Source organism: Halorhodospira halochloris (assembly GCF_002356555.2).
Taxonomy (GTDB): Bacteria; Pseudomonadota; Gammaproteobacteria; order Nitrococcales; family Halorhodospiraceae; genus Halorhodospira; species Halorhodospira halochloris.
In genome coordinates, this window is record NZ_AP017372.2 from 922,747 (window position 1) to 1,153,432 (window position 230,686).

Sequence of the window (230,686 nt, forward strand, 5' to 3'; positions counted from 1 at the left end):
ACAGCATCTGTTGGATACGCTGGGATTATGGGCAGGCCAATGGCAACGACACAAGATTTTGCGAATTGGGTCTGCTGCAGCAAGCTGAAACCGTCGTTTTTATACTATGTTTTTAGGTCGATGTCTGGAGAGTTTAGCCGTCTTATGGTCGGGTCTACTCATAAGACAATATACATGCCCGACATAGAAAGTCTCAAGTGCGCGGTGCCGCCTAAATGTGAACAAGCTAAAATAGTTAGGCATCTAAAAAAGAAAACGAAAGAAACAGATGACCTGGTAATTCAATCTGAGAGATTAAATGAAATTCTTCGAGAACGCCGCTCAGCCCTGATCTCTGCCGCCGTCACCGGCAAGATCGACGTCCGCGACTGGACACCGCCTGCATCTAGCACGGAAGCGGAGCATGAAGGAGAAGGAGCGGTTACATGAGCTACGGCCGCAGCCTGCGCCTGTTCCTGGTGGATGACTCGCCGAACGGGCTGATCACCGCCGAGATCATGAACTGGACCGGTCATGTGCTGACCGGGCCGCGGAGCAAGCTCAGCGAGCTTATCCAGCGTCCGGAGTGCGCCCGCACGGGCGTCTACTTCCTAGTGGGTCCGGATCCGGATAACAGCCTGCGTCCGCTGGTCTACATCGGCGAGACCGATGATGTCGGTACTCGGCTCAAGCAGCACAACCGCCCTGAGGATAATGGCGGTAAGGATTTCTGGGAGAAGGTATGCCTGGTCACTAGCAAAGACCAGAATCTGACCAAGGCTCACGTCAAGCATCTTGAGAGTTTGCTCATCCAGAACGCCATCGATATCGGTCGATGCAGGCTGGCTAATGGTACGTCTAAAGAGTATGCCAACCTCCCGGAGGCCGATCGAGCTGATATGGCCTTCTTCCTCGATCAGATCCGCGTCGTCCTCCCGGTGCTTGGCTTCGACTTCCTGCGGGCCTCTGCCAAACCTTCGGCGCCTGAGGGGGTTGAAGAGCAATCGAAATCGGAGCCGTCACCGGAGTTTTATCTTGAAGTGCCTAAGCACGGCCTCAAAGCCCGTGGTAGGGAGTACGAGGGCGAATTTTACGTTTTATCTGGCTCTTTAGCCCGAGGGTCTTGGAAAGGGCCGAGCGGTGGTTACGAGGCACAGTTCCATCAACTCTGTGAGGACGGGGTCCTGGTTGATGACGGTGCGGGCCATCTGCAGTTCACACAGGATCAGACCTTCTCAAGCCCGAGTGCTGCGGCGGCGATTGTATCGGGCCGGACGGCCAATGGGCGTGTCGCTTGGAAGGTTGAGGGCACCCATGAGACCTATGCTGAATGGCAGGATCGGCAGGTGCAGGCTGCTCAGGAGGCTGCGGCATCGGCCAGTGATCAGAGAGTGAGCCCAAGCGATGGCGGATCCTAAAGAGCGTGCCTTCCAGCAAACCATTATCGACGAGCTTGCCGCCTCAGGGTGGCTGGTGGGCAGCGCCGATAAGTACGACCGCGAGCGCGCCCTTTATCCTGAGGATGTGATCGGCTATTTCCAAGAGGCGCATCCTGATCAGTGGGAGCGCTTCGCCAAGCACAACGCTCGTGGACCGGAGAAGGCTCTGCTCGATCACGTTGCCCGTGAACTAGATAAGGTCGGCACACTTGAGGTGCTGCGCCACGGCTTTCGCACCCCTGGGGCGAAGGTGGAACTGGCTACCTTCAAGCCCGACCATGCGATGAACCAAACCGTGCTTGAGCGCTACCGGCAGAACCGTTTGCGGGTCGTCCCCGAACTATCCTATTCGCCACATGCAAAAGAGGGCGAATACAACCCCCGCCTTGATCTAGCCCTATTCGTCAATGGACTACCAGTGGCCACCTCGGAACTTAAAAGCAAGTTTCAGCAATCGGTAGACCAGGCTATCCGGCAGTATAAGCATGACCGGCAGCCGAAGGCGAAGAGCAACGGCAAGCAGGAGCCGCTGCTTAAGTTAAAACGCGGCGCGCTGGTGCATTTCGCCGTCAGTCAGGATCAGGTGGCAATGACAACCCGCCTCCAGGGTAAGGCCACGAGCTTTCTCCCCTTTAACCGCGGCACTGCTGAGGGAGGGGCAGGTAATCCACCGTCTGAATCTGAGGATGCCTACGCCACTAGCTATCTTTGGCGTGAAGTGCTGCAGCCGGATAACTGGTTGCACATTCTCGGGCGCTTTCTACACCTGGAGCAAAAGACCCATGAGGATTTCCACGGGCGGCGGACTAAAAAAGAGGCCTTGATATTCCCCCGCTATCACCAGTGGAAGGTTGTTACGCGGTTGATCGAAGCAACGCGGCGCGAAGGTCCAGGGCGATGCTATCTGATCCAGCACAGTGCAGGCTCGGGCAAGAGTAACTCGATCGCCTGGAGCGCCCATCAGCTTGCCAGTCTATATAACGAGAATGGTGACAAGCTCTTCGACTCAGTGATCGTAGTCACTGACCGCAATGTGCTCGATCAGCAGCTACAGCAGACGATCTACCAGTTCGAGCACGCCAGCGGAGTTGTTCGCCCGATAACCGGAGGCGAAGGGACTAGCAAGTCGGAGCAGCTAGCTAAGGCTCTTAAGGAACGCACCCGGATCATCGTCGTGACCATCCAGACCTTCCCGGCGCTCTTTGATGCTTTGGATCGGCACAAGGATCTAGCCGCTGGCAAGTATGCTGTTATCGCCGATGAGGCTCACTCGTCGCAAACCGGAGCTTCGGCGCATAAGCTCAAGGCGCTGCTCGGTGTTGAGCGCAGTGAGGCTGAGGAGATAAGTGCCGAGGAGCTACTTGATGCAGCTCTAGCAGCGCGTGGCAGTTCGGATCGGATCAGCTACTACGCCTTTACGGCGACCCCCAAGGCTCGGACGCTGGAGATGTTCGGCCGCCCGCCTGATCCCTCCCGGGGCCCGGCCTCGGACAACCTGCCGGAACCCTTCCACGTCTACTCCATGCGCCAGGCTATCGAGGAGGGCTTCATCCTCGATGTCCTGCAGAACTACATCACCTACAAGACCGCTTTCCGGCTAGCCCATCCACGGGGAGAGGCGTATGAGGTCGATGCGCGTGAGGCCTCCTCTAAGATCGCTCGCTGGGTGCGGCTGCACGAATACAACATCGAGCAGAAGGTGGAGGTCATCGTCGAGCACTTCCGCGACCATGTCCGCCATCTGCTCGATGGTCAGGCCAAGGCCATGGTGGTCACCAGCAGTCGCCGTGAAGCGGTGCGCTACCAGCTTGCGATGCGCAAGTACATCGATCAGCAGGGCTATACCGATGTGCATCCCCTAGTGGCTTTTTCCGGGCAGGTAGAGCCGGACGAAGTGATTCCGCAGCCGGTAGATGAGCGCAGCAGCCTGCTCAACCCTGGGCTCAAGGCTCGCGATCATCGTGACGCCTTCGACACCGATGACTTTAACGTCATGATCGCAGCCAATAAATTTCAGACCGGTTTCGATCAGCCGAAACTATGTGCTATGTACGTCGATAAGCGGCTGCAGGGCGTTGACTGCGTTCAGACTCTGAGTCGGCTTAATCGCCCCTTCGAGGGTAAGGAGGGGAAGACCTTTATCCTTGATTTCGTCAATGACCCCGATGAGGTCCGCAAGGCCTTTGAGCCTTACTACAACACCGCTCAGCTTGAGGATGTCTCTGATGCACAGGTGGTATATGACCTAATGCGCAAGCTCAACGCGGCGCAGATCTATCAGTGGCAAGAGGTCGAGAACTTCGCCTATACCTTCTACGACCCCAAAGCTAAGGACTCTAAGCTCAATTACTGGGTTCGCCCCGCCCAGGATCGCTTTCAAAAGCGCTACCAGGCAGCTCTTGAAGATGTGCGCAACTGGGAGTCTGAGCGTAAGCGCGCCGAGCGCCAGGGCGATCAGGCCAGCCAGCAACGCGCTGAATATGAACTCAAGGAGGCTAACGAGACCAAGCAGGAGCTTGAGCTTTTCAAGAAGGATCTGAACAGCTTTGTGCGCATCTACGAGTTCCTCTCCCAGGTCATTAATTACAACGATCGCGACTTGGAGGCACTGGCAGTCTTCGGGCGCTACCTTGTGCCTTTGCTGCGTCTTGAGAGCATAGAAGAGGATAGTGTCGATGTCTCGGAACTGCAGCTGACCCATTATCGGATTCAGAAGCAAGCCGAGCATTCGCTCAAGCTCGGTGAGGAGCAGGGCGAATATGCGCTACGACCGGTGAGCGAGGTCGGCTCTGGAACAGCCCGTGAGCCAGAAAAGAAACAGCTCCAAGAGATTATCGACAAGCTCAACGAGCTATTCGGTCAGGATATAGCCGATGAGGATCAGCTGAACTGGGCGCGTGATCTAGCCACACGGGTTGGCCGGCATGAGCATGTGCGCCAACAGGTCGAGGCCTACGATATCGATCAAGTGATGCACGGGAGCCTGCCGAAGATCCTCGAGCAGATTGTCATAGATAGTATGCAAGAGCGGGAGGAGATGGCGACCAAGGTGCTTGAGAGTAACGAGAGCTTTGATGCGTTGGCTAGGTTGATCGTTAAGCTTATGAAGCAGGAGAAAGAAGAGTCTTTGTCATGAGTCACGGCGTCTGTTGTGCGGCAAATTGGTGCAAAACGGTACATTGCGTACAAGCTAGGATAGTATATTGCTTTTCAGGGGAGGGGCGGTAATTTATGAAATATAGTGTTTGGTTTTTTGTAGGGGTCTTCGCAGCATTGCTGCTCGCCGGATGCGCGTCTATTGTCCATGGTACAACACAGGATGTGGGGATATCTAGCAGTCCTTCAGGTGCTACGGTTTCGGCTAATGGAAAGCAACTCGGTAATACACCGGTCACAACAGAACTTGCTCGAAAAGACAATCACATAATTAAGATCGAGCTAGACGGCTACGAGCCATATGAGACTACGTTCACGAGAAGTGTAAGTGGGTGGGTGTGGGGGAACATCCTATTCGGCGGGTTGATTGGCCTTGCTGTTGACGCAGTCTCTGGCGGGCTATACAAATTGTCTCCTGAGCAACTTCACGCCGAACTGCGCTCGGAAGAAGTTGGCGAATGGGAAAAATCGCAAGACTTGTTCGTATTCGTAGTGCTCGAAGCTGAACCAGAGTGGGAGCGGGTCGGTACCTTACCAAAATCTAACTGAATACAGCCCGAAATTGCGCTCAGTTGACATTTGCGTCGCTACCTTTGAACTCTATCTCACTCCACAGCGTGGGTTGATAGACTGGTCCTAACAAGCGGGCACCTCGAAGAAAAAACTCTCTCGATTGGCCAATCTGCCGACAGTAAGAGCTACAGCAAGAGTTTTTTGAGGTGCCCTAAGGATGTGCAAATTAAAATCTCTGAGCCTTGAAAGCCTGATTGAAGTCATTGCATCTGGTTTTTTTGGTAAAACCAGGGCTTTTAAGGTGAGTCTCCGCTGCCCAGCCGTGATTGCCTGATAGCACAGCTACCAGGACAATCTAATATAACACAAAGGCACGTCAAATGATTATTTAACTTATTGATTGTTAAGATCATGACTGTGCACCTTGAAAGCTCTGATTCTCTGCAGCTAAGCGATGAAAGGATATCCGATATGAGAAAGACAAGAGTTCTTGCCGCCTTGCTCGCAAGCCCACTAGTACTTACATCAACATTAGCTAGCGCAGACCTTACCGGGCTATACGTTGGCGGTGGGTTAGGAGTTTTTGGGTCTTACGATTTTGAACATGAAACAAAGTTCGAGAGGGGCACGGCAACACAAACAAGAGTTGAGTATGATGGATATTCAGACTACCTAACAAATGCAGATTTGCTAGCTGGATATGGGGTGCAAGTAGATAGCTTTTATTTTGGAGGTGAGGTTGCATATAGCTTCGGCATGTCAGATGAAGATATATTAGATTATGATCGTGTTTTGAACGAAGACCCCGGCCATACAAATTCTGAAGCCGGAGATACTATAGATGAAAGATCAACAACAGTTGAAGCTGGCGACCCCAAGTTCAACAGGTTACCCCCTTTATGAACTCTTTTCAGGCCCCTTCCGTTCATGCGATTCAGTAACTTAACTGCTGTATAGCGCCGATTGCTTGTTGTGCCAAACTCTGCCGTAATAGGCTTTTTCAGCAGAATATAAGCGCGTATAATGTTGAGCCATGTTCATACGCGCTTCTCAATCCAATGGACACAAGTATCTGCGCCTGGTCGAGGGCTACCGAGATCAGAATGGGCGCACTCGTCATCGTCAAATCGCCCAACTCGGGCGTGCCGATCAGCCCGCAACCTACGACAAGATCCAAAGCCTAGCGAATAGCCTTAAGCAGCATACAGGGGCCGAAGGACTAGACCCTGCTAGCATCCATTTTGACCCGGCCCTTTCTTTGGGCCCTTCATGGCTGCTGACAGAACTTTGGCATGAGCTAGGCTTCGAGCAGCAACTACGCCAGGCGTTTCGCTCAGCTTACCGAGAATTCGACCTGGAGAAGGTGATTCGATTGCTGGTGTTCAACCGGCTGTGTGATCCGAGCAGCAAACTTGGCGTCATGCGCTGGCTGGAGCAGGTTTATCTGCCGGGGATAGACACTCAAAAGATCTACTATGAGCAGTTGCTGCGAGCCATGGATGCGCTTGTGGAGCAAAGCGAAGCAGTAGAGGAGACTAGCGCACGGCTTCTCAGACCGCTCCTAGATCAGGAGCTTAACGTAGTATTTTATGATATCACTAGCGTTCGCATACATGGGGAAACAGAACTCGGTAACGATCTGCGCCAGTACGGTAAGAGCAAGGATATCGCAGGAGTTGCCCGTCAATTCGCTCTAGGGGTGGTGCAAACCGCAGAGGGGCTGCCCATTGCACACGAGGTTTTTGAAGGCAATGTGGCGGAGACTCATACCCTTGCCCCGATGGTTCGCCGATTGCTCAGCCGCTGTAAGCTTGAACGTATAGTTGTGGTAGCTGACCGAGGGATGCTCAGCCTTGATAATGTCGATACTTTAGAAGCGCTTGCCGAACAGGAAGGCTTGGCTGTCGATTATATCCTCGCTGTACCTGGCCGCCGTTATACGGAATTTGAGGAGATCTTGGCGGAGGTGCACCCCCAGCTAGTTGAAGCAGCGAAGGCTAGCAACGCCGAATCGGTTACGCAAACCAGCTGGCAGGGCCGGCGCTTAGTGGTGGCGCACAATCAGCAGCGTGCGCAAGAGCAGACGCGTGTGCGCCGGCGCAAAATCGAACGTATTGATCAGATCGGCCAGGCACTAGCCGAGCGCCTCGATAAGCAAGATGCGGGCTGCCCTGGCCGTGGGCGGCGATCAACAGATCGCAGCGCACATCGACGTTTCCACCAAACTGTGCTGCGCCACAATATGAGCAGTATAGTAAAAGCTGACCTTGGGGATGAGCAGTTCAGCTACCACATTGATGAGCAGGCCTGGTCTGCGGCAGAGCGTATGGATGGCAAGCTGTTGTTAGTTACCAGCCTAAATGATTACCAAGCTCAGACTATAGTCGACCGCTACCGCTCCTTGGCTGATATCGAGCGCGGATTTCGGGCCTTGAAGAGCACCCTGCAGATCGCACCAGTGCATCACCGCTTGCCGGATCGAATTCGGGCTCACGCGCTGATCTGCTTTCTAGCCTTGATTCTATACCGTTTACTGCGCATGCGCCTTAAGGCCAATAAGTCAGAATATAGCGTCGAGCGCGCACTAGAAGCGCTGGAATCAGTGCAATGGCATAGGGTCAAGATAAACGGCGAGTCACATACCGGCGTTTCGGTTAGCAATCTGCAACGTAAGCTATTTAAAGATATGGAGGTGAAGCCGCCGAAACAAGCAACCACCGCCTAATGTTGTGCCAAGATTGATTTGCGCCCCCGGCGCATCAGGTGCTTATGGCTGTGGCTGTTGAAGTTGGGGGCGACGGGTATTCCATAGGTATTCGAACTGGTTATCTTGTTGCTTCCAGTTCAATGATTTATGCAAAAGTCTCATATCAAATGAGAAACTTTGAATATGAACATTCTAACTCATACGTTCCTGATGATGAGTTAGTATCCGGATCACTTTCTCAAGATGAAGACTTTTCTGGGCTTGGTATCGGCATAGGTGCTGAGCAACAGTTTGAACAGATACCCTTAGCATTACGTGTAGAAGCAATGCTAATTGAATATGATGATGAAGAAGTTGGAGATGAAATGCTTAATCGAACGTATGATGCAGATGATCCCTTTAAGACAGTAGATATTTCGGATGATGAAGGCTCTTCTGCTACACCCACTGAAGTAAATGTTAATCTTCAAGCAGTTTATAGGTTCTGATAATGCCTAAACAGTAGGCGATTATTGTTTGGTCTACCTTGTCAAAAAACCATGTGCGTGAGGAAGGGAGCGATCGCTCTGATTTAGAGCCTCGCTCCGCCTGTCGAGTCTTATAACGCATGTTTTTTTGAGCTGCGCAGGAAGTTGGTGGAGTTACATATAGTGTGGCAGCAGTACCGCTAGCTTTTTGGTACAGACGATGAAACAGTGCAGTTGCTCAATCGTACGTCGTGACTGTCACGCAGTAGCTGATATGTATAACTACGGCTACGTCATCTTGCCATCCCGCGAGATCCTGATTCTATCGCGCCGAAAGCGATACTCGCCTTTACCGCGAACGGCGACCCCAGCGGTCGCGCCTCTTTATGGTGGGTTTGGTGGGTTTCGTGGGATCTTTCCTCTGCAGAACTAAAATTTGTCAGTCAAAATCGTCTGACAGTTTAGAGTAGGGGGCTGGATTGATCCCACCAAACCCACCAGGATGTTCTTTGATGCCAGATTTAGTGTCGCTGATCGTGGTGCCTCGGCAGGGGGGGGTTCGAGGTCTCCTCTTGTTAGTGATTCCTCCTCCGATAGCTATGACCAAGTATTGGTAGTCCACATAAAAAATCGCCCACAGTGCCCCACCCGCAAAAATGCATCAGTGATGACAATCTGTCCAGGCTATTCTTGGCAAAGTAGTGCAAAATAGCGACTGGCATGAGGTCCACAGAGAGTCTTCATGCTAGCCAGATAATTATTATTGGCCATGTTCCAAGAGGGGAGAGTATGATGAACTATTTGTGTAAAAAAACTGCACTGCGCGTTTTTTGTGCGGCTGCCATGTCGTTGTTCTCTTTATGTTCATTTGCAGCGCCAAAATTTGATCAAGCACCTTACGGAGGGTTGCAGATAAGCTTTGTCGATGTCGATTATGGATGGAGGTCGGAGGAGGAGGCGAGTTTCACAACTGCCTTAGGCCGTTTAGGTATACATGCTAGCGAGCGTTTTGCAGCGGAAGTGAGGTTTGGAACAGGTGTAACAAAAGACTCAGTTGGTTATTACAACGCAGATGATGATGTCGATCTTGAAATCAAATATATACTGGGCGCATACGGCCTATGGCATGCTCATCTGGTTGACTTGTTTTCCGTATATGGACTCCTTGGCGTAACTAGAGCTGAAGCTGAGGCTTCTACGTCTGGGGGTTCATTGTCGGAGGAAGAGACCGGTTTCTCTTCAGGATTTGGCGCGGCTTTTTATTTTACCGATAGGGTCACGATTAACATCGAGTATATTAGCTACATCAATAGCAGCACATTCGATGTTGATGGTTTGAGTGGGGGCTTGTCTATGTTCTTCTAGTCGCGACTTGGAGCATGAAAGAGTCTACTTGGTTTAACCTTGGTGTTTTCAGCATACTGCCAGCAGCCTCCGACCGCAGACCGAGGTCTAGGGTCTGCAATGTCACAGGTTGGGCATGAAATGCCGCCGCCGAAGGACAAACGGGCGGCTATGAAGGGTGTCGCGTAAGTTATTGATTCTTCGTGTGCGCTCACGTGGAATCTGGAGCTACTCCAAGGGGTAGCCCTTCTTTGGGGACTGCCCAAGCCAAAAGGGGCGCTGAAGATGCCCTAAGTTCGAAGTGCGACGTCCTCAGGTAGAAGATGGGTGTAGCGTTGTAAAGTGCCCCAGCTCTCATGGAGCGTCAAGGCCCTAACTTCGTGAATTTGGTAACCTGCTTCAAACAGCCGAGGCGTACGGAGTGCGGGCTTCAGGGCCGCGTGGGCGCGGTTTGTCGAACCATTCTAGCAGCAGACGCATTTCTTCGGACGTCGGTCTTCGGTCTCGGATTTTGGAGCTGGAGGTGATGCGTGATTGACGGCACGTTTTGCGAGCGTTGGGAAGGGCTTGCGTGTCGAACTTGTAGTGCCATGCGTGCTGTGCGTAATCTAGCACGGTACCGAGGAAGATGAGGTCTTGGTTTACAGTCGAGCCGCCCGTGCCTGTCTTTCGGCGGGCGCGGGCGTAGTTGACGACGGCCTGCGTAGTAAGCTCGCACAGCGGTGTTTCGGCCAGCACCGTTTCGCATAGTGCCTCCAGTGCATAGCGCTTGGAGCGACCAAGCTTGCCCTCGAACTCTTCGAGGTAGTCCGTTACCAAGTCGGCAATGAATGAAGCTAGAATACTGATATGACAGGCAATCCCTTGAAACCAATACATGGGCCCTTGAGTGTGGCGCCGATGATGGATTGGACAACCACCCACGCCCGCTACTTTCTGCGTATACTTGCACCACGGGTGCGCCTCTATTCTGAGATGGTGCCAGTATTGGCCTTGTGGCATGGCGATCCGCAGCGTTTTCTCGACTATGACCCCGCGGAGCACCCAATCGCCCTGCAACTCGGGGGCAGTTCGCCTGAGCAGCTTGCCTACGGATCCAGGTTGGCAGCTCAGTGGTGTTACGATGAGGTAAACCTTAACGTTGGTTGCCCGAGTGGACGAGTAAGTGCCGGGCGTTTCGGTGCCTGTTTGATGCTCGAGCCGGAGTTAGTGGCCGAGTGTGTTCAGGCCCTCCACGAAGGGGGTATCCCGGTTACTGTAAAGACCCGCATCGGGGTCGATGATCACGATAGTTACGACTATCTGCATGACTTTATCGCCAGGCTTGCTGAGGCCGGCTGCAGTAATTTTATTGTCCATGCCCGCAAGGCCTGGTTGAGTGGCTTAAGCCCCAAGGAAAACCGCGAAATACCGCCGCTCGATTACCCTCGTGTTCACCGTCTCAAGCGTGACTTTCCCCATCTTGAGATCGTCCTCAACGGCGGCATAGCCAGTGAAGAGGTACTGCTTGAGCAGTTTGGATATGTCGATGGCGTCATGGTAGGCCGCGAGGCCTTTGCTAACCCCTACAGCATGGCCCTGTGGGAGTGCTCGATAATGGGTGGCGAGCCGCCAGCGCGGCGCGAGGCAGTAGAACAGTATCTACCCTATGTTGAAAGGCAGCGTCAGCTCGGGGTGCCTATGTCGCAGCTGGTAAAGGTGCTCATGGGGTTATACCGTGGCTGCAAGGGGGCGCGGCTGTGGCGGCGCCATCTTACCGAAGGCAGTCAACAACCGGGCGCCGGGCCTGAGGTGATTACTCAGGCGCTGCGCCAGGTGGAAAAGCATTAAAAGCGTCTCAACTTAACCAGTCTCAAGGGCGAGAGTTTCCAGTTCCCATTTCTGCTCGGTGCAGCGCAGCACGCTGCCCTGTTCATACCAGTCGCCGACAACGAAACGGGCCCCTGGGCCGGCAGTGGCGTCAAATCGATGGATATTGGGACGGTGGGTGTGGCCGTGAATGAGCCACTGAACATCGTATTTGGCCATTATCTCATCAACGGCCTGCGGCGATACATCCATGATCTCTTCGGTTAACTCGCTGTTGCGGCTTTTGCTCCGGTCGCGCGCCTCGCGTGCCTTGGCTAGGCGCTGCTCAATGCTCAAAGCGAGGAACTCTTGCTGCCAGCGCGGGTCTCGCACCATGGCGCGAAAATCTTGATACTCATGATCTTCAGTACAGAGACTGTCACCGTGGAGGATCAACGCTCGGTGGCCATGGATATCTACGATGCTCGGTTCGTCGAGCAGATGAGTGCCGGTTAGCTGACAAAATCGTTCACCGAGGAGGAAGTCACGATTGCCATGCATAATGTATACTGGCGCGCGGGTTGCTGCTCTGTTGAGCAGCTGAATAGTGGGTTCATCGCCGCTTATAGCATCATCCCCGATCCACGCCTCGAATAGATCGCCCAGGATGTAAATGGCCTCGGCATGGGGCGCTTCACGCTCAAGGAATCTCCCGAAGGTTTGGACGATGTCTGCTCGGGAAGGGTCGAGATGCAGATCGGCGATAAATAGAACTGGTTTAGCCATGCGGCGCTCCCTGGCAATGGATTTTACAAAGTCTGTAGAATAGTTTTTATGAAAGATAACACTGTGAAGACACGTTTTGCACCGAGCCCTACGGGAGCTCTCCACCTTGGTAACCTGCGGACTGCCCTGTTCAGCGCGTTATTAGCGCGCGGCCGCGGAGGTAAGTTCGTGCTGCGGATTGAGGATACCGACCGCGAGCGCTATAAGCCTGAGGCCGCCGAGGCCCTTATGGCCGATCTGCGCTGGGTCGGTCTGGATTGGCATGAGGGCCCCGAGCAGGGCGGTCCCGGCGGGCCGTATTATCAGTACGAGCGCAGCCACATCTATGCCGCTTACTACCATCAGCTCGAACAAAGCGCTAACGCCTATCCCTGCTTCTGTAGCGAGAAAGAACTAGAGATGGCGCGCCGGGCCCAGCGCGCCGCTGGCAAGCCGCCGCGCTATCCCGGTACTTGTGCCCGTTTGTCGGCTCAAGAGGTCGAGCGCAAGCGGGCCGAGGGTAAGCCCGAGACGCTGCGTTTTCGGGTCCCGCCCGGCGAGGAGATCTCATTCGTCGACGCGGTCCATGGTGAACAGCGCTTTCGCACCGACGACTTGGGTGATTTTATTATTCGCCGGGCTGATGGCACCGCAGCCTACCTGTTTACTAATTCGGTAGATGATGCCTTGATGGGGATCACTGATGTGCTGCGTGGTGACGATCATCTGACCAATACCCCACGCCAACTCTTGATCCTGCGGGCGCTTGATCTGCCTGCGCCACGCTATGCGCACATGGGGCTGATACTTGGTGATGATAGTGCCCCGCTATCCAAGCGCAACGGCAGTCGTTCTGTCGCCGATTTGGAGCAGTCCGGTTACTTGCCCGAGGCAGTTGCCAACTATTTGGCCCGGATTGGGCACGTTTATGAACAAGGCGAACAGCTACTTGATCTTGATGAGCTTGCCGCCGGTTTTGATCCGTCACGGTTGAGCACCGCGCCATCGCGTTTCGATCCTAACCACTTATTACACTGGCAGGAACTGGCTGTTCAAGCCGCAAGCCCGTTAAGGCTGCGGGCGTGGATGGGGATTGACGCGCTTACCCCGCCTGGCTACGCAGACGAACTAGTTAGCGCAATTCGGGCCAATGTGCGCTTTCCCGAAGAGGCTCGAGATTGGGCCAAAAGGGTGTTTGGGCCACCGCCAGAGCTTGATGACAAGGCCCATAAGGCTTTGGTCGAGGCGGGCGAGGGCTTTTTCGCTGCCGCAGCGGATTGTGCAGAACAAGGCTATAACCGCTATCAGGGGTTGACCGCGGCCATTAAAGAGCAGACCGGGGCCAAAGGTAAGGCCCTGTTTATGCCCCTGCGCGCTGCTTTGACGGGGCGCTGTAGCGGCCCTGAGTTGCAACCCCTAGTAGATCTTATGGGTGGTGAGCGAGTGGTAGAGCGTCTGCGGCGAGCAGCTCAGGTGGCTGCCGAAGATCATGGGCAAAGGGAGGAGTAATGCTCAGGATCCACAATAGCCTAAGTGGTGCCAAGGAGGTTTTTGAGCCAATCGAACCCGGTAAGGTGCGCATCTACGTCTGCGGCATGACCGTATATGACTACTGCCACTTGGGCCATGCTCGGGCCTTGGTGGTCTTCGATGCCATAGTGCGCTACCTGCGCTGGTTAGGCTATGAAGTCGTCTATGTCCGCAACATTACCGATATCGACGACAAGATCATCAAGCGTGCCGCCGAAAATGGCGAGTCGCTCAGCGATCTTACCTCCCGCTTTATCGCTGCCATGCATGAAGATTGTGCCGCGCTTGGGGTCGGTCCCCCGGACCATGAGCCAAGGGCGACAGAGTCTTTGCAATCGATGATCGAGCTAATCGGCCAGCTCATAGAGCGTGGCCATGCTTACGCTGCCGATAATGGCGATGTCTATTTCTCGGTGGCGAGTTTTGCCGATTACGGCAAGCTTTCCGGGCGCAGGCTTGAGGACCTGCGGGCCGGATCGCGCATAGAGCCGGATGAGGCGAAGAGTGATCCAGCTGACTTCGTCCTCTGGAAGGCGGCGAAGGAGGGCGAGCCGGCTTGGCCTTCGCCGTGGGGGGACGGGCGTCCGGGCTGGCATATTGAGTGCTCGGCTATGTCGCGTGATCTGCTCGGCGAGCACTTTGATATCCACGGTGGGGGCTTAGATCTGCAGTTTCCTCACCATGAGAATGAGATCGCCCAGAGTGAGTGCGCCTCGGGTAAGAAGTTCGTTAATTACTGGATTCACAACGGCCATGTGCGGGTCGGTGATGAGAAGATGGCCAAATCTCTGGGCAACTTCTACACCGTTCGGGATGTGCTCGCCGAGCATCCAGCCGAAGTGGTGCGCCTGTTTCTGCTCTCGAGCCATTACCGTAGCCCACTGAGCTATACTTTTGCGGCGCTCGACGAGGCAAAGGGCAGCCTTGAGCGGCTGTATAACGCCCTGCGCGATCTTGATGGTGACTGCTCCTCACCAGATAGGCAAAGCGAGTATAGTGAGCGCTTCCGGGCGGCGATGGATGATGATTTCAATACTCGTGAGGCGTTGGCTGTACTGTTTGAGCTGGCTCGTGAAGTAAATCGTCACCGTGAAGCGGGCGAAGCCGAACAGGCGCGTAACAAGGCCGGCGAGTTGCGTGAGTTGGGCAGCATACTGGGATTGCTGGAGCAGAGCCCGGAAGATTTTATGAAGGGCAGCTTCTCAGCTGAAGAGCGCGCGGCGATCGAAGACTTGATAGAGCAGCGTCAGCAAGCGCGCAAAGACCGCAACTTTGCCGAGGCCGATCGGATACGCGATCAGTTACATGAGCGTGGCATAGCCCTTGAAGATACGCCCCATGGGACTAAGTGGCGAAAAGAACAGTGAAGCCTGGTAATGGCTCTATAGTGATATTTGGGGTGGTTGCATGGATACGCTGACGGCTGTAGCGCTGGTGGTTGCTGTAGCGGCGACAGGTGTGGCGATCGTGGCTGCATGGCACGCGCTGGGCCTCACTGGCCGCATAAAGCGGGCCGAAAAGCGCATGGAAGGGCTAGAGGCAACTACGCAGCAGATATTGGAGCACTTTCAGGGGTTATCGGCAGGAGCGGTAGGCCAGGGTGAGCACCTGGCCAGGCTCGAACAGAATCTGGCGCGTCTGCGCCGCCGGCTTGATCAGGTGGCAGCAGCGGGTGGCTCCGACGGCGGGAGGTTTAACCAGGCTATACGGATGGCGCGCAAAGGGGCTGCAGCGCAGGAGATAGCTGAGACGTGCCAGATAAGCCAGGTCGAGGCCGACCTGGTGGTGTTACTGCATTCGCCTTCGAGTGGCGAAAAGTAGCAGATTGGCAGATGCAGAGGGGGCAAGGTTATACCAAATATATGCGTGGTATTCTTCTCGGCTCAGTCGTTTCGCTGGTTAACTTGGTCGCGCACCTCATTGGCGTGTGCAAAGAGGGTGCAGATTACCGCTTCTAACTCCTCAGGTAATTCATCCGGTGGGGTTATGTCCCCAAGTGCAGCTATAAGATCCAAGTCCCCGGCGAGCGGGATATCATATTCCTCGGCGCGTCGCACAATGTCCTCGCCGCGCGGGTTGTTGGTGGGCGCGATGCTGTGATCAGGCTTGTTCATGGATCATCCCTGCTGGGATCTCTACCGCGGGAGCAGTTTGATCTTGGTTTGGCCAGCCTTGCTGGACATTGATGCGCTGTTGGTCCAGCCCTTGTTCTGCCAGTTTTTGCCGTAGCTGCGGGATTCTAGCCTGTAAGGCGGCGACAGTCTTCGCGCAAGTGCTCCACCAGGCGCAGTCGATCGATTTGCCCTGCAGTAAAAGGGCAACATACATTGGTGCAGCGGCGGGCAAATCGAGGCTCGCATCTACAGTAAAAACCCGCTGAATCTCGTTGCTATCGGTTTCATTGGTATGCTGAGTTGTCTCTGCGCTGCTCCAGCGTATGCGCAGGCTCGCCGACCCCAGCCCATTATCGTCGCGTAGTGGTATCTCTAAGGACCAATCAGCCTGCTGGTTGAGGGCAAGACGGGTCTGGAGAGCGGTGATCCGCGCGAGGAAGGCCTCGGCACTATTTAGGATTGGGTCCTGCTGAGAAGGTGTTGCTTCCAGGGAGGGAGCGTGTGTAGCTCTCCTAGTGCTGGTGCTGGTGCTGGTGCTGGTGCTGGTGCTGGTGCGAATGTTGGTGCTGGAATTGGAGCCGGTGTCAGAGCGCATCGCCCTTATCCAGCGCAATAGTTGAGCCTTTTGGTCTTTGGCTAAATCTTCAGGGGTTTGAGTAGACGCTATGCGGTGCTCACAGAAAAGCCCGGAGTTGTAAAAGGCTTGGTTGAATGAACCGGGGTGCTGCAGGCTGTGCAGGGTAGGTAAGGAGCTGATGAAGTTGCTCTGCGCTACATCATAAGTACCAAGATTGCTTGTCATGGACTTAATCAGCTGCTTGACACTACCTTGACGGGGGATCGTCTGGCGCAGCGTTTGCTGCAGGGCGGGGCGCTGACCGAAGTGCTCTACTACCCTTAAGATCAAATCCTGGCGTATGTCCGCAACCTCGAGAAGCAATCTATCTCCATCGGCTACGATCGTCTCGGCGCGAGCCGGCAGGCGATTTTCGCCAAATACTAAAACTAGTCCATGGGGGGATTTGCGGACGTTGGCGATGAACCTCTGGCCCAGAGAAAAAGTCAGGGGCAATCGGCCTGTCATTTGCGGGAAACAGATTTGGATCTGATTAAGGCCGACCATTGTTAGTTAAGTTTCCCGCTTAATTGCTGTTGCATGGCATATGGCAAGGGGGTATTGATGCTTCCTCCTTGCTGATTTGGCTAATTATCGATCGCCTCTTCTATGGATGAGAAGGTTCTGGCCCAAGGTCCGAACCTGCGCACTTCATCTGGCAGTTGATTGATTTGCGTGTTGGCCGCTGTGCGGTCTTCGTGGCTGCCGTAAACCAATATGTACCACGGCTCTCCTTCTCGGCGGCTCTCAATGATTTGCGTATCTTCATTTAGGCCGTGCTCTTCGGCATAGTTGACTACAGAGTCGCGGTTTCTGGCGCCGAGCAGTTGGATGGTGAAGTGTTCACTGTTTTGCTCCTCAAGCCACTGGTTGGTGTCTTGATCCTCAGGGTCGTCTGCCTCTGCAGCCGCTAGTTGCTCTTGCTCGTCAGGTGCCGTTTCTTCTGTGGCTGCAGCCACTTCAGGGTCTTCATCTAATGGCTCAGCTTCGTCTTGCTGAAGTTCATGCTCATGGTCGTCCTCAGCGGCGATATCCTGGGTTTGCTCGTCTTCAGCCTCGGGTTCCTCATGGCCGGTCTCAGCAGCCTCCTCCTCCAGGGATGGGGAGTCATCCTGTAGGTCATCATCTACCTGGTCGGATTCTGTTTCTAAATCTGCGCGCAGCTCGCGGCTGAAGCTGTATTGGCTAGGCATGGTTAAATCGTAAGGCGCTTCTCCATCATCGCGAAGCGCTTCGGATTCACTATCCCCACCTTGCAGCGGCGTACCTTCGGGTGGTTCGGAGGTGTTTGCGGTGCCGTTTTCAGTCGGTGGTTGGGCGGTTATGTCAAGATCGGGTTCTGAAATGCTAAATATATCGGTGCCTGATACATACCATGCGGCGCCAGCGCAGAAGATAGCAGCCCCTGAGCCAGCGAGGAGTGGCCAGCGCAATCTTTTGTCTCCCTTCTTGATGGGTGAGGTGGCGCTAGGCAGATCATCATAGCGTTTTGCTAACCTGTCGCTCAGAGTGCGGTATGCATGATGATGTATTGCGGAGGGGTATCCATCTGAGTCATAGAAAATGGCCTGTTTTTCTTTTTTGCTCAATAGATCAGGTTCGGCACCAGCACTGGTTAGACGGTGTTCCAGGTAGGCGTCGGTCTGCTGCTCATTAAAGGGGAAGAGATGCGTTGTATGGATTCTCTCTTGTGGCAGCAGTGAATCTAGGCTTGTCCGGCCTTTGCGGGCTTTACCCTCTTGGTTCTGGTTGGTGGCAAGAACGATGCCGAAACCTTCACCACTCCGATCAAGTTCGCTCCACAGGCTTATGAGTTCGGAGCTAGTTTGCTCGGGCAGTTGTTCAGCATCATCGATGACTATTACCGGCCGGGTGCCGGCGCGTCTTGCCCCTTTTATTTTGTGTTTTATCTGCGATCTATCAATCGAAGTGGCGGCCAGCTCAGGGTCGTTTTCCATGCAGGCGCGCAGGTTGGCGAATAACTCTTCGGCGGTTGTTGTCGGGGCGGCCTGCATATAGGTCATCTGCAGCCCTGGGGGCTGGAGTTCAATCAGGCGCTGGAGGAAGGTTGTCTTGCCAAGGCCGGCGCTGGCACGTACGAATACAACCCTCTCTCCACTCTGCAGCAGGCTTAGGGCGACATTTAATTGGGTTATGCGGGCGGTATCCTCAAATTGAGGGAGCGGATCAGCAAACGGCTGACCGGTAAGCCCTAGGCGGTATAGCCCTTCTTCGGAAAATTTGAGTTCATTGCCTGGCTGTGTCGCCATAATTATCTTCCTGGCTTGAAGCCGGTTGGCACAGCTCTTAATGCGCCCAATCGGGGTAACATCACTTTAACAATTTCTTGGTCGCTTGTGATCATGTTCCGTGTGGTAAATTTTTCGACGGGAGGCATTGACACCACCGTGGCGGATAGCTATTATCTGCATCGCTTCAAGGCAATACGTCCCCATCGTCTAGACGGCCTAGGACACCACCCTTTCAAGGTGGCGACACGGGTTCGAATCCCGTTGGGGACGCCAACTCAAGCGAGGGGTTATCACCCCTCCACCTCATCAAACAAGACTCGTATCTAACACCTATCAAAAATAGCCCTGAGCGCGTCAGCCTGGGGCGCCCCAGCCTAACAATCACTCAGCTCGACACGATTTGATCTGTCTTGCTGATATTCATTGAGCTGATCGGCGAACTGCAAAGCGCAGAAACGCCGATATAACCTGTTGTTCGCCTGCAGCTCAGCGTGAGTTCCTTGCGCTTCGATCCTGCCGTGGTTGAAAACGATAATACGCTCCGCGGCCTTTACTGTTGCCAACCGATGGGCGATCACCACAGTAGTGCGGCCAGCCATAAGCCGCTGTAATGCTTGCTGGACAATTTGCTCGTTCTCCGGATCGAGGGCGCTGGTTGCCTCATCGAGCAGCAACAGCGCCGGGTTACGCAGCAAAGCCCGCGCTATAGCAATCCGCTGGCGCTGACCGCCGGAGAGTTGTACCCCATTCGGACCAAGCTCGGTGTCTAACCCTTGTGGCAAATCTCTTAAAAAATCGAGGGCGTTGGCATCTCGAGCAGCCTGTTCTACCTCCGTATCGCTCGCCCCCGGCTTACCATAGCGGATATTCTCGGCAGCGCTGCCAGTAAAGAGTACCGGCTCCTGTGCCACCAAGCCGGTACAGGCGCGCAGCTGGGAAGGATCAAGGTGGCGCAAATCAACGCCATCGAACCTTACAGCCCCCTTGTCGGGATCATGGAAGCGCAACATCAACTGTAACACCGTGCTTTTCCCGGCCCCGGAAGGCCCGACCAGGGCTACACGATGACCAGCCGGGACGGTGAAGCTAACATCCTGCAAAGCGGGTAGCTGAGGACGACCCGGATAGCTAAAGGTTACCTCGGCGAAGCTGACTTCACCGCGCGGCGGCCTAGCTAGCGGCACCGGATGGGCAGGCGCTTGGATCTGCGGCTCGGTGTCTATGAGTTCAAAGATACGGTCGGTAGCTCCTGCCGCGCGCAGGATTTCACCCGCGACCTCAGCAATAGATGCTATCGAACTGGCAGCCAATACGGCGTAAAAGACAAAGGCTGAAAGCTCACCAGGGCTCATCCTCCCGGCAAGAACTTCATGGCCTCCCTGCCAGAGAACGGCCCCAACTGCAGCAAAGACAAACAGCAATGCCACCCCGGTCAACCACGCACGCTGCCAGGTGCGCCTTATGGCGGTATTGAAAGCTTGCTCGACCCGTTCCGCGTAACGCCGCTGATCCTCCCTCTCATGACCGAAAGCCTGAACAGTGGTCATGGCGTGGAGCGACTCTCCGGCAAAACTACCGAGATCGGCAACGCGGCTCTGACTATCCCGGGATAGGCGGCGCACACGGCCACCGAACCACCATATCGGCAACATGATTAATGGGATGCCTATGACCACTAGGGAAGCAAGCTGTGGGCTAGTGACAAAGAGCAGCGTTAGGGCACCAACAAAGGTCAGTGTGTTACGCAGAGCGATGGAGATTGCTGACCCAAAAAGGTTCTGCAGTACAGTGGTGTCAGCCGTTAAGCGAGATTGGATCTCGCCTGCACCATTGCGCTCAAAAAAGTCCGGCTCCAAATTCAGCAGGCGGTTGTAGACTAGACTCCTTAAATCAGCAGCAAGGCGCTCACCAATCCAGGTGATTAAATAGTGGCGGCTTGCCGATGCAATTGCCAGTATCAGGATCATGCCCAGGGTTGCCACTAGGGCGCGATCAAGCATTTGCGCATCGCCCTCGGCGATCCCTTGATCAATTAGAAGGCGCAAACCTTGACCGATAGCCAGCACCCCGCCAGCGGCAATTAGCATCGCCGTCGCTGCAGCGGCGAGTCGCCAACGATACTGAGCGACCATGCGCGCTAAGCGCCAGGTGGTCGATTTTAACTGCACAGATAGACTCCTTGATGGCTCACTGGACTGCCTCCAAAACTACTATTGGGAACCTCTAAAAACTCCGCCGGCGCCACCATCCGCCCCGGTGTGGAGGACGCCGTAAATCCATCCCTGGAGGCTTCATGGCGCCATCCCTGGCGCCAAGACCTCCACACCGGTGCGGATGGTGGCGCCGGCGGAGTTTTTAGAGGCCACCTATTGTCACTACTGTTGTCAGGTGCAGATCCAATCTACTTGTTCGCGCCAAGCTTTAAGCCTTTTGAGCTCCAACTAGGTAGCCTAGCTTGCGTATTTTCCAGGGCTTCTGTCGGCTTCCGGTTAGCATCAAATTTCTCTCTCTTCCATCTGTCATTGTTTCCACTCTATCCCCTTCAGCACCAGAGGATGCAAATCTTCCATCAGATTAATGCTGTTGGGAATCTCGTGTTTTAGCTGTTGCCTCACGAGCATGTCCTATATATAGTTGCATGTACCGCACTCCAAATACAACATATAGGGCTTGGGCCTGTTAATTTTCCACAAACGGCATAAGAGCAGCCAGCATATGACTCAGATTCCCACTCTTGTTGTAAAGCGCGACGGCAGTAGTGCCTATTTCTGTGCCGATCTTATCACCGCGGCTATCGGTAAGGCCGGGGCGGCGACGGATGAGTTCGGTGCCATGGAGGCGCAGCGCTTATCCGAGCAGGTGGTTGCCGCGCTGTCGGGTAGTGACCGGCCGGAGGTTGAGCAGATTCAGGATACGGTTGAGAGGGCGCTGTTTGAGGCCGGCTATCTGCGAACCCTGCGGGCGTTTATCGCCTATCGGGAGCAGCATCAGCGGCTGCGGGCCGATCGTAAGACGCTGATCGATGTTGAGCAGTCGGTTAATGAGTATCTCCAGCGGGATGACTGGCGCGTTAATGCCAATGCCAACCAGGGTTACTCGTTAGGTGGGCTGATTTTGAATACCTCCGGCAAGATGACCGCCAATTACTGGCTCAATCATGTCTATCCGCCGGAGGTTGGCGATGCCCACCGCAGTGGTGATATCCATATCCACGATCTTGATCTGCTGGCCGGTTACTGCGCCGGCTGGTCGCTGCGCACCTTTCTTAATGAAGGTCTGAACGGGGTTGCTGGGCGGGTCGAGGCGGGGCCGCCGCGCCATCTCTCCAGTGCCATCGGCCAGATCGTAAACTTCCTCGGCACGATGCAGAACGAGTGGGCCGGGGCGCAGGCCTTCAGCTCCTTCGATACCTATCTGGCGCCCTATGTGCGTAAAGACCGGCTCAGTTACCCCGAGGTCCGGCAGAATATTCAGGAGCTGATCTATAATCTGAATGTCCCCTCACGTTGGGGGTCGCAGTCACCGTTTATCAATCTGACCTTCGATTGGGTCTGCCCGGAGGATCTGCGTGAGCAGGTGCCGCTTATCGCCGGGGAGGAGATGGATTTCACCTACGGCGAGTTGCAGGCCGAGATGGATATGATCAACCGCGCCTATATCGAGGTGATGACCGAGGGTGATGCCAAGGGCAGGGTGTTTACCTTCCCCATCCCGACTTACAACATCACCCCCGATTTTCCCTGGGAGGGCGAGAATGCTGAGCGGTTGATGGAGATGACCGCCAAGTACGGGCTGCCGTACTTTCAGAATTTCGTCAATTCGGATCTCTCGCCGAATATGATCCGCTCGATGTGCTGCCGGCTGCAACTCGATCTGAGTGAGTTGCTCAAGCGTGGCAATGGGCTGTTTGGTTCGGCGGAGCAGACCGGGTCGCTGGGTGTGGTGACGGTCAACTGTGCGCGCCTCGGTTACCTGCACCGCGGCGATGAGGAGGGGCTCTTTGCGGCCCTCGATAGGCTTCTGGAGCTGGGCCGCGATAGCCTGGAGATTAAGCGCAAGGTTATTGACCGCCACATGCAGGCCGGGCTCTTCCCCTATACTCAGCGCTATTTGGGCACGCTGCGCAACCACTTCTCGACCATCGGCGTGAACGGTATCCACGAGCTGCTACGCAATTTCACCGCCGATCGCGATGATCTGACCACGGAGGGAGGGCGTGAATTTGCCCTGCGGTTGCTGGATCATATCCGCGCTCGCCTGAGCGAGTTCCAGGAGCAGACCGGCCATCTCTATAATCTTGAGGCGACGCCGGCCGAGGGGACGACCTACCGCTTTGCCCGAGAAGATCGCAAGCGCTACCCGGACATTCTGCAGGCCGGTACTGCTGAGGCGCCGTACTACACTAACTCCTCGCAGCTGCCGGTCGACTATACCGATGATCCGTTCGAGGAGCTCGAGCTGCAGGAGGCGCTGCAGGGTAAGTACACCGGCGGTACTGTGGTGCATCTCTATATGGGGGAGCGCATCTCCAGTGCCGAGGCGTGTAAGCGCTTGGTACGCCGCGCCCTGGAAGGCTTCCGGGTGCCGTATTTGACTATTACTCCGACCTTTTCGATCTGCCCAACCCACGGCTATCTCAGTGGCGAGCACACCTTCTGCCCGCACTGCGATGAGGCCTTGCGTGCGGCCGGGTACGCTGAGCCGCTTGCTGATGATCTGCGCACACGCTGTGAGGTCTGGACGCGGGTGATGGGTTATCACCGCCCGGTGCAGTCGTGGAATGACGGTAAGCGAGCCGAGCACCGCGAGCGGGCTTTTTTTGAGGAGCGCCGTGTGGTGGCTGAGGCAGAAGTGGCATGAGTGCGCAGGTGCTAAGAGTAGGGGGGATGACCCCCTGCTCGACGGTCGATTTCCCCGATGCCCTGGCGGCGGTGATCTACTGCCAGGGCTGCCCGTGGCGCTGCCACTATTGCCACAATCCGGAGCTGCTGCCAGCGCGCGGGGAGAATCAGCTGGACTGGGCAGATCTGCTAGCGTGGCTGCGCCGCCGTCAGGGTCTGCTCGATGCGGTGGTCTTCTCCGGCGGGGAGCCGACCATGCAGCCGGGGATCGTCGGTGCAGTGAAGGCGGTGCGTAACCTTGGTTTTAAGGTCGGGCTGCACACTGCCGGTAGCTACCCACAGCGGCTACAGGAGGTGCTGGCGTGGGTCGATTGGGTGGCGATGGATATCAAGGGGGAGTGGGCTGATTATCCTGAGGTAACCGGAGTTGCCAATAGCGCTGAGAAAGCCAGGGAGAGTGTAGAGGCGGTGAAGGCGAGTGGTGTGGCGTATGAGTTGAGGGTGTTGGAGGGGGTTGGTTGATTAGGGGCAGGCCTTTGAGATTGCGAGACAGATGTTTGTGCTGATGGCGGCTTATGAGGTGGGGGAGTCGTAGACTTTCATAGAAATAACAGCCTGGTGTGCCTGTCTTGGCGCAGATGGGATGAAGCTAAAGTTGCCAATTAATGTCCGAGACCTCTCGATCTGAACACCAGAATTGATCTTCGCAGCGTAAAAGGGGAGGGGAATTGATCTTGATTTTGCAGATTACAACTAGCAAACTTATTGCAAGTTTTGCGCAGTATGAGCAAGTGATCGGTGACTGCTTCATCTTTTTTGGCTACACATCGAGTTTTCACTGCTGAAGAGTTCGGAGACGCGCTTAATCTGACTTCGAGCAGTCGTGACTCTTTGCTCGCATATTACCGGCAGCGAGGCCGCATTTTAAGGATCCGTCGTGGCCTCTACTGGGTGTTACGCACCGGGGAGACGCCCGAGAGCTGTAGCGTCGATCCTTTCCTCGTTGCAGCAAGGATGACGGAAGATGCTGTCCTTGCATATCACACGGCGTTAGAGTTTCACGCCCGCGCCTATTCCGTTTTTTCCGAATCGCAATACCAGACGGCGCGAGCAGCGCGCGCGGCAACCTTTCGGGGCTGGCGTTTTCGGCCCGTGAGCTTTCCGAAGGCGCTGCAGCAGAGCGCAGAGCCATTCTTTGGGGTGGAAGAGCATGATCGGAGTGGACAGAGCGTACGAGTCACCGGGTTGGAGCGCACACTGGTAGATGCGCTGGATCGTCCCGAGCTATGTGGCGGCTGGGAGGAACTCTGGCGCTCGTTGGAGATGGTGGAGTTCTTCGACTTGGAGCAGGTGGTGGAATATGCACTGCTTCTCAATAAAGCCACCACAGTGGGCAAGGTTGGTTGGTTCCTTGATCTGCATCGGGACAGCTTGATGGTTCAGGAGGATCACTTGCGAATCTTGCGGGAGAGGCGCCCACGGCAACCAACATATATCGCTCGCAGGGATTACGAGAAGACTCGGTTCATCGCCGAATGGAACCTCGTTGTGCCGCAGGCTTTGGTCGAACGGAGTTGGAGCGAAGTGGCATGAGACTGTCAGCGGTTGTTGTTGGCTGCCAAAATCCGTAAAGAATTGGCGGAGCCATTCGATGCCACTTGAATATTATAGATACTTAATAACCTCTGACTTTCTATTTAGTGTGGCCCGTCATGGCTTGATATGCTTGCCCAACAACATCAACCCTAAGCTAATTAAACTAAACCACCAATGCCCGACACCCAGCCCCCAAACATCGCCTGGTACAACAACCGCGCCGCGCAGATTGCCGATCAATATGAGCAGCTCTCTTTTGATCAGGTGCACGGCTGGTTGCGTGATTATTTGCCCAGCGGCGGTGGTGCTTTGGTGCTTGATATAGGTGCTGGATCCGGTCGTGACGCAGCCTGGCTGGCTGAGCAAGGGCATGACGTAGTGGCGGTTGAGCCAGCCGCTGAACTGCGTCAGGAGGCGCAGCGCCGTCATCCTGATGAGCGGATAAGCTGGCTCGGTGATTCACTTCCCGATTTGGCTGCGGTGCATCGCCTGGGCACTTCGTTCGATGTGATTCTGCTAAGTGCGGTTTGGATGCATGTGCCGCCTAAAGTGCGCTCACGCTCTTTCCGTAAGCTGGTAACGCTACTTAAGCCCGGCGGTGTTTTGGCGATCACGCTGCGCTTAGGTGAGCCTGATACCGAGCGTGGCATGCATGCGGTAAGCATAGAGGAACTGCATCAGCTGGCTAGGGAACATGGCGCCTATATAGAGCATAGTAATCACAGCTCTGATGCGCTCGGCAGGGCAGAGGTCTCTTGGGCAGAGGTTGCCATTCGGTTGCATGAAGAGCAATTTAGTGAACAATCCAACTATGGGGTGACACTGCTACAAAAGTGGCTGCCTAGAGCGTCCGCTCCATTTTAGGCTTGGCGCGCAAACCGCATCCAATCCAAGGTGTATCTATGGGGCGCAACCCCTGGGAATATGCCCTGGATGCGAGTCATGGGGCGGGTAACTACTATGCAAGTGACCGGGGTGAGACATATTTATCATATTAGGCGCACGGTGATGGCATATCAAACGATGGCTATTTCGTGCCGGAATGGGCCACGCAGCGCGATTTGGCGGCTCGAACTGCCGCTAGAGTGCTGATGGAGCTGGGTGTCTATCAGATGTTTTCCAAAGAGCCGCCTTATGCTGGCTACTCTGTAGCGGGATAGCCAAACATAACCCTCTCAGCGCACTACATAATAGGAGGGGAGAGCGGCGGTTGAGCGGTAAAGGAGATGCTTGATTGCTCATGTCAATTGGAGAGCCTAAGGGTAGGCGCGGCCTTAGAGTAGGGTGGATCAGAAGGCGGGAGAGCTACTGAAGTTGTCCACAAAAGCTGTGGAAAACTTTGTGGAGAGTTTCCATCTTCCTAATCAGAATGGGCATTTGGCGGGTTTGGATAGTTTTTGTTCAGACAGGCGTTGGGAATATTAAAATCAGTGGGTTATAGCCGTCACACAAGGCATCAAAGTGGAAATTGCGCTTTATCACAGGCTGATTATTGGTCCAAATCGCAAGCATTGAGCCTTGTGCATAACTTGACTGGCTGAGTGGTCTTGACAGGCAAATGTCAAGGGCCAAAAAGCCCTTCATAGGTTGGTCAATACCTGCTCGCAGTCTTAATCCCTTCTCAAACAGGGCCAGATTCAGACCTTATCTTCATATCGACTCGGGCAATTTCAGTCCGCTACGGGCGAGCTGCGAAAAAGGGTAGCTATTTTGCCTGTTAGTTTAGGTAGTACGTCCCAGAATGACCGCTTACCCTTGTTGTGGTTTAATAGTAACGGATACCTCCAATGAGAGATGCTACTTTTGAACAACGAGGCTGGGTCCTATGAGCCACGACCGCTACTCACCGGGCCGAACTATCTTTGAGCAGCTCCAGCAGGTACTGGAGCAGCAGGCGCAGGATGGCGGCTTTGGTTCCCTTGATGAAGCGAGCGATGCCATGCAGGCCCAGCTAGAACAGCCTAATCGCCTTGCCATAGACGACTTCGAGGGGTTGTCCGCGGAGCAGATGCACCAGATCCTCTTCCACCCCTTCGAGAGCGAGCATCATTGACGAGTTGATGAGAATAGGGCGGTGATGTTAAACAAGTCGATGATTGGTGCATTGTTGTCGAAATGGGGTTTCTGTAGCTCCATGATCCTGACTCCCGCAACCCTATTACAGCCACGGGTAAGTAAGGAGGCTCGATGAGCAAGGTTCTTGTTCTCTATTATTCTATGTACGGGCACGTTGAGACCCTCGCCCAGGCGGTCGCAGAGGGTGCGCGCGGGACTGGCGCCGACGTTACCGTCAAGCGGGTGCCGGAGACCATGCCGGAGGATGTGGCACGACAGGCCGGTGCCAAGCTCGATCAGCAGGCCCCGGTGGCAAGCCCGGAAGAGCTCGCTGACTACGACGCGATCATCTTTGGTACGCCGACCCGATTCGGCAATATGGCCGCGCAGATGCGCAACTTTCTCGATCAGACGGGCGCACTCTGGTTCAACGGCAAACTCATTGGCAAAGTCGGTAGCGTCTTCACGTCCACTGGCACCGGCGGGGGCAATGAAACAACAATCACCTCGTTTTGGCACACCCTCGCGCACCATGGCATGGTTATCGTCGGTCTGCCCTATGCGGCGGCTGAGCTGACTGACCTCTCAGTGGTTAAGGGAGGTAGCCCCTACGGTGCCGCCACCATAGCTGGCGGGGATGGCAGCCGGCAGCCGAACGAGCAGGAGCTATCGCTCGCACGTTACCAGGGGCAGCATGTGGCGCAAATCACCCAACGCCTGCACGGATGATTACGGCGGGATGAGCGGCACAAGGGTGTTGCCTTGTATATATGATTGATTTCCCTGCGTTCACTGATAAAGGCACTCGCAAGGCGCGGGCGCTGATGTTCCAGGGTACCAGCTCTGATGTCGGCAAGAGTATGCTGTTGGCTGGCCTTTGTCGAGCCTATTCGCGCAGGGGGCTGAAGGTGCGGCCCTTCAAGGCCCAGAACATGAGCAATAACGCTGCAGTGACCCCCGATAGCGATTTGCCGCCCGGGCCGGACGGCGAGATTCCGCGGGGGGAAATCGGGCGAGCTCAGCAGCTCCAGGCACGGGCCTGCAAGGTTACACCCTCTATTCATATGAATCCTGTTTTGCTCAAGCCGCAGACCACAGCCGGCTCGCAGGTGGTAATGCGTGGGCGGGTGCTGGGTAGTTGGCGCGCTAAGGATTACCATCAGCTAAAACCGCACCTGTTGCCGGCGGTACTTGATAGCTTCGAGCGCACCGCGGCTGATGCGGATCTGGTATTGGTCGAGGGTGCTGGCAGCGGGGCGGAGGTCTATCTGCGCAAGTCCGATATCACCAATATGAAGCTGGCAGAGTTGGCGGATTTGCCTGTAGTGGTTGTTGGTGATATTGATCGGGGTGGAGCACTGGCCGCGATTGTCGGCACCCACGCGCTGCTCAACGAGTCCGAGGATGCCCGGGTAGCTGGTTACATCATTAACAAATTCCGCGGCGATATTTCACTGTTTGAACCAGCTTGTGAGCTAATGACTGAGCGCACCGGCTGGCCTTGGCTAGGGGTTGTGCGCTGGTTTGAAGGCGCCTCACGTTTACCAGCTGAGGATTCGTTGGCTTTGGAGAGGCCCGCCGTTACCGATGGCAGAGGCCTTAAGATCGCCGTCCCGCAACTCTCTCGGGTTGCCAATTTCGATGACCTTGATCCGCTGGCTGCCGAGCCTGGAGTGAGCGTAAGCTGGATTAAGCCTAGCACCCCGATACCGAGCGACACCGATGTGGTCATTTTACCCGGCTCGAAAGCCACTCGCGCCGATCTGGAAGTGATGCGACGCGAGGGTTGGGATATCGATATCCAGGCTCTGGTGCGCCAGGGCGGGCGAGTTGTCGGTCTCTGTGCCGGTTTTCAGATGCTCGGTCGGGTAGTCCGCGACCCACTGGGTATCGAAGGCGAGCCCGGCGAGACCCCTGGACTAGGTTTGCTCGATATAGAAACGGAGATCGGTGGCGAAAAACAGCTACTTGATCTTGATGCCCGGGATCGGTACAGCGACTGTCGGGTCAGCGGCTATGAGATACACATGGGCCGCACCGCGGGTCCAGGGATGAGCCAGCCCTGGCTGTTACTCGACGATGGCAGCAGTCCTCCACGCCCTGAGGGGGCGGTATCATACGCTGGGCGGGTTGCCGGTTGTTACCTGCACGGTATCTTTGGCAGCGATGAGTTCCGCGCTGCTTGGCTGTCTAGTGTCGGCGGGCAAGCTGCCTTATCTGATTATGAGGCAAGTGTGGAGGCTGCTCTAGAAGAGTTGGCCGATCACTGCGAAGCCAACCTGGATCTGGATGCGCTGCTTGAATTAGCCAAATAGTGGGGCTGAGGGGGCACGGGGCCAATTTATCTTTTGGTTGGGGTTATTGATCGAGCATGTTCCCACTCAAAGATAAATTGGTCCCCTTGTTTTTTCTTTACTCTGGCCGCTCCATTGCGGCTCTTAGCAAGGCTGCCGCCCTATAGGCACCGTGGATGAATTTACTATATGGCATGATGATAAAGAGACCCAGCACAGTTCCTAGGTGCAGCGCTAATAGCATGCCCATAGCCGCAGTATCGCGCAGCGCCATCAGCATTAGGCCGGTGCCAGCGCTCGCAAACAGCAGGAGTAGCAGAGTGTAGTCGGCTGGCAGCGTCTCGCGGGCGCTTGGGGCTGGGCCAGCAAATATCTTGAGCCATATCAGACCGGCAGAGCCGAGCAGCATGCATATTCCGCCTATGCCCGGATTATGCAGCACCACCTCTGAACCTAGCCAACTAGGGATTTGCTCACCGGTCACCGAAGCCACTTTGCACTCATGAAGGGGTCATTGCAGCGTACTTCGACCCGTTTGGGGGCTAGTAAGAGCGCAATACCATGCTTTCCGTGAGGTCTTGAGGTGCTTTGAACATAGCAGCCCCCCGCCGGCGTTGCCAGCGGCATTATAGGAGTTTGGTAGTGGGTGCTTCGGCTATCCTGGTAGCGGCTGCATCTTGGTTAGCCGTCCCATCAGGCGGTTCCAGTAGGTCGCAGCCCGTCGCTCGATATCGATCTGGATACACCTAGCGTGAAAACGAACACGCCCAGCTACCTTCAGAAGGCGTTCACGTACCCTTGCAAGGCTCCAGCCGGTGCCGGTCATCCGCTCTACCTCGCCGCGCAACACATGGAGGATCTGGTAGGCAATCACCCGCAGTGATAGCAGCGCCTGCGAGCGGGCGAAGACCTCATCTGGGCTGCGCTTTTGGTGGTGGGTGCTACACGGCAGCGACTCGCCGAGGACGGTCTTTAATTCTCCGAAGTGCCCCTCGGCCTTACCGCGGCGGCGGTAGTGCTCCAAGATGAACTCACCGCTGGCGCGATGTTGGGGCATGTTCGTCACCAGGAAGAAGCAGCGCCGGAACAACTCCTCGGGATGCTCTTGGACGACGATGAGCACGCGGTGTTCGACCGCTCAGGTGCTCGCCTGATGCTCGGTTTCCACTACCCATTCACGCGGCTTGCTCGATGGTCGCCCAGGACCGCGATAACGATGGGGTTCGAAGAGTCGCTCGAGCTGCGGGTTGCTAGGTAGCCGGGCGATAAATTCTATACCCTCAGAGTCGATGGCGTTGAGTGTCTGACCATCGGCAAACCCGGCGTCGATACGCACCCGAATGTGATCGCTCAGGTGCTCCCGGGCTGCTTGCACAAGCTGGGGGATCCAGGTAACTGCCTGCTCCGCGGGGCCGGCGGTGCCTTCGCGCAGCAGCGCCCCGAGGTGATCTCCCGTCTCCGCGCAGGAGGCGAGCAACGGATAGTGCTGACGCTGATGCGTATGGCCGCTGTACGCCGTGCCGCTCTGCTGGCCATGGGCGCGCAGCGGCACGCCATCTATATCTATGGTCAGCGTAGAGCGTTTGTAGCCGCGGTTCTCGGCGCGCAGCCGCCGACCAGCCAATTCGATGATCGCCTCCTGTAGCGCTTTGTGATTCTCTGGCGTGCCCAGCAGCGAGAGTAGACGTGAAAAGCTCGACTGCGAGGCAAGTGAGCGCTCCGCCACCGCCTGGCCGCGCCGATCGCTACCGGTGAGGGCGAACAGCGGATCGCCGCGCAGGTGCTCTGCATCACCCTGATCGCCCCAACCCTGTGCGGTCATTATTAGCGCATCGCGCAAGAGTTCCGAGAGAGGGTGAGTAACCCGCCTAGGATCCCTCGGATCAAGCAGTCGCGAACCCAGGCCCTCAATGAGCCCAGTGTGCTCGATGGCCTCGCGAACCAACACCGCCCCGCAGTCACCGCTGAGATGCGATTCCCGTGATTCGGCGTGTACGGAACGGTTGAAAGATGGTCTGGATAGCGATAACGTTTCACCCATGGCGCAGCGTCCCCTTCTGTTGTCAATGTCTCCATAACACTGATTGTGAAGGGATTCCGGCGCTGCGCCAACCTCTTTTACCTACCGTCGTGCATAATCCGGGGGTAGTTGATCTGTTTTTACCGGAAGACTTCTTCTATGCTATTAGCGGTCAGTATGTTGACTGACCAGTGTTTGATGGTTTCTTCGTCAGCCTTTTCAATTTTCTCTCGATAGGGATCGACCGCCGTCTCCCCGAACTTTTGTTCGAGTTGCCATAAGAGTAACTTGCCTTCTCCTGCCAGCAGTCCTTCGTCTCTACCTTCTTGTCTTGAGCGGCTTACGATTCCGGCCATGATTGCTTCCTCCTCAGGATAGCGTTGCTTGAATATCTCTTTCTCATCGTCATCGAGTTGCGAGTAGTTATCGACAAGATCCGTGTATTTGAGCCGCTTGTTCAGATCCGGCTCCAGAGCATCAAGTCCCTGCAGGGCGTAGGCACGGGCCTCGAGCTTCTCATCACGGCTTTTCCAGTACATAAGCGGCAGGCACAACCGAGCGACGATATTGCTGCTGTCCAGGTGCTGCCGGTAGTGTTCAGCTCCAGCCTGCCAATAGAGATACTGGAAGCTTAAATATGTATGCTCATCGCCGGCAAGATCGAGCCGTGTAGGCACCGGGCGTGCGGAGAGGAAAATGACCACCGGCACAATGCGAGTGGTATCGAGCATCTGCGAAAGATCGGTGCAGTAGTGGATGAGCCGATGGATGTCGAAGCGCTCGGTGTGGGTCTCCTCCTCAAAGGCGAAGGCCAGTGCTTCGCGCTCGCCGTTGGACCACTCGATAAGCAGCGGCGTATCTAGTGCCCGGTAGTGGTGACGCAGCCGCTCCTTGAGCTGCTCCTGACGGACAGGGAGCACGCGTGCGGAGTTATCGATGCGCTCTGCCTCCCGGCTGGCGAAAAAGGATATGGCCTCTCTGGGGTAGTCGACGATGAGGTTCTTAAAATCCTGATCGTAGTCGGGGTTCTGTCGGCTCATTGAGCATCTCTTCTGTGCAGTGTGAATTGAGTAGTTGGTTTAAGTTAATATGAGAGTAACACGGCCTCCACTTGGCACCGATGCCGGCTCTCGAGCAATCCGCCGGAATGAGCGAAGCGGTGCTGGAATTGCCGGATCGATTAGATCCAGCCAGCTCTCCAGTGCTTGCTCCAGCTGCGGGTCCATGATGGCGTAAAGTACGCGGGCATGAAGTTGCTCCCGCATCTCGAAGTCGGATAAATCTCCGAGGGCATCTACACTGGTGTCAAAACGAGTCGCCAAACGCTCATGCATGTAAATATAAGAGCCGTAAAAAAATGGGTCGCCTTCGCATATGACGGCTACGTCCAGGCCGCGCGATAACTGTTCTGCGAGGTGTTCGGCACAGGAGTCGTAAAAGGCCCTCATTTGCTGGTGGTAGCGGGGATCGGTTACCGGTATTTCGGTGGTGAATGGGTAATCCATGCGTATGCGCACCTGTTCGTCACGCAGGTGAGGTTCGACGATGGTCCAGGCGTGGCCGGTCCTGCCTGCCTTGGCAAAGGCAGCAACCACAGGTGCCGCACGCAGCAGGCGCAACCCCTTTAAGGTGATAAGTTCCGGGTCACCGGGGCCGATGCCGATTCCGTAGAGTACTCCGCTCGCCATTAGTTGCTGTCTCTCGTATTGCAGTCACAGTTCATGGGTTGTGGATTCCATGTCCTAAACATGTCCCTAAACAGTTACTTTGAGATGAGGGCTGGTTCCTCAGCCAGTTGCCAGAGCGCATTGAGATCCAGATCCTCTTCTAGTTGTGCGGCTAGCGCATCCAAGGTGCTCTCAATCCTTGCGGTGTAGTTGATTGAGGATGGCTGACCAGCGACTTTGGTCAGCCAGTGGCTGCGAAAATCGTCGCTGTTAAAGATGCCGTGGAGATAGCCCCCCATGACCCGGCCACTCGGCGATTGGGCGCCTTCCGGCCGAGGTGATTCCCCTTGCTCCGGGGTGAACTCCGCAGCCAGGCCGTCAGCATCCTTGAGCAATAACCAGGGATTCTCGAGGCCGGGGCCAAAGCTTCTGCCCATGTGCATTTCGTAGCCGCTGATGCGGCAGTCGGATAGCAGATCTGTGGAGTCGAGCTCGATCAGTTTCTTGTCACCGCCGATTTCGGTAGCCATATCTATGTAGCCCAAACCTGCGATTTCGCCGGGTGAGCCCTCTATGCCATGGGGATCGCGAATGGTCTGCCCGAGCATCTGAAAGCCGCCACACAGACCAACTAGGTAACCGCCGTGGCGCACATGGGCGTGAATGTCGTGGTGCCAGCCCTGCTGGTAGAGGAACTCTAGGTCGCTGCGGGTGGCCTTGGAGCCGGGGAGCATGACTATATCTGCATCCCGGGGCAGGGGAGTTCCAGGTGGTATCCAGCTGATTGCGACACCGGGCTCAGCCGCGAGTGGCTCGAGGTCGTCAAAATTAGCGACCCGGGGTAGCCGGGGGACGACGATGTGCAACTGATCTGTCTTGCGAGTAGCGTTGCCTTGGCCTTGGCCCTGGTCCAGGGCTAGCGAGTCCTCCGGCGCGAGTGAGCAGGCCTTATTGAACCAGCGAATCAGGCCGAGGTTAGGCCAACCGGTGCAGCGGGTAATCTGCTCGGCGGCAGGGGCAAAGATGGCTGGATCGCCACGGAAGCGATTGACCAGAAAGCCTTTAATACGGGATCTTTCGCTGTCGCTGAAAAGCTGATAGGCACCCAGCGCTGCGGCAGTCATGCCGCCGCGGGAATCCTCCCCGCGGTGGCTGCTCGACAATTTTTCTGTCACCTGATCTCGCGTCTCTTTTACGAGTACAGGCGACTGACTGGGGGAAGGCTGGATGGCGAGCTGCTCAGAGCCGCCACCTACCGGAGGTGCTTGCTAATGGAGCAAGACCGGCTAGGCAAGCCCCCAAGCGCGCCGCCCGCACGCCGTTAATGGGTTTCTTATGTGGGCCGGTCTCCGGGCTTGTGGGGTGGCGCCGAAGAGACGCCGAGTGGATTGCCTTCCCGCAGAGTCCGCCGGACGACGGTTGCTCTGCAGTGGCTCTATAATCCACTTAACCCACCTACCGTTGCGGGGGCAGCGCCGGACTCACCACGCCGTGGCGGCTGTACCGGTCTTCCCGTTTAACCCGCGTGGCTAAGCACGCGAGCACCCACATTCGCTAAGTGGCGTGATTATATGCAGAAGATAACTTGGTATCAATGTCCAATTATATTTTTATCAACGCCAAACTAGCCGCTGAGTCGCTGTGAGGCAAAGAACCGATGAGCTGCCGTTTGACATTGACATCCCATATATTCAATATACATATATTATTACATCATTATGCAAAGGAGAATATATGGGATATAGGCTACCAACTAACATGGGCTCGCAATACTCACCTCTTTACTTTCTCGCCGCTCTAGGAGCTGGAGGGCTAACCGTGTCCTTCTTTATGTGGCTGATGTTTTGGGTGCCGAGCTCTCAAGCGCCAGTGCCACTGTTCGACGATATAGTAACAACCTTCCTAGAGGGCGGAGCCGGTTTTAAGTTCGCTATAGGGCTAGCATGGCTGGGGATAATCTATTTTGCCTATCTGCATATACGCCTGCTTGTCTGGAACCTGCGCGAGTATAGCGGCTTTAAGGCGAGTGAGGGCTACCGCCAAATGCGCGGCACCAGGACTGAGATACAGCTTCTTGCCGGGCCCTTAACGCTTGCCATGACAATAAATGTGGGCTTTATCCTCGGTATGGTCTTTATGCCGGGGCTTTGGGAGGTCGTTGAGTGGCTCTTCCCGCTGGCAATGCTCGCCTTCCTGGCTGTCGGTGCCTGGGCTTTGCGCCTGCTTGGCGACTTCTGGGGGCGTGTCCTCACCGAGAGTGACTGCGACTGCGCAGCCGATAATAGCCTGGCACAAATGCTGCCGGCATTCGCTCTTGCCATGATAGGGGTCGGTTTAGCTGCACCGGCGGCAATGAGCGACACAACAGGTACCGTAGTGGTTAGCCTGTTTTTGTCGAGCTTCTTTATGGTCACTGCCATCATTAGCGGCGCTATCATGTTGGTTCTCGGGGTGCGCTCAATGCTTGAGCAGACAGCCAACCCCATTAGTGCGCCAAGTTTGTGGATCGTCATCCCTATCTTAACGATTATTGGGATTACTCTAGTGCGGCAAACCCATGGGGTGGAGTTTCACCTCGGCGGCGAAGGTGCCGGTGTTGAGACATTGGGCATGTTGATGTACTTTCTGGTCATCCAAATCGCCTTTTTGCTGATCGGCTGGGTGGTGCTAAGACGTTACGGCTACTTCGGTCGGTTTGTCTTGGGGAAGGAGCGTTCAGCTGGCTCTTATACTCTGGTATGCCCGGGTGTTGCGCTGTCAGTAATGCTCCACTTTTTCACTAATGAGGGGCTGGTTCTGCACGGGGTAATCGATAAGTTCGGCCCTGTTTATTGGTCTTTGACAGGTTTAGCTATACTGGTGCAGTTCGCCACCATAGCGCTGGTGTTTAGGCTGAATAAGCTTCATTTTAAATAGACGCCGAATTGGTGACGGCTCAAGGGGTCCATCCATAAGCTCCCCTTGAGCCATATTAGCTGTCCTAGTGTGGGAACATCCGTGAATCCATCTATGGGGGTTCATGGGTGCCTCTAAAACCTTCCCCGGAGCCATTTCTGTCCCGGTGTGGAGGACGCCGTGAATCCATACCTGGAGGCTTCATGGCGCCATCCCTGGCGCCAAGACCTCCACACCGGGACAGAAATGGCTCCGGGGAAGGTTTTAGCGGAGCCCTCATGGTGCCAACCCTGGCTTCAAGACTTCCACATAAGTTTTGCTAGTTGGCTCAGGGGGGAGTTTCAGAGGTTCCTGAGAATGTGTAAATTACTAATCCTAACCTGCTGGTGTTACCCTGCAGGCACCTGAAGAGTCCATAATCCAGAAAAGCGGCAAAGTCTTGCAAAACAGCGCCATGAACTCAGCACAGCGTTTGGGCAGCCTCGATCTACTCCGCGGTGTAGCTGTTCTGGGCATTCTGGTGGTCAATATCCAGCTGTTTGCAATGCCGGTTGCCGGGGTCCTCAGCCCCAAACTGGTAAGTGAACTCCAAGGTGGTGACTTCATTGTTTGGTTTGTAAGTCACGTACTCTTTGAGGGTAAGTTCATAGCGCTATTCTCTGCGCTGTTTGGCGCCAGCATAGTGATGCTAACCCAAATCCACCGCTCCAAGGGGTTGGATCACTGGGCTTGTCATTGGCGCCGGATGGCGGCCCTGGGATTAATAGGCATAGCCCACGGGGTGTTGCTGTGGATGGGAGATATTCTATTTCTCTACGCCCTTATCGGGATGCTGGCATTCTTTTTCGTGGATAGAGATGTACGTTATCTATTAACGTGGGGAATAATTATATTCGCTGTTCCTATTGTGGCCTATGTCGTGGCTGGCTGGGGGATTAGCGAGCTGCCTGTATCCGGCTTTGTCGCACTTGCCTCGTCCGCTCCATCTGTCCATGAGCAAGTTGTAACGGCCGTAAACGCTTATCAGGGCAGCTGGATGGAGCAGCTGCAGCAGCGTCTTACCGAGGTGGCAACGCGGTATTTTGTCGGGATCCCAACCAGTCTTGGGTGGCTCGTATTGGGGTGCATGCTGGTAGGTATGGCGGGTTATAAATCGGGCTTTTTAACCGCTTCCTGGTCAGCGCGCAGCTATATAAAGACTTCGCTCTGGGGTTTTGTGGTGGGGATTACCTTGAGTATTGCTGGGGTTATGCACCGCGAAGCCTACGACTGGGAGATACTATCCGGTTTTTTGATTGCCGATCAACTCAACCAAATAGCTATACCGTTTACCGCCATTGGTTGGGCTGCTTTGGTGATGCTGATCTATAAACAGGGCTGGTTGCAGAAGGCGCTCTGGCCGCTTGTCGCCGTAGGGCGTACGGCGCTGAGTTGCTATCTGTTGCAGACACTGCTCTGCACCGCGATTTTCTATGGCTTCGGTCTAGGGCTGTATGGAGAGTTGACGCGGGTGGAACAACTCGTTGTGGTTATTGGTGTATGGCTGGCCTTATTACTAGCCGCTCCATTGTGGTTGTATCGGTTTCGGATGGGGCCTGCCGAATGGTTACTCAGGCGAGCGTCGAGCTGAGACTGTGCAGCCATGGCCAGAACGGTGGCCATTAGCGCTCGTCGAGCAGCGGCTCTAACTCCTCCAATGCCTGCATCCAGTACTCCACGTCGGCGCGGTACCAATCCCCCTCTGGTGTCCGGCAACTGGCATACTGGAACGGAGGTGGCACCTCGGCGATGCGAAAGCGCATATCGGCGTAGATAGCGCAGGTATCGCCTTGATAGTCGACCAATTTGCGCAGATAGGGCAGCTCGGCGAAGCGTCGAAACTCGGCAAACTCAGGCCGCCACCAAGCCGTCTCGGCAAATTCGCGCACTGCGCCGTCGCCAAAGCGGGGGTGGCGGACCCACTCGAGTGCTTCAGGGGGGCGGAACGACTGCCGGTGCCGGGTCAGAAGGCCGGCCTTTTCATCCACGGGCTGCTCCTGAGACCAGAAGCCTAAGTGGGCGGTCAAGTAGGCGTCGTCGCCTTCGATGAATAACCGCCAATTCAGCGGCCATAACGGCTGCGCCATAGCGTGGACCTGAGCGCCATGCATGCCTCTGTCACGCGCCTCGTCTCGGGCGTGCTCCAGCGCGTGCACCTTGGCCACTGCTTGGATCGCAATCACACTCCCGGCCGCGGCTAGGCCCAAGCCTGCCCAGAGGCGTCCACCGTAGAGCCAAGTCAGTAATACTCCGAGCAGGAGCGAGGCGGTGATCCAGGGATCAAGGATGAAGGTCACCGGGAAGGCGAAGGTCTCGCGAGAGAACGGGGCAAGTAGCTGTGTTCCGTAGTTGGTGATCCAGTCCCCGAAGATGTGGATGCCAATGCCAAGGGCGAATATGAGGGCGCCATCTCGCCAGTCGCGTTGACCGGGCCACAACCGCGCGACGACCCAGCCGAGCAGCACTGCCCATAGCGGTAACATCAGCAGTGAGTGGGTCTCGCCGCGGTGCAGGTTGTAGTAGACCAGCGAGTCGGCGATTACCAGTCCGAGGAACCAGTCGATATCGGGGAAGAGGCCTGCAAGGGCGCCGAGCCAGGTGCGCTCGCGCATCGTGAAGCGCGGAGCGCTGCAGGATCGTGGTGCTACTACTCGGTTGATCAGGGCGCCGCTGGCCGCATGGGTAACGGGATCCATTCCAATAATATGCCAGTGCGGCGGTTTTTTAGGCAAATTGGTGGTTAAGGGGGAGTCTTCTAAAGGTCCGTACTGAGCCAGGCTCAGCGATTGCCAAGTTGAATGTCTACGCAACTTTCGTTAAAGTCTCGATCGACCTACAGGTGCCCAATGGCTCATCCGAGCCGAGGGTGAAACGGGAAGCCGGTGCAGCCGCGTCTTGCGGCGATTCCGGCGCTGCCCCCGCAACGGTAGGTGGGAAAAGGTGGACAGCCCGCGCCACTGTGAGTTTTCCGTCGCTTGGCGGTGCTCATGGGAAGGCCTTCCATCTGGGGTTTGTTAACTAGCCCCGCCCACGAGCCCGGAGACCGGCCTGTAGGAACCCAGGAGCCGCGGGGTGCGGCGGTCCGGGTGGGAGTACGTGTTTAGAGAAAAACTCAGACCCCGCCTTATGGATCCCTCTCACTAACCCCGCGGCATTGTTCCGTTAACAGTGTCCGGCGCGCGCGGGTGGCGCGCCTAAGGGGTATGTACAATGCATAAGAAGAGAGTCTTATTAGCTGGCGTTGCCGCTGGATTGGGTGCAACTTCAGCTTCTGCTGAGATGCGTTTGGCTGTGACTGACCTAGAGACCGTGGTAGTGACGCCGACTAGAACGGCCCAGACCGTCGACCAATCCCTTTCCTCAGTCTCCGTAATCGACCGCGACGAGATCGACCGCCAGCAGCCGCGACAGGTCTCGGACCTGCTGCAGGGGCGGGCGGGGACGAGCCTGACGACGTCTGGTTCGTTTGGGAAAGACACCAGTCTTTTTATGCGCGGCACCAACTCCGATCATTCGTTGCTGCTGGTGGATGGTGTGCCGATGAATTCCGCGACCCAAGGAGGGGCTGCCTGGGAATATCTGCCCCCGGCCGAGATCGACCGCATCGAGGTGGTGCGCGGGCCGCGAACCAGCCTTTACGGCGCCGATGCCATCGGCGGCGTGGTGCAGGTCTTTACCCGCGAGGGTGAGGAGGGGCCGCCCCGGGTCAATGCCTTCGCTGGCGGCGGCAGCTTCAACACCTATGAATATGGTGTGGGGGTAGCTGGCGGGACCGAGGATACCCGCTACAGCCTTTCAGCTGGTCATTTTCACACCGACGGTATCAATGTCAGCGAAGAGTACGGCGATGACCAACGAAATGGGTTTGACAACACCAGCGTTAGCGGCCGTTTGAGTCAACGGCTGCCGGGTGGGAGCGAGCTATTCACTACCGTTATGCGCTCGGAAGGAACGACTGAGTATGACGACCAGGCAGATGAGGATGACTTCACCGATTATCTGTTTCAAGCGCTTCGCGGCGGGGTTCGCGGGGACATCACCGAGCGCTGGTTCAGCGAGTTAGCCGTCTCTCAGGCGAAGGATGAGCAGGATAACGTCGACAGCCGGGGAGAGACTTGGCATTACACTGAACGCCATGAGGTGAGTTGGCGAAATGAATTGTATTGGGGCACCGATAATATCTGGTCCTTTGGTGGTGACTGGCGAGATGAAAATGTAGACACCTATGATAATTACGATGAAACTAGCCGTTATAACGTCGGTGCCTATACGCAGCTTGAGCTGGATCTGGGCCGCCACGATCTCGGCGGCAGTCTGCGCTACGACGACAACGAGGCCTACGGCGACAACGTGACCGGTCAGGTCGCCTGGGGTTTCGACGCGGCGGATCGTCTTCGGCTGCGTTCGAGCTATGGTACTGCATTCAAGGCTCCGACATTTAACGATTTGTATGCACCTGAAAATCAAGCTTGGGGGCTTGCCGGAGGAAACCCGGATCTTGAGGCCGAGGAGTCCGCCTCCGCGGAGGTAGGTGCTCGCTGGCAGGTACGAGATGGTTACGTGGATGCAGCGATTTTCCAGACGGATATCGACAATCTTATTTCCAGCAGACCGGCAAATGGCCTAGAGAAACCCTTTAACATTGGCGAAGCACGAATCCGCGGCGCCGAGCTGGAGGCGGGTGCCCAATGGCAGGAATGGCAGATCTCCGGCGCCTTTACTTACCTCGATCACGAGAATAGAGATACCGGGAACGAGCTGCAGCGTCGGCCCAATGAATCGGCGCGTGTAGATATCGACCGGCAGCTTGGCGACTTCTCGGTGGGTGCCACTGCTCTTGCGCGGGGGCGCAGCTACGACGATCCGGCCAATGATACGCGCCTCTCTGGCTACGGCCTGCTGAACCTTCGCACCAGCTATGCCTTTACCCCGGAGTGGAGCCTGCGCGGTACGCTGGAGAACGCCCTGGACAAGGACTATGAGACGGTGAGTGGCTACAACCAGCCTGGCCGGGCGGTCTACGTCTCGATCCACTTCGAGCAGGAGTAATGATGGCTTATCGCCTTTACTGCGCAGGCGCTGCTTATAGATCAAGGTTAAATATATGCCGATTTACACCAAAAAAGTAATCGCGGCGCTTTCCCTCGCTCTGCTCATGCCGCTGACTGCAGCCACAGGCGAGGAGATCTGCGCCACCGACGACACCGGGCAAGAAGTCTGTCTCGACGAACCGGCGCAGCGCATTGTGGCGCTCTCGCCGGGAGTCACCGAGCTGCTTTATGCCGCCGGTGCCGGTGCAAATGTAGTAGCAGCGGTGAGCCACGCTGACTACCCGGAGCAGGCTCAGGACCTGCCCCGGGTGGGCAGCTATAACCGGCTTGATGTCGAATCCATACTCGCCAAGCAGCCTGATTTGGCTATCGGCTGGCACAGCGGTAACTCCCCCGGGCAGCTCGATCGGTTGGAAGAGCTTGGTGTGAAGGTTTATCGCAGCGAACAGCGTGATCTGGAAGATATTCCCAGCACCTTGGAGCGCTTCGGTAAACTGGCGGGCAGTAGCGATGAGGCGCAAGCCGAGGCGGATGAGTTCCGAGTTCGTCGCGACGAACTCGAGCAGCGCTATGCCGAGGGTGAGAACGTCGAAGTCTTCTATCAGGTTTGGGACGATCCGATTACCACCATCAATGATGAGCAGATCATCAGCGAAGTTATCCGCCTGTGCGGCGGCAGCAACGTCTTTGGCCATCTAGAGCGGTTAACGCCGCGTCTGGATACCGAATCGGTGCTCGCCGCTGATCCTCAGGCGATAGTGGTAGGTGGCATGGGCGAGGCAAATCAGGCCTGGCTCGATAAGTGGCGCGAGTATGAGCGGATGACCGCAGTACAGCAGCAGAATCTCTTCTTTGTCCCGCCATCGAAGATTCAAAGGCCGACCCCGCGTCTGTTAGAGGGAGCCGCTAAACTATGCGAGCAACTCGAGAAAGCCCGCTAGGGATTCATGGTAGCCCTTTAAGCCACGGTACCTTAAGCAACGCGCTCGCCTACTTGCTACAAGCGGCGCTGCTTCGGCAAGGGGGTTGTGGTACCGAGGGTGGCGCTAAGATTGCTCCCAAGCAGAGTTTAAGGGTCGCTCAGTGCTCCGCCTAGCACCGCCACTCATTGCCCTGAGCCTCTTGGCCGTCCTGGCCATAATTGTGGCAGTCGCCATCGGCAGTGTGCCCATTAACCCCGCGCAGTTATGGGCGGTTATTACTGGAGAGGGCGAGCCACTACACCGGACCCTGATATTCGAATTGCGCGCTCCGCGGGTATTGGCGGCCTTTGCCGTAGGCGGGTTACTGGCAGTGGCCGGTGCCCTGATGCAGGTCCTATTGCGCAATCCGCTTGCCGACCCCTACGTTTTGGGTCTATCCGGTGGAGCGGCTGTAGGCGCTCTGACCGCGATGCTGGCCGGATTAGGTATGGCCATGGTTTCCGGTGGGGCGTTTATCGGCGCGCTCTTCTCCACCTTGCTAGTCTTTGGCTTGGCCCATGGGACCGGCAGTTGGACGCCGACGCGGTTGCTGCTCACCGGTGTGGTTGTGGCCTCAGGTTGGGGGGCGCTGGTTACCTTCATGTTGGCGGTTGGCCCTACCGAACAGCTGCCCGGCATGCTCTACTGGCTGATGGGGGATATGGCCTATGCCCGCAGCCCCTGGTTGGCCCTCAGTGTGCTGGGCGTGGCGGTGCTCGCCGCGGCTCCGTTGGGGCGGAGTTTGAATGTGCTGGCCCGCGGCCACATGCAGGCCCAGGCCTTGGGAGTGGCGGTACGCCCCCTGGAGTGGGGAGTCTACGTGGCGGCTAGTTTGCTTACCGCCGTTGCCGTTACCACCGCCGGTAGCATCGGTTTTATCGGTCTAGTGGTGCCGCATATGCTGCGCTTGGTGTTGGGTAACGATCAGCGCTTGATCCTGCCCGCAGCAGCACTCGCCGGCGGGGCGCTGCTAGCCTTGGCAGATGTTCTGGCGCGCACGCTGATCGCCCCGGAGCAGCTGCCGGTAGGGGTTATTACCGCCATGCTGGGGGTGCCGTTATTCCTGTATCTGCTGCATCGGAGCAAATAGATGAGTATCTGGCAGCAACCCAGTGAAGCGCATACGCCGTGGGGGGGAGCGCCGCACTGCCCGGCCGGGTCGGGTGCTGATCCGACCGTGCGGCTAAGCTGCAAGGAGCTTATCACCGACATCCCGGAGCGTCCCGACGGTAATCCGCTTAACTTCAGCATCGAGCCTGGCCAAATATGGGGCGTGCTAGGCCCTAACGGGGCGGGCAAAAGTACCTTGCTGCATACTCTAGCCGGGTTGCGCAAGGCGCGTCACGGCAGTGTCAAGATAGCCGAGGTGGATATTCAGCGCTGGCGGCGTAAGCGCTTGGCACAGCGCCTCGGGGTGGTGTTTCAGGAGCGTCAGGACGACTTCCCGGCGACTGTGCTTGAGACCGCTTTGATTGGCCGTCATCCCTTTCTGCCGCCATTGAGCATGGAGCGCGGCGATGATGTCAGCGTCGCCCGGCAAGCGCTGGAGCGCCTGGAGCTTGACGGACTTGAGCAGCGCTTGGTCAGCACGCTCTCCGGCGGTGAGCGGCAGCGCCTGACTATCGCTACGGTGTTGACGCAAAACCCGCGCCTCTGGCTGGCTGACGAGCCAACCAATCACCTGGATCTGCGCCATCAGGTTGCGGTGATGGCCTTGCTCGCCGAACAGGCTGCCAGTGGATGTGGCGTTTTCCTCTGCCTTCATGACATTAACCTCGCCGCGCGCTGGTGCTCGCATATCCTGCTGCTCTATCCGGACGGTCGCGCATGTTGGGGAGAGACCCAGAGCATGCTGGAGAAGAGTGCCCTTGAGCAGCTATATACTCAGCCGCTGGATTCGGCCTGGGTGAATGGCACTAGGGTCTTTGCTCCGGTCGCATAACAATGCATTCACCTCGATTGCCGGCAAAGCCGGTGCCGGCTAATGCAAACGTCGGTGGAGGAGTGCGATAATCAGCGGGGAGCCATTTAGCAGGTTTTGAGCAGGACAGATATATGGACGAGGCCGAAGCAGCGCAACAGTCGGTGACCGGCGTCGATATCGCAGTGCTCCGCGCTGCTATCGAGCCTCTGGCGCGCACCTATGAGTGGCGCCTGGTGTTACTCTTCGGCTCGGTAGCCCGCTCGGGCACGGGGCGGGACCTCGATCTGGCGGTGCTGCCGGCGGCAGTTCCTGATCTCATGACACAGGGGCGGTGGTGCCGCCGCCTTGAGGAGGTTGTCGGCTACCCGGTGGATTTGCTTGTCATCCACGCCGGAACTTTGCCTTTGGTCCGCTTCCAAGCGCTTCGCGACGGCGTCTGCTTGTGTGCGACACCATAGACTTGGATCGGGTAGCGGCGGCAGTCGGGCCAGCGCTGGAGGTTTATGGCGATTACATAGAGTGGGTCGAGGCCCTGGTGGTGGAGTGGGCTAGTGACCAAGGCGGAGGGCGATTTGACGGGTGCTGCTAAGAAAAAGCTGCCGATAGGTATTCAAACCTTCGCCGACATGGCTAGCGGTGAATACTACTATGTTGATAAGACGGCGCATATTCATCAGCTAGTCGAGGAGGGGCGTTACTTTTTTCTCTCTCGGCCAAGGCGCTTTGGTAAGAGCCTGCTGATCGACACCATCAAGTCTCTATTCGAAGGGCGCGAGGAGCTCTTTCGCGGCCTGTATGTTCACGATAGGTGGGACTGGGAGCAAACACACCCGGTGATTCGGCTGAGCTTTGCCGATGGGGTAGTTACTTGCCGCGAGGAACTCGATGCGCGCATTCGTTACCAACTGCGCCGCAGCCGAGATAATTTACGTTTGCCTGGCAGCGATGCCGAGGATATACCCGGTGAGTTCGCCGATCTTATAGCCGCTGCCCATGAGCATCACGGCGCCAGGGCGGTGGTGCTAATTGATGAGTACGACAAACCCATCCTCGATAACATCACTGCACCGGATCGGGCGCGCGAGTTGCGCGAGGGTTTAAAGAATCTCTACTCGGTATTAAAAGACGCCGACCCTCATTTGCGTTTTTGCCTGCTCACCGGGGTCTCTAAGTTCAGTAAGGTGAGCCTCTTTTCGGGGTTGAATAACCTTAACGATATTACTCTGGATGCCCCTTACGCCACCATCTGCGGCTATACTGATAGAGATATCGATACCGTCTTCGCCCCTGAATTACCGGGGCTAGATCGCGAGCAGGTCCGTTACTGGTATAACGGCTATCGCTGGGGTGATGAGTGCTGCGATTCTATCTACAATCCTTTCGATATATTGCTCTTGCTACAAAAGCGCCGCTTTGCCCCTTACTGGTTCGAGTCGGCAACGCCGACCTTTCTCGTTGATCTGCTCGCCGAGCGCGGTATCTTTACTCCGCGTTTGGAGCAGATGCAGACCGAAGCCGAGCTGCTCAGCCGTTTTGATGTCGAGCAAATCGCTACCGAGGCCTTGCTGTTCCAGACCGGCTACCTGACAGTCCACCATGTTGAGGAGCCGATGACCGGTTACTGGCTCTACACCCTTGGTTACCCCAATGTTGAAGTCGAATCCAGTCTCAACCAAGCTTTACTGCCGGCGCTTGGTGTTGACGAGGCGCCGCGACAGCGCCTTGCCCTGTTCAGAATCCTGCAGGCGGCGGATCTTGAGGCCTTGGCAGATCACCTGAAAGGACTCTACGCCTCACTGCCCCATGATTGGTACCGCAACAACCCCATTGCCCGCTATGAGGGTCACTACGCCAGCGTATTTTACAGCCACTTTGCCGCCCTGGGGCTGGATATAACCGTCGAAGACTCAAGCAATACTGGCAAGGTCGACATGAGCGTCGATTTCAACGGCACTATCTATCTGTTCGAGTTCAAGGTCGTCGAACAGATCCCTACAGGCAAGGCTCTGCAGCAGCTCAAGGACAAGGGCTACGCCGCTAAATACCAAGGCGAGGGCAAACCGATCTACCTTATCGGCGTAGAATTCTCCCGCGAAGAGCGCCAGATTGTTGGCTTTGAGGTGGAAGAAATAGCAAAACCGGCTTAGGTTGATCGCCCACCCGGAAACAATGGCCCTTGCTCTCAGGAGGGATCGGTCTCATAATCGTTTTTCATGGAGAGAGCTTTAAATAAGCGTTTTTCGGAGGCCGTAACCTTTTTTCGTGGGCTCTGGCTGCCCGAGCGCGCTACACCGGTGGGCTACGCAGCCCTGATCGACGCATACGATCTGCAGGTCCCTTGGCCGCGCAAGCTACGGGCAGTGAGTGAGCGTCACAGGGTCTATTCAGAGCATGGTTGGGAGATTCTAACGCCGCGCCACCGCCCTCCTGCGACCTTTGAGGGCCACCTCGCCTTCGCGCTCAAGCACGAGGGGCTCGATCTCGCTGTGCTGAAGCGGCTCTTTCAGGCGGTCGGACCGCAGCCAATCGCAGAATGGATCCGTGCCAAGCCAACTGGGTCTTATACGCGGCGTGCCTGGTTTCTGTACGAGTGGTTGCTAGGCGAGCGGTTGCCGCTAAACGACGCTAAGCGCGGGAACTACGTCCTAGTGGTAAATCCTGCCATCCAGTGGGCAGGCGAAGGGGTGGCCTCGAAGCGCCATCGAGTTCGCAATAATCTGCCTGGAACTCCGTCGTTTTGCCCTCTGGTATTCCGCACCGAGGCACTAAAAGCGATGGTAGATCTCGATCTGTCCGCTCGCGCCCGGGAGGTACTAGGTGAAGTGCCCAAGGATATTCTTTCGCGTACGGCTTCCTTCCTGCTCTTGAAGGACTCGCGGTCGAGCTATGCTATTGAGGGCGAGCGTCCGCCGCAAGACCGTATCCAGCGCTGGGCGCGGGTGATAGGTGAAGCAGGCCGTCACCCGGTGGATGCAGAGGAGCTTCTTCGCCTGCAAGCCATAGTTATAGGCGATGCTCGGTTTGTGACGCTTGGTCTGCGCAAAGAGGATGGTTTTGTGGGGGGGCGAGAGCATTCTAGTTTGCGCCCGCTGCCCGAGCACATTAGTGCGCGGCCTGAGGACCTGCCCGATCTGGTCTCCGGTATGACCGCTTTTGACCAAGAGGCTGCTGGCCAGCTTGACCCGGTGATAGCTGCGGCTGTGCTCGCGTTCGACTTTGTCTATGCGCATCCTTTCGAAGATGGCAACGGGCGGATCCATCGCTATCTGATCCACCATGTGCTCGCCGAGCGCGGCTTTAATCCGCCGGGGCTTGTGTTTCCGGTGTCCGCGGTGATGCTTGAGGAGATCGACCGTTACCGGCAAGTTCTTGAAGATTACTCGCGGCGTCTGCTCCCTGTCATTGAGTGGCGACCGACTGCAGGTGGCAACGTTGAGGTGCTCAGCGCTAGCGCTGACTTTTACCGTTTTTTCGATGCGACGCCACATGCAGAGTTTCTCTATCACTGTGTCTATCGCACCATCGAGCGCGACCTGCCGGAGGAAGCGCAGTTCTTGCGCCGTTATGATGCCTTTTGCCAGCGTATCGAGCAGATTGTTGATATGCCTGATGCGACGCTCGATCTGCTCTTCCGCTTTCTTCAGCAAAACGCTGGGCAACTATCCAAGAGGGCCCGCACCAAAGAGTTCGCGCAGTTGACCGATCCTGAGGTTGCTGCTGTGGAGAAGATATATCTTGATCTGTTTGAGGCGTAAGACTCTCTTAGCTGATCCGTTGCTGGTAATGGTATGGGCGCGCTAGGGATGTGTGGGCAAGGATGCTGCCACCCCTGGTTCAGTGTGATATTGTCATACCTCTACCATGTTAGGAGGAGCAGCCATGAGCATGCACCGGAAAACCATCACGCTGACCGAACAGCAAGACGGCTGGGTGAAAGCCCAGATTGAAAGCGGCCAGTTTAGCAACGATAGTGAGTACATCCGCGATCTCATCCGAAGGGATCAGCAGGCCAAGGAAAGTCTTGCCATACTCAGGCAAGCCCTCGCTGAGGGTGAATCAAGCGGGGCACCGAAACCTTTGGATATATCGGCTATTAAGGCGGCTGGCCGTAAGCGGATAAAGGCGCATGGTTAGTGCTTAAGTTGAACATCACTCCGCAAGCGGAATCAGATCTCATCGGCATTTGGGTGTATACCTGTGAGGAATGGGGAGTTGATCAGGCGGATAATTACCTGGATCGGCTTGAGGCTGGTATGAAAGGGCTGACTTATCATCCATCACTTGGTGCAAACTACGGCCATGTTCTTTCTGGGTATCGCAGATTGCAGGTCGAGCATCACGCTTTATTTTATCAATTGCTTGAATCGGAAGTGCTTGTTGTTCGTGTGCTGCACGAGGACATGGATGCACCGAAAAGGCTGCTGGAATAATGGGTGCTAGCATCGATCTTAGTGGCTTTGCCCTCCCATTAAGCACTGAGAAAGCGGTAATCTCTGCTGCATAACAACTAGTTGGGATAATCGAAATCGAAATCGGGATCGCTATCGGGATCGAAGAGATATGGGGCTTGGACACGAGAAACTGGATGCCGCATGGCAGCAATGCTCAGCCGTCTCGGCGGAAGAGGATACCAAGTTCGAGAGGAACAAGCGGTCTACAGTGTCGATTTCGATCCCGAAGAAAGGAAATCCCAACAAGCGGATCCACTGGACGCTCGTGCCTCGCGCCAGTGATCCTTGTCGCTCCACCTCTTTATTGTTGGCTTCGAGACAGACCAGATGAACTGATGGCAGACTGTGATTTGACTGCCGCCGGGCTGCAGAGGCGGCGATAGAGGGCGAGCCCCTGGGCTTTATATACAAGTGGGCTGACATCAGGGCGGAGCGCGGCCTGACCTTTAAATTTGTGCGGGGAGGGCGCTTTAGAGGTTCCTGCTTGTATAATGCAAAATCCATTTTGCGTCCTAGGCGGAGGGTGATTTGCCGGAGACTGCTAAGAAAAAGCTGCCGATAGGTATTCAAACCTTCGCCGATATGGCTAGCGGTGAATACTACTATGTTGATAAGACGGCGCATATTCATCAGCTAGTCGAGCAGGGGCGTTACTTTTTCCTCTCTCGGCCAAGGCGCTTTGGTAAGAGCCTGCTGATCGACACCATCAAGTCTCTATTCGAAGGGCGCGAGGAGCTTTTTAGTGGTCTGCATATTCACGATAAGTGGGATTGGCAGCAAACACACCCGGTGATTCGGCTGAGCTTTGCCGATGGGGTGATGCAGAATCGCTCGCAGCTCGATACCCATATCCTGGAGCTACTTGAGGAGTCCGCCGAGCGGTTGGGTATCTCTTGCGACAACTCCTCCATCCACGGCCGGTTTCGTGAGCTGATCCACAAGGCCCACGAGCATCACAGCGCCAGGGCGGTGGTGCTAATTGATGAGTACGACAAACCCATCCTCGATAACATCACTGCACCGGATCGGGCCCGCGAGCTGCGCGAGGGTTTAAAGAATCTCTACTCAGTATTAAAAGATGCCGACCCCCATTTGCGTTTTTGCCTACTTATCGGGGTCTCTAAGTTCAGTAAGGTGAGCCTCTTTTCGGGGTTGAATAACCTTAACGATATTACTCTGGATGCCCCTTACGCCACCATCTGCGGCTATACCGATAGAGATATCGATACCGTATTTGCCCCTGAGTTATCAGGGCTAGATCGCGAGCAGATTCGTTACTGGTATAACGGCTATCGTTGGGGGGATGAGTGCTGCGATTCTATCTACAATCCTTTCGATATATTGCTCTTGCTACAAAAGCGCCGCTTTGCCCCTTACTGGTTCGAGTCGGCAACGCCCACATTCCTTGTCGAGCTGCTCGTCGAGCGCGGTATCTTTACTCCGCGTTTGGAGCAGATGCAGACCGAAGCCGAGCTGCTCAGCCGTTTTGATGTCGAGCAAATCGCTACTGAGGCCTTGCTGTTCCAGACCGGCTACCTGACAGTCCACCATGTCGAGGAGCCGATGACCGGTTACTGGCTCTACACCCTTGGTTACCCCAATGTTGAAGTCGAATCCAGTCTCAACCAAGCTTTACTGCCGGCGCTTGGTGTTGACGAGGCGCCGCGACAGCGCCTTGCCCTGTTCAGAATCCTGCAGGCGGCGGATCTTGAGGCCTTGGCAGATCACCTGAAAGGACTCTACGCCTCATTGCCCCATGATTGGTACCGCAACAACCCCATTGCCCGTTATGAGGGCCACTACGCCAGCGTTTTTTACAGCCACTTTGCCGCCCTGGGGCTGGATGTAACCGTCGAAGACTCGAGCAATACTGGCAAGGTCGACATGAGCGTCGATTTCAACGGCACTATCTATCTGTTCGAGTTCAAGGTCGTCGAGCAGGTACCTACAGGCAAGGCTCTGCAGCAGCTCAAGGACAAGGGCTACGCCGCAAAATACCGAGGAGAGGGCAAGCCGATTTACCTTATCGGCGTAGAATTCTCCCGCGAAGAGCGCCAGATTGTTGGCTTTGAGGTAGAGCGGATGAGCTGATGGCAGGCTGGGGGTTGGCTGCCGCCGGAACGCGCGGCTCTTCGGTGGCGAGCAGCAGCTGGTAGCGGTTTCCCGAGCTATTACCAATCGCCCGCATGTGTTGCGCTAACGCTGTTATGTAAATAAGAAGCGAGGGAAATAGGTGATTTTCGAAATCATCGGAGAAATTGAGGGAGCTGAGACATTTGCCGTTGGCAGCTCAATTCGTGAGCTTCCCCGTCTCCGGAAAACTTACGGACAGGGGAAATGGCGAAAGCGAAAAGGAATCGCCACCATTAGGCTGCGCAGTGGCGTTGAGCGTCGGGCCGAGATACACTGGTATGAGGCGACAGGCATAGGACGGAAGGAATTCAAGATCAAAAGATTTTTGGGAAACTGATATGAATCAGCAATTTGTAATCTGCATCGATAACGCGGAATATCCCGCGTCCTTGGAGCGGCGGAAACTTTATGAGGTCGTTCCAGATGCGGACGCAGAAGCTCTGGGGCAGGTGCGGGTCAAAGATGAATCCGGAGAGGACTACCTGTATCCGCAAGAGCTGTTCGTGGCTGTCGACCTCCCATCAAGCACTGAGAAAGCGGTAATCTCCGCTGCATAACAACTAGCTCCAGCTCTTTATTGTTGGCTTCGAGGCATAGCAGAATCTCACCGCTCGCGAACCGGAACCCTAGCGCAGGATGAGCAGCGGCGTGCTCGAGCGCATGATCATGTGGGTGGTCGTGCTGCCGACAAAGAACCGGCGCAGCCGCGAGTGGCCGTAGGCCCCCATGGCCATGAGGTGGATATCCTGCTCCTTGCGGTAGTTGCACACTGTTTCGTCGATCCCGCCGGAACGGACCTCGGCGTGGACCGTGAAACCGGCCGCATCCAGCTGCTGAAGCGGGGCGAGCAACCGCTCGCGGTTGACTGCGGTGTCGGCGTCCACAAGCAGCAGGTGCGCCTCGAGCCCCTGGAGCAGCGGGCTCTCGGTGATGCGAACGACCACCTTGCGGGCCGCCGGGCTGCCGTCGTAGGCGATCAGGAATCGTTCTGGCTCGCGGAAGGCCAGCGGTGCCACCAGGATCGGCTTCTGCACTCGGCGGATGGTGCTCTCCAGGTGACTGCCGATATGCCGCTCTACGGCATCGCCGTCCTCACCCTGCTTGCCGAGCACCAGCAGGCGCATCTCCTCCTCGTAGCGGCGATGCAGCGTCTGATCGTCGGGCAGGCTCTGCACGTCCGAGCGCACATACATGAAGCGGCTTACCTTGTTGGCGAAGAACAGCGCAGCGAGCAGAACGCCGGTGAGTACGCCGATGGCCAGGTTGTGAGTGATCACCGTAACTGCCACGGTGCTAATCATGACTATGTTGGTGCTCATCGGGTGCTTGGGCAGATCCCGGATCGAGGCCCAGCTGAAGGTGTCGATGGAGACCATGATCATCACCGCCACCAGCGCCGCCATCGGGATTATTTCCAGTAGCGGGGTCAGAAAGACCACGAGGATCAGCAGCACTAGGCCGGCTCGTACGCAATACGAAACCACGCTGGTGCGCTCACGGGCCGAACCCGGAGCCTGGACGTCGCGAATCACCAGCAGACCCGGAAGGGCCTGCCACCAAGGAGGGCGCTGTTCGTGTCAATCGTGAAGGGCGGGGGTCCTACCAGCCCCTGGGCTTTATATACAAGTGGGCTGACATCAGGGCGGAGCGCGGCCTGACCTTTAAATTTGTGCGGGGGGCGCTTTGGAGGTTCCTTCTTGTATAATGCAAAATCAACTTTGCGTCCTAGGCGGAGGGCGATTTGACGGGTGCTGCTAAGAAAAAGCTGCCGATAGGTATTCAAACCTTCGCCGACATGGCTAGCGGTGAATACTACTATGTTGATAAGACGGCGCATATTTATCAGCTAGTCGAGCAGGGGCGTTACTTTTTTCTCTCCCGGCCAAGACGCTTTGGTAAGAGCCTGCTGATCGACACCATTAAGACTCTATTTGAAGGGCGTGAGGAGCTTTTTCGCGGCCTGTATGTTCATGATAAGTGGGACTGGAAGCAAACACACCCGGTGATTCGGCTGAGCTTTGCCGATGGGGTGATGCAGAATCGCTCGCAGCTCGATACCCATATCCTGGAGTTGCTCGAGGAGACCGCCGAGCGGCTGGGCATTTCTTTAGATAATACCTCCATCCACGGCCGTTTTCGTGAGCTGATCTACAAGGCCCACGAGCATCACTGTGCCAGGGCGGTGGTGCTAATTGATGAGTACGACAAACCCATCCTCGATAACATCACTGCACCGAATCGGGCGCGCGAGCTGCGCGAGGGTTTAAAGAATCTCTACTCGGTATTAAAAGACGCCGACCCTCATTTGCGTTTTTGCCTGCTCACCGGGGTCTCTAAGTTCAGTAAGGTGAGTCTCTTTTCGGGGCTGAATAATCTGCGTGATATAACACTATCTACCGATTACTCTACCATCTGTGGCTACACCGACACCGATGTCGACTCCGTCTTCGCCGCAGAGTTGTCGGGGCTAGATCGAGAACAGATCCGTCGTTGGTATAACGGCTACAGCTGGGCAGATCAGCAAAATGCAGCGGTTTATAACCCTTTCGACCTACTGCTCCTGTTCCAGGAGCGCCGTTTTGCCCCTTACTGGTTCGAGTCGGCAACGCCCACATTCCTTGTCGATCTGCTCGCCGAGCGCGGTATCTTTACTCCGCGTTTGGAGCAGATGCAGACCGAAGCCGAGCTGCTCAGCCGCTTCGACGTTGAGCAGATCGCTACCGAGGCCTTGCTGTTCCAGACCGGCTACCTGACAGTCCACCATGTCGAGGAGCCGATGACCGGCTACTGGCTCTACACCCTTGGTTACCCCAATGTTGAAGTCGAATCCAGTCTCAACCAAGCTTTACTGCCGGCGCTTGGTGTTAACGAGGCGCCGCGACAGCGCCTTGCCCTGTTCAGAGTCCTGCAGTCAGCCGATCTTGAGGCCTTGGCAGATCACCTGAAAGGACTCTACGCCTCATTGCCCCACGATTGGTACCGCAACAACCCCATTGCTCGTTATGAGGGCCACTACGCCAGCGTTTTTTACAGCCACTTTGCCGCCCTGGGGCTTGATGTAACCGTTGAGGATTCGAGCAACGCCGGTAAAGTCGACATGAGCGTCGATTTCAACGGCACTATCTATCTCTTCGAGTTTAAGGTTGTCGAACAGGTACCTACAGGCAAGGCTCTGCAGCAGCTCAAGGACAAGGGCTACGCCGCAAAATACCTAGGCGAGGGCAAGCCGATCTACCTTATCGGCGTAGAATTTTCCCGCGAGCAGCGCCAGATTGTAGGTTTTGAGGTAGAGCAGATGAACTGATGGCAGACTGTGATTTGACTGCCGCCGGTATGCGCGGCTCTTCCATGGAGTACGCATGGTGTCAGAACAAAAAAATCAATCTGCCTGCTGTTCAGAAGTCTTCAACGCCCGCGGTATAACCAAGGTCTACCGCATGGGCGAAGTCGAGGTCTACGCGCTACGCGGTGTGGACCTAACCATCTATGCCGGTGAGCTGGTCGTCCTGCTAGGACCGTCGGGGAGCGGTAAATCGACGCTGCTCAATATCCTCGGCGGCCTTGATGTGCCTAGCACAGGTCAGGTCATAGCACAGGGACAGGATCTGAGCACCGCTAGCGAGGGAGTGCTCACGGCGTTTAGGCGGCATTTCGTCGGTTTTGTCTTTCAGTTTTACAATCTTATTCCTAGTCTCACCGCTCGCGAAAACGTCGCTATCGTCACCGAGATCGCCCGCGATCCCATGGCCCCCGAGGAGGCGCTTGATATGGTTGGGCTGGGTAAGCGCATAGATCACTTTCCGGCACAGCTCTCCGGCGGCGAGCAGCAGCGAGTAGCGATTGCCCGAGCTATTGCCAAGCGCCCGCAGGTGTTGCTTTGCGATGAGCCGACCGGGGCGCTCGACTCAAAGACCGGTATTGCCGTGCTTGAGGTGCTGGAGCAGATAAATCAGCAAATCGGCACGACTACCGCGATCATCACCCACAACGCCGATATAGCCTCCATGGCGCACCGGGTCATCGACTTTAAGGATGGTCTGATTGACTCAGTGCGGGCGAACCCGGTTCGCCGAGCGGCTCGAGATATAGTCTGGTGAGAGCCCTCAACCATAAGCTGGTGCGCGAGCTGGTGGCGATGCGCAGCCAGGTTTTCGCCATTGCGGTAGTTATCGCCGCCGGAGTGGCCACTTTGGTGATGTTTCTTACCTCGCTCTATGCCCTTACTGAGACGCGCGCTTCGTTCTATCAAGATTATCGATTTGCCGATGTCTTCGCCGCTGCTGAGCGTGTCCCGCAAGGGGTAGTGGCGGAGATAGAAAGCATCCCTGGTGTGCAGCGCGTTGCCGAGCGGGTAGTTGCGGGGGCTAATATTGAAGTTGCGGGGTTTGCGGATCCGATCAGCGGTCGCATCATTTCACTGCCTGATGGCGACAATGCCGAACTCAACAGCCTGTTCCTGAGCTCCGGGCGGCTGCCTGAGCCATATAGAGATGATGAGGTTGTGATTAGTGATGGTTTCGCTGAGGCGCATGAGTTGCAGCCCGGCGATAGCTTGAGCGCCATAGTCCGCGGCCGCTATCAGCGCTTGGAAATTGTCGGAGTGGCGATTTCGCCGGAATTTATCTATCAGATCCGCCCTGGGGAGTTCCTGCCCGATTTTGAGCGCTACGCCATCATGTGGCTGAACCGCTCGGCGCTGGCCGCCGCTTATGACATGGAAGGTTCGTTTAATGACGTGGTGCTGACTCTGCAACGGGATGCCCGCGTCGGCGATGTTATTGATGAGCTAGATCATCTCCTTGAACCGTGGGGCGGGCAGGGCGCGTATAGTCGCGACCATCAACTCTCGCACCGGTTGCTGGAGGATGAGTTCGAGCAGCTAAGCGATATGACACTGCTTATCCCGGCAATATTTCTGGGGGTTTCGGCCTTTTTGCTCAATGTAGTTATCGGCCGACTGATCGCGACTCAGCGCGAGAGCATAGGCATTCTCCGAGCCTTTGGTTACTCCCGCCTGGCCATCGCGAATCACTATCTGCTGCTGGTCTTGGTTATTCTGGCCATTGGCCTACTCCTCGGGGTGGGTCTGGGGTATTGGCTTGGCGAGGGGATGGCCGCCTTATACGCGGATTTTTTCCGTTTCCCCTTTCTCGACTATCAACTTCAACTGCGCACCGTTGCAATCGCAGCGCTGGTTACCTTGCTGGCCGGAGTGGCCGGTACCCTGGTTGCCGTGCAGCGCGCGGCCAAACTTGCCCCAGCGCAAGCGATGCGCCCTGAGCCGCCGCCTAGTTTTCGCCCCACAGTTATCGAGCGTCTCGGCCTGCAGCGCTATCTCGGTCAGCCGACGCGGATGATCTTACGCTCACTCGAGCGCTGGCCGTTGCGCACCATGTTGAGTGTTACCGGTATAGCCTTCGCCGTCGGGATCCTTTTGATAGGCCCCTATCAGCGCAACGCCCTGGATGCCCTGATCGGGGTGCAATTTAACTTGATCCAGCGTGATGATGTCACGGTCTCTTTCTATGAGCCTACCTCGCGCAAGGTCATCCACGAGTTGGCTGGACTGCCGGGGGTGGAGCTGGTCGAGCCGCATCGCTACGTCAGTGCCGAGGTGGGTAAGGGGCACCGCTATCAGCGCATGGCAATCCTCGGCTTGGAGCAGGATGCGAGCCTGCGGCGGTTGATCGACACCGATCATAGGCAGGTCAACCTGCCCGCTGAGGGTGCCCTGATAACCGATTATCTGGCTGAAATGCTCGACGTCGAAATCGATGACACATTGCACATCCGTTTTCTCGAGGGGCGTCGAGGCAGTGTCGAAGTCCCGGTGAGCGGGATTATCGCCGAGTATGTAGGCGTCTCCGTCTACATCAATCTCGCAACTCTCAATCGGCTGATGGGTGAGGGCGAGGCGGTTTCTGGGGCGTGGCTGGCGGTCGATCCAGATCGACGCCAAGAGTTGCTGACTGAGCTTGATCGACGACCGCGGACTGCCAGCGTAACCGAGAGCGCTGCGGCGATGAGAAGCTTCAGCGAGTATGTTGCTGAGACAATGTACGCCGTGCTATTTATGACCATGCTGCTGGCATCTGCCATAGCCTTCGGGGTGATTTACAACAACGCCCGTATAGCCTTGGCGGAACGGGCGCGCGAATTGGCTAGCTTGCGGGTGCTTGGATTTACCCGCAATGAGATCGGTTACATCCTTATCGGCGAGCAAGCGGTTTTAATAGCTCTGGCGCTTGTTCCCGGCTTTGTCATTGGCCACTTTCTCTATGCCGCTATGGTGGCGGCGGTTGAGTCGGAGCTATATCGTGTGCCGATGTTGCCCTCGCTAAGTGGTATGGCCACAGCTAGCGCGGTTATTTTTGCTGTCGGGCTCTTTTCCGGTTGGGTGGTAAAGCGGCGCCTGGATCGGCTCGATTTGATTGAAGTGCTTAAGTCGCGAGAATGAGCGGTCGTCAGGCGACTGGCAGCGTAGCTCCACTAGGCTAGCGTCTTCTCCAGCTACTTTGCCGCTCTGGGGCTGGATAAAACAGTGTAGCCATTCGCGGGAGTCAATTGTGGGGGCGACAGGTTCGGTTAAAAAGTGGCTGCTTGGGTCTGCGGGGGTGCTGCTGGCAGCCATGTTGGTGGTGTTGATTGCCAGGCCCGCACCGGTCTCGGTTGATGAGGGCACGGTTAGCCGCGGGGCGTTAGAAAGAACCCTGGAGGAGGAGGGCGAGACGCGGGCGATGGAGCGCTACGTCCTCTCCGCCCCGGTCAGTGCTTTTGTGCGCCGCTTGCACCTGGATGCCGGTGATCGTGTTAGCCAAGGCGACACCTTGGCAGTGCTCGATCCGCTGGCCTCGGCGGCACTCGATCCGCGCGCCCGGGCGCAGGCTCAGGCGCAACTCAGTGCTGCAGAGGCGGCGATAGAGAGCGCGCGTGCCGATATGCAGGCAGCGCTGGCGAGTGCTGATGGCGCTGCCGATGAGCACCAACGGTTAGCCGATTTGGCAGCCGATGACGCGGTGAGTGAGCGTGAGCTGGAGCGCGCCGCCGCTGAGCGCCGGCGTTTCGAGGCGCTGCAGCGCGCGAGCGAGTTCCGACTCGCAGTGGCTCAGGCCGAACGTGAGCAGGCAGCTGCGCTGCTCGAGGTAGGGCCCGGTACGGTCGGCTACGGTCTTCTCGATATGTTCACTAGTGATCCGCACGGCTCAACGACTGCGAGTGGCGTAAAAGCGGAGGCCAAAGAAGCACCTGGTAAGTCCGACAAGAAGCCTCACGGGCCCGCCGCTGGGCGACTCTTTATGCCAGCCCCAGTTGACGGCGTGATACTTGGGCGGGCCTTTGAAAGCGCCCGCGTGGTGCAGCCTGGTGAGCCCATCCTGGAGCTGGCCAATCTCGATTATCTCGAAGTGGAGGTAGAGGTGCGCTCGGCTGACGCGGTTCGCATTGAACCTGGTATGCCGGTGCGCCTTGAGCGCTGGGGCGGAGATGTGCCTCTCAAGGCTCAAGTCAGGCGGATAGAGCCGGGCGGTTTTGAGTACATCAGTGCGCTCGGCGTCGAAGAGCGTCGGGTCAGGGTGATAGTAGATATCTTATCGCCACGTGAGGATTGGCAGGGTCTGGGGGATGGCTTCAGGGTCAATGCAGTCTTTATCCTGGCCTCGGCAGAAGATGTCCTGCGAGTCCCGGTCAGCGCTCTGTTCAGGCATGAGGGTGAGTGGGCGGTGTTTGCTATCGAGCAGCGCCGAGCCCGCTTGCGCGAAGTCGAGATAGGTGAGCGCGGGGTGCGTTTTGCTGAGATAAAGGCAGGCTTGGGTGAGGGCGATCGAGTAGTAGTGCATCCGCCGCGTGAGCTTGAAGATGGGAGCCGAGTTAATTAGGGGGAAGTCTGAGGTGCACGATCTGTTGATCACGCCACTGCACCGGAACGGGTCCGCGGGCAGCGCGAGGAGCTTCAGTGCCCGGTACCCTAGCGCAGGATGAGCAGCGGTGTGCTCGAGCCCCTGGAGCAGCGGGTTCTCGCTGATGCGATCCGGCCACCTTCCGGGCCGCCGGGCTGCCGTCGTAGGCGATCAGGAGGTTCCTTCTTGTATAATGCAAAATCAACTTTGCGTCCTAGGCGGAGGGTAATTTGCCGGAGACTGCTAAGAAAAAGCTGCCGATAGGTATTCAAACCTTCGCCGATATGGCTAGCGGTGAATACTACTATGTCGATAAGACGGCGCATATTCATCAGCTAGTAGAACAGGGGCGTTACTTTTTTCTCTCCCGGCCAAGGCGCTTTGGTAAGAGCCTGCTGATCGACACCATCAAGTCTCTATTCGAAGGGCGCGAGGAGCTTTTTCGCGGTCTGTATGTTCACGATAGGTGGGACTGGCAGCAAACACACCCGGTGATTCGGTTGAGCTTTGCCGATGGGGTGATGCAGAATCGCTCGCAGCTCGATACCCATATCCTTGAGCTGCTCGAGGAGACCGCCGAGCGGCTGGGCATTTCTTTAGATAATACCTCCATCCACGGCCGTTTTCGTGAGCTGATCTACAAGGCCCACGAGCATCACGGCGCCAGGGCTGTGGTGCTAATTGATGAGTACGACAAGCCCATCCTCGATAACATCACTGCACCTGATCGGGCCCGCGAATTGCGCGAGGGTTTAAAGAATCTCTACTCAGTATTAAAAGACGCCGACCCCCATTTGCGTTTTTGCCTACTCACCGGGGTCTCTAAGTTCAGTAAGGTAAGCCTCTTTTCGGGGCTGAATAATCTGCGTGATATAACACTATCTGCCGATTACTCTACCATCTGTGGCTACACCGACACCGATGTCGACTCCGTCTTCGCCGCAGAGTTGCCGGGGCTAGATCGAGAACAGATCCGTCGTTGGTATAACGGCTACAGCTGGGCAGATCAGCAAAATGCAGCGGTTTATAACCCTTTCGACCTACTGCTCCTGTTCCAGGAGCGCCGCTTCGCCCCTTACTGGTTCGAGTCGGCAACGCCCACATTCCTTGTCGAGCTGCTCGCCGAGCGCGGTATCTACACGCCGTCGCTTACCAACTGGCAGAGCCGTCCGGCGCTGCTCAGCCGCTTCGATGTCGAGCAGATCAGCACCGAGGCTTTGCTGTTCCAGACCGGTTATCTTACCCTTGTCGGCAGCCGCGAGATCGTGCCTAACAAACCGATATACCAACTCGCTTTGCCCAATTACGAGGTCGAGTGCAGCCTTAACGAGGCACTGCTCCCGGTTCTGGGTATTAGCGACGATGCCCTGGATGAGATTGTCTTAAAGTTGCCACAACTACTCCAGTCCAACGATATGGCCGGACTTGAGGAGTATTTCAAGGCGCTCTACGCCTCACTGCCCCATGATTGGTACCGCAATAACCCCATTGCCCGTTATGAGGGTCACTACGCCAGCGTTTTTTACAGCCACTTTGCCGCCCTGGGGCTGGATATAACCGTCGAAGACTCAAGCAATACTGGCAAGGTCGACATGAGCGTCGATTTCAACGGCACTATCTATCTCTTCGAGTTTAAGGTCGTCGAACAGATCCCTACAGGCAAGGCTCTGCAGCAGCTCAAGGACAAGGGCTACGCCGCAAAATACCGAGCCGAGGGCAAGCCGATTTACCTTATCGGCGTAGAATTTTCCCGCGAGCAGCGCCAGATTGTAGGTTTTGGGGTTGAGGAAAAGGCATAAACAACATAAGGAGCGGTGTAGTTGCTAATTGGCTGGACTGAATTGGCTGCAGTGGCGCTAGGAAGCGCCGCAGGAGGCATGGCGCGGTACTGGATTACGGCGCTGGTAAGTCGCGTGTGCACTTCCGCATTCCCCTGGGGAACGCTAGTTGTCAATGTCAGCGGTGCTGCTCTGGCTGGGTTGATCCTTGGTCTGTTGACAATAAAGACGCCTATCATCGCTTCACAAACTGCCGTCGCGTTACTTCTCATCGGGTTTTGTGGCAGCTATACCACTGTCTCCTCGTTCGCCCTGCAGAGCTTTGTCCTGTTTCGTGATGGCAGATCGATGGCGGCCATAGGCAATATAATCGGTTCGTTTGTGCTCAGTCTGCTCGCCGCTTATCTGGCGATATATATCATTGCTGCTCGCTCTGAGCTTGGTCCGTGGCAGATCGCTGGGGGGCTGTGGTGAAGGTATCCTTGTGGATAGGGGCTGGTAGTGCTATTGGCGGCACAGCCCGTTTCGGGATCGATCAGCTATTTATAGGTATGGGTCTCGACTGGTTTCCCTGGGGGACCTTGGCAGTCAATGCGGTCGGCTCATGGTTGATAGGGCTGGTCGCGGCGATAACCATGTTTGCTGAGCGTTCGGCTCTGCCTAACCATATCCAGCAGTTTATCATCGGCGGTTTCTGCGGCGGCTTCACCACCTTTTCGATCCTGAGCCTGGAAACCTTGCAGCTGTTTGAGAGTTATCCGCACCTGGCTGCTGCGAATATCCTGGTTACTTTGCTCGTCTGTTTGCTCTCTGTTTGGTCGGGTTACCTTCAAGGTAAGCGCTTAAAAGATGTCCTCGGTTAATGTGCTAATCCTCGGGGGAACTACTGAGGCCATGCAATTGGCCCGGCTGCTGGAGGGAGATGCCCGCTTTCAGGCGGTATATTCGGTCGCCGGGCGGACTAGCAATCCCCGTTTGCCTAACTTGATTTGCCGCAGCGGTGGCTTCGGTGGGGTAGAAGGTCTGCGTGACTGGTTGGCGGCCAACCAGTGCGGCATTATAGTCGACGCGACGCATCCATTTGCCGGGCAGATCTCGCATAATGCTGCACGCGCCGCTGAGCTGTCTGGGGCGAGATTATTGGCTGTGTCGCGCCCGCCTTGGCGAGCAGTGGCGGGTGATAGCTGGCAGAGCGTTACGAGCATGGCGGAGGCAGCTAGGGCCTTAGGCGAAGCACCCAAGCGGGTCTTGTTGACCATCGGCAAACTCGAGCTGGCCGCCTTTTGTCGCGCACCTCAACACTACTATGTATCTCGCAGCGTGGATTTGCCGGAGCAGCACCCCCCGCACTGTGAGTGCATAACCCAGCGGGGCCCCTTTCGCCTTGAAGATGAGTTAGCGTTGCTCGATGATTACTCTATTGAGGTCATGGTGACCAAGAACTCCGGCGGAAGCGCTGCGCAGCCTAAGCTGGAGGCCGCCCGTAGGCGACGGGTTCCGGTGGTGATGGTGGAACGTCCGCCGCTACCCGGGGTCGCCGAACAAGTTCAGGATGCTGAGCAAGCATTGCGCTGGTTGGAGGGTTATACATGATGGGAGGTCCGGGGTCCGTTTTACTCCTCCCAGCCGGAGCGAGTCGTCGGTGACTCCGCCTCTTGCGGCGGACTGCTGAACGGTGTGAGATCGAAGAAGGCTTGCAGATGGCGCTGGGCGAGAGCCCCATTCCCCTCGTTGCGCAAAACGTTGTAGTGGTAGTAGTGCCGTCCGGCAGCGACATAGCCTAAGGCGGGTGGGTGGGCGGCGCGTACTCGCGCTAGATAGGGGTCTTCATGATGCGGGTTGCGCTCCGCTAGGACCTCATAGAAGTGCCCCAGGTTACGAGCAATCAGCCAGGAGGCCTCGCCGGCCTGGACCCGGCGCTGAGTGCGCGGGGCCTGATATTCGATGACCGGCCGATCCAGCGTGTTGATCGGTGCATCCTCAAAGAGTCCACTATCGGTGATCCGTCCGGCGTACATGCGCAGAGCGGAGGCCAGTAAGGCGGCCTCCGGATGAGGCGCGTTGCCTGCCAGCCGCCTCCCGTGGCGGATGAGCGCCTCGGGATCAAGGGTGACGCCCTCTTCGGTGCCGACCAGCGCCAGTATCGAGCCATCGGCGAATAAGTCCCCGCGCCAGGCGACTACTTGCGGGAATACGGCATCCATGGTTCGGGCGATGATCGCGAAGTCATCAGCGCTGAGTTGGTAGAGTGGCAGCCACTGGACGAATAGGCCGCCCTCTTCAAGTCGCTGACGGGCTTGCTGATAGTGTTCTTTGGTGTAGAGGTTGCCGGTGCCGGCGCGCCACGGAGTAAAGAGGTCGCTGATAATGACGTCGTACTTATGTTCGGCGTGGCGAAGGCAGTGGTGCGCATCCTGGGCCCGCACGCGAGCACGGGGATCTTCGAATAGCCCCTGGGTCCAAGGTTCGAAGTGGGCCTCGGCCAATTCGATGACCTCCGGGAGTAGCTCGCAGGCGTCGAGCCGCTCCACCGAGAAGCTCAAGGCAGTGCCCGCCGTGATCCCTGTGCCGAGCCCCAGGAAGAAGACGGATTGCGGCTCGGGGTGCGCCATCATGGGGATCAATGTCTGGTTGCGCTCAGACTCGAGTCCCCCGGTTCCGCCCAATGTGTAGTAGTTGTTGACCCGCAGGAGACGATTTCCGTCCCGCTTAATAGCCGCAACGGTTGCATGGGTGCCCTCTCGCGCTTCGATCAACCGCTCGCCGGCGGCCTCATCAACCCGTGCAATGTTCCATTCGCCGGGCCGGAAAACGGCGAGGGCGACAGCGGCTACCAGCAATGGTGTAGCGTACGTCCAGCGCTGCCAGCGCGGGAGCGGTTCGCGGGCAAGCACAGCCACGGCCAACAGGGGGTAGATCGCACCCAAAGCAATCAGGCTACCCGTGGCGCCAAGGGTGGGGAGCAGGACGAAGCCGGCAGCTAGAGAGCCGAGAATGGCACCTGATGTGTTGGCGGCAACGAGTTGGCCGATGGCTGGGCCGGGTTGTGGATTGGCGGCCTGGACGACGCGCAGCAGATAGGGGAGTACAGCCCCCAGCATGACGCCCGGCAGAACCATGACCAGTAGGGCAATGCCCGAGACCGCCGTGAGGTATTCCGCCCAGCCCGCTCCAGAACCGACGTAGGTCAGGCCCGCCGTCGCGCTGTGGAAAGCCCAGGGCGAGACGGCCACCACCGCCGCCGCAATGGTGAGCAGGGCGAGGAGCACATGACGGGGGTTGAAGCGAGGTATCCGGGCGAGTCCATGGGAGGCGATAGAGCCTAAGCTCAGTGCCAGGAGGAAGGCGACCAGGACGATTGCATACGTATAGACCGAGTTCTGGAGAACCTGGGCAAAGAGGCGAGTCCAGAGCACTTCAACAGCGAGGGTCACAAACCCCGATGCGAAGGCGATCCAGAGCACGAGCCGGGACGACAGCCCACCGGCCTCCAATGTCGGAGTGGCGGGTTTGGAGGGCGATGTCAGCGGATCGGCGCAAGCCCGTTTTGCCGCCTGGCCGCGGGCAAGGATAAGCGCGGCTGCCCCGACACTCAGGTCGATGGCAATCGCTAACAGGTAGGTTCCACTGAACCCCAGGGCCATCGGTAGAAAGAATCCGGCAGCCAGCGCGCCGAGGACAGAACCGAAGGTGTTGAGTGCATAAAGCGCTGTGCCGGTGGTCGCCAGCCGTCTCGGGGCCCGAACCATGAATTGCCCGATCATGGGGAACGTCCCGCCCATCAAGAATGCCGGCGGGAAGAGGATCAGCGTGGCGAGTGAGATCCGCAGGGCCAGGTCGGCCGCAGCCAGGTCGCCGGCCAGTCCATAGAGCGCCGGGTAGATGGCGTGGTAGAGGTCGTAGAGCAGGAAATGACCAAGCGCGGTGATGGCCACGCCGATCTCCAACAGGCCGAAGCCGGCTAGCGGGGAGCGTAAGCGCGGCGCCAGTCGCCCCCAAACCCAACTACCTGCGGCGAGACCAGCGAAAAAGACCGCAATCGCCAGCGCCGCGGCCTGGGCAGTGTTGCCGAAGAGCAGGCCTAGCTCGCGGACCCACAGCACTTGGTAAACAAGTGCGGCAAAACCGGAGCAGAGGAAGAGGATGACTGTCCACCAGCGGAGCCCGCGTGCCATTCTTGATGCACCTGAGTTGCAATTGGGGTTCTAATCGTATCAGAAAAAACGAGCTGCCTGTCGGTGTCTTCAGGCACCTCAAAAGGCAGGCTCCTCCGGTTTCCTTAAGCCGCTTACGCCAATAAAATGGTGAAGCAAACCAAATTTATGGAGTTAACCAATGAGCGATAAAGTATATAAGACTATTGAACTGACCGGCACTTCAAAGACTAGCATGGAGGAGGCGGTCAATAACGCGGTAAACCGTGCCCACAAGACTCTGCGCCATTTGCGCTGGTTCCAGGTTACTGATACCCGTGGTCACATTGAAGATGGCGAGATTGTCCACTGGCAGGTGACGGTCAAGATCGGCATGACCATAGAGGATTGAGGGGAGCGCTGTGCCCTCACTGACCAGTGATCCAAGTTACGCCTATCAACGCGGTTACTGCTCATCATCCATCCGGTATCCGATCACGAAGGGTAGCCCGGCGTGCCTGGTCATGTTGACCTCGACAGCGTAAGCGGCATGGATATTATCGTGGGTGATTACCTTATCCGGTTGGCCCTCGGCGACTATTTGGCCACTTTCCAACAGTGCTATGCGATCGGCGAGCTGAACTGCTAGGTTGATCTCGTGGAGGACGATGAGTATCCCTTGATTGTGTTCGCGGCTATGCCGGCGCAAGATCTGGATAGTGTCGCGCTTGTGCTTCATGTCGAGGTGGTTGGTCGGCTCATCGAGCAGCAGAAAGGGCGTCTCACGGACTAGCGCCCGGGCGATTGCAGCCTTCTGTCGTTGGCCGCCACTGAGTTCAGTAAGCAGCTTGTTACTCATCGAATCGAGCCCTAGCTGCTCCAGCGTGTTGGCTACTGTAGCCATGTCATCTTCTGAGTAGTGCCAGCTGCTCCGGCGCAGGCCGAGCATAACGCTCTCGAAGACGGTCATTGGATAGACTATGTCGGCTGCCTGGGGGACATAGGAGACCCGCTCGGCAATCTGCCATTGCCGCAACCTACGCAGGTCATCGCCGGCGATATCAATGGTGCCGTGACGGCTGCGCAGAAACCGATTGGCGCACTTGAGCAGCGTGGTCTTGCCCGAGCCATTGGGGCCGATAAGCGCGACTATCTCGCCACGGTTAATCTGCAGGCTGACCTCATCGAGGACCTTTTCTTTGCCGTAGGCAAAGGAGAGATCGCTGATGCTAAGCTTGTTATGCTCAGAGACATAGCCACTAGTCGGCCTATTGGCACCTGCCTTAGACATATCATGGCCCCTTACGTTCACGCTGCAGCACCTTCGCGACGGCGCAGGATCAGGTAGATGAATAATGGCGAACCGATGAATGCGGTAACCACGCCCACTGGCAGGATCACCGAGCCGAAGGCGTGGAGTGATACCAGATCGGCTAGTGCTAGCAGAAGGCCGCCCATAAGTGCCGTGGCCGGGATTAAGAAGCGGTGATCGGTGCCAATCAGCAATCTTGCCAAGTGGGGGGCAACTAGGCCGAGAAAACCGATGCCGCCAGTGAATGCGACCACCACGGCGACCAGAAACGCGACCAACAGCATCAAGGCTATCCGTAGCCTCTCCACAGCCATACCGAGGCTCTTGGCGGTATCGTCACCGAGGAGAAGGCGGTTTAGGTCGTTGGCGCGCCAGAGAAAGACCGGCAATGTTAGCAGCAGGGCTATGCCGATAAAGGCCAAGCTCTCCCAGTTGGCGCGGCTGAGGCTGCCGACAGTCCAGAACATTACCTCGCGCGTGGCGTAGGCGTCGGAGAAGTAAACGATCAGGGTGGTGGTGGCGCCGAAAAAATACATCAGGGCGATACCGGCGAGGATCAGACTGGTGGGGGTCGCTCCCTTCCATTGGCCGATCATAAGGATAAGCAGTGATACCCCCATGGCGAAGATGAAGGCGTTGGCGACGATGCCGTACACGCCAAAAGCCGAAAAGCCGAAGACGATAACCAGGGCCGCACCCAGTGAAGCGCCGGAGGAGAGGCCGAGGGTAAAAGGCGAGGCCATGGGGTTGCGCAGCAGGGTCTGGAGGATAACGCCGCCGAGCGCTAGGCCCATTCCGGCGGTGACTGCCGTGCCCAGCCGGGGTAGGCGGATGTTCCAGACGACGTTCTCGATCTGGGAGCTGACCAGTCCCCCACTGACCCACGGTGAGAGTAGAGCGCGGAGCGTATCCATGGCGCCGATCTGCAACGGTCCGAGGGTAAGACCGTAGACGCTTACCGCGCCCAGACTGCCAATTAGAGATAGTAAGACCAACCAGCGGCGGCGATTTTGCGCTCGGTAGGCGGTGACCGGTGAGCTATACCCGCCGGTAGTTTTAGCAGTTTTATGGCTGGCCTGCTGAGTCATAGGAGCTTTAAATCTATACTGTGGCGCCTCTAAAATTTCCCCGGAGCCATCATCCGCCCCGGTGTGGAGGCCATGGCGCCAGTGATGGCTCCATGCAACCTCCAGGGAGGGGGTCACGGCGTCCTCCACACCGATCGGATGATGGCTCCGGGAAGATGGAGGCGCCTACCAAAAGCAGTGGGCTATTTTGAGGTGTTCTCCAGCAGGCTGCTTTGCTCATTAAGGTGCTCAAACAAGCCTTCCTGGCCGTAGAATTTATTAAGTATTTGCTCGCCACGCTGAGCGGTATCTATATCATCGAACGCCTCAGGGTAAAGGATTTTGCCCATATGGATCAGATCTATCAGGCCGGTCGCCAAGTCCCAGCCCATATAGGTTCCCTTGAAGCGGTAGATGTTACCATCCTGTACTGCGCTTATCTGCGCTAGGCTCGAATCTTCGCCTATCTCACTGGCTGCAACACGGCTCGTTTGCGATGGGGTGTGGAGGAAGATGTACTCCGGATCCCAGGCCAGTAACTGCTCAGCGCTTATCTCGCCATCCCGGCCGCGCCTCGCGGTCGCGACATTATCCGCGTCTAGTTGCTCGATCGGCAAGTAGAAGGCTACGTTGTTGAACAGGTTGCTGCGATGGGCCATGTAGACGCGCGGTGCGGCAAGCTCCTGAGCCTCTTTGCCTTGTTCTGCGGCAGCGCTCTTGCGGTGCTCGGCGATGCGCTCCTGGATCTGTTCAACCTCGGTAAAGTAATCCTCGACCAGGCTTGAGGCGCGCTCTTCACGATCAAGAACCGCACCCATGAGCTGGTAGGCCTGTTCAATCTCGGCGTAGATCTGTTCCTCTTCGCGGTCACGCCCTAGGGTGTTGACGGCGATGACCGGTATGCCGAGTTGTTGCTGGATCTGATCGGCACGGTTTGCCATCGCCTCTGCCGAATCGCCGCGACTGAAGGCCCAGAATAGAAAGACATCGGGCTCGACGCTGACGATTTTCTCCAGGCTTATCTCTGACCCGGGTTGGCCACCGCCAATTTTGGGGGTGTTTTCAAGACCGTCAAAGGCGCGTGCCTCGATGGTCTTGTCCTCGGAGAAGCGCGAACCGAACATGTCGCTGGGGATGCCGACGAGCTTTTCGCCGGCATCAAGGTGGAGCGTCATGCGAAAGGCATCGACGTTGACGGTGGCAACCCGTTCGACCTCTGCGGGGATCTCGACGCTGCGTCCGAGCATGTCTTCAACGGTTTGGGTTTCAGACGATGACTCCACGTCCGGTGTGGCTTGCTCGGTCGGCTTGAAGTCATCGCAGCCGGTGCTTGCCCAGAGCAAGAGTAGGGCGCCAACCGGGATGGCTATCCAGCTCGGAAGTCGGCGTTGTTTAGGTTGCATAGGTTAATCTCACAGTGCTGTTGATCTGGCGTTGTCTGTTTAAGGCGAACGTGCTGTGAATCCTCTGTGGGCAGTTCGAAACTGCCCACTGCCAATGGTTGCCTCTCTAAAAGCGCAGTTCGGCGGTGATTCGCACATCTCTGCCGGGCTCGCTGCGGATGTGATAATCGCCGTTATCTTCCCAGGCTAAGGAGGTGTGCTCGGCGTAGCGGGTGTCGAAGAGGTTGTTGATGGCCAAGGCCAATTTCAGCTCTTCGCCGCCACCCGGTAGTCCAGAGGGGCCACAAGGCAGCCACTCAACCTGGATGTCGTGCAGATCGTAGCCGTCGCGCTCGGGCTCGTCATCCGGGACGTCGGTGTGGTCGCCGACCCAGGTCAGCGTATAACCGAGGGTAATTTGTTCGGTTGCCGCCCAGCGGTTGTCCCATACCAGGCGGTCTCCGCCTATGCCACCACGGCGCCTGGATACCCCTTGTGGGTCGCCGTCCTCGTTTACCGTTTCGGCGCTCATAAAGCTAAGTTGGGTGTCGTAGGTGGCGTAGCCCCAGGCAGCGCGGATCTCGAAACCGCGGGTTATTAGAGTGTCGTCGCGGTTGATGACATTACCTACTAGTGGGTCGTCTTCCTTCTGGACGCTTGGAGGTCTTCGATCGTCGTCCCATGTGACGGTGTAAGGGCTACCCCAATTGTCATCGCGCTCAATGCTATTATCTATCTTGGTTTCAAAGTAAGTCGCATTTAATTTGAAACTATCGCGTTCTTTGAATAACCCTCTCGATTCATAGTCTAACCCTGCTTCCCAGCGGCTCGATTCTTCAGCCTTGAAAGGCTCATCGTTGTTTAGGTTGGTTCGCTCATCTATAAACTGCATCCAACCAACAGGGATTAAGCCGCTGCCGCTTACTGCCTCACCGTAGCCGGCAAATGCAGTCCATCCTTCAGTCATTTCAAAATCTGTACTGATATTAGGCGATAAGGCATCGCCTTCAAGCTTGCGATCGAAAAATTCTGTTGAGTAATCATCAAAACGCGCCCCTAGCGATACACCCAAGCGTCCGTAACGCATCCGGTTCTGTAAGAAGAGACCGAGGTTGCGTGATTCGTGGCTGAGATCAGGTTCATCAGGGCGGTTGTTTTGGCCGTCCTCCAGGTAGTAGTCAGCACCCGCGGTCAACCTATGCTCGCTATCCCCGATGTGAAAAGTGAAGGTGTTGCGCAGATCGGCGCCGTGCTCCAGGGCGCGGGTCTCGCTATCATCATCGAGGCGTTTGAGGCGGTTGTCGTTGCGGTAGATGTTTAATCGCCAATCAATATGGTTAGCATCCGGGTCGTAGTGGTGCGCGAAGTTATAGGTGTCACGCTCGCGCTCTTGTCTGACCTCGTCCTGGCGTGTTTCAAGTTTAGGATCACCGAAATCACTGCCTATGGAACCATAGGCGTGATCGCCGACGAAGGTGTTGCGCTGGGCGCTAAAGCGTAGCTCATGGTCGTTAAAGCGCGACTCGTCGCCGTTTGTCTCCGGTATCCGGCTAAGCTTAAGCATATAGTCGCGGTCCCGTCCCCCCGAGCCGGGCATGGTGCCGCCTTCGCCGATACGATAATCGTCGCGGTTTACAGCACTTATGTGGGAGAGGATGCCGGTGTTTTGGCCCAGCATGGCGTAGGCGGTGGTCGAGCCGCGATACGATTTATCCGCGCTGGCGTAACCGGTTTTGGCCCGCGCTCCCCGATCTTTATCGGGTAGCAGCAGATCCTGGGCATCTTTGGTGGTAAAGCGAATGCTCCCGCCAAGTGCACCTGCGCCTTGGTCGGCGGCGGGGCTTGGGTCGATATCGACCGCTTTGAGGAGGTCCGGGTCAATACCGCTTAGGCCACCGCGGTGTTGGTGCAGATCGCGCCCCTCGCGAGCCCCATCGATAGTAACGTTTAAATTGTTGGCCTCAATGCCGCGCAGATAGAGGCGCTGCGCGTTACGGCTGCCGCCGCCGACGTTGGCCGCTGCCTCGCCGCGAAATATCTCGCCGCTATGTGATGCCTGGCGACGTTGCAGCAGTTCACTGCTGATGCTGCTAGCGCCGCCCTCGGCGCCAGCTTCTATGGTGACCGGTGAGAGCAAGGTTGTGCCGGCGCCAGAGCTGGTGGTTATGGATTGGCTGTCTTGTTGTTCGGCTAGCAGTGCCGCGGGGTAGAGGGCCGAGAGGGATAGTAAGCCTAACGATCCGAGAGAGAATTGTCTTAAGTTATGGGAATCAAACCTTAACATTCAGCGCTCCTCATCATCTGATGGGCGCTGGCGACAGTTGCTGGGGGAAGGGCGGCGCAGCAAGCAACGCAATAGCGCGTGGCTGCGCTACTGTGTGATTACAGAAGTGCCTATGCCCCCAGGCGCGCCGCCCGCACGCCGTTACATGGGTTGTGGTGGGACGGTCTCCGGGCTCGTGGGGCAGCCAGATCGACACCAACTCTGATGTTGATCTGCTGAGCGGATCGCCTTCCCACGGAGGCCGCCTGAATGACGGCTGTTCCGCAGTGGCTTGCCCGGGCACCTTGAAGACTCCTCTGGAGCCATTTTCCTGGACTGGTGTGGAGGACGTCTTGCATCCATCCTTGGAGCCTTCATGGCGCCATCCTTGGCGCCAAGACCTTCAAACCAGGGCAGAAAATTGGCTCCGGGGGAGCTTGCGATATGCCCGTTTACTTGCTCCCTATGGGCGCGCCTTATTCACGCCCCTCGAGAGCAAGCTGATCCGCTATACCCACCTACCGTTGCGGGGGCAGCGCCGGCTTCACCGCTACTTGCGGCTGTACCGGACTTCCCGTTTCCCAACCAGTGGGGTGCCTCTAAAGCCCCACCTTGCGCCAATTGGCTAAGGGGAGTTTTAGAGGCGCCCAGTGCTTTCAAAGCTAACAGGATTCTTTAAAGGCGACGCATCCTACAGTGGAAAAGGCTTAAAAGCAAATTGCCGTCGATATCGCATAGCTCCAGGCTGCTGGTCTCTGGGGTAAGCGCTGCGCTGGCGCTCTGCAGATTTGCGAGCAGGAATAGGGTGTTGATGCTGGCGGTATCGATACTAAGATTAATCTGCTCGGCGGCTAACTCTATCTTGCTTTCCTTGAGGGTTATATCAGCCGGAGCAACGTTAAGGTTGAGTACGACCCCGTGCGGGGTTGCAGTTGTTGCTTGTAAAAGCGGCAAATGGCTGAATCTATCCAGCGCCCAGCTGAGGTCTGCGGTGTCTAGTAAGCGACTCGTAAAGGGGTCATCCGAGCTGCTCAGCTGCTCTGCTACGGCCGTGAGTATCTCTGCTCGCGGGGCATCGAAATGCTCCATTGCTGCCTCAATTCGTGGCTCTTCTTGTGAGCGCAGCCAAGCCCTTACCTCAGCGTGCCACCCCTCCAGTCCGAGTGGCAGTGACTTACCGCGCTGGTTCCGGGTATCCGGTGAATGCTTGCTGCCCTGGGTCTGCTCAGAAGAGTGCTCCGCCTGACTGCCGTACTTAGCCCGATAGCCGCGCGGGGTGATCATATAACCGCCCTGCTGATAGGTGCTGGAGTTGCCGATCAGCACCGTGCTGAGCATATCAAGCTCGCAGCGATGGAGTTCGCCGAGGCAGCTATGCTCGATGCTTTGCCCGTCGCGGTAGGCCGAGCGGATGACCGCGACCGGGGTCTGGGCACTGCGCCGGCGCAGTAATATCTGCTGGGCGATTTTGATATGTTGGGTACGCTTTTTGCTTGCCGGATTATAGAGGGCAACGACGAAATCACCCCGTGCCGCAGCCTCAAGCCGGCGAGCAATAACTGGCCAGGGGGTGAGCAGATCGGATAGTGAGATGGTGCAGAAATCGTGGGAAAGGGGAGCACCGACTAGGCTGGCACTAGCGCTCAGGGCGGTAATGCCGGGGATAACTTCGATATCTATGGCCAATCTGTCACTATCCCGGCCGTTTTTCGCCTCTTGCCAGCTATTATCCTGACTTTGGGGTTCCTGGTTGAAGCCATCATCGTGGTTTGCAGGGTATTGGCCGCGCTCTATGAGAAGTTCGTAGATTGGAGCTGCCATGCCGTAGACCCCGGCATCACCCGAGGAGATTAGCGCTACCGTGTTGCCCAGCAGTGCGTGGGCGTAAGCCTGCTCGGCGCGCTCGAGCTCCTCGGTCATGCCCTTACTGATTACCCTTTTGGTGTCGAGCAGCTCAGCAATCAGGTCAAGGTAGGTCTTGTAGCCGATTACTACGTCTGCAGCGGCGATTGCTTGCCGGGCGCGTTGCGACATTAATCTGCTATCGCCAGGGCCGATGCCGATAACCAGGATTTTGCCGGCGGGTGCCTGTCCCTTCGCAGAACCACTGATGTCCCCCCCCGATCCTAGCTGCCCCTCTGGGTTGATCAAGGCAACGGAGACCGTGACGTTCTTGCCGTCACTGCCGCGGCGACGGCGTTTTTCGATCAGCAGCGCGCGGCTATCGGTGCCAGCGTGGAGCAGAGCCGCAGCTTCGGCCACTGCCGGGGTACCGGTATGCCGGGCCACTGTCGCAGATGGGTGGGGGACTGAAACCGCGGCGAGTTCGGCAGCGCTGTAGAAAAATAGCGGCCAGTCTTGCTGGTGGGCGAGGTCTGTTATGGCATGCTCGTCCTTTTTGATGTCGATAGTGGCCATTGCAGCTACCGCCTGCTCATCAAGACCGGCATCCTGCAGCGCGGCAGTGATAGCCCGCTGCACAGTCGCGCGCTCGGCGCCGCGGTCACAGCCGATCCCGATAACAACGCGGGGATGGGAAATCTGCGGGTAATCCTCTTTGTTCATCTTTCTGATCCCTCAGCTGCGGTATATCACCAACCGCTCGGCAAGCAGCGGGTCGATGTTAGCGGGTGCAGTCAGTGAGTTTGCGGTTAGTCGCTCGGGTGAGTCGTGCTGATAGAGCGAACCGGCGCTGGTAGTAGAGTCAGTAACCCAGAGAAGTGCTGCATAATCTTGCGGGTTGATCTCTTGCCAGCTGCTTACCCGTTTAAGGTTTGCTGGTACCGGCTGCTGCGGTTGCCAGCTAGCAGCTTCCTCAATCAGTGCGATCGGTTCGCCATTGACCATGGCCGCGGCGGCACGACAGAGGGCATCGCGGTTCGCCTCAACCTGCCAGCCCTGCTCTTTGCCGAGCAGATCGATTGCCGGCAAGCCTGAGCTATCCGAGGCTGTGGTTATCACAGCTTGGGCGCCAAGCTCCTGTGCAACTATTTCGGCGAGGGCGTTGGCGCCACCAAGGTGGCCACTGACTACAGGGACAACAAATTGTGCCTGCTCGTCTATGGCTATCACCGCCGGATCACTAGCCTTATTTACTAGATAGGGTGCAATCAAGCGCACCACTGCGCCGACCGACAAGCAGCAGATCAGCGAATACCCTGAGCTAAATCTAGCGGCAACGATCTCGCTCAGTCCACCGCCCTGGTAGTCGGTAATGGTGTTTGTGAGGCCATCCAAAGAACCTTGGCCAGCGGCGAAGCGCTCGGGTATGATCAGCTCTGCTGCCGGCATCAACCTGCCAAGCTGAGCGGCTCTGTCGACGCCGTTGCGGGTGGTGGCTATTATCGCCGTTTTCATGTCGAGGTGGCTCTCCGCCTTAACCATCGTGACCTATCTCGTAATCGGCGGCGGTTTTGTCGGTAAGAATCTCTAAGAACTCCTCCGGTCCGGGTTGCGCACTAATAGCAGGGATAAGTAGTTAGCTTGCAGTGAACGCATCTGCTCAGGATCGGTTACGATCCGCTCCCCATCCGTGCCGGCGCGCTCGACAAAGGCGCAACTGCCGCCGAGGTTATGGCGCTGGAGAAGGTCTATCAGCTCGGGCAGAAGCGGCTTGACCTTGAGTAGAACGAGGGTATCAAACTCCGGCAGCAATCTCTCGACTGTAGCGAGATCGTAACCGGCAGGTAGCACGGCGAATCTCTCGTGAGCCTTGACCAGAGGCTGGCCGAGGCGCGCAGCTGCGGCGTTGAATGAGGTTACTCCGGGGATGGTTTCCACTTCGAGATCAGGTACTTCAGAGCCCACAGCACTACTTAGGTGGCTAAAAGTGGCGTAGGTAGAGGCGTCGCCTTCGACCAAAAAGGCGACATCTTTGCCGCTGTGGAGCTTTTCGCAAACCTGCTTTGCAGCGTTTCCCCACGCCTTGGCTAGGGTGGCGGCGTCGTGGGTCATGGGGAAGACTAGCTCGGTGGCGTCGTCGGCAACCGGCAAACCTCCGCGGCGGACGATCTCCAGGGCATAGCTAGTCTGTCCTGCTTCCCTGACTGGATAGGCCCAGTGCGCTGAAGAGCTGAGAACCTCCCAGGCCCGGCGGGTTATCCAGCTGGGATCGCCCGGCCCGAGGGAGACGCCTATTAGTTTTCCTGTCTTGTGCATAATTGAATGTTCTCGAATGCTGAGCAGTTGTCAGGTTACTTTGACCACTTGGCTCCGAGGGTGCTTTTGAGGCGCCCTCAATGATGGTGGTGATGATGACCGTGCTCAGCGGCCGCTGCGCGATGGGGACAACCGTCGCACTCAAGCATCGACGAGCCATCCCAGGCCTGTTGCACCCGTTCATCAACGACCTCGAATATCTCCGGCTCAAAGCCGATGTAATCGCCGAGTGCAAACGCCATTTGCGGATACTGCCCGCGCAGCCGTTGAATCTGGGCGTTGATGCGCTCAATCAATCTGCCGGTGAAAAGATAAAAAGGCAAAATGATTTGCTGGGTCATGCCCAACTGCCAATGGCGCTGCACAACCTTCTCCAGGCGCGGGTGGGTCACCCCGGTAAAGGCGACATCGACTAAATCGTGCTCGTTGCCCTCGTAGAGAAGGCGAGCCATGCGGGCCACCTCGCTATTCGCGACGCGATCCGAGGAGCCGCGCCCGAGCAGGATTACTCCGGTGGTGCGAGGGTCGGGTGCATCGAGGCTGAGCATCGTCTCGCGCAGGCGCCGCTCGAGAATCTGTAATACCGGTTCGCTGGCCCCAATGTGGCGGGCGCAGCGAAACTCGGTCTGGGGATTGCGTGCTCGGGCCGCGTCTATATGGGCTGGAATCTCCAGTTTGACGTGGCCAGCGGCGTTGAGGATAAGGGGTACTGCGGTTACCCGCCGGGCCCGCGCCGCCGCTCGCTCGAGCCCGGCATCGAGGAGTGCCTCATCGAATTCGATGAAACAGGTCTCAATCTGCCAGTCGGGGTGGCGTTGTTGCCACAGTTCGGCGAAGCGGCGGATCTCATCATTTCCCTCTGTTTGTCGAGAGCCGTGGCCGATTAAGAGTATGCAATGATCCATGGTTACTCACTTGTTACTAGCGTGCGCGCAAAAGCGGGAGCAGGGTGCCTCAAAGGTATGTCAGGAGCTGTCACGGGCTTGGCGAAAGCCGTGGCTAAAGTTTTGATCGTAAAGTCGCGACTCGGCCTTATCAGAGCGCGTGCGGGCGCCTATGGTAGGGCCGGCAATGATCATAGCCTGAGTCGTAATGCCTGCCTTGTAACAGTCTTCAGCGAGGTTGGCGATATCGGTTCGCAGGATAGACTCTGCGCCCGGCCATGAGGCCTTGTGCACTACTACTATGGGATCTGACTCGGCCCTGCCGGCAGCGAGCATCTCCGCGCTGAGCTTATCGAGCAAAGTTGCGGAGAGGTAGATGCATAGAGTGCTGCCGTGCTTGGCGAGTTCACTGAGCCTTTCGCTTGAGGGCACCGCGGTCATCCCTTCAACGCGGGTAAAGATAACCGTCTGGGTGCTTTCCGGCAAGGTCAGGCACTCCCCAGCAGCTGCTGCTGCCGCCATTGCCGAAGTCACGCCGGGCACGATGTGCACCGGTACGCCTGCCTCATCAAGAGGCTGGGCAATCTCAGGTAGGGCGCCGTAGAGCGAGGGGTCACCGGGCTGCAAGCGCACCACGGTAAGCCCTTGCGTGGCCCGCTCGAGTAGCCAAGCGCGCAGCTGCTCAAGATCCATGCCCTTGGAATCGGCCAACTCACATCCGGGCTGTGCCCAGCTGAGTAGATCTGGTGACACCAGCGAGCCGGCGTAGAGGATTGCATCTGCAGCTGCGACACAGTCGCGTCCGCGCACTGTAATTAGGTCTGCTGCCCCGGGACCGGCGCCGACGAACCAGACGCCTCCTGTGGGTGGTTGTAGTTCTGACATGCCCCCAATTCCTGGCAGGCCAAGATGGCCGTTGCTTAACAAGGCGGCAATTATAATCTCTTATTCGTGCTTATAGAATCTTGACATCCGTGGGCACCTCTAAAGACCACCCCGGGGCCACCATCTGCCTCGGTGTGGAGATCTTGGCGCCAGGGATGGCTCCATGAAGCCTCCAGGGATGGATTCACGGCGTCCTCCACACCGGGGCTTTGAATGTCTCAGGGGCAGGTTTTATAGGTGCCCTCACGTACAAATGCAGCTAACGGCCTACTTAAGAGTGCACAAGATGCACGTGCCCACTAAGCACTCCACTATGCTCCTTGTCCACTCCACCTCGGGAAAAAGGGAGATGCCGCCGCAACCAATAGACCTGCTATTGCAAACGCCTTGAACGCATCGATGTAGCCTAAATTGGTAATAGTCTCACCCACCAGCGGTGAGCCGATAGCCTGACCAATCGTGATCGCGAGGAAGGGGACTACCGGCCCCATGGATGGGCGCTCACGCAGTAGCCGGATGCCAGTGACCAAGTAGAGTCCTGTCAGGGTCATGAATGCCCAACCGAAGATTGCGGCCGAGAGAAGCGCGACCCACAACTGCTCCGGGGCTATTGCGATAAGTGCCGTAGCCGCACTTAGGGCTACGAGGGCTAAGGCCTGGGTGGTTGGAGCGCCCAAGTTCTCGCCAAGATCACTTGCCCAGGCCCCCAATAGACCAGCGAAGCCAACCACCAGCCACAGCCAGCCGGTTGATCTTTCTGATAGCTCGCCAGTCTCCACGACCAGATCAGGGGCGAAGATCCAGTACGCTGCGGAGATCACCCCCATGGTTACACAAAAGGCTATTAGGCGGGCCACCTCCAGCCAGCGTGATTTGTCGAGCGGCAATGAGGCAGGGGCGGTTTTGTCTTTTTGCCGATCCGTCAGCCCTGGAAGTAGCGCCAGTGCAGCGACAATGCCCAGCGCTGCCATTACTGCGAACGAGCCATAAGCTATGCGCCACTCCCCGCTTAGGATCAGCACAGCGGGTACGCAAACAAGCAAGCCGAAGCTTGTGCCAGCGTTCATAACGGCGTTGACGCGCCCGCGCAGATCTGGCTTGACGGCGATTTGTGCGCCGGCAGATAAGGCTGGCATCATCAGGCCAGTGGCGATCCCGCAGGAGAAGACGCCCGTGCCGAGAGTGGTGATATCGCCCGCCTGACTAATAAGGGTTAGGCCGACAAGCGCGAAAGTCCCGGCGAGGACCGCCGAGTAGCGCGAACCGAGCCGATCAACGATTAACGGTGCAACTACGCTCGCGAGGCAGAAGCTGATGAAGGCGAGCGAACTAACTACTCCTACCTCGCTAGCCGATAGCCCGATTTCCGAGCGTATTGAAGGCACGAAGAGGCCGAAGGCGTAGCGGGCTAGGCCGTAGGCGATAGCGATTAAGCCGGCTCCGAGGATAGCGAACCCCGTAGCCCCAACTGGGTCGATATTCGGTCTTAAGTCTGTTCCAGAAAGCTGTCTCAAGTGATAGTCCTCCTTTCGCTGCCGGCGAGCACTGCGGGGAGGAGCTTTTGCAAATGATCCGTTACGGTTGCCGCGCTTAGCACCGGCACTAGTGCATCAGTACCTTCGAGTACAATAAGCAGGCGCTCAGCCAGGCTAAGATCATTTATCTGGCCATCGCGAGACAGCGCCTCACCGATGGTCGCCAGCATGTCGTGTTTTAGCTGACGTCCCTGATTGGCTATAGCCGGGCTGTGCTCCTCGAACTCGCCGATCGCCTTGATCACGATGCAGCCGCGGTTGGAAGTGCTCTCCAGCCATTGGCAATGGGCCATGGCTAGTGCCATAACTGCTTCACCTGCGTTCGCCTTAGCAATGGCCTGACGCAGGGTGTCGAGATAGCGATCATGGCGGCGGGCTAGGACCGCCATGATCAGCTCCTCCTTAGAGGGGAAGTGGTTGTACAGGGTCATCCGGGCCACGCCCGCCTCAGCAACTACGCGGTCGATGCCAGTTGCATGAAACCCCTCCGCATAGAAGAGCCTTTCGGCAGTGTCGAGTAAGATATCGCGTTTATTCGCTGGCAATTTGATCACCCAATTAGATAGATCGGTCTATCATTCTTGCAGTATCGATCTCCCCCCGTCAAGCGTGCTGCTCGATGAGCGTCGTTGACATCGACTATAGGCCCTTATACTCTCGCCTTGCTATGAGCGCCCTCAGCGCCCCACAGGCGTGCCTTATCCAGGGCGAGCCGGGCGTCGCCACAGATTAGAGTTGATCATGGCCGATATCCCTGCAATCGAAGGACTATTCAATCAGTTTGCCGTGCTGCTGCTGCTCGCAGCTGTTATAGGCTTCATAGGTAGTCGACTCAAGCAGCCGCTAATCGTCTCCTTCATCGCCGTAGGTGTCCTTGTCGGCCCATCAGCCCTGGGCTGGGTTGATGGCCACGAGCCGATGATGGACCTGCTCGCCGAGATAGGCATAGCGCTACTGCTGTTTATCGTCGGTCTTAAGCTCGATCTCCACCTAATCAGGACCATGGGGCCGGTAGCCCTGGCTACTGGCCTTGGCCAGGTGCTGTTTACCTCCGGCATCGGCTTCCTGATCGCCCTAGGCCTCGGGATGGATCCGATCACCGCGCTCTACGTTGCGGTGGCGCTGACCTTCTCGAGCACCATCATCATCGTCAAGCTGCTCTCGGATAAGAAGGAGATCGACGCCCTGCATGGGCGCATCGCCATCGGCTTTCTCATCGTCCAGGATATCTGCGTGGTTCTGGCGATGATCCTTATTACCTCGCTTGCCGCTGGCCAGGGCGATGCCAACGTCGCTGTGGAGGTAGGGCAGGTCATCCTCACCGGCGTGGCGATGTTGCTCTTCGTAGCTGCGCTGATGCGCTATGTGCTGCCGCCGCTGCTTGACCTGCTGGCGAAGACGCCGGAGCTATTGGTGCTGTTCTCCATCGCCTTGGCAGTCTCCATGGCTACCGGCGGCGACATGATCGGCTTTAGTAAGGAGGTTGGTGCCTTTCTCGCCGGCATCGCTATAGCCTCGACCCCTTACCGCGAGGCGGTTGCCTCACGACTGACCGCGCTGCGTGACTTCCTGCTGCTCTTTTTCTTCATCTCCCTCGGGGCGCAGCTGGACATGGCTACCATCGGCGATCAAGTGGTGCCGGCGCTGATTTTCTCTGTCTTTGTGCTAGTCGGGAACCCGATCATTGTCTTGGTCATCATGGGGTATATGGGCTATCGCAAGCGCACCGGCTTCCTCGCCGGCCTGACTGTGGCCCAGATCTCAGAGTTCTCGCTGATTCTTGCCGCTCTGGGTATGTCGGTTGGCCACATTGGGCCGGATACGATGGGACTGGTGACACTGGTTGGTCTGATCACCATCGCCGCCTCTACCTACATGATCCTCTACTCCAAGCCCCTCTATGAACGCTTGGCGCCGCTGCTTTCTATCTTCGAGCGGCGCGTGCCCCACGCTGAGATCGCCCTCGATAGCCAGCCGGAACGCCACTACGATGCCGACGTCATCATCTTCGGCCTCGGTCGTTACGGCGAACAGTTGGCCAAAAACTTCAAGGCGCGCGGCTGGAAGGTGCTGGGGGTAGATTTCGACCCAACGGCTGTGTCGCAGTGGCGCGAGCGCGGTGAGATGGCCCACTACGGCGACGCATCGGATCCGGAGTTTCCCCAGGCCTTGCCGCTCGGACAGGTCAACTGGGTTATCAGTACAGTCTCCGACCGGGATGTTGATGCTACCTTGGTCAGCGCCCTGCGCGGAGCTGGCTACTCCGGTAAATTGGCCGTCACCGCGCACACGCGCTTAGATGTAGATTACCTACGCAACAGCGGGGCGGATCGGATCCTGCTGCCGTTCGTCGATGCTGCCGAGATGGCGGTGGCGGATATAACCGGGGGGCCTGGGGATCTGCGCAGCTAGCGAATATTTCCCTACGATGCCCTGTACGAAGCCAAGTGTGCTGGGCGGAATAGGGTAGTGGTGAATTAAGGAAAACAGTTTTTGAGTCTGCGAGGCAGAGAATGATCCCCCCAGCCCTGATGCTCCAAGGTACCTGTTCGGGTGCCGGTAAGACAGCGCTGACCGCCGGTTTGTGTCGCCTGTTGGCCCGGCGGGGCGTGCGCGTTGCCCCGTTTAAGCCGCAAAACATGAGCAATAACGCTGCGGTGACAGTCGATGGTGGCGAGATCGGTCGCGGTCAGTGGCTGCAAGCCCTTGCCGCGGGGGTGGAGCCGCATAGTGACATGAACCCGGTCTTATTCAAGCCGGAGGCTGAGCGAACTGCTCAGGTTATAGTGCAGGGCAAAGTGGCAGGACGGCTCCAGGCCAGTTCCTTTTGTCAGGCGCGGGAGCCGTTGCTGCCTCAGGCCATGGAGTCTTATCAGCGCCTGCGGGAAGCCTATGATGTAGTGTTGATTGAGGGTGCGGGGTCGCCGGCAGAGCCCAATTTGCGCCAAGGCGATATCGCCAACATGGGCTTTGCTGCAGCGGCGGATGTGCCGGTATGGCTAATTGGCGATATTGACCGCGGTGGGGTCTTTGCCTCTCTGCTAGGTACCCTGGAATGGCTGGATGCAGCCGATAGGGCACGCATAGAGGGCTTTGTAATCAATCGCTTTCGCGGCAGCCGCGAGCTGCTCGGAACGGCCCCGGTGCAGCTTGAAAAGCGCACCGGCGTACCGGTGTTAGGAGTGGTCCCCAGTCTGCCCGATCTCCACCTTCCTGAAGAGGATGCCCCGTATCGCATGGCCGGACCTCGCGGCTCAGGAGGCAGCCTGAAGGTGGCCGTAGTGGCCTATCCGCGGCTGAGCAACCACGACGATTTCGATGCCCTGGATGCCGAGAGCGGCGTGCATGTGAGATTTGTCCGCACAGCTCACGATGTTGATGGTGCCGATTTGGTTATCCTGCCCGGCTCCAAACATGTGCTTAGCGATTTGGCTTGGCTGCGTAGCTGTGGCATAGAGCAGGCCCTGCTGCGTCATGTCCGTTACGGTGGCAAGGTTATCGGCATTTGCGGTGGCTTGCAGATGCTCGGGGAGTGCCTTGATGATCCGCACGGTATTGAAGGCGATGCCGGTGGTAGCGCTAGTGGTTTGGGGCTTTTACCCATAGTTACCAGTCTGGCGCCGGATAAATATCTTAGCGAGGTGGAGCAGATTGCTGCTTGGCCGGCGCCGGTGCAGGTCAGTGGCTATGAGATCCACCATGGGGTGAGCGAATATAACCCAGTCATCCCGGGGGGTGGAGAGGATATCTTCCCCTTTGTCGCCCGTTCGGCTGATGGTAGGGTACTAGGCAGCTACCTGCATCGGCTGTTTGATAGTGGTCCTTTCCGGCGGGCGCTGCTGATCGAGCTTTTTGGTATGGAGAGTGGCGAAGAGGACGAATGGCAGCGGGTGATAGATGAACTCGACCGATTGGCTGATTTGTTGGAAGAATCAATTGGGGTTTAATGCGACCACCGCCTTAAATCACCTGCTGCTCTTTTTTCTGCTACTGGCCGGCATCTCACCCACGGCGCAGGCGGCAGCTATTGGCTCACCGGCCGGTTGGGCAGCGGCTGGCAGCCTTATTCTGCCGGGTTCAGGTCAGCTCTATAACCATCAACCGGTGCGAGCGGCCGGCCACTTTTCGACATTTTTGGGTTCTGGTATAGCGGCCTCTTACTATTACGATCGAGATGATTTCATCGAATTTGATGATCGCTACGATGAAGATGAGGAGATAATCTACACCAATCGGACTACCGAGCGGGCTGAGGTAGCTGAGAGGGTTATGCTCTCCAGCATGTTTTACTCATCTTACGATGCCTACATGCAGCGCCGCCTGATGCAGGACAATCTTGGCTATAGGACTCCGGCGCACTATGAATTTATCCAGGAGCTGGCCCTGGCGCCATTTAACCGCGAGTATCTGACCCGCTGGACTACCCTGGTCCCGATAGGCATTGCGGCAAGTGCCCTTACCCTCGGCGCCGATGATAGTTGGGTTACAGAGCGTAAGGATGGCATGACTCGAGACGAGGCGGCAGCCTATCAATTCCCCAAGCATGGGGCGGTGGCGATTGGCGAAGAGGCCTTCTTTCGCGGCGTGCTCAATAACAGTTTCAGCCATCAGTGGGGTGAGTGGTGGGGGCTTACAGCTTCTTCGGTGAGCTTTGGATTGGCGCACACCGGTGACGGGATGTCCGCTGATGCAGGAGTGGCTACCGTATTTGGTGCCTATTTGGGCTGGGTCCATCAGCGCAATGATTACCGGATGGCGGAGAGTGTCGCTATCCACTTCTGGTGGAACGTCTTTGTCTCGCTAGCCGCACTGCGGCATGACCCGGAAGATAGGACGGCTCGTGTAGCTATTGAATTGCCATTCTGAAAATCTTCCCCTAAGCCAATTGGCTGACCCCGGTGTGGAGGTCTTGGCGCCAGGGATGGCGCCATGAAGCCTCCAGGGATGCATTCACGGCGTCCTCCACACCGGGGCAGCGATTGGCTTAGGTGAGGCTTTAGATTTTCTTCAGGCAAGGAGTTACGCCGTCCTCGCATGGGCGCTACCTACGCTAGCTAGCAACACTCGCCTAAAGGTTACATCCCCGCAGTGCTGCGCCCGGAAAGATCGACATAGCCGGTGACCGTGCAGTGCTCACCTCCGGCGCGGGGTAGCTCACAGAAAAAGCTTGCGCCACTATTCGGCTCGCTCTCCACCCACAACTGCCCCCAGTGAGCGTCAGTGATAAGCTTACAGATCGCTAGGCCGAGGCCGCTGCCCTTCGGCTTACCCGCTTGCTGATCAGAAACCTGGTGAAACTTATCAAAGATGTGCTGCTGATCAGTAGCGCTGATCCCCGGTCCGTTATCGGCCACTTCCAGCCGGATAGTGTCGCCGCGACCGTCACCAAGGCGCAGCCAGACCTTGCCGTGTTCAGGGTCGGTAAACTTCGCAGCGTTGGCAAGCAAATTGATAACTAGCTGCATCAAGCGGTCCGGATCGCCCTTAACAGCGGTATCGTCGGTGTTTATATCGATATGCAGCTCAGTCTCACGATCGCTGAAGAGCTGTTGGGTAGATTCTGCTGCTTCGCGAGCAATGCGGCTCAGATCGACCTCGTCAAGTTGCCATTCAGCGGTACCGCTCTCGATCTTGGACAGGTCCAGGACTTGGTTGATCAGCCTGGTTAGGCGCTCGCTTTCGCGCACTATCACCTCGAGGAACTCGCGGCGCTGCTCGGTATCCATCTCCGGGTTATTGAGCAGGATCTCGCCAAAGGCGCGAATCGAGGTGAGTGGCGTGCGCAGCTCATGGCTGACCATGGAGACAAACTCATCCTTGAGCTGATCCAGCTCCTGAAGCCTCTTATTGGCCTCACTGAGTTCGCGCGTGGCCTTCTCTAGCTGCCAGGATTTCTGTTCCAGGCGACGCGAGTACTCGATCGCCCGCGAGGTAGCATCGAGAATCTCCATCAGCCCCTCATAAGAGAGGGCCTCGCCTTTGACGATTGAGGAGACCATAACCCGGGCCGAGGCCGAGCCGATCGAACCGGCAAGCAGGCGCTCGACGTGGTTGATAAGCTCAGGATGGGCCTGCTCATGGTCTTCTAGAATGCGGCCAAGATGCTCACTGTGTTCGCGGATTATCGCGGTAGCCCGATCTGGGCCGAGGAAGCGGGCGAGCAGGTCCTTAAGGTCGCCGATATTGGCCGAGCCCTCCCAAAACCGGGTCTCGCCCTCCTCGCGCAGAAAGACATCGACAAAGAGGGTGGCTTGGATGCGCTCGATATCGCTTTGCCGGGTGAATAGCGAGAGGCCGATAAGCAAGCCAAGATTGACCAGCATCGTCCAGTAGAAGGAGTGGGCAATGGGGTCGAGTCCCTCAAGACCGAATAGCGCATGCGGGTGCAACCACTCAATCCCCCAGGGGCCGCTCAATAGTAACTCTCTACCGAATACACCAGCCTCGGCCAGGGAGGGGATCAGTAAGGTGTAGGCCCAGACCAGGAAGCCGCCTATCAAACCAAATAATGCGCCGCGCCGCGAAGCCCCTTTCCAAAACATGCCCAGCAATACCGGCGGGGCGAATTGCGCTACCGCAACGAAGGCGATCAGCCCAATAGAGACTAGCGCATAGAGATCTGCGATTAGTAAGTAGTAGAGATAACCTATGGCCAATATGGCGCATATCACCACGCGGCGGATGGTTACCACTAAGCTGCCCAAATCGGCGCCGTGGGCGGTGTGGAAGCGGCGCAGGCGCAATAACAGAGGCATTATCACATCGTTGCTGATCATGATCGCCACGGCGATGGTGGCCACGATCATCATGCCGGTTGCCGCCGAGAAGCCACCGATATAGACCAGCATCCCCAAGGCTGTATGGTCGTGCGCCAAGGGCAGGGCGAGGACGTAATTATCCGCCGGTATTAGGTCGCCGAAATAGAGCATTCCGGCCAGGGCGATGGGTAAAACAAAGATATTGATGATTAGCAGGTAGAGCGGGAACAGCCATGAAGCGGTGCGGATATGCTCTTCGTTGACGTTCTCTACCACGCTAACCTGCCACTGCCGGGGCAGGAATATTATCGCCAGCGCGGAGAGGGCGAGCATGGCCATCCACGACCCGTAGCCGTCGGGCAGCGAGGTGAGAATACCAAGCTCGCGTATCGCGGGGTCGGCGCTCGCTTCGCTGAAAAGTTCTAATGGTCCGGCGAATAGGGTGAAGGTTACAAAGATGCCGATGGCTAGAAAAGCGATCAACTTGACGATCGACTCGAACGCTACCGCTACCACCATGCCTTCGAGGCGCTCGGTTGCATCGATGTGGCGCGTACCAAAGAGGATAGTGAATATTGCCAGCAGTATTGCGACGTAGAGCGCCTTATCGTCGAATATCCCGACACTGCCGAGCTCAACTGCTTGCATATCCGGGAAGTGCAGCAGGACATCGAAGCTTGAAGAAACCGCTTGGAGTTGCAGGGCAATATAAGGGGTGGTGCCGATTAGGGCGATGATCGCTGCCAAGGCCCCGAGTAGCATGCTCTTACCATAGCGTGAGGCGATGAAATCGGCTACCGAGGTGAGTCGGTAGAGCCTGCTGATGCGCACGATCTTACGCAGCACCACCCACCAGAAGATCGCCATAATAGTCGGGCCAAGATATATTGTCAGAAAGGCTAGTCCTGCCTCAGTAGCTAGACCGACGCTGCCGTAGAAGGTCCAGGCGGTGCAGTAGACGGCGATTGAGAGGGTGTAGACGTAGGGGTTTTTGACCAGTGATAGGCCGCGATCACCAAGCTTATCGGCGCTGTAGGCAATAGCGAAGAGCAGGGCTACATAAAGTGCTGAAACCGCCAGGATGACCCACGGTGACAGCACGGTTTAGCCTCCTTGCGAAGAATTGTTGCTGTTGTGCGACGAGCGGTGGATCAACCAAGTTGCGATGATTATGGCCGCCCAAATGATAAACAGATAGCCAACCAGCAGTGGTATACCTCCCGGCATGTGAGTCGTCGCAAAGAGGCTCAGTAAAGGATAGTTGAACAGGGCTGCCGCTAACAGACCTAGGGCCGTGAGGCGTTGTGCGGTTGCCTGACTCAAACCCCTACCTCACTTCTCGCCGAGATAGCTGCGGACTACCTCGACCACATCAGAGGTTGAGAAAGGCTTGGTGATATAGTCGTTAGCTCCCATCGCCATACCCTTTTCACGTTCCACCTCGCGCCCCTTAGCGGTCAGCATGATAACTGGGAGTTGACTCCATTGCGGAGTCTGGCGGATGGTTTGACAAACCTCATAGCCATCTTTGCGGGGCATCATCACGTCGAGCAGTACCAGATCCGGTAGGTGCTCGTTTAGCGCGGCAATGGCCTGCTCGCCGTCTTCAGCGGTGCGCACACTGTAGCCCTGTTGCCGCATCAGGAACTGCAGCGAGAGGACAATGTTCTGTTCATCATCAACTATTAGTATTTCCTGGCTCATGCTGCGCTCACTCTTCCTCCCGGCGCCGTTCACGCACCAGGACAATGACTAGACGGACGTTGTAGATGATGCCTGTAATAAAGGTAAGGGCAGCAAGACCGATGAAGCTCTGTAACATCCACGCCTGCTCGGTCATATACGCCCCCCACAACAAGGCTATGGTCAACAAGCCTAGCGGTAGGCCGAATTTCATGATCCGCCGCAGCCAAATATCTTCCGGCAAGCGGCTGGAATTGTTCGAACGATTCGATTGTGCCACATTACCTCCCAAACGGCGTTTACCAGCTGCATAATAGGCAGCCACAAGGGTAGACTTCAACGCAATCTATTGGGACAACAATACTCATAAGATTAGTTGATAATAACTATAATAAATCGGCTGCGCCTAACACCGGCCCAGCTGAGCAGGAGGAGCAGTGCAACCACGTACCTTTGTTAGCGCAATGGTGCTGTTTGTCACCATGGCCCTGTGCGCCGTCACTATCATTGCGGTATATGGAGTGGCTGGTGCAGCTGAGGGCAGTGACGATAACCGTGCGGCTCTTGCCACCGCGGCTACCAGTGCTGTATTAGTCTGCATGTTCCTGGTTTGGTGGTCTTTGGAGAGGTATATGTTGCGGCCGCAGCGGCGCTTGGCGCGCAACGCTAGGGCACGGGTCGAATCGCGCAGCACCGAGAACTCCATAGCTTTGCCCGCCTCGCACGCCGTCGCTGACCTTGCCGAAGCCTTCGAAGAGCTCGGAAATGCACTCAAGCAGGCCCGTGACGAGAGTGAGGCGGTGGCTAAACGGGCTACCGCCGAGGTCGATGAGCAGAAGGCGTGGCTAGAGACAATCCTCCAAGGCCTGCGTGAGGGCGTCTTGGTCTGCAATCGGCAACACCGCCTGTTGCTCTACAACAGGTCTGCACTGAATATACTCGGCAATCCGGAGTCTATTGGCTTGGGCCGCTCGGTTTTAGAGCTTATCTCCGGCGCCGCGCTCAAGCATACCCTTGCCCGGCTCGAGCACCGTTATGAGAGTGGAGTCAGCGCCCCAGGCGATCTGACGGCGCCGTTTGTGTGTAGCCGGGCCAATGCCCAGGGGTTGTTTCACGGGCGCATGGCCCTGATCGACGATGGCCACGGCAGGATCAGCGGCTATCTGGTCACCCTTGAGGATATCTCTGCGCAGGTAAACCGCATGGCTCAGCGTGAGGCGGTATATCGCGCCCTGAGCCGGGATCTGCGCGGAGTGGTTGCCAATCTGCGCGCAGCTGCCGAGGCGCTGGGTCATCCTGACATGAGTGCCGCCGAGCGCAGTTCATTCGACCGGGTGGTGCTGGATGAGAGTAACCGCCTAAGCCGCTATATCGATGAGCTGGCCGAGCACATCTCCCCTGATGAGGCGGGGGCATGGCCGTTAGCTGATGTCTATCTCGCCGATTTGATCCGCTGCCTCGAGGAGCGGCTGGCCGATACTCCCGATTTACAAATCACCCTGGTGGGGCAGCCACTGTGGATCTATGGCGATAGCCTGACCCTGCTCCAGGCGCTGGAGTGCCTGGTCCGGAATATCCACGCGCAAAGCGGGGCGACTAAGATCGTAGTTGAGACATTGCTCAGTGATCGGCGTGTCTACGTCGATATGCGCTGGCGTGGTCCGGCAATATCCGCCGCCGAACTTAATAGCTGGCTCGAGCAGCCCTGCGGCGAGGTCTCCTTCGGCGGTCAGCGGTTGATTGATGCCTTGGAGCGTCACGGCTGTGAGCCGTGGAGCTACGCCGATGAGCGTTCCGCGGAGGCCGTGTTGCGCCTGCCGCTGCTCGCCCCGGAGCGACCGCAGTTCCAGGCGCCCGACTCGGCGCCGCTGCCGGCACGTCCGGAGTTTTATGATTTTAAACTGATGCATGATCTGTCGACGGATCATCAGTTCGCTAGCCGACCGCTTAATCAGTTGCGCTGCGTGGTATTTGACTGTGAGATGACCGGCCTCGACCCAGACGGCGGCGATGAGATTATCTCGATCGCCGGGGTGCGGGTGGTCAATCGGCGGGTTTTGACCGGTGAGACCTTCAACCGGATTATCGATCCGGGTCGGAGCATTCCCCCGGCGTCGGTGCGCTTTCACGGTTTGACCGATGAGGATGTACGCGGCCAACCGCCGATTGAGCAGGTTCTGCCCGAGTTTAAGCAGTTTGCCGGGGATGATGTGCTAGTAGCCCATAATGCCGCCTTCGATATGAAGTTTTTGGCGGCCAAGGAGAAGTCAAGCGGGGTGCGGTTTGACAACCCGGTGCTCGACACACTCTTGTTGTCAGTCCTGCTCGATGGCGAAGAGGAAGACCATTCGCTGGACAACCTTTGTCAACGCTATTCGGTTACTATGTCGGGAAGACATACTGCGCTCGGTGATACATTGGCCACAGCTGAGTTGCTGGTACGCCTATTCGAGCGGCTTGAGGCCCGTGGCTATAAGACGTTTGGCGAAGTGACCAAGGCCTCGCACATGGCCGCGGAGCTGCGCCACCGCTCGGCAGCGGTTAGCGCGCAACAGAGTGGATTCGCTTAAGAGGTAGACTAATGAGCCGCAACGACAGTGGATCTGAGGGTGGTAAGGAGTCCGCGAGTGACGCCGGGGAGCTGGAGTTGGGGGATGAGTTAGAGGCCGGGGTGCGACGCTGGGGCAGTGATACCTCATTGGATGTGCCGCTGAGTGAGCGCCTCGACCGGATCCCGGTTACTTGCAGGGTGGATGATAAGATCCGCACCGCCCTAGAGGCGATGGATCGCGAGCGCATCGGCAGCGTGGTAGTGGTCGACGATGATTTCGCCCCGGTTGGGGTCTTTACCCACAATGATCTGCTGCGCCGGGTTGCGCTACCCGAGCGCGACTTGGATGAGTCGATAGCCAATGTCATGACCCCTGACCCCATAGCGCTCGAGCCGTCGGCGTTCGCCTTTGAGGCGGCTATGCTGATGGCAGCGCACGGCATTCATCACGTCTGCGTCGTCGAAGACGGTGAACTACGCGGTGTTGTCTCGGAGCGTGATCTGTTCTCATTGCAGCGGGCAGGTTTGGTTAACCTGACCCGGACCATCCTCCATGCCGGCTCACTCGAGGCCCTATTCCCGCTGCAAGCAGATGTCCGCACTCTGGTTGGGCAGATGATCGCTCAGGGGGTGAAGGTCGGCCACATCCTGCAAATTATCACCCTTATCAACGATCATATAGTCGAGCAGGTTATCAAGCTTTGCTTGCAAGATGCCGCAGAGGATCTGAGCGATATCCGCTTTACTTGGATAGCTTTCGGTAGTGAGGGGCGCAGAGAGCAGACCCTGCGCACTGATCAGGATAACGGAATCCTCTTTGAGGTGCCCGAGGGGGAATCGCCCGATGCTATTCGCGAGCGCCTACTGCCGGTCGCGCGACATGTTAACGAGGCGCTTGCCGAGTGTGGCTACGATCTTTGTCCCGGCGACATTATGGCCGGCAATCCAGAGTGCTGTCTGAGCTTTGCAGAGTGGCAGCAGCGGTTTAGCCGCTGGATCGATCAGGGGACCCCTGAGCATCTGCTCAAAGCGGCGATATTTTTCGACTTCCGTGCTATCAGCGGGCCGTCGGAGCCGGTTGAGAGACTGCGCGAGTGGTTGCTACAGCGTACCGCAAGTAACAGCCGTTTTCGCCGCCAGATGGCGGCCAACGCCTTGCAAAATCGGCCACCATTGGGCTGGCTGCGCGATTTCGTCACCTATGGGCGGGGCCGTGATCGCGGCACACTGGATCTTAAGCTAAACGGCGTAACTCCGTTCACTGATGCGGCGCGTATATTTATGCTCGCCAACGGCTTAACCGCGACCAACACGCTCGATCGGCTGGATCAGGCGGTGCGAGCCGGGCGTTTGGATAGCGCAGATGTCTCCGCTTGGCGGATTGCCTACGAATATATTCAGTCCATGCGTGTTCGCAAGCAGCATGAGCAGATTATGGCCGGTAGCGAGCCAGGCAATCGAGTCTCCCCGGATGAACTCAATGAGCTTGATCGTCGCATCCTCAAGGAGGTCTTTCGGGCTACCCGCAAGTTGCAGGCGAAGTTGGCGAGTGATTATCAGCTCTAGGGTGCCTTTAAAAACTTCGCCGGTGCTACCATCCGCCCCGGTGTGGAGGACGCCGTGGATCCATCCCTGGAGGCTTCATGGCGCCATCCCTGGCGCCAAGACCTCCACACCGGGGCGGATGGTGGCACCGGCGAAGTTTTAGAGGTTCCCTCTAGGGGTTTGGGTCTATCCTGGGACTGTTTAGGGTCTAGCAGGAGGGCTATCTTGGCAGAGATTGCGCGCGCGATTGCAAAAAATCACAAAAAAATTTGCTTGTTGGGTTGTAGTGAGGTCGATCAAACGGCAAAGTATAGCGGGCTGGGTGAATCTGCTCTCAGCATGCCATATATCGTAGCAATAAGGGTAAATTAGGCAACACATATAAGGAAAAGAAATGACAACAATAAGACTCATCAGTGGGTGATTAGTAGATCTTTTGGTTGTCATTGCTTTGCCTTATTGTTGAGCTCATAAGCGAAAAAAGAAAAACGATAAGCGGAAGGAGCCGCACCTCGATAGTTGCGCCTAAAATTATTATAAAGCTAGATGGAGGAAGGCTTATGTCTGATGAAAATGACATCAGCGGCGGCGGGGGTAGCAACCCGCAGGATGCAGGAGGAGGCTCCACTGGGCTTACCGACGAGAAGCGCAGGGAGTATTGGAAGAAAAACCTCACGGTCATTGGTATTTTGATGGGTATTTGGGCCTTTGTCCCACTAGTGCTCGGTATTCTGCTTGGTCCGACACTCAATGAGATAGGCTCCATAGGCGGTTACCCACTGGGCTTTTTCGTTGCTCAGCAGGGATCTATTTACGTCTTCCTGGCGTTGATCTTTTTCTACGCCTGGTACATGAACCGTCTCGACCGCCAGTTCGGCGTCGAAGAAGACTGATCTGACCGGAGGGAAGCCGCATTATGGATGCACAACAGATAATGAACCTCAGCGTCGTAGGTCTTACCTTCGCGCTGTATATCGGAATCGCCATCTGGGCCCGCACCGGGAGTACGGCTGAGTTTTACGTCGCCGGTAAGGGGGTTAACCCAGTTGCCAACGGCATGGCGACTGCAGCTGACTGGATGTCGGCGGCCAGCTTTATCTCCATGGCCGGCCTAATCGCCTTCCTCGGCTACTCGGGGGGCGCCTATCTAATGGGCTGGACTGGCGGCTATGTGCTCATGGCACTGCTTCTTGCGCCATATTTGCGCAAGTTCGGCAAGTTTACCGTGCCGGAGTTCATAGGTGATCGCTTTTACTCCAACGCCGCCCGCGTGATCGCTGTTATCGCGTTGCTGGCGATGTCGATTACCTACGTTATCGGCCAGATGCGCGGCGTCGGGATCGCCTTCTCCAACATCCTGGAGGTCCCGCTGTGGATAGGCTTGGTCTCAGGTATGGCTGTGGTCTTCATCTACGCCGTATTTGGTGGGATGAAGGGCATCACCTATACCCAGATCGCCCAGTATGTTGTCATGATCTTCGCCTATACGGTGCCCGCGGTGTTCATTTCGTTGACCATCACCGGTGTGCCGATACCGCAGATTGGCCTCGGCAGCACTACCGAGGCGGCCGGTGAGAGTGTTCATATTATCCAGGCGCTGGATAGGACATTGGTCGAGATCGGTTTTGCCCCCTATAGCGAGTTGGCCAACATGAGCATGCTCAATATGTTCATGCTTACCCTCTCGCTGATGATCGGTACTGCTGGTCTGCCGCACGTTATCATCCGCTTCTTTACCGTGCCGCGGATGCGCGATGCGCGCCGTTCGGCCGGGTGGGCACTGTTCTTTATCGCCATCCTCTACACCACCGCGCCGGCGGTAGGTGCAATGGCGATGTGGAATATGCTCAACACCACCATCGAGGACCCGACCGAGGTTTGGGATAATCGCGAAGCCCTAGCCGAGCCTGGTGCGTGGATGGCGTACGATGAGCAGCCGAGCTGGATGGAGCACTGGGCTGGTACCGGGTTGCTCGATATTGAGGATAAGAACGAAGACGGCCATCTGCAGTACTATAACGAAGATGACGAGGAGATGGCTAAGTTCGCTGAGGAGCACGGCTGGGAAGGCTCGGAGCTGGATATCGACCGCGATATCATCGTCCTCGCCAACCCGCAGATCGCCAACCTAAACCCGATAGTTGTTGCCTTGGTGGCAGCTGGTGGTATTGCCGCGGCGCTCTCTACGGCGGCCGGATTGCTGCTGGCTATATCCTCGGCGGTATCCCACGACTTGCTTAAAGGGGTATTCATGCCGCGGATAACCGAGAAGCAGGAGATGCTCGCAGCCCGTATCAGCATGGCTGTGGCTATACTCTTCGCCGGTTATCTCGGTCTTAACCCACCAGGTTTTGCCGCCGAGGTCGTGGCGCTGGCGTTTGGGCTGGCTGCAGCTAGCCTGTTCCCGACGCTGATGATGGGCATCTTCATGGCGAAGATGAACAAGCAGGGTGCAATCGCCGGTATGCTGGTCGGTCTGTTTAGTACGCTGCTCTATATCTTCATCTACAAGGGCTTCTTCTTCTTCCCGGAGACGGCCCTACTGCCTGATGAAGAGGCCTACTGGCTGTTTGGTCTTAATACGACCAGCTTTGGTGCGGTAGGTGCGGTGCTGAACTTTATTGCGGCATACGTCGTATCTAAGCTGACAGCGCCACCGCCGAAGGAGATCCAGCAGCTCGTCGAGAACATCCGCGTACCTAAGGCGGATTGATCCTCGAGCGGCGGTAAATACCCCTTCCGCCAGTGCGGGGAAGGAGTGAGAGAAGAGGGGCGGGCCGTAACGGTCCGCCCCTCTTGTTTGTGTGTGGGCAACTAAGTGGCTCAGGGGGAAAATTCGAGAGACGGACTTGTGGAAGGTCCCCCGGGTAGAGTTACCCGGGGGCAATGAGGGATGTTACTTGTTAGCCCGGTCCTCGATCAGGGTGTCGACCACCGACGGGTCGGCTAGGGTGCTGGTGTCGCCGAGGCTGTCGAGCTCGTTGGAGGCGACCTTGCGCAGGATCCGGCGCATGATCTTGCCCGAACGGGTCTTGGGCAGGCTCGGGGCGAACTGGATCAGATCCGGCTTGGCGATCGGGCCGATCTCATCAATGCAGAGCTTGACCAGCTCCTTTTTGAGATCTTCGCTTGGCTCTTCGCCGGCCATCAGGGTGACGTAGGCGTAGATGCCTTGGCCCTTGACGTCGTGCGGATAGCCGACCACTGCCGCCTCGCTCACCTTGTCGTGGAGAACCAGGGCGCTCTCGACCTCGGCGGTACCCATGCGGTGCCCGGAGACATTGATGACGTCGTCAACCCGGCCGGTGATCCAGTAGTAGCCGTCGGCGTCGCGACGGGCGCCGTCACCGGTGAAGTACTTGCCGGGATAGGCGGCGAGATAGGTATTGAAGAAGCGCTCATGATCGCCGTAGATGGTCCGCATCATGCTTGGCCAAGCCCGGTTAATGACCAGGTTGCCTTTGCCTTCGCCCTCAATGACATTGCCCTTGTCATCGACCAGCTGCGGCTCGACACCGAAAAAGGGCAGGGTCGCCGAGCCGGGCTTCAGGTCCATGGCGCCGGGCAGCGGTGCGATGAGGATCGAACCGGTCTCGGTCTGCCACCAGGTATCGACGATCGGGCAGCGCTCTTCGCCAACTACCCTGTAGTACCACTCCCACGCCTCGGGGTTAATCGGCTCACCAACCGAGCCGAGGATGCGCAGGCTCTTGCGCGAGGTATTGGTAACGTGCTCATCGCCTTGGCCCATCAGGGCGCGCACGGCAGTCGGGGCAGTATAGAAGATAGCGACATTGTGCTTATCGACTACCTGCCAGAAGCGCCCGGCATCGGGGTAGGTCGGTACGCCCTCGAACATCAGGGTCTTAGCGCCATTGGCCAATGGCCCGTAGACGATGTAGGAGTGGCCGGTTACCCAGCCGACGTCGGCAGTGCACCAGTAGACCTCGCCCTCTTGGTAGTCGAAGACGTACTTGTGGGTCATCGCCGTGCCGAGCAGATAGCCGCCGGTGCTGTGCTGAACACCCTTCGGCTTGCCGGTTGAGCCGGAGGTGTAGAGGATGAACAGCGGGTCCTCGGCGTCCATGTGCTCCGGCGGGCAGTCGGTGGAGGCCTCGGCACAGGCGTCGTGATACCAGACGTCGCGGCCGTCATTCCAGTTGATGTTACCGCCAGTGCGCTGGACGACAAAGACCGTCTTGACGTTGGGGCAGCCCTCGAGGGCCTTATCGGTATTGCCCTTTAGCGGTATGGCGCGGCCGCCGCGAACCCCCTCATCGGAGGTAATGACGACTTCGGCGTCGGCATCGATAATCCGATCGCGCAGGGCCTCGGGGGAGAAGCCGCCGAAGACTATCGAGTGGACGGCGCCGATGCGGGCGCAAGCGAGCATGGCAACCGCGGCTTCGGGGATCATCGGCAGGTAGATGCAGACCCGGTCACCCTTCTTAACGCCGCGCGCCTTCATGGCGTTGGCAAAACGGCAGACGCGCTCATGCAGATCGCGGTAGGTGATGCTCTCATCCTGATCGGGCTCATCGCCTTCCCAGATTATGGCGGTCTGATCGCCACGGCTCTCCAGGTGTCGATCAAGGCAGTTGTAAGCGACGTTGAGCTTGCCGCCGGCAAAGAAGCGGATATCTCCCTTGCTCAGGTCCCACTCGCAAGTAGTGCCCCACTTGCTAAACCAATCGAGGAACTTATCAGCCTGCTCTGACCAAAAGCCTTCGGGGTCTTTAAGCGAGCGCTCATACATCTGCTGGTACTGCTCAAAGCTGATGTGCGCGCCCTGTTTGATTGACTCTGGGACTGGATAGACCTTGTCTTCGGACATCTTAAACTACTCCTCCTGACAGATTCTCAATTCTGCCGTCTTCTGGTGACGGCTAACGGAAAGGTAACACGATAAGCCGTCGAGCGTTACGGGTGTATTGAGATGGATTGCTTTCATTGAATCTGTTGTGGATGCCAGTACGGTTTTACTCCTATACCAAGCCCACGATTGCCCCCTGATTGTAAACGTGCAAAAGGCTTTCAGCATCAAAGATAGTAACTTAACAGGCATTGTATAGTCATGACTGATTCAGGGCCTTGTCAGGAAAAGGTGATTTTATGTTGACGTGGATGGTGGATAGGTTCATATTAAATCGGTATGGGAATATCTAGGCAGGCGGCTTGCTATGTGTACCAACAAGGTTGTAGGTAGATGGATCGCGGGCGGTGATGTTGCTCGCTCTTACCTGAGGCCGGAGGGCAGATACCTCCTGCTATCTGGTGTCTTGGCTTTGTCCTATCTCATTTCTTCATCGGCTGCGGCTGCTGCAGGGCCTGGATTGGCTACAGGACCTGGGTTGGTCTATGGCGATGGGACCCACACTGGTTCGCTTCACACTAGCTTGGCGAATCCGGCAGGTACGCCAGCTTCACCTCGGGTTGGGGTGCAGTTTGGGGCTAATGTCGGCTTTGGTTATGAGTTGGGTGATATGAATCAAATCATTGACAGTGTTGATGAGGTGATGGATCTGCTGGATAAAGAGTTTGAGTCTTTCAGCGAAGCCAAAGAGGGAGTTGATGCATTAGATGATGTGTTGAAACAGCTGGGCGAGCATGGGCGTGGCAAGCTAAGAGCAGGCGGATCTGTGCCCATAGTTGTAGGTCGGGCTGACGCAGGGTGGGCACTTGGAATAGAGCTTGGCAGCGATTTTTCTGCAGGGTTCAGTGTTCTCGACGACCCTTTGAGGGTGGAAAATAATGAAGTAAAAACCGAAACCTCGCTTTATTTAAAAGGAGCCCAGGTTCAAAGATTGTCTCTAGCGCCCGGGTTAAAGGTTGCCGATTGGGATGGTAGGAATTTGTATGTTGGCGCAAGGGTCAATTATTATAGCGCTGATATGTATAAAACTGTTGTTCCCCTTGATGGGCAGGATGGAGATGACTTTGAGATAGTTAGCGATGAATTAGATCGGCAAGTTAATTCTTCAACAGCATTGGGTTTTGATTTGGGCGCTGTGTATCAAACTAGCTATTTTCGTGGCGGCGTTACTTGGTTGAATGTCAATGAGCCGGAATTTGATTTTCCGTCCGTTGGGGTAGGTTGCGGGCAGATCGCGGATGCCAGCCAAAAAAGAAATTGTGAAGCTGCTCAATACTTTGGAGACCGAATTAGCTTGCAGGAGACTTGGAAGCTTAACGATCAGGCACGGGGGGAATTAGCCCTGCACGACCCAAGTCAGCGTCTCGTGCTATCGGCTAGTTACGATTTTAATACAGTCCGTGATGTTAGTGGTGATGAGTACCAGTGGTTAGCCATGAGCGCTTCTTACCGCCTGCCTTGGTATCTTAAATGGATTCCAGATATGAGGGTAGGATATCGAGAGAATCAGGCTGGATCAGAACTGAGTTATTACAGCTTGGGGCTGACATGGCTGGGGGTTTTGTCGTTGGATGCTGCGTTGAGTGATCAGACTATCGACCATGATGGAGACAGTTGGCCTCGCAGTGCCATGGTGAACATAGGGCTCCAGATGAGATTTTAGTAGGGCCTTCTGTGCAGATGTTTTGTCCTCCGGTGGTGGGACTAGGGTATGCAGAGCAGCAGAAGGCACGAACCAAGTACCGCGTACGATTTAAGAGAAATAGTTATGGGTTACGCCAAAAAAGCTGAGGGGCATAACAAAATGTCTAGTTTTAAGTGGTTGAGGGTTACGGGAGCGGTATTAGCCGGTGGTGTCATAGCTGGCTGTACCAGTAGTAGCGGATTCGTTAATTACGACGAACGCCAGATGTATTCTGGCGAGACAGCAGGCAACATCGAATTTCTAGAAATAGGCCCTATAAGCGCTAACAGTAGAAGTTTCCTCTGGACCAGCTGTCATCAGATGGTAACAGAAGTCGCAGATGAATTGCGCGCAGAGGCTAAAGAGGCTGGTGGCAACGCTATAATAAATGTGCGTTGGCGAGATTATGATAGTGGTGAATGGGTACGTCACCCTGCATGCACTACAGCTTGGGGCTGGAGCGCTCTGGCACCTCCTGTAATAGGGGCGGTATGGCCGTGGGCTAAGCGCTCAGGGGCAGAAGGGATAGCGGTATATGCTGATGAAAGCCAAATAGAACACTTAAGGGAAAGTATCAGAGAGTATCGCGGGTTACTTGTAGATGAATACTTTGATGATGCGGATGCAGAGGAAGCACTGTTTGAAGGCGACGCTGTTCTGGAGGAGGAATATGATGAAGAAGAGGATGCGTTAGAAGAGCCAGTGCAGGACGAAGCGGAAATAGGGGATGCGCTAGAAGACCCGGTGCAGGAAGAAGACGAGCTAGAGGATACGGATCAGGGTGATGAAGAGTTAGGTGATCAGGATCAGGATGAAGAAACTGATGATGATCCTGAGGATGACGAGGGCGCGGATGAAGATGACACGGATGAGTAATCGTTCGAGCGAGTGGTTGCCGAGTAAATATATTTTACTCCTGCAAAGCTCAAGGGGGGGAGTTTAGGGGTCCTATAAGCTGAGCATGCTTTGGCAAGAAAAAAAGCAGTGGGGCGGTTAGTATTTGAGCGTCAATTAGATTGATCAGCAATGCAAGCTTCAAGACTCGCTTCGCCCCCAGCCCCACCGGGCCGCTGCACCTTGGCTCCTTGGTGGCTGCAATGGGGGGCTATTTGGCGGCGCGCAGCGAGGATGGGCAGTGGCATGTCCGTATAGACGATATCGACCCTCCGCGCGAGCAACATGGCGCGGCGGATTCGATCTTGCGGGCATTGGAGGCTTGCACCCTACACTGGGATGGGACCGTCGTCTATCAAAGTCAGCGCCACCCTGATTACCAGCAGGCCATTGAGACCCTGCGCAACAGCGGCGTGGCTTATCCGTGTGCCTGTACTAGAAGAGAGATTGCCGCTGTAGCTAAGCAAGGTGTCGCTGGAGCGGTCTATCCGGGTTTTTGTCGTGACGGGATAGTTGCCGGGCGCAGTGAGCGGGCAATCAGAGTGCGTGTGGCGGATGTGGTTATTGACTTTGTTGACCTCGCTCTCGGCAGAGTCGAGTACAACATTTCTACAGAAGTAGGAGACTTCGTGATCCGCCGCTCCGATGGGCTGGTGGCTTATCACTTGGCGTGTGTAGTTGATGATGCCAAGGATGGTTTCAGCCACATAATACGCGGGCAGGACCTGCTGGCCTGCACCCCGGCGCAGATCTATCTGCAGAGGTTGCTGAGCTTGCCAACCCCCCAATATAGACACCTCCCTTTGGCTACAGACGAGCAAGGCAAAAAGCTTTCTAAACAGACTCAGGCCAAGCCTATTGATCTCGATAATCCTGCCCCCGACATGCTAAGAGCGCTTCAAGTGCTGGGGTACGATCCTCCTAAGCAGCTTGTCGGCGCCACTGCAGAAGAGATAGTTAGCTGGGCAATAAATTGCTAGAGGGCGCCCGTGAATCCATCCCGGGAGGCTGGATGGCGCCATCCCTGGCGCCTTTAATTCTTAACTATCCTCTGCAGAGTTTTGGCCTAGACTCAACATCTCACGGGCGCGGTTGTGTAGTTCGGCAAAGAACGCTCCGAATACGCCCAGCATAAGTCCAAGTACAGCAGATAAAGCCACTATAAGGCTTCTGCGGTCGTCGCCACTGCCGATGTTGGCAGCGATAAACGTGGGCGCTTCTTTAGGGGGGGTAAGCCGCCTCGAAGAGCCAGCCGAGAACCTCTACTACTCCTGGGATCGGCATGTCAGAGCGCTGTTTGTGTATCTCGACCCCGAACTCTGGGAGATCTGTGGACACAACCCCAAATTCTTCTTACGCCGCGTTGCCCAGCATAAGCTCGAAGAGGCAGCGCATTTAGATGGATTTTCGACGAAGATTTTCGTCTCTTCGGTTATTCGGATAGCACGTTCTATACAGCTGCAAAAACCCGTTGAGCTTCTCAGCGGGGTGCGGTAAAGTTGGCGATTACACCCGATGTTTACCAAACAGCCACGAAAGCCAACCAATGGATCAAAACAGCCCCCACAGTCGGCCGCTCACCCCGTACCAGGACGCACAATTCCCCGAGGAGGGGCGCCCCGTGCGCGATGACGAAATCAGCCTAATTGATCTTTGGTTAACACTGGTTCGGCGGCGGCGTTGGATTATTGGCATAGCCTTAGCAGTTTTTCTCCTCGGCAGCTCTTACGCCCTCATAGAGACTATGGACGGGGAACAGCAAGAGTTCGTTTCTTACGTTGATTTGGCCGCCGTTGAAGATGAGCCAATGATTCCCGCCAGCTCGCTGAAGGATGTCGTAGAGCGTGCCCTTTTACCAGCAACACGGATGCAATACCGATTTGAGACGGGGACAAGCGCCCCTTCGGTTGAGTTAGAAGAAATTGAAGGTGTCAATCAGTTGGTGCTTATTAGCAAAACTGCTCCTGAGCGCCACGAACATGCTGAAGCCCTGCATGAGATCATCAGTGGTGAGCTGGTCAGTCTCCAAGCTCGGCGATTTGAAAATGTGCAAGACCGGCTTGAGAGAGAGATAGATCGCAGATCACAAGAACTTGAGGAAGCAAGAGAGTTCTACAGAGAAGAAATAGAGACTATCAACCAGAGGCTCGAGGATAACCATGAGAGCCTCGCCGAGATTAGAGAGATACGCGGCACCCTGCGAGAACAGCTCGATTCTATTGAAGCCACAGATGGCGCTGCAGATTTAGATACAAAAACAACCTCCTTACAAATGCGCCTTGAGGCCAGCAGAAATGATCTAAGCTCCATCCAGCAGAAAGTGGGCAACACCCAGCAATTACTAAGCGAAACACGACGGGAAAAGCGCAGGATGGAGCTCTCTTACCAGAGGGATATAGAAAGGTTACGTGAGGAGCTCGAACAGGGCCTCCAGGAGCCGGGCGTCTCCATCCTCGCTGCTGAAGGAGAGATTATAGATGACAGCCGTGCAGGCTTGATTGTTGCTCTATCGGCGGTGCTTGGTATCATGCTCGGCATATTTGGAGCATTTTTCCGTGAGTTTATCGACCAAGCGCAACGGGTTGCAGCAGCTGAGGGAGCTTCAGAATAAAGTCCATTGTAAGCTCATTCTGCTAGGGCACCTTAAACACTTCAGTTGCAGCCTAACTCTCAGTAAACTAGGTATGCTGGCCTGCTGAGAGCGTTTTTAGAGGCATCTGCCGTTTGAACATAGAACACGCTGAGACCTCCACAAATAACCACTATCTAAAGTCGGAGGTTTCCGAGTGAGGAATCCGTGAAATAGAACACCTTCACCCTTGAAGTACAATCCAACATACCCTCGAACCGAAGCTGCCTCGAATAGCTGGCCGAGGATTTCTACTACTCCTGGGATCGGCATGTCAGAGCGCTGTTTGTGTATCTCGACCCCGAACTCTGGGAGATCTGCGCAACAGCACAAGCCAGAGGTCGATTAGGCTTATCTCATCATCGGCGGTCCTGTCCCGGTACTCTTCGGGGAATTTGGCGTCGCGGCCAGTCAGGGCGCGCTGTGTTTGGCGACCATGAGGATTATCTGGATTTTCTTTAGTCATCTTATTTTGCTAACAGGCAGTCCAAGTGTGGCTTTGGGTGATAGACAAAGGGTAGAGAAAGGCATTGGTTAATCGCCCTGCGGGTGCTCAACTACAACTGTTGTCCAAATCCCGCCGCGCACATTAAATTCAGCCGTTAATTTCATGTAGCGGGGAGCGGTAACCGTTACCAGATCGTTGAGTATACGGTTGGTGACCGCTTCGTGGAAGGCCCCGGTATCCCGGTAAGACCAGACGTAGAGCTTGAGGGATTTAAGCTCGACACAGAGCCTATCCGGGATGTATTCCAGCTTCAAGGTGGCGAAGTCAGGCTGCCCGGTCTTTGGGCACAGGCAGGTGAACTCGGGGATCTCCATCTGAATGGTGTAATCCCGATCCGGATTGGGGTTGGTGAAGGTTTCCAGTAGTGATGAGCTATCTGTAGTCATTTTCAATTACTTTTTGCAACAGACTTCGGCAAAGTCAAGTCTTTCCAAGTGTCGCCCCAGGCTTGATAATGTCGCACTGCCGTGCCCACGGGTTTAACAACCCCCGTAGGGAACCTCTAAAATCTCCCCCGGAGCCACTCAGTTGCCCCGGTGTGGAGGACGCCGCGAATCCGTCCCTGGAGGCTTCATGGCGCCATCCCTGGCGCCAAGACCTCCACACCGGGGCAACTGAGTGGCTCCGGGGGAGGGGTAGAGGTTACTCGTAGGTGAGTAAGGACATCTATATCATTAAGTTAGCAATGCGGCAGGAGCGCCTCGCAATCTAAATCATGCAGCTCAAAAGGATCAAGCTAGCCGGTTTTAAGTCATTTGTAGACCCGACGCCTGTACCGTTACCCGGGCGTATGGTCGGCGTAGTAGGGCCCAATGGCTGCGGCAAGTCTAACATAATTGATGCGGTGCGCTGGGTTATGGGTGAGAGCTCGGCTAAGCACCTGCGTGGCGAGTCGATGACCGATGTCATATTCAACGGCTCGAGTGAGCGTGCGCCAGTCAGCAAGGCTAGCATTGAACTGCTGTTCGACAACAGCGATGGCGCTATAGGTGGCAAATACTCAGCATTCAATGAGATATCGGTAAAACGGCAGGTAAATCGCGAGGGTCAGTCGCAGTACCTGCTTAATGGGACGCGCTGTCGCCGCCGGGATATCAGTGAGGCCTTTCTTGGCACAGGGCTGCGTCCGCGCGGGTATACCATCATCGAGCAGGGGATGATCTCGCGGGTGATCGAGTCGCGCCCCGAGGAACTTCGTGTCTACCTCGAGGAGGCGGCTGGGATATCTGTCTATAAGGAGCGCCGGCGCGAAACCGAGCGCCGGATTAGGGATACACGCGAGAACCTAGAGCGCCTCGATGATGTTCGTGACGAGGTATATAAGCAGCTAGAGAAGTTGCGCCGCCAGGCCGAGGTGGCCGAGAAGTATCGCCGTTACCGCGCCGAGGAACGGCAGTTACGGGCTGAGCTATCGCTGCTGCGCCGGCGCCGTCTCGATCAGCGGATTGAGGCCCTGGAACAGACCCTAGCCGATCTTGAAAACCAGCGCCAGAGCGCGGTAGCCGAGCAGCGTCACGCCGAGAACGAGATAGAAACCCTGCGCGATAACCTTAGCCAGCGCAATGACGAGCTGAATAAACTGCAGGGGCAATACTATGAGACCGGTGCGCAGTTGGCCTCTTTGGAGGAGAAGATCAATAGTACCCGAGAGCTGCGCCAGCGCCGTGAGCAAGAGCTGGAGCAGACCCGAGAGGCACTGAGTGAGCTGGAGGGTGACAGTGATCAAGATCAACAGCGCCTGAGTGAGCTGCGCGAGCAGCTTGCCGAATTGGAGCCGCTGCTCGAGGCAACAGAGGAAGAAGAGCAAGCGGCGGATGCCGAGCAGCAGCAGGCGCGGCGGGATCTGGATGCTTGGCGTGATCGGGCAGAGTCGCAGCGTGCCGAGCAGCAAGCAGCTCAGCGGCGCGAAGAGGTCGAGCGGACCCGTTATGAGGCAGCAGCACGGCGGGCAGAGGAACTGGCCGAACGCATCACGCGGCTCGATAGTGAGCAGCAGGGGCTCGATATCCAGGCCCTGGAGGAGGAGATCGGTGAGCTGGAGGCGCAGTCTGAGGCGCTCGAGCAGGATTTGGAGTCGCTCCAGGAGCAGCGCGATAGTGCAGCTGGCGAATTAGAGCAACTGATTGCCCAGCGCGATGCCGTAGCCGCGGATTTAGAGCAGGCGCGCGAGGAGGTTAGCGATACCCGCGCCCGGTTGACCTCATTGGAGACCCTGCAGGAGGCTGCCTTAGGCAGAGACGGTGGCGAACTGCGCGAGTGGCTTGAGCAGCAGGGCTGGGGTGATGCCCCGCGCCTTGCCGAGCGGCTGCAGGTGGACAGCCGCTGGGCGCAGGCACTGGAGGTGGTGCTCGCTGAGATGCTGCAGGGGGTCTGTGTCGAGCACGATGAGATCACCTCAAGCGAGCTGGTAGAGAAGGCTTTAGCAGGTCAAGGCGAAAGTAGGGGGCAAGATCAAAGTACAGGACCGGGGGTTGTTTTGATAAGTTGCACGGGACAACACCCCCCGGCTCATGAGGACGGGCCCGGCTCGGGATATCTGCTCGAGCATGTCAGCGGTGCCGCGGTGCTGCGTGAGCTGCTCGCCGGGGTGCGCTGCGCGGACAGCCTGGAGCAGGCGCTGGGCCTGCGCTCTGAGTTGCGGGCAGGAGAGAGTATTGTTACCCCTGAGGGGGTATGGCTGGGTAGCGATTGGTTGCGCACACCTGCCACCGGTCAGCCTGAGAGCGGGGTCCTGGAGCGCGAACAGCAGATGCAGCAATTGCGGGCTGAGCTTGAGGCGGCTGAGGAGCGCCTTGCTGAGCTCACTGAAAAGCTCGCCGCGGCACGCGATGGTGTTAGTCAGGCGCAGGCCCAGCGCGATGAGAAGGCTGCCGAATTGGGGCCGCTCAATCGCCGTCAAGCCGAACTGGCAGCTCGTTTGGAGCAGCGCCGCGAGCAGCTTGAGCGAGCTGAGCAGCGCCGTGCTGAGCTGGCCGACGAGCGGCAGCGGCTGATCGCCCAGCAAAGCTCTGCCCAGAGCGAATGCGCTGAGGCCGATCAAGCTGCGCAAAAGGCAGCTGAGGAGGCGGCGCAGACCGGTGCCGGGCTTGAGGAGTTGGAGGTTGAGCGCGAACAGCTGCGGGATAATCTGGAACAGGCCGCCGAGCGCTTGCGCTCAGCGCGTGAGCGCCGTCATGATCTGTCCATGCAGCGCCAGCAGGCGCAGACCGCGCTGGATTCGTTAAGTAAACAGCTGGATAAGGCTGCCGAACAGCGCGAGCGACTGATGAAGCAGCGCGATGAACTCGCCGCGGCCCTAGCCGAGGAGGACAGTCCGGTTGGTGAACTGCGCGCTAAGCGCGAGTCCCTCCTTGAGCAGCGCAGTCAACTCGAGAGCGAATTGCAGCAGCTGCGCCGCGACAGTGAAGAGCTCGATAGGCGCCTACGCGAGCAGGATCGCCAGCGTCTGGAAGCTGAACAGCGCGCTGAGTCTTTGCGCGAGCAGCTTGAGTCGCAGCGCTTGGAGTTAGGCGAGTTGCGCGTCCATCGCAGCCACGAAGAGACTGCTCTGGCCGAACTGGGTGAGGATGAACAGGCCATCGAGCAGCGGTTGCCCAGTGACGCTGAAGAGGTAGACATCAGTGCCTGGGATGACGCCCTGGAGAAGACTGCGGAGCGTATTCGCCGTCTCGGTTCGGTTAATCTGGCGGCCATCGATGAGTGTGAGCAGCTCGAGGAGCGGCGCAGCTATCTCGATCAGCAGTACACTGATTTGACCGAGGCCCTTGAGACCCTTGAGAGCGCCATTCGCCGCATTGACCGGGAGACCCGTTCGCGTTTTCGTGAGACCTTTGAGCAGGTTAATCAAGAGTTGGGTAAGCTCTTCCCGCGCCTATTTGGTGGCGGGCGGGCCTACCTGGAGCTGACCGACGACGATTTACTCTCTACCGGGGTGGTAGTCCTTGCTCAACCGCCAGGCAAACGGATCACCAACATCCATATGTTGTCTGGTGGGGAGAAGGCATTGACCGCGGTGGCCTTGGTATTTGCTATATTTAACCTCAATCCGGCGCCATTTTGCCTGCTGGATGAGGTCGATGCGCCGCTTGATGAGGCCAATGTAGGGCGATTTTGCGATTTGGTGGCTGAAATGTCGGAGCGTGTGCAGTTTATCCTGATTACCCACAATCGTACTACCATGGAGCGGGTGTCGCACTTATTGGGTGTGACCATGAATGAGCCGGGGGTATCGCGGCTGGTTGCGGTCGATGTAAAAGAGGCTGCGGAGATGGCTGGTGCCTGATGGGAGCTGTTTTATGACTCGAGTTGATAGTAACCCGATGCGCCCCGACAGCTGCGCTGCACTGCTGGGAGAGAGGTAAGCCATGGATCCTTTACGCTGGACAATCCTTGGCATCGGTCTTTTGGTGCTGGTGGCCATTTATCTCGTCGGGCGGTGGCGGGAGAAGCGCCGTCGGGCCAGGGAGAGTGGCTCCGGAAGCCAAGGTGATCCGAGTAGCTCTAGTAGCAAAGAGGGTCTCAAGACTAAAAGCTCGCGCTGGTTTGCTGGCGGCTCGCCGGAACAGAATAAGGATAAGGTCTTTATCGATGATCTGGATGCCCCCTATGACCATCCGCCGGCGCCGAACTATGATACCCCCTTTATTGATGAGGATGCCCTGCAGAGTATCGATGATCTACTCAGAGAGGATGAGCAGGAGCGTGGTGGCTCCGGGGTTTATGCTGACATCGAGCGGCATCAGCCGGCTTCCGGAAGTGGCCGTAATCAAGCCGGTACAGATGCCCATAAACGCTCGGTTGCTGGATCCGCTGCTGAGCCCACTGCACAGCCGAGTAGTGGCAGCAGTACGGTCGCTGATACCGGAGTCGGCCCGGAGGGGCCCTGGTGGCAGGAAGATGAGCCCCGCGAAGATGTGCAATCGGCAGCTCCTGCAGCGTCAAAGCCCGCACCGGCGGAGTCCGATAAGAGTCAGCCCGCCCGGAAAGGATCCGACCAGAAAGGATCCGGCCAGAAAGGATCCGGCCAGAAACGGCCCGATCAAAAGCAAACCGATACAGCCGCTACAGAGCTTGAGCAGCCCCAATCGGCTCAAACCCGAGCTGCGCCAAAAGATCCAAAACAGCCTGAAGCCAATCAGTCCGTTTCCAGTCAGCAAGCTGCCGCGTCAGATGTGAGCGACAGACAGGGTGTTGCCAGAGGCTCTGCTAGCGCCGATGAGCCAGTGTCGCCAGATAGTGCTGACCGCCCGGTGAGCGCTGCTGAGGGTGGTGGCCAGAGCCATCAAGAGCAGCGCAGCGAGCCGCCGCCGCTGAAGCTCTCGCCGGCATCTCAGGTGGAGATGAATGCCTATCGCACCGGCAGCGTCCCCGAGGCCGAGAAGGTCGTAGTAGTCTATGTCGGGGCGCGGGAGGGGCAGCGCTTTAATGGCCCGGATATCGCGGCGGCCTTAGAGTCAGTGCGCATGGTGCCCGGTGAGCACCGCATCTGGCATCGGCGGGGGCGCAGCGAGATCGGGCAATTCACGATCTTTAGTGTGGCTAGCATGGTTGAGCCAGGATACCTTGATCCTGAGCAGACCTTGCCGCGCTTGCAGACTCCGGGGCTGGCCTTCTTTATGCAGTTACCGCTGCCGGTTGACGGTGAAGAGGCCCTTGATACCTTGCTGGCCACTGCCTACCATGTCTCGCGCCATCTCGATGGAACCTTACTCGATAGTACGCGGTCGACTTTAAGCCGTCAGGTTGCCGAGCACATGCGTGAGCAGCTGCGCGAGCATCGCCGTCAACTGCATATTGCCATGCATAAGCAATAACGTGAGCGAAATCGATAATTCAAAAGACTACGCTGCAGTGCAGCAACAAGTCGAGCAGTTACGCCGCGAAATCGCCGAACACGATTATCGCTACTATGTGCTTGATCGGCCAAGCATAGCCGACTCCGAGTACGATGCCCTCTTTGCCGAACTGCGGCGCCTTGAGCAAAGCCACCCGGAACTGATAACTGCCGATTCGCCGACCCAGCGGGTTGCGGGGAGTCCGCAGAGTGAGCTGGCAACACTCCATCATGACAGTCCTATGCTCTCCCTGGACAATGCCTTCGAACCGGGCGATCTCGACGACTTTGACCGGCGGATTCGGGAACTCAGTGGCGCTGAACAGATAGCCTACACCGGTGAACCCAAACTCGATGGCATCTCCCTGAGCCTGACCTACGTTGATGGGCAGCTAGTGCGCGCGGGCACCCGCGGTGACGGGCGGGCTGGTGAGGATGTTACCGCTAATGTCCGTACCATTGGCAGTGTACCGTTGCGCCTGCGTGGTAGCGGCTACCCTGCGCGCTTTGAGGTGCGCGGCGAGGTTGTGATCCGCAAGGCGGATTTCGAGGCACTCAATGAGCAGCGTTGGCAAGCCGGGGAGCGCCCATTCGCCAATCCGCGCAACGCTGCTGCCGGTTCGCTGCGTCAGCTCGATCCACGGATTACCGCCAAGCGCCCGTTAACCCTCTTTGTCTTCGGGGTAGGCGAGCCGCGTGCTACCGGTGCGCTCAGCCACTGGCAGGTTCTCCAGTGGCTAAGCAAGTGGGGTTTTCGGGTAAGTGAGCCGCTGCGCAGCCTCAGCGGAGTAGAGGAGTGCCACCGCTTCCATCAGCAGCTCATTGAGCAGCGTGATGAGCTAGAGTTCGAGATCGATGGCGCGGTGTTCAAGGTAGATGATTTGGCGACGCGTGACGAGCTCGGCTTTACTGCCCGTGCCCCGCGCTGGGCTATTGCCTTTAAGCTGCCGGCCCGTGAGGCGACAACTACGGTTCGCCAGATCGTCCCCTCGGTGGGTCGCACCGGTAAGATCACCCCGTTGGCCCGCTTGGAGCCGGTCGATATCGGTGGGGTAACGGTTTCGCGAGCGAGTCTGCATAATGCCGATGAACTGGCGCGCAAAGATGTCCGTGAAGGGGATACGGTGATGGTGCGCCGGGCCGGCGATGTCATCCCCGAGATTACCGATGTGGTCCTTGATAAGCGCCCAGGCGAGGCGCAGCCCTGGCGTTTTGAGGAGCGTGTGAGGGCTTGTCCGCAGTGCGGGGCTGAAGTGGTGCGCCTTGCCGGTGAGGCGGCCCATCGGTGTGTCGGCGGGCTCTCCTGTCCGGCGCAGCTTGAGGGAGCGGTGCAGCATTTCGCCTCGCGCCGGGCCTTGGATATAGATGGCCTCGGCGAAAAGATAATCGAGCAGCTGGTTGCTAAGGGGCTGGTTCGGGATGTCGCCGATCTTTTTTACTTGCGCCACGAACAGCTCGCCGGCTTGGAGAGGATGGGCGATAAATCGGCGGATAATCTTCTCAACGCCCTGGCTCGAGCCCGGCGGAGTAGTCTCGATAGGTTCATCTATGCGCTCGGTATTATGCACGTCGGCGAAGTGACTGCGCAGCGCTTAGCGGCTGCGGCGAGCACTTTGTGCCAAGAGATAGCCCCTGCGGATAGTGCAGATGATAGCAGGGGGGCTAGCGTGCTATTGCGCCAGTATTTGGGGCTGCCAGAGCAATCGCATATCACTAGCGAGGCGTTGTTGCGGATCATGGCTGCACCGGTTGAAGAGCTTGAGCAGCTTGAGGATATCGGACCGGTAGTCGCGCAGTCGATCGTTCGCTTTTTTGCCGAAGAGCATAACCGTGGGGTAATTGAGCGCCTTTGTGCTGCCGGGGTAAGCTGGCCGGAACCGCGGCAGCCAGGCGGCTCTGCGGGCGAAGCTGGTGGAGAGCAGGCGCCTTTGTCCGGCAAGAGCATTGTCTTAACCGGCAGCCTACAGGGTATGACGAGAAGCGAGGCCAAGGCGGCTATAGAACGGCAGGGCGGGAAGGTAACCGGTAGCGTCTCGCGACGGACCGATTATGTGGTTGCTGGCGAAGATGCCGGCAGTAAACTGTCCAAAGCCCGGGAGTTAGGGATTACGGTTTTGGATGAGGGGGAATTCACTCAATTATGTTCAAAAGACTGTTGAGTTACGCCACTCTACCCAAACCTCTCAGTAGGCTGCCTCTAAAAACCACCCTCCAAGCCTAGGGCTGCCTAGGTGTGGAGGACGCCGTGAACCCATCCCTGGAGGCTTCATGGCGCCATCCGTGGCGCCAAGCCCCCCACATCTAGGCAGCTCCAGGCTTAGCGGGTGGTTTTTAGAGGCGCCCAGATACATCGAGCCATCACACTGCACACAAACATAACTTCCTCACAAATCCTTGCAATTCTTTTGAACAAAACCAATCAAGACATTGGTAAACTTAGCACATAGCAAATTTCTTTAATATTGAGTTGCCGGTATTGATTGAATCCCGATGTTAAGACAGATCCTAGGGGCGGTTGCCCGGCGCTGGGTGTGGTTGCTCAGCGCCTGTATAGCGGCTGGCGCCGCGGCTATTTTTCTGATTGAAGGCGGCCCCGCTGATGGTGAGCGGGACCGCGATGGCCGAGGCGTTGCCGTTGAAGTAGGTACTATCGAGCGGCGAGATATGCGCGATATTCGACGCCTCGATGGTAGCTTGGAGGCGCTCTCCTCTTACGAGGTTGCGCCTAAAATCGGTGCAGAGATACGCAGTGTTGAGGTGCGTATCGGGGATGTTGTTGAGCAGGGCGATCTGCTCGCCCGGCTTGATCAGCGGGAGATAGAACAAGAGGTTGCCCAGGCTGAGGCCGAACTCGAGGTGGCGCGGGCCGAGCTTGCAGAGCGCGAATCGACGCTGCAGAACGCTGAGCGAGAGCTGTCCCGTACCCGTGACCTGCGTGAACGTGAGATTGCCTCAGCGGCAGACCTTGAGGCCGCTGAGGCGCAAGTGGCCGCCGAGCGTAGCCGTAAGCAGCTCGCTGAGGCCCGCATAGCGCAACGCCAGGCCGCCTTGAGTGCAGCGCGTATTCGCCTGTCATTCACCGAGATCCGTGCCGACTGGGAAGGGGGCGAGGGTGAGCGGGTGGTCGGTGAGCGCTTTATCGACCCAGGGGCTACTGTCAGCGCCAACGAACCCATTCTCTCATTGCTCGATCTCTCCGAGCTGCGTGCAGTGACGTTCGTCTCCGAGCGCGATTATGGGCTTATCAGCCCCGGGCAAGGTGCTCAGTTGAGTGTTTCCGCTTACCCGCAGGCCAGTTTTGATGCCGAAGTGGTGCGTTTGGCCCCGCTATTTCAGGCCGGAACCCGGCAAGCCCGTGTCGAGTTGCGAGTGCCGAATCCGCAAGGTCTATTGCGCCCAGGTATGTTCACGCGTGTCTCCTTGCAAGTCGATAAGATCGAAGACGCCTTGACCGTGCCCTACGATGCCATCGCCCGACGTGGGGGCAGGACGGTGATTTACCCGGTAACTCCCGAGCAAGACGAGGATGGCGAAGAAGTCCTTAAGGCGCGACAGGTGGCGGTCGAGGTCGGCTTGCGCAGTGACTCCCGGGTCGTGGTTAGGCCTGTGGATGAGGAGCTAGGTGAGGGTGCTCAAGTGGTTACTCTCGGTCAGCACCTGATTGGTGAGCAGGCCGAGGTAGAAATAGTCGGTGAGCAGTTGGAGGCGCTGTGAAGTTAGCCGCGTTTTGTGGGCAGCGCCCGGTGTTCACCGTTATGGTGACACTGATAGCGGTCATATTGGGGCTTAATTCTCTTGACCGGTTGCCTATCGACCTGATGCCCGAGGTCGATTATCCGACTGTGCGGATATCCGCCTCCTATGAAGGGGCCGGGCCCGAGGAAGTTGAGTCGCAGGTTGTTGAGCGGATCGAGAATGCGGTCGCTCCGGTGGCTGGGGTTGAGAGTATTGAGTCGACCTCGGCGGAGGGGCAGGGCGATGTGATCCTTTCTTTCGCTTGGGGCACCGATCTGGATGCTGCGGCTAACGATATTCGCGAGCGCATTGATCGGATTCTGCCCAATCTGCCCGACGGCGTCGAGCGCCCGCGACTGCGCTTTATCGATATGTCCGACCGGCCGGTAATGGTGCTCGGCCTAGCCTCCGATCTTGATCCGATCGAGCTGCGCCGGCTTGCTGAGGATCGGGTCCGCGACAGGCTCGAGCGCATCCCCGGGGTGGGTTCGGTGGATATCTGGGGCGGCCTGGAGCGCGAGATTGAGATAGCTGTAGATCGGGGTCGCCTGCAGGCGGTCGGACTTGCGCTGGAGGATGTGCGCAGCGCCTTGGCAGATGCCGACTTCGAGGTGGCTGCCGGTACCCGTGAAGAGGGGCGTCACGAGCGGGGCTTGCGGGTGCCGGGGCGGGTAACTGATCTGGATACCTTGGCAACGGTAGTCGTTGGCCGCGGTGAGGATGGCGCGCGGATACGTTTAGCCGATATTGCCGAGGTGCGCGATACCCACGAGCGAGAGACTCGGCGCATTCGGGTCGATGGGGTCCAGGGGATCCGGCTCGGCGTGCGGGCGCGAACCGATGCCAACACCGTTGAAACGGCGCGTGCCCTGCGCAGTGAGATCGAGCAGTTGCGCGAAGATATGCCGCAGATCGGCCTGCTGGTGGTTCGCGACACTGCCGTTTATATTGAGCGCTCGATGGCCAACCTGGGACGGACTATCCTCTTCGGCGGGGTCCTCGCCCTGCTGGTGATGTTGGTCTTTATGCGCGATTTCCGCGCCGCAGCGGTTGCCGGCGTAGCTATCCCGGTCTCCCTGGTGACTACATTCACCCTCGTCTACTTTGCCGGGTTTACCCTCAATCTGATGACCCTCGGCGGCATGGCGCTGGGGGTGGGGCTGATGGTGGATAACGCCATCGTGGTGTTGGAGTCGATCCTCGCCCGGCGCGAGCGCGGTATGCCGGCCTATCGGGCAGCGGTCGAAGGTACGAGCGAGGTTGCCCCCGCCGTTACTGCAAGTACTCTGACTACATTGGCGATATTTCTGCCGCTGATCTTCCTGGAGGGGTTGGCCGGGGCGCTGTTTTCGCAGTTGGCGTGGGTGGTCGGGTTTGCCTTGGTCGCCTCGTTGTTGGTCGCCTTTACTGTCGTGCCGATGCTCGCAGCGCGCTTACCGCAGCAGCGTCGGCGCGGTCCGCCGCGCTGGTATAAGCGTCTAGAGTGGGGGTATCGGCGCCTGCTAAGCGGTGCGCTCAAGCAGCGGGGGGCGGTAATGGTGCTGGCCTTCAGTGTCGTCGCTTTGGCGATGGCGTTGGTGCCACGTCTGGGCACCGAGTTGATGCCGGATACCGATGAGGGCGACCTGCGCATCTCTTTTGAGTGGGAGCCGGGGATCAGCCTCGAGTTTATGGATGAGCGCATGCAGCACCTTGAGCAGCAGGTGCTCGAGCACGTCCCCGAGGTTGAGCACTGGGACTCAAGCTCGGGGACTGGCGGCTTTCGGGCCGGCGGCGGCCATACCAGCCGCATAGACATGGCGCTAGTGCCCCTTACGGAACGTCAGCGCAGCACTGAGGAGGTGGCCGATAGCCTGCGTCGTGAATTCGCTAATGAGGTGCCGGGCGCTGAGGTCAGGGTGCGGGCGCGGGGTATGCGAATGATGCGCGGTGGCGCCGGGGCCGATGGTGAGGAGTTAAGTATCTCGGTCTACGGCTATCAGCGCGAGACGCTCGATCAGATCGCTAAGCGCATCGAGTCGCTAATTGAGGGTGTTGATGGAGTCACCGACGTCAGCTTCAGTATGGATGACTCGTCCCCTGAGGAGCGGTTGGTAATCGACCGGGTCCGGGCTGCGGATCTTAACGTCCCGGTATCGCGGATTGCCGATACCATTGAGGCGGCTGTTGCTGGTGCCAGGGCCGGTTTGTATCGGGCACAGGGCGGTGAGGAGGTGGCCATCCAGGTGCGCCTTGCCCAAGCACGCCAGATCGAGATGGAGGAGTTGCTCGATTTAACCGTGCCGAGTGGTGATGGCGAGCAGATCGCGCTGCGCAATGTTGTCGATGTGGTCGATGGCGAATCGCCATTGACTATCGAGCGGCGTGATCGGCAGCGGGTCACAACTGTAGTGGCCAATATCGGCGAGCGCGATCTCGGCTCAGTGGTAGCCGATGTGCGGGATGAACTGGCAGGTTTGCCGCTACCACGCGGTTATGGCTGGTGGATAGGTGGCGAGTATGAGGAGCAAGCGGAGGCGCTGCGGCAGTTGACCATTACGCTGATGCTTGCGGTCTTGCTTGTCTATATGGTCATGGCCTCGCTCTACGAGTCGCTGCGCAACCCGTTCGTGGTTATGTTCACGGTGCCGTTCGCCGGGGTCGGGGCGGTGCTGATGCTCTGGTTGACCGGTACGACCATCAATGCGCAGTCGTTTATCGGCATAATTATGCTCGCCGGTATCGTCGTCAACAATGGTATTCTGATCGTCGACCGGGCCAACCGCAGCCTCCGCGCCGGGGCGCCGCCGCGTCAGGCGGTCTTGATCGCTGGTCGGCGGCGTCTGCGTCCGGTGCTGATGACTTCATTGACTACCGGCCTGGCCCTGGCACCGCTGGCGATCGGTTTCGGTGAGGGTGCTGAGGCGCAGGCGCCGATGGCACGCTCGGTCTTAGGTGGCTTGATCAGCGGCACGCTGATCACCTTGGTGGTTATCCCGTTGGTATTTACCCTGATGCACAGGCGCAGAGGTGGCGTTGTTGCAGGTAATTAGGTGGCGCAGACTGGGTCTGTTAAGTGCCGGTATAGCCGGTGTTCTGCTCGGCGCGGTAGTGCTGTTAGCGCGCGTTGACGCCGCTGAGCGATCCGTTGACGACGCTATAGGAGCCGGCGTTGCTGCTGATGAGCCCGGTGGGCAAAGTGAACTGCAACTCAGCCTTGAGGATGCCGTACTCGGCGCCCTGGAGAATAACCCGGCGTTGCAGGCCGAACGGCTCGAGCCGGTGGTGGCCGGCACATTCGAGCGCATCGAGAGGGGTGATTTCGATGTCGGCATGTTTGCCGAGGGCTCTTACAGCCTGGTCCGTGAAGAGCGCATTGACCCCAGCACAAGTGCGCGCTTCGACTTGGAGCGGGATGCTGCCAACCTCTCAGTGGGCTTACGTCAAAGCTTGCCCTTCGGCGCCGATTGGGAAGTGGCACTTGGTCAATCTTTTGAGGAGACTGAAAGCGGGGGGCAGGGGGGTGGCTCAGCAAATGGGGGCGAAGAACTGCATACCACCCACATCGGCCTTAACTTCACTCAGCAGCTGTTGCGCGGGCGTGGCCGCGAGGTGAATCTGGTCGGGGTACGCCAGGCCGAGATCGGCGTTATGAGTTCAGAGTATGAGCTGCGCGGCTTTATGGAGTCACTGATAGCCGATGTCGAGTCGGCCTATTGGGACTACGTCCTGGCTGATCGCGAAATAGAGCTCTATAAGGAGTCGTTGCGCCTGGCCACTGAGGAGATAGAGCGGGCCCGGGAGCGGGTTAGGGTGGGCGATCTAGCCCGCACCGAGTTGCCGGCACTGGAGGCTGAGCGGGCCCTACGTCGGCAAGAGTTGATTGATGCGCGCAATCGTCGCCAGGTGGCAAGCCTTGAGCTCTTGCGCTTGAGTGGGACCGAGCAGCAACTCGATGAAGAGATTCAGATCAACCCAACTACTGAGCCGGAACGCAGCATCGCGGAGTTGGCTGCGGTGGCGGATCATTTGGCCTTAGCGCTGGAACGCCGCCCCGAACTAAATCAAGCCCGGTTGGACTTGCAAAGCGATAATCTGCAGGTCACTCGCACCCGTAATGGCGTATTGCCGCGCTTGGAGTTGTTTGTAAGCCTTGGGCGTAGCGGTTATGCTGACTCGTTCTCGTCCGCTCCGCGTCAGCTGGACGAGCCTAACTACGACGCCGAGCTGGGGATCCGCCTGGAGCGTCCGTTGCGCAATCGCGCGCCGCGCGCTGAACACGAGCAGGCGCTGGCGCAGCGCAATCAGGCTAGTTTGAGTATCAATAATCTGGCTCGCTTGGTGCGTCACGATGTGCGCAGTGCTTATCTTGAGGTGGAGCGGGCGCAGAGTCAGATTGATGCTAGCCAAGCAACGCGCCAGGCCCAGCAGGAGCGGGTGCGTGCCGAGGAGGAGCGGTTTCGGGCCGGCGAGGCGACCTCTTTTGCAGTAGTGCAGGCCCAGCGTGATCTGCTGGAGAGCCAGATAAATGAGGCCGGGGCCCTGGTCGACTACCGTCAAGCCCTGCTTGAGCTCTACCGCCTTGATGGCACACTGTTGGAGCGCCGCGGCATCAACGCAGCGGCGCTGGAGTGAGCATCTCAACCGGCCAGGGCATGAATTTGAGTGCCGATGGTAGTAGAATCTTCTATCCCATGGCGCCAAACCCTCTTAGGATCTGATATATGGCAGGGCGAAATTTCTATACTATTCTCTATGTAATTGCTACCGCGATCTGTGTAGGGATTAGTGTCTATCTCTCCTATTTTGGCTACTACAGCCATCTTCAGGAGTTGACGGTATTCTTTGCCTTGTTGCTCGGCATCCTATTGTTCGGGACCGACATGATGTTCCGCCACTACCGCCTTGAAGGGCGCAGGGTATGGGTGCCACTCGGCTTTTTTCTGGTTGTAGCGGTATTTAGTTGGGCCAGTAACTACAACTTCCTCTACACCAGCTTCATGGAGCGGGATGTTGCCGAGCGCACAGTAGTGGAGCAGTTCCGTACTTTTCGTGAGGATTTGACTGCTACGCGCAGCGCTCTTGCCGACCATCCGACTATACGTGAGGTGCGCGAGGAGCGGCGTGAACTAGAACGCGAGCTTAGCAATCTCTACCAGCAGTTGACCGATCCGGTCCGCCCGGGGTGTGGTCAGCGTTGCCGAGGGCACGTTGAGCAGATAGAACAGCTGCTCGGCGAGCGGGTAACCGATCTAGCGGTACCGGCCGTGGATGCGAGCGCGGAAGAGAACGAGCAGTGGTTTGCTAGCTACCGTGAAACAGTCATTAGCGCCTTTGAAGATAGTGTTGACGACGAGTTTTATGAAGTGGCCGGGCTGGCTGAGAGGATTGAACAGTTACTATCTGATTATGCTGATCCTTACGCTGCCCTGCGGCGTGAATATGAGGATAGGCGCCGGGCGGTGGTAGAGACACGTGGATTCGAAGTGATAGCACAGCTGCGCAATTACTCTGCGGATATTCAGCGCCAGGCTAACGCCCTTTTGCCGCAGGGGGATGAGGTTGAGCATCGGGATATCCATTCACGGCTGGATAATCTCGGTGAGATACCGCTAAGTATCCGTGACGGGTTTATTGAGCGCAGTCATCCTGGGGTGACGGCAGTCAGTTCGCTGCTGGCCCTGTTTGTCGATTTCATACCTATTCTTTTCGCATGGTTGATATTCCGTCCCGATAATCGCCGCCGTATGCCGAGCAAGCCTGGCTTTGGGCTCAAGCGGCAGGGTCGAGGACGGGTGGCGACACCGTAATCTTGTAGGGGGTGTATCCGTGGCGAGAGCCGACGCAATCTGGAAGCGGTTGCGCAAATCGCGTGACAATCCCGCCTGGGAGGATTCGTCCGAGCGTGGCGAGACGCGCCGCTGGAGCGGAGACACCATTGAGGGCGAGATAGCCGATGTGGAGTTGCCGCGCAGGCGCGACTATGAGCAGGAGATTGAGGCGGAGTTTGAAGAGTATAAACATCCCGGCGACGAGCGTGGGCCAGAGGGCCATCATCATAATGACGATGGTGACTACGCTGAGGAGGTAGATGTTAACGAGTGGGCGCGTGAGCAGCGCCGCAAGTTTGCTGGTCAGACGTCTAACTATCTGCTTTCGTTCGGTTTTCCCGGATCAGGCAAGACCACTTTTCAGTCTTTCTTGGTCTACTATCTAACCCATATCGGTCCCTTCGATGCCCACCCGCGGATCAATCCGCTGGGTAATGCCCAGGGTTGGGATCCGATGGTCACCTTCAATGAGTGGATAAGGCTTTGGCACCAAGGCAAATTCCCGCCGGCAAACCCGGTCGATGAGAGGGATATCCGTGAGCTGGCCTTCGACATCCAGCCTTTGCAGGGCAAGCGGCAGCCGCCGCTAGAGCTGAGTCTGGTTGAGGTCTCAGGCGAGTTTATGGCCCGGGTGATAGCGGAGCGCGATCACGATCCCGACCTTGTTGATGCAGTAGCCGACCTGTTCGGTGATGATCAGATCAATCTGACCCTGGTCTTTATTATCGACCCCGATCACGGCGATGAGAATGATGTCCTGTTCCAGAATCTGGTGACATTTCTCGACGTCCATTTCCCGGGCGCGCGTGAGCGTATGTCGCTGGCCATTATGATCTCCAAGCCGGAGGCCTCACTACAGCTGTTACAGTCGCGCTACTCCGAGTACAGCAACCATACCGAGCTGCGCGGCGATCTGTGTGAAGACTATGTGCGCCTGATGGCGCCCCGTACACACAGGATACTCGACTCTTGGCCAAGCTTGCAGCGGGTGCAACTGATGACCCTGCATCTTGGTGAGTTGGGGTCGCAGGATGGCGAGCCGCGCGTCCATCGCATAGATTACACCGATATCGAGGCTATATTCGGTTGGCTCTATAGCCAATTTACCGGTTCTGGGCTTGGGCCGAGCGTCTGGCAACAGTTTCTGGAGTGGTTGCGGCGCTGAACGGCATGAATATAGTTGCTAAGGGGATCGTCGGAGTAGGCTTGTTCGGCACTCGGCGCGGCTTGAGTGCCAAGGGTGGTGGTGCTTTGCGGGGCTTGGATGCTGCGCCGCAGGTGCTGGAGTTCCGTGGCCGCGGGGGTGATACCAGTGCCCTGCCGCAGGAAGGCGAAGAGGTGGTCTTTCGGCGTGTGGTTAGGGTAAGTGGTGGCCACTTCGACGACGAGGAGTTGGACATCATCGGCGTTCTCAGTGCGGTGCGCGATGTAAACCGGAGAGCCGGCTTTCAAGGCGCCTGCGCCGCTGTCCGCCACGGTAATCTGGATGCCTATGCCGATGCCCTTGAGGAGGCCCGCCGGCTCCTCGATAAGAGCCTGGAGGGCAGTTTGGATGACAGCTTTATTAGCTCCTGGTCGCTTGGTTTGGGCGATGGCGGCGAAGGATTGGATGGCGATGGTGACTGCCTCCCCGGAGCTGATGAGGATGATAAAGGCGCTACGGAATACTACGAACGTAGCCAGTCACCTGGTCTTGAGTTGCAGGGTGAGCTTGCGCAAGCCGTAAGGCTGCATCTAGAGATTGGTATCGAGTCGCCGGATGAGCGGATTGAAGAGGGCCTACGGCAGGTCTCTTGGCTGGATAGCAATCACGGTGCAACCGTGCTCATCTTCTATGCCCCGCGCAGGGAGTCACGGCCTATTGATTGGTCTTTGATCCGCGAATGCCGTGAGCTCAAGCAGGTTGAGATAGAGCGCATAGAGGATGACTATGAGCACGCCTACCAGCTGCATCTGCGTGATTTGGAGCGGGAGTACGCTCAAGGTGTGCAACTAACCGATGCGGCTGAGCATGGCTGCGAGCTTGAGGACAGCGATTGTCACGGTGAATGTGAGCTTGACAGCGAAGATGGGGAAGTTTGCCAGGGGAGTTGTAACGGGGGGCAGGCGAGGGCAGGCGGTGAAGTTGATGAAAGTTTCCTTGCCGAGGTGGAAGCGGAATTGCAGCGCCTGTGTCGTCGGGTGAGAGATGCCCGCAGCACTGGGGGGAGTGCTTAGCTGCCCCCATAGAGAACAGAATTTGTCCAGAGGGGCAGGGTTATGAAGGGTCTCGTTTGGGGTATAGCCGTGGTGGTTGCGTTGTTGGCCTTCGGAACCGTGGGCGGCGGTTATCTGATTGGCGGCACGCTGGATGAGCGTATCGAGCAGGCCATTCAAGAGGCTGATGCCGAAACCGACAGCCTGGTGTTAACGCTGCAAGAGCATGAGCGTGGTACTTTGTCATCTTCTGCCACTGTTCGCGTCTATCTCGCCGGGGAGATCGGCAGTGAGTATCGTGATCAGGTCGGCAAGCCGTTCGCCTTTGAATTACCGGTTGAGATTGAGCACGGTCCGCTAATCTGGGAGGCTGCCGGGCCGCGTTTCGCCCTGGCGCAGATAAAAGGACCACTGCGGCTTAGTGATGAAACTATCGCCGGTATCGAGCAGGCCAGCGGCGAAGAGATCCAATGGGAGGTGCCACTCGATGGTTCACCTGCCGACTTAACCGCGCTATTTGGCTTCGATGGTAGTGTGGATGCCCGCATAGGCCTTCATGACTTTACCGGAACGGTTCTGCGCGGGGACCATGAGGAGCTTGAGCTTGAATTGGGCGGTGTTGAGGGGGTTTATCGGGCCAGCTATGGCGACAATGAAAGAGTCGAATCTTTCCTAGCCGGAGATGTTTTTGCTTATGGGCTTTATCCCGATTCCGGTCAGTTGCGCGATTTCTCTCTTAGTGCTGATATGCATGCCCATGACTCAGGGCTCTGGCCGGGGCGGTTGCAGGCAAATTTTGCTAGGCTCGAGTTGGCTACCGAGCAGTCAGCCGAGCATTTGCGGGGAGAAGATTTTGAGCTAGAGATTGATGATTTCACCTTTCTTTATGCGCTAAATATTCACAGTGCTGAAGATGGGGGTGATGAACAGGGCGAGTTGATAATCGAGACGCGCACGGGGCAGAGTAGCTTGCGCGAAGGTGATGAGCACTTTCGGCTGCAGGCGGGCAATCTGGATGGCGTGTTGAGCAATATCTCGCTGGAGAGCCTGATTGCCGCTCAGCAATTGGCTCAACAACTTGAGCAGATGAGCGATTATCAGATCGACAGAGAGATGCAGGCATTAGCCACCGAGTTCCTGAATGCCGGACCGAGATTGCAGATACACGAGTTCAGCCTCTATGGTGATAGAGGCAAGGTGGGCCTGGATGGGTTTATCGAGGTGGCGGAGCAGCAAGCCGGAGGCCTGGATCTATTTGCACTCATTGCCGGTCTGCAGACAGAGTTTCAACTTGTGGCGCATAAGGATGAGTTGCTCTCTGCCATCGAGGTGATTGATGGCGATGCGGCGGCCGAACAGTTCCGGATGGCACTAGATGAAGCTGCCCAAATGGGCTATGTAGACGAAGAAGATGATACCCTATCAACTAAGGTGTCTTTCTCTGATGGGCAGCTAAAGATCAATGATGAGTCGGCCGATGAACTTCTTGAGGCATTGATAATGGAGGCCTTGGTGAATTGATTGTTTATTCTTGATGGCGTTTCATTTCTCTCGGAGGAGATAACAAATGAGATACATAGACCATACAACAAAAACAATATACTCAGGTAATCGCCGAACGCGCCAGGATCCAGAAGTTACCAGTGACCCGCCAGATGAGTATCACTCCCCTATAATAAAGAAGGTGCATAATCCACAGCCAGGAGAGGCACAAACCGTCCACGATGGATGGGAGTTAACCAGGGAAGGAAAAGAGAAGAAAAAGGCTGCTATTAAGGATCAGCTTTACGCGATCGATTCAAAATATAACAGTGATCGCGGCACCCGCGATCATAAGATAAATTACCCTGATCAGTATGCGGCTAAAGCGGTAGAGCGCGCTAAGGCAGCTGAGAGGGAAGCCGAGCCGCTGCGGGCACAGCTTGCTTCTCTGGGGCACTGATTGATTGAGGATACTCTTTGCAAAGTAAGGGTAAGATGGAAATCAGCTCATATTCCGTTACCCAGATGATGCGAAAGAAGGATGGACTGGACAGGCCAGGTGCACCCAATGGGTGCACCAACTGGCTTGATTGAGGCGGATCTATCGACAAGTTAAAGATTTAAAATTTAAAGCAGCAGTCCTCCCAGGGGAGGACTGCTTTGCAAATTGTGGTACACACCTAGCTGGTGTGTCACGTCTTGGCACGTCGAAGTGGCGGAAGAGGAGGGATTCGAACCCCCGGTGGGCAGGGCCCACAGCTGATTTCGAGTCAGCCGCCTTCGACCTCTCGGCCACTCTTCCTTCAGGGTGCTAGCGCGGGATTGATGTGTATTCCCCCGCGGCAGTTTGTCGATTCTATGGCTAGCAAGGTTTTGTGTCAATCACCGGCCTCAATCACTGGGGTGGTTTGCTCCCTCATCGCTGAAGGTGACAGAAGTGTAACGGGCGAAATGCAGGGTTGGCGACCAGTGATCAGGCATCAGGCCTGCCTTGGCCTTTAAATTAGCCAAGAATTCGTAGGGGTCGGGAATGTTTTCCCAGACTGCCGGTAAGAAAGTGGCGCGCCGTTTGCCGTCATGCAGGATCAATCCATCCTCGCCGGGGCGCAGCTGCTCGATAAGCTCTTGGTCGTTAGCAGCCTGTATCGGCTCGGCGTCGCTAAGCACAGAGGCCTTTACCGTCAGGATATCAAGCTCCTCGCGGCTAACCGGCTCAAAACGCGGGTCATTTAATGCGGCATCGACCGCCGCCTCCATGGTGGTCTCTACTAGAGGTTTTTTGGCTAACAGTGAGCCGATACAACCGCGGAGATCCTCACCTTTGTGTAGCGACACAAAGGCCGCGCCTGGCTTGCTCAGAGGTTCGGGCAGCTTGGAGGCAGGTGGTAAGTCTTTACCGGTCTCCAGCCTATACGCTATGGCTTGGCGAGCCAGCTTGACTAACAACCTGCCTTGTTCGGGCGATATGTCAAAACGATCAGTGGAAGACATAGCTACCATACCCCACTACGGAAGAGCGTTCACCGGTAACATCGCCTGAGTTGCACAGGGTTATGGTATGCGCTTGCCAGCCTTTTTGGCGGGCTAGCCAGAGTAAGCCACGAATAGGCACAGCGCCACAGGCTTGGTGATGTTCGATGCCCTCAAAATCGAGGGCCTCGATTGCTGCTGTGGCCTGTTTATCCAGCTGACGGGCTTGCTCGTCGTCATAAAAATGACTCAGGTCGGAGCTGACGACGATCAAGGTCTCTTCACTCAGTAAGGAGTCAATAAGCTGACCACACTCCTCCGGTTTCATCCTGCCCACAGCCAGCGGCAGAAAGTCGAACTCCTTAAATATTCGCTGCAGGAAGGGGAGGTGGACCTCTATGCTATGCTCTTTGCTGTGCGGTGCATCGTCGTAGAGCACTCCGGGTTGATTGCCGGCTGTGGTGCGCAGAGTTTCATTTATCCTCACATCCCCGAGTGGGGTAGTAAAACTGGTCACCGTGGGTACTGCCACGCCCTGGAAATCAACGAAGTGAGATGGTCCGAGCAGGACAATGTGCCTTATCTGCTCACGGAAGGGGCGAACACGTGCGTATCCTTGCGCTGCCGCCGCGCCTGAGAAGGGGTAGCCGGCATGGGGCAAGATCATAGCTTGTGGTTTATGCTGTGAGTCTCCCCGGGTTGAATCACATTTAGCGAGTAAATCGTCAACAAAGCTTGCTAGGGCTGTGGGATTGTCGGGATAGAACCTGCCTGCTACTGCCGGAAGCCGGTTTTGCCCCATTTCACGCATAGGTGTACACCTCCAGGATGCGGACATTATCGGTGTTTACTTGCAAGGCTTAGTACCGATTTTGTAAAAGCTCACTTCCCTAATCGTATAATATGCGGATAGGTTATAGATAGCTTTCAATTGCAGCGTGCGCTTAAGGAGGCGGATATGCGCAGGCGGGATCCGCACGATAGCAGCATAGTAGCCACAGATTATTGGCATATTGCCGATGATGGGCGCATTGAGTGCGACCTGTGTCCGCGTCACTGTCGTCTTAAAGACGGTCAGCGCGGGCTTTGTTTTGTGCGTGCTGCGCAAGGTGGTGAACTGGTGTTGACCACTTATGGCCGCTCTAGCGGGTTTTGCATAGATCCGATAGAGAAGAAGCCACTTTACCACTTTTTACCCGGCACCTCGGTGCTCTCTTTTGGGACCGCGGGTTGTAATCTTTTCTGCAAGTTTTGTCAAAACTGGGATTTATCTAAGTCGCGCGAGATGGACCGGATGGCAGATAGGGCTGAGCCGGAGCAATTGGCTCTGGCTGTGCAGGATTCAGCCGCTAAGAGTGTCGCCTTCACCTATAACGATCCAGTCATCTTTCATGAGTATGCGGTCGATGTGGCTAACGCTTGTCGAGAGTTAGGGATCAGCACAGTTGCTGTTACTGCCGGATACATAAATCCTGAACCGCGGCGTGAGTTTTTTGCTGCTATGGATGCTGCTAATGTCGACCTTAAGGCATTTAACGAGCGTTTTTATCACAAGCTCACCGGCGCGAAGCTCGGTCCGGTCTTGGAGACGTTGGAGTATATCTACCACCATACCGATGCATGGCTGGAACTAACTACCCTAATAATCCCCGGCGAAAACGATTCGGATGAAGAGCTAGAGGCAATGGCGCGCTGGGTTGTCGCTCATTTGGGGGTCGATGTGCCTATGCATTTCAGTGCTTTTCACCCCGCATTCAAAATGACCGATCGCCAGCGTACGCCGGCGCATACTCTACAAAGGGCTCGATATATAGCTATGCAACAAGGGGTTCGCTATGCCTATACCGGCAATGTTATAGATCCTGAAGGCGGGAGCACTTATTGTCATATATGCGAGTCATTATTGATAGAGCGTACCGGCTATCGGATTAGTAAGCGCGGCATGGATGCCAATGGCCTGTGTAAAAAGTGCCAGACTCAGTGTGACGGCCGGTTTTAGAATTAACCTAGCTGCTTAGCTCTTCGACCGGTCGGGTCGGTCGGGTCTCGCTAGCCGCTTTTATCGGGGTAATAACATCGACCTTTATCCATATTCCCTTTGCTTGTTGAAAACATAATGAGCCGTCAGCAAAGGTCATTTTCCAATAGGAGATGACAGTTGCCGGTGTCGGTGGTGCGGTGAAGCCAACACTCAAGGTTACTGTCTCGCCGGGCAGTGTTTTGGGGATAGGGATATAGTAACTATCAGGCTTTATGTTTGTAGCGATCTCAATATCTTCATCGTCAGTAACCGCCAACAGGCGAGTATTGTTATCCTGGCAAACCAGGTAGCGGTCTATCCAGGCTTGATCGCCAACGTTTTGCAGTACCCACGACTTTATGCAGTGGCTGTTGGCCAGCACTTGCGAGCCATCGGGAAAGGTCTCGTCGCGGATGAAGGCGCTGCGATCAGTTATCTGTGTATCGTTTTCCTGGACTAGCTGGGTGCCGCTTGGCTGTGTGCTTGGGCTGTCTGGATTAGTGGAACTGGCCGGGAAAATCTGCTGAAGCAGGCTTAAGGGGTGAACCCTAAGCACTCTGGAAAGATTTAGGATAGTACCCATGCTTGGGTAGTGGCCTTGTTGCCAGATGCCGTATAGCGCCTGCCGGCTCAAGCCCGCTCGTCTCGCTACTTCAGCCAAGGATAGACCGTTTTCGCGTGCCAGCCGCCGTATGTAGCACTCTAGCTCTGAGTGCATTTAATACCTCCCTAAGCACTTTGTGCTACGTAAGTACCAACCGCTATCCCAACACCCTGATTCATATATATGAGACGCCGAGCAGCGCAATATGTCAAGCGAAGTTGACATGTATTATGGCCGCAGCGGTGGAAGTGCCTATCTATCCTCTATATCATCAGTGACCAAGAGTTAGCTTGAGCCAGGGCAGTGCGGGTAGGCAACGGCGTGCAGGCCTTGAGCCTCGCGAGCCGTTGCACGGGGGGTCCGCACTGCCCTGACTCAAGCTAGCTCGAGGCGGTAAAGCGGGGGGAGGGGGCCTTTCTCCGATTAGTTATAATGATATACCTCAAAGTAGCATTAATCAATGCTTTGTTATGGTTTTCTGCGGCAATTATTTATAGTTCCGCTGTCGCTCTGCGCAGATCCCGCCACACTCTGGCATCTCTATCCCTAAAGACAGTATCCTAAGGCAGCCTGGGCCAGCACTGATCACTGGAGGTTGCATGTTTCTAAAGCGCGATCCGCGCTTCGTAAGCCGTCTGACGCGCGACACCCTGGCCTTGATAATGGCGGGGGGGCGTGGGGGTAGGTTATCTAGCCTGACCGACTGGCGGACTAAGCCGGCGATCCCTTTTGGGGGGAAGTTTCGCCTCATCGACTTTCCGCTCTCCAACTGTATCAACGCCGGCATACGGCGCATCGGGATCTTGACGCAGTACAAATCCCACTCTCTTATCCAGCATCTGCACCGTGGCTGGGGTTTCCTCCGTGGCGAGTTTGGCGAGTTCGTGGAGCTTATTCCGGCGCAGCAGCGGATGGATAAGCCGCTCTGGTATGCCGGGACGGCGGATGCGGTCTATCAGAATATCGACATAATAAAGGCCCATGAGCCGAGCTATGTGCTGATACTCGCCGGTGATCACGTCTATAAGATGGACTACGGGGCGATGATCGCCCGTCACGTTGAGGCTGATGCCGATGTCACCGTGGGCTGTGTCCAGGTCGATCTAGAGCAAGCCAAGTCTTTCGGGGTGATGAGTGTTGAGGAGAACGGCAGGGTCACAGCTCTGACCGAGAAGCCTGCTGAGCCCGAGCATATGCCGGGGAATACTAATCAGGCCCTGGTCTCGATGGGTATATATGTCTTCAATCGGGAATATCTGTTCGGGATATTGCGCGAAGATGCGGAGAACTTCTCTAGTTCGCGTGATTTTGGTCGCGATGTGCTACCGGCGGCGATCGCCCGGCATAGGGTGCATGCCTACTCATTCAGTGATCCGGTAACCGGCAAGCAGGCCTACTGGCGCGATGTCGGCACGGTAGACTCGTTCTACCGGGCCAATCAGGAGCTGATACATGAAGAGCCTGAGCTTGATCTGCATGACGATGAGTGGCCGATATGGACGTATCAGGCTCAGCTACCGCCGGCGAAGTTTATCCACGATCAAGAGGGTAAGCGCGGCATAGCGATCGATTCGATAATATCCGGCGGCAACATAATAGCTGGTGCCGAGGTGCGCCGTTCGGTTCTCTTTTCGCAGGTGGTAGTGCGTGCTGGCGCGTATATTGAGGCCTCTGTGGTCTTGCCGCATGTCAGTATCGAGTCACAGGCGCGCATCAAGGGGGCGATAATCGATGAGGGGTGCACTATCCCCGCTGGAACGGTTATTGGTGAGGACCTTGAGCAGGACAAGGAGCGTTTTCACGTAAGCCCGGGCGGGGTAGTCCTGGTAACTGCCGAGATGCTTGGCCAAGAGGTTGCCCATGTGCGCTAACCCGCGGCGCAAAATGAAACTCAGGAGTTGGTCATGGCTGACGGTGAGGGATCTAACAGCGGATTAGATGAACAAGGCAGCGCTTGGCATAGTCTCGATGCTGACCGGGTCACGCAGCAACTCAATAGTTCACGGCGGGGCATAAGCCAGGAGCAGGCCGAGCAACGTCTGGGCGAGTATGGGCTCAACCGGTTGCGCCCACCCGAGCGCTCGGGGGCGGTGGTCCGGTTCCTGCGCCACTTCCACAACATCCTGATCTATATCCTGATTGTAGCTGCTATCGGTACTGCCCTGCTTGGTCACTGGGTAGATACCGGGGTGATCCTGGCGGTGGTGCTGATCAATACCATCATCGGTTTTTTGCAGGAGGGCAAGGCCGAAAAGGCGCTTGACGCCATTCGTCAGATGCTCTCGCCCCAGGCAGTGGTTTTGCGCAACGGCGAGCGCCTTGAGCTGGCGGCGGAACAGATTGTCCCCGGTGATGTGGTTATGCTCCAGGCAGGGGATAAGGTGCCAGCCGATCTGCGCCTGTTTGAGACGAAGAACCTGCGCATAGATGAGGCCGTGCTTACCGGCGAGTCGGTGCCTAGTGAGAAGGACACAGTGTCGGTAAGTGAGGATGCAGCGCTGGGCGATCGCTGCTCAATGGCCTACTCCGGGACGCTGGTAACCTTCGGTCGGGCCTACGGCACGGTAGTCGCAACAGGCATGAATACGGAGGTCGGCAAGATCTCCGAGATGCTTGGCGAGGTGCACAGCCTGAGCACACCGCTGGTGCGACAGACCGAGCAGTTCGGTCGTTGGTTGGCGCTGATCATAATCATCATTTCTGCTGCTACATTTGCCTTCGGCTTCTGGATAAGGGATTATCCGCTCGATGAGATGTTCCTGGCCGCCGCCAGCTTGGCAGTCTCCACCATCCCCGAAGGGTTGCCGGCGATATTGACCATTGCCTTGGCCATCGGCGTGCAGAAGATGGCTCGGCGCAACGCCATAGTGCGTAAGTTGCCTGCGGTTGAGACCCTAGGGTCGGTCTCAACGGTCTGTTCGGATAAGACCGGCACACTGACCCGTAACGAGATGACCGTCTCGACCGTGGTCAGCCGCGAGCGCTGGGTCGAGGTCGAGGGGGTAGGTTACGACCCCCACGGTGGTTTCACTGAGCACAATGAGCAAGTCAGCCCGGATAGTTCAACGGTGCTATCCCAAGCCTTAGTGGGCGGGTTGCTTTGTAATGATGCGCAGCATCTCATGCGTGATGGACAGTGGACTCTAGCCGGTGACCCGACCGAAGGATCGCTGATTGTGCTCGCTCGCAAGGCCGGTTACGACCCGCATGTGGAGCAGGAGAAGCGCCCGCGCAAGGATGTGATACCGTTCGAGTCGGACCATAAATATATGGCCACCCTGCACTGCGACCATCAAGGTTGGCACGGCATCTTCCTCAAGGGTAGCCCGGAACGAGTTCTGGAGCTTTGCTCGAGCGAACAGACAGAGGATGGTGAGCAACCGCTGCAGAAGGCTTATTGGGAACAGGCCATGGAGCAGATCGCCAACCGCGGTGAGCGGTTGCTGGCGATAGCAGTGCGCAAGTTTGATGAGCCGGTCCATGAGCTGACCTATCAGAGTGTAGAGCAGGGCGGTTTTTCCCTGCTTGCCGTTTTGGGGATTATCGACCCTCCCCGTGACGAGGCTGTAGCGGCGGTTGCGAGCTCGCGGAGTGCTGGGATCAGGGTCAAGATGATCACCGGTGATCACTTGGCCACGGCGCGGGCGATCGGCAGTAAGCTCGGTATCAATTGCGATAAGGCGATTTCTGGCCACGATATTGATGCTATCGGGCAGCAAGAGCTGCGGCGCGTGGCCTGGGAGACTGACATCTTTGCCCGCACTACTCCGGAACATAAGTTGCGTCTGGTCGAGGCGCTACAGGCCGAAGGCAGAATAACGGCGATGACCGGTGATGGGGTCAACGATGCACCGGCCCTGAAGCGCGCCGATGTCGGCGTGGCCATGGGCAAGAAGGGTACTGAGGCTGCTAAAGAGGCCTCGGAGATGGTGCTGGCCGACGATAACTTTGCCTCGATCGCCCATGCCGTCGAAGAGGGGCGGACTGTATACGATAATATCCGTAAGGCTATCCTGCACATGCTGCCAACCAACGCCGGGCAGTCTTTGACCATCATGATGGCGATACTTATGGGGTTGGCCTTGCCCTTAACCCCGGTGCAGGTGCTGTGGGTAAATATGGTCACCTCGGTGACCTTGGCCATGGCCCTGGCCTTTGAACCTAGTGAACCTGGGGTGATGCAGCGCCCGCCGCGTGATCCATCAGCGGCCTTGTTATCTGGTTTTATGCTCTGGCGGATTCCGTTTGTCGCCATACTGCTTTGGCTGGGGACTTTCGGTCACTTCGTGTGGATGGAAGAGGTAGTAGGTGTTAGCGATGAATTGGCCCGTACCGTCGCCCTTAATACCTTGGTGGCCGGGCAGGCGTTCTATCTGTTCAATCTGCGCCTGATCTACGAGCCGGTCTGGTGCAATGGTGAGCTGCTCAAGACTAGGGCGATGTGGATAGCTGTCGGGGTGTTGATCGTGCTGCAGCTCACCTTTACCTACGCACCATTTATGCACACCCTGTTTGGTACCGCCCCGCTGGGTCTTGAGGAGTGGTCACGGGTGTTGGTGTTCGGGCTGCTGGTATTCGTTATTGTTGAGATAGAGAAGACTGTGGTAAGGAACCTGCCGCGCTGGCAGGGCAAAGCAGAGGCGCGGCAGGCTTAATAAGGCAAGGTTCCGGCTAGTAATATCTCAGCTGGAATGTCAGGAAACGCTTGCGCGTACCGTCTCGGCCACACGCGAGGCGTTTTCCTGCCCCATTCCAGGCCACATAGGCAGACTCAGGACCTCAGCACAGACTTGCTCAGCGACCGGGCACTGGTACTTGAGCGCGGAGTAGACCGGCTGTTTGTGAACTGGGACGCTGTAATAGACCATTGAGCCGATGCCCTGTTCGGCTAAGGCCTTTTGCACCGAGTCACGCTTGCCGTTGGCGATGCGCACAGTGTACTGATGATAGACGTGGTCGCCGTGCTCTGAGACCTTGGGGCAGGTGATCTCTTCAACATCGGCTAAGTGCTCATTATAAGTGGCCGCTATCTGTTTGCGTTCGTTGTTCCAGTTATCCACCTGAGGGAGCTTGACCTGGAGAAGTGCCGCTTGCATGGCGTCGAGTCGTGAGTTTAAGCCTATCAGGTCGTGGTGGTCGCGCTTGCTGGAGCCGTGCAGGCGCAGTAGCCGGCACTGTTCGGCGATATCATCATTGTTGGTGGTTATCATACCGCCATCGCCGAAGCCGCCGAGATTCTTGGTCGGGTAGAACGAATGGGCTCCCGCATCGCCGAGACTGCCGAGCCGCTTTTCACCTTGGTAAGCCCCGAAGGCCTGAGCTACGTCTTCAATGACGCGCAGCCCTCGTTGTTCGGCTAGGGCGTTGATTTCCGCCATGTCGGCCCCCTGGCCGAATATATGCACTGGGAGTAATGCTTTGGTCTTATCAGTACAGGCCGCTTCCAGGGTTTTAGCGGTAACGTTGAAGGTTGCCGGGTCTATGTCGGCAAAGCGCGGGGTGGCGCCGGTAAGGCTGATAGCTTCGGCAGTGGCAAAAAAGGTAAATGGTGAGGTCACCACCTCGTCCCCGCGGCCGATACCGGCGGCGAGCAGAGCAATGAACAGTGCATCAGTGCCGCTATTAACGCCGATAGCGTGGCGACAGCCAAGATGCTCGGCGACGGATCGCTCGAATTTCTCTACAGTAGGGCCAAGCACATAGGCCCCGGAGGCGAGAAGTTCTGTGGCTGCGGACTCAATCTGCTCGCGCAGCAATTCATACTGTGGGCGTGGGTTATAAGCGGGGATCTGCACGTTGTTGCTCCTGATTTTACCAGCTCTATTATTAGTTTTGTTTGCTTTTTAGCTGCTCGCCTGCCTTTGCCATAATATCTACCACCTCAGCACCAAAGCGTCCGTCACAGAGGCACTCTTCGCGTCTTTGGATGCAGGCGATAAAATGCTCCATCTCCAGTCTTAGCGGCTGATCGTGGCCACGCTGAATAGTTTCGCTGCCGTTATCTATATTGACTAGGGCGTCATCTATGCCCTTACGGTGCAGGGTTATTACCTGCTCGATCTCGTCGTATTCGATTATCCCGTCACTGCCGATAATCATCAGTGCGCGGTCGCGGTTTGGCCACAACCAGGAGCAGTGCAGGTGGCTCTCGAGGCCTCCTGAATAGGAGATATTTAGGTGGCAATCATCCTCTATGCCTGCTTGGAGGATGGCTTGGCCGTGGGCTGTAATCTGCTCGATGGTCCGCTCCGGGAAGAGTAAACGCTGGACGGCAATGTCGTGCGACCCTAAGCACCACAGGGCGTTCTCATGGCTGCGCGCTCTGCCTAGGCCGAGGCGTTTTTGGTGAATGCTGTGGACCGTACCGATATTGCCCTCGGCAAGGTAGTCGCGTAGCCAAGGTATAGCAGGCTGGAAGAGCAGCAGATGGCCGACCATGAGCAGGCTCTGGTGCTGCTCGGCAAGAGCGACAAGCTTCCAAGCCTCTGATGCCTCGAGGGTTATGGGCTTTTCGACAAAGACATCCTTGCCGGCCTCGATGGCAGCGCGGGCGATATCATAGTGGGTAGGCACCGGGGTGGCTATAACTACCGCATCAATGCTCGTATCTTTTAGGGCTTCCTGGTAGTCGGCATGGGTATCAACCTTGGACAGCTCAGCGGCGAGAGGGGCGAGGTTGAGCTGATCGGAATCAGCAATCGCGCATAAAGCGCCAAGTTGGTTAAGATTGCGCGCGAGGTTCCGGCCCCAGCCGCCGACGCCAATTACTGCTACATTGGGAGTTTCAGATTTAGTAGTTGCTGCCATGAGGCCTCTGGCGTTTGGTGTGGGTTGATTGAGCCGTTAAATAAATGATCGAGGATTTTAGCATTGTTACAGCTTTTATTGGCCATTGAATTAAGCCCTTTAGCAACCTCAGAAACTCCCTCCAAGCCAATTAGTTGCCCTGGCGGTGCCTCTAAAACTCCCCCGGAGCCATTTAGCTGCCCCGGTGTGGAGGTCTTGGCGCCAGGGATGGCGCCATGAAGCCTCCAGGGATGGATTCACGGCGTCCTCCACACCGGGGCAGCTAAATGGCTCCGGGGGAGTGTTTAAAGGCCCCCGGTAAATTACTTAGTAGCCTTTGCCAATCGGCCTCACTGCCGGGCAAGCCAAAACGCAGTCCGGGCGGGTTATCAAAAGCCCTGACCCAGATCCCGCCTTCAGCCAAGGTCTTCTGAATCTGCCGCGCTGACCCTGTCTCTATCCAGCAGTAAAGGCTCGTTTTACCAGCTACCTTGAGGCCCGCCTTATCCAGGGCTGCGGCTAGCCGATCGGCGGCTGCGCCAAGTTCGAGCCGTTGTTGCTGCTGCCAAGCGGTGTCGGCCAGTGCTGCGATGCCCAGTTGGCGTGATGCCCCGCTCAGTGGCCACGGCCCAAGCAGCTCGGCTAGGCGGTTACGGATCTGCTGCGGGCCGAGCAGGAAGCCGACTCGCGCCCCTGCCAGGCCGAAGAACTTGCCTAGTGAGCGCAGCACAATAAGTCCTTGTCTATCTTGCTTGCCAGCCTGTCTGCTCAGGCTGAATTCCGGGTAGCAGTCGGCGAAGGCCTCATCAACTATTAACCAGCCTGAATTGCGTTGTAGCCACTTATGCCAGGTTACTAGCAGTTCGGGGTCGTAGAGCCTGCCAGTAGGATTGTTGGGGTTGCTCAGTACTAGCACCTCCCAGTCAGTGCCTGCCTGGGGGCCACTCTCTATCTGCTGTGCGGTTATGCGCCGGATCTCGTGTCCCCAGCTTTGCCACGCTCGGCTGTGCTCAGCATATTCAGGCTCGGCTATGGCAACCCTGGATCTGCTGCGTAATGCCGGCAGCAGTGATATCGCCGCCTGGCTGCCGGGTACGGGGGTCAGGTGAGGGCAGGCGTAGTACTCGGCGGCGGTCGCCTCGAGCTGATCCGGCTCGGGTAATCGTTGCCATATCTGGCTGTGCGTTAATGTCTGGGTAGGTAGTGGATAATGGTTAGGGTTTATCCCGGTGGATAGGTCTATCCAGCCCTGGGGAGGTTCGCCGTACTCAATGGTCGCCTGAGTTAGGTTGCCGCCGTGTTCTAGTGATGACAAAGATTTAACCTTGTGAAAATATCTGCCCTTAATATATGTAGAGGCTGGCTATGGCCAGGCTGAGGATCGCCCCGAGCCAGAGCCAGGCGCCGTGGCGTAATAGTCGCCATGCGGCCTGGATGCTGGCCTCATCAGCACCACGAGAGCTAACCCCTAGCCAGGGCCGGAGCCGCTCCCCTGCCGGGTAGGGAGTGGGGCCGCCGAGTCGGATGCGCAGAGCCAGAGCGCCACAGGCTAGCACAATGCCAGGATTGATGCCCGGCCAGTGACGTGCCTGGCGGCGTGCTTGGCGCAGGGTGGTTAGAGGCCGGCCACCGAGCAGGGCATAGGTTAGTGCGGTTAGCCGAGCTGGTAACCAGCCGAGCAGGTCGTCGGTGCGCGCTGCAGCCCAGCCGAAATCGGCAAAGCGCTGATCGCGATAACCCCACATGGCGTCAAGGGTGTTGACCAGGCGGTGGAGAAGAGCCCCGGGGGCACCGGCTATGGCGAACCAGAAAAGGGTAGCAAACAGGGCATCGTTGCCGTTTTCCAGAACCGATTCGGTGGTCGCAGCAGCTACTCCCTCGCGCCCCAGAGAGTTAGTGTCACGGCTTACTAAGCAGCTTACCGCTGCTCGTGCTGGGCCAAGGTCGTTGTCATGCCGCGCTTGGCGGAGTGCTCTAACCACGGCAAGCGCGTGTTCACGCAGGCTATGGGCGCCCAGGCACAGGAACAAGATTAGCAGCTCCAGCAGCCAACCGTACGCCATGCTGCTTAACCAGGCTGTTAGCAGCACGGCTGGAATGGTCAGCATGACTAGGGCGCTGGCGCCTAGCAGGCGGCGGCGCTTGGGCGAGAGGTGAGGCTGATTGAGGCGCTGCTCGAGCTCTTCGGCGAGGTTGCCAAACTGGCATAGTGGGTGGCCGCGGCGCGGTTCAGCGATTATGCCATCCAACAGCCAGGCAGTTATTAGTAGCAACGCGCTGCTCATGCCGGGCGATCCTCAGGCGGCATAATCCTTTTATGCAAACCTTTTAAGTGGACTAGCGAAGCCAGACTTACTATCACCAGCTCGATGCTACTAGTGTCGCAGCTGCAGCCAGCGCTGCTGTCTCGGTAAGTTCTACGCTGGCACCGGCAGTGTCTCCGGTGGTGCCGCCGATGCGCCTGACCATTGAGTGTTGCGCGAGGGCCAGCATCAGGGACCCGGCTATGACACCGACGATGCCGGCCCAGCCGTTGAACAACGCAATAATGAAGGTTATCAGCGCGGCGCTGCCGAGGGCCTGGAGCGGTGGGGCATAGAGCGATAGACTTTCGCCGATACCACCGCTGCGCACGTACGGGGTTGTCATAAGCAGTACTACCAACCCGGCGCGAGCTACAATCGGGGCCAGCAACAGCAATAGTAGAGCTGCTGCCTCAATGATTGCCATCACCGCGGCAATCTTGATTGCCACAACCATTACTATGGCAGTTACCGCCGCCGGCCCGCAGGCCGGGTCTTTCATGATGGCGAGGGTTTGAGTACGACTGCCGAGCCCGCCTATCCAGGCATCAGCTGAGTCAGCCAGGCCGTCGATGTGCAGCGCCCCAGTGATTATTATCCAGGCAGCGACAATTATGCAGGCCTGCAGGAGGTTGGGAAGGGGGGTGGTGAGCAGAGCCAAGAGCACCAAGATTGCACCGATAACCGCTCCCACCAGTGGATAGGCGACCAGGGATGCGCCGCTCTCATGTTCATCGACCGGGGTAGGCGCTGGTGCCGGTAGACGGGTCAAAAAAGTCAGGGCAATGAGAAAGGGGCGGAGCCAGGGCATTGTCTTTTTCCTGTTTGCTAGTCTATCTCTCGCCTTGCCAGGCGTTGGCACGATTGTGGAAATAGAGCGTTGGCTCGGCATGGGGGTCGACACGGACCCTAGATACCGATGCGTACGGGACGTAGAGACGGTTGAACCCCTGGATCGGGATGCTGAGCAGATGGGCGAGCACAACCCTGATCAAGCCGCCGTGGCCGACAATAAGCAGATGCTCACCGCGGCAGCTAGCTGCGATCTTATCCCAGGCGGCAATGACCCGGGCCTGAAAATCGACCATTGGCTCGGCGTTTGGCGGGGTATATGTGAGCGGATCGGCCCAGAAATTCGCCTGTCCCTGGGGGTCCTGCTCGGCGAGTTGAGCCGGTGAGAGGCCTTCCCAGTCACCGAAGCCGATCTCTTTGAACCCTTCCTCGCAGGTGACTGGCAACTGGTGTGCGGCGCCATAAGATTCGGCGAACTCGCGGCAACGGCGAAGCGGCGAAGTGTATATGGCGGTGTATGACTCTGCCTCGAGCGGGGCGTTGTGTAGCTGATGCCAGCCGCGCTCGCTAAGCGGATCATCCTGGGTGCCGCGGTAAAGCCGCCCGCCTTGCGGCTCGCCGTGGCGGATCAGGTCGATCCACAGCTCATCTGCTTGGGTCGGTGCTCTCACTGGTGGTTATCTCCTTGAGTCACTCCGGCCTGAGCGAAGGTCGCCATATTGTTGTGGATAGCACAGGCCATGCGCAGTAACGGTAGGGCTGTGGCAGCACCGCTGCCTTCTCCTAGGCGCATGCCTAAGGAGAGTATGGGCGAGAGGCCGAGGGCGCTGACTACTCGTCTATGGCCTGGTTCAGCAGAACAGTGGCCCAGCAGCATGTTCTCTTTGGTCCCGGGGGCGAGGCGTTCAGCGAGCAGCGCTGCAGAGCCGCTTATATAACCGTCGAGCAGGACCGCTATGCCTAACTGTGCGCAGCGCAGGTAGGCGCCGGCCATGGCGCAAATCTCCAGTCCCCCCACCCGGCGACCGGCTTCCCAGGGGTTGGCAAGGGCTCCAGGGCTGCCAAGTTCGTGGCGGTGAAAACTGAGGGCAGCCTCAATAACCTCTTCCTTATGCCGTAGTGCGGGACCTTGCAAGCCTGTCCCCGGGCCGACAAGTCCGGCTGCTGGTGCCTCGAGGAGAGCTGCGGCTAGGGCGGCAGCTGCTGAGGTGTTGCCAATCCCCATTTCGCCAGCTATGAAGAGCTTAACGCCACTTTGCTGGGCCCGTTCGGCCGCCTCGCGGCCAGCCTCTAGTGCGGCCAGGAATTGCTCAGGGCTCATCGCTGCTTCGCGGCGCATGTTGGCGGTGCCCGGGGCAATGCGCCGATCAAGTATAGGCTGCGGGAGTTCGCCCGGCCAACGGCTGCCGACGTCGATGACCTCAAGCTCACAGCCTAGTTCACGGGCCATTACCGAGATGGCGGCGCCGCCATTGACGAAGTTGGTCATCATCTGTTGAGTAACAACAGGGTCTATGGGGGAGACGCCCTCTGCGGTTATACCGTGATCTGCGGCGAAAAGGGCGATATGTGCCGGCTCTGCAGCGGGGTTGTGGCTGTTCTGAATCGCCGCTAGCTGAACGGCTAGCGCCTCCAACTCGCCGAGTGACCCAGGCGGTTTGGTTAGCTGATCCTGGTGTTCTAAGGCGCGCTCGCGGTGGGTAAGGCTAGGTTGAGCGGGGCTCTCTTGAAGCCAATTGGGCTGCTGGGGGCTGTTCTCCACACTACTCTCCTGGGGGTTCTTTTACTTTTAGTGGCATTCCCGCGACCATGAGGGTTACTCGTTCGCAGCGTTTGGCCAATGCCTGGTGAAGCGCACCGGCTTCGTCGCAAAAACGTCGGGCCAAGGCGTTGATCGGCATAACACCGAAGCCGGTCTCGTTGCTGACTAGCAGAAGCATTCCGCGGGACTGTTCGGTTGCCTGCACAAGTGCATCGATGCGCCTTTGGATGGCGGTGGGTGGTGGGCAGCATGTCCCGTCAACAATCTGTGCATGGTCTATATTAGCCATATCGGGGCCGCTAAGCAGGTTACTCAGCCATAGCGTGAGGCAGTCGACAAGGACCGTTGTTCCCGCGCTGCAATGCTCGGTTATCGCCTCAGGTAGCTCGAGCGGCGCTTCGACGGTCTGCCAATGGGGCGGCCGACGCTCGCGGTGCGCGGCTATGCGCTGGGCCATTTCGCTATCACCGTCGGCGTAGGCGGTGGCTATGTAGACTACCTGCTGATCGCTCTGGGTAGCTAGTTGTTCGGCATAGCGGCTTTTGCCCGAGCGGACGCCGCCGAGGATAAGTTCACGCATTCGCTGAGTTCTTAGATAATTGCCCTGAGGAACCTCTAAAAAATTCGCCGGCGCCACCATCTGCCCCGGTGTGGAGGACGCCGTGAATCCATCCCTGGAGGCTTCATGGCGCTATTCCTGGCGCCAAGACCTCCACACCGGGGCGGATGGTGGCGCCGGCGAAGTTTTAGAGGCACCCCCTGGGGAAACTTGCCCTAGATTAGGCGGGCAAGGATAACATATCCTGCGTATACTGAATCGAAACAGCCAGCAGCAGAATAAAAAGTTATAGCTAATGTCACTTATTCATCCCCCACCTGAGCACCAGGTAGAGACAATTTTCGGTGCCTTTAACGATCATCCGCTCCGCCAAGAGGTCAACGATGAGGTTCACGCTAGGCCTCATGAGGCGCTCAATACCCCGGTAAAGGTAAGCCATCTCGGGATGCTCTCGGGTAGGCGCGGGGGAGAGCTTGATCGTCAAGCGGTCGCTGACCTATGCCGGCGGTATGGGGTCGAGCCGCCCCAACCCGGTGCTCAGCACCTGTCTGCCGATTTTGGCGACTTTCGTCTTAAGTGGGAGCGCAGGACCGAGCTGTCTACCTATACCTTCTTTGTTGAGGAAGATTTTGATGAGTTGTTCGCCGATCCGCCCCTCGATCGGGTCCCGCTCGACTGGCTCTATTCGTTGCCTGGTCCACGCTTAGTGGGGGTCCACTTGACCCTTGAGCCGGCCTGGGCACAGCCGCGTTCGACTAGCGACATACAGCACATATTCGATGATAACCCGATAGTCGGTAGCCATATCACCGGTGGCGCTGCGCGGGTCTGGAGTGATTTCCGGATTCAAGATGACGGTTTTACCCGGGTGCTAATGCGAGATGTGAGCTTGCGCAATCGCCAGGCTGGACGAGCTGTGCAACGTATCCTGGAAATAGAGACATACCGCATGATGGCGCTGCTCGCCTTTCCGGTCGCGCGGCAGCTCAACCCCGAGATCAATGATCTTGAAGAGCAGCTGGCCTGGATCACTGAGCACATGACCCAGGATGAGAACTCCTCGGTCAGTGATGAGCAAGGCCTGCTCGGCAGGCTCACTGAACTCGCCGCCCGGATTGAGGGGATAGGCAATAACACAAATTACCGCTTTCACGCCGCCAAGGCTTATAACGAGTTGGTTCAGCGGCGCATTCACGAACTGCGTGAACAGCGGGTGCAGGGGGTGCAGACTATCCAGGAGTTCATGGAGCGGCGCATGGTGCCGGCGATGCGCACCTGCGAGACGGTCTCCGAGCGGCTGGAATCACTATCGCGGCGCATTACCCGCACTGGCGATTTGTTGCGCACCAGGGTGGATGTGGCTCTTGAGGCGCAGAACCGCGACCTGCTTGATTCAATGAATAGGCGCGCGGATATGCAGTTCCGTCTCCAGGAGACGGTAGAGGGGCTCTCTGTCGCGGCAATCAGTTACTACCTGATGGGGCTTATCAGCTATGTGCTCAAGGCCGGGCATGACGCTGGTTACCTGCCGCGAGTAGAGATCTATCAGGGTCTGCTCGTCCCGGTTGTGGTGCTCTTTATCTGGGCGGTCATTCGTATTGTCCGGCATAGGATTGCGCGCAAGCAGGCTAAATGAGTGGTAAGCGCTGAAGGTGTGGATTTAGGCTTAGTTGACCGCTGTGGAGGGCGCCGTTAAACCACCAGGGGTGGGTTACGGCGCCCTCCAAGCGCAGAGGGTTAGTGGCGAGTTTAATTGCGGTTTTCAGAGTTTCTGTGGCTGCTACTTCTTCTACTGCTCCTGATACTGATCCGTCTCTTGATCTGTTGCCGTTTCAGTCTCTTCGCTTGCCGAGCCTTCAACCGTCCACTCGGTCTCGGCCTGCGCCCAGGGTTCCATTGGTGGTGTTGCACGCTCACCCGGTTCGGCGGCGAAGCGTTCATCTTCCAGGGCGCGGATTAGCCCTACGATCATGCCGAGGATGATGAATGAGAAGGGCAGGGCAGCGGCTATTACCGCCCCTTGTAGGGTTGCCAGCCCACCGGCTGTAAGCAGCACAACCGTTACTAGAGCAATGACCGTGCCCCAGATCACCGTGTGGGTCCGTGATATATCTGTGGAACCGTTGGAGAGTAGGGTCTGGGTGACCAGAATGCCGGCGTTGGCGGAGGTTATCAGGTAGGTACCGATAAGTACGGTGATGAGGATTGAGGCCCCGGTTGCTACCCGCCCGGCGTCCATCAATTCTATAGTGCGGTAGACGGCAGTGGTCACATCCCTTTGGGTTGCCTCGACGATCCCGCCGCTGCCGAACAGTTCAATATAGATCGCGTTGCCGCCGAACAAACCTATCCAGACTATAGTTATGCCGGTGGGGACCATCAGCACGCCCATGACGAAATCACGCAACTTGCGCCCGCGGGAGATGCGCGCAATGAATATGCCGACAAACGGCGCCCAAGCTATCCACCACCCCCAATAGAACAGTGTCCACTCGGCTTGCCAGTCGGCCCCCGGGGCGTTGGCGTGGGTGTAAAAAGACAGGTTAAAGAGGCTCTGTAGGTAGTCACCGGTTGATTGAACGATCAAGGCCAACAGATAGTTAGTGGGCCCCCAAAGCAAGAAAAAGAGCAGAATCGCACTGCTCATCCAGAAGTTTGCTTCGCTTACCAGGCGCACTCCTGAGGCGACCCCGAAGAGGACCGAAATGGTGGCAATGGCCATTACCGTGGCCCCAATGATGATCTGCCAGTGGGCTTCAATGCCTATGCCGAGCAATTCATCAAGCCCGGCATTGAGCTGCTGGATGCCCAGGCCGAGGGTAGTTGCTATACCGAAGACGGTTGCAAAGACGGCCAGGATGTCGATCGCATCGCCCCAGCGCCCGTGGATGTTTCTGCCTATCAGCGGATAGAAGGCAGAGCGCATGGTTAGCGGTAGGCCGCGGCGGAAGCTGAAATAGGCTAGGATCAAAGCTACTAGCGAGAAGACCGCCCAGCCATTAAACCCCCAGTGGAAGTAGGCTAGGCGCAAGGCGGTATTGGCTGCCTCGGAGGGGTCATCACCGGGTAGCAGGAAGGGGTTGCTGTCGAAGTGGGAGATCGGCTCTGCTACGGCCCAGAAGATCAATCCTACTCCCATGCCGGCAGCAAAGAGCATGGTCAGCCAGGAGAAAGTACGAAATTCCGGAACTTCATGGTCTTGGCCCAGGCGGACGTTTTTGTAGCGGCCGACCCCTAGCCAGATAACCAGCAACAGAAAGGCAGCGACGATTATTACGTAGTACCATTGCAGAAAGGGGGTGAGGGATTCCCGAAAGCCGGTCACCAACTCTTCGAGTTGCTCTGGGTAGATTGCGCCGGCGAGCGCGGATGCTGCGATGACTACGGTAGATACGGCCGTTACGCGGGGGCTCATGCCCTTGAAGAAGCCGCGAGTGGCGACGTTTTGCATCTAACAAAGCCTCCTGCTGACGCTGTTACATTTGCACTCTCTAGACATCGGCTATTACTAACCTTCTGAAAAGTATTGCCAGCTAGCCCCCATACGGGGACGCCGTGGATCCATCCCTGGAGGTTTCACGGCGCCATCTCCGGCGCCAAGACCTCCACGCCGGGGCAGTTGAGTGGCTCCGGGGGAAGTTTTGAGAAATTCCCATTTGCAGTGATGGTTGCTGAAAATATAATAGATGTATTGGCAAGTCCACTCAGCCGGACGCGCTAGCTTATCAGATATGCCCCCAAGGGTAAGCTGCGCTTGACAGCTGGCCTGGGCCTACCTAGGATTCTTTCTGCCCACACAAAGGCCCGGTCCTGCAAATGAATCTTGATGCTATTCGAGAGCTCGCCGCTGATGACATGGCGGCTGTTAACAATCTAGTCGAGGAGCGCCTCGCCTCTGATGTCGTGCTCATCAATCAACTTGGCCACTACATAGTCCACAGTGGAGGAAAGCGGCTGCGCCCTTTGGTTACCCTGCTTGCTGCTCGTGCTAGCGGTTATAGTGGCCGGAAGCATACCCAACTGGCGGCTGTGGTGGAGTTTATTCATACGGCAACGCTGCTCCACGATGATGTCGTCGATGGTTCACAGATGCGCCGTGGCAAGCAGACCGCTCATACCATTTGGGGCAATGAGGCTAGCGTGCTGGTGGGTGATTTCCTCTACACCCGCGCCTTCGAGATGATGGTAGAACTGAATTCGATGCCGGTTCTGCAAGTTATGGCTAAGGCAACCAATACCATTGCTCGGGGCGAGGTGATGCAGTTGATGAATGTCCACGAGCCAGATATAAGCGAGGAGGATTATCGGCAGGTCATCTACCGTAAGACGGCTACCCTTTTCGAGGCCGGTTGCCAATGTGGTGGGATACTTGCCGGGCTGGACGAAAGAAGTTGTGCAGCCTTGGGGGATTTTGGCCGCCACCTCGGGACTGCATATCAACTCGTTGATGATGCCCTTGATTATAGTGGCGATGCGGTTGAGATTGGCAAGAACATCGGTGATGATTTGGCTGAGGGCAAGACCACTATGCCGCTGCTCCATGCCATGCGAGTTGGTGAGGAGCGGGATCGCGAATTGATTCGTCGGGCTATCGAGTCAGGCGGTCTCGAGCGGATGGAAGAGGTCGGTCGGGCTATTGAAAAAACCGGGTCAGCAGAATACACTAGGCAACTTGCTGAGGCAGAGGTCGCTGAGGCGGTGGCCGGCCTTCAGGCTAGTCTACCTGAGAGTCAGTGGCGGCAGGCGCTGGTCGAGTTGGCGCGGGGTTCGGTTTCGCGGACTACTTAGAGGCTTAAGAAAGCGCACTGCCAGCAGGCCTGGATATAGTTAGGGCATCTGCCGGGTAGTTCGGTGGACGCAAAGTTTCAATCGGGGTGTAGCTCAGTTTGGTAGAGCACTGCCTTCGGGAGGCAGGGGCCGCAGGTTCAAATCCTGCCACCCCGACCATCAACCTCAATACCCCACTCCTTTTTTTGTCCCATCCGATGTCCTCCTTTGCGGGCGGGTCGTGTCAGCGGTGCGTTTTTGCGCAACCCGATTAGGCTGCACATACATCTAGGGGCGGCGGTAGTTTGCGCGGGGCCTCAACCTCGACCGTCTTCTCCTTGCTCTTGACGCCGTTAGTAATTCTTATGTTCGATTTGGGTACGCCGCAGTGCTTTGCTATGAGGCGCACTAAGCGGTCGTTGGCCGCACCGCCTACCGGTGGCGCGTTGATATAGACTTTAAGAAGTCCGTTCCAAGGGTCTCCTAACTTCTCTTGGGAAGATCTAGGTTGTAGCTTTAACCGCAACACTAGCGTTTGGTTGCGCCATTGCCACCATTTTTTCTGCTGTTGATCGGGCATCTGATTGTTTGGTTTGTGGTTTGTGTCGAGATAGCTTAAAGTTAACAGAAACGGAAAGCGGCAGGAGGTTGCCGCCTTGGTCAACAAACTGCTCATATCCTATCTATTTATAGTCGCGCTGGTAAGTGCAGCGCTTGCCGGCACGATGGGTGTGCTGGTGGCTGGAGTCTATGTGCCGCCGGCATGGCAGCACATTGGCTATGATGCCATCGCCGGTTCGCCGCGCTTCATTACTATAGAGCGGGATGTAGAGGTAGGCGCTGATCACGGCTGGGAAGAGGCTAGTATAAGCCTGAGTTTTGAGCTGATTACACGGCACGATCCGACCATATACGCGGTTAGGCGCAATATGGATAAGCTGCACTCTGAGATCGCCGAGGGCCTGGCCCAGCGCAGCCCGGAAGAGTTTGTCGGCAGCGAAGGGAGGCGTCGCCTGGTGGCAGACATACTTCGCTTAACCAATGATGCCCTTATGGCCGAGGGTGAGCCGGCCCGTGTCGAGGCTGTGCAGTTTCTATCTCTGCAACTGGAAGTAGACTCGGCGGTTGTAGCCGAGAAATAGTCTCCATAATCAGACTGGCCTTTTCTCAACGGCTGAGGAGACTACTGGCGTTGGAACCTTGCCCCGTGCTTCATTCGCCGAGCAGCCTGCATAGTGTCTGACGCGCTGTCTCGGGCGAGAATGGCTTATCGCATATGGCGTCAACCCCGGCCTGGGTAACCGCGCTGAGGCTCGCCTGGTCATCGGTTGAGCTAATCATTAGTATTGGCAGATGGACAAAGGCAGCGTTTTCGCGGATATAGTTGGTTAGTTCGCGGCCATCCATTTCCGGCATGTTGTAGTCGGTGACAACTAGGTCTATTGGGGTTTCATGGAGCACCTTTACCGCCTCATTACCATTGGTTGCTTCAATGAAATATTCAGCACCGATAGACTCCAGTACACGGCGGATATAATTTCGGGCTAGGCGGCTGTCATCGACAAGCAGGATACGCAGCGCAGTGATGTCGAAGTACTCCAACTCGAGCTCTTCCTCGCTTAATATGTCAATGCTGCTGCGGACAGCCCGATCAAGATCTTCTGCTGAGAAGGGCTTGGGAAGGATGGCATTGACACCAGATTGGCGGAGGGTCTCCAGGCGTTGGCGGTCACGAACACTTGAGACGAGCATAAAGGCTTGATCATGCGTGTCCGGATTGTTGCGCAGCTCAAGCAGAAAGTCCTCGGCGGTGCCGTCCGGCAGGTACATCGCGCTGATAATCAGATCAGGCTGCCTCTGCTCAACTAACTCTCGTGCATGGGCAAGGGAGTTCGTCGATTCGAGGCGTGAAAGCCCCGCATCTTGTAAACTCTGGGTCAGTATGCGCCGCTGCACGTCAGATGGTTCAATCAAGAGGGCGGTTAGTTCGGCGGCGGTGATCTTGTTGAGCATTTTTTCCCCTTGGGCTCAGGCCTTTTGTTCAATCCGCAGAGTATGCGATAAACAACGCTAAAGGCAAATAGAGTCCGGAGGTCGACCACAACTCGGAGTATGCATGCATGCGGTGGGTAAGGCCACTTTCTATTGTTGGGATATTACTCGGCACGCTGTTCTTTGCGTTTTCCTTAACGCCAAGTCTGCTGCCGCGACCGTTTGCCGTCCAAGGGGTGATCTCCGGGTTGTCGGTAACGGCAGGTTATGCGTTGGGAGCGATAGCGCAGTGGCTGTGGTACTACTTAGAGTTACCTGCCCCTAGAGTGCGTGTTGCCCGCATTATGTGGATTATCTCGGCGGTCGTTTGCGCCTTGGTGGTGGTCTTCTTTATGTGGCGTGCCTCCGAGTGGCAGGGATCAATCCGCGCCTTGATGGGCATGGAAGAGTCTGTCGCTGTGCAGCCCTTGGGCGTAGCCGTTGTTGCCTTTCTCGTTTTTGCCCTGTTGTTGACCCTGGCGCGGCTGTTTCGGGGTACCTTCAGATTCCTCTCCGAGAAGCTGCAGGTTATTGTGCCGCGGCGGATATCAAATGTTTTTGGTGTTTTAGCCGCACTAGGGCTGTTCTGGGCGGTTATAGATGGGGTGATCTTTACCCTGGCCCTGCGGGCCGCGGATAGCTCCTATCAGCAGATTGATGCGCTTATCGAGGATGATCATGAGCGACCGACTGATCCGGAAAAGGCGGGCAGTCCTCAATCATTGGTAGATTGGCAGGATTTGGGTAGGCAGGGTAGGAGTTTTATCTCCTCGGGGCCAACGGCTGCCCAGATAAGTGCATTTCATGGTTCGGAGAAGCCTGAGCCGATCCGGGTCTATATCGGCCTTAACGCAGCAGAGACCCCTGAGCAGCGCGCCCGTCTCGCGCTAGAGGAGTTGAAGAGGGTAAATGCCTTTGAACGCTCGATTCTGCTGCTGGTTACTCCAACCGGTACGGGGTGGGTCGATCCAGCTGCTGCCGATCCGGTCGAGTATCTGCACCGAGGTGATATCGCTACTGTAACCGCCCAATACTCTTATCTGCCCAGTCCGCTATCGCTATGGGTAGAGGAGGATTATGGAGTTGAGACGGCGCGGGCCCTGTTTGAGGAAATATACGGATATTGGACTGAGCTTGATGCCGATAGCCGCCCCGATCTCTTTCTCCATGGGCTGAGTCTTGGGGCGCTTAACTCAGACCGGTCATTCGATTTTTATGACATCATCCACGATCCATTCCAGGGAGCACTCTGGAGTGGTCCGCCATTTCGTAGTGAGACATGGCAGAGGATAACCGAGCGGCGGACGCCTGATTCTCCGGCCTGGTTGCCGGTGTTTAGGGATGGCCACGTAGTCCGCTTTATGAACCAAGAGCAGGGCTTTGATAAGCCTGATGAACCATGGGGGCCTTTCCGGATAGGTTATCTGCAGTATGCCAGTGATCCGGTCACCTTTTTTGAGCCGGAGTCATTTTACCGTGAACCGGCATGGATGAGCGGCCCGCGCGGCCCGGATGTAGCCCCGGTGCTGCGCTGGTACCCGATAGTCACGATGCTACAGCTTGCCGCTGATATGGCCGCCGGCAGCGCGCCCATTGGTTATGGCCACAATTATGCCGCTGAGCACTATATTGATGCGTGGCTTAAGCTCACCGAGCCGCAGGATTGGAGTGAGGAGGACATCGATCGCCTAAAGGATAAATTCCGCTCACAGCAGGGCAAGGACTGAGTTAGCTGTCTAAATGATTAATAGGTATAGCGCTTAATGGGAACCTCTAAAAGCATTCCTGGAGCCATGGGGCCATATCTGCGCCAGTTTGGAGGGCGCCGTTAATCCATCCCTGGAGGCTTCATGGCGCCATCCCTGGCGCCAAGACCTCCACACTGGCGCAGATATGGCTCCGGAAATGCTTTTAGAGGCGACCTCCATGAACGGATTAACGGTGTCCTCCACACCGGGGCAGTTTAGTGTATCCAGAGAGAGTTTTAGAGGGTCCTTAATAGAGGGTGGTGGTTAACAGCCTTCGTCATTGCCTGCGGCACGGCGTACCCGTCCAGAGCGCGAGATTATGATGCTGCCTAAGTGTTGTTCGCCTCGGCAGACCTTGAAAGTACCGGGGGCGACGCCCCAATTATCCGGCGAGTAGTGTACCCCGTGGCGGACATTGTGGTTGCCGGACACTTCTAAGTTGTCAGTGACGCCTCTGCCTATCTCGAGCACTTTGCCGCCGTGGCCTTCGCAGTTTCCGCTGCTGTCAACGCCACTGCAGCTGCGTTCTGCTTGTGGATCCTCGAATGCAATCCAACCGCTGCTCCATTGTTCAGCGCTGCAGCCGTGTGTAGGTGTGCCGCCGCATAGGGAGACTGGTGCAGCATAGCTGATCGAGTGAGCTCGGGCGCGCTCTAGACCGCCACTTAGCTCGCGTTGCCACATCCAGGCGCTGAGTTCACTGCGGGTGGCACTCCATTGCGGCGCAGCAAGTGCTATCAGCAACCCGATGATGGCAATAACCATCATTAGTTCAGGCAGGGTAAACCCCCTATCTACCAGCCCCAACAGCTTTTTATTTCCCCCGGTGAACTGCTGCGCTGACCATGATGGTCTAGTGTAAATTCCTGGCACTCGTCGTCCGCCTCCTGCGATCCGCCTTCCGTGGGTTGTGCGTATAGCTTGAATGCCGCCTCTTCAAGGTCAGCGCTTATTGAGTATTTTCCTTTGGGGGATTGCTCGGGAACGACGTCGTTACACGCAGTGAAATCTAGTTCACTAACGAAGCAGCGCTCAAGCTCATTCCAAGTAGCCAGTAGGGCTCCAGTGGCATCGCTGCGTTCGGAGCGCATCTGGTATTGAGCGTAAAAGGGGTAGGCTATAGCAGCTAGTATCGCTACGATGCCAACAACAATAAGCACTTCTACTAGCGTGAACCCGCGATTAGTCTTGTTTTGCGTTATCAATGAAAGTACTCCCTGAATATAAATGGTCAGATGCCAGCAAAAGGTCCATCGGGAACCTCTAAAAACACCCGCCAGAGCCACTCAACTGCCCCGGTGTGGAGGGCGCTGTGAATCCGTCCCTGGAGGCTTCTTGGCGCCATCCCCGGCGCCAAGACCTCCACGCCGGGACAGTTGAGTGGCTCCGCAGGAGCATATAGAGGTGCACTATCGCCACCACCTAAACTCAGCTTGATCAGCTAGCCCTATTACGCCTAGTTGAATCACAGCTGTTCTTTGGGCGCAACCGTGGCTGATCGCGGTAATCTGCCTGTAGCCAAAGAAGCATTCTACAAGGTAGCACGTATTTGCCGAAGTGCAGCTGTAATCGGCAGGATTTAGGCCCTCTCCAAAAGCATCGCATGTTACCGTTCCATCTTTGATGCTGGACTTGGCTTGGTTGATTATCTGCCGTGCTGCCGTTTCCGCTTTAAGCTGGCATTCACTGGCTAGAGCTGCCCTCTGCTGCATGTTGGCGGGCACTATTAGGCTCCAGGATAGTGCGGCCAATATCCCGAGGATGGCCATTACGCTGATTATGGCGAAGCCTTGTTCTTGGGCGTTGCCTTGGGCGAGCCCTGGAGGCAATTCCGATAACCGCCTATACTTCGTGGGAACCTCTAAAAACCTCCCCGGCGCCATTATCTGCCACGGTGTGGAGGAAGCCGTGAATCCATCCCTGGAGGCTTCATGGCGCCATCCCTGGCGCCAAGACCTCCGCACCGGGGCAGATAATGGCGCCGAGGAGGTTTTTAGAGGCACCCTCGGGCAGTGTCGAGGTGTGCGCTGTTCTTGATTGGTGGCTGATTTTTTCACAGTCTTCCTTGCACTGGGATTGTTATAGTCAGGGGCCAGTCGAGTTGATCTGCGGTTGATGGGCCGCTCGCTGACAAGATTGTCGAGGCGCGCACTGCGCAAACCGATTGCCAATCATTGATATCATTGGCATGCATAAATTGACTGGGGTTCTCGCAGCTGGAGAAACTGAAGTAGAGTTCGGTTAAACCGCGCAGAGCGGGATCGTCGTCAATGGTAAGTACTGCTACCCCATCAGCACCGCCAGGGGAAACTCTGCGACCGATCGCGGTTTGGTGTAAACGGGGATCAATCACCTCAGAGGTTGTTCCCGGTATACCGCTGATCGCGCTTACTCGCCATATCCAGCCAGATTCCGGCAATTGCGTCGGGTCGAGATCTTGGCCGGAAATCGACAGAAATGAGCCGCTACCACCATTTGAGCGCACCCTATGTAGCAGTGTGCAATCGCCTATCAGCAAGTATTCATTAATCTCGGGCAGGGTTGATGGCGAGCCGCTAAGTTGTAATGCGACGCCTAGCTCGCCGCTTATGATCTGCTGATAGCTAAGGTCGGCGTACTCAGGGCTGGGTTCAAAGCGGCTTACTGAGAGGGTGCCGTTGTTCATCTCCAGACCGCCGTTGGCGGGTAGGCTGCAAGCCGCGCGCTCTTGCTCGCCTCCTGTCCAGTCGTGGACAGGAGTAGTGGCTCCGCAGGGTGCCATACCGGCGCCGGCAATCTCGCTGTGGAGGATGCGCTGGAGGATGCGAGCTTTATCGGCGAGCAGTTCAAACTGATCAATAGTTACCGCAGCACGGATTGAATTGCTGTGCAGTTGGACGGCGGCTAAGCTTACTACCGACCCAATGGCCAGTGCTACGAGTAATTCGGCTATGCTGGTACCTCTTTGGCGGATCACTGCCGGCGATCTTGTGCCGCTCTTATAATTATCGCTACTGCCTTGAGGTGATCTTCTCACAGAGCTTGCCCCAGGGCGATTTCACGGTGCTCTGCATTAGCATCACGACGCCAGCGAACCCTTACGGTTAGCTGCTGTGTGGAGCTGGTCACGTTTGCCTTTGAGCCGGGTAGAGAGCAGCTTAATTCGTTAAGCCAAGCCGATGTGCTTATAGTTGGCTGGGAGGATAGTGTTTCATGTTGGGTGCAATCGCCGCCTTGCCAGCCACTGGTATTGACGGCTGCCGAGTCGCCTTGAGCATTCAGGAGCATAGCCAGTGAAGTGATCTCTTCTGCCGCTAAAACCGCACGGTGGTGCAGGGCGGATTGATGGGCTTGGGTTATGGAGGCGTTGAGCTGTTGGCTGATGGCGACAGCAACGGAGGCGAGCAGCCCCAGTGCAACGAGTGACTCCACCAGGGAGAAGCCACGCGAGAGCGGGGCTATAGATCTTGATCTTGCAGTAGACATCCTGTCCTCACCGAGTCAATCCATTGACTTTGCGCGAGCATAGCCGATTGTCTGGACAAAGACAAGCGCTTTGCCTTCTTGGATAGAGCGGGTGTTTGGTATAAAATTGCTCACAGAGTTGAGCGTAGTCTTTCATTCCAAGCCGGTGTAGCTCAGTTGGTAGAGCAGCCGATTCGTAATCGGCAGGTCGGAGGTTCAAGTCCTCTCGCCGGCACCATCTCCAGTACGGCCTAAAAATCCTTAAGAGCTCAGAGTTGGCATCATAAAAGGCGTGTTAAGAGACTAATGTCTCTCGACTCAAGCTTCGATATAGCAGGGTTACGGTTAAGTGCTATAGTAAGGCAGTGATAAGCCCTTTTGAGTCGTCAGATGGGTAAAACAGGAGCGGAAAGCTTACGAACCCGGGGGAAACGGTTTCACAGCACATCTGCCTCTTCTGCAGCGTTGCGGATGGTCTCGCTGACAGAGCCGTAGCGTGGATGCTCGGGAGCTAGGTGCTCGCTGCGCTGTGCCGCCTCAAGAGCTCCTTCCACCTTGCCTTGACGCAGCAATGCCCAGGCTAGGTTGTGCCAAGCAGCGGCGAAATCTTCATCATGCTCAATGGCCTGTTGATAGGCCTTTGCTGCAGAGCGGTAATCGCTATTAGCGTAGTAGACGTTGCCTAAGCCAAACCAGGCTGTTGAGTGCTGGGGCCAACGCTCTTGCGCTGCCCGATAGCCCGCTTTAGCTGCCTCCCAGCGTTGCTGCCTCTCCAACTCAGCGACCGCAGCTACCCAGTTATCAGCAGTGGCGCTCGCCGGGATCTGCCCCGGTTCGGGGATGACAATGGCCCATCGGTCGGCACGCTGCCAAGTGCGCTCAAATCTGCGCATCGAGAGAGTTTGGCGCTTTTGCTCTTCTGAGCGCAGTGTGATCTCTTGCTCATCAAGGTCATAGCCGACAACAACCGCGTAGTGCCATACGGGTAGACGCTCTAAAGCAAGGTTTTGTAACACCAAAACCGGGTTGCCGTGCTGGACTTCGGACAAGAGATCCTTAAGGTGCGGCTCAATTTGATACGGTATGCGATCGGCCCGGCGGGCAGCGCCGAGTAGCTCTTTCTGCAAAGAGCCCTGACTTTCTGGCAAATAGACCCGCTCTACGATCTCGGTGTCGGTAGTTTCCACCCCGCTAGCAACGAGCAGTGTAGCCAGCGCTGCGGGTCCGCAGTAGTAAGAGTCGTCGGGGAAGAACGGAGTCCCGGTGAGTTCAACGGCTTGTGGGATCTCCAGATCTTCCCTGTCGGCAAGGCCCGGATACTCTAAGGGCTTGCCAGCGCACCCAGCCAAGACAAGCACTGCTACAGAAAGCGTTGCTCGCTGTAGTAGCCAACGCCACGGTGCCATTAGAGCAGTCCGAGGCGGAATGTAAGGCAATTTATCAGCTCTTGCTTAACGCACAAGCAGCCAAATGATTATAACCAGCAGTATGGTGGTAGCCCCTACGCTCACGCCAGCACCTATCGGCTGCTGATCCATCCGCTCAACTAGCTCCCTAACCTCCTCATCGCTGAGCGCGGCAACTCGCTTCTCTGCTTCTGCAAGATCAACTCCTTGAGCGGCTAAAAGATCTTGCATCTCTTCACGTTCAAGTGCCTGCTGCAGGTAGGCGCGGTCGGCAGAGGCTTGGTTTTCATGGACGACCTCACTGGTCCCGACAACGCCGGCGAGCGCAGTGGCTGGAATCATACCAATGGCTAGGGTCAAACTTATTAGGACGATAAGGCTGCGTACAGTGAAGCGTTTCATTACCGTTATCCTCTAGTGGCATGCAAGAAGGTTCGGGCCCCGGTGGGGGCTAGCGGCACCCCGACAAACATAGTAAACGAAACCTGGACAATCAGCGACACACACTGCACCAGTCTGCCACAAGGAGCCTCTAAAAACTCCCCGGGGCCACTCAGCTGCCCCGGCGTGGATGGCGCCGTAAATCCATCCCTGGAGGTTTCATGGCGCCATCCTTGGCGGCAAGACCTACACTCCGGGCAGTTGAGTGGCTCCGGAGAGTTTTTAGAGGCACCCCACATGGGCGGATCCGCGGAGGAACACAAAAAAGTGCTGCAGCGCTGTTCGAGGCCCGAGAAGTTTTTTTCTTCAAAATGCGCCCACATCTTCAATGGTAGTGTTTGATGATTGTAAATTTAGATACAATAGTAAACACACATTATAGATGACACATGGACAATGGCTATGGATCTTAGCGTATGGCACCCCCCAGACGCCCTTGGTCTAGCGATAGGAGATAAGGACGAATCACTCAACTTTCGACTAGAACGGCTGCGTAATCGCTTAATCAGCGACTACGGCGCAACCGGATTACACCGGATTGCCATAGCCGTCTATGAGCCGAAGAGCGACGAACTTCTTACTTTCGCTTACGCCAGTGATACGCCTTCTCCCCTTACTCAATACTCAGCGCAACTTAGCGACTCGCAGTCCCTGATGAACCTGAGCAGAGACTGGGGGACAAGGATAATCCACGACCTTAAAGATATCCCCAAACAGCGTCGACATAGTGCGGTTGTATCGGACAGCGGTTTTCGTTCCAGCTTGACGATACCCATAATTTACAACGGCAAGCTGTACGGGTTTGTCTTCTTCAACTCCCGAGAGCCGGAGTTTTTTCAAGGAGCTAGATTAGAAGCTCTTTTGCCGTACGCCCGCCTAGTTGGTTTAATCGGCGCCAACGCCATTCGTGAGGCGCGCATAATCAGGGGGACCGTAGGTTCTACCATCGCCTTGAGTAAAGCTCGCGATATCGAAACTTCTGCCCACATGCAGCGAATAGGCGTACTCTCTGGGGCTATAGCTGGCCGACTGGCAGCCAAATTTGACCTTAGTGATGAATACATCACGATGCTCGAGCAGTTCTCTCCACTCCACGACCTTGGCAAGCTCTCTATACCGGATAACATTCTCCTTAAGCCCGGCCGCTTAACTGAGGAGGAGTTCGACCACATAAAGCAGCATGTGCAGAAAGGGATAGATCTGCTTGAGGTCATGGTTAGTGAGCTCGATATAGGCAGTAACAGCCAGATGGGGATGCTAAGGGATATTATTGCCTATCATCACGAAAAACTTGATGGCAGTGGTTACCCGTATGGCCTGAAAGATGATCAGATACCCTGGGCTGGTAGGATTGTCGGTGTTGCGGATATTTACGATGCCTTGACTAGCGAACGCCCCTATAAGAGCGCTTGGAGTAAGGGTGAGGCGATAGATTTACTGCGACGGGAGTCCGGCACCAAGCTCTGTCCTTACTGTGTGGATGCTTTAATTGAGGTGCTTGAAGATCCTGAATCTAATATAAGCTAGAAAGATTCTTAATCTTTGGAGTTAGGGAGTCGTCGCATCACGGGTATTAGTGTTTAGCTATAGCAGCTAATTAAGCTTGTCCGTGCAGCTATGGGAGCCACTAAAAGCTCCCCCTTAGTAAGGCTGCACCGGAGTGGAGGTCTTGGCGCCAGGGATGGCGCCATGAAGCCTCCAGGGATGGATTGACGGCGCCCTCCACTCCGGTGCAGCCTTACTAAGGGGGAGCTTTTAGTGGCTCCGCTAGGTGGGGTTCGGTTTGCTAGAACCACCACTGAGCGCGGGCGCCAATCAGCGTTGGGCTGTCGTCTCGAGTATCATCGTCGAAGTCGACATCGGCAAAGACAACATTGCCCATGATGCGTATATGCTCGCTGACGTAGTAGTTGACCCCCAGGGTGTAGTTTTGCTGCTCGCCGCCATCAATCCCGGAATCGTTGAGGTCGATGTTGCTGATGCGGGCCGCCAACTCCCAGGCCCCGCTTGTGCTGTTCGGGACTACAGCACCAAAACCGGTAGGTGAGTAGGGGCGAGTCTCGCCGGTGAGCATGTAGCTGCCCTGTATATGCCAGCCGTCGAAGGTCGGGTCATCACCATTGTCATTATTGATCATGGCGCGCAGGTATTCGGCCTCGACCGTCAATGGACCAGCGGCGTAGACCGCTTCCAGTCCGAGCCGGGTGATGTCTTCTACGCCTTTCACATCGCCGTCAAGTATTCGGGTCCCGCCATCGCCGTCGCGCAGCTCGGGCCTGTCACGGAAGTTTATATCTTGCGGGTCATCGTGGTCCTCATAAGCCACCGACAGGCCAAGATGCAGCCGCGCCGCATCACCGATATGGGGTGCAAAGTAGCCGCGGGCGGCTAGCCCGAGTGGCTGATCTCCGGAAAAATCTTTTTCATCAGGATCAGGGTCTTGATCATCCCCGATACCACTCCCAAAGAACATCGACTTTATGCCGTATGTATCGCGGCTATGCTCGTAGGCCACACCAACACGGCGGGCTATTGTGAAGACATTGGAGGGCGAGGAGCGCTCTATTAGTGAGATGAACCGCGAGCTAGTCAGCTCCTGAAAGCCCATGGGTACCTTGTATTGACCAATCCACAGCCGATCGTCATTGGGTAGCGCCCAGCGCATGCGAAAGTCGTTGATACCAAGGCTGCCGCCGCCATAGTCGACCTCAATACGCCCGTCCCAGTCCTCGGCGAGATCACCGGTAACCCCAATACGCGCCCGGCGGTTGTTAAAGCCGTTAACGAAATCCTGCTCATCCTCATCAATGTGGTGGTAGTCGATCATCAACCTGCCGCGCACATCAAGATCGGGGTAGCTAGCCAGTACCGGCATACTCAACCCAAGCCCTGTGCCCACTATGGTGAGCGCGGAGAGGCGGCGCGCGTTTGGACTCATCTTTCTCATTAATGCATCTCCCTTAGTGCACATGCTTTGATTTGTGACAACACTGCTGACGGGCTCTACCTTGATGGCTAAAGGTTGCCGTAAGATTACAGTTAGGTTGTGTTTGTTTTACTTTATCGTCAGCCTCTTACCCGATTTGGTTAACTGTCATGAATTTGTCACAGAAATGTCTTTTACTGATGATTATCGACAGGTATTAATGGTCGCCTCTAAAAAAACTCCCCGGAGCCATTACCTGTCCCGTTGTGGAGGTCAAAGCGTCAGGGATGGCGCCATGAAGCCTCCAGGTATGAATTTACGGCGTCCTCCACTGCGGGACAGGTAATGGCTCCGGGGAGATTGTTAGAGGAGCTCTAATACACGTATTTCAGGGAGGCTCAATGAGAGGCAAGATCTTAGTGGTTGAGGATGATGCGGCGGTGCGGGAGATGCTCCTTAGCACCCTGGGTCGCGAGGGGTTTGAGGCCACCGTTGCCTGTGACGCTATCCAGGGGGATGAGCAGCTGCGTCGCCAACATCCCGATTTGATACTGCTCGACTGGATGTTGCCGCGAGTAAGCGGTGTTGAGTGGGCGCGCCAACTCAAAGAGAGTGAGCAGACTCGGGCGATCCCGATCATCCTTCTGACCGCGCGTAGCGAGGAAGAGGACAAGGTTCAGGGGCTGGAGTCGGGCGCCGATGACTATGTAACCAAGCCCTTTTCGCCGCGCGAACTTAAAGCGCGCATAAAGGCAGTCCTCAGGCGTACTGCCCCGGAGACCAGTGATGAGACGATAGAGGTATCTGGCCTGATGCTAGATCCAGTCAGTTACCGGGTCAGCGGTAACGGTCAGCATCTCTCTATGGGCCCAACTGAGTTTCGCTTGCTGCGTTTTTTCATGACCCACCGGGATCGGGTATACACGCGCACCCAATTACTCGATCAAGTTTGGGGCGTAAACGTCTACGTCGAAGAGCGTACTGTCGATGTGCATATCCGCCGATTGCGCAAGATTTTGGCTGAAACTGGCCATGACAAGCTTATCCAGACAGTGCGAGGGGCCGGCTATCGCTTTTCTGACAGCAAATAGCCCTCACAGCTGCTTCGTTTAATACCGCGCCGCTATTTAGAGTAGCTATCTAAATCAACCAAGTTGTTCCCAACCTTACCTCGGGTGAAGCCCCGGGGATGATGCTCATTGCCTGCCAACCAAAGGCAAAGGTGATCAGCAGTGCCGCTATGATCGCGGCAATATAATGGGCTAGACGGTGGCCGCGCTGTATGTCCATGATCACCGCAAACGCCGCATAAATAAGCACGAAGCTGTAAAGAATAAGGATTATGGCGCCGTATGCCCCTATAGGCCAGGGCAGGGCGGCTACAATGTTGCCGATCCAGGCTGGCACCATGCCTATTGAAACCGCTGCTAGAGCGCGGTTGAAATCCGAGTAGCCTTGAAATAGATCGCACAGATAATGGGCTGCTGCGGCTAGGGCTAGCACTCCGACCAAATGGGTTAAGCCGCTATAAATGGCAAAGCCGACCGGATCCGGGCGGGTATGCGGAGGGAAACCGCTGGGTATGAATTCATGCGCAATACCTGAGCCGAGTATGCTCAGGAGCAAAACAGGGATGGTCAGCCGGGTCAAAACCCAGAAGGTTTCCGGCTCTGCGTCACGCCATGCAAAGAGTAGCCTACGGGGACGCAAAAAAACGCCTAACAGGGCATCACCAGCTGGGTTGCGCGGCAGCGGGTAAGAGCTCATAAACTGGGTATCCAAAAAGGCATAAACCACGGCCCAGGGCGGTGTTTAGGGCCGTGGTTTATGCCGAAATAGGTAATCTCTAGTACTTTACAGGCCGAGTCGTTCTTTCTCACGTTGTGCCGCTGCAGCGGGCAGGGGGATAAAACCATCTCGATTTACCACTTCCTGGCCTTCTTTGGAGAGGACCAAGCGCAAAAATTCACGCTCCAGTGGCGGTAGTCCGTCGTTAGGGTGCTTATTGACGTAGACGTAGAGAAACCGGGCCAGTGGGTAATTGCCGGATACGGCGTTTTCACCGGTAGGCTCGTAGTACTCGCCTTCCTCTTCGCCCAATGGAATGGCCCTGACGCCTGAAGTCTTATACCCTATGCCGGAGTAGCCTATGCCGTTGAGTGATTCCGACACCCCCTGAACAACAGAGGCGGAGCCAGGCTGTTCGTTGATGGCATCCTTAAAGTCGCCATCGCACAGGGCGTGTTCACGGAAGAATCCATAGGTGCCGGAGACCGCATTTCGGCTGTAGAGGGTGAAGTCACGGTTGTTCCAGGCCCCGTCGAGACCGACATCGCCCCAGCGTGTCTTGTTGTAACCGCCGCAACGTTGAGTCTCCGAGAATATACCATCTACTTGGTCAAGGGTCAGCCCTTCTATGGGGTTATCGCGATTAACAAACACAGCAATGGTGTCGATCGCGACCCGCACCTTGGTCGGCTCGTAGCCGTGCGAATCCTCAAAGTCTTGGATTTCAGATGAGCGCATACTGCGGCTCATGGGTCCGAAGTTAGCGGTGCCTTCGGATAGTGCAACTGGGGCTGTACCTGAGCCAGCGCCCTCGATCTCAATAGAGACGTTAGGATAGAAATCGTTGAATTCCTCTGCCCATAGGGTCATGAGGTTATTCAGGGTGTCTGACCCCATACTGCCCAAGTTACCGGATATCCCGGAGACCCTTTCGTATCTGGGCAGATCATCGTCCACCGCGATAGCATGACCGCTCGCTAGGAGAGCGGCACTGGTAATGCCAACCAGTAGGCTTCTCTTCAGCATCTTTCTCACCTCTGTAGTAGCTGCTTTAGGATCACTGGTGGCATTGTGCGGTTGGTTTCTGACTGTGCGGTTACCTCAATATTACTGAAATATTACATAAGCTTTTTTGCAGAGGCTTTTGTAAGTGTACTAGCGCGCCCGCGCAAACCCTCCCAAAAAACCCCACCTGAGCGAATATGGTTAGCCGGTGTGGAGGACGCCGTGAATCCATCCCTGGAGGCTTCATGGCGCCATCCCTGGCGCCAAGACCTCCACACCGGCTAACCATATTCTCTCAGGTAGGTTTTTTTGGGAGGGGCCTCGGAGACACCTGACTAGATACCTCAAAAGCAGAATCGGCTTTTGTAATAAAAACGTCACCGTCGGGCACTAAGCTGCGCCTAGTCATTTAGTCGGAGCGTGCGTCGAGGCTATGAGTAAATCAAGGACTAGTGAGTCCACTCCAGAGAGTGCCAGTGCCCGCGGGATAGTCAGTGAAGCTATGCCTGATGCTCGCCAGCGCAGGCGGTTACGCCTTTGGCGGGGGGTGAAGGACCACCTCAGTAAGACCAGTGTGGCCTTTTTCGGTCTTGCTGTAATAGGTGCGCTGGCATTGATGTTCGTCTATCTGTTCTCAGAGACCGCACCTATCTTCAGTGATCCCGAGATCACCCCGGTGTCTACCTATCCAGCCCCTGGCGGCGAGCAAGCCGGTGAGACGGTCCATGCCGCCATGGAGCGGTACCGCGAGATTGGAGTGCGGTTTACTGATCAGGCCCATTTCTTCTTCTTTCGCCCGGATAGCGGCGAAGTCATCAAACATGGGCGGCTGCAGCGCCCCGCAGGTGTTGAGGTACGTAGCTTTGATACAGCCGAGGCGCGTCACCGCTTAGTTGGTTATGGCCTGGATGATGGCACCGCAATCTTTGCCCGTCACGATTACGACATCAGTTATCCGGATGACGAACGGCTAGTAGAGCCTTACATAACCTACCCGGAGGGCGAGGGCGAGCCTCTGGATATCTTTGCTAGCAACGCTTATCCGATTGACGCTATTGGTGTGCAGCGCGGTAACCGCGGTTCTGCGGTAGTGGCCGCCAACAACGAGAATCAGGCCTTACGCCTGGTCCTGTTCGAGGAGGATGTAGATTTTCTAACCGGTGAGGCGACGGTTGAGAGAGAGGTCTACGATATTCCATGGCCGGAGGAGGGGGTAGAGATAACTCGCATCCTCCTCGATACGACGATGCGCAACCTCTATATAGGTGGTGCTGACGGTAGGCTCCACTATTACGACGTCGCCAATTTGAGTGACCCCCGCCTAGTAGGTTCGGAGCGTGCGATCGGAGGGGATGATGCGCAAGTTACCGAACTCGAGTTCCTGCTCGGGGCGGTATCGATAATCGTCGGCGGCTCTGACGGTTCGGTCTCGCAGTGGATGGTCACTCGCGATGAAGACAGACAGCGCAGCCTGACAGAGATTCGCGACTTTGTTGGCCACAATGCTCCGGTCACCGCTATAGCCGCGGAACACGGCCGCAAGGGGTTTGCTAGTGCCGCAGCGGATGGCACGTTGCAACTGCACTACGCAACCTCGGCACGCACCTTGACCCAGTTAGCCCTCGCGGGCGGCGAGCAGGTCAGTGCTCTCTCTATGGCCCCGCGCCACGATGGGATGCTGGCGGTGGCCGAGGGTGGAGGCTTTAATTATCTGCACGTTAATAACCCCCACCCAGAGGTCTCCTTTAAGGCGTTGTGGCAGAAGGTATGGTACGAAGGGCGTGATGCGCCGACCTATGTGTGGCAGTCATCGTCCGCATCCGAGGAGTTCGAGCCCAAGTTCTCCCTGGTGCCCTTGACTGTGGGCACGCTTAAGGCGGCGTTCTACGCGATGCTCTTCGCCGCCCCAATCGCCATCCTGGGGGCAATCTATTCGGCATATTTCATGTCGCCGCGGATGAGGCAGGTTACTAAGCCAGCCATAGAGATTATGGAGGCGCTGCCTACCGTAATCCTCGGGTTTTTGGCTGGACTCTGGGCGGCACCGTTTTTTGAGCGCAACTTACCAGCGATATTCACTATCTTGGTTGCCTTGCCCATTGCCATGGTCTTTGCCTCATGGCTGTGGACTCGGGTCATGCCCGAAGGGATTCGCAAGCTAGTGGCGCCGGGCTGGGAAGCAGCACTACTAATTCCAGTGGTCTTATTCGTTGGCTGGATAGGGATTACTGCCAGTCCCTATATGGAGTTGGCCTTCTTTGGCGGCGATATGCGCCAATGGTTGACCGATCAGGGCATTGACTACGATCAACGCAATGCTTTGGTGGTCGGCATAGCGATGGGGTTTGCGGTCATACCGACAATCTTCTCCATATCTGAGGATGCCGTATTCAACGTCCCCCGTCATCTATCCCAAGGCGCTCTGGCTTTGGGGGCCACTCCCTGGCAAGCGGTTGCAACGGTGGTTCTATTGACCGCCAGCCCGGGGATCTTCTCAGCAGTAATGATCGGTTTTGGCAGAGCCGTGGGAGAGACGATGATAGTGGTTATGGCAACTGGTAATTCGCCGGTGACCAATTTCAACATCTTTGAGGGCATGCGGACCCTCTCCGCCAATATCGCAGTGGAGATGAAAGAGACTGCACAAGGAGGGACGCACTATAGAATCCTCTTTTTAGCCGCACTAGTGTTGTTTGTGTTGACATTCGTCGTCAACACGGCAGCAGAGATTGTCCGCCACCGCCTGCGTCGCAAGTACAGCGCGCTCTGATACAGAGGATACCGCAACGATGCGCGACTGGTTTAAGAGAGGAACACCTTGGATCTGGCTCAACGCCGGAGCAGTGGCCGTCTCCCTGGTGATGGTGTTCGGCTTGATAGGGCTTATCGCCTTTAATGGCCTACAGCATTTTTGGCCGAGTAGTGTGGTTGCCTTCGAATATCAGGAGCCGGGTGAAGATGTTCAACACGTTCTTGGTGAAGTCGATGCTGCCGAGACGCTAACCGCTGCTGCGGCACGCGAAAGGGGTTTTGAGGTTGAAGATGATGAGACGCTTATCACCCGTTATCGGATAAAACGCGGTAATCGCGACGTCGATGGCCGTGATTTTGTCTGGTATGCCGGCCCCAATATGTCCGAGTGGCGGTACCCGGAAGATGTGGTGGTGATAGAGCGCCGCCAGTGGGGCGATTTTATCGGCTATCTACGCGATGTTCGGGTAGATGGTGAGGTGGTCGCCGAGGTCCAGGATCGAGGTGACGAAGCCTGGGCGGTGTTTGACGAGCTGTACGCTGAGAACCGCTCGCGGTTGGATGAGATTCAGCATATAGAAAGAGTAGAGATCGGCGCAATTAATGCTCAGCTAGAGGAAGTTCGTCTGGCCGAAAGGCGCTTGGAGGCTGATGCGACCCTTAGCGAGGAGCAACGCACCGAGCAGGCCAGCGCCTTGGCAGAGGAGCGGGAGCGCTGGGAGGAGGAGTACGCTGAGCTAGAAGAGCGTCGCGATGAGCTGATTGATGAAGTCGCCCGTTACGCCATCGGTTTGGAGACGGCAGCCGGCGAACAAGTCGTCATCGCTATGGGGGATGTGGTCAAGCCCTGGCGACCCAATGCCATGAGCACATGGGAGAAGATGGCCTTCTATGTGGGGGATTTCTGGGATTTTGTCAGTGGCTACCCGCGTGAGGCCAATACCGAGGGCGGCATTATGCCTGCCATCTTTGGCACGGTGCTGATGACCATGGTTATGGCCGTCTTTGTTACTCCATTCGGGGTGCTGGCGGCGATATACCTGCGCGAGTACGCTAAACAGGGGCCGATAACCCGCATGATCCGCATTTCGGTCAACAACTTGGCCGGTGTGCCCTCCATCGTGTTCGGGGTCTTTGGCTTGGGGTTCTTCGTCTACTTTGTCGGAGGTGGCGTAGATCAGATGTTCTTCTCTGAGCGTCTGCCGTCGCCGACTTTCGGTAAAGGTGGCATATTATGGGCCTCGTTAACCCTCGCCCTGCTTACCCTGCCAGTAGTTATAGTCTCCACCGAGGAGGGGCTGTCGCGGATACCAAGTGATGTCCGTAATGGGGCCCTGGCGCTGGGTGCAACCAAGGCCGAAATGCTCTGGCGGGTTGTGGTGCCGCTGGCGACTCCGGCCATGATTACCGGTTTGATCCTAGCTGTGGCTCGAGCGGCTGGCGAGGTGGCACCGCTGATGCTGGTCGGCGTGGTTAAGCTCGCCCCGCAACTACCAGTGGACGGCAGCTTCCCCTTTATCCATTTGGAGAGGAGCTTCATGCACTTGGGCTTTCACATCTTCGATGTCGGTTTTCAGAGCCCTAACGTCGAGGCCGGACGACCACTGGTTTACGCCACAAGTTTGATCCTGGTGCTGGTGATAATAGTGCTTAATCTAACGGCCATATCAATTCGCAATTATCTGCGCGAAAAGTATCGGGCCCAAAGCGATTGAATGAGGAACATATATGAGTGAGGTGACGACCGACAGCACGCCGACCCACGGCTTCAGTCAGGAGGCTATTCGCGATCGCGGCCGATCGGGTACCGAGCCACGTTCGGTAGGTTCGGATATCTGCCTGGAGACGCGTGATCTCAAGCTTTGGTACGGCACAGAGCAGGTGCTGCAAGGCATAGATATCAAGATACCGCGAGGGCAAGTAACGGCATTTATCGGTCCATCGGGTTGTGGTAAGTCGACCTTGCTGCGCTGCTTCAACCGCATGAATGACTTGGTAGATAGTTGCCAGGTGCAGGGGAGCATCACCCTTGATGGCCAGGATATCCACGATCGGCGCATGGACGTGCCAGAGTTGCGCCGACGGGTCGGCATGGTCTTCCAGAAGCCCAATCCGTTCCCTAAGTCGATCTATGAGAATGTTGCTTATGGTCTGCGACTGCAGGGTGTTAAGAATAGGCGTAAACTAGACGAGGTGGTAGAGCGGTCTTTGCGCCGCGCGGCATTGTGGGGCGAGGTTAAAGACCGCCTGCATGAGAACGCCTTCGGGCTCTCTGGCGGGCAGCAGCAACGTTTGGTTATCGCTCGGGCAATTGCGGTTGAGCCTGAGGTCCTGCTGCTCGACGAGCCGGCATCGGCACTCGATCCGTTGGCTACTTTGAAGATTGAGGAGCTGATCTTCGAGCTCAAGGAGCGGTATACGATAGCTATCGTCACCCACAACATGCAGCAGGCTGCCCGGGTATCAGACTTCACCGCGTTTCTCTATCTGGGTGAACTGGTAGAGTTCGCCGATACCGATACGCTATTTACAACCCCGGCCCAGAAGAAGACCGAGGACTATATTACCGGCCGTTATGGCTGATTTTTCAAGCTTGGTTGCGGCGCAGCAGGAGATTTTACATGAGTCAAGAAGAGTCGATGGAGCAGAATTTTTTCAAGCAGCATATCTCACAGCGCTTTAATGCTGAGCTTGAAGAGATCCATAGGCAGGTAATGTCCATGGGCGGGCTGGTTGAGGAGCAGCTCACTGATGCCGTTAAGGCCATGGTTGAAGGCAGAATGGAGCTGGCCGAGAAGGTGGTTGTCAGTGACTATAAGGTCAACGCCTTAGAGGTTAAGATCGACGAGGAGTCGACCCAGATCATAGTCCGCCGTCAACCAACAGCTTCCGATCTGCGCCTGGTGGTGGCGGTGATCAAGACCATAACCGATCTGGAGCGCATCGGTGATGAGGCGGAGCGGATTGGCCGCATGGCCCTGCATTTTCTTGAGTTGGATCGCCAGACTGGGCCCATTAAGGAACTCGGCGATCTGGGTGAGCATGTGCGCGGCATGCTCAATTCAGCTCTGGATGCCTTTGCGCGTATGGATGTCGAGCAGGCCGTGCGAGTTGCGCAGCTGGATATCAATGCCGACAGTCAGTATGAGGTCATTATTCATCGCCTTATGGATCAGATGATGAAATATCCGGATACCATTCCGCGGGTAATGGATGTGGTGTGGACTGCTCGCTCTTTGGAGCGGATAGGCGATAGGGCGCGCAATATCTGCGAGTACGTGGTCTACTTTGTGCGCGGTAAAAATGTCAGGCACATAAGTTATGATCAGATGGTGCAGGAGGCTACGGGAGATAGGCGTTAGGTCAATATTTGCCACAGCCGGCTGCTAGAGGGCGGCCCTTTTTTCTAAGGTGTGCCAGTCTTAGAGCTCTTAGGCGAGATATCTTTTTCGATTGGTGCTCCTGCATGCGCTGGAGTATCCCTTTGAGAGTAATTACTGCCGAGATTATGTGAGGGCCTTTGTTGAGCATCACGCATTCGGCACGTCCCGCCATTGCTGCATCTGTTAGCTCGGGCCTGGAAGCCGTGCCTTGCTTGGCTAGCTTCTCAAGGACCTGGGTTGCCCATACAACTGGCACATGGGCAGCTTCGCAAAGCCAGAGCAGCTCTTCCTGAATCTCAGCCAAGCGTTCGCCGCCGATCTCCACTGCCAAGTCGCCGCGGGCTATCATGACGCCAAGTAAGCTGAACATCTGGAGTCATATAAAGTGTTTTATAGGTGTTAGCACGAGCCCTGCCGGGAATTGTATCCGTAACATAAAGCGATCTTTTCGAGCCGCGGGCATCTAGCATTACGAGCCTATCACCCGGCTGAATAGCATCGATGATTTCCTCAGGCAGGCTCAGCTTGGGGGGTGTTGTAAAATCAGTGTCGGTGACAGCACCAGTGCTGGTGCCTGGCATAGTATTTATGCCGTTAGCGGCTTCTGGGCTTGGTTCTGCTATAAGATCAATCGTTGCTGGGCTTAGTACGCGCCCTAGATAGTTGCGTTGCGGACGTAATTTAAGTACCGGCTCGCGCTTGGCTAATCGACCGGTACGGATCTTATGCCCGGCTAAGTCCATTTGAATTCGGCATGCTTTCCCTAATTTTTGCTCTTCATGGCGGATGAACTCAATCATCCGCAGCCACGCTTCGGGGCCATCGTGAGCGCAGTTGATTCGCGCTATGTCCATGCCCGATTCGAGTAATGACCTTATCAGTGTAGGGTCATCACCAGCCTTGCTAGGCAAGGTGACCATGATGTAGGAGCTGCGCGCATAGTACTTGTCACCGAATAGCTCTCGAGTATTTTGTTCTAGCGCCCTAAATCCCTCATCAATACTGCAATAACTCTGGTAGGGGAGCTGTACTTGCCGTCCAGAATAATACGCAAGCATTTGGATGACCCGATCTAGCCCAGCAAGAACGTGCGGCTCATTGCGTCCTAAAGACGATAGGCCGTGGCGCGCAAGTAGTCCTTGTAAAGGCCTAATATCTTCGCTACGTAGAGCTAGATAGTGGGCAAAGTTGCGCGCTGATTTACCTGCCGAGGCGCTGGAGAATGAGTCTTGGTAACTATCTAACCAGTCGTTAGCCACTCGGATTAGGTCGGCGCGCAGAGCTAACAGCCGTTCTAGGAGAGCTTCAGTCGTCAGATTTTCGTCTAGTTTAGCTTTATCAATCATAGTGGAACAGAGTCTAATGGCTAAAAGCTACACTTTTATTTAGGTTTTGTTAACTGGCGGGCGTATTTAGACTACTTAAAATGTTTTGCTGGTAATCAGATATTAATCATTCCGCAACACTTTATCGGGTAGCTTGGCGGCAGACGTCATTGATAAGCAAAAAGGCTTTGTGTCTGAACATGAATGACTATGTCCTAACCTTAGATGAGGGGGCAATATGAGCTCCGAACAAAATGCTGAAGAACTCGATAACATAATCAGAAATGAGCTGCTTACACCCTTCTTTCAACCTATATTCAGCACACATAGAGCCAAAATATACGGCTATGAGGCCCTGGCCCGAGGGCCTTCCATGTCTGCGCTTCATTACCCGCGAACCCTTTTTCAGGTGGCAGCTAAGCAGCACCGTCTAGTCGAAGTGGATATGCTAGCTCGCAAGATTGCTATTCGTCATTTCAAACAATTGGGGTTGAGCGGTAAACTGTTTTTAAATGTAATGCCTCATACCCTTTTTCAGAATGACTTTCGTGAAGGGGCTACTCTGGAGTTCTTGCACCAAGAAGGTGTAGATCCACAGCGCGTGGTGATTGAGGTTACTGAACACTCACATATAAATGACTATAGCCTCATGCGTCATGCATTGGATCACTACAGAAGGATGGGGTTTCGGGTGGCTTTAGACGACCTAGGTGCAGGTTCTGCCGGCTTAGGTCACTGGGCGGAGCTTGGCCCGGACTATGTAAAGACATCGCACTATTTCTGCCAGCATATTGATACTGATCTGGCGAAGCATAAATTTCTGGATTACTTGTTAGAGGTCTCCCGCAATTTAGGGTGTGAGATTATCTTCGAGGGGGTAGAAAGACGGGAAGAGTACGAGACCTTGGTCGCACTCAACGGTAACTTACTGCAAGGTCACTATATCTCTTTCCCTGCTGCAAATCCGCCTCAAGATATTGATCAGGTGCAGCGTGACAACTGCCTGCCTGTTACCAGAGGTGAACATTCTTGCGAGCAGAGTCAGCTAATGGAATTTATGCCCATGAGAGAGGCCATCGATGCTAGTTCAGCTGAAGAGAGCAGTTCTGCCGGACAATTGAATAAAGATGCTGCGATTGGTGCTGAAACAACCTCTGAGCTTTCACGCTGTCCCTTGGCCAGCTTTGTGGTCTTCTGATATGCCGAAATGATGCGCCTCAAGGAACCTCCCCTAGGGCCATCCAGCTGCCTCGGCGCGGATGGTCTTTGTGCCAAGGATGGCGCCATGAAGTCTCCAAGGATGGATTCACGGCGTCCACCACGCCGGGGCAGCTAATGGCTCCAGGGGAGGTTTTCTGAGGGTCCCTGCTGTAACGTAAACCTCATATCTGTATCACTATCCTGTAACTTAGCCCCAGCAGCATGGGGCCATGAAAAAAGTAAACCTGCACAGAAAAGAGTCACCTCTACGCCGTATCTCCATTGTTTCCGAGACTTATGCGCCGGAGTCTAATGGGGTTGCGACCACCCTCAGCCACATCGCAGCTGGATTGCGTCGAGACGGTACAGCTGTAGATCTTGTTGTGCCTAGGCATCCAGCCCGTCCTTACGGCTATGATAAAGATCTGCATAGCGTGAGCGGCTTACCGATTCCCGGTTATAGCCAAGTACGTTGTGGGGTTGTGCGGCCACGCCTTCTTGAGGAGCTTTGGCAGCGGCGCACACCAGATGGGGTCTATATCGCGACTGAAGGCCCTCTGGGCTGGGCGGCTCTGCTTGCGGCAAAGCGCTTGCAGTTGCCGGTGGTAAGTGGATTCCATACCCGCTTTGACCTGTACAGCGAGCACTACATGACGAGCTGGTTAAAGCCACTGGTCGGGGCAGCGTTACGCTACTTTCATAACTCCACCGCCACCACTTTGGTGCCTGATAAATCCTTGGCTGAAAAGTTACGCAGCCAGGGCTATAGAAACGTCGAACTGTTAGGCAGAGGCGTGGATACTCGACTGTTTAACCCCCAGAGAAGGTGCACGTCGCTGCGCAGCGGATGGGGTGCCGGCGAAGATGAGCCGGTGCTGATCTACGTCGGGCGGATTGCAGCAGAGAAGAACTTGTCTTTGGCGGTAGAGGCCTTTCGCACCATCGAGTCAGTTCGGCCAGGGGCGCGCTTCGTGCTAGTCGGTGACGGGCCGATGCGCTCTGCTCTGCAACACCAAAACCCGGACTTTATTTTCGCTGGAGAGCGCCACGGGGAAGAGTTGGCTTCCTACTACGCCTCAGCAGATATCTTTCTCTTTCCCAGTCTGAGTGAGACCTTCGGCAACGTTACTCTCGAAGCATTAGCAAGTGGTCTACCCGTAGTAGCTTTCGACTATGCCGCCGCATCCCGCTTCGTAGAAGAGGGTGTCAATGGCCATAAGGTAGCACGTAGCTATCCGGCAGCCTGGGTGCAAGCCGCCTTGGGAGTAGCGATGCTGCCGCCGCAGGTGCGGCAGCGCTGGCAAGAGGCTGCACGGGATAGTGTTGCGGCGCTGAGCTGGCAACAGATAGCCCGGCAGTTCGCTGGTGTCATCGCTAATGCAGGTGAGCAAAATCCTGGTACAGAGCAGGGGGTGCCTCATGCAGCAAACTTTAGTTAGGTTGCAACGTTACGAGATGGTAATGTGCCAGCTGCTTAGTCGCTTGCAGCGCGTTCGCCTCTCCCGCGATATTTTTGTGGCCGCAAGCCGACTAGGAGATGGCGTTTTGTGGTATGCGCTGATGGCCGGGATCTTGATCTTCCAAGGCGTCAGTTCGGCTGTGGTTGTGGCCCATATGGCGGCCACCGGTCTTGTTGCTACTCTGATTTACTCATTGATCAAACGTAGTACTCGGCGGCTGCGCCCCTACGAGGCTGACCCACAGTTGATGCCGGCGACTCCGGCTTTAGACCGCTACAGCTTCCCTTCGGGACACACTTTGCATGCCGTCTGCTTTAGCCTCTTGGCAATAGCATACTTCCCTGCGTTGGCATTGTGGCTCGTGCCTGCAGTGATACTGATTGCCTCATCGCGGGTGGTGCTTGGCCTACATTATCCCACCGACGTCATTGCGGGAGGCTTGCTGGGGTTCGCTCTAGCTCAGATAAGTCTGGTTTTCGTGGAGTGGGTACAGATGTATTTCTAATCTGCCAAACCAGATTGGAGCATAAAAAACCCCACTTGAGTCATTATTCAGCTGCCCCGGTGTGGAGGACACCGTGATCTATCGCTGGAGGCTTCACGGCGCCAAAACTAGCGCCAAGACCTCCCAACTCTGGGGACAACCGAATGGCTCATGTGGGGATTTTAATGTGTCCACATTGTCTGCCTCTGTATTTTGCTTCAAGCAGCACTACCAAGCTGGCATAGCTCGAATTGACCGCGCTGTTGCCCGCTAGGTTGATCGCCGGGATTGACCAGTGAATTGTCGTCGTTATCTTTAAGTGAAAGCCTTGAAGATCGGGCTCGACAAGCGGCTCGGCGAGCACATTCGCCTAGGGCCTTGCCGAGTTGACCGTCAACTAGTAGGCCGTGGAGGGCCTCGGCAAGTTCAACGGCATTGTTGCCTCGGCGGATGCTGCCAAGCCTTATTAAGCGTGCAGTTAGTCTAGACAACCGCGGTTCGTTGTAAAGATAGTCTATATAGGGTCCAGAGACTGCCGGTAGCCCTGCGCGAGCTGCAAGTGTGGGGTCAGGATAACCCGAGTGGACTAAGGATGAGCCGATAAAGGCGGCGTCACTGGCCAGATAGAACAAGCCTATCTCCTCAGAGGTGTCAAGGATATAGACATCACGACATGGGGTGCAGCCAACCCCTGCGCTGTGCCTCCCTACTTTGAGCCCGGCATGGCGACAGTGAGAGTAAAGCTCGCCCCAATCCTCAGTGTTGGCTGGATTTAGTACCAGAAGCAGATTGGTATGCCAATTCCTTAGAAGTATAAATGTTTCTATTATGGTTTTAGTTTCACGTTTGTGGACGTTCCCGGCGATCCAAATGCTGCGATTACTCCCCAGTCCTTGGCGTATGGCTTGGGCTGCGAGGCGGTAATGGCTGAGGTGGCTTTGATCACTGTTGCGCATAGCCCGCTGCCACTCATTGTATAGTATAGATGAATGTTTGTTCATTGTTGCTCCCCCATTGGTTATTTTGAATTTCAGGCAAGCGTAAGCGGCGGGGGTTACATTATGGTTACGGTTAGGTGACCTGCGGGGAGAAGGCAGGGCTAACAAGGTAAGCAGGGGCAGGTCTATCTTTGGGTGCCTCAAAAACTCCCTAGCCCCACTGGGTTGCCCCGGAGTGGAGGTCTTGGTGCCATGGATGGCGCCATGAAGCCTCCAGGGATCGATTAACGGCGTCCTCCACACCGAGGCAACCCAGTGGTTCTATGGCTAGTCTCTTTAGGCCACAAGTTGCCATGGCGGCGGTTATGGCCCCAAATAATCAGTGATCTTTTTTCTAAACTTGATAAGGCCCGGTATAAATGGCGCTTTTTTTGCCTTCGAGCTGATCGGCGACCAACTCTGCTGCACCGGCCGCGAAGGTCCAGCCTAAGTGTCCGGCCCCGGTCGCTAAATGCAGGCCGCGAATAGGGGTTGGCCCGAGCAAGGGTGTGCCTTTGCAGGTCATCGGGCGCAAGCCGGACCAGTGTTCGCCAGGTATCGAGCCTAGCCTTTCAGCAAGGCGGGGGAAGCGGGCGAGTCCTTGTTCGCGAACCGAGTTACATCTATCCGGGTTAAGGCGGGTATCGAAGCCGCTGATTTCGGCCTTGCCGGCTATGCGCAGACGATCGCCCAGCCGAGTCAGAACTATCTTGCGCACATCATCAATTATCGGCTTATTGGGGGCGAGCTCGGCGGCATCGCCAAGGGGGATGGTGACGGAGTAGCCCTTTATCGGTTCAAGCGGTAACCGCAGGCCTAAAGGTTGCACTAGCTGGTTGCAATGGCTGCCAGCCGCAACTACCACGGCGTCGCCATCGATTAGGCCATGCTCAGTCACAACTCCGGCAACGCCTTGTCTCTGGTCGCCGCGTAGCCGGATGACTGGGTTGCCGAGGCGCAACTCGGCCCCTTTTTGGGCCGCTTTTTTTGCTATGCCCTGGCAGAACATCAGCGCGTCGGCGCAACCGTCCTCAGGGTACTCGATAGAACCGACCAGCTTACCGCTATCATTACTGGTGCTCAGGGTCGGCTCACGTGCGATGGTTTGGGCGCGATCTAGCACGTTGTAGCGAATGCCTAAATCCTTAACAGCTTGGGCGGCGGCGATACCCCGCTGTAGTGAGGCGCGATCGTCGAATAATTTTAGGATGCTGCTACGCCGCAACTGGCACTCTACGCCAGTATGCTCAATGATATCGTAGAGCCGCTGAACGCTGTATAAAGCTAGGGTGGCATTGGCACGCGCATTGCTACGATGCCTGGCCTTGTTGGCGTTGGCGAGAAAGCGCATGAGCCACCAAGGCGCGCCGAGCAAGCGTTCCGGGCGGATACGTAGTGGCGAGTCGGCTCGGCCCAGCCAGCGCAGGGCATCGGTTAACATGCCGGGGGAGTTCCATGGGGCGGCGTGTCCAGCGTGGAGCTGCCCGCCGTTGGCGTAACTGGTCTCGTGAGCTACCTCCTTGGCTCTATCCACAAGTATGACCTGATGGCCCCGCTCGGTGAGTTCCCAGGTCAGAGTGGCTCCGATAACGCCGGCACCGACAACGACGATACGCATGCTGATGGTTCCTTACATTTCCTTAGGCATGGGAGTCAATATAACGTTGCCACCCATCTGCGCGCAGCTGGCAAGCAGGGCACTGACCGCATCCGTACCCCCATGGATGAAGCTTTTGACGGTTTCCATGATAACAGGTGTGGGAATGCTCAACGATCAAATTAATTAAATCGTTGCCACCAACCTTTGCTGCCAGCTCCCACGTTCTGGCCTTATCGAGCCACATTAGCGGGGTATGGAGGATTAGTTGCTGCGCCATTCCCAGGTTAAGAGTCACCTGCAGTGATTTTATCGTATCATCGCGGCAATCGGGATACCCGGAATAGTCAGTTTCACAGACGCCGGCGACTATGTTGCGGATGTTACGGCGTTCCGCAACAGCCGCAGCTAGTACGAAGAAGAGCAGGTTGCGGCCGGGCACGTAGGTACTCGGTAATCCCCTGGAATCGTAAGTTATCGCGCTCTCGCTGGTTAGTGATGTCGAGCTGATCTGGCCGAGGACATGACTATCGAGCAGGTGGTCTTCCCCAAGGCGCTCGCGCCAGATGGGGAACTGCTCAGCGATCTGCTCAAGTATGGTGCACCGCGCCTCAAGCTCCACGCTGTGGCGTTGACCATAGTCAAACCCTATTGTCTCTACTCGACTGAACCTCTCCAGTGCCCAGGCGAGGCAGGTGGTGGAGTCCTGGCCGCCGGAGAATAATAGTAGCGCAGCTTCCCCTGTCGCTTTTGGGCATATACTTGAGTGCAACTGGTGGGATTGGCTGACCATAAATTGACTAGCTTTGATCTGTTTGAGTTATCGCTTGCAGTAGTAGCTGCTCTATCTTATCCCAACCCAGCTTATAATCGTCCGCTATTACCTCCAAGCGGCTCTCGCCCCGCCAGGCCGTGGCCTTGAGGTCGGTGCCATCAGGGCTGGTGTTGACTTGTAGCCAATCATTTCCAGTGCGGATAACTCCCTTGACCCGATCGCAGTCACGTAGCTGTTCAAGCGCCTGCGTAAGTAGTTGGCGGTCGAAAATATCACCTCTATGGAATATCCAACCACAACTAGCGGGGTAGTAGCTATCATTTTGTAGGCGCAGGGGTTGGCCGGGCTGGGGGTCTGGAGCCTGTGCTTGGCTATCGGCTGCTGAGGGCTGCTGCTCGCCATGATCAGCGCTGCTTTTTGCAATGCGCGATTCGCCGTCATCGCGGTAATGACCGTGATGGCCAGTGACACCCTTGTGGCCAATCTCAACACCCTTGTTATAAAGCCCCGGGGAGGAGAGGGCAGCGCGCGTCCTGCCGGTTGGACAGTCCAACCAGTTGGCTGAGATGCGGCCCTGTTCGGTCTCGGCAATAATCTGCTTGGGCGGGTAGAGAGATCTTGACCAGTGTTCGAAGCGGGCTCGATCATCGTTGCCAATAAGATCGCTTTTATTGCAGATAAGTATGTCAGCTATCTGCGCTTGATCGATAAAGGCGCTATGCTGTGCCGCCTTGGGCTCTTTTAGGCGGCGAGGATCGACAAGGGTAATGGTGGCGCGCAGTTCGATTGCCCCCTGTTGCTCAAAATTGCGCAGTTGATCGATGATCTTGGCTGGATGGCCGAAGCCAGTCGGTTCTATTATCAATCGTGCTGGCTTGCTATCGCGCAATAGGCGGGTAATGGCGGTGCGAAAAGGGATGCCTAGTGTGCAGCACAGGCAGCCGCCAGGGAGCTCTGCTATGGTTACAGCTTCTTGTTCATCACCGCTGCCTGGGGCGCTCTCTGAGTAAGATCCGGCGTTAGTGTCCTGGCCGTATTGAGTGGTTCCCTGGCCTTTATCATGCAGCTGATCGCTGAGCATGGCGGCATCGATACTGACATCGCCGAACTCATTAATCAGCACTGCCCACCGCTCTGCTGGCGGGCGGTGGCGGGCTAGCAGGTGGCGGATGGCAGTAGTCTTGCCGGCGTTAAGGAAGCCGGTGATGACGTTGGTGGGTACTGGTGGTGCCATGGTGGTAAAGGTTACGTCTTGAGATGATTTTGTTCAATGTTGAGTGGGACAGCCCGAAGAGTGCCTCGGTCTAATGGCTGGCTCGGTGTGGAGGTCTTGGCGCCAGGGATGGCGCCATGAAGTCTCCAGGGATGGATTGACGGCGTCCTCCACACCGGGGTAGCCATTAGGTCGAGGCACTCTTCGGGCTGTCCAGTGACTCACGTAGTTTATGTTCCATAACCACCGTTCAAAAAAGCGCTGCGCAGCATGCCGAATGTAAATCTGACGAAGACCACAAATTAAAAGGCAAAGGTAGTACAATAGCGCCCCATGTCCGGAAATACTTTTGGCAAACTCTTTACTGTTACCACCTGCGGCGAGAGCCACGGCCCGGCTCTTGCGGCTATTGTTGATGGCTGTCCGCCGGGACTTGAGCTGACCGAGGGCGACCTGCAGCAGCAACTCGATCGGCGCCGGCCGGGGCGGAGCAAACAGACCACCCAGCGCCGCGAGAGCGACACTGTGCGCATCCTCTCCGGGGTGTTCGAGGGGGTAACTACCGGTACACCGATCGGTCTGCTGATCGAGAATACCGATCAGCGCTCCCAAGATTACTCCGAGATAGCGCAGCGCTTTCGTCCCGGCCATGCCGATTATACCTATCAGCATAAGTACGCCATCCGCGACTACCGCGGCGGCGGTCGGGCCTCGGCGCGTGAGACGGCGATGCGGGTTGCCGCCGGCGCCATAGCCAGTAAATACCTGGAACAGCGCCTCGGCATCGAGATACGTGCCCGCTTAGCGCGCATGGGCGATATCGAACTAGCGGCTCAAGATTGGGAAGCGGTCGCTGAGAATGACTTTTTCTGCGCCGATCCGGAGCGGGTCGCAGAGCTGGAGAGCTTGATTCAGAAGGTGCGCAAAGCTGGCGACTCGGTCGGCGCCGAGGTCGAGGTTGAGGTCCACGGGGTGCCACCGGGCTTAGGCGAGCCGGTCTTTGATCGTCTTGACGCCGATCTGGCTAAGGCGTTGATGTCGATCAACGCGGTCAAAGGGGTCGAGATAGGGGCGGGGATGACTGCTGCCCGGCAGCGCGGTAGCGAGCACCGTGATGAGCTTACCCCGCAGGGCTTTCTTAGTAACAACGCCGGCGGTGTGCTGGGCGGTATCTCCAGTGGCCAAGCCATCATTGCTCGAGCGGCTCTCAAGCCGACCTCAAGCATGCTAATACCGGGGAGCTCGGTAGATGTTAACGGCAACCCGGTGTCGGTGGTCACCAAAGGTCGCCACGACCCCTGTGTCGGTATTCGCGCCGTGCCGATAGTTGAGGCCATGGTGGCGTTGACCATTATGGATCACTGGCTGCGCCATCGTGGCCAGAATGCCGATAGCGATGAGATCTCCGGCGCACCGCTAATCCCGCCGCAGGCGCCCCGGCAGGAGTAGGCCGTTGCACGGCGGGCAGCCGACACCGCCGGTAGGGGCAGTGCCTTACTGGCGGCTATCCGGGTTCTATCTCTTCTTCTTCGCCGCGCTCGGCGCCTTGATGCCGTATTGGGGGCCCTATCTGCGCGCCGAAGGTTTCTCCTCGGCGCAGATCGGCGAGCTGCTCGCCATCCTCCACGCCACCAAGGTAATCGCCCCCAACGTCTGGGGCTATATTGCCGACCGGCTCGATCGGCGCATGGCGGTGGTGCGCGTCGCGGCACTGATCGCCTTCATGGCCTTTTTCGGCATCCTGATCGCCGATACCTACGGCACCATTGCCCTGGTGATGGCCCTATTCGGTTTTTTCTGGAATGCTGCGCTGCCGCAGTATGAGGCCAACACCTTTAACCACTTGCAGGGCCAGGAGCATCGCTATAGCAGTATCCGGGTGTGGGGCTCGGTCGGTTTTATCATCGCGGTGATGGGTATCGGCGAGCTGCTCGATCGAGTCGGCTTCGACTCTTACCCCTACATGGTCCTGCTGATCTTTGCCGGTTTGTGGCTGTCCAGCCTGATTGCCCCGGAGGCCGGAAAGGCGCGGCAAGCGGCTAACGGCGATGGGTTTTGGCAGACAGTGCGCCAGCCGGCCGTTATCGGCTTTTTTCTGGCCTGTTTTTTAAATCAAGTCGGCCACGGCCCCTTCTACGGTTTTTTCAGTATCTATCTGGAAGATCACGGCTATAGCGGCGGCTTGATAGGGGTGCTATGGGCCTGGGGGGTGGTTGCTGAGATCGGCGTCTTTATGCTCATGCATCGGATCATGCCGCGCTTTGGGGCGCGCTATCTGCTCGCTTTGGCGCTTGCCTTGGGAGCAGTGCGCTGGCTGATGGTGGCGGCTTGGGTCGATTCACCTTGGCTGATTGCGCTAAGTCAGACTATTCATGCAGCAAGTTTCGGTCTCTACCACGCGGTGGCCATAGATATTGTTAATCGCTTCTTTGTCGGCCGCTCGCAGGGTAAGGGTCAGGCACTCTATTCAAGTTTGACCTTCGGCGCTGGTGTTGCTGTCGGCTCTTTAGGGGCCGGTTGGGTTTGGGATCTCTACGGTGGGCAGACCTTTTTGGCCTCTAGTGCGGTAGCTTTGTTGGCGGCGGTGTTGGCTGCTGTGAGTCTGCGGAGGTTTAGGTATTGAGGTAGTTGCAGTTGCGGCGACCATTAGAGCCACATACTTGCACTGTGGAGGACCTGGCGCCAGGGTCGCCACTAGGCTTTCAGAGATGGATTCGCTGCCTTCTCAACAGTGCATGGGCGTGGCCTAACGGAGCCTCGAAGCCTCCCCGGAGCGATTGGCTGCACCCGGTGTGGAGGTCTTGGCGCCATGGATGGCGCCATGAAGCCTCCAAGGATGGATTTACGGCGTCCTCCACACCGGGGCAGCCAATTGCTCCGGGGAGGCTTCTCGACAGCCATGTCTGCCGTGAAAGCGCCCCTAGACTGTCCCGCTGTAACCCGCTTCGGTTATACTCGCCGTAAAACCAGCTGGCCACAGAGCGGAACTACGACCCGATGACAGCCAAGACACTCTACGACAAGCTCTGGGATAGCCATGTGGTGACCGAGCATGACGACGGTTCGGCGCTACTCTATATAGATCGGCAACTGCTCCACGAAGTGACCTCACCGCAGGCCTTCGAGGGCCTGCGTTTAGCCGGACGCAAGCCGTGGCGGGTTGATGCCAACCTGGCGGTTACCGATCACAATGTGCCGACCACTGACCGCTCGCTGCCGGTGGCTGATCCGGTGGCGCGCGAGCAGATTGAGACCCTGGATAGAAACTGCGCTGAGTTCGGCATAACCGAGTTCGGGATGCAAGATAGGCGCCAGGGCATTGTCCACGTAGTCGGCCCAGAGCAGGGGGCGACCTTGCCCGGCATGACCCTTGTCTGTGGCGATTCGCATACCGCTACCCACGGTGCATTGGGCGCCCTGGCCTTCGGTATCGGAACTAGCGAGGTCGAGCATGTGCTCGCCACCCAGACCTTGGTGCAAAAGAAGGCCAAGAGCATGCAGATCCGTGTCGATGGTGAGTTGTCCGTCGGGATAACGGCCAAAGATCTGATCTTGGCAATCATTGGCCGTATCGGGACTGCTGGCGGCACCGGTTACGCCATTGAGTTCGCCGGTGAAGGGGTCCGCGGACTGTCCATGGAAGGGCGCATGACCCTGTGTAATATGGCTATAGAGGCCGGGGCGCGGGCCGGTATGGTGGGTGTCGATGCGGTAACTATCGACTACGTCAGGGGTCGCCCCTTCGCCCCGCAAGGCGAGTTGTGGGATAAGGCGGTGGCAAGCTGGCGCGAGATGGCCACTGATGATGGCGCCGAATTCGATCGGGTCGAGGTCTTCGATGGCGCGGCAATCGCCCCACAGGTCAGTTGGGGAACTTCGCCGGAGATGGTCGCCCCGGTTGGGGATAAGATCCCCGATCCAGAACACGAGGCGGATGCGGTGCGGGCGGCGGCCATGCGCAGGGCGCTGGAGTATATGGACCTGCAACCGGGTTTGCCGCTAACCGAGATTCCCTTGGATAAGGTCTTTATTGGCTCCTGCACCAATGCCCGGATCGAGGACTTGCGCGAGGCCGCGGAGATGGTGCGGGGTCAGCAGGTAGCGCCGAGCATCAAGCAGGCGCTGGTGGTGCCCGGTTCGGGGCTCGTTAAAGAGCAGGCTGAGGCCGAAGGGCTGGACCGGGTCTTCAGCGAGGCCGGTTTTGAGTGGCGCGAACCGGGCTGTTCAATGTGTCTGGGCATGAACCCTGATCGCCTCGAGCCAGGCGAGCGCTGCGCCTCGACCTCCAATCGCAACTTCGAGGGCCGGCAGGGGCAGGGCGGGCGCACCCATCTAGTTAGCCCGGCTATGGCCGCCGCGGCGGCAATCCACGGCCACTTTGTTGATATCAGGGGCGAGTACTGATCATGAGTATTGAACCTTTTACCCGCCATACCGGCCTAGTTGCACCACTGGATCGGGCTAACGTCGATACCGATGCCATCATTCCTAAGCAGTTCTTGAAGTCGGTCAAGCGCACCGGTTTCGGGCCGTACCTGTTTGATGAGTGGCGCTATCTCGATCACGGTGAGCCGGGTATGGATTGTACTAACCGCCCGCGCAACCCGGATTTTGTCCTCAATCAGGAGCGTTATGCAGGGGCGAGCGTCTTGCTGGCGCGGGCTAATTTTGGCTGCGGCTCATCGCGCGAGCACGCCCCATGGGCGCTGCAAGACTACGGTTTTCGAGCCATTATTGCACCTAGCTTTGCCGATATCTTCTATAGCAACTGCTTTAAGAACGGCATCCTGCCGGTGGTGCTGGATGAGGCAACGGTCGATAAGCTGTTTACCGCCGCCTATGCCGAGCCGGGTTACAGCCTTACCGTTGATCTACGTAATCAGACCGTTGAGACTCCCGCCGGCGAGAGTTTTGGGTTTGAGGTCGATCCGTTTCGGCGGCGGATGCTGCTGGAGGGTTTGGATGAGATCGGTATTACCCTGACCGAGCACGCCGAGGCTATCCGCGCATATGAGCAAAAGCGCCGCGAGGAAGCGCCGTGGTTGTTTAGTTGAGGGTCTCTAGCAACTTCCTCGGAGCCATATAGCCTCCCCGGTGTGGAGGACGCCGTGAATCCATCCCTGGAGGCTTCATGGCGCCATCCCTGGCGCCAAGACCTCCACACCCGGGGAGGCTATATGGCTCCGAGGAAGTTGCTAAAGACGCCGCGCGAAAAATCTTTCTTCTGAGCGGTGGGACGGTGATTGGTTTAAGGAGAGGTTATGAGTCATAGGATACTGTTACTGCCTGGTGATGGCATCGGCCCGGAGATAGTCGCGCAAGGGCGGCGAGTTCTGGAGGCGCTGCGGGATAATCACGGACTCGATTGTGAGCTGGATACGGCGCCCATCGGTGGGGCCGGTTATGATGCCGCCGGGCAGCCGCTGCCGGAGGAGACCTTAGCTAAGGCGCAGGCAGCCGATGCGGTGCTGCTCGGTGCCGTCGGCGGGCCGCGCTACGATGAGTTGCCGCGCGAGGTGCGCCCGGAGCGGGGCCTGTTGGCGATCCGCGCCGAGCTAGGGTTGTTCGGCAATCTGCGCCCGGCGATGCTCTATCCGCAACTCGCCGATGCCTCTGCGCTGCGCCCGGAGGTGGTTGCCGGCCTTGATCTGCTCATCGTCCGCGAGCTTACCGGTGGTATCTATTTTGGTGAGCCGCGCGGGGTGCGGGAGCTGCCGAGTGGTGAACGGCAGGGTTACGATACTGAAGTTTATAGTGAGTCGGAGATTGAGCGGATTGCCCGATTGGCTTTTGCTGCCGCCGAGCGGCGGCAGGGACGGCTCTGTTCGGTGGATAAGGCTAATGTCTTGGAAAGCTCGGGACTCTGGCGTGAGGTGGTCGAGCGGGTTGCCGCCGATTATCCGCAGATCGAGCTCTCTCACATGTATGTCGATAATGCCGCTATGCAGTTGGTGCGGGCGCCGAAGCAGTTTGATGTGATTGTCACCGGCAATATGTTTGGCGATATCCTCTCCGATTGCGCGGCGCAGCTTACCGGCTCGATCGGGATGCTTCCCTCAGCGTCGTTGGATGAGCGTGGTAAGGGGCTTTATGAGCCGGTGCACGGTTCGGCGCCGGATATTGCCGGGCAGGATAAGGCGAATCCGCTGGCTACTATTTTGTCGGTGGCCATGTTGCTGCGCTATAGCCTCGGTAAGTCGGAGCACGCCGAGAGGGTTGAGCGGGCTGTCGGGCAGGTCCTTGAGGAGGGGCTGCGGACGGCTGATTTGCAGGGGGGGAGTCGGGTTGTGGGGACGGTTGAGATGGGGGAGGCGGTGGTGGGGAGGTTGTAAGCTTTTGGGGGTGCCCAAGCTGCTTATGAAGCGTTACACTTGCACTGCATACTACGACTATAACGGCGTTGGCTGCATCTGGCAGCCACGCAAGGAGTTCAGCTAAAACGGGGGGCCGCGATAGACCATGAGTAAGACATACGACGTAGCCGTAGTCGGCGCCACTGGGGCGGTGGGCGAGGTGATGCTGCAGATATTGGCCGAGCGCAACTTCCCCGTAGGTCGGGTCTATCCTCTGGCGAGTAGCCGCTCGGCTGGCGGTCAGCTGGAGTTTGCCGGCGAGCAGCTGACCATTGAAGACTTGGCCGAGTTCGACTTTAGCAAGGTGCAGATAGCGCTGTTCTCCGCCGGCGGGTCTATTTCGGCTGAACATGCCCCGCGGGCGGCTCAGGCCGGTGCGGTGGTTATTGATAACACCTCGTACTTTCGCTACGACGACGATATCCCGCTTGTGATCCCCGAGGTCAATCCCCACGCCGCTGCTGGGTACAAGAAACGGGGCATAATAGCCAATCCCAACTGCTCAACTATCCAGATGTTGGTGGCCTTAAAACCGCTCCACGACGCGGCGGCGATTGAGCGGATCAATGTGGCTACGTATCAGGCGGTCTCAGGTAGCGGCAAGCCGGCGATAGATGAACTCGATGCTCAGACGCGGGCGATCATTGCCGGACAGGAGCCGCAGTGCGAGGTCTACCCTAAGCCTATAGCATTTAATTGCCTGCCCCATATTGATGACTTTCAGGATAATGGCTATACCAAGGAAGAGATGAAGATGGTCTGGGAGACGGTCAAGATCCTGGAAGACTCCTCGGTTAAGGTAAATCCGACCGCTGTAAGGGTGCCGGTCTACTATGGCCACTCCGAGGCCGTGCATATAGAGACCCGTGAGAAACTCAGCGTCGAGAAGGCGCGCGAGGTGTTGAGTGCTGCACCCGGTATCGAGCTGCTTGATGAGCGTGCGGCGGGGGGCTATCCGACTGCCCTAACCGAGGGTGAGGGGCGCGATGCTGTATACGTCGGGCGCATTCGCGAAGATATCACCCACGAGCGCGGTTTGGATTTCTGGGTGGTTGCCGATAACTTGCGCAAGGGCGCTGCGCTAAATAGCGTACAGATCGCAGAACTCATGATCGAGCGCCACATCTGATCAGCAGCGCTTGGAGGGGAGTCGTGCGCAAAGCATTCCAAGTCGCCGTCGTTATAGCCGGTTTAAGCATAGCGGCGGGAACCCATGCAGCGGAACCGCGACTAGGTACCATTGAGTCCCGCTCCCAAGCGGGAGAGCCGGTTTCGGCGCGGATTCCCCTTCGTGACATAGAAACCGATCAGCTGGATGAGTTTGAGGTCGAACTGGCCCCGAGTAGGGTATTTGAACGGGCCGGGATTCAACGTCAGGATGAGCTCTCCCTGCTCTCTTTCGAGATAGTTACCGAAGGTGAGGATGCCCCCTATATCGAGGTGAGCAGCGATGAGCCGGTTGATCTGCCACTGCTCGATTTCCTCGTCCGCATTAGCTGGCCGCAAGGCGATCTGACTCGTGAGTACACGTTACTGCTTGAGGAGCCGACCACGGTAGCCGAAGCGCGGGAGAGGCGTGAGCGGGCTGAGCGCGAAGAAGAGCAACGGCAGGCTGAGGCTGAGCTTGAGTCTGCCGAGGAAGAGGCCGAACGTGATGCGCGGGGCCGTTCAGCCTATGGCCCGGTTGAAGAGGGGGATACGCTGTGGAGCATCGCCGAGCAGCACCGTCCCGACGACTCGGTGACCGTCGCTCAGACCATGCTGGCAATCCAGCGACTTAATCCTCACGCCTTCGCCGACGATAATGTCAACGACCTTCTAAGCGGTTGGTGGCTGCGTCTGCCGGATGAAGAAGAGATCAAGCAGCTGAGTGCTGCTGAGGCTCAGTCTATTTATGAGGACCACCTAGCTGCCTGGGTGCCGCCTGCTGAGCGCCGGGCCGCTGCAGAGGAGTGGGATCCGCAAGCACCAATCCCAGAGATTGATGAGCCGGTCCCGGATGTTGCTGAGCGGGAGGCACGGCTGCGGGTTGTGGCCATGGATGATAAGGGCACAGACGAGGTCTTGGCCCTGCTTGATGCCGACCTTGAACCCTCTGAGGCCAATTTGAGTCGCCTGCAGGGAGCGGTCGCCGCCATGCGCGAAGAGCGCGAGAGCCTGCGGGCGGAGCGGGATAATCTGCAGGATCGGGTGCGTGACCTAGGTGAACGGGTTGAAGCCCTAGAGCGGCTCCTCGATTTGTCTATGGACGATATCTTGCCGCCGCCCCAAGAGCCGACCCCACGGGCACCGATACCCGAAGTGGGGATGCTTGAGGAGGAGTTGCCGAGGCCGGAGCCTGCACCTGAGCCGGAGCCGACACCCGAGCCCGAGCCGGAACCGGAGGTAGCCGAGGAGGAGCGCGGCGAAGCGCCTTGGTGGGCGAGCATGCTGGCTGATGTCGAAGAGCTGGATGTTGCCCCTGAGGATATAACCGCGGCGCACTTGTGGGAGGAAGATACCTTACGTCAGCGCGCCCTTATTGCCCTTGGTTTAACGCTGGTGGCTATATCGGCGATAACTGGTTTAATCGCCTACCGCCGACGCAAGCAGATGCAGACTCGGCAGAGTCCGCGAAAGCGCTTTGATCCGGCGGATTTCGGCCTGTCTGATGAGCAGGAGCAATCTTACTCGCGACGTGACCCGCTCGATTTGGCTGAAGACTATATAGCCGACGATGAGTTTAATAACGCCCGTCAGATCCTTGAGCGGGGCATCCATCGTGAGCCCCACCGAGCCGATCTGCGTCTGAAGCTTCTCGATGTGCTGGCCAATCTAAATGAGCGCGATGCCTTCATGGATCAGGCTCAGGAGCTTTATGATCGGACCCGCTCGGATAGCGACCCGGTGTGGCAGACGGCGCTTAATATCGGTCGCCGATTTGCCCCTGATTCGCCCTTATTTGGTGGCCTGGCGGCGGGTGCTGCTACCGCCGCAGCGGCGGCAGATGGCGATCCCTACGGCGCTAGGGATAACGACTTAGCAGGTGAGGGAGAGGATGATCTCGATTCCAAGCCTGATCTAGAGGCCCTGGACCTTGGTTTTGACGATGAGGATGAGGGTCAGCAATCAGCCGGCGCTGATGATGACTTCGATCGGCGCTTGGATGAGGCATTTGGCGGCGAAGATGATCAGGAGCCTGAACCGGCGATGCAGCAGGATCCTGAGCAGAGCGCAGCGGCTCAGGATGCAGCGGATGATCTCTTCGGTCAGGGCGAAGATGATGCCGACAGCGGCTACGATGAGCTTGAAGAGATGGACATCGATGGACTGCTCAGTGAAGAGGGCTTCGACGACGAATCTGAACCTGATCAGCAACCCGCCGCTGGTGATGCAGAAGCGGAGCCCGCCGATCAAGGTGCTGCTGATGGCGAGTCCGGCGATGATTTCGATGAATTGCTTGGGGCAACAGAGCAGCAGGCCGAGTCTGAGCAGACAGAGCAAGCCGCGGATAGTGATGCCGACACCGAGGAGAGCTCAGCGGACGAGGAGGATGAGCTGCCCGATGATGATGAGTTGAGTCTCGGGCCAGGCGAGGGCGATCAGTCGGATACTATGCTCGATTTGGCACGCGCCTATATCGACTTGGGCGATGAGGCAAGTGCTCGTGAGATGCTTGAAGAGGTAATTGAAAAAGGTACCGAGAGCCAGCGCGAGAGTGCCCGCGAGATCCTCTCGGAGCTTGGCTCCTAGACTATTTGGAAGGCGGATAGAGCGGTTTGGGCTGCACTGAGGACCGGCAAGCGCCGCGGATAGCGCTAATCGTCGAGTACGATGGTAGTGGCTTTAGCGGTTGGCAGCGCCAACACCACGCCCTATCTGTGCAGGAGGTGCTTGAGCAAGCCCTATCTAAGGTGGCCGCGGATCGGGTTGAGGTCAGTTGTGCTGGGCGCACGGATGCCGGCGTGCATGCCGCGCACCAGGTGGTGCACTTCGATCCTCCGGTGGAGCGTGAGCTGCATGCCTGGGTCCTGGGTTCTAATGCCAACCTTCCGCAGGCGGTTAGCGTGATTTGCGCCTATGAGGTGGATAGGGATTTCCACGCTCGCTATAAGGCCGTGCGCAGGGCCTACCGTTACTACTTCTTCTGCCGGCGGGCGCGGCCGGCAATTTGGTGTAACCGGGTGGCTTGGACACATCGTGAGCTCGATGCTGAGCTGATGCACACCGCAGCTCAGCCGTTGGTCGGCGAACACGATTTTTCCGCCTATCGGGCCGTTGCTTGTCAGGCCCCTCATGCAGTTCGCGAGGTTTACCGGCTAGATGTTTGGCGCCGTGGACAGATGGTGGTCATTGAGATCGAGGCCAATGCCTTTCTCCATCATATGGTACGTAATATCGCCGGTACCCTGCTTGCCGTCGGCTCAGGTGAGCGGGATACCGATTGGCCGCGACGTCTGCTCGTTGAGCGCGATCGTACGCGAAGTGGCATAACTGCACCGGCGGCGGGACTCTATTTGACCGGGGTTGTCTATCCTCAGCAATATGCCTTGCCCGCTTACGCCGATTTTTTGCCGTAAAGGCATCCGCCGCGGTAAGATCTGTGCCTCCTGCGCAGCTGCATATAGGGAACAACATCCGAAATGCGAACTCGCGTAAAAATTTGCGGAATCACTCGCCCGGAGGATGCTCGGGCAGCGGTAGAGGTCGGTGCCGATGCGATAGGTTTGGTGTTTTGCGATAGCAGTCCGCGCGCAGTAGATCTAGGCGAGGCGCGGGAGATAGTGGCAGAGGTACCAGCCTTTATCGCGATTGTCGGACTGTTCGTCGACCCCCGTCCCGGTTATGTCGAGGTCGCCCTTGATGAACTGCGCCTCGACACCCTGCAGTTTCATGGTAATGAGCCCCCCGAACGCTGCGCTAGTTATGGTCGTCGCTATATAAAGGCTGTCCCCATGGGTGGCGGGGTAGATCCACAGCACTATGTAGGGTGCTATGCCGGCGCCAGCGGCTTTGTTTTCGACAGCCATAAGCTTGGTGAGCGCGGTGGCAGTGGCCAGCTCTTCGATCACAATCAGCTGCCAGAGGGTGTGCAGGGTACAATTGTTGCCGGTGGCCTTCGGGCAGATAATGTAGCTGAGGTTATAAAACGCACTAGGCCGTTTGCAGTTGACGTCAGCAGTGGCGTTGAGCGACGGCCGGGGATCAAAGACCCGGAGCTTATGGCCCGGTTCCTGGCGGAGGTAGAGCGTGGCGATAGAGACCGAGATTAATCCCGAGGCTTCAGTGCACAGCGATGAGGGTCGTTTTGGCCGCTATGGCGGCCGGTTTGTCTCCGAGACCTTAATAGGCCCGCTGGAAGAGTTAACAGCCGCCTATGCCCAAGCAAAGCAGGACCCTCAATTCCATGCCGAAGTTGAGCGCGAATTAAGCTCCTTCGTAGGTCGCCCGACGCCACTCTATTTTGCGCAGAGGCTGACCGCTAACAGCGCCGGGGCGAAGATCTACTTAAAGCGTGAGGATCTTGCCCACACAGGTGCACATAAGATCAACAATACAGTTGGTCAGGCGGTGTTGGCAGCGCGCATGGGCAAAAGACGCATCATTGCCGAGACCGGGGCCGGTCAGCACGGGGTAGCAACGGCGACTGTGGCTGCGCGCTTGGGGTTAGAGTGCGTGGTTTACATGGGTGCTGATGACGTGCAGCGGCAAGCGGCTAACGTCTATCGCATGCGCCTGCTCGGCGCTGAAGTAAGGCCCGTTGAGGGGGGCACACGCACGCTTAAGGACGCCCTCAATGAGGCGATGCGCGATTGGGTGACCAATATCGACGATACTTTCTATATCATTGGTACTGTTGCGGGTCCCCACCCTTATCCTACCCTTGTGCGTGACCTGCAGCGGGTCATCGGCATTGAGGCGCGCGAGCAGATATGCGCCGCCGAGGGAGAGCTGCCTGCTGCTGTAGTCGCCTGTGTCGGTGGCGGGTCTAATGCCATCGGCATCTTTCACCCTTTCCTCGATGACCGTGGGGTCGAGCTCTATGGCGTCGAGGCCGGCGGCGAAGGTCTTGGTAGCGGCCGCCACGCCGCCCCGCTCAACGCTGGTCGCCCGGGAGTGTTGCACGGTTCGCGCAGCTACCTTATGGAATCGGCGGAGGGGCAAATTATTGGCACTCACTCTATCTCTGCCGGGCTTGACTATCCTGGTGTTGGGCCTGAGCACGCCTACCTTAAAGATATTGGTCGGGCCAACTATGTGACCATTGATGATGATGAGGCGATCGCTGCTTTTCATCGCTTGTGCCGCTGCGAGGGGATTATGCCGGCGTTGGAGAGCTCTCACGCCATAGCTTATGCTGAACAGTTGGCGGCCCGGCTCAGCCCGCAGCAGTCTATAGTGGTCAGCCTTTCGGGGCGGGGAGATAAGGATATAGCTACGGTAGCCGCACAGGAGGGCATAGAACTGTGAGTCGCATCAGCGAGCGTTTCCAGACTTGCCGCGAAGCAGGGCGCGCAGCACTAATCCCGTATATAACTGGCGGTGATCCAAGCCCTCAGCAGACGGTCGAGATTATGCATGGGCTAGTCGCCGGCGGGGCGGATATAATCGAGATCGGTGTCCCCTTCTCTGATCCCATGGCCGACGGGCCGGTTATCCAGGCTGCTTGCCTGCGGGCTTTGCAGGCTGGCACCTCGGTGCAGGATCTGTTTGCCGCCGTGCGGGAGTTTCGTCGCCAGGATACGCAGACTCCTGTCGTCTTTATGGGCTATGCCAACACTCTGGAGGCTATCGGTTATAAGAGTTATGTCGAGCAGGCCGCAGCTGCGGGTGTAGATGGCCTGTTAACGGTCGATCTGCCGCCGGATGAGGCGGGCGAGTTAACCGGGATAGCAGCCGAGGCGGGTGTTGAGTTGATCTATCTGGTTGCTCCGAATACCAGTGAGCAGCGTCTAGAGTACATCAGCAAGGCAGCCGGCGGGTTTATTTATGCGGTCGCTCTAAAGGGGGTTACCGGGGCTGCGAATCTTGATACTGATCTGGTCGCGGGGCAGGTTGCTGCTATCCGCAATGCTTCGCAGCTACCCGTTGCGGTCGGGTTTGGGGTGCGCGACCCGCAGGGTGCAGCGGCTGTGGCGCGGGTGGCAGATGGGGTTGTTGTCGGCAGCGCCCTCGTGCAGATGATCGCCGATTATGGCACTGCGCCTGATTTAGCCCAGCGCTTACAAGATGCTGCAGCTGCGCTGCGGCGCGGTATGGATGCAGCGACGCAGAGTGGAGGTAACGCATGAGTTGGTTCCAGAAGCTGATGCCGCGGCGTATTAGGACCCAGCCGGGGCCGCGCAGTCGCAGTGTTCCGGAGGGGCTGTGGACTAAGTGTGAATCCTGCCAGGGGATACTCTATAGGCCCGATCTGGAGCGCAACCTCGAGGTCTGCCCGAAGTGCTCTAGCCACATGCGCCTTAGTGCCCGCCGGCGCCTGAAGGTCTTCCTGGACGAGGGCAGTGATCCTGCCGAAATAGCCGCCGATCTACAGCCGGTTGACTTTTTGCGTTTTCGCGACAGTAAGCGGTATAAGGATCGCCTTGCTCAGGCGCAGAAACAGACCGGCGAGAAAGAGGCCTTTATCGCCATGCACGGGCGCCTGCAGGGCATGCCGGTGGTGGCGGCGGCTTTTGAGTTCTCCTTTATGGGCGGTTCGATGGGAACCGTGGTCGGCGAGCGCTTTTGCCGGGCTGCGGAGTTGGCCCGCACGCAGCGCATCCCGCTGATTTGCTTCTCTGCCTCGGGCGGGGCGCGGATGCAGGAGGCGCTCTTTTCGCTGATGCAGATGGCCAAGACCTCGGCCGCTATAAGCCGGCTCAATGAAGATCGTATCCCCTACATCTCGGTGTTGACCGATCCGACTATGGGCGGGGTTTCGGCCAGCTTAGCCACCCTCGGCGATATTATAATCGCCGAGCCAGGGGCGCTTATCGGTTTTGCTGGTCCTCGGGTAATCGAGCAGACTGTGCGTGAGACCCTGCCCGAAGGCTTCCAGCGGGCTGAATTCCTGCTCGAGCATGGCGCTATTGATCGCATCGTTGATCGGCGCCATATGCGCGATGATATAGCCTCTCTGGTGGCTAAACTCGGCCGTCTTGATGCACCCATGCGTCCGCTATGCGTGCAGTCCGACTAGGCCTACAGGCATTAGATGGCTCGCCAGGTTCAGTATAACGGTAACACCTCGACCCCCTCGGTCGCTTTGGTTGGGGGCGGCTTGCCCACCGATCTCGAGTCCTGGCTGCAGCTACTTGAGCGAGCCCATCCGCAGGAGATCGACCTGGGGTTGGAGCGAGTCGCAGCAGTAGCGCAGCACTTGAGCGAGAGGCCAGGAACGCTCGTGGGCGCTGCGGACGGCATTACAAGCCCAAATGCTGAGGTGGTTACCATTGCCGGCACCAATGGTAAGGGCAGTGTTGCCGCAATGGTTGCGGCGCTAGCGCAGAGTGCCGGTTATCGCGTAGGCCTGTATAGCTCGCCGCATTTTAGTCGTTTTAACGAGCGGGTTAAGGTTGCCGGTTTTGAGGCTGACGATGAAACGCTGATTGGTGCCCTGCGCCGGGTAGAACTGGCGCGGCAGGCCGCCGGCGTTTCGCTGACCTATTTCGAGCACACGACCCTGGCCGCCTTTGTGGTCTTCGCCGAATCCGACTGTGATCTGTGGGTGTTGGAGGTAGGGCTAGGTGGCCGCCTGGATGCGGTCAATCTAATTGATGCTGATGTTGCGGTGGTGACCAGGATAGCCCATGATCATGCTGAGTGGCTGGGCAACGATTTGGCTAGTATAGCGCGCGAGAAGGCGGGCATATTCAGATCACATAAAGCAGCTGTTATCGGCCAGGCAGACGCCCCGGATGAGTTATCTAGTATTGCGCAGAGCCTGGCTGCCGAGCCGATTTGGCAAGCGGGCAAAGATTATCATTGGTCTGCATTTTCCAGCTCTGAGTGGCACTGGAACTCGGGCTCGATCAGCCTACCGGGGCTCTCTTATCCGAGTATCCCGGGCCCTGCAGCCCTGAGTAATGCTGCTACCGCGCTGGCTGCTTTCCAGCAACTCTCCCGAGCCGGTTTAATCAGCGCGGCGGAAATAAGTGCGGCCCTCAGTCAGGTGAAGGTAATTGGGCGCTTGCAGCTGTTAGAATACTCTGGCACGCAGTGGTTATACGACGTAGCGCATAATGCTGATGGAGCGGCCGAGTTGGCTAGGGTGTTAAGCAGCTTACCGCGAGCCAACGAGTGCCACGCATTATTGGCTGTCGCCCGGCACAAAGAGGCAGAGGGTTTGATTGCCGCAACGGCCGATCAAGTAGACTATTGGCATTTACCATCAATGGATGATGAGCAAATGATCGCCGCTGTTGAGTTGGCGGGGCATGTCCGCAATCATAGGGGTACTATAGCCTCTTGCGGTGCAGACTTGCAGAGCACACTAGCTGGAATTGAGCGCGGAGTCAGGCACGGCGGCAGCAGAGTTGTTGTGTTTGGCTCCTTCCGTACGGTGACAGCTGTACAACAGCAACAGGGGTGGGGGTGAGCCCTATGGATTCGACTACCAAACGCCAATTGGTCGGCGCAGCAGTTATTGTCGCCCTGGCGGTTATCTTTTTGCCGATGTTCTTTTCTTCTCCGCAGGAGCGTGAGCAGGTTGATGTGCCGCTTGAGGTGCCGCCACGCGCAGATAGTCCAGAAGCCGATCGCGAGCCTCAGCTAGTCGATCCAGATGATGATATGTCTGATTTGGATGATCATGATTTGGCTGACGCAGTTAACGACGATCGGGATAACAGCGAGGCTGCCGCCAATAGCGACAGCGAGCCTGAAGAGGTGGCGAATGGGGATATAGAAGGCGTACCTATTGAGGAAGGCGCTTTTGCTGTGCAGGTGGGCAGCTTCAGAGACCAGGATAACGCTTACGGATTCCGCGATCAGGTTCGCGATATGGGCATGCCGGCCTATGTTGATCGCTCCGATGTCGATGGCTCGGCCGTATATAGAGTTAGGCTGGGCCCGGTCATGGAGCGGGATCGAGCCGATGAAATGCTGGAACAAGCGAGAACTGAACTGGAAATAGATGGATGGGTGATTTCGCTATGAGTTGGCCGGATATTGTGATTATCGCGATTGTGGCGCTTTCGGCCGGGTTTGGTCTGATTCGTGGCTTTGTCCGTGAAGTGGCTGCCTTGCTGGTTTGGGTGCTTGCCTTCATCGTGAGTGTACAGCAAGCAGGCGTTGTCTCAACTTACCTCGAGGGTATAACTGAATCTCCTACGATTCAGCTTGCACTCGCGTTCATCCTCTTGTTTGTCGGCATAGTCGTTGTCGGCTCCTTGGCTACCCGCTTTTTGGTCAAATTGGTCAGCGTCAGTGGGTTGGGCGGGACTGATCGGATGCTGGGGATCCTGTTTGGTGCTGTCCGCGGCACAGTTATAGTGGCCTTAGCGGTATTGCTGGCCGGTTTGACCCCCATCGCTGAAGAACAGGCCTGGGAGGAGTCAACGGCACTGAATAGTGTTAAGCCGCTGATCTGTCGTGCTGGGGCCGATGGCTGGTTGGCTGATATAAGCGCTCGTGTCGGCTTGGGGGAAAACGGCGGCGCTGCGCCTTTTGATGCCGAGATGCCGGCATATTGGACTGAGTATTGCGCTAAGGCCAATCCTGATGCTTTGCCCGAGGGCGTGGTTGACGATTTATTGGACGGTGTGTCTGGTGAAGATCTGCCCGACGCCGTGCGCGAGCATATTCCGGATAGGGACGATTAATCAAAATAGCTGGCTGGATGTGGAGGTAGCAGCGGATAATGTGTGGCGTAATCGGGATGGTTGCCAATGGAGCTGTCAATCAGGAACTCTATGAGGGATTGACGGTTCTGCAACACCGCGGTCAGGATGCAGCTGGAATAATCACTTACGATGAAGGACAGCTGAATCTGCGCAAAAGCAATGGGCTGGTAAGGGACGTCTTTCGAACCAGGCACATGCTACGCCTGACTGGCAATATGGGGATAGGGCATGTGCGTTACCCTACCGCCGGATGCGAGAGTTCTGCCGAAGCGCAGCCTTTTTACGTCAATTCGCCGTACGGTATCTCCCTGGCCCATAATGGCAATCTGACGAATGCCGAAGACCTGAAAGAGGAACTATTTCGCGAAGATAGGCGACATATAAATACTAATTCCGATTCTGAGGTGCTGCTTAATGTTTTTGCCCATGAGCTAGGCGCAAAGCAGAAATTTCGCCTCGAGCCGGAAGATATTTTCGACTCCGTAAGCGCTGTCCATAAGCGTTGCCATGGCGCCTATTCTGCAGTGGCCATGATTAATGGCCATGGAATACTGGCTTTCCGCGATCCCTATGGTATCCGACCGTTGTGTTTTGGTAAGCGCGCTACTGAGCAGGGTAGCGATTATATTGTGGCTTCAGAGAGCGTAGCCATGGATATGCTCGGCTTCGAGCTTATCCGCGAGATCGCCCCTGGTGAGGCGGTATTTATCAGCATGGATGGTGAGTGTTTTACGCAGCAATGCGCTGAATCAACGATAAGTTCGCCGTGTGTATTTGAATACGTCTACCTCTCCCGCCCTGATTCTATAGTCGACGGTGTGGCGGTCCATAAGGCAAGGTTGCGGATGGGGGAGAGGTTGGCGGCGAAGATTAGAACGGCTTGGCCAGATACCGATATTGACGTGATCATCCCTATACCCGATACCAGTAGAACGGTTGCAATGCAGCTTGCCTACGAGCTCGGAGTTGAGTGCCGGGAAGGTTTTATTAAAAACCGCTATGTCGGCAGGACCTTCATAATGCCGGGACAGAAGGCGCGCAAGAAGTCGGTACGCCAAAAGCTTAACCCCATACCGCTGGAGTTTGAGGGCAAAAAGGTCATGCTCGTCGATGACTCTGTGGTGCGTGGCACGACCTCACAGCAGTTGGTTCAGCTCGCCCGCGAATCCGGAGCGCAGCAGGTCTATTTCGCCTCGGCGGCACCCCCGGTGCGTTATCCCAACGTCTATGGCATAGATATGCCTAATGCCACTGAATTATTGGCATACGATCGCGATGAGGAGCAGATTACTGCTGCGATCGGTGCAGACCGGATGGTTTATCAAGACATTGAGGATTTGCGAGCAGCGGTAATGGCTGGCAATGATCAGTTGACGCGCCTCGACTGTTCTTGCTTCGACGGTGAGTATATCACCGGGGATGTGAGTGAGGAGTTTCTTTACGGCCTCTCGGTAGCCCGTTGCGACGCGGCAAAGGAAAAATCGCGTCACGAGGAAAATCTTGAGACGGTCGATGTCCATAACCACGACTGAAAAAGACGCAGATAATCAATTGGATAGCGATGGAGAAGATGAGCCGCTGCGGGGGTTCGGCTCTCGGGCGATAAGAGCTGGCCAGAGCTGGGGCTGCGAGCAGGAAAATAGCGAGCCTATCTATACCACTTCCAGCTTTCGCTTTACCAGCGCCAGTGAAGCGGCAGCGCGGTTTGCTGGCGAGCAGCCGGGTAACGTCTATTCTCGCTTCACCAACCCCACGGTAGATACCTTTTGTCAAAGACTAGCTGCCCTGGAGGGCGGGGAGGCGGCGGTCGGCACTGCCTCAGGCATGTCGGCAGTTCTTGCTACCACCATGGGGCTGCTTTCGGCTGGTGATCATATAGTAGCCTCAAAGACCCTGTTTGGAACGACACTCTCCCTGTTTACTAATCATCTGCCGCGCTTTGGCATTGAAGTCAGCTGGGTGCCGCTGACTGACGAGCAGGCCTGGCGCGAGGCGCTGCGTCCTGATACTAGGATGCTTTTTGCTGAGACACCCTCCAATCCGCTCAATGATGTTGTCGATATTGCTAGTCTAGCCGGGATTGCGCACGATGCAGGGGCACTGCTTGTCGTCGATAACTGTTTTTGCACACCTGCTCTGCAGCGGCCACTCGAGCACGGCGCCGATCTTGTGGTTCACTCGGCAACCAAGTATCTCGACGGTCAGGGGCGCTGTGTCGGAGGGGCGGTGGTTGGTGATCAGCAGCTGGTAGGAGAGCAGATCCACGGCTTTATCCGGACTGCCGGGCCGAGTATGAGTCCGTTTAATGCCTGGGTCTTCCTCAAGGGTTTAGAGACGCTAGCCCTGCGTATGCAGGCGCACTGCGAGCGTGCTCAACAGGTTGCTGAGTGGCTGCAGTCTTGCTCGCGGGTAAATAAGGTCTATTATGCCGGGTTGCCTGACCATCCGGCCCATGAGCTAGCGCGACGCCAGCAGGATGGCTATGGCGGTATAGTCGCCTTCGAGGTCGATGGCGGTCGCTCGGCGGCCTGGCAAGTTATCGATGCGACCAGGATGCTCTCGATAACCGCCAACCTCGGCGATGCCAAAAGCACTATCACCCATCCGGCGACCACTACTCACGGCACAATCAGCGAGGAGCAGCGCCAAGCGGCCGGGATCAGCGAGGGGTTGGTGCGTGTCTCGGTCGGCCTGGAGGATGCTGAGGATATCATAGCTGATATCGGGCGCGGCTTAACCTGCCTTTAGTAGCCTGCCTTGAGGAAACTCTAAAAATCCCCTAGGCACCAGCCATTAGCTGCCCAGTGTGGAGGTCTTGGCGCCAGGGATGGCGCCATGAAGCCTCCAGGGAAGGATTCACGGCGTCCTCCACACCGGGATGCTAAAGGTTGGGGTGCCAGGCGGATTTTTAAATATTCCCCAGAAGGGGGGGGGTGATTACCACCCCGTTTGGTTGGCTGCTCATCGGGCGATTAGCAGTCACACCCTACTTATGGTCTGTAATAAACCGTTGTGTACCTTGGAGCTGCCGGCAACTATGTTACCGTTTTCGAGGTAGGCGTGTTCGCCGTCGAGGTCGGTTACAGTGCCGCCGGCCTCGGTTATGAGCAGTGCCCCGGCGGCTATATCCCAGGCCTTGAGGCCGAGTTCAAAGAAGCCGTCGAGCCTGCCCGCGGCGACGTAGGCAAGATCGAGAGAGGCCGCTCCGGCCCGGCGCATATCCTCGGCCTGCTCGGCAACTGCCCCGAACATGCGCAGATAGCGCTGCATCAGATCCGGCTGTTTGAATGGGAAACCAGTGCCTACCAGGCTGCCTCTGAGTCCGGGGCGCTGAGTTACCCGAATTCGGCGTCCATCAAGCTGCGCGCCGTTGCCGCGCGAAGCGGTGAATAGCTCTTGTCGCAGCGGGTCGTAGATAACCGCGGCCTCCAGCTGACCGCGTCGTTGTACAGCTATGGAGATGCCGACCTGCGGAAACCCATGGACAAAATTAGCCGTGCCATCAAGGGGGTCGATGATCCAGGTATATTCGGCTTGGGTCCGGGAGTTTTTCTGATGAGTACCGCTCTCCTCGGCAATTATCGCATGATGCGGATAGGCGCGGGTGAGGGTGTCGATAATGACCTGCTCGGCTTGACGGTCAACCTCGGTGACAAAATCATAACGCCCCTTCTCCTCGACCTTGACTCGGTCGATGCGGTCGATGCTGCGGGTAATGACATTGCCGGCGGAACGGGCTGCCCGTACCGCGATGTTCACCATTGGATGCATGGGGATCTCCTTCGCTAGATGGGCGTATGATATCAACAGAAGTGATAAGATTCACGGGCAAAGCATAAGCCCTGCGGTAGAGTATTGGCTTGACTATATAGAGGTAAGTTTGAATCCGGATAAGATTCGCATAGTCCTGGTGGGCACCAGTCACCCGGGTAACATAGGCGCTACGGCGAGGGCGATGCGCACCATGGGCCTAGAGCGCCTGGCGCTGGTCGAGCCGCAGTGTGACCCGCTGGGTGAAGAGGCGATTGCGCGGGCAACTAGTGCCGAAGATGTCCTTCGTCAAGCCAGCGTGCATGATGAGCTTGGTGCAGCGCTGAGTGGGTGCCGCTTGGTCTACGGTCTATCCGCTCGGCCGCGGGCAGAAAATTACCGTGTCAGCGATCTCCGCACGGCGGTGAGCGAGGCTATGGGCGAGGGCGATGCTGAACAGGCTTGGGTCTTTGGCCGGGAGCGGACCGGGTTGAGCAACTTAGAGCTCGATCGTTGCCACGCACTGGTGCATATACCCGCCGATCCGCAGTACAGCTCACTCAATCTTGCTCAGTCGGTACAGCTTGTGGCTTGGGAGCTGCGCATGGCTATGGCTAGCGCATCGCCCATTGTGTGTGCTGAGGAGCCGCCGGCGGGGGTCGATACTCTGGAGCGTTTCTTTGCTCATCTCGAGCAGACGGCAACGGCCGTGGGTTTTCTCCAGCGACAGAATCCCGAACTGACTATGCGTCGGCTGCGCAATATCTTTCGGCGGGCGCGGCCTAGCGCTGATGAGGTGCGGATGCTCCGCGGCTTGCTTAGCCATGTGCTCGATCAGCGGCGATGGTTATGAGTCTTTTATGGGCGTCTCGAAAGGCTTCCCTGAGCCAATTTGTTGTCTTGTGTGGAGGACGCCGTGGATCCATCCCTTGAGGCTTCATGGTGCTAGCCCTGGCGTCCATACCTGCACACCGAGACAAGCGATTGGCTCAGGGAAGCCTTTCGAGACGCCTGTTGCGTGCGAATATGTAAGCTAGTATCGACAGATGAAGAGGTAACGATGTTACAACGCCTGCGTGAGGATATCCGCTGTGTTATGGAGCGGGACCCTGCGGCTCGCAATGCCTTTGATGTCATAACAACCTATCCCGGGTTCCATGCCCTGGTTTTACATCGTTGCGCGGGCCTCTTATGGCGCTGGCGACTACGCTGGTTGGCTCGCGTGCTGGGCCTAATCAATCGCTGGTTGACGGGGATCGAAATCCATCCCGGGGCACGGATTGGCCGCAGGTTTTTCATTGATCACGGTATGGGCGTCGTCATCGGGGAGACGGCAGATGTTGGCGATGATGTGACCCTCTATCACGGCGTTACCCTGGGCGGCACGAGTTGGCAGTCGGGTAAGCGTCACCCGACCTTGGGTAATGATGTGGTGATCGGTGCCGGTGCCAAGCTGCTCGGGCCTATTCGGGTCGGAAGCGGAGCTCGGGTTGGTTCTAACGCTGTGGTGTTAAAAGATGTCCCGGAAGGGGCGACTATGGTGGGTATACCGGCACGCCAAGCTGGTGAGATAAAACAAGAGCGCAGTCGGCGCGAGAAGGTGGCGCAACGCATCGGCTTTGATGCCTACGGTACCACCGAGATGCCTGATCCAGTCGCTCAGGCGGTCGATGCCATGCTTGATCATATCCATGTTACTGACCGGCGCATTGAGGAGCTTTGCTGTGCCGTCAAAGAGCTCGGCGGAGATGTCGAGCAGACTTGCGTGCCCGATTTGAAAGTCGGTACACGCGAGTCGGGTGCTGGAGAGTATGAGGATAAGCGAGATTGAGCGGGTGGCTGTGCCTAAGTGAATCCTTAAAAAAGTTCGTGCCCCCCGTCTTCGAGTAGCCCCTAAAAATGCTCTCCAAAATTACCCCCGGAGCAACTCAACTGCCCCGGTGTGGAGGTCTTGGCGCCAAGGATGGCGCCATGAAGCCTCCAGGGAAGGATTCACGGCGTCCTCCACACCGGGGCAGTTGGCAGTTGAGTGGCTCCGGAGGGAATTTTTAGAGGCGAGCTCTATGGGCTTTACGCTAACCCCCGCAGTTGTTCTGTGATGGCGCAGCGTTGTATAATGCACAGTTATCCAAGCCGCCGCAGCTTGTTGATGCTGCGGCTTTTTTGTGGTTAGAGAAATCTTTGGCAAGTTTGACTTGAATTGCTATATTTTGAGGAGAGGCTAGATGACGTCAGAAAGAACCCTTTCGATTATCAAACCAGATGCGGTAGCCAAAAACGTTATTGGTGAGATTCTGGCGCGATTTGAGCGCGCTGGCCTGCGCATTGTGGCAGCAAAGATGGTCCATTTGGGTCAACAGGAGGCGGAGAGTTTCTACGCCGTTCACCGCGAAAGGCCTTTTTTCAACGATTTGGTTGGGTTCATGACCTCAGGCCCGATTATGGTGCAGGTCCTCGAAGGGGAACAGGCAATCCGAAAAAATCGTGAGATCATGGGCGAGACTAATCCCCAGGAAGCCAGCGCCGGATCTATTCGCCACGATTTTGCTGAAAATATAGATGCGAATGCCGTGCACGGTTCGGATAGCCCGGAAACTGCCAAGCAAGAGATCGAGTTCTTCTTCAAGGCCGATGAAATCTGCTCACGCTGAACATGATCAGCTCCATGCCGCTAAGGATGCCGGGCCGGTAGAGCTATTAGGGCTTGATCGGCCGCGTTTAGCGGCATTTTTCGAGGCGCTGGGAGAGAAACGTTTCCGTGCCCGGCAAATGATGCAATGGCTCCATCAGCGTCGGGTTTATGATTTCGAGGCCATGACCGATCTGAGTAAGGCTTTGCGCGCGAAGCTTGCGAAGCAGGCCATAGTAGCGCTGCCGCAGATAGCCAGCGAAAGCATCTCTGCCGATGGTACCCGCAAGTGGGTGGTGCGCCTTGCCGACGGCCATAGTGTTGAGATGGTTTATATACCGGAGCCTAAGCGTGGCACACTGTGTGTCTCGTCGCAGGTGGGTTGCCCGATGGGCTGCCGCTTTTGTGCTACCGGTGACGGTGGCTTTGCCCGTAATTTGAGCGCTGCGGAGATTGTCGGGCAGTTACACTTGGCCACTGAGAAGCTCGGTGATGGGGCCATTACTAATGTTGTGTTTATGGGCATGGGTGAGCCGCTGCTCAATTTTGACCCGGTCATTTCGGCTTCTCGTGTCTTTACCGATGACTTCGGTTTCGTCATTTCTAAGCGACGGGTCACCATTTCCACCTCCGGTATTGTTCGGGCAATTAAAAGACTGCGTGGCCTGACCGAGGTTAGTCTAGCTGTTTCGCTGCATGCCCCAAATAACGAGCTACGCAATAAAATTGTGCCGCTGAATCGTAAACATCCGCTGGAGAAACTCTTGCCAGCTTGTCATGAATATATAAGTGATAAGCCGCACCGGCGTATTACTTGGGAATATGTAGTGCTGGCCGGAGTGAATGATGCAGATGAACATGCTCGGGAGTTGGCTGCTCGTTTGCGCGATATACCATCCAAAATTAATCTGATACCATTTAATCCATACCCCGGGGCAAGGTTTTCGCGTCCCTCTATGAACAGGGTAAACAGATTTGCTGATCTGCTCTTGGAGCGCAATCTTACCGCTACTATCAGGGACAGTCGGGGCGATGATATACAAGGAGCGTGCGGACAACTGGTAGGCGAGGTAAGGGATGCTCAGCCCAGCAAACTGGTAGCATATCAGTGACTCGACTGCTGCAATTGAGTTTTGTGCTATTGCTGGCCGCTTGCGCTAGTGGTGGCGGGAGCGGGGTTCCGCAGCCGGAAAAGGCAGCAGATAGCCATGCCGGGGCAGGCCTTTATCTTATCGGGGTGGGCCGGTTCAGTGAGGCGCGAGAGCGCCTTGAGCGTGCCCTAGAGCTGGATCCTCAGCATCCCCAGGCTACAGCCGGCATGGGTCTGGTAGCCGAGGGGGTGGGTGATTTGGATCGGGCAGTAGAGTATCACCGGGCTGCGGTCGGTTTGGTCGAAGAAGCCGGGTCTGACCAAGGGCGAGGACCAATACTCAATAACCTGGGCAGGGTGCTCTGTCGCCTAGATCAGGTTGATGAGGCCTTACAAGAGTTGGAGAGTGCTGCAGGTATAACGGGTTACCCGTCTCGCCATGTCCCTTTAACCAATGCGGCCCGATGTGCACTAGGGGCCGGGCGCCTTGAGGAGGCTGGCGAATTTGTCGATTCTGCATTGGCGCATGTGCAGGAGTTCGCCCCGGCCTTGTTGGTGCGGGCTGAATTGCGCTTCGAGCAGGAGCGCTTCGCTGCGGCCGCTGAGGATCTTGATAGGGTGAGAGAGCTCGACCGGTCGCCGCGCTCTCTTTACTTTTCGGCGCGGGTGGCCGAAGAGTTGGGACAGTCAGAGGCTGCAGAGGCGTTCTCAGATGAGTTAAGCGAGCGCTTCCCGCAGTCTGATTATGTCGGGCGGCTCAAAGCCAATGAAGGGGGCACGCCATGAGCGAGCATGATCAAAGTAATGACCCGGGTCAACAGCTGCGACGGGCGCGAGAAGCACAAGGGCTGACAACCAGGGCAGTTGCGGCAAGCCTGAATCTTTCGGCTGGGGTGATAGAGGCGTTAGAGGCAGGCGATGAATCCCGGTTGCCGCCGTCGACCTTCGTTAAGGGTTATCTACGCGGCTATGCTCGTCTGGTTGGGCTAGATGAAAACGAAATAGTTGCCGCATATAGCCGCACTGGGGAGCCTTCTTCACCGGCTATTGGCAATTCGGATCCAAAACCCCGCTCTGAAACATCTGCAACGCCTGAAGATAGTTACTCTGCACCGGTAGAAGAAAAGACCACAGTAGGGACTCAGCGGGTTAGTGAGTCAGTGGCAGGTGAGGCTAATCAAGGGGGGGGTGCCGAGCGTGCGGATGTGGATCAGGGCGATACCGGCTCAGCGGCGTCGGAGTCTAGTTATGCTGAGGGTAAGAGAACCAGCGGTGGCAAGAAGCTGATTGCCGCCTTTGCATTGGGGGGGGTGGCCCTCGTGTTGCTGGTGATTGGCGGAACCTGGCTGGTTTTAGTTGAGCGTGAAGATGACTACGAGCAACAGGATGTGGCTGAGGAGCTTACAGATGATCCGCCGGAGGAAGAGCGCCAGACAGAAGCCCTGGCAGAGGAACTAGCAGCGGCCGATGCTGTCCCCGATATCGAGGCCGAGCAGGATGAGCTTGAGGAAGAAGCGCGCGATCCAGGTCTTGTGGTAAGGGTTGCTGAGGGAGAAGATGCATGGATGGAGATCCATGCTGACGGTGATCGGCAGGTATTTAGATTGGTTCAAGGTCCAGAGACGCTGGAGCTTGATGAGGCAGATGAGTACAACATTGTCATTGGCAACGCCCCTGCGGTTGAGATTGAGCACTTTGGGGAAGATTTTGATTTGGCTCCATTTACTAGACAGGATGTAGCACGTTTGACTCTGACCAGAGATTAGCAAGGGAGTAACGCGAGGTGGCGAAAAAGGGAATCCAGAGCGTACGTGGTTTTTGTGACATCCTCCCCGCCGAGGCGGCGATTTGGCAACGTGCTGAGAAGATCATTCGACGTGTGCTGGAGGCGTACGGGTATCGGGAGATCAGGTTGCCGATGCTTGAGCGGACAGAGCTTTTCTGCCGCTCGATAGGCGAGGTTACCGATATAGTCGAAAAGGAGATGTATACTTTTGAGGATCGTAACGGCGACAGTGTAACCTTACGCCCGGAAGGGACGGCCGGCTGTGTGCGTGCCGGGATCGAGAATGGACTGTTGCATAACAGTGAGCCGCGGCTGTGGTACTCGGGGCCGATGTTCCGTCATGAGCGCCCGCAAAAAGGTCGATTGCGTCAATTCCATCAAGTTGGCGCTGAGGTCTTCGGCGTCTCGGCGGCCGAGATGGATGCCGAGATGATTGTCATGACCGCCCGGCTGTTCCGCGAACTTGGCCTTAATGGCCTGCGCTTGCAGATTAATTCGCTTGGCACCCCCCAAAGCCGAGCTGCGCACCGCCAGGAGCTGATCGCCTATTTGCGGGATAATGAAGATCAGCTTGACGAAGATGCTAGGCGGCGGCTGGAGACCAATCCGCTGCGCATCTTCGATAGTAAGAACCCCCAGGTCCAGCATGTCATGGCCGCAGCGCCACGGCTTCTGGATAATTTGGATGAGCAATCAGCAGAGCATTTCGCAACAGTTAGAAACCTGCTTGAGCAAGCGGGGGTGGATTATGAAGTCAATCCTGCCTTGGTTAGGGGGCTCGACTATTACACCAGGACCGTGTTTGAGTGGGTCAGTGACGATCTCGGGGCGCAGGGCACGGTTTGTGCGGGAGGTCGCTTTGATGGTCTCGTCGAGCAGTTGGGCGGCAAAGCCACCCCGGCGATAGGTTTCGCGCTCGGCTTGGAGCGGTTGATAGCGTTGCTGGGGCAGAGTGATAAGCAACCAGTCGGTGATGCGCCCCACGCCTACCTGGTGGTAGCCTGTGATGCCGGGGCTGCATTTGACCTGGCCGAACGCCTACGTGATCGCTTGCCAGGGCTGCGCCTGCAGGTTAACCCTGGTGAAGGCGGGTTCAAGGGACAATTGAAGCGCGCAGATCGCTGCGGCGCTCGCCTGGCCCTCATTTTGGGTGAGCGGGAGCTAGCTATGCATGTGGTGACTGTGAAAGATTTACGCAGCGGCGAAGAGCAGCGGCAGTTGGGTTACGACGAGCTGGAACAACTTTTGCATGATATAATTGCAGAAGAACCGGCAGATTGAATCTATTGAGGTAGCTTGATGGACCGCAAAGACGAAGAAGAGTTTGATCAGCTCAGGGATTGGTGGCGGCGCAACGGCCCCTCCCTCATGCTTGGTATATCAGCAGCTATGGTGGTCTTGGCTGGCTGGTGGGCCTACGGTACTTGGCAGGAACGCTCGGCTCAGCAGGCGGCTACGGCCTATGCTGAGTTTCTAGAGGTGGAGCGCCGTGACGCCGAGTTGGAGGAGTTAGCAGGCCTTGGTCAACGCCTGCTTGATGATCACAGTGGCAGCGGCTATGCAGTGCTAGCAGCCATGCGTATGGCGCGGTTGCAGGTCGATGCAGGTGCCTATGCCGATGCAGCGGACACCTTGGGTTGGTTGGTGGAGAATAGCGATCATCGGCCCACGGCAGAATTGGCGAAGTTAAGGCAGGCGCGAGTGTTATCACAGATTGACCCGGAAAAGGCTATAGAGTTGCTTGAGGCCGATGTCTCGGATGGTTTTAAGGCGGCCTATGCTGAACTCAAGGGCGACCTGCTTGCCGAGCTCGGGAGACAAGATGAAGCGGCGCAAGCCTATCGCCAGGCCTTGGCCGCAAACGGCTTGGCGCCGCAGTCCCGGGAGTTGGTTGAGATGAAGCTGCGCGCTGTGGAATCAGAGGCTTGACTGTGGCTCGGTTGCGAACAATCAAACAGGCCCTACTTCCAGGCGCGGTTCTGGTAGCTCTTAGTGCTGGGTGCTCGCTGCAAAAGCCTCTACCTGAGCCTCAGGTGGAAGAGAAGATCGATGTCGAAGTGGTGCGCAGCAGCTGGCCGGTAGGCAGGCTTGAGGCGGGACTCGCCTTCGATCCCTACTACGCTGATGGGCAGATTTATCTGGCCGATGGTCGTGGCTGGGTAAAATCAATAGAGGCTGAACAGGCATCGAAGCGCTGGTTGCGAAAGCTGGATAAACCTCTTTCAGCCGGCCCTAAGGTTGCTGGCGAGAAGGTCTTTGTAGCTGATCGCAAGGGCGGCTTTTATGCACTCAACAGGGAAGACGGGGAGCCGCTCTGGGAAGCCCAATTAAGCAGCGAAATACTCGCCGAGCCGCGCATGACTCGCGGTGTGGTCATAGCCAGAGCTGGGAACGGCAGGCTTTACGGGCTTGATGCTGAGAGTGGTGAGCGACTGTGGATGTTCGAGCGCAGTGTGCCGCCTCTGACACTCCGGCAACGCAGTGCCCCGGCTGTATCCGGCAGTAGCGTTGTGGTCGGTCTGGAGGGTGGCCGCTTGGTAGCCCTGGATGTTACCGACGGATCGGTGCGCTGGGAGCATACCCTATCTGAGCCACGCGGCAGGACCGAGCTAGAGCGCATGCGGGATATTGCTGCCGAGCCGGTGATAGACCGTGGCGCGGTCTATGCTGTTGCCTATCAGGGCGAGCTGGCCGCGGTGCGCATGGCGACGGGAAGTAGTCAATGGAGCCGCAGCGTTTCTAGCTTCAGTGGCTTTCTGCTCGATAATGAGGAGATCTATCTCGCCGGCACAGATGGTAGGGTGTGGTCGTTTGATAGGCGTAACGGTGCTACCGCATGGCGTCAGGAAAAACTGGAGGGCCTGTCTCTGACCAGGCCAGTTGCCTACGGTGACTACCTGGTAGTCGGCGATAACGCTGGTTATGTCAATTGGCTGCGCTTGCGTGACGGTGAGCTAATGGCGCGCACCCGGCTCTCTTCGGTGCCCATTGAGCGTACCCCTGTTGTGACCAGTGCTGAAGATGGTCTGGTCTGGGTTATTGACTCAAGAGGGCGTATTACGGCCCTGCGGGTCGATTAATTATTTAATTTTCCAGCTTTTGATTTATAGGGTATGCTCTCCTGCATAGCCTGTCACAGGTGATGCATGCCATTTGTTCTGTTTATTGACTTTTGAGAGGTGATTAAATGCGGTTAATCCTTCTTGGCCCCCCCGGTGCTGGTAAAGGAACTCAGGCTGGTTATATCTGCGAATCACTTGGTATTCCGCAGATCTCTACCGGAGATATGCTGCGTGCGGCCGTAAAAGCGGGTACCCCGCTGGGCCAGCAGGCTAAGCAGATAATGGATGAAGGGGGACTGGTACCGGACGATGTTATTCTCGGTTTGATCCGTGAGCGCATCGCAGAGGCCGATTGTGCTAACGGCTTCCTTTTCGATGGATTTCCGCGCACCATTGCACAGGCCGACGGGCTTAATGATCAGGGCATTAAGATCGATGCTGTAGTTGAGATCCAAGTTCCGGATGAAGTGATTGTCTCGCGCATGGCTGGGCGCCGCGTCCATCCTGGTTCGGGGCGTGTGTATCATGTTGAGAATAACCCGCCTCAACAGCCGGATGTTGACGATGTGAGCGGTGAGCCTCTCGTGCAGCGCGACGACGATAAAGAGGAGACCGTGCGCCACCGGCTGAGTGTCTATCATGAACAGACCAAGCCGCTGATTGACTATTATTCAAAGTGGGCCGAGCAGGGTGGTGACGACGCTCCCCGCTATGTCAGTGTGGACGGTCAGCGTGATGTTGAGGCCGTAAAAAATGATATCCTTAGTGCATTGAAGAGTACCTCTCCGAGGGATTAATGCGCCGTATACTCGCGGTATTTTTCGCCTTTTTTCTCTCCGCTATGCCGCTTGGCGGCGCGGAGGAGAGGGGCACAGCGGTTCTTCTCGATGTCAGCGGGCCGATAGGTCCGGCGACGACCGATTACATCGTGCGTGGTATCGACCATGCCGAGGATACTGGCGCGAGTCTGGTGATCTTGCGCTTGAATACCCCTGGTGGGTTAGACGACGCCATGCGCGATATAATCGGCTCCATAATCTCCTCTTCAGTGCCGGTTGCTACTTATGTTGCACCAGGGGGTGCGCGGGCAACTAGCGCCGGCACCTATATCCTCTATGCCTCGCATGTCGCGGCGATGGCCCCGGCCACCACGGTTGGGGCAGCAACTCCGGTGCAGATGGGTTCTCACAGCGCCTTGCCTGGTGGGATTGCGAGCGACGCTGGCTTTGCTGTCACTTCGCTGCCTCTGGTGTTGGAAGACTCCTTGACTCGCTCTGGCGGTATCCTGCCGACCGATGAGGGCGAGGTAGAGGATCTTGAGGAGATGATCCGCGAGATGGCGGAACGCTTTGATGAGCAGGAAGAGGCTGGCGAAGAAGATGACGCTGCGGCGAGAGAAGAAGATCAGCCTGAGGGCGACACCGCTGAGGATGATGATGCCGCAGAGGCAGAGGCCAAGGATGACGAGGCCGAGGCTCGTGACGAAGAAGAGCGGGAAGAGGCCGCTGATGAGCCCCAGGAGGAGCGCCCTGGAGCCATGGAGCGGAAGATCGTCGAGGATGCTGTCTCCTACATCCGCAGCCTGGCTGAACTGCGCGGACGTAATGCTGAGTGGGCCGAAAAAGCCGTGCGCGAATCGGTGAGTGCCTCCTATAGCGAGGCAGCAGAGATAGGCATCATCGACTTCGTCGCCGAAGATATAGAAGAACTGCTGGAGAAGGCCGACGGCAGAGTGGTTAAACTGCCTACCGGTGAGCACGAGCTCAAGACCATCGGTCTGCAGGTAGAGTTGCACGAACCCGATTGGCGCAATCAGCTGCTCTCCGTGATTACTAACCCTAATGTCGCCTATATCCTCATGCTGATAGGCATATATGGGATAATCTTCGAGCTGATGAACCCCGGATCTCTCGTCCCAGGTGTTATCGGCGGGGTGTCGCTGCTGTTGGCGATGTATGCCTTCCAAGCATTGCCCATAACCTATGCCGGACTGGCACTAATGGGGCTGGGCATAGCGTTCATGATAGCCGAGGCGTTTATGCCTAGCTTCGGTATCCTGGGCATAGGTGGGGCTATTGCCTTTGTCCTCGGTTCGATAATGCTCATGGATACCGACGTCCAGGGCTTCGAGATATCGCTTGGGGTGATAGCTGGCTTTACCATCGCGAGCATGATTATCTTTATCGGAGTGGCGACGATGGCGGCGCGGGCCTGGCAGCGGCCACGTCTGGGTGGTGCCGAGCAGATGATAAGCGCAGAGGCCGTTGCCGATGAGGACTTCAGCGCCGATGGCCATGTCCGTTATGCCGGCGAGCGCTGGCGCGCGCGGAGTAGTCAGCCGGTCAAGGCTGGGCAGCGTGTCCGGATTGTTAGCAAGGATGGATTGAATCTACAGGTGGAGCCTTATGAATGAACCACGTAGCGCCTCAGACGATCTTTACCGTGAGGCGTTGGATCGAGTTAAACAGGCTATTGAGAGAGCCAGCCAGACCGATTTGTATGAACCTACCGCAGGGGTTTTGGCTACCGCAGGGAATGCTGGTTGGCCGACAGCACGGACAGTTCTGTTGAAGGGGCTTGATGAAGCCGGTGCCTTGTTCTACACCAACCTGTGTAGTCGCAAGGCCCAGCAACTAAGTGAGAACCCGCGGGCATCGCTCTGTTTTTTCTGGCAGCCTTTGGCCGAGCAGGTGGAGATTTGCGGCAGCGTTGTGCGGATCAGTGCTGCCGAGGCGGATGAATACTGGGCCGAGCGTCCGCGTGATAGCCAAATCGGTGGGTGGGCTTCAGATCAGTCGCAGCCGTTGGAGTCGCGACGTGAACTTGAAGAGCGCGCGGCCGAGATCGAGCGCCGCTTTCCGGATCGGATACCGCGCCCACCCCACTGGTCCGGTTATCGCTTGGTGCCGGTCAGTATAGAGTTGTGGCGGGCCGGGGAAGGCCGTTTGCATGAGCGTGAGCGCTATGAGCTCCATCCCGAGGGCTGGGAGCGCATGCTGCTAAACCCCTGATTTATAAAGTGATTTGTTAAGTGGTGCGAATTTAGTTATGGAAGAGCTTTCACGCTATTCTGTTGACGAACTGCGGCGTATGCGTGGCCTTGTGGAAAAAGAGATGGAGCGCCGCCGCGAAGACTATCTGCGTCAAGCGCTGCGTGAGGTAGAGCAGATCGCTGAGCGTTACGGTTTCGCGCTCAGCGATCTGGTTGATGATATAGAAGTACAGCATTCGCACCAGCAGCATTGCCAGCAGCACAATTCCCGCCAATGATATCTGCCAATTATTCAGGGGGCGTTAGGCGCGCAGCCCCGTTCCTCTATTAAGAAGATATAGCGATAGTCCGCCGAGTGCTAGGATAAAGGCGATCATCATGGCGTAAGAAAGCAGTATATGCACATCTGATGATCCTAGAATGCCGAAGCGAAAGGCGTTAACCATATAGAGTATGGGGTTGGCGAGCGAGACGTTCTGCCAAAACTCCGGCAGGAGTGAAATGGAGTAGAAGACCCCGCCTAAGTAGGTCAGTGGGGTCAGGACGAAGGTCGGGATTATCGCAATATCATCGAATTTCTTAGCGAATATCGCATTAATAAGACCGCCTATGGAAAAGAGGATCGAGGTCAGCACGACCACTGACAGGGTTATGGCCCAGTTGTGGACGGGTAGCGATGTAAACATCAGCGCTATTAGGGTGACTATCGCCCCGGTGCACAGACCTCTGCCCACCCCACCGGAGACGTAGCCGAGTAAGATCACCAGGTTGGGTGTCGGTGAGACGATCAACTCCTCGATATGGCGCTGAAATTTAGCGCCGAAGAAAGATGAGACAACGTTATTATAGGAGTTGGTTATTATCGACAGCATGATTATTCCCGGGGCTATGTACTCCATGTAGCTATAGCCTTCCATGGGGCCGATGCGCTCGCCGATAAGCGCCCCGAATATGACGAAATAGAGCGTCATGATGATCGCCGGCGGCACCAAGGTCTGGACCCAGATGCGCATATAGCGGTGGGTCTCTTTGTAAGCGATCGTCTGTAAAGAGATCAGCGCGGCCTGTAAGCGATGCGGCTGGCCCTGTTGGCCGTAGCGGCTGGAACTAGTTGTGTTTTTCTCCATTAATGCCTCTATTCCTTGTCTTCAACGTCGAGCATGCGCATGAACAGCTCTTCGAGGCGGTTTGATTTGTTACGCATGCTCAGTACCGCAACACCGTGCTCGGATAGCCTATTAATCAGTTCACTTAACGTGCTGCCGCGCGGGACCTCTGCCTCAATGATCTGCTCCTCTACCTTCTTGAGGGTGAAATCTCCTAGCTGCGGCAGTGGCTCAGGGACGGTGTCGACATCGAGCAGGAAGGAGTGGGTGGATAGGCGCTGGAGGAGGGTTTTGACATCGGTGTTCTCAATAATCCTGCCCTCATCGATGAAGGCGATATCGCGGCAGAGGCTTTCCGCCTCCTCAAGGTAGTGGGTGGTGAGGATGATGGTTGTGCCCTGGTCATTGATATGGCGCAGGAAGTCCCACATGCTGCGGCGCAGTTCGATATCTACCCCGGCGGTTGGCTCATCCAGGATTAGCAGGCGCGGTTCGTGAACCAGGGCGCGGGCGATCATCAGGCGGCGCTTCATGCCCCCAGATAGGTTACGCGAGACGGTGCTGCGTTTCTCCCACAGGCCGAGGCTTTTTAGGTAGTGTTCGGTACGCGCGCGGGCCAGACGGCGCGGGATACCGTAGTAGCCGGCCTGGTTGGTGATGATCTGTTCGGCGGTTTCGAAGGTGTTGAAGTTGAACTCTTGGGGTACTAGACCTATAGAAGATTTTACTGCCCAGGGGTCTTTGTCGAGATCGTTACCGAAGACTTCTACCTTGCCGCCGCTCTTCGTCACCATGGTCGAGATGATGCCGATCAGGGTCGATTTGCCGGCACCATTGGGCCCGAGCAGGCCGAAAAAGGCGCCGGCGTCTACGTCGAGGTTGATTCCATCTAGGGCTACTTTGCCATCTTTATAAGTCTTAGTAAGCTCTCTGACGGATAGGGCAGTCAATTGTTCTCCCGATTCTTATACCTGCATCAAACCGGCTATTATATCCTCTATCTGTGCTGTGTTGTTGGCAGTGGCTGCATTTTTTTGATTTTTAGGGCCAGGGTCGGTTAGAACCGAGTCTCGAGGCCGGCACTGAGCATAAAGCCACGGGGCACCGAGTCGACGGTGTCGGTTGATACAGCTGCATCAAGGCTGAAGAAGTTGGCCAGGGTAAAACCACCGCTCAAGTAGCTGAGTTCTGAGCCGGCCAGGTTTTGCCGGTAGCCAAAGCGCGCCCCGGGGAGTAAGGCCGTGCTGGGCTGATAGGCAGCACCCAGGGTGAACCACTGGTAGGCATCATTGTAGTCTTCACCAAACGGCCCATCCACAGCGTTGGCGTCGAGCGCGGCGCTTAACAGCCAATTCCTGCCCGGGGTTTGGGCAGCGGCCTCGAGGCTTAGCTGCGGCTGCATCTCATAGTCTTGGCTGCGCTCGATGTCGCCTCTATCGATGGCGTCGTTGAGCAATTCGCAGCTGCTGTCGCCGTTGCAATCCTGCGGGACTGAATGGTACGCGAATGATGGGGTGTTGATGTTGAGCAGGGTAGCGCCGAGTTGATACCAGTCGCTGATCCAGACCAAGCCGGCATCTAGGCCGAAGTCGGTGCTCTGGCGTTGGTTTGAGGTGTAGCCGTCGGTCAGGGTATCGCCCATGTCGTCATCGAAGTCGGAGGCGGTGCGCGAGAGCTCAACCTCGAAGTGGTTAAGCCGGCCGCCGGCGAACAGGGTGCCGGTGGGATACTGTGCCACTGCTGTGCCGTAGCCGATGGATATGGTGCGGGTATAGGCACCTTGGGCAAGGGCGGCGGGGTCGCCGAGGGCTTCGTCGTCAAGTTCGATTTTATTGTTTGGGTCTGAATCTGCGTAGACGTTGCCGTCGCCATCAATGCAGAAAGGTTTGCCGTTGAAACTGTTGTCGCAATCTCCGGTATGATAATCCTCGGGATCAGTAGAGAGAACCGAGAACGGTGAGTCCCCAGGGATGCCGTAATGCACCGAAAGATTGCCGCGGATGTCGAAGTCGACGTCGAAGAAGAGCGAACCGCGTAGGGTGTCACTGGTTATCTCGAGCGGGAATGGGAGGACATTGCCCTTTATGCCGAGGCCAAGGTAGAGATCATCGGTAAGGTTGACTATGGAGTCTTGAACGCGTTGGCCGCCTTCAATTATTCCTATAAGGTTGTCGATCTCATCATCTGGGTCGAAATTTTCTTCATCGCCGAACTCTCCAAACTCATCAACACTATCTCTAAATTCATCAACACTATTTTCAAAGTCCTCAAACCTATCCCCAATATCCTCAACATCGCCGATCTCATAGGAGAGGCTGAACCCGATGACCCCCATGCGCACTCCACGGCGCACATCGGAGATGGGTGAGGCCGGGTTTTTCTTGTTGCCCTGGAGGCGGTCGAGAGCGGTTGAATCGCCGAAGCCGATATTGGGGCCGCTTGGGTAGGCGTGGGGATTGGCCAAGGCTAGACCGGGGAGGGCGGCGCCAAGAAATAGGGGGAGGAGTAACTTGCGCATGATATTGTCTCCTATCGAGACGGGATTAAGCTATCCGCACACCAATTATGCCATTATGCTCTCAGGAGTGCTATACGCACAACTTGCAAAAGCCGGTTATGCGCTGGAAACTAGGCGGCTATGCCCAGCAAGGAAACCATTCAGCTAATAGCCGATGCCTATCACAGCATCCGCGCTACAATGCCCGGATTTCGCGAGCGCGAATCGCAGCGGCGGATGATCTGGGAGGTGGCTAAAGCCCTGGATGGGGAGCACGATCACCAGATTCTAGCGGTTGAGGCGCCCACCGGAACCGGCAAGAGCCTTGGTTACTTACTCGGTGGCATACCGGTAGCGCGCGAGCGTGAGGTGGCGCTGGTAATAGCGACCGCCACCATTACCTTGCAAGAGCAGATCCTCAATCAGGACCTGCCCAAGCTGGCTGAGTACGCCGGACTTGAGGTCAAGGCCTGTGTTGCCAAAGGCCGGGGGCGCTACGTCTGTCCGCGCAATCTCAAGGCCTTGTTGGATGAGAGCGAGCACAACGACGAGGGCCGGCAACAGGCACTCGCCCCCGAAGTGCTTGGCTCCGCAGCTTGGTCGCGTCCCCCGCGCGAGGGCGAGATAGATAACCTGAACGCCATGCTAGATGCCCTTAAAGAGGGCGAGTGGCAGGGCGATCTCGATGAGTGGCCAAATCCACCGGCCAGCCCGGATCTCTATAATATGATCACCTCTACCCCGCATTCGTGTACCGGGCGGCGCTGTGCCGATTTCTTCTCCTGTCCGGTCTATCAGGCCCGCGAACGGATGCGTGAAGCCGAGGTGGTGATCGCCAACCACGATCTGCTACTGGCCGATTTGCAGCTCGGCGACGAGGGCGGCGGTGTGGTAATGCCCAACCCTGCTGAGAGTCTCTATGTGATCGATGAGGGCCATCGCTTTGCCAGTAAGGCGGTCCGCCGTTTTGCTGTCAGTGCCAAGGTGCAGGCTGCCCGCGATTGGATAAACGATGGTCTGCGGACGGTGCAAGAGATTCGCGGCCTGCTCAGTAGCGAGCCGCAGGAGCAGCAGCTTAGTGATAGCGTCGGTGAGTTGCTCCGTGAAGTTCACGAGGTCTTGCAGGATGTCGATGAGTTCCTGCAGCACAACTACACAGCCGATCCTGAGGAGCATTTATGGCGCTTTCGCGCCGGCCGCGCGCCTGAAGAGGTGGTTGCCATTGCCCGGCGTGTTGCGAAACCGGCACAACGCTTGCAAGCCGATCTTGATAAGCTTGCAGAGAAGTTAGATGCGGCCATGAGTAGTGAGCGGGTGAATGTCAGTGAGTTGGAGAAGTATCTCCCAAGATTGGGTTTTTTGCGCGAGCGCGCGGATAATTTAGCCACTACTTGGGGGCTTATGAGTACTGCCGATGAGGATGACAAGCCACCGGTGGCACGCTGGATAGAGCGCCACGAGGGTAAGACTGGGCAAGGCGATCACCTCATCTCGGCTGCTCCGGTATCGGTGGCTGGCGACTTGGCAGCCCGCTTCTGGCAGCGGTGTCTCGGCGCAGTGATAACTAGTGCTACGTTGACCGCCCTGGGCAAATTCGATCGCTTGCGCCGCGATTTGGGTTTAGAAGCTGATGAGCGGGTTGCAGTCGGCAGATTGCCGTCGCCATTCGATTACAGTAGCTCATTGCTTAGCGTGCCGGCCATGCGCACTGATCCCAAAGACGGTCGGGAGCATACCAATGAGGTAATCGAGCAACTCAAGGAATTGTTACGCAGCGACGAGGCGGCCCTCGTGCTGTTTACCAGCCGCTCGCGCATGGAGCATGTCGCCGAATCCTTGCCCAAGCGCCTGCGGGCGCTGATCCAGTGTCAGGGCGAGCGCTCCCGTGAGGCGATGTTGCGCCACCATCGCCAGGCCATTGATGCCGGTGAGGGCAGTATCCTGTTCGGGCTGGCCTCCATGGCCGAAGGCGTCGACCTGCCTGGGGCCTATTGTGATCACGTTATCATTGAGAGGATCCCGTTCTCGGTGCCATCTGAGCCGGTTGAGGCGACCCGCAGAGAGTGGCTAGAGGATCGCGGCGAGCGGCCCTTTTATTCGGTCAGCTTGCCAGATGCATCGCTGCGCCTGGTCCAGGCTTGTGGTCGACTAGTCCGCTCCGAGACCGATCAGGGGCGCATCACCATCCTCGATCGGAGGATTGTCAGCAAGAGCTACGGTAAGGCCCTTATTAACTCCTTGCCCCCGTTTACCCGCGATGTTCAATAGTACTTAACATGCACGACGGTATCCTTATCATCAAAACTGGTAGCACGTTACCAGCCTTACGTCAGCAGGGCGATTTTGAAGACTGGATTCGGGCGGCAATCGCCCCCATCTCGGCATGGGTGGTTGATGTCGAAAAGGGCCAACCCTTGCCCGCGGTCGAGGAGCCAAGCGCGGTGATAGTAACCGGGTCGCCGGCCATGGTCTCGCAGCGCCTGCCCTGGAGCGAGCAGACCGCCGCTTGGCTGGCCGAGGCGGTGGCCGCAGCCACACCTATTCTAGGCATATGTTACGGCCATCAGCTGCTTGCCCACGCCCTTGGGGGTCGGGCAGGGCCTAACCCCAATGGCCGCGAAATTGGCACGGTTAGAGTGGAGCTAAACGCGGCTCAGGCGCGGCGAGATCCCTTGTTCGAGGAGTTGCCGGCAGACTTTGCAGCCCATGTTACCCATGAGGAGTCGGCCCTCAAGTTACCCGACTCTGCGGTGCGCTTGGCTTATAATGGCCACGAGCAGAACCATGCCTTTCGTGTCGGTAGCTCGGCGTGGGGGGTGCAATTCCATCCCGAGTTCAATGCCGCTATAACCCGCGGCTATATCTTTCATAAGCGCCATGACCTCTATCGGGAGCGCCTTGCTGCCCTTGATATACTGCGTAGCGTAACCGAAACTCCGCATGCGACGAGGTTGTTGAGCCGTTTTGCGCACATGTTTGTAAGCCCTTGACCGGGAGCGCGCCTCGGCAACGGGTGGCTAGTAGAGGCTAGTGGAAAGGTTTAGATGGGTCTAATGCGTTATCTGATCAGCGTAGTTGCCACTCTTATAGTGGTCTGGGTAGTCGTCCTCGGCTCGCTTAATCTTATGGAAGATTTAGGCAAGAACGTCGGCTACGGTGTCGAGCGGATGGTCTTGGGCGGCGACGATGAGCAAGATATCGCCGATCTTGAGCAGTGGCTTACCGCTCGCGAGGAGCGGCTCGAGAAGGCCGGTGATCATTTGGGCTGGGCACGCCTGGCAGTCTGGGTGGCGCCGCCGGGGATGCGCAGCGAGGTGTCCCAAATCATCACTGATGCCCAGCAGTTACGTGTCCAAGCCCTGGAGTTGATCGGTGAGGTGGAGCGCCTGAATGCCGAGTACGATGCCTTTGCCCCGCTGATAGGCGAGCCGGTCTTGGTTGAGGGTAAGGGGTTTCCGGCTCGGGAGCAGTTGATGCGCCGCGAGGCCCTGGATTTGCTCAAGGAGATAGAGCAGATGATCAGGATGGCGCGAGCCTGGCAGCAGCTCAAACAGGACATGGAGGCAATTGGCGAGCGTGGCGCTGAGCTGCAAGAGCGGGCAGCTGCGGAGCAGGAGTATTGGGTGCCATTTAGAGGGGGCTAAAGGGGGATTCAACGACGTCCTCTTGTGCAGTGCACACCGTGACATGTGAGCGACTGTCAGCTACAATGATCTAAGTAACTAGGCCTTGATTAGGCTAGGCTGTGCCAGCCGGCGAGTTGGTATCGCGAAGGCTGTTAGCTTGAGGTTATTGATTGAGAAGACGGGAGGATCCCTGAACCTCCCGTTTTTTGTGTGCCCGAATTCCCCGGCGAGTTAGCACCAGCACTTATCCGGCGTCGCCGGCGGGGATTGGCAGAGACACGGATGGGAGCTTCTGAGCATCTCTCTTGCGCCATTCGCCTGCCCTGTTGTGGTGCTAAATGGCGCCGGGGATAGGCGCTTATGGACCCTGCGGGGAGGGGCACCGCATCCTCTACTACTGGTTTGAGTGGCGCAAAGATTAGATCTAGGAAGTTCTTCAGAGGCAGCAAATTGCCACTAGCTCCATAAAGGAGGAAGCTTTGACTCGTCCAGCACTGCTCGTTCTCCAGGACGGTACGGTATTCCGCGGCGAAGCGCTTGGCAGCGATGGCGCGGTAACCGCAGAGGTGGTGTTCAACACCGCCATGACCGGCTATCAGGAGATCGCCACCGATCCTTCCTATGCCGGTCAAATTGTCACCTTAACTTATCCCCATATCGGTAATACCGGCATCAACTCCATAGATCGTGAGGACGATCGCATCCGTTGTGCTGGCCTGATCGTCCGCGATGTCCCGCTTCGTTACAGCAACTGGCGTGCCGAGTTGGGGCTACACGAGTGGCTGCAACTGCATGGGGTTGTCGCTATCGCTGGCATTGATACGCGGCGTTTGACCCGGATATTGCGCGAAAGAGGTGCCCAAGGTGGCTGTTTAGTAACCGGCGAAGGCGCTCTGGACAGCAACTGGGCATACCAGCAGGCCCAGGCCTATGCCGGGATGAGTGGACGTGATCTGGCTGGCGAGGCGGGCACGGGTAGTAGCTACGCCTGGTCGCGCGGTACTTGGCGGCTCGATGATGGTAGAGAGGATGCTGGAGCCCCTGAGCAGCAGCCGAGATTCAAGGTAGTTGCCTATGATTTCGGGGTTAAGCAGCATATCTTGCGCCTGCTGGTCGATCACGGCTGTCAGGTCAGCGTGGTTCCGGCGCACACATCGGCAGGCGAGGTTGCAGCGCTGGAGCCCGATGGGGTGTTTCTCTCCAACGGCCCGGGTGATCCCGAGCCGATGGATTACGCCATCGCCAATATTCGCAGCTTGCTTGAAGAGCACCGTATCCCGGTTTTTGGCATCTGTCTTGGCCATCAACTGCTCGGTCTCGCCAGTGGGGCGCGGACGGTGAAGATGAAGTTCGGCCATCACGGGGCCAATCACCCGGTGCAGGAGCTGGCTAGCGGCAGGGTGATGATATCCAGCCAGAACCACGGCTTTGCCGTTGATGAGGCGAGCCTGCCGGACAATCTTGAGCCTACCCATAGGTCACTGTTTGACGGTTCACTCCAAGGGATAAGGCGCAGCGATGTGCCAGCGTTCGGTTTTCAGGGGCACCCCGAGGCGAGTCCCGGGCCGCACGATGTTAGGCCACTGTTTCAGCAGTTTATCGAGATGATGGAGCAGCGATAAGGAATCTCCGCAGTCGAGTAGCTATTGTGTACCTCCCCGGGGTGTGAGCGTACCCGCTCTTCTCCGCGGTGGAAAAACAGCAACACCTCACCGAGCGAGCCTGCGAAAAGACTATGCCAAAACGCACAGACATAAAATCAGTTCTCATCATAGGTGCCGGTCCGATCGTCATCGGTCAGGCCTGTGAGTTTGACTACTCCGGCGCGCAGGCCTGTAAGGCCTTGCGCGAGGAGGGGTTGCGAGTGATTCTGGTCAACTCCAATCCGGCCACCATCATGACCGACCCGGAGACCGCCGATGCGGTCTACATTGAGCCGATCGAATGGCAGACGGTAGCCCGAATTATCGAGCGTGAGCAGCCTGATGCAGTTTTGCCGACCATGGGCGGACAGACCGCTCTTAACTGTGCGCTCGACCTGGTCAAGCACGATGTGCTGACGCGCTTCGGGGTAGAGATGATCGGTGCGAGCCGCGAGGCTATTGACAAGGCAGAGGAGCGCGAAGCGTTCCGCTCGGCAATGGCCAATATCGGCCTGGAGTCGCCACGCGCCGAGTTGGCACGCTCCATGGCTGAGGCGCAGGCGGCACAAGCGCGGATCGGCTTTCCGGTCATCATCCGCCCCTCTTATACCCTGGGCGGCTCCGGTGGCGGTATAGCCTATAACCGCGAAGAGTTTAACGAGATCGTCGAGCGCGGCCTGGATCTATCCTACACCAACGAGGTACTGCTCGAAGAGTCGGTGCTGGGTTGGAAAGAGTATGAGATGGAGGTGGTCCGTGATCGCAAGGACAATGCGATCATAATCTGTTCGATCGAGAATCTTGACCCGATGGGGGTGCATACGGGTGATTCGATAACCGTCGCCCCGGCTCAGACACTGACCGATAAAGAGTATCAGATTATGCGTGACGCCTCGTTGGCGGTGTTGCGCGAGATCGGTGTTGAGACCGGTGGCTCTAATGTGCAGTTTGCCATCAACCCGGACAATGGGCGGATGGTGATCATCGAGATGAATCCGCGGGTCTCGCGCTCTTCGGCGCTGGCCTCCAAGGCAACCGGTTTCCCTATCGCCAAGGTTGCGGCTAAGCTGGCTATTGGTTATACCCTCGATGAACTGAGCAATGAGATAACCGGCGGCGCCTCACCGGCGTCATTTGAGCCGGCCATCGACTATGTAGTTACCAAGATACCGCGCTTTACCTTTGAGAAGTTCCCTCAGGCGCAGACCTATCTGACTACGCAGATGAAGTCGGTAGGCGAGGTTATGGCTATCGGCCGAACCTTCCAGGAGTCATTCCAGAAGGCCTTGCGCGGCTTGGAGCAGGATCTTGATGGGCTAGAGGAGCGTGTCGATCGTAATCGCCAAGATGTTAAAGAAGCGATCCGCCATTCGCTTCGCCAGCCAACCCCAGAGCGGGTGCTGCATCTAGGTGATGCCTTCCGGTGCGGCTTCACCCTTGAGCAAGTCTATGAGATGACCGCCATAGATCCTTGGTTCTTGGCCCAAATCGAGGATCTTATCGCAACCGAAGCGCAGGTAGCCGCGAGCGTCTTTAGCTCTTGCGATGCGTCAACCTTGCTCAGTTATAAACGGCGCGGTTTCTCCGATGCGCGCCTAGCTAGTTTATGGGGCGTTGAGGAGGCTGATGTACGGGCTCGGCGCCACGAACTCGGGTTGCGACCGGTGTTTAAGCGGGTCGACTCATGCGCGGCCGAGATGCCGACCATAACCGCCTATATGTACTCCACCTATGAGGAGGAGTGTGAGTCGCAGCCGACCCAGCGGCGCAAAATAATGGTCCTCGGCGGTGGCCCTAACCGTATAGGTCAGGGCATTGAGTTTGACTACTGCTGTGTCCATGCCGCCTTGGCGCTGCGCGAAGATGGCTATGAGACCATCATGGTTAATTGTAATCCGGAGACAGTCTCGACCGACTACGACACCTCGGATCGGCTCTACTTTGAGCCGTTGACCTTCGAGGACGTTATGGAGATCGTTGAGACTGAGCGCCCGGAAGGGATAATCGTCCAGTATGGCGGCCAGACGCCGCTTAAACTCGCCCGCGGGCTTGAGGCCGCCGGGGCGCCGATTATCGGCACCACCCCCGATTCTATCGATCTAGCCGAGGATCGGGAGCGTTTTCAGGAGATGATCGGGCGGATTGGGTTGATGCAACCGCCTAACCGCACGGCTCGCACAGAGAGCGATGCCCTGCGCCTGGCAGCCGAGATAGGTTATCCACTTGTGGTGCGGCCATCCTATGTGCTTGGCGGGCGGGCCATGGAGATCGTCTATGAGGAGAGCGAGCTGCGGCAGTACATGAATGAGGCGGTGCGGGTCTCGAATGAGTGTCCGGTACTGCTTGATCGCTTCCTAGACGACGCGGTGGAGGTCGATGTTGATGCGGTCAGCGATGGCCACAGTGTGGTTATCGGCGGGATCATGCAACACATTGAGCAGGCAGGGGTCCACTCGGGAGATTCGGCCTGTTCCATGCCACCTTATACGTTGCCCGCGGATGTCCTTGATCGGGTGCGGGAGCAAGTCCGTTTGCTTGCCACCGAATTGGGCGTAGTCGGTTTGATGAATGTGCAGTTTGCCATCCAGGGGCAAAGTATATTTTTGCTCGAGGTCAACCCTCGTGCCTCGCGCACCGTGCCCTATGTCTCGAAGGCCTGCGGGGTGGCGCTGGCCAAGGTGGCCGCGCGCTGCATGGCAGGCGAGACGCTTGCTGCACAGGGGGTGGATAAAGAAGTCGTACCGTCCTATTATTCAGTCAAAGAGGCTGTATTTCCATTCCTTAAATTCCCTGGCGTAGACCCAATTCTTGGCCCGGAGATGAAATCTACCGGCGAGGTCATGGGTATTGGCGCCTGTTTTGGTGAGGCTTACGCTAAGTCGCAGTTGGCCGCAGGAGTGGTAGTGCCTCGTGGTGGTAGTGTTTTCATTAGTGTGCGCGAAGCCGACAAGGAGGCTGCGGTGGAAGTTGCGCGGGATTTGGCCCGACGTGGGTTTCACTTGATTGCCACCCATGGTACCGCGGCCGCCCTCGAGGGCGCGGGCCTGGAGGTCCGACATATAAACAAGGTCACCGAGGGTAGGCCGCATGTAGTCGACGCAATCAAGAATGATGAGATAGATTTGATCGTGAACACCACTGAAGGGCGGCAGGCTATTGCTGATTCCTATTCCATAAGGCGCGAGGCGCTCCAGCGTAAGGTATGCTATACCACCACTATAGCTGCGGCACGGGCTATGTGTCTGGCGCTGGATCATCTGAAGGAGTGGGAGGCTCGCCCCCTTCATGTCCTGCACAGGGAGATGACGGGATGAGTAAGATACCGTTGACCGCGAAAGGCGCAGAAAAGCTGCGTGCAGAGTTACATCGGCTCAAGCATGAGGAGCGCCCGCGTATTATCCAGGCGATTGCTGACGCTCGTGAGCACGGTGATTTGAAGGAGAATGCCGAGTACCATGCGGCCCGCGAGCAGCAGGGTTTTGTTGAAGGGCGGATTCAGGAACTGGAGTCGAAGCTGGCTAATGCTCAGATAATTGATCCGACTACAGTTAACGCGGCGCCGAAGATTGTTTTTGGGGCTACTGTGGTGCTTGAGGATACCGATAGCGGGGAGGAGGTCACCTATCAGATCGTCGGTGATGAGGAGGCAGATATAAAGCAGGGGCTCATATCCGTCAGTTCGCCCATTGCTCGCGCCTTGATAGGCCGTGAGGAGGGTGATGAGGCGGTGGTCCATGCCCCTAGTGGCGAGCACGTCTATGAGGTGGTTGAGGTTCGTTATGAATAAGCTCGGCGAGGGGCGCAATAAGTGCTGATCAATGCCCTTGAACGCCTTGCTTTGACCGCATGGGCCGGCGGCTTGTGGGTCATCGGCTATCTTGTCTCGCCGTTGCTATATCGCCATTTTGACGATACCGTTACAGCAGCGGCCATCTCGGGCGAGCTAACCGGCGCCGTTGCTTGGCTCAGCCTGGTCTGCGCAGCTGTGCTTATCCCGGCACAGCTGCGCCATCGCGTCCGCCCTATCGCGGCCCACTGGCGGTTTTGGTTGCTGGCGATCATGCTCGCCCTGATTGCCATTGGCGAGTTTTGGGTTCGCCCGGATATGGCCTCACTCGACCCGGAGGCTATTGAAGTAAGCTACTTGGCCGCCTTAAGGGCGAGTGAGAGTATCTATTTCGTGGCCAGCTTTATCGCTCTGGTCCTGGTTCTTGGCGGTCTGCAACCGGCCAGCGAAGGGAACTCAGGGCAGGATTAATGGGATGCCCGCCACACTCAGTTGTAGGCGACTATATTGGTTCTTGAGCGCGCCTTCCAAAACTCCCCTGAGCCATCTAGCTGCCCCGGTATGGGGATCTTGACGCCAGGGATGGCGCTAGGAAGGCTCCCGGGATGTATTCTTGGCGTCCTCCATAACGGGGCAGCTAGATGGCTCAGGGGAGGTTTTGGGAGGCGCCCTTGAGAGGTTTTGCTAGGCAGTAATCAGCTCGATTCAGGGTTCTCTCGGTAGAGGAGTACCACTCGACCGATGTTCTGGGCCACTACAGCACCGGTTTGCGCAGTTATCCGCTCGGCCATTTCCTGGCGTGATTGTTTGTCCGCGCCGGCTAGTTTGACCTTGATCAGTTCGTGGTCGTTGAGTGCGCGTTCTATCTCTGCAAGTACCGCGTCACTAAGGCCTGCTGCGCCGGTTAGAACTACTGGTTTGAGGTGATGGCCGCGGCGGCGTAACTCTTTTAGCTGCTGTTGATCGAGATCCATTAAGGTTTCCATTGTAGGTTTTACTAGATGACCGGTACTAACGATAGACCCAAAAGCCTAGCACGGCGCATGGTAGTGAAGGCAAGCGCCGGGCCTCTGCGCGAGGTTAAGGTGGAACTGGGCATAGTTATTATGATATTAATTTGCATTTGGCTTGTAACCTTGGGGGTAGATGGGCCACCATGGTTAGAGGTGGTGCTCCTGTTCGGGGCTTCGTGTTGCGGGGCTGGTTGGATAATGTGGCGTGCCAGTCGGCGCGCTAAGCAGGTGTTGGCAACTGAAGAAGAGCATAGTGAGTAAGGTTAAGGGCAAGCAGGGCGCACCCGCCAAGAAAAAATGCGGATCTGCCCGCAGGCGCGCGCAGCACGAGGCGGATCCCTATGTTCAGCGAGCTCGCGCGGAAGGCTGGCGGTCGCGGGCGGCGCTCAAGCTGGAGGCGATGGATAAGCGTGATGGCATATTCTCACCCGCAGGCGTGGTGGTAGATCTCGGGGCAGCGCCAGGCGGCTGGTCGCAACTCGCGCTAAAGCGGGTTGGCAAGGCTGGTGCGGTGATAGCCATAGACTGTTTGGAGATGGAGCCAATCAGCGGAGTTGAATTTATTCAGGATGACTTTACCGAGCAGAGTGGCCTGCAGGCAGTCGAGCAGGCCTTGGCAGGGCGTGAAGTCGATGTGGTGCTATCCGATATGGCGCCTAATTTAAGTGGCCACGCGGCCATAGATCAGCCGGCGGCAATCTATTTGGCCGAACTGGCAGCCGATTTTGCTAGGCAGCGGTTGAGTAAAACCGGCTGCTTTCTTGTCAAAATGTTTCAAGGTGAAGGTTTCGATCAATTCCGAGCCCAATTGCTAAGGGACTTTAATAAGGTTATAACCCGCAAACCGGAGGCCTCGCGTTCAGCTAGCCGGGAGTGCTATCTGCTGGCTCGCGAGCCGGTGTTGTAGTAGAGTGCATATATGATGCCACAAACAGGCGAAGCGAGGATAAAGCCGTGAGCGACATGGCGAAGAATTTAATACTTTGGGTCATCATCGCTGTGGTGCTGATGTCTGTATTCAGCAACTTTCAGGAGCGTACCACCGAGGTGACCGAAGAGGTGGCTTATTCCGAGTTCCTCGATGAGGTCGAGCGCGGCAATGTACGCGAGGTTATGATCCAAGGTGACAAAATAACCATTCAGCACGCCGACGGTCAGGAATACAAAACCTATAATCCAGAGACAGATAATCGGGCCTTAATCGGTGAGTTGCTGGAGCATAGAGTGCGTATCGATGCCAAAGAGGCAGACGGCGATAATATGATGCTCCAGATACTCATCTCTTGGACGCCGTTCTTGCTGCTCATTGCGGTGTGGATCTACTTCATGCGCCAGATGCAGGGCGGCGGCGGTGGCCGTGGGGCGATGTCCTTCGGCAAAAGCAAGGCCAAGATGATGACCGAGGAGCAGAGCAAGCACACCTTTAACGATGTGGCCGGTTGTGATGAGGCCAAGGAAGACGTTAAAGAGCTTGTAGACTTTCTGCGTGATCCGAGCAAGTTCCAAAAGCTTGGCGGCACGATACCGCGCGGTGTGCTTATGGTGGGCCCGCCTGGGACGGGTAAGACGTTGCTTGCTAAGGCTATTGCCGGTGAGGCGCGAGTGCCGTTTTTCTCCATCTCCGGCTCTGACTTTGTTGAGATGTTTGTCGGTGTTGGAGCCTCGCGGGTGCGCGATATGTTCCAGCAGGCCAAAAAGCAGGCACCTTGCATAATCTTCATCGATGAGCTGGATGCCGTGGGGCGTCAACGTGGCGCCGGTTTAGGCGGTGGCCATGATGAGCGTGAGCAGACCCTTAACCAGATGCTTGTCGAGATGGACGGCTTCGAGGGTAATGAGGGCATTATCGTTATTGCCGCAACTAACCGCCCTGATGTCCTCGATCCGGCCTTGTTGCGCCCGGGGCGCTTTGATCGGCAGGTCGTTGTGCCGTTGCCTGATGTGCGTGGTCGGGAGCAGATCTTGAATGTGCATATGAAGCAGGTACCGGTAGCGGATGATGTCAAGGCCGAGATCATCGCACGCGGTACTCCAGGGTTCTCTGGTGCCGATCTGCATAACCTGGTCAACGAGGCGGCGCTGTTTGCTGCCCGTGGTAACAAGGAGCAGGTTGAGCAGATCGATTTCGAGCAGGCCAAGGATAAGATCATGATGGGCTCGGAACGTAAGTCCATGGTGATGAAGGAGGAAGAGAAGAAGCTTACCGCCTATCATGAGGCCGGGCACGCTATAGTTGGCCTAAGCTCGCCTGATCACGATCCGGTGCACAAGGTCTCTATTATTCCGCGTGGGCGGGCTCTGGGTGTCACCATGTTTCTGCCCGAGGAGGATCGCTACAGCTACACCAAGCAGCGCCTCGATAGCATGATTGCCAGCCTGTTCGGTGGGCGTATCGCCGAGGAACTAATATTCGGCGCTGATAAAGTCACAACAGGGGCGCAGAACGATATCCAGCGGGCTACTGAGATTGCTCGTAATATGGTCACCAAGTGGGGTCTTTCGGCGCGCCTCGGTCCACTAGCTTATGGGGAGGAGCAGGGCGAGGTCTTTCTCGGCCACTCTGTAGCGCAGCATAAAGAGGTCTCGGACGAGACCCAGCACGCTATAGACGAGGAGGTCCGGGCCGTGATTGATAACAATTACACTACGGCCGAGCGCATCCTGCGCGAGAAGATGGACCGATTGCATCTGATGGCTGAGGCCCTGATGAAATATGAGACCATCGATCACCTGCAGATCGAGGACATCATGAATGGCGAGGAGCCACGGCCGCCCAAAGGGTGGGATGATCGTCAAGATGATGAAGGCGACTCGACTGCAGAGGGTGAGCAGGACACGTCGCCAGATGGTGCTGGCGGCCATGAAGAGGGAGATCAGGGTGGCAGTGGCCCCCTAGGTCGTCCGGTTGGCGAGCACTAATAATGGTGGCGCAGTTGCAACCGGCGCCTCTCGATTTCGGGAGGTGCCGGTTAACATTTGAACAGCCGCGGATCATGGGGGTTATCAACGTTACCCCTGATTCATTCTCTGATGGTGGTCTCTTTGTTGATGTCGATAGTGCGCTGGCCCAGGCGGAAAAACTGATCAGCGAAGGGGCGGATCTGCTTGATGTTGGTGGCGAATCGAGCCGCCCAGGTGCCGAGCAGGTGCCCCTTGAGCTAGAGATAGAGCGGGTTGTTCCGGTGGTTGAGGCCTTGCGCAAGCGCTTTGACGTACCGATTTCGGTTGATACCTGTAAACCGCAGGTGGCTAGTGCGGCGGTTGCCGCTGGGGCCGATATGGTGAATGATATCCGCGCCTTGGGGGCAGATGGTGCCCTGGAAAATGCATCTTTTTGGGAAGTGCCTATCTGTCTGATGCATATGCAAGGCGAGCCGCGGACTATGCAGCATTCGCCCTCTTATGTTGATGTGGTTAGTGAGGTTGTCGATTATCTAGCAGCGCGGGTTGGCGCTGCTGAGCAAGCGGGAGTGCCGCGGCAGCGCTTGGTGGTGGACCCGGGGTTCGGGTTTGGCAAGACCTTGGAACACAACCTGGAGTTGTTGAGAAGGCTGGGAGAGGTTGCCGCATTAGGTCTGCCAGTGCTCGTCGGTATGTCACGCAAGTCTATGATAGGTAAAGTTTTAGGGGATAAGCCGGTTGATCAGCGATTGGCCGGCGGTTTGGCAGCGGCTAGCCTGGCGGTTTGGCACGGGGCGGACATCGTGCGTACCCACGATGTTGCTGCTACGCACGATGCTGTTCGGTTCACCGCTGCGGTGCGCGATTCCAGCTAGTTGCCTGACTTAACTTCTCTATTTTTTTGTGGTTGCTGGTAAAAAATAACTTCGTTTGGGGAACGGATCAGTGGTCGAACGTAATTATTTCGGCACCGATGGTATTCGTGGCCGGGTTGGGGAGCATCCGGTCACGCCGGATTTTGTGCTGCGCCTTGGTTGGGCTGCAGGTAGAGTGCTTGCCGGGGAAGGCGGGCGGAAGGTGGTCATTGGCAAGGATACCCGACTCTCCGGTTATATGTTTGAGTCGGCGCTTGAGGCCGGATTCGCTGCTGCCGGGGTGCACACCTTGATGCTGGGCCCCATGCCGACACCGGCAATTGCCTACTTAACGCGTACCATGCAGGCGGCAGCTGGAGTGGTGATCAGCGCCTCACACAACCCGCACTACGATAATGGCATTAAGTTCTTTGGTCATAATGGTTACAAGCTTGACGATGCGGCTGAGACCGCTATCGAGGGCTTGCTCGACAGCCAACCGGATTTAGTTAGCTGTGATTCGCTGGGTCGTGCTACCCGTGTCGGCGATGCACCGGGACGTTATATTGAGTTTTGCAAAAGTTCAATTGACCGCCAGGTACACCTGCGCGGCCTGCGGATAGTAGTCGATTGTGCTCAGGGTGCTACGTATCAGGTGGCCCCTGCCGTACTCCGTGAGCTTGGTGCGGATGTCATTGTGATGGGGAATACTCCTGATGGTCTGAACATCAATGTTGAGTGTGGCTCTCAGGCTCCAGGTGCCTTGCAGGAAAGGGTTGTAAGCGAGGGAGCCGACGCCGGTCTGGCATTTGATGGGGATGGCGACCGGGTGGTAATGGTTGACTCGCGGGGGCGACTCATAGACGGCGACGGGCTCCTGTACATCATTGCTGCGGCACGTCGCGCTAAGGGCCAGCTCAATGGCAGCATAGTCGGCACCCAAATGACCAATCTCGGTCTTGAGATCGCCTTGCGGTCTATGGGGATAGGGCTTGAGCGGACAAAAGTCGGTGATAGATACGTGCTCGAGCGCTTACTCCAGGTAAACGGCACTCTCGGTGGTGAATCCTCGGGGCATATCATATGCCTAGACCGGACTACTACTGGAGACGGGCTGGTTTCAGCATTGCAGGTCCTGGAGGCGATGGTGAGCAGCGAGCGTCCGCTGAGCGAGTTGCTTGATAATATAGAGTTCTATCCGCAGCGCTTGGTTAATGTGCCTTTGCTCAAGGGAGTTAATGTACTGGATTCCCCTCAGCTCCGGGAAGCCGTCAACGAGGTAGAGAGCGAACTGGGTGAGCGGGGGCGGGTGCTGTTGCGGGCATCGGGCACTGAACCTCTGCTCAGGGTAATGGTAGAGGGTCGGGATGCCGAGCAGGTATCATCCCTTGCTGAGCAGCTTGCTCAGGCCGCAGCAACCGCTGCTGAGCGCGCAGTGGTCAATTGAGTTTGATTTCATCGGTCACGACATATAGTCTTGCCACTTTCCTAATCATTTCGGCTTACAGGGTTGGATAAGGCGATGAGGCGTAAGATCATTGCAGGCAACTGGAAGATGAACGGCGACACCGATTTGGTGCGTGATGTTGCGGCGCATGCTGCCGACGCCATAAGTGGCGCTGAGTTAGTGGTCTGCCCGCCGTTTACGCTCCTGTCCACGGCAGCTAATCACTTGCCGGCGGGTGTTGGACTAGGTGCTCAGGATGTCAGTGAGTATGACTCCGGCGCCTATACAGGCGAGGTCTCAGCAGCAATGCTGCTCGAGGTCGGCTGCCGTTACGTCATAGTAGGCCACTCCGAGAGGCGTTCGCTCTATGGCGAGGATAATGCCCGGGTCGCGGCCAAATATTCAGCTGCCAAGAGCGCCGGATTGACTCCAATTCTCTGCGTCGGAGAGACGTTGGCTGAGCGTGATGCTCAGCGTACCGAGAGCGTGGTCGCCGAGCAGGTAGATGCTGTCTTCGCTGCCCTTGGCAGTGAGGCATTTGCCGGCGCCGTCATTGCTTATGAGCCGGTCTGGGCTATCGGCACCGGGCGAACCGCTACCCCTGAGCAGGCCCAAGCCGTTCATGCCTATATCCGTCAGCGAGTTGCTGAGCGCGATGCCGAAGGTGCGGCGGCTTTACCGATTCTTTATGGGGGTAGCGTAAAAGCCGAAAATGCCGCTGAGCTTTTCGCCCAGGATGATATAGATGGCGGCTTGATAGGGGGCGCATCTCTTGACGCCGAAGGTTTCCTAAAAATTCACCGCTCTGCAGTGGGGGGTTGAGTCTAGATCATGTTCGAAGCAGTTCTCGCCGTACACGTCGTTATCGCCGTAGTGCTAGTTGTACTGGTATTACTCAATCAAGGGAAAGGCGCCGATATGGGTGCCGCGTTTGGCAGTGGAGCCTCCAGTACGGTATTCGGCTCGGCTGGTGCGGCGACGTTCATGACCAAGCTCATCGCTTCGCTAGGAACCCTCTTTTTTGTCACTAGTTTATCTCTAGCAGTAATGGCGACTCGCGGCATCGGGATGGGTCAGGATCCTTCAGTCATTGGAGATGAACCGGACGTGGAAGAGCTGCCGGCTAGCGAGGCCCCGGAGGCGCCAGATTCGCCTGATGCTCCTGATGCTCCCGGCGAGCCAGCGCAAGCCCCTGACGAGCCAGCAGATGCGGCGGATGAGGCCCCGGAGGCTCCTGAACAGGTTCCTGAGGAACCAGCAGAAGAGGCCCCGGAGGCTCCAGCAGAGGCACCAGAAGCCCCGGAGGAGCCAGCGGAGGACGGGGATGTTGCCCCTGAGGCCCCGGCTGCCCCGGCGCCCGAGGGTGACGTAGCGCCCGAGGAGCCTGCAGAAGAGTAGGGGCAGTTTTTCTGCTTGAGATTAGCTCAGGCGATTGGTAATATGCGCATTCGCTAAGCCGATGTGTTTGTGGCGCTTAGCATAAGATAAATGCCGAAGTGGTGGAATTGGTAGACACGCCGTCTTGAGGGGGCGGTGGCGCAAGCCGTGCCGGTTCGAGTCCGGCCTTCGGCACCAGATATCTTGACTGTGGTTTATTTATCCAGGTGGAGTCCTGAGTCCTTTGAACATGGCTATGGCGACCCTGATAGTAGGCTTGGTTCTCTTCCTGGGGGCGCACAGTTCCCGGCTCCTGGTCCCGGGGTGGCGGGCAGTCCAAATTGAGCGCTTGGGAGAACAGCGCTGGAAGGGCATGATGGCCCTGACCTCGCTGGCGGGGCTTGTCCTGCTTGTGATCGGTTACTCTCTCTCTTACCCCGAGCAAAATCCACTGTGGGCAGCCCCCGCCTGGTTAGATCCCATCCTGGGCACGTTGATGCTCTTCTCATTTATCTTGGTTGCGGCAGCCTTTGTGCGGGGCAGCCAGATCCACCATCGGCTTGGCCACCCTCTGGTAGCCGGAGTGGCCGTTTGGGCCCTGGTTCATCTCATCGCCACTGGAGGGCGGCCTGCAGACTTGGCCCTCTATGGGTTGTTTATGTTGTGGGCTAGTGCCGAGTTTATAAGTCTGCGGCGGCGCGATCTCGCCGCTGGTGCCAGTTTCAGTGACGGTCGGATGGCTCTGGATGGGGTTGCTATATTTGCCGGGCTAGTTGCCTACCTTGCCTTCGTCTTCTTTTTGCATCATTTCTTGTTCGGCGTGCCTGCCTTCCGCTGAATAGATAAGAGACAGCCTATTTGGGTCAACGCTGGTAGAGTAGCTGCCTGCGCGAGATGCTCGACCCCGGTATATTGTTTGGTTATGCTGACCGCAAGAGCGTCAGGATCTTTTTTTGTAACTATAACTCTTTATTAGTCAGGAAGTTACAAAAAAATTCTGGTTGACAGGGAGTCCCGGGGCTCCGTAAACTCCATACACCTTAAAATGCGGTGGAGCACGGTGCGCCACCAGCTCAAGCAGGATCGGAGCAGCGTAAAATAATGCTAGAAGAATATCTGCCGGTCTTAATGTTCATAGTCGTCGGGCTCGTGTTTGGAGTTCTGCCGCTGGTTGCCGGCTTTGTGCTCGGGCCGCGGCGGGCTGGACCTGAGAAGCAGGCCCCTTACGAGTGTGGCTTCGACGCCTTTGAAGACTCACGAATGAAATTCGATGTGCGTTACTATCTAGTGGCGCTGCTTTTCATTCTCTTTGATCTGGAGATCGCCTTCCTTTTCCCGTGGGCTATAGTGCTTGAAGATATAGGCCTGTTTGGCATAGCTGCAATGGGTGTATTTGTTGGCCTGCTGGTTATAGGTCTCCTCTACGAGTGGCAGAAAGGGGCACTGGAATGGGAGTAGAAGGCCTGCTTGAGCGTGGCTATGTAACCACGACGGCTGATGCATTGATCAATTGGTCGCGTACCGGTTCACTTTGGCCGGTGACGTTTGGTCTGGCCTGCTGTGCGGTTGAAATGATGCACGTGGCTGCCCCACGCTACGACTGGGATAGGAATGGCTTGATCTTCCGGCCGAGTCCCCGCCAGTCGGATGTGATGATTGTGGCTGGAACCTTGTGCAATAAGATGGCACCCGCTTTGCGCAAGGTCTACGATCAGATGCCCGAGCCTAAGTGGGTAATATCCATGGGTTCATGTGCCAATGGTGGTGGGTACTACCACTACTCTTATTCAGTGACTCGCGGCTGTGATCGGATAGTGCCGGTTGATATTTACGTCCCGGGTTGCCCACCTACGGCGGAAGCCCTGTATTACGGGATCCTCCAACTCCAAAACAAGATTCGCCGGACGGATACCATTGCGCGCTGAGGGAGATTCCATGGCCGAGCCCGATATTCTTTGTGAGCAGCTATGCGAGCAATTTGCAAGCCAGATCCTCGCGAGCAAGGTTGAGTATGGCGAGGTTACAATTGAGGTGGCGCCGGAGAGTCTTGTTGCCATAATGCGCGAATTGCGCGATGCCCCGCAGTGGCACTTCGAGCAGTTGATAGATGTCGCCGGGGTTGATTATGCCACCTATGGTCAGGATGAATGGACAACAGAGCAGGCGAGTAGTACCGGTTTTAGTCGTGGAGTAACCGATCCGGGCGTAGGTCGATTAGGACGAACCGGTATTTACGGCCTGCAGCCGATAACCGAAAACACCGGCCGACGCCTGGCAGCTGTCTACCACCTGCTCTCCTTAAAGCACGGCCACCGGCTTCGGGCCCGTTGCTTTGCTACTGATGACGATTTCCCGGTGATACCCTCGTTGGTGGAGGTTTGGGGATCAGCAAACTGGCCTGAGCGAGAGGCCTTCGACCTTTATGGGATCATCTTTGAAGGCCACCCAGATTTGCGCCGGATTCTCACCGACTACGGGTTTGTCGGCCACCCCTTCCGCAAGGACTTCCCGATGATAGGTGATGTCGAACCCTATTTTGATGAGGATAAGGGGCGTGTTGTCTATGTGCCGGTGCAGATTGAGCCACGTGTTCTCACTCCGCGAGTGATACGTGACGATAATCGCCAGCAGCAGTCTCGCGGTTCGGCTCAGGAGGGGCAAGGGAATGACTGAGTTTCAGAGCTACACAATCAACTTCGGACCGCAGCACCCGGCGGCGCACGGTGTGCTGCGCCTAGTGCTGGAGATGGATGGCGAGGTAGTCAAGCGCGCCGACCCCCATATAGGCTTGTTGCACCGGGCGACTGAGAAGCTTGCCGAGACCAAACCGTATAATCAGTCGATCGGTTATATGGATCGGCTTGATTACGTCTCCATGCTTTGCAGCGAGCACGGCTATGTGCGTGCCATTGAGAAGCTGCTCGACATCGAGCCACCGCGTCGAGCTCAGTACATTAGGGTAATGCTTGATGAGGTCACCCGTATCCTCAACCACTTGATGTGGTTGGGCAGCCACGGGCTAGATGTCGGCGCGATGAGCGCATTTCTCTATGCGTTCCGCGAGCGCGAAGATCTGATGGACGTTTACGAAGCCGTCTCCGGGACGCGCATGCATGCCACCTATTATCGCCCAGGAGGCGTCAATCGCGATCTGCCCGATCAGATGCCGCGTTATGAGGCTTCACCATATCGTAGCGATAAAGAGCTACGTGAGATGAACCGAGCTCGAGAAGGCTCGTTGCTCGATTTTCTTGATGACTTCACTGAGCGCTTCCCCCATTGTGTTGATGAGTATGAGACGCTGCTGACCGATAACCGGATCTGGAAGCAGCGCCTAGTAGATGTCTGTCCTATCTCGGCAGAGCGGGCACTGTCCCTAGGCTTTACTGGGGCTATGCTGCGTGGCTCAGGGGTGGAGTGGGATCTGCGTAAAACGCAGCCTTATGCCGTCTATGACGAGCTTGATTTTGATATCCCGGTAGGAACTAATGGCGATAGCTACGACCGTTATTTGGTCCGAGTTGAGGAGATGCGCCAATCGAATCGGATTATCAAACAGTGTGTTGATTGGCTGCGTGATAACCCCGGGCCGGTTCGTATTGATGACCCGAAGGTTGTGCCTCCCTCGCGTGAGCGGATGAAAGATGACATGGAGGGGCTGATCCATCACTTCAAGCATTACAGTGAGGGGTACTGCCCGCCACCGGGAGAGGTCTACGCTGCGGTTGAGGCGCCTAAGGGTGAATTCGCTACATATATTATCTCGGATGGGGCCAATAAGCCTTACCGACTCAAGATAAGGCCGCCTTGTTATTACCACCTAGCGGGGATGGATGAAATGATACGTGGCTATATGTTGGCAGATGTGGTTACTTTGATCGGCTCGCTTGATGTGGTCTTCGGGGAGGTGGATAGGTGAGTCAGGAGACAGAGCAGGTTGAGCTGCTGAGTGCCGATCAGCGCCAGCGCATCGATAAGTGGTTAGCTCAGTATCCAAGTGATAGTAGTGGGCGAAAATCAGCGATAATCCCTGCTTTGCACATAATGCAGGATGATAATGGCGGCTATCTGGAGCGTAACCACGTTGAGGCAGTAGCTGATTATATCGGTATGCCGCGGGTAGAGGCCTTCGAGGTTGCTACCTTCTACTCTATGTTCCATCTTGACCGGCCGACCGGTAGGCACAAGGTCAATATCTGTACCAATATCTCCTGCTGGCTCAATGGCGCCGATGATTTGGTGGCCTACGCCGAGCAGCGCTTAGGGATTCGACAGGGTGAGACGACAGCAGATGGTAGGATCACCCTGGTGCGTGAGGAGGAGTGCCTAGCCGGCTGTGTTGGAGCGCCGATGATGGTCGTCGATGGTCACTATTACACCCATCTTACCCGTGAGCGGATCGACGAGATCCTCGACGGGTTGAGCTAACCGGCGGGGCGCGGAGGAGCCATGGTCAATCAAGTGTGCTTCACTACCCTCGGCTACGAGCAGCCCTGGAGCCTGGAGAACTACCGTAAGGTCGGCGGTTATCAGGCCTTGGAGAAGGTGCTCAAAGGTAAGATGCCAGCAGCTGAGGTCATCGACCAAGTAAAGCAGAGTGGTTTGCGAGGGCGCGGCGGTGCAGGATTCCCCCCGGGGATAAAGTGGGGCTTCATGCCTCGTGAGAGCCAAGTACAAAAGTATTTGGTTTGTAATTCGGATGAATCCGAGCCGGGCACTTGCAAGGATCGCGATATTTTGCGCTTCAACCCACACGCGGTCGTCGAAGGCATGGTCATCGCCGGCTACGCCATGGGGGCGAGCATCGGTTATAACTATATGCGCGGTGAATTCCATCATGAGCCTTTTGAGCGCATGGAAAAGGCCGTTGCCGAAGCGCGCCAGGCCGGTTATCTAGGCGATAACATCCTTGAATCCGGGTTCAGCTTTCAGCTTTATAACCACTATGGTGCCGGTGCGTACATCTGCGGTGAAGAATCGGCACTAATGGAGTCCCTTGAGGGTAAGAAAGGCCAGCCGCGCTATAAGCCGCCATTCCCCGCGCAGTACGGGGTGTATGGCAAGCCAACTACCATAAATAACACCGAGACCCTAGCCTCGGTGCCCGCGGTTATCCGCAATGGCGCAGAGTGGTTTCTCAATCTTGGTAAGCCCAACAATGGTGGCGAGAAGATATTTTGCGTCTCGGGGCATGTTGAAAAACCCGGCAACTTTGAAATCCCCATGGGCACCCCGTTCCGGGAGCTTTTGGATATGGCTGGCGGGGTACGCGGTGGTCGTCGGTTAAAGGCGGTGATCCCGGGAGGCAGTTCGACACCGGTAGTGCCCGGAGAGGCCATGCTAGCAACCAACATGGACTACGATAGCCTCCAGCACGCCGGTTCAATGCTCGGCTCAGGTGCGGTCATAGTCATGGATGAGACTACTGATATGGTCAGGGCTTTGGCCAGGATTGCGCGTTTCTACTACGCCGAATCATGTGGTCAGTGTACGCCTTGCCGCGAGGGGACTGGCTGGCTCTATCGCACTCTGATGCGCATTGTCGAGGGCAATGGGCGCTTTGAGGACTTGGATAAGCTCGATGCGGTCGCCGAGCAGATTGCCGGTCATACCATTTGTGCATTCGGAGATGCTGCAGCCATGCCGGTACAGAGCTTCCTAAAGCATTTTCGCAATGAGTTTGAGCACTACATCATGCATGGAAGGTCGGTTGTGGAGGCTGCAGCATGAGCTCCAGCGCAGAGAGCGTAGATACTGTCACCATCGAGATCGACGGTCGCTCGGTGGAGGCGCGCAAGGGTGAGCAACTGATCGAGGCGGCGGATAGGGTAGGCATCCATGTGCCGCGGTTTTGCTACCATCGCCATCTCTCAGTGGTAGCCAGCTGCCGGATGTGCCTGGTAGAGGTGGAGCGGGCCCCTAAGTTGATGCCGGCTTGCGCGACGCCGGTAGCCGATGGCATGAAGGTAACAACTCAATCGCAGCGGGTATTTAACGCCCAGCGTGGGGTAATGGAGTTCCTGCTCATCAACCACCCCCTCGACTGCCCGATCTGCGATCAGGGCGGTGAGTGTGAACTGCAGGATCAATCGGTTGGCTACGGTAGCGGGTTGTCGCGTTTTAATGAAGGTAAGCGCGTGGTTGCCGATGAGGACCTTGGTCCACTGGTAGCCACTGAGATGACCCGTTGCATCCACTGTACACGGTGTATTCGGTTTCTTGATGAGATTGCCGGAGAGCCGGATTTAGGTGGCATGAACCGCGGTGAGAAGCTGCAAATATCAACCTATACCGGTAAACACCTGCAGTCTGAACTGTCAGCTAATATCGTCGACTTGTGTCCGGTCGGGGCGCTGACCAACAAGCCTTTCCGCTTCCGTGCTCGTCCCTGGGAGTTGCTCAGCTTCCCTGCGGTATCGCCGCACGACGGCGTTGGCTCGCAGCTCCAGCTACATACATTCCAGGGTAGGGTGGTGCGGGCGGTGCCGCGGGTTTGCGATACCATCAATGAGAACTGGATCAGTGACCGTGACCGCTTTGGCATAGAGGGGCTTAACTCGCCACAACGTCTTGCTAATCCGCAGGTGAAACGCGACGGCCGCTGGCAGGAGATAGACTGGGGTGAGGCGGTAAATATCGCCGCTGCCAGGCTGCGCGAGGTGATTGATAACCATGGCCCGGAGTCGATCGGCGGGCTCATCGCCCCGAGTGCGACTCTCGAGGAACTCTACCTGGGTGGGCAACTGCTACATCAAATAGGTTCGGCCAATGTCGATCACCGGCTGCGCGAGGTCGATGTCCGCGATCAGGACTCAGCCCCGGTGTATCCCTATCTCGGCCAATCAATAGCGGATCTTCAGGACTCTGCGGCGATACTTTT

The 230,686-nt window shown here is 56.9% G+C and carries 196 protein-coding genes, 5 tRNA genes, 3 pseudogenes and 2 riboswitches (2 of these 206 running past the window's edge); of the genes and pseudogenes, 137 read left to right on the forward strand and 67 right to left on the reverse strand.

The window, feature by feature from the left end; translation table 11 throughout:
- The 8 genes from HH1059_RS04320 to HH1059_RS04355 all read left to right on the forward strand — a co-directional run.
- Positions 1-429, forward strand: the 3' end of a protein-coding gene (locus HH1059_RS04320; RefSeq protein ID WP_096408699.1) for a restriction endonuclease subunit S. It extends 879 nt beyond the left edge of the window; only the last 429 of its 1,308 coding nucleotides appear in the window; the start codon falls outside the window, past its left edge; the stop codon is at positions 427-429.
- Positions 426-1,397, forward strand: coding sequence for a GIY-YIG nuclease family protein (locus tag HH1059_RS04325; protein WP_096408701.1), 972 nt, complete (start codon positions 426-428; stop codon positions 1,395-1,397). Before HH1059_RS04320 ends, HH1059_RS04325 begins: the two co-directional genes overlap by 4 nt.
- Complete coding sequence (locus tag HH1059_RS04330; protein WP_096408704.1) at positions 1,384-4,554, forward strand: type I restriction endonuclease subunit R; 3,171 nt, start codon at positions 1,384-1,386, stop codon at positions 4,552-4,554. The genes HH1059_RS04325 and HH1059_RS04330 overlap by 14 nt, the downstream gene beginning before the upstream one ends.
- 95 nt (positions 4,555-4,649) lie before the next feature.
- Positions 4,650-5,123 (forward strand): PEGA domain-containing protein, encoded by a 474-nt coding sequence (locus HH1059_RS04335; protein WP_096408706.1) that lies wholly within the window; start codon positions 4,650-4,652, stop codon positions 5,121-5,123.
- Between the two features lie 435 nt (positions 5,124-5,558).
- Positions 5,559-5,990 (forward strand): hypothetical protein, encoded by a 432-nt coding sequence (locus tag HH1059_RS04340; protein WP_162549354.1) that lies wholly within the window; start codon positions 5,559-5,561, stop codon positions 5,988-5,990.
- Between the two features lie 130 nt (positions 5,991-6,120).
- Positions 6,121-7,812 (forward strand): IS1634 family transposase, encoded by a 1,692-nt coding sequence (locus tag HH1059_RS04345; protein ID WP_096408712.1) that lies wholly within the window; start codon positions 6,121-6,123, stop codon positions 7,810-7,812.
- 50 nt (positions 7,813-7,862) lie between these two features.
- Entirely contained in the window at positions 7,863-8,282 is a 420-nt protein-coding gene (locus HH1059_RS04350) for a hypothetical protein (RefSeq protein WP_162549355.1), read from the forward strand.
- Between the two features lie 768 nt (positions 8,283-9,050).
- On the forward strand, positions 9,051-9,626 hold the full coding sequence (locus HH1059_RS04355) for a porin family protein (protein ID WP_162549356.1): 576 nt from the start codon (positions 9,051-9,053) through the stop codon (positions 9,624-9,626).
- Positions 9,627-10,004: 378 nt separating this feature from the next.
- Here HH1059_RS04355 and HH1059_RS04360 read toward each other — a convergent pair whose 3' ends face one another.
- Positions 10,005-10,484: a hypothetical protein gene (locus HH1059_RS04360; protein WP_162549357.1), complete on the reverse strand. Its 480-nt coding sequence runs from the start codon at positions 10,482-10,484 to the stop codon at positions 10,005-10,007.
- On the opposite strand from HH1059_RS04360, the gene dusA reads away from it, so the two are divergent.
- Complete coding sequence (gene dusA / locus HH1059_RS04365) at positions 10,455-11,435, forward strand: tRNA dihydrouridine(20/20a) synthase DusA (protein WP_096408722.1); 981 nt, start codon at positions 10,455-10,457, stop codon at positions 11,433-11,435. The two genes, HH1059_RS04360 and dusA, sit on opposite strands and share 30 nt — an antisense overlap.
- Positions 11,436-11,447: 12 nt before the next feature.
- Here the strand turns inward: dusA and HH1059_RS04370 are convergent, their stop codons facing one another.
- Positions 11,448-12,179 (reverse strand): UDP-2,3-diacylglucosamine diphosphatase, encoded by a 732-nt coding sequence (locus HH1059_RS04370; RefSeq protein ID WP_096408725.1) that lies wholly within the window; start codon positions 12,177-12,179, stop codon positions 11,448-11,450.
- Between the two features lie 48 nt (positions 12,180-12,227).
- On the opposite strand from HH1059_RS04370, the gene gltX reads away from it, so the two are divergent.
- The 3 genes from gltX to HH1059_RS04385 are packed head-to-tail and all read left to right on the forward strand — an operon-like array spanning position 12,228 to position 15,509.
- On the forward strand, positions 12,228-13,667 hold the full coding sequence (gene gltX / locus HH1059_RS04375) for a glutamate--tRNA ligase (RefSeq protein ID WP_096408727.1): 1,440 nt from the start codon (positions 12,228-12,230) through the stop codon (positions 13,665-13,667).
- Positions 13,667-15,055 carry a cysteine--tRNA ligase gene (gene cysS, locus HH1059_RS04380; RefSeq protein WP_096408730.1) on the forward strand — a complete coding sequence of 463 codons (1,389 nt, stop codon included), beginning with the start codon at positions 13,667-13,669 and terminating at the stop codon, positions 15,053-15,055. Before gltX ends, cysS begins: the two co-directional genes overlap by 1 nt.
- 40 nt (positions 15,056-15,095) lie before the next feature.
- Complete coding sequence (locus HH1059_RS04385) at positions 15,096-15,509, forward strand: DUF2802 domain-containing protein (RefSeq protein WP_096408732.1); 414 nt, start codon at positions 15,096-15,098, stop codon at positions 15,507-15,509.
- Positions 15,510-15,571: 62 nt separating this feature from the next.
- Here the strand turns inward: HH1059_RS04385 and HH1059_RS04390 are convergent, their stop codons facing one another.
- From HH1059_RS04390 to HH1059_RS04400, 3 genes are all read right to left on the reverse strand, one after another.
- Positions 15,572-15,802, reverse strand: coding sequence for a hypothetical protein (locus tag HH1059_RS04390; protein WP_096408735.1), 231 nt, complete (start codon positions 15,800-15,802; stop codon positions 15,572-15,574).
- Positions 15,789-16,925, reverse strand: coding sequence for a flagellar hook-length control protein FliK (gene fliK, locus HH1059_RS04395; protein ID WP_096408737.1), 1,137 nt, complete (start codon positions 16,923-16,925; stop codon positions 15,789-15,791). Before fliK ends, HH1059_RS04390 begins: the two co-directional genes overlap by 14 nt.
- Positions 16,926-17,005: 80 nt before the next feature.
- Positions 17,006-18,688, reverse strand: coding sequence for an AAA family ATPase (locus tag HH1059_RS04400; protein WP_096408740.1), 1,683 nt, complete (start codon positions 18,686-18,688; stop codon positions 17,006-17,008).
- 178 nt (positions 18,689-18,866) lie between these two features.
- Here HH1059_RS04400 and HH1059_RS04405 point away from each other — a divergent pair.
- A tRNA-Glu gene (locus tag HH1059_RS04405) sits at positions 18,867-18,943 on the forward strand.
- Between the two features lie 101 nt (positions 18,944-19,044).
- Here the strand turns inward: HH1059_RS04405 and HH1059_RS04410 are convergent.
- Positions 19,045-20,838 (reverse strand): ABC transporter transmembrane domain-containing protein, encoded by a 1,794-nt coding sequence (locus HH1059_RS04410; RefSeq protein WP_231902019.1) that lies wholly within the window; start codon positions 20,836-20,838, stop codon positions 19,045-19,047.
- 547 nt (positions 20,839-21,385) lie between these two features.
- On the opposite strand from HH1059_RS04410, the gene HH1059_RS04415 reads away from it, so the two are divergent.
- The 7 genes from HH1059_RS04415 to HH1059_RS04445 all read left to right on the forward strand — a co-directional run bounded on the left by HH1059_RS04415 (position 21,386) and on the right by HH1059_RS04445 (position 29,477).
- Positions 21,386-23,530, forward strand: coding sequence for a ribonucleoside triphosphate reductase (locus HH1059_RS04415; protein ID WP_096408742.1), 2,145 nt, complete (start codon positions 21,386-21,388; stop codon positions 23,528-23,530).
- The gene (locus HH1059_RS04420; protein WP_197710735.1) at positions 23,527-24,033 is read left to right on the forward strand and encodes an anaerobic ribonucleoside-triphosphate reductase activating protein; all 507 of its coding nucleotides are present in this window, start codon (positions 23,527-23,529) and stop codon (positions 24,031-24,033) included. Before HH1059_RS04415 ends, HH1059_RS04420 begins: the two co-directional genes overlap by 4 nt.
- 276 nt (positions 24,034-24,309) lie before the next feature.
- Entirely contained in the window at positions 24,310-25,104 is a 795-nt protein-coding gene (locus HH1059_RS04425) for a type IV toxin-antitoxin system AbiEi family antitoxin domain-containing protein (protein WP_096408745.1), read from the forward strand.
- A 177-nt stretch (positions 25,105-25,281) separates the two neighbouring features.
- On the forward strand, positions 25,282-25,971 hold the full coding sequence (locus HH1059_RS04430; RefSeq protein ID WP_096408746.1) for a class I SAM-dependent methyltransferase: 690 nt from the start codon (positions 25,282-25,284) through the stop codon (positions 25,969-25,971).
- Positions 25,972-26,932: 961 nt separating this feature from the next.
- A complete protein-coding gene (locus HH1059_RS04435) occupies positions 26,933-27,160 on the forward strand; it encodes a hypothetical protein (protein ID WP_096408749.1) in 228 nt (75 codons plus the stop codon).
- A gap of 134 nt (positions 27,161-27,294) precedes the next feature.
- Positions 27,295-27,891: an NAD(P)H:quinone oxidoreductase gene (gene wrbA / locus HH1059_RS04440; protein ID WP_096408751.1), complete on the forward strand. Its 597-nt coding sequence runs from the start codon at positions 27,295-27,297 to the stop codon at positions 27,889-27,891.
- A 41-nt stretch (positions 27,892-27,932) separates the two neighbouring features.
- A complete protein-coding gene (locus HH1059_RS04445; RefSeq protein ID WP_096408754.1) occupies positions 27,933-29,477 on the forward strand; it encodes a cobyric acid synthase in 1,545 nt (514 codons plus the stop codon).
- A gap of 97 nt (positions 29,478-29,574) precedes the next feature.
- On the opposite strand, the gene HH1059_RS04450 is transcribed toward HH1059_RS04445, so the two are convergent.
- From HH1059_RS04450 to HH1059_RS04475, 5 genes and pseudogenes are all read right to left on the reverse strand, one after another.
- On the reverse strand, positions 29,575-29,940 hold the full coding sequence (locus HH1059_RS04450) for a hypothetical protein (RefSeq protein ID WP_231902020.1): 366 nt from the start codon (positions 29,938-29,940) through the stop codon (positions 29,575-29,577).
- Between the two features lie 171 nt (positions 29,941-30,111).
- Positions 30,112-31,497, reverse strand: a pseudogene (locus HH1059_RS04460) (IS1380 family transposase).
- Positions 31,498-31,616: 119 nt separating this feature from the next.
- A complete protein-coding gene (locus tag HH1059_RS04465; RefSeq protein ID WP_096408761.1) occupies positions 31,617-32,516 on the reverse strand; it encodes an RpnC/YadD family protein in 900 nt (299 codons plus the stop codon).
- 39 nt (positions 32,517-32,555) lie between these two features.
- Positions 32,556-33,164: an SAM-dependent methyltransferase gene (locus HH1059_RS04470; protein ID WP_096408764.1), complete on the reverse strand. Its 609-nt coding sequence runs from the start codon at positions 33,162-33,164 to the stop codon at positions 32,556-32,558.
- A 74-nt stretch (positions 33,165-33,238) separates the two neighbouring features.
- A complete protein-coding gene (locus tag HH1059_RS04475; protein ID WP_231902021.1) occupies positions 33,239-34,318 on the reverse strand; it encodes a cobyric acid synthase in 1,080 nt (359 codons plus the stop codon).
- Between the two features lie 148 nt (positions 34,319-34,466).
- Positions 34,467-34,707, reverse strand: a riboswitch (cobalamin riboswitch).
- 194 nt (positions 34,708-34,901) lie between these two features.
- On the opposite strand from HH1059_RS04475, the gene HH1059_RS04480 reads away from it, so the two are divergent.
- On the forward strand, positions 34,902-36,059 hold the full coding sequence (locus HH1059_RS04480; RefSeq protein WP_420809698.1) for a TsoY family (seleno)protein: 1,158 nt from the start codon (positions 34,902-34,904) through the stop codon (positions 36,057-36,059).
- A gap of 433 nt (positions 36,060-36,492) precedes the next feature.
- Complete coding sequence (locus HH1059_RS04485; protein ID WP_096408772.1) at positions 36,493-37,668, forward strand: DUF418 domain-containing protein; 1,176 nt, start codon at positions 36,493-36,495, stop codon at positions 37,666-37,668.
- Between the two features lie 31 nt (positions 37,669-37,699).
- Here HH1059_RS04485 and HH1059_RS04490 read toward each other — a convergent pair whose 3' ends face one another.
- On the reverse strand, positions 37,700-38,773 hold the full coding sequence (locus HH1059_RS04490) for a metal-dependent hydrolase (RefSeq protein ID WP_096408774.1): 1,074 nt from the start codon (positions 38,771-38,773) through the stop codon (positions 37,700-37,702).
- A gap of 124 nt (positions 38,774-38,897) precedes the next feature.
- Positions 38,898-39,143: riboswitch (cobalamin riboswitch) on the forward strand.
- Between the two features lie 144 nt (positions 39,144-39,287).
- Between HH1059_RS04490 and HH1059_RS04495 the strand changes: the two genes are divergently transcribed.
- The 11 genes and pseudogenes from HH1059_RS04495 to HH1059_RS04550 all read left to right on the forward strand — a co-directional run bounded on the left by HH1059_RS04495 (position 39,288) and on the right by HH1059_RS04550 (position 51,155).
- Positions 39,288-41,126, forward strand: coding sequence for a TonB-dependent receptor domain-containing protein (locus HH1059_RS04495; protein WP_096408777.1), 1,839 nt, complete (start codon positions 39,288-39,290; stop codon positions 41,124-41,126).
- 55 nt (positions 41,127-41,181) lie between these two features.
- Entirely contained in the window at positions 41,182-42,069 is an 888-nt protein-coding gene (locus HH1059_RS04500) for a cobalamin-binding protein (RefSeq protein ID WP_170112998.1), read from the forward strand.
- A 142-nt stretch (positions 42,070-42,211) separates the two neighbouring features.
- Positions 42,212-43,180 carry a FecCD family ABC transporter permease gene (locus HH1059_RS04505; RefSeq protein ID WP_096408780.1) on the forward strand — a complete coding sequence of 323 codons (969 nt, stop codon included), beginning with the start codon at positions 42,212-42,214 and terminating at the stop codon, positions 43,178-43,180.
- Positions 43,181-44,032 (forward strand): ABC transporter ATP-binding protein, encoded by an 852-nt coding sequence (locus HH1059_RS04510; protein WP_096408782.1) that lies wholly within the window; start codon positions 43,181-43,183, stop codon positions 44,030-44,032.
- A 158-nt stretch (positions 44,033-44,190) separates the two neighbouring features.
- A pseudogene (locus HH1059_RS04515) lies at positions 44,191-44,457 on the forward strand (nucleotidyltransferase family protein); the annotation flags it as partial.
- A 129-nt stretch (positions 44,458-44,586) separates the two neighbouring features.
- Entirely contained in the window at positions 44,587-46,161 is a 1,575-nt protein-coding gene (locus tag HH1059_RS04520; RefSeq protein WP_096410335.1) for an ATP-binding protein, read from the forward strand.
- 66 nt (positions 46,162-46,227) lie between these two features.
- Entirely contained in the window at positions 46,228-47,769 is a 1,542-nt protein-coding gene (locus tag HH1059_RS04525; RefSeq protein ID WP_096408787.1) for a Fic family protein, read from the forward strand.
- Between the two features lie 124 nt (positions 47,770-47,893).
- Entirely contained in the window at positions 47,894-48,148 is a 255-nt protein-coding gene (locus HH1059_RS04530) for a type II toxin-antitoxin system ParD family antitoxin (protein WP_096408790.1), read from the forward strand.
- On the forward strand, positions 48,148-48,444 hold the full coding sequence (locus HH1059_RS04535; protein WP_096408793.1) for a type II toxin-antitoxin system RelE/ParE family toxin: 297 nt from the start codon (positions 48,148-48,150) through the stop codon (positions 48,442-48,444). Before HH1059_RS04530 ends, HH1059_RS04535 begins: the two co-directional genes overlap by 1 nt.
- Before the next feature lie 549 nt (positions 48,445-48,993).
- Positions 48,994-50,556: an ATP-binding protein gene (locus tag HH1059_RS04540; RefSeq protein WP_096408795.1), complete on the forward strand. Its 1,563-nt coding sequence runs from the start codon at positions 48,994-48,996 to the stop codon at positions 50,554-50,556.
- A 380-nt stretch (positions 50,557-50,936) separates the two neighbouring features.
- Positions 50,937-51,155, forward strand: coding sequence for a hypothetical protein (locus HH1059_RS04550; RefSeq protein WP_096408800.1), 219 nt, complete (start codon positions 50,937-50,939; stop codon positions 51,153-51,155).
- A gap of 69 nt (positions 51,156-51,224) precedes the next feature.
- On the opposite strand, the gene HH1059_RS04555 is transcribed toward HH1059_RS04550, so the two are convergent.
- Together HH1059_RS04555 and HH1059_RS04560 are read right to left on the reverse strand one after the other, a co-directional pair.
- Positions 51,225-51,722, reverse strand: a complete 498-nt coding sequence (locus tag HH1059_RS04555; RefSeq protein WP_231902071.1) for a universal stress protein — start codon at positions 51,720-51,722, stop codon at positions 51,225-51,227.
- 9 nt (positions 51,723-51,731) lie between these two features.
- Positions 51,732-52,061: pseudogene (locus tag HH1059_RS04560) on the reverse strand (sodium-independent anion transporter); the annotation flags it as partial.
- A 278-nt stretch (positions 52,062-52,339) separates the two neighbouring features.
- On the opposite strand from HH1059_RS04560, the gene HH1059_RS04565 reads away from it, so the two are divergent.
- The 8 genes from HH1059_RS04565 (at position 52,340) to HH1059_RS04600 (ending at position 61,864) form a co-directional block, all read left to right on the forward strand.
- Positions 52,340-53,902: an ATP-binding protein gene (locus tag HH1059_RS04565; protein ID WP_096408802.1), complete on the forward strand. Its 1,563-nt coding sequence runs from the start codon at positions 52,340-52,342 to the stop codon at positions 53,900-53,902.
- Between the two features lie 55 nt (positions 53,903-53,957).
- Positions 53,958-54,695, forward strand: coding sequence for an ABC transporter ATP-binding protein (locus HH1059_RS04570; protein ID WP_096408805.1), 738 nt, complete (start codon positions 53,958-53,960; stop codon positions 54,693-54,695).
- Positions 54,692-57,055: an ABC transporter permease gene (locus HH1059_RS04575; protein WP_096408807.1), complete on the forward strand. Its 2,364-nt coding sequence runs from the start codon at positions 54,692-54,694 to the stop codon at positions 57,053-57,055. The genes HH1059_RS04570 and HH1059_RS04575 overlap by 4 nt, the downstream gene beginning before the upstream one ends.
- 109 nt (positions 57,056-57,164) lie before the next feature.
- A complete protein-coding gene (locus HH1059_RS04580) occupies positions 57,165-58,472 on the forward strand; it encodes an efflux RND transporter periplasmic adaptor subunit (RefSeq protein WP_231902023.1) in 1,308 nt (435 codons plus the stop codon).
- Positions 58,473-58,777: 305 nt separating this feature from the next.
- Entirely contained in the window at positions 58,778-60,292 is a 1,515-nt protein-coding gene (locus HH1059_RS04585) for an ATP-binding protein (protein WP_231902072.1), read from the forward strand.
- A gap of 21 nt (positions 60,293-60,313) precedes the next feature.
- A complete protein-coding gene (locus HH1059_RS04590; RefSeq protein ID WP_231902024.1) occupies positions 60,314-60,745 on the forward strand; it encodes a fluoride efflux transporter FluC in 432 nt (143 codons plus the stop codon).
- Positions 60,742-61,134, forward strand: coding sequence for a fluoride efflux transporter FluC (locus HH1059_RS04595; RefSeq protein ID WP_162549360.1), 393 nt, complete (start codon positions 60,742-60,744; stop codon positions 61,132-61,134). The genes HH1059_RS04590 and HH1059_RS04595 overlap by 4 nt, the downstream gene beginning before the upstream one ends.
- On the forward strand, positions 61,121-61,864 hold the full coding sequence (locus tag HH1059_RS04600; protein ID WP_096408815.1) for a cobalt-precorrin-6A reductase: 744 nt from the start codon (positions 61,121-61,123) through the stop codon (positions 61,862-61,864). Before HH1059_RS04595 ends, HH1059_RS04600 begins: the two co-directional genes overlap by 14 nt.
- Before the next feature lie 20 nt (positions 61,865-61,884).
- Here the strand turns inward: HH1059_RS04600 and HH1059_RS04605 are convergent, their stop codons facing one another.
- Positions 61,885-64,446, reverse strand: a complete 2,562-nt coding sequence (locus HH1059_RS04605; RefSeq protein ID WP_096408818.1) for a fused MFS/spermidine synthase — start codon at positions 64,444-64,446, stop codon at positions 61,885-61,887.
- A gap of 160 nt (positions 64,447-64,606) precedes the next feature.
- On the opposite strand from HH1059_RS04605, the gene HH1059_RS04610 reads away from it, so the two are divergent.
- Complete coding sequence (locus HH1059_RS04610) at positions 64,607-64,816, forward strand: dodecin (RefSeq protein WP_096408820.1); 210 nt, start codon at positions 64,607-64,609, stop codon at positions 64,814-64,816.
- A gap of 54 nt (positions 64,817-64,870) precedes the next feature.
- Here HH1059_RS04610 and HH1059_RS04615 read toward each other — a convergent pair whose 3' ends face one another.
- The 11 genes from HH1059_RS04615 to HH1059_RS04665 form a co-directional block, all read right to left on the reverse strand.
- Positions 64,871-65,695 carry an ABC transporter ATP-binding protein gene (locus tag HH1059_RS04615; protein ID WP_096408823.1) on the reverse strand — a complete coding sequence of 275 codons (825 nt, stop codon included), beginning with the start codon at positions 65,693-65,695 and terminating at the stop codon, positions 64,871-64,873.
- Between the two features lie 17 nt (positions 65,696-65,712).
- Positions 65,713-66,804 carry a FecCD family ABC transporter permease gene (locus HH1059_RS04620; protein ID WP_096410338.1) on the reverse strand — a complete coding sequence of 364 codons (1,092 nt, stop codon included), beginning with the start codon at positions 66,802-66,804 and terminating at the stop codon, positions 65,713-65,715.
- Positions 66,805-66,986: 182 nt separating this feature from the next.
- The gene (locus tag HH1059_RS04625) at positions 66,987-68,186 is read right to left on the reverse strand and encodes an ABC transporter substrate-binding protein (RefSeq protein ID WP_096408825.1); all 1,200 of its coding nucleotides are present in this window, start codon (positions 68,184-68,186) and stop codon (positions 66,987-66,989) included.
- A gap of 106 nt (positions 68,187-68,292) precedes the next feature.
- Positions 68,293-70,449, reverse strand: coding sequence for a TonB-dependent receptor domain-containing protein (locus tag HH1059_RS04630; RefSeq protein WP_096408828.1), 2,157 nt, complete (start codon positions 70,447-70,449; stop codon positions 68,293-68,295).
- A 654-nt stretch (positions 70,450-71,103) separates the two neighbouring features.
- Positions 71,104-72,993, reverse strand: coding sequence for a precorrin-3B C(17)-methyltransferase (locus HH1059_RS04635; RefSeq protein WP_096408830.1), 1,890 nt, complete (start codon positions 72,991-72,993; stop codon positions 71,104-71,106).
- A 12-nt stretch (positions 72,994-73,005) separates the two neighbouring features.
- Positions 73,006-73,785: a cobalamin biosynthesis central domain-containing protein gene (locus HH1059_RS04640; RefSeq protein WP_162549361.1), complete on the reverse strand. Its 780-nt coding sequence runs from the start codon at positions 73,783-73,785 to the stop codon at positions 73,006-73,008.
- Between the two features lie 72 nt (positions 73,786-73,857).
- On the reverse strand, positions 73,858-74,586 hold the full coding sequence (gene cobI / locus HH1059_RS04645; RefSeq protein ID WP_096408835.1) for a precorrin-2 C(20)-methyltransferase: 729 nt from the start codon (positions 74,584-74,586) through the stop codon (positions 73,858-73,860).
- Between the two features lie 77 nt (positions 74,587-74,663).
- Entirely contained in the window at positions 74,664-75,491 is an 828-nt protein-coding gene (locus tag HH1059_RS04650; protein ID WP_096408838.1) for a sirohydrochlorin chelatase, read from the reverse strand.
- A gap of 60 nt (positions 75,492-75,551) precedes the next feature.
- A complete protein-coding gene (gene cobM / locus HH1059_RS04655) occupies positions 75,552-76,355 on the reverse strand; it encodes a precorrin-4 C(11)-methyltransferase (RefSeq protein ID WP_096408840.1) in 804 nt (267 codons plus the stop codon).
- A gap of 311 nt (positions 76,356-76,666) precedes the next feature.
- Entirely contained in the window at positions 76,667-77,869 is a 1,203-nt protein-coding gene (locus HH1059_RS04660; RefSeq protein ID WP_207148171.1) for an MFS transporter, read from the reverse strand.
- Positions 77,866-78,435: a TetR/AcrR family transcriptional regulator gene (locus tag HH1059_RS04665; RefSeq protein WP_096410340.1), complete on the reverse strand. Its 570-nt coding sequence runs from the start codon at positions 78,433-78,435 to the stop codon at positions 77,866-77,868. Before HH1059_RS04665 ends, HH1059_RS04660 begins: the two co-directional genes overlap by 4 nt.
- A gap of 196 nt (positions 78,436-78,631) precedes the next feature.
- Here HH1059_RS04665 and HH1059_RS04670 point away from each other — a divergent pair, with 196 nt between their 5' ends.
- The 3 genes from HH1059_RS04670 to HH1059_RS04680 all read left to right on the forward strand — a co-directional run bounded on the left by HH1059_RS04670 (position 78,632) and on the right by HH1059_RS04680 (position 82,756).
- Positions 78,632-80,302 carry a cation:proton antiporter gene (locus tag HH1059_RS04670; protein WP_096408843.1) on the forward strand — a complete coding sequence of 557 codons (1,671 nt, stop codon included), beginning with the start codon at positions 78,632-78,634 and terminating at the stop codon, positions 80,300-80,302.
- 101 nt (positions 80,303-80,403) lie between these two features.
- The gene (locus HH1059_RS04675; protein ID WP_096408845.1) at positions 80,404-81,837 is read left to right on the forward strand and encodes a cobyric acid synthase; all 1,434 of its coding nucleotides are present in this window, start codon (positions 80,404-80,406) and stop codon (positions 81,835-81,837) included.
- Entirely contained in the window at positions 81,827-82,756 is a 930-nt protein-coding gene (locus HH1059_RS04680) for a CPBP family intramembrane glutamic endopeptidase (RefSeq protein ID WP_162549363.1), read from the forward strand. Before HH1059_RS04675 ends, HH1059_RS04680 begins: the two co-directional genes overlap by 11 nt.
- A 209-nt stretch (positions 82,757-82,965) precedes the next feature.
- Here HH1059_RS04680 and HH1059_RS04685 read toward each other — a convergent pair whose 3' ends face one another.
- From HH1059_RS04685 to HH1059_RS04700, 3 genes are all read right to left on the reverse strand, one after another.
- Positions 82,966-85,749: a sensor histidine kinase gene (locus HH1059_RS04685; protein WP_096408850.1), complete on the reverse strand. Its 2,784-nt coding sequence runs from the start codon at positions 85,747-85,749 to the stop codon at positions 82,966-82,968.
- 231 nt (positions 85,750-85,980) lie between these two features.
- Positions 85,981-86,352 (reverse strand): response regulator transcription factor, encoded by a 372-nt coding sequence (locus tag HH1059_RS04695; RefSeq protein ID WP_096408855.1) that lies wholly within the window; start codon positions 86,350-86,352, stop codon positions 85,981-85,983.
- Between the two features lie 7 nt (positions 86,353-86,359).
- Positions 86,360-86,611: a hypothetical protein gene (locus HH1059_RS04700; protein ID WP_109962858.1), complete on the reverse strand. Its 252-nt coding sequence runs from the start codon at positions 86,609-86,611 to the stop codon at positions 86,360-86,362.
- 157 nt (positions 86,612-86,768) lie between these two features.
- Between HH1059_RS04700 and HH1059_RS04705 the strand changes: the two genes are divergently transcribed.
- From HH1059_RS04705 to HH1059_RS04725, 4 genes are all read left to right on the forward strand, one after another.
- Positions 86,769-88,901: a 3'-5' exonuclease gene (locus tag HH1059_RS04705; RefSeq protein ID WP_231902025.1), complete on the forward strand. Its 2,133-nt coding sequence runs from the start codon at positions 86,769-86,771 to the stop codon at positions 88,899-88,901.
- Between the two features lie 11 nt (positions 88,902-88,912).
- Positions 88,913-90,448: a putative nucleotidyltransferase substrate binding domain-containing protein gene (locus HH1059_RS04710; protein ID WP_096408862.1), complete on the forward strand. Its 1,536-nt coding sequence runs from the start codon at positions 88,913-88,915 to the stop codon at positions 90,446-90,448.
- Positions 90,449-91,005: 557 nt separating this feature from the next.
- A complete protein-coding gene (locus HH1059_RS13925; protein ID WP_276309286.1) occupies positions 91,006-91,320 on the forward strand; it encodes a DUF4212 domain-containing protein in 315 nt (104 codons plus the stop codon).
- Positions 91,321-91,361: 41 nt separating this feature from the next.
- Complete coding sequence (locus HH1059_RS04725; protein WP_420809699.1) at positions 91,362-93,140, forward strand: sodium:solute symporter family protein; 1,779 nt, start codon at positions 91,362-91,364, stop codon at positions 93,138-93,140.
- A 183-nt stretch (positions 93,141-93,323) separates the two neighbouring features.
- On the opposite strand, the gene acs is transcribed toward HH1059_RS04725, so the two are convergent.
- Entirely contained in the window at positions 93,324-95,261 is a 1,938-nt protein-coding gene (gene acs, locus HH1059_RS04730; RefSeq protein ID WP_096408870.1) for an acetate--CoA ligase, read from the reverse strand.
- Positions 95,262-95,607: 346 nt separating this feature from the next.
- Between acs and traF (HH1059_RS04735) the strand changes: the two genes are divergently transcribed.
- The 5 genes from traF (HH1059_RS04735) to HH1059_RS04755 all read left to right on the forward strand — a co-directional run bounded on the left by traF (HH1059_RS04735) (position 95,608) and on the right by HH1059_RS04755 (position 100,489).
- Positions 95,608-96,963, forward strand: coding sequence for a conjugal transfer protein TraF (traF, locus tag HH1059_RS04735; protein WP_096408873.1), 1,356 nt, complete (start codon positions 95,608-95,610; stop codon positions 96,961-96,963).
- 141 nt (positions 96,964-97,104) lie between these two features.
- Positions 97,105-97,860: a hypothetical protein gene (locus HH1059_RS04740; RefSeq protein WP_162549364.1), complete on the forward strand. Its 756-nt coding sequence runs from the start codon at positions 97,105-97,107 to the stop codon at positions 97,858-97,860.
- A gap of 140 nt (positions 97,861-98,000) precedes the next feature.
- Positions 98,001-98,858 carry a tRNA glutamyl-Q(34) synthetase GluQRS gene (gene gluQRS, locus HH1059_RS04745; RefSeq protein WP_096408878.1) on the forward strand — a complete coding sequence of 286 codons (858 nt, stop codon included), beginning with the start codon at positions 98,001-98,003 and terminating at the stop codon, positions 98,856-98,858.
- A 229-nt stretch (positions 98,859-99,087) separates the two neighbouring features.
- Positions 99,088-99,375: a DUF3417 domain-containing protein gene (locus HH1059_RS04750; protein ID WP_231902026.1), complete on the forward strand. Its 288-nt coding sequence runs from the start codon at positions 99,088-99,090 to the stop codon at positions 99,373-99,375.
- Between the two features lie 124 nt (positions 99,376-99,499).
- On the forward strand, positions 99,500-100,489 hold the full coding sequence (locus tag HH1059_RS04755) for a hypothetical protein (RefSeq protein WP_096408883.1): 990 nt from the start codon (positions 99,500-99,502) through the stop codon (positions 100,487-100,489).
- Positions 100,490-100,781: 292 nt separating this feature from the next.
- Here the strand turns inward: HH1059_RS04755 and HH1059_RS04760 are convergent, their stop codons facing one another.
- Complete coding sequence (locus HH1059_RS04760) at positions 100,782-100,973, reverse strand: hypothetical protein (protein WP_096408886.1); 192 nt, start codon at positions 100,971-100,973, stop codon at positions 100,782-100,784.
- 68 nt (positions 100,974-101,041) lie between these two features.
- Positions 101,042-101,401 carry a preQ(1) synthase gene (queF, locus tag HH1059_RS04765; protein WP_096408888.1) on the reverse strand — a complete coding sequence of 120 codons (360 nt, stop codon included), beginning with the start codon at positions 101,399-101,401 and terminating at the stop codon, positions 101,042-101,044.
- A gap of 329 nt (positions 101,402-101,730) precedes the next feature.
- Between queF and smc the strand changes: the two genes are divergently transcribed.
- The 11 genes from smc to HH1059_RS04820 all read left to right on the forward strand — a co-directional run bounded on the left by smc (position 101,731) and on the right by HH1059_RS04820 (position 120,531).
- On the forward strand, positions 101,731-105,297 hold the full coding sequence (gene smc / locus HH1059_RS04770) for a chromosome segregation protein SMC (protein ID WP_096408891.1): 3,567 nt from the start codon (positions 101,731-101,733) through the stop codon (positions 105,295-105,297).
- 82 nt (positions 105,298-105,379) lie between these two features.
- Positions 105,380-106,828, forward strand: a complete 1,449-nt coding sequence (gene zipA, locus HH1059_RS04775; protein WP_096408894.1) for a cell division protein ZipA — start codon at positions 105,380-105,382, stop codon at positions 106,826-106,828.
- Between the two features lies 1 nt (position 106,829).
- A complete protein-coding gene (gene ligA, locus HH1059_RS04780) occupies positions 106,830-109,007 on the forward strand; it encodes an NAD-dependent DNA ligase LigA (protein WP_096408896.1) in 2,178 nt (725 codons plus the stop codon).
- A gap of 331 nt (positions 109,008-109,338) precedes the next feature.
- Positions 109,339-110,562 carry an efflux RND transporter periplasmic adaptor subunit gene (locus tag HH1059_RS04785; protein WP_096408899.1) on the forward strand — a complete coding sequence of 408 codons (1,224 nt, stop codon included), beginning with the start codon at positions 109,339-109,341 and terminating at the stop codon, positions 110,560-110,562.
- Complete coding sequence (locus HH1059_RS04790) at positions 110,559-113,615, forward strand: efflux RND transporter permease subunit (protein WP_096408901.1); 3,057 nt, start codon at positions 110,559-110,561, stop codon at positions 113,613-113,615. The genes HH1059_RS04785 and HH1059_RS04790 overlap by 4 nt, the downstream gene beginning before the upstream one ends.
- Positions 113,602-115,197 (forward strand): TolC family protein, encoded by a 1,596-nt coding sequence (locus HH1059_RS04795; protein WP_096408904.1) that lies wholly within the window; start codon positions 113,602-113,604, stop codon positions 115,195-115,197. The genes HH1059_RS04790 and HH1059_RS04795 overlap by 14 nt, the downstream gene beginning before the upstream one ends.
- Before the next feature lie 89 nt (positions 115,198-115,286).
- A complete protein-coding gene (locus tag HH1059_RS04800; protein WP_096408907.1) occupies positions 115,287-116,372 on the forward strand; it encodes a hypothetical protein in 1,086 nt (361 codons plus the stop codon).
- Between the two features lie 19 nt (positions 116,373-116,391).
- Positions 116,392-117,558 carry a hypothetical protein gene (locus tag HH1059_RS04805; RefSeq protein WP_096408909.1) on the forward strand — a complete coding sequence of 389 codons (1,167 nt, stop codon included), beginning with the start codon at positions 116,392-116,394 and terminating at the stop codon, positions 117,556-117,558.
- Positions 117,559-117,563: 5 nt separating this feature from the next.
- Positions 117,564-118,610: a hypothetical protein gene (locus HH1059_RS04810; protein ID WP_096408912.1), complete on the forward strand. Its 1,047-nt coding sequence runs from the start codon at positions 117,564-117,566 to the stop codon at positions 118,608-118,610.
- Between the two features lie 42 nt (positions 118,611-118,652).
- Complete coding sequence (locus tag HH1059_RS04815) at positions 118,653-120,110, forward strand: DUF945 family protein (protein WP_096408915.1); 1,458 nt, start codon at positions 118,653-118,655, stop codon at positions 120,108-120,110.
- Between the two features lie 46 nt (positions 120,111-120,156).
- On the forward strand, positions 120,157-120,531 hold the full coding sequence (locus HH1059_RS04820) for a hypothetical protein (RefSeq protein ID WP_096408917.1): 375 nt from the start codon (positions 120,157-120,159) through the stop codon (positions 120,529-120,531).
- Between the two features lie 253 nt (positions 120,532-120,784).
- On the opposite strand, the gene HH1059_RS04825 is transcribed toward HH1059_RS04820, so the two are convergent.
- The 3 genes from HH1059_RS04825 to amrB all read right to left on the reverse strand — a co-directional run bounded on the left by HH1059_RS04825 (position 120,785) and on the right by amrB (position 122,352).
- A tRNA-Ser gene (locus tag HH1059_RS04825) sits at positions 120,785-120,873 on the reverse strand.
- Positions 120,874-120,962: 89 nt separating this feature from the next.
- Positions 120,963-121,562, reverse strand: coding sequence for an AmmeMemoRadiSam system protein A (gene amrA, locus HH1059_RS04830; protein WP_096408919.1), 600 nt, complete (start codon positions 121,560-121,562; stop codon positions 120,963-120,965).
- On the reverse strand, positions 121,549-122,352 hold the full coding sequence (gene amrB / locus HH1059_RS04835) for an AmmeMemoRadiSam system protein B (protein WP_162549365.1): 804 nt from the start codon (positions 122,350-122,352) through the stop codon (positions 121,549-121,551). Before amrB ends, amrA begins: the two co-directional genes overlap by 14 nt.
- 147 nt (positions 122,353-122,499) lie before the next feature.
- Here amrB and amrS point away from each other — a divergent pair, with 147 nt between their 5' ends.
- On the forward strand, positions 122,500-123,540 hold the full coding sequence (gene amrS / locus HH1059_RS04840) for an AmmeMemoRadiSam system radical SAM enzyme (RefSeq protein WP_096408922.1): 1,041 nt from the start codon (positions 122,500-122,502) through the stop codon (positions 123,538-123,540).
- Positions 123,541-123,547: 7 nt separating this feature from the next.
- Here amrS and HH1059_RS04845 read toward each other — a convergent pair whose 3' ends face one another.
- On the reverse strand, positions 123,548-124,279 hold the full coding sequence (locus HH1059_RS04845) for an NBR1-Ig-like domain-containing protein (protein ID WP_096408924.1): 732 nt from the start codon (positions 124,277-124,279) through the stop codon (positions 123,548-123,550).
- Positions 124,280-124,764: 485 nt separating this feature from the next.
- Between HH1059_RS04845 and glgC the strand changes: the two genes are divergently transcribed.
- Together glgC and HH1059_RS04855 are read left to right on the forward strand one after the other, a co-directional pair.
- Complete coding sequence (glgC, locus tag HH1059_RS04850) at positions 124,765-126,036, forward strand: glucose-1-phosphate adenylyltransferase (RefSeq protein WP_096408925.1); 1,272 nt, start codon at positions 124,765-124,767, stop codon at positions 126,034-126,036.
- A 33-nt stretch (positions 126,037-126,069) separates the two neighbouring features.
- Positions 126,070-128,820, forward strand: coding sequence for a cation-transporting P-type ATPase (locus tag HH1059_RS04855; protein ID WP_096408927.1), 2,751 nt, complete (start codon positions 126,070-126,072; stop codon positions 128,818-128,820).
- Between the two features lie 39 nt (positions 128,821-128,859).
- Here HH1059_RS04855 and HH1059_RS04860 read toward each other — a convergent pair whose 3' ends face one another.
- From HH1059_RS04860 to cobU, 8 genes are all read right to left on the reverse strand, one after another.
- Positions 128,860-129,960, reverse strand: a complete 1,101-nt coding sequence (locus HH1059_RS04860) for a DegT/DnrJ/EryC1/StrS family aminotransferase (RefSeq protein WP_096408928.1) — start codon at positions 129,958-129,960, stop codon at positions 128,860-128,862.
- 31 nt (positions 129,961-129,991) lie between these two features.
- Complete coding sequence (locus HH1059_RS04865; RefSeq protein WP_096408930.1) at positions 129,992-130,972, reverse strand: Gfo/Idh/MocA family protein; 981 nt, start codon at positions 130,970-130,972, stop codon at positions 129,992-129,994.
- 262 nt (positions 130,973-131,234) lie between these two features.
- On the reverse strand, positions 131,235-132,266 hold the full coding sequence (cobD, locus tag HH1059_RS04870; protein WP_207148172.1) for a threonine-phosphate decarboxylase CobD: 1,032 nt from the start codon (positions 132,264-132,266) through the stop codon (positions 131,235-131,237).
- Between the two features lie 28 nt (positions 132,267-132,294).
- Complete coding sequence (cbiB, locus tag HH1059_RS04875; protein ID WP_096408933.1) at positions 132,295-133,236, reverse strand: adenosylcobinamide-phosphate synthase CbiB; 942 nt, start codon at positions 133,234-133,236, stop codon at positions 132,295-132,297.
- A 73-nt stretch (positions 133,237-133,309) separates the two neighbouring features.
- Positions 133,310-134,065, reverse strand: a complete 756-nt coding sequence (locus HH1059_RS04880; protein WP_096408934.1) for an adenosylcobinamide-GDP ribazoletransferase — start codon at positions 134,063-134,065, stop codon at positions 133,310-133,312.
- A gap of 22 nt (positions 134,066-134,087) precedes the next feature.
- Complete coding sequence (locus tag HH1059_RS04885) at positions 134,088-134,717, reverse strand: histidine phosphatase family protein (RefSeq protein ID WP_096408936.1); 630 nt, start codon at positions 134,715-134,717, stop codon at positions 134,088-134,090.
- Positions 134,714-135,808, reverse strand: a complete 1,095-nt coding sequence (gene cobT / locus HH1059_RS04890; RefSeq protein ID WP_096408938.1) for a nicotinate-nucleotide--dimethylbenzimidazole phosphoribosyltransferase — start codon at positions 135,806-135,808, stop codon at positions 134,714-134,716. Before cobT ends, HH1059_RS04885 begins: the two co-directional genes overlap by 4 nt.
- Position 135,809: 1 nt before the next feature.
- Complete coding sequence (gene cobU, locus HH1059_RS04895; RefSeq protein WP_096410341.1) at positions 135,810-136,388, reverse strand: bifunctional adenosylcobinamide kinase/adenosylcobinamide-phosphate guanylyltransferase; 579 nt, start codon at positions 136,386-136,388, stop codon at positions 135,810-135,812.
- A gap of 274 nt (positions 136,389-136,662) precedes the next feature.
- Here cobU and HH1059_RS04900 point away from each other — a divergent pair, with 274 nt between their 5' ends.
- Complete coding sequence (locus HH1059_RS04900; RefSeq protein WP_096408939.1) at positions 136,663-138,003, forward strand: DUF3422 family protein; 1,341 nt, start codon at positions 136,663-136,665, stop codon at positions 138,001-138,003.
- 153 nt (positions 138,004-138,156) lie between these two features.
- Here the strand turns inward: HH1059_RS04900 and HH1059_RS04905 are convergent, their stop codons facing one another.
- Positions 138,157-139,818 (reverse strand): BCCT family transporter, encoded by a 1,662-nt coding sequence (locus HH1059_RS04905; protein WP_096408941.1) that lies wholly within the window; start codon positions 139,816-139,818, stop codon positions 138,157-138,159.
- Positions 139,819-140,183: 365 nt separating this feature from the next.
- Between HH1059_RS04905 and ispB the strand changes: the two genes are divergently transcribed.
- Both ispB and HH1059_RS04915 read left to right on the forward strand, forming a co-directional pair.
- Entirely contained in the window at positions 140,184-141,155 is a 972-nt protein-coding gene (gene ispB / locus HH1059_RS04910; RefSeq protein ID WP_096408942.1) for an octaprenyl diphosphate synthase, read from the forward strand.
- 82 nt (positions 141,156-141,237) lie between these two features.
- A tRNA-Pro gene (locus HH1059_RS04915) sits at positions 141,238-141,314 on the forward strand.
- Positions 141,315-141,405: 91 nt separating this feature from the next.
- On the opposite strand, the gene HH1059_RS04920 is transcribed toward HH1059_RS04915, so the two are convergent.
- Positions 141,406-141,798, reverse strand: coding sequence for a DUF167 domain-containing protein (locus HH1059_RS04920; RefSeq protein ID WP_231902027.1), 393 nt, complete (start codon positions 141,796-141,798; stop codon positions 141,406-141,408).
- Between HH1059_RS04920 and HH1059_RS04925 the strand changes: the two genes are divergently transcribed.
- The gene (locus tag HH1059_RS04925) at positions 141,791-142,276 is read left to right on the forward strand and encodes a flagellar basal body-associated FliL family protein (RefSeq protein ID WP_096408945.1); all 486 of its coding nucleotides are present in this window, start codon (positions 141,791-141,793) and stop codon (positions 142,274-142,276) included. The genes HH1059_RS04920 and HH1059_RS04925 overlap by 8 nt on opposite strands.
- A 70-nt stretch (positions 142,277-142,346) precedes the next feature.
- Here the strand turns inward: HH1059_RS04925 and HH1059_RS04930 are convergent, their stop codons facing one another.
- Positions 142,347-143,147 carry a response regulator transcription factor gene (locus HH1059_RS04930; RefSeq protein WP_096408947.1) on the reverse strand — a complete coding sequence of 267 codons (801 nt, stop codon included), beginning with the start codon at positions 143,145-143,147 and terminating at the stop codon, positions 142,347-142,349.
- Between the two features lie 107 nt (positions 143,148-143,254).
- Between HH1059_RS04930 and HH1059_RS04935 the strand changes: the two genes are divergently transcribed.
- A complete protein-coding gene (locus HH1059_RS04935) occupies positions 143,255-144,892 on the forward strand; it encodes an alpha/beta hydrolase (RefSeq protein ID WP_096408949.1) in 1,638 nt (545 codons plus the stop codon).
- 285 nt (positions 144,893-145,177) lie between these two features.
- On the opposite strand, the gene HH1059_RS04940 is transcribed toward HH1059_RS04935, so the two are convergent.
- Entirely contained in the window at positions 145,178-145,720 is a 543-nt protein-coding gene (locus HH1059_RS04940; protein WP_096408950.1) for a GspH/FimT family pseudopilin, read from the reverse strand.
- Entirely contained in the window at positions 145,708-146,118 is a 411-nt protein-coding gene (locus HH1059_RS04945; RefSeq protein WP_162549367.1) for a type IV pilin protein, read from the reverse strand. The genes HH1059_RS04940 and HH1059_RS04945 overlap by 13 nt, the downstream gene beginning before the upstream one ends.
- A gap of 703 nt (positions 146,119-146,821) precedes the next feature.
- Between HH1059_RS04945 and HH1059_RS13930 the strand changes: the two genes are divergently transcribed.
- Complete coding sequence (locus HH1059_RS13930; RefSeq protein WP_275951811.1) at positions 146,822-146,950, forward strand: hypothetical protein; 129 nt, start codon at positions 146,822-146,824, stop codon at positions 146,948-146,950.
- 16 nt (positions 146,951-146,966) lie between these two features.
- Here the strand turns inward: HH1059_RS13930 and HH1059_RS04955 are convergent, their stop codons facing one another.
- Positions 146,967-147,929, reverse strand: a complete 963-nt coding sequence (locus HH1059_RS04955) for a PilW family protein (protein WP_096408955.1) — start codon at positions 147,927-147,929, stop codon at positions 146,967-146,969.
- Positions 147,926-148,378 (reverse strand): type IV pilus modification PilV family protein, encoded by a 453-nt coding sequence (locus HH1059_RS04960; RefSeq protein ID WP_096408957.1) that lies wholly within the window; start codon positions 148,376-148,378, stop codon positions 147,926-147,928. Before HH1059_RS04960 ends, HH1059_RS04955 begins: the two co-directional genes overlap by 4 nt.
- 141 nt (positions 148,379-148,519) lie before the next feature.
- On the opposite strand from HH1059_RS04960, the gene HH1059_RS04965 reads away from it, so the two are divergent.
- Positions 148,520-148,595: transfer RNA gene (locus tag HH1059_RS04965), tRNA-Thr, on the forward strand.
- 199 nt (positions 148,596-148,794) lie between these two features.
- On the opposite strand, the gene HH1059_RS04970 is transcribed toward HH1059_RS04965, so the two are convergent.
- Positions 148,795-149,763, reverse strand: a complete 969-nt coding sequence (locus tag HH1059_RS04970) for a PA2778 family cysteine peptidase (RefSeq protein ID WP_096408958.1) — start codon at positions 149,761-149,763, stop codon at positions 148,795-148,797.
- 45 nt (positions 149,764-149,808) lie between these two features.
- Entirely contained in the window at positions 149,809-150,165 is a 357-nt protein-coding gene (locus HH1059_RS04975; protein ID WP_096408960.1) for a PA2779 family protein, read from the reverse strand.
- 441 nt (positions 150,166-150,606) lie between these two features.
- Here HH1059_RS04975 and HH1059_RS04980 point away from each other — a divergent pair, with 441 nt between their 5' ends.
- Positions 150,607-151,731, forward strand: a complete 1,125-nt coding sequence (locus HH1059_RS04980) for an HD domain-containing phosphohydrolase (protein WP_162549368.1) — start codon at positions 150,607-150,609, stop codon at positions 151,729-151,731.
- A 259-nt stretch (positions 151,732-151,990) separates the two neighbouring features.
- On the opposite strand, the gene HH1059_RS04985 is transcribed toward HH1059_RS04980, so the two are convergent.
- Positions 151,991-153,151 carry an OprO/OprP family phosphate-selective porin gene (locus HH1059_RS04985; RefSeq protein WP_231902028.1) on the reverse strand — a complete coding sequence of 387 codons (1,161 nt, stop codon included), beginning with the start codon at positions 153,149-153,151 and terminating at the stop codon, positions 151,991-151,993.
- Positions 153,152-153,531: 380 nt separating this feature from the next.
- Here HH1059_RS04985 and phoB point away from each other — a divergent pair, with 380 nt between their 5' ends.
- Positions 153,532-154,221, forward strand: a complete 690-nt coding sequence (phoB, locus tag HH1059_RS04990) for a phosphate regulon transcriptional regulator PhoB (protein ID WP_096408963.1) — start codon at positions 153,532-153,534, stop codon at positions 154,219-154,221.
- A gap of 49 nt (positions 154,222-154,270) precedes the next feature.
- Here phoB and HH1059_RS04995 read toward each other — a convergent pair whose 3' ends face one another.
- Positions 154,271-154,897 carry a Yip1 family protein gene (locus HH1059_RS04995; protein ID WP_096408964.1) on the reverse strand — a complete coding sequence of 209 codons (627 nt, stop codon included), beginning with the start codon at positions 154,895-154,897 and terminating at the stop codon, positions 154,271-154,273.
- 87 nt (positions 154,898-154,984) lie between these two features.
- Complete coding sequence (locus HH1059_RS05000) at positions 154,985-155,944, reverse strand: PstS family phosphate ABC transporter substrate-binding protein (RefSeq protein ID WP_096408966.1); 960 nt, start codon at positions 155,942-155,944, stop codon at positions 154,985-154,987.
- Positions 155,945-156,425: 481 nt separating this feature from the next.
- On the opposite strand from HH1059_RS05000, the gene HH1059_RS05005 reads away from it, so the two are divergent.
- From HH1059_RS05005 to phoU, 4 genes are read left to right on the forward strand one after another with little or no spacing between them, the layout of a single operon-like run.
- The gene (locus HH1059_RS05005; protein WP_096410343.1) at positions 156,426-158,693 is read left to right on the forward strand and encodes an ABC transporter permease subunit; all 2,268 of its coding nucleotides are present in this window, start codon (positions 156,426-156,428) and stop codon (positions 158,691-158,693) included.
- A gap of 19 nt (positions 158,694-158,712) precedes the next feature.
- A complete protein-coding gene (gene pstA / locus HH1059_RS05010; RefSeq protein WP_096408967.1) occupies positions 158,713-160,389 on the forward strand; it encodes a phosphate ABC transporter permease PstA in 1,677 nt (558 codons plus the stop codon).
- Positions 160,390-160,402: 13 nt separating this feature from the next.
- A complete protein-coding gene (pstB, locus tag HH1059_RS05015; protein ID WP_096408969.1) occupies positions 160,403-161,257 on the forward strand; it encodes a phosphate ABC transporter ATP-binding protein PstB in 855 nt (284 codons plus the stop codon).
- A gap of 56 nt (positions 161,258-161,313) precedes the next feature.
- Complete coding sequence (gene phoU, locus HH1059_RS05020; protein ID WP_096410344.1) at positions 161,314-162,036, forward strand: phosphate signaling complex protein PhoU; 723 nt, start codon at positions 161,314-161,316, stop codon at positions 162,034-162,036.
- 1 nt (position 162,037) lies between these two features.
- On the opposite strand, the gene HH1059_RS13655 is transcribed toward phoU, so the two are convergent.
- Complete coding sequence (locus tag HH1059_RS13655) at positions 162,038-162,361, reverse strand: pyruvate kinase (protein ID WP_231902029.1); 324 nt, start codon at positions 162,359-162,361, stop codon at positions 162,038-162,040.
- Positions 162,354-163,403: a pyruvate kinase gene (locus HH1059_RS05025; RefSeq protein ID WP_197710737.1), complete on the reverse strand. Its 1,050-nt coding sequence runs from the start codon at positions 163,401-163,403 to the stop codon at positions 162,354-162,356. The genes HH1059_RS13655 and HH1059_RS05025 overlap by 8 nt, the downstream gene beginning before the upstream one ends.
- A 217-nt stretch (positions 163,404-163,620) precedes the next feature.
- On the opposite strand from HH1059_RS05025, the gene HH1059_RS05030 reads away from it, so the two are divergent.
- The 3 genes from HH1059_RS05030 (at position 163,621) to HH1059_RS05040 (ending at position 166,547) form a co-directional block, all read left to right on the forward strand.
- Positions 163,621-164,580, forward strand: a complete 960-nt coding sequence (locus HH1059_RS05030; protein WP_096408970.1) for an EAL domain-containing protein — start codon at positions 163,621-163,623, stop codon at positions 164,578-164,580.
- A gap of 232 nt (positions 164,581-164,812) precedes the next feature.
- Positions 164,813-166,021 (forward strand): glycosyltransferase family 4 protein, encoded by a 1,209-nt coding sequence (locus tag HH1059_RS05035; RefSeq protein ID WP_096408972.1) that lies wholly within the window; start codon positions 164,813-164,815, stop codon positions 166,019-166,021.
- Entirely contained in the window at positions 166,002-166,547 is a 546-nt protein-coding gene (locus HH1059_RS05040) for a phosphatase PAP2 family protein (protein WP_162549370.1), read from the forward strand. The genes HH1059_RS05035 and HH1059_RS05040 overlap by 20 nt, the downstream gene beginning before the upstream one ends.
- A 197-nt stretch (positions 166,548-166,744) precedes the next feature.
- On the opposite strand, the gene HH1059_RS05045 is transcribed toward HH1059_RS05040, so the two are convergent.
- The 4 genes from HH1059_RS05045 to HH1059_RS05060 all read right to left on the reverse strand — a co-directional run bounded on the left by HH1059_RS05045 (position 166,745) and on the right by HH1059_RS05060 (position 171,109).
- Complete coding sequence (locus tag HH1059_RS05045) at positions 166,745-167,527, reverse strand: hypothetical protein (protein WP_096408975.1); 783 nt, start codon at positions 167,525-167,527, stop codon at positions 166,745-166,747.
- 331 nt (positions 167,528-167,858) lie between these two features.
- Positions 167,859-169,121 carry a D-amino acid dehydrogenase gene (locus HH1059_RS05050; RefSeq protein ID WP_096408976.1) on the reverse strand — a complete coding sequence of 421 codons (1,263 nt, stop codon included), beginning with the start codon at positions 169,119-169,121 and terminating at the stop codon, positions 167,859-167,861.
- 22 nt (positions 169,122-169,143) lie between these two features.
- A complete protein-coding gene (queC, locus tag HH1059_RS05055; protein ID WP_096408978.1) occupies positions 169,144-169,893 on the reverse strand; it encodes a 7-cyano-7-deazaguanine synthase QueC in 750 nt (249 codons plus the stop codon).
- A 7-nt stretch (positions 169,894-169,900) separates the two neighbouring features.
- Entirely contained in the window at positions 169,901-171,109 is a 1,209-nt protein-coding gene (locus HH1059_RS05060; protein ID WP_096408979.1) for a CobW family GTP-binding protein, read from the reverse strand.
- 312 nt (positions 171,110-171,421) lie between these two features.
- On the opposite strand from HH1059_RS05060, the gene aroC reads away from it, so the two are divergent.
- The 17 genes from aroC (at position 171,422) to HH1059_RS05145 (ending at position 190,994) form a co-directional block, all read left to right on the forward strand.
- Entirely contained in the window at positions 171,422-172,537 is a 1,116-nt protein-coding gene (gene aroC, locus HH1059_RS05065; protein WP_096408981.1) for a chorismate synthase, read from the forward strand.
- A 4-nt stretch (positions 172,538-172,541) separates the two neighbouring features.
- Entirely contained in the window at positions 172,542-173,711 is a 1,170-nt protein-coding gene (locus HH1059_RS05070; protein WP_207148173.1) for an MFS transporter, read from the forward strand.
- Positions 173,712-174,085: 374 nt separating this feature from the next.
- Positions 174,086-175,492 (forward strand): 3-isopropylmalate dehydratase large subunit, encoded by a 1,407-nt coding sequence (gene leuC, locus HH1059_RS05075; protein ID WP_096408982.1) that lies wholly within the window; start codon positions 174,086-174,088, stop codon positions 175,490-175,492.
- A gap of 2 nt (positions 175,493-175,494) precedes the next feature.
- Positions 175,495-176,142, forward strand: coding sequence for a 3-isopropylmalate dehydratase small subunit (gene leuD, locus HH1059_RS05080; protein ID WP_096408984.1), 648 nt, complete (start codon positions 175,495-175,497; stop codon positions 176,140-176,142).
- 207 nt (positions 176,143-176,349) lie between these two features.
- Complete coding sequence (gene leuB / locus HH1059_RS05085) at positions 176,350-177,420, forward strand: 3-isopropylmalate dehydrogenase (protein WP_096408985.1); 1,071 nt, start codon at positions 176,350-176,352, stop codon at positions 177,418-177,420.
- A gap of 127 nt (positions 177,421-177,547) precedes the next feature.
- Positions 177,548-178,570, forward strand: coding sequence for an aspartate-semialdehyde dehydrogenase (locus HH1059_RS05090; RefSeq protein ID WP_096408987.1), 1,023 nt, complete (start codon positions 177,548-177,550; stop codon positions 178,568-178,570).
- 23 nt (positions 178,571-178,593) lie between these two features.
- Positions 178,594-181,173, forward strand: coding sequence for a motility hub landmark protein FimV (locus tag HH1059_RS05095; RefSeq protein WP_096408988.1), 2,580 nt, complete (start codon positions 178,594-178,596; stop codon positions 181,171-181,173).
- A gap of 26 nt (positions 181,174-181,199) precedes the next feature.
- Positions 181,200-182,000 carry a tRNA pseudouridine(38-40) synthase TruA gene (gene truA / locus HH1059_RS05100; RefSeq protein ID WP_096408990.1) on the forward strand — a complete coding sequence of 267 codons (801 nt, stop codon included), beginning with the start codon at positions 181,200-181,202 and terminating at the stop codon, positions 181,998-182,000.
- A gap of 63 nt (positions 182,001-182,063) precedes the next feature.
- Positions 182,064-182,693, forward strand: a complete 630-nt coding sequence (locus tag HH1059_RS05105; protein WP_096408991.1) for a phosphoribosylanthranilate isomerase — start codon at positions 182,064-182,066, stop codon at positions 182,691-182,693.
- The gene (trpB, locus tag HH1059_RS05110; protein ID WP_231902030.1) at positions 182,671-183,891 is read left to right on the forward strand and encodes a tryptophan synthase subunit beta; all 1,221 of its coding nucleotides are present in this window, start codon (positions 182,671-182,673) and stop codon (positions 183,889-183,891) included. The genes HH1059_RS05105 and trpB overlap by 23 nt, the downstream gene beginning before the upstream one ends.
- A complete protein-coding gene (gene trpA / locus HH1059_RS05115) occupies positions 183,888-184,712 on the forward strand; it encodes a tryptophan synthase subunit alpha (protein WP_096408993.1) in 825 nt (274 codons plus the stop codon). The genes trpB and trpA overlap by 4 nt, the downstream gene beginning before the upstream one ends.
- On the forward strand, positions 184,709-185,602 hold the full coding sequence (gene accD / locus HH1059_RS05120) for an acetyl-CoA carboxylase, carboxyltransferase subunit beta (RefSeq protein ID WP_096408994.1): 894 nt from the start codon (positions 184,709-184,711) through the stop codon (positions 185,600-185,602). Before trpA ends, accD begins: the two co-directional genes overlap by 4 nt.
- 15 nt (positions 185,603-185,617) lie before the next feature.
- On the forward strand, positions 185,618-187,000 hold the full coding sequence (locus HH1059_RS05125; protein WP_096408996.1) for a bifunctional folylpolyglutamate synthase/dihydrofolate synthase: 1,383 nt from the start codon (positions 185,618-185,620) through the stop codon (positions 186,998-187,000).
- 5 nt (positions 187,001-187,005) lie between these two features.
- A complete protein-coding gene (locus tag HH1059_RS05130; protein ID WP_096408997.1) occupies positions 187,006-187,560 on the forward strand; it encodes an SPOR domain-containing protein in 555 nt (184 codons plus the stop codon).
- Entirely contained in the window at positions 187,542-188,225 is a 684-nt protein-coding gene (locus HH1059_RS05135; protein WP_231902031.1) for a CvpA family protein, read from the forward strand. The genes HH1059_RS05130 and HH1059_RS05135 overlap by 19 nt, the downstream gene beginning before the upstream one ends.
- Positions 188,226-188,263: 38 nt before the next feature.
- On the forward strand, positions 188,264-189,778 hold the full coding sequence (gene purF / locus HH1059_RS05140) for an amidophosphoribosyltransferase (RefSeq protein ID WP_096408999.1): 1,515 nt from the start codon (positions 188,264-188,266) through the stop codon (positions 189,776-189,778).
- On the forward strand, positions 189,759-190,994 hold the full coding sequence (locus tag HH1059_RS05145) for an O-succinylhomoserine sulfhydrylase (protein WP_096409000.1): 1,236 nt from the start codon (positions 189,759-189,761) through the stop codon (positions 190,992-190,994). The genes purF and HH1059_RS05145 overlap by 20 nt, the downstream gene beginning before the upstream one ends.
- Before the next feature lie 231 nt (positions 190,995-191,225).
- Here HH1059_RS05145 and HH1059_RS05150 read toward each other — a convergent pair whose 3' ends face one another.
- Complete coding sequence (locus tag HH1059_RS05150; RefSeq protein WP_096409002.1) at positions 191,226-192,017, reverse strand: inositol monophosphatase family protein; 792 nt, start codon at positions 192,015-192,017, stop codon at positions 191,226-191,228.
- A 109-nt stretch (positions 192,018-192,126) separates the two neighbouring features.
- Between HH1059_RS05150 and HH1059_RS05155 the strand changes: the two genes are divergently transcribed.
- The 13 genes from HH1059_RS05155 (at position 192,127) to HH1059_RS05215 (ending at position 203,833) form a co-directional block, all read left to right on the forward strand.
- The gene (locus tag HH1059_RS05155; RefSeq protein ID WP_096410348.1) at positions 192,127-192,849 is read left to right on the forward strand and encodes an RNA methyltransferase; all 723 of its coding nucleotides are present in this window, start codon (positions 192,127-192,129) and stop codon (positions 192,847-192,849) included.
- A gap of 207 nt (positions 192,850-193,056) precedes the next feature.
- Positions 193,057-193,827 (forward strand): serine O-acetyltransferase, encoded by a 771-nt coding sequence (gene cysE / locus HH1059_RS05160; protein WP_096409003.1) that lies wholly within the window; start codon positions 193,057-193,059, stop codon positions 193,825-193,827.
- A 394-nt stretch (positions 193,828-194,221) separates the two neighbouring features.
- Positions 194,222-194,647, forward strand: a complete 426-nt coding sequence (gene ndk / locus HH1059_RS05165; RefSeq protein WP_096409005.1) for a nucleoside-diphosphate kinase — start codon at positions 194,222-194,224, stop codon at positions 194,645-194,647.
- Entirely contained in the window at positions 194,628-195,737 is a 1,110-nt protein-coding gene (gene rlmN / locus HH1059_RS05170) for a dual-specificity RNA methyltransferase RlmN (protein WP_096409006.1), read from the forward strand. Before ndk ends, rlmN begins: the two co-directional genes overlap by 20 nt.
- The gene (locus HH1059_RS05175; protein WP_162549373.1) at positions 195,734-196,501 is read left to right on the forward strand and encodes a tetratricopeptide repeat protein; all 768 of its coding nucleotides are present in this window, start codon (positions 195,734-195,736) and stop codon (positions 196,499-196,501) included. Before rlmN ends, HH1059_RS05175 begins: the two co-directional genes overlap by 4 nt.
- Complete coding sequence (locus HH1059_RS05180; RefSeq protein WP_096409007.1) at positions 196,498-197,481, forward strand: helix-turn-helix domain-containing protein; 984 nt, start codon at positions 196,498-196,500, stop codon at positions 197,479-197,481. The genes HH1059_RS05175 and HH1059_RS05180 overlap by 4 nt, the downstream gene beginning before the upstream one ends.
- A 17-nt stretch (positions 197,482-197,498) precedes the next feature.
- On the forward strand, positions 197,499-198,782 hold the full coding sequence (gene hisS, locus HH1059_RS05185; RefSeq protein ID WP_096409009.1) for a histidine--tRNA ligase: 1,284 nt from the start codon (positions 197,499-197,501) through the stop codon (positions 198,780-198,782).
- 18 nt (positions 198,783-198,800) lie between these two features.
- Positions 198,801-199,430: a YfgM family protein gene (locus tag HH1059_RS05190; protein WP_096409011.1), complete on the forward strand. Its 630-nt coding sequence runs from the start codon at positions 198,801-198,803 to the stop codon at positions 199,428-199,430.
- A gap of 2 nt (positions 199,431-199,432) precedes the next feature.
- The gene (gene bamB, locus HH1059_RS05195; RefSeq protein WP_200232689.1) at positions 199,433-200,581 is read left to right on the forward strand and encodes an outer membrane protein assembly factor BamB; all 1,149 of its coding nucleotides are present in this window, start codon (positions 199,433-199,435) and stop codon (positions 200,579-200,581) included.
- A gap of 107 nt (positions 200,582-200,688) precedes the next feature.
- On the forward strand, positions 200,689-201,360 hold the full coding sequence (gene adk / locus HH1059_RS05200; RefSeq protein ID WP_096409014.1) for an adenylate kinase: 672 nt from the start codon (positions 200,689-200,691) through the stop codon (positions 201,358-201,360).
- Positions 201,360-202,976 carry an NfeD family protein gene (locus HH1059_RS05205; protein ID WP_231902033.1) on the forward strand — a complete coding sequence of 539 codons (1,617 nt, stop codon included), beginning with the start codon at positions 201,360-201,362 and terminating at the stop codon, positions 202,974-202,976. Before adk ends, HH1059_RS05205 begins: the two co-directional genes overlap by 1 nt.
- Entirely contained in the window at positions 202,969-203,574 is a 606-nt protein-coding gene (pdxH, locus tag HH1059_RS05210; protein WP_096409015.1) for a pyridoxamine 5'-phosphate oxidase, read from the forward strand. The genes HH1059_RS05205 and pdxH overlap by 8 nt, the downstream gene beginning before the upstream one ends.
- A 37-nt stretch (positions 203,575-203,611) precedes the next feature.
- On the forward strand, positions 203,612-203,833 hold the full coding sequence (locus tag HH1059_RS05215; protein ID WP_096409017.1) for a hypothetical protein: 222 nt from the start codon (positions 203,612-203,614) through the stop codon (positions 203,831-203,833).
- 24 nt (positions 203,834-203,857) lie between these two features.
- Here HH1059_RS05215 and HH1059_RS05220 read toward each other — a convergent pair whose 3' ends face one another.
- From HH1059_RS05220 to traF (HH1059_RS05230), 3 genes are all read right to left on the reverse strand, one after another.
- The gene (locus tag HH1059_RS05220) at positions 203,858-204,682 is read right to left on the reverse strand and encodes an ABC transporter permease (protein WP_096409019.1); all 825 of its coding nucleotides are present in this window, start codon (positions 204,680-204,682) and stop codon (positions 203,858-203,860) included.
- A gap of 8 nt (positions 204,683-204,690) precedes the next feature.
- A complete protein-coding gene (locus HH1059_RS05225; protein WP_096409020.1) occupies positions 204,691-205,611 on the reverse strand; it encodes an ABC transporter ATP-binding protein in 921 nt (306 codons plus the stop codon).
- 107 nt (positions 205,612-205,718) lie between these two features.
- The gene (gene traF / locus HH1059_RS05230; RefSeq protein ID WP_096409022.1) at positions 205,719-207,179 is read right to left on the reverse strand and encodes a conjugal transfer protein TraF; all 1,461 of its coding nucleotides are present in this window, start codon (positions 207,177-207,179) and stop codon (positions 205,719-205,721) included.
- A gap of 120 nt (positions 207,180-207,299) precedes the next feature.
- Between traF (HH1059_RS05230) and dinG the strand changes: the two genes are divergently transcribed.
- From dinG to HH1059_RS05265, 7 genes are all read left to right on the forward strand, one after another.
- Positions 207,300-209,426, forward strand: coding sequence for an ATP-dependent DNA helicase DinG (gene dinG / locus HH1059_RS05235; protein WP_096409023.1), 2,127 nt, complete (start codon positions 207,300-207,302; stop codon positions 209,424-209,426).
- An 8-nt stretch (positions 209,427-209,434) separates the two neighbouring features.
- On the forward strand, positions 209,435-210,148 hold the full coding sequence (locus HH1059_RS05240; protein WP_096409025.1) for a glutamine amidotransferase: 714 nt from the start codon (positions 209,435-209,437) through the stop codon (positions 210,146-210,148).
- 54 nt (positions 210,149-210,202) lie between these two features.
- Positions 210,203-210,802 (forward strand): hypothetical protein, encoded by a 600-nt coding sequence (locus tag HH1059_RS05245; protein WP_096409026.1) that lies wholly within the window; start codon positions 210,203-210,205, stop codon positions 210,800-210,802.
- A gap of 461 nt (positions 210,803-211,263) precedes the next feature.
- Complete coding sequence (gene carA, locus HH1059_RS05250; protein ID WP_096409028.1) at positions 211,264-212,406, forward strand: glutamine-hydrolyzing carbamoyl-phosphate synthase small subunit; 1,143 nt, start codon at positions 211,264-211,266, stop codon at positions 212,404-212,406.
- 113 nt (positions 212,407-212,519) lie between these two features.
- A complete protein-coding gene (gene carB, locus HH1059_RS05255; protein WP_096409029.1) occupies positions 212,520-215,741 on the forward strand; it encodes a carbamoyl-phosphate synthase large subunit in 3,222 nt (1,073 codons plus the stop codon).
- A complete protein-coding gene (gene greA / locus HH1059_RS05260; protein WP_096409031.1) occupies positions 215,738-216,214 on the forward strand; it encodes a transcription elongation factor GreA in 477 nt (158 codons plus the stop codon). The genes carB and greA overlap by 4 nt, the downstream gene beginning before the upstream one ends.
- 21 nt (positions 216,215-216,235) lie before the next feature.
- Positions 216,236-216,685 (forward strand): DUF4149 domain-containing protein, encoded by a 450-nt coding sequence (locus tag HH1059_RS05265; protein WP_096409032.1) that lies wholly within the window; start codon positions 216,236-216,238, stop codon positions 216,683-216,685.
- Positions 216,686-216,909: 224 nt separating this feature from the next.
- Here HH1059_RS05265 and yhbY read toward each other — a convergent pair whose 3' ends face one another.
- The gene (gene yhbY / locus HH1059_RS05270; RefSeq protein WP_096409034.1) at positions 216,910-217,188 is read right to left on the reverse strand and encodes a ribosome assembly RNA-binding protein YhbY; all 279 of its coding nucleotides are present in this window, start codon (positions 217,186-217,188) and stop codon (positions 216,910-216,912) included.
- 27 nt (positions 217,189-217,215) lie between these two features.
- On the opposite strand from yhbY, the gene HH1059_RS05275 reads away from it, so the two are divergent.
- From HH1059_RS05275 to nuoG, 16 genes are all read left to right on the forward strand, one after another.
- Positions 217,216-217,488, forward strand: coding sequence for a hypothetical protein (locus HH1059_RS05275; protein WP_096409035.1), 273 nt, complete (start codon positions 217,216-217,218; stop codon positions 217,486-217,488).
- A complete protein-coding gene (locus tag HH1059_RS05280) occupies positions 217,481-218,134 on the forward strand; it encodes an RlmE family RNA methyltransferase (RefSeq protein ID WP_096409037.1) in 654 nt (217 codons plus the stop codon). Before HH1059_RS05275 ends, HH1059_RS05280 begins: the two co-directional genes overlap by 8 nt.
- Positions 218,135-218,190: 56 nt before the next feature.
- Positions 218,191-220,146 (forward strand): ATP-dependent zinc metalloprotease FtsH, encoded by a 1,956-nt coding sequence (gene ftsH / locus HH1059_RS05285; RefSeq protein ID WP_096409038.1) that lies wholly within the window; start codon positions 218,191-218,193, stop codon positions 220,144-220,146.
- Between the two features lie 5 nt (positions 220,147-220,151).
- Positions 220,152-221,003, forward strand: a complete 852-nt coding sequence (folP, locus tag HH1059_RS05290; RefSeq protein ID WP_338033915.1) for a dihydropteroate synthase — start codon at positions 220,152-220,154, stop codon at positions 221,001-221,003.
- A 70-nt stretch (positions 221,004-221,073) separates the two neighbouring features.
- A complete protein-coding gene (glmM, locus tag HH1059_RS05295) occupies positions 221,074-222,429 on the forward strand; it encodes a phosphoglucosamine mutase (protein WP_096409041.1) in 1,356 nt (451 codons plus the stop codon).
- Between the two features lie 75 nt (positions 222,430-222,504).
- Positions 222,505-223,251: a triose-phosphate isomerase gene (tpiA, locus tag HH1059_RS05300; RefSeq protein WP_096409043.1), complete on the forward strand. Its 747-nt coding sequence runs from the start codon at positions 222,505-222,507 to the stop codon at positions 223,249-223,251.
- A 9-nt stretch (positions 223,252-223,260) separates the two neighbouring features.
- A complete protein-coding gene (gene secG / locus HH1059_RS05305; protein WP_096409044.1) occupies positions 223,261-223,827 on the forward strand; it encodes a preprotein translocase subunit SecG in 567 nt (188 codons plus the stop codon).
- Positions 223,828-223,919: 92 nt separating this feature from the next.
- Positions 223,920-224,004, forward strand: a tRNA-Leu gene (locus HH1059_RS05310).
- A gap of 58 nt (positions 224,005-224,062) precedes the next feature.
- The gene (locus tag HH1059_RS05315; RefSeq protein ID WP_162549375.1) at positions 224,063-224,644 is read left to right on the forward strand and encodes an NnrU family protein; all 582 of its coding nucleotides are present in this window, start codon (positions 224,063-224,065) and stop codon (positions 224,642-224,644) included.
- A gap of 263 nt (positions 224,645-224,907) precedes the next feature.
- Positions 224,908-225,264, forward strand: a complete 357-nt coding sequence (locus tag HH1059_RS05320; protein WP_096409048.1) for an NADH-quinone oxidoreductase subunit A — start codon at positions 224,908-224,910, stop codon at positions 225,262-225,264.
- Positions 225,255-225,731 (forward strand): NuoB/complex I 20 kDa subunit family protein, encoded by a 477-nt coding sequence (locus HH1059_RS05325; protein ID WP_096409049.1) that lies wholly within the window; start codon positions 225,255-225,257, stop codon positions 225,729-225,731. The genes HH1059_RS05320 and HH1059_RS05325 overlap by 10 nt, the downstream gene beginning before the upstream one ends.
- A 10-nt stretch (positions 225,732-225,741) precedes the next feature.
- On the forward strand, positions 225,742-226,479 hold the full coding sequence (locus tag HH1059_RS05330; protein ID WP_096409051.1) for an NADH-quinone oxidoreductase subunit C: 738 nt from the start codon (positions 225,742-225,744) through the stop codon (positions 226,477-226,479).
- Positions 226,472-227,725, forward strand: a complete 1,254-nt coding sequence (locus HH1059_RS05335) for an NADH-quinone oxidoreductase subunit D (RefSeq protein ID WP_096409052.1) — start codon at positions 226,472-226,474, stop codon at positions 227,723-227,725. The genes HH1059_RS05330 and HH1059_RS05335 overlap by 8 nt, the downstream gene beginning before the upstream one ends.
- Entirely contained in the window at positions 227,722-228,234 is a 513-nt protein-coding gene (locus HH1059_RS05340) for an NADH-quinone oxidoreductase subunit NuoE family protein (protein WP_096409054.1), read from the forward strand. Before HH1059_RS05335 ends, HH1059_RS05340 begins: the two co-directional genes overlap by 4 nt.
- A gap of 21 nt (positions 228,235-228,255) precedes the next feature.
- A complete protein-coding gene (gene nuoF, locus HH1059_RS05345; RefSeq protein WP_096409055.1) occupies positions 228,256-229,536 on the forward strand; it encodes an NADH-quinone oxidoreductase subunit NuoF in 1,281 nt (426 codons plus the stop codon).
- On the forward strand, positions 229,533-230,686 hold the 5' portion of the coding sequence (nuoG, locus tag HH1059_RS05350) for an NADH-quinone oxidoreductase subunit NuoG (protein ID WP_096409057.1). It continues 1,306 nt past the right edge of the window; only the first 1,154 of its 2,460 coding nucleotides appear in the window; the start codon lies at positions 229,533-229,535; its stop codon lies off the right edge, out of view. Before nuoF ends, nuoG begins: the two co-directional genes overlap by 4 nt.

What these genes read in the sequence shown, in the direction of transcription:
- HH1059_RS04325 (WP_096408701.1), top strand. Translation starts at nt 426, where the DNA reads ATGAGCTACGGCCGCAGCCTGCGCCTGTTCCTGGTGGATGACTCGCCG.
- HH1059_RS04330 (WP_096408704.1), top strand. Translation starts at nt 1,384, where the DNA reads ATGGCGGATCCTAAAGAGCGTGCCTTCCAGCAAACCATTATCGACGAG.
- HH1059_RS04335 (WP_096408706.1), top strand. Translation starts at nt 4,650, where the DNA reads ATGAAATATAGTGTTTGGTTTTTTGTAGGGGTCTTCGCAGCATTGCTG.
- HH1059_RS04340 (WP_162549354.1), top strand. Translation starts at nt 5,559, where the DNA reads ATGAGAAAGACAAGAGTTCTTGCCGCCTTGCTCGCAAGCCCACTAGTA.
- HH1059_RS04345 (WP_096408712.1), top strand. Translation starts at nt 6,121, where the DNA reads ATGTTCATACGCGCTTCTCAATCCAATGGACACAAGTATCTGCGCCTG.
- HH1059_RS04355 (WP_162549356.1), top strand. Translation starts at nt 9,051, where the DNA reads ATGATGAACTATTTGTGTAAAAAAACTGCACTGCGCGTTTTTTGTGCG.
- dusA (WP_096408722.1), top strand. Translation starts at nt 10,455, where the DNA reads ATGACAGGCAATCCCTTGAAACCAATACATGGGCCCTTGAGTGTGGCG.
- HH1059_RS04360 (WP_162549357.1), bottom strand. Translation starts at nt 10,484, where the DNA reads ATGTATTGGTTTCAAGGGATTGCCTGTCATATCAGTATTCTAGCTTCA.
- HH1059_RS04370 (WP_096408725.1), bottom strand. Translation starts at nt 12,179, where the DNA reads ATGGCTAAACCAGTTCTATTTATCGCCGATCTGCATCTCGACCCTTCC.
- gltX (WP_096408727.1), top strand. Translation starts at nt 12,228, where the DNA reads ATGAAAGATAACACTGTGAAGACACGTTTTGCACCGAGCCCTACGGGA.
- cysS (WP_096408730.1), top strand. Translation starts at nt 13,667, where the DNA reads ATGCTCAGGATCCACAATAGCCTAAGTGGTGCCAAGGAGGTTTTTGAG.
- HH1059_RS04385 (WP_096408732.1), top strand. Translation starts at nt 15,096, where the DNA reads ATGGATACGCTGACGGCTGTAGCGCTGGTGGTTGCTGTAGCGGCGACA.
- HH1059_RS04390 (WP_096408735.1), bottom strand. Translation starts at nt 15,802, where the DNA reads ATGAACAAGCCTGATCACAGCATCGCGCCCACCAACAACCCGCGCGGC.
- fliK (WP_096408737.1), bottom strand. Translation starts at nt 16,925, where the DNA reads ATGGTCGGCCTTAATCAGATCCAAATCTGTTTCCCGCAAATGACAGGC.
- HH1059_RS04400 (WP_096408740.1), bottom strand. Translation starts at nt 18,688, where the DNA reads ATGGCGACACAGCCAGGCAATGAACTCAAATTTTCCGAAGAAGGGCTA.
- HH1059_RS04415 (WP_096408742.1), top strand. Translation starts at nt 21,386, where the DNA reads ATGACTCAGATTCCCACTCTTGTTGTAAAGCGCGACGGCAGTAGTGCC.
- HH1059_RS04420 (WP_197710735.1), top strand. Translation starts at nt 23,527, where the DNA reads ATGAGTGCGCAGGTGCTAAGAGTAGGGGGGATGACCCCCTGCTCGACG.
- HH1059_RS04430 (WP_096408746.1), top strand. Translation starts at nt 25,282, where the DNA reads ATGCCCGACACCCAGCCCCCAAACATCGCCTGGTACAACAACCGCGCC.
- HH1059_RS04435 (WP_096408749.1), top strand. Translation starts at nt 26,933, where the DNA reads ATGAGCCACGACCGCTACTCACCGGGCCGAACTATCTTTGAGCAGCTC.
- wrbA (WP_096408751.1), top strand. Translation starts at nt 27,295, where the DNA reads ATGAGCAAGGTTCTTGTTCTCTATTATTCTATGTACGGGCACGTTGAG.
- HH1059_RS04445 (WP_096408754.1), top strand. Translation starts at nt 27,933, where the DNA reads ATGATTGATTTCCCTGCGTTCACTGATAAAGGCACTCGCAAGGCGCGG.
- HH1059_RS04465 (WP_096408761.1), bottom strand. Translation starts at nt 32,516, where the DNA reads ATGAGCCGACAGAACCCCGACTACGATCAGGATTTTAAGAACCTCATC.
- HH1059_RS04470 (WP_096408764.1), bottom strand. Translation starts at nt 33,164, where the DNA reads ATGGCGAGCGGAGTACTCTACGGAATCGGCATCGGCCCCGGTGACCCG.
- HH1059_RS04480 (WP_420809698.1), top strand. Translation starts at nt 34,902, where the DNA reads ATGGGCTCGCAATACTCACCTCTTTACTTTCTCGCCGCTCTAGGAGCT.
- HH1059_RS04485 (WP_096408772.1), top strand. Translation starts at nt 36,493, where the DNA reads ATGAACTCAGCACAGCGTTTGGGCAGCCTCGATCTACTCCGCGGTGTA.
- HH1059_RS04490 (WP_096408774.1), bottom strand. Translation starts at nt 38,773, where the DNA reads ATGGATCCCGTTACCCATGCGGCCAGCGGCGCCCTGATCAACCGAGTA.
- HH1059_RS04495 (WP_096408777.1), top strand. Translation starts at nt 39,288, where the DNA reads ATGCATAAGAAGAGAGTCTTATTAGCTGGCGTTGCCGCTGGATTGGGT.
- HH1059_RS04500 (WP_170112998.1), top strand. Translation starts at nt 41,182, where the DNA reads ATGCCGATTTACACCAAAAAAGTAATCGCGGCGCTTTCCCTCGCTCTG.
- HH1059_RS04510 (WP_096408782.1), top strand. Translation starts at nt 43,181, where the DNA reads ATGAGTATCTGGCAGCAACCCAGTGAAGCGCATACGCCGTGGGGGGGA.
- HH1059_RS04525 (WP_096408787.1), top strand. Translation starts at nt 46,228, where the DNA reads ATGGAGAGAGCTTTAAATAAGCGTTTTTCGGAGGCCGTAACCTTTTTT.
- HH1059_RS04530 (WP_096408790.1), top strand. Translation starts at nt 47,894, where the DNA reads ATGAGCATGCACCGGAAAACCATCACGCTGACCGAACAGCAAGACGGC.
- HH1059_RS04550 (WP_096408800.1), top strand. Translation starts at nt 50,937, where the DNA reads ATGAATCAGCAATTTGTAATCTGCATCGATAACGCGGAATATCCCGCG.
- HH1059_RS04555 (WP_231902071.1), bottom strand. Translation starts at nt 51,722, where the DNA reads ATGCGCCTGCTGGTGCTCGGCAAGCAGGGTGAGGACGGCGATGCCGTA.
- HH1059_RS04570 (WP_096408805.1), top strand. Translation starts at nt 53,958, where the DNA reads ATGGTGTCAGAACAAAAAAATCAATCTGCCTGCTGTTCAGAAGTCTTC.
- HH1059_RS04585 (WP_231902072.1), top strand. Translation starts at nt 58,778, where the DNA reads ATGGCTAGCGGTGAATACTACTATGTCGATAAGACGGCGCATATTCAT.
- HH1059_RS04600 (WP_096408815.1), top strand. Translation starts at nt 61,121, where the DNA reads ATGTCCTCGGTTAATGTGCTAATCCTCGGGGGAACTACTGAGGCCATG.
- HH1059_RS04605 (WP_096408818.1), bottom strand. Translation starts at nt 64,446, where the DNA reads ATGGCACGCGGGCTCCGCTGGTGGACAGTCATCCTCTTCCTCTGCTCC.
- HH1059_RS04610 (WP_096408820.1), top strand. Translation starts at nt 64,607, where the DNA reads ATGAGCGATAAAGTATATAAGACTATTGAACTGACCGGCACTTCAAAG.
- HH1059_RS04615 (WP_096408823.1), bottom strand. Translation starts at nt 65,695, where the DNA reads ATGTCTAAGGCAGGTGCCAATAGGCCGACTAGTGGCTATGTCTCTGAG.
- HH1059_RS04620 (WP_096410338.1), bottom strand. Translation starts at nt 66,804, where the DNA reads ATGACTCAGCAGGCCAGCCATAAAACTGCTAAAACTACCGGCGGGTAT.
- HH1059_RS04625 (WP_096408825.1), bottom strand. Translation starts at nt 68,186, where the DNA reads ATGCAACCTAAACAACGCCGACTTCCGAGCTGGATAGCCATCCCGGTT.
- HH1059_RS04630 (WP_096408828.1), bottom strand. Translation starts at nt 70,449, where the DNA reads ATGTTAAGGTTTGATTCCCATAACTTAAGACAATTCTCTCTCGGATCG.
- HH1059_RS04635 (WP_096408830.1), bottom strand. Translation starts at nt 72,993, where the DNA reads ATGAACAAAGAGGATTACCCGCAGATTTCCCATCCCCGCGTTGTTATC.
- HH1059_RS04640 (WP_162549361.1), bottom strand. Translation starts at nt 73,785, where the DNA reads ATGAAAACGGCGATAATAGCCACCACCCGCAACGGCGTCGACAGAGCC.
- cobI (WP_096408835.1), bottom strand. Translation starts at nt 74,586, where the DNA reads ATGCACAAGACAGGAAAACTAATAGGCGTCTCCCTCGGGCCGGGCGAT.
- HH1059_RS04650 (WP_096408838.1), bottom strand. Translation starts at nt 75,491, where the DNA reads ATGGATCATTGCATACTCTTAATCGGCCACGGCTCTCGACAAACAGAG.
- cobM (WP_096408840.1), bottom strand. Translation starts at nt 76,355, where the DNA reads ATGTCAGAACTACAACCACCCACAGGAGGCGTCTGGTTCGTCGGCGCC.
- HH1059_RS04670 (WP_096408843.1), top strand. Translation starts at nt 78,632, where the DNA reads ATGGCCGATATCCCTGCAATCGAAGGACTATTCAATCAGTTTGCCGTG.
- HH1059_RS04675 (WP_096408845.1), top strand. Translation starts at nt 80,404, where the DNA reads ATGATCCCCCCAGCCCTGATGCTCCAAGGTACCTGTTCGGGTGCCGGT.
- HH1059_RS04695 (WP_096408855.1), bottom strand. Translation starts at nt 86,352, where the DNA reads ATGAGCCAGGAAATACTAATAGTTGATGATGAACAGAACATTGTCCTC.
- HH1059_RS04710 (WP_096408862.1), top strand. Translation starts at nt 88,913, where the DNA reads ATGAGCCGCAACGACAGTGGATCTGAGGGTGGTAAGGAGTCCGCGAGT.
- HH1059_RS04725 (WP_420809699.1), top strand. Translation starts at nt 91,362, where the DNA reads ATGAACCTCAGCGTCGTAGGTCTTACCTTCGCGCTGTATATCGGAATC.
- acs (WP_096408870.1), bottom strand. Translation starts at nt 95,261, where the DNA reads ATGTCCGAAGACAAGGTCTATCCAGTCCCAGAGTCAATCAAACAGGGC.
- traF (WP_096408873.1), top strand. Translation starts at nt 95,608, where the DNA reads ATGTGTACCAACAAGGTTGTAGGTAGATGGATCGCGGGCGGTGATGTT.
- HH1059_RS04740 (WP_162549364.1), top strand. Translation starts at nt 97,105, where the DNA reads ATGTCTAGTTTTAAGTGGTTGAGGGTTACGGGAGCGGTATTAGCCGGT.
- HH1059_RS04760 (WP_096408886.1), bottom strand. Translation starts at nt 100,973, where the DNA reads ATGACTAAAGAAAATCCAGATAATCCTCATGGTCGCCAAACACAGCGC.
- queF (WP_096408888.1), bottom strand. Translation starts at nt 101,401, where the DNA reads ATGACTACAGATAGCTCATCACTACTGGAAACCTTCACCAACCCCAAT.
- smc (WP_096408891.1), top strand. Translation starts at nt 101,731, where the DNA reads ATGCAGCTCAAAAGGATCAAGCTAGCCGGTTTTAAGTCATTTGTAGAC.
- zipA (WP_096408894.1), top strand. Translation starts at nt 105,380, where the DNA reads ATGGATCCTTTACGCTGGACAATCCTTGGCATCGGTCTTTTGGTGCTG.
- HH1059_RS04785 (WP_096408899.1), top strand. Translation starts at nt 109,339, where the DNA reads ATGTTAAGACAGATCCTAGGGGCGGTTGCCCGGCGCTGGGTGTGGTTG.
- HH1059_RS04800 (WP_096408907.1), top strand. Translation starts at nt 115,287, where the DNA reads ATGGCAGGGCGAAATTTCTATACTATTCTCTATGTAATTGCTACCGCG.
- HH1059_RS04810 (WP_096408912.1), top strand. Translation starts at nt 117,564, where the DNA reads ATGAATATAGTTGCTAAGGGGATCGTCGGAGTAGGCTTGTTCGGCACT.
- HH1059_RS04815 (WP_096408915.1), top strand. Translation starts at nt 118,653, where the DNA reads ATGAAGGGTCTCGTTTGGGGTATAGCCGTGGTGGTTGCGTTGTTGGCC.
- HH1059_RS04820 (WP_096408917.1), top strand. Translation starts at nt 120,157, where the DNA reads ATGAGATACATAGACCATACAACAAAAACAATATACTCAGGTAATCGC.
- amrA (WP_096408919.1), bottom strand. Translation starts at nt 121,562, where the DNA reads ATGTCTTCCACTGATCGTTTTGACATATCGCCCGAACAAGGCAGGTTG.
- amrB (WP_162549365.1), bottom strand. Translation starts at nt 122,352, where the DNA reads ATGCGTGAAATGGGGCAAAACCGGCTTCCGGCAGTAGCAGGCAGGTTC.
- amrS (WP_096408922.1), top strand. Translation starts at nt 122,500, where the DNA reads ATGCGCAGGCGGGATCCGCACGATAGCAGCATAGTAGCCACAGATTAT.
- HH1059_RS04845 (WP_096408924.1), bottom strand. Translation starts at nt 124,279, where the DNA reads ATGCACTCAGAGCTAGAGTGCTACATACGGCGGCTGGCACGCGAAAAC.
- glgC (WP_096408925.1), top strand. Translation starts at nt 124,765, where the DNA reads ATGTTTCTAAAGCGCGATCCGCGCTTCGTAAGCCGTCTGACGCGCGAC.
- HH1059_RS04855 (WP_096408927.1), top strand. Translation starts at nt 126,070, where the DNA reads ATGGCTGACGGTGAGGGATCTAACAGCGGATTAGATGAACAAGGCAGC.
- HH1059_RS04865 (WP_096408930.1), bottom strand. Translation starts at nt 130,972, where the DNA reads ATGGCAGCAACTACTAAATCTGAAACTCCCAATGTAGCAGTAATTGGC.
- cbiB (WP_096408933.1), bottom strand. Translation starts at nt 133,236, where the DNA reads ATGAGCAGCGCGTTGCTACTAATAACTGCCTGGCTGTTGGATGGCATA.
- HH1059_RS04880 (WP_096408934.1), bottom strand. Translation starts at nt 134,065, where the DNA reads ATGCCCTGGCTCCGCCCCTTTCTCATTGCCCTGACTTTTTTGACCCGT.
- cobU (WP_096410341.1), bottom strand. Translation starts at nt 136,388, where the DNA reads ATGCGTGAACTTATCCTCGGCGGCGTCCGCTCGGGCAAAAGCCGCTAT.
- HH1059_RS04900 (WP_096408939.1), top strand. Translation starts at nt 136,663, where the DNA reads ATGTCACTTATTCATCCCCCACCTGAGCACCAGGTAGAGACAATTTTC.
- HH1059_RS04905 (WP_096408941.1), bottom strand. Translation starts at nt 139,818, where the DNA reads ATGCAAAACGTCGCCACTCGCGGCTTCTTCAAGGGCATGAGCCCCCGC.
- ispB (WP_096408942.1), top strand. Translation starts at nt 140,184, where the DNA reads ATGAATCTTGATGCTATTCGAGAGCTCGCCGCTGATGACATGGCGGCT.
- HH1059_RS04930 (WP_096408947.1), bottom strand. Translation starts at nt 143,147, where the DNA reads ATGCTCAACAAGATCACCGCCGCCGAACTAACCGCCCTCTTGATTGAA.
- HH1059_RS04935 (WP_096408949.1), top strand. Translation starts at nt 143,255, where the DNA reads ATGCGGTGGGTAAGGCCACTTTCTATTGTTGGGATATTACTCGGCACG.
- HH1059_RS04960 (WP_096408957.1), bottom strand. Translation starts at nt 148,378, where the DNA reads ATGTCTACTGCAAGATCAAGATCTATAGCCCCGCTCTCGCGTGGCTTC.
- HH1059_RS04970 (WP_096408958.1), bottom strand. Translation starts at nt 149,763, where the DNA reads ATGGCACCGTGGCGTTGGCTACTACAGCGAGCAACGCTTTCTGTAGCA.
- HH1059_RS04975 (WP_096408960.1), bottom strand. Translation starts at nt 150,165, where the DNA reads ATGAAACGCTTCACTGTACGCAGCCTTATCGTCCTAATAAGTTTGACC.
- HH1059_RS04980 (WP_162549368.1), top strand. Translation starts at nt 150,607, where the DNA reads ATGGATCTTAGCGTATGGCACCCCCCAGACGCCCTTGGTCTAGCGATA.
- HH1059_RS04985 (WP_231902028.1), bottom strand. Translation starts at nt 153,151, where the DNA reads ATGAGAAAGATGAGTCCAAACGCGCGCCGCCTCTCCGCGCTCACCATA.
- phoB (WP_096408963.1), top strand. Translation starts at nt 153,532, where the DNA reads ATGAGAGGCAAGATCTTAGTGGTTGAGGATGATGCGGCGGTGCGGGAG.
- HH1059_RS04995 (WP_096408964.1), bottom strand. Translation starts at nt 154,897, where the DNA reads ATGAGCTCTTACCCGCTGCCGCGCAACCCAGCTGGTGATGCCCTGTTA.
- HH1059_RS05000 (WP_096408966.1), bottom strand. Translation starts at nt 155,944, where the DNA reads ATGCTGAAGAGAAGCCTACTGGTTGGCATTACCAGTGCCGCTCTCCTA.
- HH1059_RS05005 (WP_096410343.1), top strand. Translation starts at nt 156,426, where the DNA reads ATGCCTGATGCTCGCCAGCGCAGGCGGTTACGCCTTTGGCGGGGGGTG.
- pstA (WP_096408967.1), top strand. Translation starts at nt 158,713, where the DNA reads ATGCGCGACTGGTTTAAGAGAGGAACACCTTGGATCTGGCTCAACGCC.
- pstB (WP_096408969.1), top strand. Translation starts at nt 160,403, where the DNA reads ATGAGTGAGGTGACGACCGACAGCACGCCGACCCACGGCTTCAGTCAG.
- phoU (WP_096410344.1), top strand. Translation starts at nt 161,314, where the DNA reads ATGGAGCAGAATTTTTTCAAGCAGCATATCTCACAGCGCTTTAATGCT.
- HH1059_RS05025 (WP_197710737.1), bottom strand. Translation starts at nt 163,403, where the DNA reads ATGATTGATAAAGCTAAACTAGACGAAAATCTGACGACTGAAGCTCTC.
- HH1059_RS05030 (WP_096408970.1), top strand. Translation starts at nt 163,621, where the DNA reads ATGAGCTCCGAACAAAATGCTGAAGAACTCGATAACATAATCAGAAAT.
- HH1059_RS05035 (WP_096408972.1), top strand. Translation starts at nt 164,813, where the DNA reads ATGAAAAAAGTAAACCTGCACAGAAAAGAGTCACCTCTACGCCGTATC.
- HH1059_RS05040 (WP_162549370.1), top strand. Translation starts at nt 166,002, where the DNA reads ATGCAGCAAACTTTAGTTAGGTTGCAACGTTACGAGATGGTAATGTGC.
- HH1059_RS05045 (WP_096408975.1), bottom strand. Translation starts at nt 167,527, where the DNA reads ATGAACAAACATTCATCTATACTATACAATGAGTGGCAGCGGGCTATG.
- HH1059_RS05050 (WP_096408976.1), bottom strand. Translation starts at nt 169,121, where the DNA reads ATGCGTATCGTCGTTGTCGGTGCCGGCGTTATCGGAGCCACTCTGACC.
- queC (WP_096408978.1), bottom strand. Translation starts at nt 169,893, where the DNA reads ATGGTCAGCCAATCCCACCAGTTGCACTCAAGTATATGCCCAAAAGCG.
- HH1059_RS05060 (WP_096408979.1), bottom strand. Translation starts at nt 171,109, where the DNA reads ATGGCACCACCAGTACCCACCAACGTCATCACCGGCTTCCTTAACGCC.
- aroC (WP_096408981.1), top strand. Translation starts at nt 171,422, where the DNA reads ATGTCCGGAAATACTTTTGGCAAACTCTTTACTGTTACCACCTGCGGC.
- leuC (WP_096408982.1), top strand. Translation starts at nt 174,086, where the DNA reads ATGACAGCCAAGACACTCTACGACAAGCTCTGGGATAGCCATGTGGTG.
- leuD (WP_096408984.1), top strand. Translation starts at nt 175,495, where the DNA reads ATGAGTATTGAACCTTTTACCCGCCATACCGGCCTAGTTGCACCACTG.
- leuB (WP_096408985.1), top strand. Translation starts at nt 176,350, where the DNA reads ATGAGTCATAGGATACTGTTACTGCCTGGTGATGGCATCGGCCCGGAG.
- HH1059_RS05090 (WP_096408987.1), top strand. Translation starts at nt 177,548, where the DNA reads ATGAGTAAGACATACGACGTAGCCGTAGTCGGCGCCACTGGGGCGGTG.
- HH1059_RS05105 (WP_096408991.1), top strand. Translation starts at nt 182,064, where the DNA reads ATGCGAACTCGCGTAAAAATTTGCGGAATCACTCGCCCGGAGGATGCT.
- accD (WP_096408994.1), top strand. Translation starts at nt 184,709, where the DNA reads ATGAGTTGGTTCCAGAAGCTGATGCCGCGGCGTATTAGGACCCAGCCG.
- HH1059_RS05125 (WP_096408996.1), top strand. Translation starts at nt 185,618, where the DNA reads ATGGCTCGCCAGGTTCAGTATAACGGTAACACCTCGACCCCCTCGGTC.
- HH1059_RS05130 (WP_096408997.1), top strand. Translation starts at nt 187,006, where the DNA reads ATGGATTCGACTACCAAACGCCAATTGGTCGGCGCAGCAGTTATTGTC.
- HH1059_RS05135 (WP_231902031.1), top strand. Translation starts at nt 187,542, where the DNA reads ATGGGTGATTTCGCTATGAGTTGGCCGGATATTGTGATTATCGCGATT.
- purF (WP_096408999.1), top strand. Translation starts at nt 188,264, where the DNA reads ATGTGTGGCGTAATCGGGATGGTTGCCAATGGAGCTGTCAATCAGGAA.
- HH1059_RS05145 (WP_096409000.1), top strand. Translation starts at nt 189,759, where the DNA reads ATGTCCATAACCACGACTGAAAAAGACGCAGATAATCAATTGGATAGC.
- HH1059_RS05150 (WP_096409002.1), bottom strand. Translation starts at nt 192,017, where the DNA reads ATGCATCCAATGGTGAACATCGCGGTACGGGCAGCCCGTTCCGCCGGC.
- cysE (WP_096409003.1), top strand. Translation starts at nt 193,057, where the DNA reads ATGTTACAACGCCTGCGTGAGGATATCCGCTGTGTTATGGAGCGGGAC.
- ndk (WP_096409005.1), top strand. Translation starts at nt 194,222, where the DNA reads ATGACGTCAGAAAGAACCCTTTCGATTATCAAACCAGATGCGGTAGCC.
- rlmN (WP_096409006.1), top strand. Translation starts at nt 194,628, where the DNA reads ATGAAATCTGCTCACGCTGAACATGATCAGCTCCATGCCGCTAAGGAT.
- HH1059_RS05180 (WP_096409007.1), top strand. Translation starts at nt 196,498, where the DNA reads ATGAGCGAGCATGATCAAAGTAATGACCCGGGTCAACAGCTGCGACGG.
- HH1059_RS05190 (WP_096409011.1), top strand. Translation starts at nt 198,801, where the DNA reads ATGGACCGCAAAGACGAAGAAGAGTTTGATCAGCTCAGGGATTGGTGG.
- adk (WP_096409014.1), top strand. Translation starts at nt 200,689, where the DNA reads ATGCGGTTAATCCTTCTTGGCCCCCCCGGTGCTGGTAAAGGAACTCAG.
- HH1059_RS05205 (WP_231902033.1), top strand. Translation starts at nt 201,360, where the DNA reads ATGCGCCGTATACTCGCGGTATTTTTCGCCTTTTTTCTCTCCGCTATG.
- pdxH (WP_096409015.1), top strand. Translation starts at nt 202,969, where the DNA reads ATGAATGAACCACGTAGCGCCTCAGACGATCTTTACCGTGAGGCGTTG.
- HH1059_RS05215 (WP_096409017.1), top strand. Translation starts at nt 203,612, where the DNA reads ATGGAAGAGCTTTCACGCTATTCTGTTGACGAACTGCGGCGTATGCGT.
- HH1059_RS05220 (WP_096409019.1), bottom strand. Translation starts at nt 204,682, where the DNA reads ATGGAGAAAAACACAACTAGTTCCAGCCGCTACGGCCAACAGGGCCAG.
- traF (WP_096409022.1), bottom strand. Translation starts at nt 207,179, where the DNA reads ATGCGCAAGTTACTCCTCCCCCTATTTCTTGGCGCCGCCCTCCCCGGT.
- dinG (WP_096409023.1), top strand. Translation starts at nt 207,300, where the DNA reads ATGCCCAGCAAGGAAACCATTCAGCTAATAGCCGATGCCTATCACAGC.
- HH1059_RS05240 (WP_096409025.1), top strand. Translation starts at nt 209,435, where the DNA reads ATGCACGACGGTATCCTTATCATCAAAACTGGTAGCACGTTACCAGCC.
- HH1059_RS05245 (WP_096409026.1), top strand. Translation starts at nt 210,203, where the DNA reads ATGGGTCTAATGCGTTATCTGATCAGCGTAGTTGCCACTCTTATAGTG.
- carB (WP_096409029.1), top strand. Translation starts at nt 212,520, where the DNA reads ATGCCAAAACGCACAGACATAAAATCAGTTCTCATCATAGGTGCCGGT.
- greA (WP_096409031.1), top strand. Translation starts at nt 215,738, where the DNA reads ATGAGTAAGATACCGTTGACCGCGAAAGGCGCAGAAAAGCTGCGTGCA.
- yhbY (WP_096409034.1), bottom strand. Translation starts at nt 217,188, where the DNA reads ATGGATCTCGATCAACAGCAGCTAAAAGAGTTACGCCGCCGCGGCCAT.
- HH1059_RS05275 (WP_096409035.1), top strand. Translation starts at nt 217,216, where the DNA reads ATGACCGGTACTAACGATAGACCCAAAAGCCTAGCACGGCGCATGGTA.
- ftsH (WP_096409038.1), top strand. Translation starts at nt 218,191, where the DNA reads ATGGCGAAGAATTTAATACTTTGGGTCATCATCGCTGTGGTGCTGATG.
- tpiA (WP_096409043.1), top strand. Translation starts at nt 222,505, where the DNA reads ATGAGGCGTAAGATCATTGCAGGCAACTGGAAGATGAACGGCGACACC.
- secG (WP_096409044.1), top strand. Translation starts at nt 223,261, where the DNA reads ATGTTCGAAGCAGTTCTCGCCGTACACGTCGTTATCGCCGTAGTGCTA.
- HH1059_RS05315 (WP_162549375.1), top strand. Translation starts at nt 224,063, where the DNA reads ATGGCGACCCTGATAGTAGGCTTGGTTCTCTTCCTGGGGGCGCACAGT.
- HH1059_RS05320 (WP_096409048.1), top strand. Translation starts at nt 224,908, where the DNA reads ATGCTAGAAGAATATCTGCCGGTCTTAATGTTCATAGTCGTCGGGCTC.
- HH1059_RS05325 (WP_096409049.1), top strand. Translation starts at nt 225,255, where the DNA reads ATGGGAGTAGAAGGCCTGCTTGAGCGTGGCTATGTAACCACGACGGCT.
- HH1059_RS05330 (WP_096409051.1), top strand. Translation starts at nt 225,742, where the DNA reads ATGGCCGAGCCCGATATTCTTTGTGAGCAGCTATGCGAGCAATTTGCA.
- HH1059_RS05335 (WP_096409052.1), top strand. Translation starts at nt 226,472, where the DNA reads ATGACTGAGTTTCAGAGCTACACAATCAACTTCGGACCGCAGCACCCG.
- nuoF (WP_096409055.1), top strand. Translation starts at nt 228,256, where the DNA reads ATGGTCAATCAAGTGTGCTTCACTACCCTCGGCTACGAGCAGCCCTGG.